This window comes from Bacillus sp. IBL03825 (genome assembly GCF_024712505.1).
Taxonomy (GTDB): domain Bacteria; phylum Bacillota; class Bacilli; order Bacillales; family Bacillaceae_G; genus Bacillus_A; species Bacillus_A wiedmannii.
This window is the reverse complement of sequence record NZ_JAMXKE010000001.1, coordinates 4,069,779-4,297,053: the sequence shown is the minus strand read 5'-3', so window position 1 is coordinate 4,297,053 and position 227,275 is coordinate 4,069,779. Positions and strand designations below refer to the sequence as shown.

259 protein-coding genes, 1 tRNA gene, 3 pseudogenes, 3 riboswitches and 1 other annotated feature (2 of these 267 only partly in view) are annotated in these 227,275 nt (G+C 35.9%); of the genes and pseudogenes, 195 read left to right on the top strand and 68 right to left on the bottom strand.

Annotation, left to right across the window (positions count from 1 at the left end; translation table 11 throughout):
- Nucleotides 1–64, bottom strand: the start of a protein-coding gene (sda, locus tag NHG49_RS22040) for a sporulation histidine kinase inhibitor Sda (RefSeq protein WP_000853283.1). 92 nt of this gene lie to the left of the window's left edge; 64 of the gene's 156 nt are visible here — the first part of the coding sequence; it begins with the start codon at nt 62–64; its stop codon lies beyond the left edge, outside the window.
- A gap of 247 nt (nt 65–311) precedes the next feature.
- Here sda and NHG49_RS22035 point away from each other — a divergent pair, with 247 nt between their 5' ends.
- The 8 genes from NHG49_RS22035 to NHG49_RS22000 all read left to right on the top strand — a co-directional run bounded on the left by NHG49_RS22035 (nt 312) and on the right by NHG49_RS22000 (nt 5,448).
- Nucleotides 312–824 carry a YqeG family HAD IIIA-type phosphatase gene (locus NHG49_RS22035; protein WP_000765308.1) on the top strand — a complete coding sequence of 171 codons (513 nt, stop codon included), beginning with the start codon at nt 312–314 and terminating at the stop codon, nt 822–824.
- Between the two features lie 3 nt (nt 825–827).
- The gene (gene yqeH, locus NHG49_RS22030) at nt 828–1,934 is read left to right on the top strand and encodes a ribosome biogenesis GTPase YqeH (protein WP_088048091.1); all 1,107 of its coding nucleotides are present in this window, start codon (nt 828–830) and stop codon (nt 1,932–1,934) included.
- Between the two features lie 15 nt (nt 1,935–1,949).
- A complete protein-coding gene (gene aroE / locus NHG49_RS22025) occupies nt 1,950–2,783 on the top strand; it encodes a shikimate dehydrogenase (protein WP_258126509.1) in 834 nt (277 codons plus the stop codon).
- Nucleotides 2,784–2,788: 5 nt separating this feature from the next.
- Complete coding sequence (yhbY, locus tag NHG49_RS22020; protein WP_000955225.1) at nt 2,789–3,091, top strand: ribosome assembly RNA-binding protein YhbY; 303 nt, start codon at nt 2,789–2,791, stop codon at nt 3,089–3,091.
- A 129-nt stretch (nt 3,092–3,220) separates the two neighbouring features.
- A complete protein-coding gene (gene nadD, locus NHG49_RS22015) occupies nt 3,221–3,790 on the top strand; it encodes a nicotinate-nucleotide adenylyltransferase (protein ID WP_001226041.1) in 570 nt (189 codons plus the stop codon).
- On the top strand, nt 3,780–4,349 hold the full coding sequence (gene yqeK / locus NHG49_RS22010) for a bis(5'-nucleosyl)-tetraphosphatase (symmetrical) YqeK (RefSeq protein WP_098102392.1): 570 nt from the start codon (nt 3,780–3,782) through the stop codon (nt 4,347–4,349). Before nadD ends, yqeK begins: the two co-directional genes overlap by 11 nt.
- A complete protein-coding gene (gene rsfS, locus NHG49_RS22005; RefSeq protein WP_000653202.1) occupies nt 4,346–4,702 on the top strand; it encodes a ribosome silencing factor in 357 nt (118 codons plus the stop codon). Before yqeK ends, rsfS begins: the two co-directional genes overlap by 4 nt.
- Entirely contained in the window at nt 4,699–5,448 is a 750-nt protein-coding gene (locus tag NHG49_RS22000; protein ID WP_000873068.1) for a class I SAM-dependent methyltransferase, read from the top strand. The genes rsfS and NHG49_RS22000 overlap by 4 nt, the downstream gene beginning before the upstream one ends.
- A 171-nt stretch (nt 5,449–5,619) precedes the next feature.
- On the opposite strand, the gene comER is transcribed toward NHG49_RS22000, so the two are convergent.
- A complete protein-coding gene (gene comER, locus NHG49_RS21995) occupies nt 5,620–6,447 on the bottom strand; it encodes a late competence protein ComER (RefSeq protein ID WP_064474758.1) in 828 nt (275 codons plus the stop codon).
- Between the two features lie 77 nt (nt 6,448–6,524).
- On the opposite strand from comER, the gene NHG49_RS21990 reads away from it, so the two are divergent.
- The 3 genes from NHG49_RS21990 (at nt 6,525) to NHG49_RS21980 (ending at nt 10,080) form a co-directional block, all read left to right on the top strand.
- On the top strand, nt 6,525–7,124 hold the full coding sequence (locus NHG49_RS21990) for a helix-hairpin-helix domain-containing protein (RefSeq protein ID WP_088048093.1): 600 nt from the start codon (nt 6,525–6,527) through the stop codon (nt 7,122–7,124).
- Nucleotides 7,125–7,187: 63 nt separating this feature from the next.
- The gene (locus NHG49_RS21985; RefSeq protein WP_000439786.1) at nt 7,188–7,745 is read left to right on the top strand and encodes a ComE operon protein 2; all 558 of its coding nucleotides are present in this window, start codon (nt 7,188–7,190) and stop codon (nt 7,743–7,745) included.
- A gap of 13 nt (nt 7,746–7,758) precedes the next feature.
- Nucleotides 7,759–10,080: a DNA internalization-related competence protein ComEC/Rec2 gene (locus tag NHG49_RS21980; protein ID WP_088048094.1), complete on the top strand. Its 2,322-nt coding sequence runs from the start codon at nt 7,759–7,761 to the stop codon at nt 10,078–10,080.
- A 29-nt stretch (nt 10,081–10,109) separates the two neighbouring features.
- Here the strand turns inward: NHG49_RS21980 and NHG49_RS21975 are convergent, their stop codons facing one another.
- Nucleotides 10,110–10,244, bottom strand: coding sequence for a YqzM family protein (locus NHG49_RS21975; protein ID WP_000997609.1), 135 nt, complete (start codon nt 10,242–10,244; stop codon nt 10,110–10,112).
- Nucleotides 10,245–10,591: 347 nt separating this feature from the next.
- On the opposite strand from NHG49_RS21975, the gene holA reads away from it, so the two are divergent.
- A complete protein-coding gene (gene holA / locus NHG49_RS21970; protein ID WP_064474762.1) occupies nt 10,592–11,602 on the top strand; it encodes a DNA polymerase III subunit delta in 1,011 nt (336 codons plus the stop codon).
- Nucleotides 11,603–11,683: 81 nt separating this feature from the next.
- Here holA and rpsT read toward each other — a convergent pair whose 3' ends face one another.
- A complete protein-coding gene (gene rpsT, locus NHG49_RS21965) occupies nt 11,684–11,941 on the bottom strand; it encodes a 30S ribosomal protein S20 (protein ID WP_001274014.1) in 258 nt (85 codons plus the stop codon).
- 181 nt (nt 11,942–12,122) lie between these two features.
- On the opposite strand from rpsT, the gene gpr reads away from it, so the two are divergent.
- The 31 genes from gpr (at nt 12,123) to NHG49_RS21810 (ending at nt 43,206) form a co-directional block, all read left to right on the top strand.
- Nucleotides 12,123–13,226 (top strand): GPR endopeptidase, encoded by a 1,104-nt coding sequence (gene gpr, locus NHG49_RS21960; RefSeq protein WP_064474763.1) that lies wholly within the window; start codon nt 12,123–12,125, stop codon nt 13,224–13,226.
- Nucleotides 13,223–13,588, top strand: a complete 366-nt coding sequence (locus NHG49_RS21955; RefSeq protein WP_081257180.1) for a YqxA family protein — start codon at nt 13,223–13,225, stop codon at nt 13,586–13,588. Before gpr ends, NHG49_RS21955 begins: the two co-directional genes overlap by 4 nt.
- Before the next feature lie 210 nt (nt 13,589–13,798).
- Nucleotides 13,799–15,622, top strand: coding sequence for an elongation factor 4 (lepA, locus tag NHG49_RS21950; protein WP_064474765.1), 1,824 nt, complete (start codon nt 13,799–13,801; stop codon nt 15,620–15,622).
- A gap of 160 nt (nt 15,623–15,782) precedes the next feature.
- Nucleotides 15,783–16,157 (top strand): winged helix-turn-helix transcriptional regulator, encoded by a 375-nt coding sequence (locus tag NHG49_RS21945; RefSeq protein ID WP_088048095.1) that lies wholly within the window; start codon nt 15,783–15,785, stop codon nt 16,155–16,157.
- 51 nt (nt 16,158–16,208) lie between these two features.
- Entirely contained in the window at nt 16,209–17,348 is a 1,140-nt protein-coding gene (gene hemW / locus NHG49_RS21940) for a radical SAM family heme chaperone HemW (RefSeq protein ID WP_098102395.1), read from the top strand.
- A 133-nt stretch (nt 17,349–17,481) separates the two neighbouring features.
- The gene (gene hrcA / locus NHG49_RS21935; RefSeq protein ID WP_064474768.1) at nt 17,482–18,498 is read left to right on the top strand and encodes a heat-inducible transcriptional repressor HrcA; all 1,017 of its coding nucleotides are present in this window, start codon (nt 17,482–17,484) and stop codon (nt 18,496–18,498) included.
- Nucleotides 18,499–18,612: 114 nt separating this feature from the next.
- Nucleotides 18,613–19,179 (top strand): nucleotide exchange factor GrpE, encoded by a 567-nt coding sequence (gene grpE, locus NHG49_RS21930; protein ID WP_064474769.1) that lies wholly within the window; start codon nt 18,613–18,615, stop codon nt 19,177–19,179.
- Nucleotides 19,180–19,205: 26 nt separating this feature from the next.
- Nucleotides 19,206–21,041, top strand: coding sequence for a chaperone protein DnaK (gene dnaK, locus NHG49_RS21925; RefSeq protein ID WP_000034697.1), 1,836 nt, complete (start codon nt 19,206–19,208; stop codon nt 21,039–21,041).
- Nucleotides 21,042–21,234: 193 nt separating this feature from the next.
- Nucleotides 21,235–22,341 carry a chaperone protein DnaJ gene (gene dnaJ / locus NHG49_RS21920; RefSeq protein WP_064470265.1) on the top strand — a complete coding sequence of 369 codons (1,107 nt, stop codon included), beginning with the start codon at nt 21,235–21,237 and terminating at the stop codon, nt 22,339–22,341.
- A 28-nt stretch (nt 22,342–22,369) separates the two neighbouring features.
- Nucleotides 22,370–23,308 carry a 50S ribosomal protein L11 methyltransferase gene (gene prmA / locus NHG49_RS21915; RefSeq protein WP_000872122.1) on the top strand — a complete coding sequence of 313 codons (939 nt, stop codon included), beginning with the start codon at nt 22,370–22,372 and terminating at the stop codon, nt 23,306–23,308.
- Between the two features lie 145 nt (nt 23,309–23,453).
- On the top strand, nt 23,454–24,203 hold the full coding sequence (locus NHG49_RS21910; protein ID WP_064474770.1) for a 16S rRNA (uracil(1498)-N(3))-methyltransferase: 750 nt from the start codon (nt 23,454–23,456) through the stop codon (nt 24,201–24,203).
- A gap of 6 nt (nt 24,204–24,209) precedes the next feature.
- Nucleotides 24,210–25,562, top strand: a complete 1,353-nt coding sequence (mtaB, locus tag NHG49_RS21905) for a tRNA (N(6)-L-threonylcarbamoyladenosine(37)-C(2))-methylthiotransferase MtaB (protein ID WP_000108688.1) — start codon at nt 24,210–24,212, stop codon at nt 25,560–25,562.
- A 465-nt stretch (nt 25,563–26,027) separates the two neighbouring features.
- A complete protein-coding gene (rpsU, locus tag NHG49_RS21900) occupies nt 26,028–26,201 on the top strand; it encodes a 30S ribosomal protein S21 (RefSeq protein WP_000048061.1) in 174 nt (57 codons plus the stop codon).
- Between the two features lie 15 nt (nt 26,202–26,216).
- Nucleotides 26,217–26,660 (top strand): GatB/YqeY domain-containing protein, encoded by a 444-nt coding sequence (locus tag NHG49_RS21895; RefSeq protein WP_000054579.1) that lies wholly within the window; start codon nt 26,217–26,219, stop codon nt 26,658–26,660.
- Between the two features lie 108 nt (nt 26,661–26,768).
- Nucleotides 26,769–27,062 (top strand): sporulation protein YqfC, encoded by a 294-nt coding sequence (yqfC, locus tag NHG49_RS21890; RefSeq protein ID WP_000732264.1) that lies wholly within the window; start codon nt 26,769–26,771, stop codon nt 27,060–27,062.
- Between the two features lie 178 nt (nt 27,063–27,240).
- Entirely contained in the window at nt 27,241–28,440 is a 1,200-nt protein-coding gene (gene yqfD / locus NHG49_RS21885) for a sporulation protein YqfD (protein WP_048541519.1), read from the top strand.
- Between the two features lie 3 nt (nt 28,441–28,443).
- Entirely contained in the window at nt 28,444–29,403 is a 960-nt protein-coding gene (locus NHG49_RS21880; RefSeq protein WP_064474771.1) for a PhoH family protein, read from the top strand.
- 193 nt (nt 29,404–29,596) lie between these two features.
- Nucleotides 29,597–31,741, top strand: coding sequence for an HD family phosphohydrolase (locus NHG49_RS21875; RefSeq protein WP_064474772.1), 2,145 nt, complete (start codon nt 29,597–29,599; stop codon nt 31,739–31,741).
- Nucleotides 31,738–32,208: an rRNA maturation RNase YbeY gene (gene ybeY / locus NHG49_RS21870; RefSeq protein WP_000054689.1), complete on the top strand. Its 471-nt coding sequence runs from the start codon at nt 31,738–31,740 to the stop codon at nt 32,206–32,208. Before NHG49_RS21875 ends, ybeY begins: the two co-directional genes overlap by 4 nt.
- Nucleotides 32,205–32,558 (top strand): diacylglycerol kinase family protein, encoded by a 354-nt coding sequence (locus tag NHG49_RS21865; protein ID WP_064474774.1) that lies wholly within the window; start codon nt 32,205–32,207, stop codon nt 32,556–32,558. Before ybeY ends, NHG49_RS21865 begins: the two co-directional genes overlap by 4 nt.
- Before the next feature lie 99 nt (nt 32,559–32,657).
- A complete protein-coding gene (locus NHG49_RS21860) occupies nt 32,658–33,056 on the top strand; it encodes a cytidine deaminase (protein WP_001086294.1) in 399 nt (132 codons plus the stop codon).
- A complete protein-coding gene (gene era / locus NHG49_RS21855) occupies nt 33,049–33,954 on the top strand; it encodes a GTPase Era (protein WP_001080239.1) in 906 nt (301 codons plus the stop codon). Before NHG49_RS21860 ends, era begins: the two co-directional genes overlap by 8 nt.
- A 176-nt stretch (nt 33,955–34,130) precedes the next feature.
- A complete protein-coding gene (locus NHG49_RS21850) occupies nt 34,131–34,274 on the top strand; it encodes a YqzL family protein (RefSeq protein ID WP_000883924.1) in 144 nt (47 codons plus the stop codon).
- A 33-nt stretch (nt 34,275–34,307) separates the two neighbouring features.
- Nucleotides 34,308–35,054 (top strand): DNA repair protein RecO, encoded by a 747-nt coding sequence (gene recO, locus NHG49_RS21845; RefSeq protein ID WP_000487012.1) that lies wholly within the window; start codon nt 34,308–34,310, stop codon nt 35,052–35,054.
- 107 nt (nt 35,055–35,161) lie between these two features.
- Nucleotides 35,162–35,794: a transcriptional regulator CcpN gene (gene ccpN / locus NHG49_RS21840; protein ID WP_000583755.1), complete on the top strand. Its 633-nt coding sequence runs from the start codon at nt 35,162–35,164 to the stop codon at nt 35,792–35,794.
- Between the two features lie 29 nt (nt 35,795–35,823).
- The gene (locus tag NHG49_RS21835; protein ID WP_064474775.1) at nt 35,824–36,636 is read left to right on the top strand and encodes a pyruvate, water dikinase regulatory protein; all 813 of its coding nucleotides are present in this window, start codon (nt 35,824–35,826) and stop codon (nt 36,634–36,636) included.
- An 853-nt stretch (nt 36,637–37,489) separates the two neighbouring features.
- Complete coding sequence (gene dnaG, locus NHG49_RS21830) at nt 37,490–39,286, top strand: DNA primase (RefSeq protein ID WP_064474776.1); 1,797 nt, start codon at nt 37,490–37,492, stop codon at nt 39,284–39,286.
- 59 nt (nt 39,287–39,345) lie between these two features.
- Complete coding sequence (gene rpoD / locus NHG49_RS21825; protein WP_000764061.1) at nt 39,346–40,473, top strand: RNA polymerase sigma factor RpoD; 1,128 nt, start codon at nt 39,346–39,348, stop codon at nt 40,471–40,473.
- Between the two features lie 385 nt (nt 40,474–40,858).
- Nucleotides 40,859–41,215, top strand: a complete 357-nt coding sequence (gene cccA, locus NHG49_RS21820; RefSeq protein WP_000828147.1) for a cytochrome c550 — start codon at nt 40,859–40,861, stop codon at nt 41,213–41,215.
- A gap of 165 nt (nt 41,216–41,380) precedes the next feature.
- The gene (locus NHG49_RS21815; RefSeq protein WP_064474777.1) at nt 41,381–42,088 is read left to right on the top strand and encodes a tRNA (adenine(22)-N(1))-methyltransferase; all 708 of its coding nucleotides are present in this window, start codon (nt 41,381–41,383) and stop codon (nt 42,086–42,088) included.
- Nucleotides 42,085–43,206 (top strand): Nif3-like dinuclear metal center hexameric protein, encoded by a 1,122-nt coding sequence (locus tag NHG49_RS21810; RefSeq protein WP_064474778.1) that lies wholly within the window; start codon nt 42,085–42,087, stop codon nt 43,204–43,206. Before NHG49_RS21815 ends, NHG49_RS21810 begins: the two co-directional genes overlap by 4 nt.
- A gap of 40 nt (nt 43,207–43,246) precedes the next feature.
- Here the strand turns inward: NHG49_RS21810 and NHG49_RS21805 are convergent, their stop codons facing one another.
- Nucleotides 43,247–44,197 (bottom strand): 4-hydroxy-3-methylbut-2-enyl diphosphate reductase, encoded by a 951-nt coding sequence (locus tag NHG49_RS21805; RefSeq protein WP_000706674.1) that lies wholly within the window; start codon nt 44,195–44,197, stop codon nt 43,247–43,249.
- 89 nt (nt 44,198–44,286) lie between these two features.
- Entirely contained in the window at nt 44,287–45,033 is a 747-nt protein-coding gene (gene vrrA, locus NHG49_RS21800) for a VrrA/YqfQ family protein (protein ID WP_064474779.1), read from the bottom strand.
- A gap of 180 nt (nt 45,034–45,213) precedes the next feature.
- Here vrrA and NHG49_RS21795 point away from each other — a divergent pair, with 180 nt between their 5' ends.
- Both NHG49_RS21795 and NHG49_RS21790 read left to right on the top strand, forming a co-directional pair.
- On the top strand, nt 45,214–46,524 hold the full coding sequence (locus NHG49_RS21795; RefSeq protein ID WP_000194012.1) for a DEAD/DEAH box helicase: 1,311 nt from the start codon (nt 45,214–45,216) through the stop codon (nt 46,522–46,524).
- A gap of 190 nt (nt 46,525–46,714) precedes the next feature.
- A complete protein-coding gene (locus NHG49_RS21790) occupies nt 46,715–47,611 on the top strand; it encodes a deoxyribonuclease IV (RefSeq protein WP_064474780.1) in 897 nt (298 codons plus the stop codon).
- 26 nt (nt 47,612–47,637) lie between these two features.
- Here NHG49_RS21790 and NHG49_RS21785 read toward each other — a convergent pair whose 3' ends face one another.
- Nucleotides 47,638–47,892 (bottom strand): DUF2624 domain-containing protein, encoded by a 255-nt coding sequence (locus NHG49_RS21785; RefSeq protein WP_001048965.1) that lies wholly within the window; start codon nt 47,890–47,892, stop codon nt 47,638–47,640.
- Between the two features lie 149 nt (nt 47,893–48,041).
- On the opposite strand from NHG49_RS21785, the gene NHG49_RS21780 reads away from it, so the two are divergent.
- From NHG49_RS21780 to NHG49_RS21765, 4 genes are all read left to right on the top strand, one after another.
- Nucleotides 48,042–48,920, top strand: coding sequence for a YitT family protein (locus tag NHG49_RS21780; protein ID WP_000435955.1), 879 nt, complete (start codon nt 48,042–48,044; stop codon nt 48,918–48,920).
- 393 nt (nt 48,921–49,313) lie between these two features.
- Nucleotides 49,314–50,084 (top strand): metal ABC transporter ATP-binding protein, encoded by a 771-nt coding sequence (locus NHG49_RS21775; protein WP_064474781.1) that lies wholly within the window; start codon nt 49,314–49,316, stop codon nt 50,082–50,084.
- The gene (locus NHG49_RS21770) at nt 50,084–50,917 is read left to right on the top strand and encodes a metal ABC transporter permease (protein WP_064474782.1); all 834 of its coding nucleotides are present in this window, start codon (nt 50,084–50,086) and stop codon (nt 50,915–50,917) included. The genes NHG49_RS21775 and NHG49_RS21770 overlap by 1 nt, the downstream gene beginning before the upstream one ends.
- A gap of 13 nt (nt 50,918–50,930) precedes the next feature.
- On the top strand, nt 50,931–51,344 hold the full coding sequence (locus NHG49_RS21765; RefSeq protein WP_001054512.1) for a Fur family transcriptional regulator: 414 nt from the start codon (nt 50,931–50,933) through the stop codon (nt 51,342–51,344).
- A gap of 79 nt (nt 51,345–51,423) precedes the next feature.
- Here the strand turns inward: NHG49_RS21765 and ispG are convergent, their stop codons facing one another.
- The 3 genes from ispG to NHG49_RS21750 form a co-directional block, all read right to left on the bottom strand.
- Nucleotides 51,424–52,527, bottom strand: coding sequence for a flavodoxin-dependent (E)-4-hydroxy-3-methylbut-2-enyl-diphosphate synthase (ispG, locus tag NHG49_RS21760; RefSeq protein WP_075308387.1), 1,104 nt, complete (start codon nt 52,525–52,527; stop codon nt 51,424–51,426).
- Between the two features lie 164 nt (nt 52,528–52,691).
- Nucleotides 52,692–53,057, bottom strand: a complete 366-nt coding sequence (locus NHG49_RS21755) for a hypothetical protein (protein ID WP_064474783.1) — start codon at nt 53,055–53,057, stop codon at nt 52,692–52,694.
- Nucleotides 53,058–53,129: 72 nt separating this feature from the next.
- A complete protein-coding gene (locus NHG49_RS21750) occupies nt 53,130–53,888 on the bottom strand; it encodes a DUF1189 domain-containing protein (protein WP_000021902.1) in 759 nt (252 codons plus the stop codon).
- Nucleotides 53,889–54,130: 242 nt separating this feature from the next.
- On the opposite strand from NHG49_RS21750, the gene NHG49_RS21745 reads away from it, so the two are divergent.
- From NHG49_RS21745 to glcK, 14 genes are all read left to right on the top strand, one after another.
- A tRNA-Ile gene (locus NHG49_RS21745) sits at nt 54,131–54,204 on the top strand.
- Nucleotides 54,205–54,425: 221 nt separating this feature from the next.
- Nucleotides 54,426–55,037: a superoxide dismutase [Mn] gene (gene sodA, locus NHG49_RS21740; protein ID WP_001052034.1), complete on the top strand. Its 612-nt coding sequence runs from the start codon at nt 54,426–54,428 to the stop codon at nt 55,035–55,037.
- 116 nt (nt 55,038–55,153) lie between these two features.
- Nucleotides 55,154–56,431, top strand: coding sequence for an MFS transporter (locus NHG49_RS21735; RefSeq protein ID WP_064474784.1), 1,278 nt, complete (start codon nt 55,154–55,156; stop codon nt 56,429–56,431).
- Between the two features lie 109 nt (nt 56,432–56,540).
- Nucleotides 56,541–58,667 carry a peptidoglycan D,D-transpeptidase FtsI family protein gene (locus tag NHG49_RS21730; RefSeq protein ID WP_064474785.1) on the top strand — a complete coding sequence of 709 codons (2,127 nt, stop codon included), beginning with the start codon at nt 56,541–56,543 and terminating at the stop codon, nt 58,665–58,667.
- A gap of 330 nt (nt 58,668–58,997) precedes the next feature.
- Entirely contained in the window at nt 58,998–59,915 is a 918-nt protein-coding gene (gene phoX, locus NHG49_RS21725) for a phosphate ABC transporter substrate-binding protein PhoX (RefSeq protein ID WP_098102400.1), read from the top strand.
- Between the two features lie 27 nt (nt 59,916–59,942).
- Nucleotides 59,943–60,893 carry a phosphate ABC transporter permease subunit PstC gene (gene pstC / locus NHG49_RS21720; RefSeq protein WP_098102401.1) on the top strand — a complete coding sequence of 317 codons (951 nt, stop codon included), beginning with the start codon at nt 59,943–59,945 and terminating at the stop codon, nt 60,891–60,893.
- Between the two features lies 1 nt (nt 60,894).
- On the top strand, nt 60,895–61,761 hold the full coding sequence (gene pstA / locus NHG49_RS21715; RefSeq protein WP_064474788.1) for a phosphate ABC transporter permease PstA: 867 nt from the start codon (nt 60,895–60,897) through the stop codon (nt 61,759–61,761).
- A gap of 28 nt (nt 61,762–61,789) precedes the next feature.
- The gene (gene pstB, locus NHG49_RS21710; protein ID WP_000226689.1) at nt 61,790–62,605 is read left to right on the top strand and encodes a phosphate ABC transporter ATP-binding protein; all 816 of its coding nucleotides are present in this window, start codon (nt 61,790–61,792) and stop codon (nt 62,603–62,605) included.
- 165 nt (nt 62,606–62,770) lie between these two features.
- Complete coding sequence (gene phoU, locus NHG49_RS21705; RefSeq protein ID WP_033657724.1) at nt 62,771–63,427, top strand: phosphate signaling complex protein PhoU; 657 nt, start codon at nt 62,771–62,773, stop codon at nt 63,425–63,427.
- A gap of 384 nt (nt 63,428–63,811) precedes the next feature.
- Entirely contained in the window at nt 63,812–66,166 is a 2,355-nt protein-coding gene (locus NHG49_RS21700; RefSeq protein ID WP_098102402.1) for a sugar phosphate nucleotidyltransferase, read from the top strand.
- A gap of 68 nt (nt 66,167–66,234) precedes the next feature.
- Nucleotides 66,235–66,384, top strand: a complete 150-nt coding sequence (rpmG, locus tag NHG49_RS21695) for a 50S ribosomal protein L33 (RefSeq protein ID WP_001265616.1) — start codon at nt 66,235–66,237, stop codon at nt 66,382–66,384.
- 104 nt (nt 66,385–66,488) lie between these two features.
- Nucleotides 66,489–67,067, top strand: coding sequence for a 5-formyltetrahydrofolate cyclo-ligase (locus tag NHG49_RS21690; RefSeq protein WP_064474791.1), 579 nt, complete (start codon nt 66,489–66,491; stop codon nt 67,065–67,067).
- A gap of 103 nt (nt 67,068–67,170) precedes the next feature.
- Nucleotides 67,171–67,371, top strand: coding sequence for a YqgQ family protein (locus NHG49_RS21685; RefSeq protein WP_000253699.1), 201 nt, complete (start codon nt 67,171–67,173; stop codon nt 67,369–67,371).
- A 19-nt stretch (nt 67,372–67,390) separates the two neighbouring features.
- Nucleotides 67,391–68,374: a glucokinase gene (glcK, locus tag NHG49_RS21680; protein WP_064474792.1), complete on the top strand. Its 984-nt coding sequence runs from the start codon at nt 67,391–67,393 to the stop codon at nt 68,372–68,374.
- Between the two features lie 80 nt (nt 68,375–68,454).
- Here glcK and NHG49_RS21675 read toward each other — a convergent pair whose 3' ends face one another.
- On the bottom strand, nt 68,455–68,628 hold the full coding sequence (locus NHG49_RS21675; protein ID WP_000524847.1) for a DUF2759 domain-containing protein: 174 nt from the start codon (nt 68,626–68,628) through the stop codon (nt 68,455–68,457).
- Between the two features lie 170 nt (nt 68,629–68,798).
- Here NHG49_RS21675 and NHG49_RS21670 point away from each other — a divergent pair, with 170 nt between their 5' ends.
- Together NHG49_RS21670 and NHG49_RS21665 are read left to right on the top strand one after the other, a co-directional pair.
- Nucleotides 68,799–69,428, top strand: a complete 630-nt coding sequence (locus tag NHG49_RS21670; RefSeq protein ID WP_000871244.1) for an MBL fold metallo-hydrolase — start codon at nt 68,799–68,801, stop codon at nt 69,426–69,428.
- Between the two features lie 9 nt (nt 69,429–69,437).
- Nucleotides 69,438–70,550, top strand: a complete 1,113-nt coding sequence (locus NHG49_RS21665; RefSeq protein WP_064474793.1) for a class I SAM-dependent methyltransferase — start codon at nt 69,438–69,440, stop codon at nt 70,548–70,550.
- Nucleotides 70,551–70,701: 151 nt separating this feature from the next.
- Here NHG49_RS21665 and NHG49_RS21660 read toward each other — a convergent pair whose 3' ends face one another.
- The 4 genes from NHG49_RS21660 to metI all read right to left on the bottom strand — a co-directional run bounded on the left by NHG49_RS21660 (nt 70,702) and on the right by metI (nt 74,373).
- Nucleotides 70,702–70,992 carry an ArsR/SmtB family transcription factor gene (locus NHG49_RS21660; RefSeq protein ID WP_000894375.1) on the bottom strand — a complete coding sequence of 97 codons (291 nt, stop codon included), beginning with the start codon at nt 70,990–70,992 and terminating at the stop codon, nt 70,702–70,704.
- Nucleotides 70,993–71,425: 433 nt separating this feature from the next.
- Nucleotides 71,426–71,938 carry a cysteine hydrolase family protein gene (locus NHG49_RS21655; protein WP_064474794.1) on the bottom strand — a complete coding sequence of 171 codons (513 nt, stop codon included), beginning with the start codon at nt 71,936–71,938 and terminating at the stop codon, nt 71,426–71,428.
- 162 nt (nt 71,939–72,100) lie between these two features.
- Nucleotides 72,101–73,264, bottom strand: a complete 1,164-nt coding sequence (gene metC / locus NHG49_RS21650; protein ID WP_064474795.1) for a cystathionine beta-lyase — start codon at nt 73,262–73,264, stop codon at nt 72,101–72,103.
- Nucleotides 73,261–74,373, bottom strand: a complete 1,113-nt coding sequence (metI, locus tag NHG49_RS21645) for a cystathionine gamma-synthase/O-acetylhomoserine thiolyase (protein ID WP_064474796.1) — start codon at nt 74,371–74,373, stop codon at nt 73,261–73,263. Before metI ends, metC begins: the two co-directional genes overlap by 4 nt.
- Nucleotides 74,374–74,467: 94 nt before the next feature.
- Nucleotides 74,468–74,577, bottom strand: a riboswitch (SAM riboswitch).
- 203 nt (nt 74,578–74,780) lie between these two features.
- Nucleotides 74,781–74,890: riboswitch (SAM riboswitch) on the top strand.
- Nucleotides 74,891–74,961: 71 nt separating this feature from the next.
- On the opposite strand from metI, the gene NHG49_RS21640 reads away from it, so the two are divergent.
- The 6 genes from NHG49_RS21640 to NHG49_RS21615 all read left to right on the top strand — a co-directional run bounded on the left by NHG49_RS21640 (nt 74,962) and on the right by NHG49_RS21615 (nt 82,663).
- On the top strand, nt 74,962–76,794 hold the full coding sequence (locus NHG49_RS21640) for a bifunctional homocysteine S-methyltransferase/methylenetetrahydrofolate reductase (protein WP_064474797.1): 1,833 nt from the start codon (nt 74,962–74,964) through the stop codon (nt 76,792–76,794).
- Nucleotides 76,794–80,192 (top strand): methionine synthase, encoded by a 3,399-nt coding sequence (metH, locus tag NHG49_RS21635; RefSeq protein ID WP_064474798.1) that lies wholly within the window; start codon nt 76,794–76,796, stop codon nt 80,190–80,192. The genes NHG49_RS21640 and metH overlap by 1 nt, the downstream gene beginning before the upstream one ends.
- 18 nt (nt 80,193–80,210) lie before the next feature.
- Entirely contained in the window at nt 80,211–81,269 is a 1,059-nt protein-coding gene (gene murG / locus NHG49_RS21630) for an undecaprenyldiphospho-muramoylpentapeptide beta-N-acetylglucosaminyltransferase (RefSeq protein ID WP_064474799.1), read from the top strand.
- 96 nt (nt 81,270–81,365) lie between these two features.
- Nucleotides 81,366–81,626, top strand: a complete 261-nt coding sequence (locus NHG49_RS21625; protein ID WP_000817963.1) for a DUF3966 domain-containing protein — start codon at nt 81,366–81,368, stop codon at nt 81,624–81,626.
- 94 nt (nt 81,627–81,720) lie between these two features.
- Entirely contained in the window at nt 81,721–82,095 is a 375-nt protein-coding gene (locus tag NHG49_RS21620; protein ID WP_064474800.1) for a nucleoside 2-deoxyribosyltransferase, read from the top strand.
- 79 nt (nt 82,096–82,174) lie between these two features.
- Nucleotides 82,175–82,663: a hypothetical protein gene (locus NHG49_RS21615; RefSeq protein WP_064474801.1), complete on the top strand. Its 489-nt coding sequence runs from the start codon at nt 82,175–82,177 to the stop codon at nt 82,661–82,663.
- Between the two features lie 40 nt (nt 82,664–82,703).
- Here NHG49_RS21615 and NHG49_RS21610 read toward each other — a convergent pair whose 3' ends face one another.
- A complete protein-coding gene (locus NHG49_RS21610; RefSeq protein ID WP_001093232.1) occupies nt 82,704–83,015 on the bottom strand; it encodes a hypothetical protein in 312 nt (103 codons plus the stop codon).
- Nucleotides 83,016–83,269: 254 nt separating this feature from the next.
- Here NHG49_RS21610 and NHG49_RS21605 point away from each other — a divergent pair, with 254 nt between their 5' ends.
- Together NHG49_RS21605 and NHG49_RS21600 are read left to right on the top strand one after the other, a co-directional pair.
- Nucleotides 83,270–83,485 (top strand): DUF3912 family protein, encoded by a 216-nt coding sequence (locus NHG49_RS21605; RefSeq protein ID WP_064474802.1) that lies wholly within the window; start codon nt 83,270–83,272, stop codon nt 83,483–83,485.
- A 98-nt stretch (nt 83,486–83,583) separates the two neighbouring features.
- Entirely contained in the window at nt 83,584–83,991 is a 408-nt protein-coding gene (locus tag NHG49_RS21600) for a hypothetical protein (RefSeq protein ID WP_064474803.1), read from the top strand.
- A 207-nt stretch (nt 83,992–84,198) separates the two neighbouring features.
- Here the strand turns inward: NHG49_RS21600 and NHG49_RS21595 are convergent, their stop codons facing one another.
- The 3 genes from NHG49_RS21595 to NHG49_RS21585 all read right to left on the bottom strand — a co-directional run bounded on the left by NHG49_RS21595 (nt 84,199) and on the right by NHG49_RS21585 (nt 86,763).
- Entirely contained in the window at nt 84,199–85,593 is a 1,395-nt protein-coding gene (locus tag NHG49_RS21595) for an L-cystine transporter (RefSeq protein WP_258126502.1), read from the bottom strand.
- Between the two features lie 106 nt (nt 85,594–85,699).
- Nucleotides 85,700–85,942: a DUF2626 domain-containing protein gene (locus NHG49_RS21590; RefSeq protein ID WP_000440714.1), complete on the bottom strand. Its 243-nt coding sequence runs from the start codon at nt 85,940–85,942 to the stop codon at nt 85,700–85,702.
- Nucleotides 85,943–86,067: 125 nt separating this feature from the next.
- The gene (locus tag NHG49_RS21585) at nt 86,068–86,763 is read right to left on the bottom strand and encodes a helix-turn-helix transcriptional regulator (protein ID WP_000434122.1); all 696 of its coding nucleotides are present in this window, start codon (nt 86,761–86,763) and stop codon (nt 86,068–86,070) included.
- A gap of 205 nt (nt 86,764–86,968) precedes the next feature.
- On the opposite strand from NHG49_RS21585, the gene comGA reads away from it, so the two are divergent.
- The 10 genes from comGA to NHG49_RS21535 all read left to right on the top strand — a co-directional run bounded on the left by comGA (nt 86,969) and on the right by NHG49_RS21535 (nt 92,583).
- Nucleotides 86,969–88,012, top strand: a complete 1,044-nt coding sequence (gene comGA / locus NHG49_RS21580) for a competence type IV pilus ATPase ComGA (RefSeq protein ID WP_064474804.1) — start codon at nt 86,969–86,971, stop codon at nt 88,010–88,012.
- Nucleotides 88,005–89,036, top strand: a complete 1,032-nt coding sequence (gene comGB, locus NHG49_RS21575; protein WP_088048114.1) for a competence type IV pilus assembly protein ComGB — start codon at nt 88,005–88,007, stop codon at nt 89,034–89,036. Before comGA ends, comGB begins: the two co-directional genes overlap by 8 nt.
- 11 nt (nt 89,037–89,047) lie before the next feature.
- A complete protein-coding gene (gene comGC, locus NHG49_RS21570; protein ID WP_001178693.1) occupies nt 89,048–89,347 on the top strand; it encodes a competence type IV pilus major pilin ComGC in 300 nt (99 codons plus the stop codon).
- On the top strand, nt 89,344–89,799 hold the full coding sequence (comGD, locus tag NHG49_RS21565; RefSeq protein WP_064474806.1) for a comG operon protein ComGD: 456 nt from the start codon (nt 89,344–89,346) through the stop codon (nt 89,797–89,799). Before comGC ends, comGD begins: the two co-directional genes overlap by 4 nt.
- A complete protein-coding gene (gene comGE, locus NHG49_RS21560) occupies nt 89,792–90,094 on the top strand; it encodes a competence type IV pilus minor pilin ComGE (protein WP_064474807.1) in 303 nt (100 codons plus the stop codon). Before comGD ends, comGE begins: the two co-directional genes overlap by 8 nt.
- Entirely contained in the window at nt 90,064–90,534 is a 471-nt protein-coding gene (gene comGF / locus NHG49_RS21555) for a competence type IV pilus minor pilin ComGF (RefSeq protein ID WP_064474808.1), read from the top strand. The genes comGE and comGF overlap by 31 nt, the downstream gene beginning before the upstream one ends.
- On the top strand, nt 90,531–90,902 hold the full coding sequence (gene comGG / locus NHG49_RS21550) for a competence type IV pilus minor pilin ComGG (protein WP_046956345.1): 372 nt from the start codon (nt 90,531–90,533) through the stop codon (nt 90,900–90,902). The genes comGF and comGG overlap by 4 nt, the downstream gene beginning before the upstream one ends.
- A gap of 175 nt (nt 90,903–91,077) precedes the next feature.
- Nucleotides 91,078–91,728 (top strand): 2OG-Fe(II) oxygenase, encoded by a 651-nt coding sequence (locus tag NHG49_RS21545; protein ID WP_064474809.1) that lies wholly within the window; start codon nt 91,078–91,080, stop codon nt 91,726–91,728.
- 118 nt (nt 91,729–91,846) lie between these two features.
- Nucleotides 91,847–92,344, top strand: coding sequence for a shikimate kinase (locus NHG49_RS21540; RefSeq protein ID WP_064474810.1), 498 nt, complete (start codon nt 91,847–91,849; stop codon nt 92,342–92,344).
- Between the two features lie 38 nt (nt 92,345–92,382).
- A complete protein-coding gene (locus NHG49_RS21535) occupies nt 92,383–92,583 on the top strand; it encodes a YqzE family protein (protein ID WP_000106080.1) in 201 nt (66 codons plus the stop codon).
- A 67-nt stretch (nt 92,584–92,650) separates the two neighbouring features.
- On the opposite strand, the gene NHG49_RS21530 is transcribed toward NHG49_RS21535, so the two are convergent.
- Nucleotides 92,651–93,283 carry a VC0807 family protein gene (locus NHG49_RS21530; RefSeq protein WP_001073110.1) on the bottom strand — a complete coding sequence of 211 codons (633 nt, stop codon included), beginning with the start codon at nt 93,281–93,283 and terminating at the stop codon, nt 92,651–92,653.
- A 140-nt stretch (nt 93,284–93,423) separates the two neighbouring features.
- Nucleotides 93,424–93,541, bottom strand: a pseudogene (locus NHG49_RS21525) (GTP pyrophosphokinase).
- A 73-nt stretch (nt 93,542–93,614) separates the two neighbouring features.
- Here NHG49_RS21525 and NHG49_RS21520 point away from each other — a divergent pair.
- Entirely contained in the window at nt 93,615–93,842 is a 228-nt protein-coding gene (locus NHG49_RS21520; RefSeq protein WP_000032702.1) for a hypothetical protein, read from the top strand.
- Between the two features lie 101 nt (nt 93,843–93,943).
- A complete protein-coding gene (locus NHG49_RS21515) occupies nt 93,944–94,075 on the top strand; it encodes a hypothetical protein (protein ID WP_000064661.1) in 132 nt (43 codons plus the stop codon).
- 36 nt (nt 94,076–94,111) lie between these two features.
- On the opposite strand, the gene NHG49_RS21510 is transcribed toward NHG49_RS21515, so the two are convergent.
- A complete protein-coding gene (locus NHG49_RS21510; RefSeq protein WP_064474811.1) occupies nt 94,112–94,906 on the bottom strand; it encodes a YqhG family protein in 795 nt (264 codons plus the stop codon).
- Complete coding sequence (locus NHG49_RS21505; protein WP_001100048.1) at nt 94,893–96,575, bottom strand: DEAD/DEAH box helicase; 1,683 nt, start codon at nt 96,573–96,575, stop codon at nt 94,893–94,895. The genes NHG49_RS21510 and NHG49_RS21505 overlap by 14 nt, the downstream gene beginning before the upstream one ends.
- 392 nt (nt 96,576–96,967) lie before the next feature.
- Between NHG49_RS21505 and gcvT the strand changes: the two genes are divergently transcribed.
- From gcvT to NHG49_RS21445, 12 genes are all read left to right on the top strand, one after another.
- Nucleotides 96,968–98,068: a glycine cleavage system aminomethyltransferase GcvT gene (gene gcvT, locus NHG49_RS21500; RefSeq protein ID WP_000631766.1), complete on the top strand. Its 1,101-nt coding sequence runs from the start codon at nt 96,968–96,970 to the stop codon at nt 98,066–98,068.
- Nucleotides 98,069–98,088: 20 nt separating this feature from the next.
- On the top strand, nt 98,089–99,432 hold the full coding sequence (gcvPA, locus tag NHG49_RS21495) for an aminomethyl-transferring glycine dehydrogenase subunit 1 (protein WP_000903245.1): 1,344 nt from the start codon (nt 98,089–98,091) through the stop codon (nt 99,430–99,432).
- Nucleotides 99,429–100,904: an aminomethyl-transferring glycine dehydrogenase subunit 2 gene (gcvPB, locus tag NHG49_RS21490; protein WP_064474812.1), complete on the top strand. Its 1,476-nt coding sequence runs from the start codon at nt 99,429–99,431 to the stop codon at nt 100,902–100,904. The genes gcvPA and gcvPB overlap by 4 nt, the downstream gene beginning before the upstream one ends.
- Before the next feature lie 292 nt (nt 100,905–101,196).
- Nucleotides 101,197–101,400: a DUF3929 family protein gene (locus NHG49_RS21485; protein WP_000639160.1), complete on the top strand. Its 204-nt coding sequence runs from the start codon at nt 101,197–101,199 to the stop codon at nt 101,398–101,400.
- 70 nt (nt 101,401–101,470) lie between these two features.
- Nucleotides 101,471–101,662, top strand: a complete 192-nt coding sequence (locus NHG49_RS21480) for a hypothetical protein (protein WP_000535935.1) — start codon at nt 101,471–101,473, stop codon at nt 101,660–101,662.
- Nucleotides 101,663–101,789: 127 nt separating this feature from the next.
- Nucleotides 101,790–102,164, top strand: coding sequence for a GntR family transcriptional regulator (locus tag NHG49_RS21475; protein ID WP_001021362.1), 375 nt, complete (start codon nt 101,790–101,792; stop codon nt 102,162–102,164).
- A 3-nt stretch (nt 102,165–102,167) separates the two neighbouring features.
- Nucleotides 102,168–103,040, top strand: a complete 873-nt coding sequence (locus NHG49_RS21470; protein ID WP_064474813.1) for an ABC transporter ATP-binding protein — start codon at nt 102,168–102,170, stop codon at nt 103,038–103,040.
- A complete protein-coding gene (locus tag NHG49_RS21465; protein WP_002143120.1) occupies nt 103,021–103,689 on the top strand; it encodes an ABC-2 transporter permease in 669 nt (222 codons plus the stop codon). Before NHG49_RS21470 ends, NHG49_RS21465 begins: the two co-directional genes overlap by 20 nt.
- Nucleotides 103,690–103,704: 15 nt before the next feature.
- Nucleotides 103,705–104,337, top strand: a complete 633-nt coding sequence (locus tag NHG49_RS21460; RefSeq protein WP_064474814.1) for an ABC-2 transporter permease — start codon at nt 103,705–103,707, stop codon at nt 104,335–104,337.
- A gap of 31 nt (nt 104,338–104,368) precedes the next feature.
- Nucleotides 104,369–104,992: an ABC-2 transporter permease gene (locus tag NHG49_RS21455; RefSeq protein ID WP_044737751.1), complete on the top strand. Its 624-nt coding sequence runs from the start codon at nt 104,369–104,371 to the stop codon at nt 104,990–104,992.
- Between the two features lie 17 nt (nt 104,993–105,009).
- The gene (locus tag NHG49_RS21450) at nt 105,010–105,603 is read left to right on the top strand and encodes an ABC-2 transporter permease (protein ID WP_064474815.1); all 594 of its coding nucleotides are present in this window, start codon (nt 105,010–105,012) and stop codon (nt 105,601–105,603) included.
- Between the two features lie 248 nt (nt 105,604–105,851).
- Nucleotides 105,852–106,037, top strand: a complete 186-nt coding sequence (locus NHG49_RS21445) for a hypothetical protein (protein ID WP_064474816.1) — start codon at nt 105,852–105,854, stop codon at nt 106,035–106,037.
- Nucleotides 106,038–106,053: 16 nt separating this feature from the next.
- Here NHG49_RS21445 and NHG49_RS21440 read toward each other — a convergent pair whose 3' ends face one another.
- The 5 genes from NHG49_RS21440 to NHG49_RS21420 form a co-directional block, all read right to left on the bottom strand.
- Nucleotides 106,054–106,311 carry a DUF3975 family protein gene (locus tag NHG49_RS21440; protein ID WP_064474817.1) on the bottom strand — a complete coding sequence of 86 codons (258 nt, stop codon included), beginning with the start codon at nt 106,309–106,311 and terminating at the stop codon, nt 106,054–106,056.
- Between the two features lie 15 nt (nt 106,312–106,326).
- Complete coding sequence (locus NHG49_RS21435) at nt 106,327–106,641, bottom strand: DMT family transporter (protein ID WP_046956356.1); 315 nt, start codon at nt 106,639–106,641, stop codon at nt 106,327–106,329.
- Nucleotide 106,642: 1 nt separating this feature from the next.
- Complete coding sequence (locus NHG49_RS21430; protein ID WP_000312344.1) at nt 106,643–106,975, bottom strand: DMT family transporter; 333 nt, start codon at nt 106,973–106,975, stop codon at nt 106,643–106,645.
- A gap of 71 nt (nt 106,976–107,046) precedes the next feature.
- A complete protein-coding gene (locus NHG49_RS21425; protein ID WP_002107720.1) occupies nt 107,047–107,628 on the bottom strand; it encodes a TetR/AcrR family transcriptional regulator in 582 nt (193 codons plus the stop codon).
- A 98-nt stretch (nt 107,629–107,726) separates the two neighbouring features.
- Nucleotides 107,727–108,704, bottom strand: coding sequence for a LacI family DNA-binding transcriptional regulator (locus NHG49_RS21420; RefSeq protein WP_064474818.1), 978 nt, complete (start codon nt 108,702–108,704; stop codon nt 107,727–107,729).
- A 318-nt stretch (nt 108,705–109,022) separates the two neighbouring features.
- Between NHG49_RS21420 and NHG49_RS21415 the strand changes: the two genes are divergently transcribed.
- Nucleotides 109,023–109,559 carry a DNA polymerase III subunit delta gene (locus tag NHG49_RS21415; RefSeq protein ID WP_258126879.1) on the top strand — a complete coding sequence of 179 codons (537 nt, stop codon included), beginning with the start codon at nt 109,023–109,025 and terminating at the stop codon, nt 109,557–109,559.
- 39 nt (nt 109,560–109,598) lie between these two features.
- Here the strand turns inward: NHG49_RS21415 and NHG49_RS21410 are convergent, their stop codons facing one another.
- On the bottom strand, nt 109,599–109,982 hold the full coding sequence (locus NHG49_RS21410) for a rhodanese-like domain-containing protein (protein WP_000108656.1): 384 nt from the start codon (nt 109,980–109,982) through the stop codon (nt 109,599–109,601).
- Nucleotides 109,983–110,152: 170 nt separating this feature from the next.
- Between NHG49_RS21410 and NHG49_RS21405 the strand changes: the two genes are divergently transcribed.
- Nucleotides 110,153–110,989 carry a lipoate--protein ligase family protein gene (locus tag NHG49_RS21405; RefSeq protein ID WP_000514071.1) on the top strand — a complete coding sequence of 279 codons (837 nt, stop codon included), beginning with the start codon at nt 110,153–110,155 and terminating at the stop codon, nt 110,987–110,989.
- A gap of 27 nt (nt 110,990–111,016) precedes the next feature.
- Here NHG49_RS21405 and NHG49_RS21400 read toward each other — a convergent pair whose 3' ends face one another.
- The 3 genes from NHG49_RS21400 to NHG49_RS21390 all read right to left on the bottom strand — a co-directional run bounded on the left by NHG49_RS21400 (nt 111,017) and on the right by NHG49_RS21390 (nt 113,021).
- A complete protein-coding gene (locus NHG49_RS21400; RefSeq protein ID WP_064474819.1) occupies nt 111,017–111,826 on the bottom strand; it encodes a hypothetical protein in 810 nt (269 codons plus the stop codon).
- 200 nt (nt 111,827–112,026) lie between these two features.
- Nucleotides 112,027–112,698, bottom strand: a complete 672-nt coding sequence (locus tag NHG49_RS21395; RefSeq protein ID WP_064474820.1) for a DUF1129 domain-containing protein — start codon at nt 112,696–112,698, stop codon at nt 112,027–112,029.
- Between the two features lie 5 nt (nt 112,699–112,703).
- Nucleotides 112,704–113,021 (bottom strand): PadR family transcriptional regulator, encoded by a 318-nt coding sequence (locus NHG49_RS21390; RefSeq protein ID WP_000556083.1) that lies wholly within the window; start codon nt 113,019–113,021, stop codon nt 112,704–112,706.
- 156 nt (nt 113,022–113,177) lie between these two features.
- Here NHG49_RS21390 and splB point away from each other — a divergent pair.
- From splB to NHG49_RS21375, 3 genes and pseudogenes are all read left to right on the top strand, one after another.
- Nucleotides 113,178–114,204, top strand: a pseudogene (gene splB / locus NHG49_RS21385) (spore photoproduct lyase).
- Between the two features lie 144 nt (nt 114,205–114,348).
- The gene (gene mntR, locus NHG49_RS21380) at nt 114,349–114,777 is read left to right on the top strand and encodes a transcriptional regulator MntR (protein WP_001143071.1); all 429 of its coding nucleotides are present in this window, start codon (nt 114,349–114,351) and stop codon (nt 114,775–114,777) included.
- A gap of 54 nt (nt 114,778–114,831) precedes the next feature.
- Nucleotides 114,832–115,494, top strand: a complete 663-nt coding sequence (locus NHG49_RS21375; protein ID WP_064474821.1) for an HAD family hydrolase — start codon at nt 114,832–114,834, stop codon at nt 115,492–115,494.
- Here the strand turns inward: NHG49_RS21375 and NHG49_RS21370 are convergent.
- Both NHG49_RS21370 and NHG49_RS21365 read right to left on the bottom strand, forming a co-directional pair.
- Nucleotides 115,491–115,892, bottom strand: a complete 402-nt coding sequence (locus NHG49_RS21370; RefSeq protein WP_001014467.1) for an SA1362 family protein — start codon at nt 115,890–115,892, stop codon at nt 115,491–115,493. The genes NHG49_RS21375 and NHG49_RS21370 overlap by 4 nt on opposite strands.
- Nucleotides 115,893–115,971: 79 nt before the next feature.
- Nucleotides 115,972–116,892 (bottom strand): DUF1385 domain-containing protein, encoded by a 921-nt coding sequence (locus tag NHG49_RS21365; RefSeq protein ID WP_000807116.1) that lies wholly within the window; start codon nt 116,890–116,892, stop codon nt 115,972–115,974.
- Nucleotides 116,893–117,136: 244 nt separating this feature from the next.
- Here NHG49_RS21365 and NHG49_RS21360 point away from each other — a divergent pair, with 244 nt between their 5' ends.
- From NHG49_RS21360 to efp, 4 genes are read left to right on the top strand one after another with little or no spacing between them, the layout of a single operon-like run.
- Complete coding sequence (locus NHG49_RS21360) at nt 117,137–117,625, top strand: YqhR family membrane protein (RefSeq protein ID WP_142289410.1); 489 nt, start codon at nt 117,137–117,139, stop codon at nt 117,623–117,625.
- Nucleotides 117,626–117,677: 52 nt separating this feature from the next.
- Nucleotides 117,678–118,118: a type II 3-dehydroquinate dehydratase gene (gene aroQ / locus NHG49_RS21355; protein WP_000757087.1), complete on the top strand. Its 441-nt coding sequence runs from the start codon at nt 117,678–117,680 to the stop codon at nt 118,116–118,118.
- A gap of 4 nt (nt 118,119–118,122) precedes the next feature.
- Nucleotides 118,123–119,184, top strand: coding sequence for a Xaa-Pro dipeptidase (gene pepQ, locus NHG49_RS21350; RefSeq protein WP_064474823.1), 1,062 nt, complete (start codon nt 118,123–118,125; stop codon nt 119,182–119,184).
- A gap of 21 nt (nt 119,185–119,205) precedes the next feature.
- The gene (gene efp / locus NHG49_RS21345; protein WP_000626521.1) at nt 119,206–119,763 is read left to right on the top strand and encodes an elongation factor P; all 558 of its coding nucleotides are present in this window, start codon (nt 119,206–119,208) and stop codon (nt 119,761–119,763) included.
- Between the two features lie 35 nt (nt 119,764–119,798).
- On the opposite strand, the gene NHG49_RS21340 is transcribed toward efp, so the two are convergent.
- A complete protein-coding gene (locus NHG49_RS21340) occupies nt 119,799–120,119 on the bottom strand; it encodes a hypothetical protein (protein ID WP_064474824.1) in 321 nt (106 codons plus the stop codon).
- Nucleotides 120,100–120,678 carry a GNAT family N-acetyltransferase gene (locus NHG49_RS21335; RefSeq protein ID WP_088048127.1) on the bottom strand — a complete coding sequence of 193 codons (579 nt, stop codon included), beginning with the start codon at nt 120,676–120,678 and terminating at the stop codon, nt 120,100–120,102. The genes NHG49_RS21340 and NHG49_RS21335 overlap by 20 nt, the downstream gene beginning before the upstream one ends.
- Before the next feature lie 177 nt (nt 120,679–120,855).
- Between NHG49_RS21335 and NHG49_RS21330 the strand changes: the two genes are divergently transcribed.
- The 9 genes from NHG49_RS21330 to NHG49_RS21290 are packed head-to-tail and all read left to right on the top strand — an operon-like array spanning nt 120,856 to nt 126,365.
- Complete coding sequence (locus NHG49_RS21330; RefSeq protein ID WP_000816054.1) at nt 120,856–121,137, top strand: YqhV family protein; 282 nt, start codon at nt 120,856–120,858, stop codon at nt 121,135–121,137.
- Nucleotides 121,138–121,164: 27 nt separating this feature from the next.
- On the top strand, nt 121,165–122,091 hold the full coding sequence (gene spoIIIAA / locus NHG49_RS21325) for a stage III sporulation protein AA (RefSeq protein ID WP_064474826.1): 927 nt from the start codon (nt 121,165–121,167) through the stop codon (nt 122,089–122,091).
- Nucleotides 122,085–122,600 carry a stage III sporulation protein SpoIIIAB gene (gene spoIIIAB, locus NHG49_RS21320; protein ID WP_000238694.1) on the top strand — a complete coding sequence of 172 codons (516 nt, stop codon included), beginning with the start codon at nt 122,085–122,087 and terminating at the stop codon, nt 122,598–122,600. The genes spoIIIAA and spoIIIAB overlap by 7 nt, the downstream gene beginning before the upstream one ends.
- A 14-nt stretch (nt 122,601–122,614) precedes the next feature.
- The gene (spoIIIAC, locus tag NHG49_RS21315) at nt 122,615–122,818 is read left to right on the top strand and encodes a stage III sporulation protein AC (RefSeq protein ID WP_000020914.1); all 204 of its coding nucleotides are present in this window, start codon (nt 122,615–122,617) and stop codon (nt 122,816–122,818) included.
- A gap of 23 nt (nt 122,819–122,841) precedes the next feature.
- On the top strand, nt 122,842–123,225 hold the full coding sequence (gene spoIIIAD / locus NHG49_RS21310; protein WP_077393170.1) for a stage III sporulation protein AD: 384 nt from the start codon (nt 122,842–122,844) through the stop codon (nt 123,223–123,225).
- Nucleotides 123,226–123,235: 10 nt separating this feature from the next.
- On the top strand, nt 123,236–124,408 hold the full coding sequence (spoIIIAE, locus tag NHG49_RS21305) for a stage III sporulation protein AE (RefSeq protein ID WP_000943696.1): 1,173 nt from the start codon (nt 123,236–123,238) through the stop codon (nt 124,406–124,408).
- Between the two features lie 12 nt (nt 124,409–124,420).
- A complete protein-coding gene (spoIIIAF, locus tag NHG49_RS21300; RefSeq protein ID WP_001161039.1) occupies nt 124,421–125,053 on the top strand; it encodes a stage III sporulation protein AF in 633 nt (210 codons plus the stop codon).
- A complete protein-coding gene (gene spoIIIAG, locus NHG49_RS21295; RefSeq protein WP_000368870.1) occupies nt 125,043–125,705 on the top strand; it encodes a stage III sporulation protein AG in 663 nt (220 codons plus the stop codon). Before spoIIIAF ends, spoIIIAG begins: the two co-directional genes overlap by 11 nt.
- A gap of 15 nt (nt 125,706–125,720) precedes the next feature.
- Complete coding sequence (locus tag NHG49_RS21290) at nt 125,721–126,365, top strand: SpoIIIAH-like family protein (RefSeq protein WP_000914706.1); 645 nt, start codon at nt 125,721–125,723, stop codon at nt 126,363–126,365.
- Nucleotides 126,366–126,450: 85 nt separating this feature from the next.
- Here the strand turns inward: NHG49_RS21290 and NHG49_RS21285 are convergent, their stop codons facing one another.
- Complete coding sequence (locus NHG49_RS21285; RefSeq protein ID WP_046957516.1) at nt 126,451–126,645, bottom strand: hypothetical protein; 195 nt, start codon at nt 126,643–126,645, stop codon at nt 126,451–126,453.
- Between the two features lie 469 nt (nt 126,646–127,114).
- Between NHG49_RS21285 and accB the strand changes: the two genes are divergently transcribed.
- The 15 genes from accB (at nt 127,115) to NHG49_RS21210 (ending at nt 143,450) form a co-directional block, all read left to right on the top strand.
- Nucleotides 127,115–127,603, top strand: coding sequence for an acetyl-CoA carboxylase biotin carboxyl carrier protein (accB, locus tag NHG49_RS21280; RefSeq protein ID WP_000472874.1), 489 nt, complete (start codon nt 127,115–127,117; stop codon nt 127,601–127,603).
- 16 nt (nt 127,604–127,619) lie between these two features.
- Nucleotides 127,620–128,972: an acetyl-CoA carboxylase biotin carboxylase subunit gene (gene accC / locus NHG49_RS21275; protein WP_000592872.1), complete on the top strand. Its 1,353-nt coding sequence runs from the start codon at nt 127,620–127,622 to the stop codon at nt 128,970–128,972.
- A 22-nt stretch (nt 128,973–128,994) separates the two neighbouring features.
- Complete coding sequence (locus NHG49_RS21270; RefSeq protein ID WP_000807630.1) at nt 128,995–129,387, top strand: Asp23/Gls24 family envelope stress response protein; 393 nt, start codon at nt 128,995–128,997, stop codon at nt 129,385–129,387.
- 346 nt (nt 129,388–129,733) lie between these two features.
- Entirely contained in the window at nt 129,734–130,126 is a 393-nt protein-coding gene (nusB, locus tag NHG49_RS21265) for a N utilization substance protein NusB (protein ID WP_000830249.1), read from the top strand.
- 23 nt (nt 130,127–130,149) lie between these two features.
- On the top strand, nt 130,150–131,010 hold the full coding sequence (folD, locus tag NHG49_RS21260) for a bifunctional methylenetetrahydrofolate dehydrogenase/methenyltetrahydrofolate cyclohydrolase FolD (RefSeq protein WP_064474827.1): 861 nt from the start codon (nt 130,150–130,152) through the stop codon (nt 131,008–131,010).
- A 26-nt stretch (nt 131,011–131,036) separates the two neighbouring features.
- A complete protein-coding gene (gene xseA / locus NHG49_RS21255) occupies nt 131,037–132,395 on the top strand; it encodes an exodeoxyribonuclease VII large subunit (RefSeq protein WP_000415269.1) in 1,359 nt (452 codons plus the stop codon).
- Nucleotides 132,385–132,615 carry an exodeoxyribonuclease VII small subunit gene (gene xseB / locus NHG49_RS21250; RefSeq protein ID WP_000428423.1) on the top strand — a complete coding sequence of 77 codons (231 nt, stop codon included), beginning with the start codon at nt 132,385–132,387 and terminating at the stop codon, nt 132,613–132,615. Before xseA ends, xseB begins: the two co-directional genes overlap by 11 nt.
- Complete coding sequence (gene ispA, locus NHG49_RS21245) at nt 132,615–133,505, top strand: (2E,6E)-farnesyl diphosphate synthase (RefSeq protein WP_064474828.1); 891 nt, start codon at nt 132,615–132,617, stop codon at nt 133,503–133,505. Before xseB ends, ispA begins: the two co-directional genes overlap by 1 nt.
- 302 nt (nt 133,506–133,807) lie before the next feature.
- Nucleotides 133,808–135,700, top strand: coding sequence for a 1-deoxy-D-xylulose-5-phosphate synthase (dxs, locus tag NHG49_RS21240; RefSeq protein ID WP_064474829.1), 1,893 nt, complete (start codon nt 133,808–133,810; stop codon nt 135,698–135,700).
- A gap of 3 nt (nt 135,701–135,703) precedes the next feature.
- Nucleotides 135,704–136,543, top strand: a complete 840-nt coding sequence (locus NHG49_RS21235; protein WP_001274751.1) for a TlyA family RNA methyltransferase — start codon at nt 135,704–135,706, stop codon at nt 136,541–136,543.
- A 142-nt stretch (nt 136,544–136,685) separates the two neighbouring features.
- Nucleotides 136,686–137,135: an arginine repressor ArgR gene (argR, locus tag NHG49_RS21230; protein ID WP_001032581.1), complete on the top strand. Its 450-nt coding sequence runs from the start codon at nt 136,686–136,688 to the stop codon at nt 137,133–137,135.
- Nucleotides 137,136–137,402: 267 nt separating this feature from the next.
- Nucleotides 137,403–139,142, top strand: a complete 1,740-nt coding sequence (recN, locus tag NHG49_RS21225; protein ID WP_064474830.1) for a DNA repair protein RecN — start codon at nt 137,403–137,405, stop codon at nt 139,140–139,142.
- 118 nt (nt 139,143–139,260) lie between these two features.
- The gene (gene spoIVB, locus NHG49_RS21220) at nt 139,261–140,559 is read left to right on the top strand and encodes a SpoIVB peptidase (protein ID WP_002096319.1); all 1,299 of its coding nucleotides are present in this window, start codon (nt 139,261–139,263) and stop codon (nt 140,557–140,559) included.
- A 287-nt stretch (nt 140,560–140,846) separates the two neighbouring features.
- Nucleotides 140,847–141,641, top strand: a complete 795-nt coding sequence (gene spo0A, locus NHG49_RS21215; protein WP_033656399.1) for a sporulation transcription factor Spo0A — start codon at nt 140,847–140,849, stop codon at nt 141,639–141,641.
- Nucleotides 141,642–141,926: 285 nt separating this feature from the next.
- Nucleotides 141,927–143,450: a glycosyltransferase family protein gene (locus tag NHG49_RS21210; RefSeq protein WP_098102844.1), complete on the top strand. Its 1,524-nt coding sequence runs from the start codon at nt 141,927–141,929 to the stop codon at nt 143,448–143,450.
- 189 nt (nt 143,451–143,639) lie between these two features.
- Here the strand turns inward: NHG49_RS21210 and NHG49_RS21205 are convergent, their stop codons facing one another.
- Entirely contained in the window at nt 143,640–143,786 is a 147-nt protein-coding gene (locus NHG49_RS21205) for a YycC family protein (RefSeq protein ID WP_001247671.1), read from the bottom strand.
- 50 nt (nt 143,787–143,836) lie between these two features.
- Between NHG49_RS21205 and NHG49_RS21200 the strand changes: the two genes are divergently transcribed.
- Nucleotides 143,837–144,565, top strand: coding sequence for a glycerophosphodiester phosphodiesterase (locus NHG49_RS21200; RefSeq protein ID WP_088048130.1), 729 nt, complete (start codon nt 143,837–143,839; stop codon nt 144,563–144,565).
- Nucleotides 144,566–144,613: 48 nt separating this feature from the next.
- Here NHG49_RS21200 and NHG49_RS21195 read toward each other — a convergent pair whose 3' ends face one another.
- A complete protein-coding gene (locus NHG49_RS21195; RefSeq protein ID WP_064474833.1) occupies nt 144,614–144,847 on the bottom strand; it encodes a DUF2627 domain-containing protein in 234 nt (77 codons plus the stop codon).
- Between the two features lie 136 nt (nt 144,848–144,983).
- Here NHG49_RS21195 and NHG49_RS21190 point away from each other — a divergent pair, with 136 nt between their 5' ends.
- The 19 genes from NHG49_RS21190 (at nt 144,984) to NHG49_RS21100 (ending at nt 163,667) form a co-directional block, all read left to right on the top strand.
- On the top strand, nt 144,984–147,056 hold the full coding sequence (locus tag NHG49_RS21190; RefSeq protein ID WP_064474834.1) for a sigma-54 interaction domain-containing protein: 2,073 nt from the start codon (nt 144,984–144,986) through the stop codon (nt 147,054–147,056).
- A 195-nt stretch (nt 147,057–147,251) separates the two neighbouring features.
- Nucleotides 147,252–148,151, top strand: coding sequence for a phosphate butyryltransferase (gene yqiS, locus NHG49_RS21185; RefSeq protein ID WP_088048131.1), 900 nt, complete (start codon nt 147,252–147,254; stop codon nt 148,149–148,151).
- A gap of 34 nt (nt 148,152–148,185) precedes the next feature.
- Nucleotides 148,186–149,286 (top strand): leucine dehydrogenase, encoded by a 1,101-nt coding sequence (locus NHG49_RS21180; protein WP_000171359.1) that lies wholly within the window; start codon nt 148,186–148,188, stop codon nt 149,284–149,286.
- 87 nt (nt 149,287–149,373) lie between these two features.
- Nucleotides 149,374–150,477, top strand: a complete 1,104-nt coding sequence (gene buk, locus NHG49_RS21175) for a butyrate kinase (RefSeq protein WP_000056195.1) — start codon at nt 149,374–149,376, stop codon at nt 150,475–150,477.
- A 4-nt stretch (nt 150,478–150,481) separates the two neighbouring features.
- Complete coding sequence (lpdA, locus tag NHG49_RS21170; protein ID WP_088048132.1) at nt 150,482–151,903, top strand: dihydrolipoyl dehydrogenase; 1,422 nt, start codon at nt 150,482–150,484, stop codon at nt 151,901–151,903.
- A 27-nt stretch (nt 151,904–151,930) separates the two neighbouring features.
- Entirely contained in the window at nt 151,931–152,932 is a 1,002-nt protein-coding gene (gene bfmBAA, locus NHG49_RS21165) for a 3-methyl-2-oxobutanoate dehydrogenase subunit alpha (RefSeq protein WP_000852549.1), read from the top strand.
- Nucleotides 152,933–152,945: 13 nt separating this feature from the next.
- Nucleotides 152,946–153,929, top strand: coding sequence for a 3-methyl-2-oxobutanoate dehydrogenase subunit beta (bfmBAB, locus tag NHG49_RS21160; protein ID WP_000290073.1), 984 nt, complete (start codon nt 152,946–152,948; stop codon nt 153,927–153,929).
- A 15-nt stretch (nt 153,930–153,944) separates the two neighbouring features.
- Nucleotides 153,945–155,255: a dihydrolipoamide acetyltransferase family protein gene (locus NHG49_RS21155; RefSeq protein ID WP_098102846.1), complete on the top strand. Its 1,311-nt coding sequence runs from the start codon at nt 153,945–153,947 to the stop codon at nt 155,253–155,255.
- A 340-nt stretch (nt 155,256–155,595) separates the two neighbouring features.
- Nucleotides 155,596–156,774, top strand: a complete 1,179-nt coding sequence (locus NHG49_RS21150) for an FtsW/RodA/SpoVE family cell cycle protein (protein WP_000831201.1) — start codon at nt 155,596–155,598, stop codon at nt 156,772–156,774.
- Between the two features lie 106 nt (nt 156,775–156,880).
- On the top strand, nt 156,881–157,585 hold the full coding sequence (locus NHG49_RS21145; protein ID WP_064474838.1) for a DUF421 domain-containing protein: 705 nt from the start codon (nt 156,881–156,883) through the stop codon (nt 157,583–157,585).
- Between the two features lie 70 nt (nt 157,586–157,655).
- On the top strand, nt 157,656–158,120 hold the full coding sequence (locus NHG49_RS21140) for an NUDIX hydrolase (RefSeq protein ID WP_064474839.1): 465 nt from the start codon (nt 157,656–157,658) through the stop codon (nt 158,118–158,120).
- Nucleotides 158,121–158,242: 122 nt separating this feature from the next.
- A complete protein-coding gene (locus NHG49_RS21135) occupies nt 158,243–158,650 on the top strand; it encodes a YjdF family protein (protein WP_064474840.1) in 408 nt (135 codons plus the stop codon).
- Nucleotides 158,651–158,793: 143 nt separating this feature from the next.
- On the top strand, nt 158,794–159,207 hold the full coding sequence (locus NHG49_RS21130; RefSeq protein ID WP_001979317.1) for a BrxA/BrxB family bacilliredoxin: 414 nt from the start codon (nt 158,794–158,796) through the stop codon (nt 159,205–159,207).
- A 251-nt stretch (nt 159,208–159,458) separates the two neighbouring features.
- Nucleotides 159,459–160,238, top strand: coding sequence for a transporter substrate-binding domain-containing protein (locus tag NHG49_RS21125; protein ID WP_064474841.1), 780 nt, complete (start codon nt 159,459–159,461; stop codon nt 160,236–160,238).
- A 36-nt stretch (nt 160,239–160,274) separates the two neighbouring features.
- Nucleotides 160,275–160,934 (top strand): amino acid ABC transporter permease, encoded by a 660-nt coding sequence (locus tag NHG49_RS21120; RefSeq protein WP_001046922.1) that lies wholly within the window; start codon nt 160,275–160,277, stop codon nt 160,932–160,934.
- The gene (locus NHG49_RS21115; RefSeq protein ID WP_064474842.1) at nt 160,927–161,649 is read left to right on the top strand and encodes an amino acid ABC transporter ATP-binding protein; all 723 of its coding nucleotides are present in this window, start codon (nt 160,927–160,929) and stop codon (nt 161,647–161,649) included. Before NHG49_RS21120 ends, NHG49_RS21115 begins: the two co-directional genes overlap by 8 nt.
- 100 nt (nt 161,650–161,749) lie before the next feature.
- The gene (locus tag NHG49_RS21110) at nt 161,750–162,718 is read left to right on the top strand and encodes an aromatic acid exporter family protein (protein ID WP_000472675.1); all 969 of its coding nucleotides are present in this window, start codon (nt 161,750–161,752) and stop codon (nt 162,716–162,718) included.
- Between the two features lie 15 nt (nt 162,719–162,733).
- The gene (locus NHG49_RS21105; RefSeq protein WP_064474843.1) at nt 162,734–163,294 is read left to right on the top strand and encodes a L,D-transpeptidase; all 561 of its coding nucleotides are present in this window, start codon (nt 162,734–162,736) and stop codon (nt 163,292–163,294) included.
- A 133-nt stretch (nt 163,295–163,427) separates the two neighbouring features.
- A complete protein-coding gene (locus NHG49_RS21100; protein ID WP_000281162.1) occupies nt 163,428–163,667 on the top strand; it encodes a DUF3894 domain-containing protein in 240 nt (79 codons plus the stop codon).
- 77 nt (nt 163,668–163,744) lie between these two features.
- Here the strand turns inward: NHG49_RS21100 and prli42 are convergent, their stop codons facing one another.
- Nucleotides 163,745–163,837 (bottom strand): stressosome-associated protein Prli42, encoded by a 93-nt coding sequence (gene prli42 / locus NHG49_RS21095; protein ID WP_149173444.1) that lies wholly within the window; start codon nt 163,835–163,837, stop codon nt 163,745–163,747.
- A gap of 189 nt (nt 163,838–164,026) precedes the next feature.
- Here prli42 and NHG49_RS21090 point away from each other — a divergent pair, with 189 nt between their 5' ends.
- Both NHG49_RS21090 and NHG49_RS21085 read left to right on the top strand, forming a co-directional pair.
- Nucleotides 164,027–164,572: a GNAT family N-acetyltransferase gene (locus tag NHG49_RS21090; RefSeq protein WP_033657628.1), complete on the top strand. Its 546-nt coding sequence runs from the start codon at nt 164,027–164,029 to the stop codon at nt 164,570–164,572.
- Nucleotides 164,573–164,699: 127 nt separating this feature from the next.
- Entirely contained in the window at nt 164,700–165,818 is a 1,119-nt protein-coding gene (locus NHG49_RS21085) for a tripeptidase T (protein ID WP_064474844.1), read from the top strand.
- Nucleotides 165,819–165,862: 44 nt separating this feature from the next.
- On the opposite strand, the gene NHG49_RS21080 is transcribed toward NHG49_RS21085, so the two are convergent.
- Nucleotides 165,863–166,063: a hypothetical protein gene (locus tag NHG49_RS21080; RefSeq protein ID WP_046957503.1), complete on the bottom strand. Its 201-nt coding sequence runs from the start codon at nt 166,061–166,063 to the stop codon at nt 165,863–165,865.
- Nucleotides 166,064–166,205: 142 nt separating this feature from the next.
- Here NHG49_RS21080 and NHG49_RS21075 point away from each other — a divergent pair, with 142 nt between their 5' ends.
- Nucleotides 166,206–167,444 (top strand): DNA polymerase IV, encoded by a 1,239-nt coding sequence (locus NHG49_RS21075; RefSeq protein WP_088048137.1) that lies wholly within the window; start codon nt 166,206–166,208, stop codon nt 167,442–167,444.
- Nucleotides 167,445–167,728: 284 nt separating this feature from the next.
- Here NHG49_RS21075 and NHG49_RS21070 read toward each other — a convergent pair whose 3' ends face one another.
- From NHG49_RS21070 to NHG49_RS21050, 5 genes are all read right to left on the bottom strand, one after another.
- On the bottom strand, nt 167,729–168,238 hold the full coding sequence (locus NHG49_RS21070; RefSeq protein WP_088048138.1) for a hypothetical protein: 510 nt from the start codon (nt 168,236–168,238) through the stop codon (nt 167,729–167,731).
- Between the two features lie 12 nt (nt 168,239–168,250).
- Nucleotides 168,251–168,895 (bottom strand): ATP-binding cassette domain-containing protein, encoded by a 645-nt coding sequence (locus NHG49_RS21065; protein WP_222654863.1) that lies wholly within the window; start codon nt 168,893–168,895, stop codon nt 168,251–168,253.
- Nucleotides 168,882–169,742: a hypothetical protein gene (locus NHG49_RS21060; RefSeq protein WP_098102723.1), complete on the bottom strand. Its 861-nt coding sequence runs from the start codon at nt 169,740–169,742 to the stop codon at nt 168,882–168,884. Before NHG49_RS21060 ends, NHG49_RS21065 begins: the two co-directional genes overlap by 14 nt.
- A 732-nt stretch (nt 169,743–170,474) precedes the next feature.
- The gene (locus NHG49_RS21055) at nt 170,475–171,266 is read right to left on the bottom strand and encodes a hypothetical protein (RefSeq protein ID WP_064474850.1); all 792 of its coding nucleotides are present in this window, start codon (nt 171,264–171,266) and stop codon (nt 170,475–170,477) included.
- A gap of 103 nt (nt 171,267–171,369) precedes the next feature.
- A complete protein-coding gene (locus tag NHG49_RS21050) occupies nt 171,370–171,606 on the bottom strand; it encodes a hypothetical protein (protein WP_240368243.1) in 237 nt (78 codons plus the stop codon).
- A 401-nt stretch (nt 171,607–172,007) separates the two neighbouring features.
- Here NHG49_RS21050 and NHG49_RS31490 point away from each other — a divergent pair.
- Nucleotides 172,008–172,142, top strand: a pseudogene (locus NHG49_RS31490) (DNA polymerase IV); the annotation flags it as partial.
- Between the two features lie 35 nt (nt 172,143–172,177).
- Here NHG49_RS31490 and NHG49_RS21045 read toward each other — a convergent pair.
- A complete protein-coding gene (locus NHG49_RS21045) occupies nt 172,178–172,429 on the bottom strand; it encodes a DUF3932 family protein (RefSeq protein WP_000656495.1) in 252 nt (83 codons plus the stop codon).
- A gap of 189 nt (nt 172,430–172,618) precedes the next feature.
- Here NHG49_RS21045 and rnz point away from each other — a divergent pair, with 189 nt between their 5' ends.
- The 4 genes from rnz to sdaAA all read left to right on the top strand — a co-directional run bounded on the left by rnz (nt 172,619) and on the right by sdaAA (nt 175,841).
- Nucleotides 172,619–173,542, top strand: coding sequence for a ribonuclease Z (gene rnz / locus NHG49_RS21040; protein ID WP_098102725.1), 924 nt, complete (start codon nt 172,619–172,621; stop codon nt 173,540–173,542).
- Nucleotides 173,543–174,101: 559 nt separating this feature from the next.
- Nucleotides 174,102–174,239: a hypothetical protein gene (locus tag NHG49_RS21035; protein WP_170968780.1), complete on the top strand. Its 138-nt coding sequence runs from the start codon at nt 174,102–174,104 to the stop codon at nt 174,237–174,239.
- Between the two features lie 45 nt (nt 174,240–174,284).
- Nucleotides 174,285–174,944, top strand: coding sequence for an L-serine ammonia-lyase, iron-sulfur-dependent subunit beta (gene sdaAB / locus NHG49_RS21030; protein WP_000877441.1), 660 nt, complete (start codon nt 174,285–174,287; stop codon nt 174,942–174,944).
- A gap of 18 nt (nt 174,945–174,962) precedes the next feature.
- Nucleotides 174,963–175,841 carry an L-serine ammonia-lyase, iron-sulfur-dependent, subunit alpha gene (gene sdaAA / locus NHG49_RS21025; RefSeq protein WP_064474853.1) on the top strand — a complete coding sequence of 293 codons (879 nt, stop codon included), beginning with the start codon at nt 174,963–174,965 and terminating at the stop codon, nt 175,839–175,841.
- Between the two features lie 52 nt (nt 175,842–175,893).
- Here sdaAA and proI read toward each other — a convergent pair whose 3' ends face one another.
- A complete protein-coding gene (proI, locus tag NHG49_RS21020) occupies nt 175,894–176,733 on the bottom strand; it encodes a pyrroline-5-carboxylate reductase ProI (protein ID WP_000027261.1) in 840 nt (279 codons plus the stop codon).
- A 165-nt stretch (nt 176,734–176,898) separates the two neighbouring features.
- On the opposite strand from proI, the gene NHG49_RS21015 reads away from it, so the two are divergent.
- Both NHG49_RS21015 and NHG49_RS21010 read left to right on the top strand, forming a co-directional pair.
- Complete coding sequence (locus tag NHG49_RS21015; protein WP_098110691.1) at nt 176,899–177,852, top strand: MBL fold metallo-hydrolase; 954 nt, start codon at nt 176,899–176,901, stop codon at nt 177,850–177,852.
- 9 nt (nt 177,853–177,861) lie between these two features.
- A complete protein-coding gene (locus tag NHG49_RS21010; RefSeq protein WP_098110690.1) occupies nt 177,862–178,656 on the top strand; it encodes an SDR family oxidoreductase in 795 nt (264 codons plus the stop codon).
- Between the two features lie 30 nt (nt 178,657–178,686).
- On the opposite strand, the gene NHG49_RS21005 is transcribed toward NHG49_RS21010, so the two are convergent.
- Nucleotides 178,687–178,872 (bottom strand): YqzH family protein, encoded by a 186-nt coding sequence (locus NHG49_RS21005; protein ID WP_064474856.1) that lies wholly within the window; start codon nt 178,870–178,872, stop codon nt 178,687–178,689.
- 375 nt (nt 178,873–179,247) lie between these two features.
- Between NHG49_RS21005 and argC the strand changes: the two genes are divergently transcribed.
- The 7 genes from argC (at nt 179,248) to NHG49_RS20970 (ending at nt 185,422) form a co-directional block, all read left to right on the top strand.
- On the top strand, nt 179,248–180,285 hold the full coding sequence (gene argC, locus NHG49_RS21000) for an N-acetyl-gamma-glutamyl-phosphate reductase (protein ID WP_064474857.1): 1,038 nt from the start codon (nt 179,248–179,250) through the stop codon (nt 180,283–180,285).
- A gap of 10 nt (nt 180,286–180,295) precedes the next feature.
- On the top strand, nt 180,296–181,519 hold the full coding sequence (argJ, locus tag NHG49_RS20995; protein WP_098110689.1) for a bifunctional glutamate N-acetyltransferase/amino-acid acetyltransferase ArgJ: 1,224 nt from the start codon (nt 180,296–180,298) through the stop codon (nt 181,517–181,519).
- Between the two features lie 11 nt (nt 181,520–181,530).
- A complete protein-coding gene (argB, locus tag NHG49_RS20990) occupies nt 181,531–182,298 on the top strand; it encodes an acetylglutamate kinase (protein WP_088047202.1) in 768 nt (255 codons plus the stop codon).
- Nucleotides 182,295–183,455, top strand: a complete 1,161-nt coding sequence (locus NHG49_RS20985; protein ID WP_064474860.1) for an acetylornithine transaminase — start codon at nt 182,295–182,297, stop codon at nt 183,453–183,455. The genes argB and NHG49_RS20985 overlap by 4 nt, the downstream gene beginning before the upstream one ends.
- A gap of 12 nt (nt 183,456–183,467) precedes the next feature.
- Nucleotides 183,468–184,418, top strand: a complete 951-nt coding sequence (argF, locus tag NHG49_RS20980; protein WP_064474861.1) for an ornithine carbamoyltransferase — start codon at nt 183,468–183,470, stop codon at nt 184,416–184,418.
- A 178-nt stretch (nt 184,419–184,596) separates the two neighbouring features.
- The gene (locus NHG49_RS20975; protein WP_064475084.1) at nt 184,597–185,157 is read left to right on the top strand and encodes a DUF2062 domain-containing protein; all 561 of its coding nucleotides are present in this window, start codon (nt 184,597–184,599) and stop codon (nt 185,155–185,157) included.
- 58 nt (nt 185,158–185,215) lie between these two features.
- Nucleotides 185,216–185,422 (top strand): hypothetical protein, encoded by a 207-nt coding sequence (locus NHG49_RS20970; protein ID WP_060632192.1) that lies wholly within the window; start codon nt 185,216–185,218, stop codon nt 185,420–185,422.
- 24 nt (nt 185,423–185,446) lie between these two features.
- Here NHG49_RS20970 and NHG49_RS20965 read toward each other — a convergent pair whose 3' ends face one another.
- A complete protein-coding gene (locus NHG49_RS20965; RefSeq protein WP_000445817.1) occupies nt 185,447–185,893 on the bottom strand; it encodes a MarR family winged helix-turn-helix transcriptional regulator in 447 nt (148 codons plus the stop codon).
- Nucleotides 185,894–185,965: 72 nt separating this feature from the next.
- On the bottom strand, nt 185,966–186,745 hold the full coding sequence (locus NHG49_RS20960) for a GDSL-type esterase/lipase family protein (protein ID WP_088047203.1): 780 nt from the start codon (nt 186,743–186,745) through the stop codon (nt 185,966–185,968).
- A 362-nt stretch (nt 186,746–187,107) separates the two neighbouring features.
- Here NHG49_RS20960 and cpdB point away from each other — a divergent pair, with 362 nt between their 5' ends.
- The gene (gene cpdB, locus NHG49_RS20955; RefSeq protein WP_064474863.1) at nt 187,108–189,459 is read left to right on the top strand and encodes a bifunctional 2',3'-cyclic-nucleotide 2'-phosphodiesterase/3'-nucleotidase; all 2,352 of its coding nucleotides are present in this window, start codon (nt 187,108–187,110) and stop codon (nt 189,457–189,459) included.
- 50 nt (nt 189,460–189,509) lie between these two features.
- Here the strand turns inward: cpdB and nhaC are convergent, their stop codons facing one another.
- Nucleotides 189,510–190,883 carry a Na+/H+ antiporter NhaC gene (nhaC, locus tag NHG49_RS20950; protein ID WP_088047205.1) on the bottom strand — a complete coding sequence of 458 codons (1,374 nt, stop codon included), beginning with the start codon at nt 190,881–190,883 and terminating at the stop codon, nt 189,510–189,512.
- 277 nt (nt 190,884–191,160) lie between these two features.
- Nucleotides 191,161–191,381 (bottom strand) — a binding site (T-box leader).
- A 142-nt stretch (nt 191,382–191,523) separates the two neighbouring features.
- Between nhaC and NHG49_RS20945 the strand changes: the two genes are divergently transcribed.
- The 8 genes from NHG49_RS20945 to NHG49_RS20910 all read left to right on the top strand — a co-directional run bounded on the left by NHG49_RS20945 (nt 191,524) and on the right by NHG49_RS20910 (nt 198,285).
- On the top strand, nt 191,524–191,880 hold the full coding sequence (locus NHG49_RS20945) for a hypothetical protein (protein WP_064474865.1): 357 nt from the start codon (nt 191,524–191,526) through the stop codon (nt 191,878–191,880).
- A gap of 122 nt (nt 191,881–192,002) precedes the next feature.
- Entirely contained in the window at nt 192,003–193,391 is a 1,389-nt protein-coding gene (bioA, locus tag NHG49_RS20940; RefSeq protein WP_088047206.1) for an adenosylmethionine--8-amino-7-oxononanoate transaminase, read from the top strand.
- Entirely contained in the window at nt 193,391–194,119 is a 729-nt protein-coding gene (gene bioD / locus NHG49_RS20935; RefSeq protein ID WP_088047207.1) for a dethiobiotin synthase, read from the top strand. The genes bioA and bioD overlap by 1 nt, the downstream gene beginning before the upstream one ends.
- Nucleotides 194,085–195,272 carry an 8-amino-7-oxononanoate synthase gene (gene bioF / locus NHG49_RS20930; protein WP_088047208.1) on the top strand — a complete coding sequence of 396 codons (1,188 nt, stop codon included), beginning with the start codon at nt 194,085–194,087 and terminating at the stop codon, nt 195,270–195,272. Before bioD ends, bioF begins: the two co-directional genes overlap by 35 nt.
- Nucleotides 195,269–196,009: an alpha/beta fold hydrolase gene (locus NHG49_RS20925; protein ID WP_088047209.1), complete on the top strand. Its 741-nt coding sequence runs from the start codon at nt 195,269–195,271 to the stop codon at nt 196,007–196,009. Before bioF ends, NHG49_RS20925 begins: the two co-directional genes overlap by 4 nt.
- Nucleotides 195,975–196,784 (top strand): malonyl-ACP O-methyltransferase BioC, encoded by an 810-nt coding sequence (gene bioC, locus NHG49_RS20920; protein WP_088047210.1) that lies wholly within the window; start codon nt 195,975–195,977, stop codon nt 196,782–196,784. Before NHG49_RS20925 ends, bioC begins: the two co-directional genes overlap by 35 nt.
- Nucleotide 196,785: 1 nt before the next feature.
- A complete protein-coding gene (bioB, locus tag NHG49_RS20915; protein WP_098102730.1) occupies nt 196,786–197,784 on the top strand; it encodes a biotin synthase in 999 nt (332 codons plus the stop codon).
- A gap of 180 nt (nt 197,785–197,964) precedes the next feature.
- Nucleotides 197,965–198,285 (top strand): hypothetical protein, encoded by a 321-nt coding sequence (locus NHG49_RS20910; RefSeq protein WP_064474872.1) that lies wholly within the window; start codon nt 197,965–197,967, stop codon nt 198,283–198,285.
- A gap of 29 nt (nt 198,286–198,314) precedes the next feature.
- On the opposite strand, the gene ribH is transcribed toward NHG49_RS20910, so the two are convergent.
- The 5 genes from ribH to NHG49_RS20885 all read right to left on the bottom strand — a co-directional run bounded on the left by ribH (nt 198,315) and on the right by NHG49_RS20885 (nt 202,623).
- Complete coding sequence (gene ribH / locus NHG49_RS20905; RefSeq protein WP_000230900.1) at nt 198,315–198,776, bottom strand: 6,7-dimethyl-8-ribityllumazine synthase; 462 nt, start codon at nt 198,774–198,776, stop codon at nt 198,315–198,317.
- An 18-nt stretch (nt 198,777–198,794) separates the two neighbouring features.
- Nucleotides 198,795–199,988, bottom strand: a complete 1,194-nt coding sequence (gene ribBA / locus NHG49_RS20900; RefSeq protein ID WP_064474873.1) for a bifunctional 3,4-dihydroxy-2-butanone 4-phosphate synthase/GTP cyclohydrolase II — start codon at nt 199,986–199,988, stop codon at nt 198,795–198,797.
- A gap of 12 nt (nt 199,989–200,000) precedes the next feature.
- Nucleotides 200,001–200,645 carry a riboflavin synthase subunit alpha gene (gene ribE, locus NHG49_RS20895; RefSeq protein WP_098110687.1) on the bottom strand — a complete coding sequence of 215 codons (645 nt, stop codon included), beginning with the start codon at nt 200,643–200,645 and terminating at the stop codon, nt 200,001–200,003.
- Nucleotides 200,627–201,739 carry a bifunctional diaminohydroxyphosphoribosylaminopyrimidine deaminase/5-amino-6-(5-phosphoribosylamino)uracil reductase RibD gene (gene ribD / locus NHG49_RS20890; RefSeq protein ID WP_098110686.1) on the bottom strand — a complete coding sequence of 371 codons (1,113 nt, stop codon included), beginning with the start codon at nt 201,737–201,739 and terminating at the stop codon, nt 200,627–200,629. Before ribD ends, ribE begins: the two co-directional genes overlap by 19 nt.
- A 308-nt stretch (nt 201,740–202,047) precedes the next feature.
- A riboswitch (FMN riboswitch) is annotated at nt 202,048–202,191 on the bottom strand.
- 189 nt (nt 202,192–202,380) lie between these two features.
- Nucleotides 202,381–202,623 carry a CDGSH iron-sulfur domain-containing protein gene (locus tag NHG49_RS20885; protein WP_116733335.1) on the bottom strand — a complete coding sequence of 81 codons (243 nt, stop codon included), beginning with the start codon at nt 202,621–202,623 and terminating at the stop codon, nt 202,381–202,383.
- Nucleotides 202,624–202,726: 103 nt separating this feature from the next.
- On the opposite strand from NHG49_RS20885, the gene NHG49_RS20880 reads away from it, so the two are divergent.
- Entirely contained in the window at nt 202,727–202,972 is a 246-nt protein-coding gene (locus NHG49_RS20880) for a DUF2552 family protein (RefSeq protein WP_000360793.1), read from the top strand.
- Between the two features lie 9 nt (nt 202,973–202,981).
- Here the strand turns inward: NHG49_RS20880 and NHG49_RS20875 are convergent, their stop codons facing one another.
- The gene (locus NHG49_RS20875) at nt 202,982–203,905 is read right to left on the bottom strand and encodes an alpha/beta hydrolase (RefSeq protein ID WP_048546291.1); all 924 of its coding nucleotides are present in this window, start codon (nt 203,903–203,905) and stop codon (nt 202,982–202,984) included.
- Between the two features lie 81 nt (nt 203,906–203,986).
- Between NHG49_RS20875 and NHG49_RS20870 the strand changes: the two genes are divergently transcribed.
- Together NHG49_RS20870 and NHG49_RS20865 are read left to right on the top strand one after the other, a co-directional pair.
- Nucleotides 203,987–204,469 carry a GNAT family N-acetyltransferase gene (locus NHG49_RS20870; protein ID WP_064474876.1) on the top strand — a complete coding sequence of 161 codons (483 nt, stop codon included), beginning with the start codon at nt 203,987–203,989 and terminating at the stop codon, nt 204,467–204,469.
- A 99-nt stretch (nt 204,470–204,568) separates the two neighbouring features.
- Nucleotides 204,569–205,432 (top strand): LacI family DNA-binding transcriptional regulator, encoded by an 864-nt coding sequence (locus NHG49_RS20865; protein WP_258126482.1) that lies wholly within the window; start codon nt 204,569–204,571, stop codon nt 205,430–205,432.
- A 23-nt stretch (nt 205,433–205,455) separates the two neighbouring features.
- Here the strand turns inward: NHG49_RS20865 and NHG49_RS20860 are convergent, their stop codons facing one another.
- Complete coding sequence (locus NHG49_RS20860) at nt 205,456–206,775, bottom strand: Na+/H+ antiporter family protein (RefSeq protein WP_064474878.1); 1,320 nt, start codon at nt 206,773–206,775, stop codon at nt 205,456–205,458.
- 131 nt (nt 206,776–206,906) lie between these two features.
- Nucleotides 206,907–207,905 carry an alpha/beta fold hydrolase gene (locus NHG49_RS20855; protein ID WP_064474879.1) on the bottom strand — a complete coding sequence of 333 codons (999 nt, stop codon included), beginning with the start codon at nt 207,903–207,905 and terminating at the stop codon, nt 206,907–206,909.
- A 121-nt stretch (nt 207,906–208,026) separates the two neighbouring features.
- On the opposite strand from NHG49_RS20855, the gene NHG49_RS20850 reads away from it, so the two are divergent.
- Nucleotides 208,027–208,503 (top strand): ribbon-helix-helix domain-containing protein, encoded by a 477-nt coding sequence (locus NHG49_RS20850; RefSeq protein ID WP_064474880.1) that lies wholly within the window; start codon nt 208,027–208,029, stop codon nt 208,501–208,503.
- 126 nt (nt 208,504–208,629) lie between these two features.
- Here NHG49_RS20850 and NHG49_RS20845 read toward each other — a convergent pair whose 3' ends face one another.
- Nucleotides 208,630–210,198, bottom strand: a complete 1,569-nt coding sequence (locus NHG49_RS20845) for a bifunctional metallophosphatase/5'-nucleotidase (protein WP_258126480.1) — start codon at nt 210,196–210,198, stop codon at nt 208,630–208,632.
- Between the two features lie 202 nt (nt 210,199–210,400).
- On the opposite strand from NHG49_RS20845, the gene NHG49_RS20840 reads away from it, so the two are divergent.
- From NHG49_RS20840 to NHG49_RS20830, 3 genes are all read left to right on the top strand, one after another.
- Nucleotides 210,401–210,664 (top strand): YqkE family protein, encoded by a 264-nt coding sequence (locus tag NHG49_RS20840; protein ID WP_000727565.1) that lies wholly within the window; start codon nt 210,401–210,403, stop codon nt 210,662–210,664.
- 70 nt (nt 210,665–210,734) lie between these two features.
- Nucleotides 210,735–211,259, top strand: a complete 525-nt coding sequence (locus tag NHG49_RS20835) for a GrpB family protein (protein WP_064474882.1) — start codon at nt 210,735–210,737, stop codon at nt 211,257–211,259.
- Between the two features lie 121 nt (nt 211,260–211,380).
- Entirely contained in the window at nt 211,381–212,208 is an 828-nt protein-coding gene (locus tag NHG49_RS20830) for an aldo/keto reductase (protein ID WP_048546278.1), read from the top strand.
- A gap of 29 nt (nt 212,209–212,237) precedes the next feature.
- On the opposite strand, the gene lolS is transcribed toward NHG49_RS20830, so the two are convergent.
- Both lolS and mciZ read right to left on the bottom strand, forming a co-directional pair.
- On the bottom strand, nt 212,238–213,152 hold the full coding sequence (gene lolS, locus NHG49_RS20825; protein ID WP_258126479.1) for an aldo/keto reductase: 915 nt from the start codon (nt 213,150–213,152) through the stop codon (nt 212,238–212,240).
- A 53-nt stretch (nt 213,153–213,205) separates the two neighbouring features.
- On the bottom strand, nt 213,206–213,334 hold the full coding sequence (gene mciZ / locus NHG49_RS20820) for a Z-ring formation inhibitor MciZ (protein ID WP_000870295.1): 129 nt from the start codon (nt 213,332–213,334) through the stop codon (nt 213,206–213,208).
- A gap of 74 nt (nt 213,335–213,408) precedes the next feature.
- Between mciZ and NHG49_RS20815 the strand changes: the two genes are divergently transcribed.
- On the top strand, nt 213,409–213,948 hold the full coding sequence (locus tag NHG49_RS20815) for an NUDIX domain-containing protein (protein WP_000067040.1): 540 nt from the start codon (nt 213,409–213,411) through the stop codon (nt 213,946–213,948).
- Between the two features lie 24 nt (nt 213,949–213,972).
- Here NHG49_RS20815 and NHG49_RS20810 read toward each other — a convergent pair whose 3' ends face one another.
- Nucleotides 213,973–214,524 (bottom strand): GNAT family N-acetyltransferase, encoded by a 552-nt coding sequence (locus NHG49_RS20810; protein ID WP_064474884.1) that lies wholly within the window; start codon nt 214,522–214,524, stop codon nt 213,973–213,975.
- A 155-nt stretch (nt 214,525–214,679) separates the two neighbouring features.
- On the opposite strand from NHG49_RS20810, the gene spoIIM reads away from it, so the two are divergent.
- The 9 genes from spoIIM (at nt 214,680) to corA (ending at nt 222,733) form a co-directional block, all read left to right on the top strand.
- Nucleotides 214,680–215,297, top strand: a complete 618-nt coding sequence (gene spoIIM, locus NHG49_RS20805) for a stage II sporulation protein M (RefSeq protein WP_229135799.1) — start codon at nt 214,680–214,682, stop codon at nt 215,295–215,297.
- A 106-nt stretch (nt 215,298–215,403) separates the two neighbouring features.
- Nucleotides 215,404–215,859 (top strand): ferric iron uptake transcriptional regulator, encoded by a 456-nt coding sequence (gene fur, locus NHG49_RS20800; protein WP_000392657.1) that lies wholly within the window; start codon nt 215,404–215,406, stop codon nt 215,857–215,859.
- Between the two features lie 103 nt (nt 215,860–215,962).
- Nucleotides 215,963–216,193 carry a YqzK family protein gene (locus NHG49_RS20795; protein ID WP_258126478.1) on the top strand — a complete coding sequence of 77 codons (231 nt, stop codon included), beginning with the start codon at nt 215,963–215,965 and terminating at the stop codon, nt 216,191–216,193.
- 6 nt (nt 216,194–216,199) lie between these two features.
- The gene (gene xerD, locus NHG49_RS20790; protein ID WP_000390083.1) at nt 216,200–217,090 is read left to right on the top strand and encodes a site-specific tyrosine recombinase XerD; all 891 of its coding nucleotides are present in this window, start codon (nt 216,200–216,202) and stop codon (nt 217,088–217,090) included.
- Nucleotides 217,091–217,237: 147 nt separating this feature from the next.
- Complete coding sequence (locus NHG49_RS20785; RefSeq protein ID WP_081257191.1) at nt 217,238–217,978, top strand: FixH family protein; 741 nt, start codon at nt 217,238–217,240, stop codon at nt 217,976–217,978.
- A gap of 400 nt (nt 217,979–218,378) precedes the next feature.
- Nucleotides 218,379–219,563 carry a phosphopentomutase gene (gene deoB / locus NHG49_RS20780; RefSeq protein WP_001046086.1) on the top strand — a complete coding sequence of 395 codons (1,185 nt, stop codon included), beginning with the start codon at nt 218,379–218,381 and terminating at the stop codon, nt 219,561–219,563.
- 12 nt (nt 219,564–219,575) lie between these two features.
- Complete coding sequence (locus NHG49_RS20775; protein ID WP_001078443.1) at nt 219,576–220,397, top strand: purine-nucleoside phosphorylase; 822 nt, start codon at nt 219,576–219,578, stop codon at nt 220,395–220,397.
- 7 nt (nt 220,398–220,404) lie between these two features.
- Entirely contained in the window at nt 220,405–221,709 is a 1,305-nt protein-coding gene (locus NHG49_RS20770; protein ID WP_064474887.1) for a pyrimidine-nucleoside phosphorylase, read from the top strand.
- Between the two features lie 61 nt (nt 221,710–221,770).
- Entirely contained in the window at nt 221,771–222,733 is a 963-nt protein-coding gene (gene corA, locus NHG49_RS20765) for a magnesium/cobalt transporter CorA (RefSeq protein WP_064475085.1), read from the top strand.
- A gap of 34 nt (nt 222,734–222,767) precedes the next feature.
- Here corA and NHG49_RS20760 read toward each other — a convergent pair whose 3' ends face one another.
- Entirely contained in the window at nt 222,768–224,057 is a 1,290-nt protein-coding gene (locus NHG49_RS20760) for an NCS2 family permease (protein ID WP_064474888.1), read from the bottom strand.
- Nucleotides 224,058–224,191: 134 nt separating this feature from the next.
- The gene (locus NHG49_RS20755) at nt 224,192–224,863 is read right to left on the bottom strand and encodes an SIMPL domain-containing protein (protein WP_149173457.1); all 672 of its coding nucleotides are present in this window, start codon (nt 224,861–224,863) and stop codon (nt 224,192–224,194) included.
- Between the two features lie 160 nt (nt 224,864–225,023).
- On the opposite strand from NHG49_RS20755, the gene NHG49_RS20750 reads away from it, so the two are divergent.
- Both NHG49_RS20750 and NHG49_RS20745 read left to right on the top strand, forming a co-directional pair.
- Nucleotides 225,024–225,443 carry a MarR family winged helix-turn-helix transcriptional regulator gene (locus NHG49_RS20750; RefSeq protein WP_258126477.1) on the top strand — a complete coding sequence of 140 codons (420 nt, stop codon included), beginning with the start codon at nt 225,024–225,026 and terminating at the stop codon, nt 225,441–225,443.
- A 102-nt stretch (nt 225,444–225,545) separates the two neighbouring features.
- On the top strand, nt 225,546–226,091 hold the full coding sequence (locus NHG49_RS20745; RefSeq protein WP_064474889.1) for a hypothetical protein: 546 nt from the start codon (nt 225,546–225,548) through the stop codon (nt 226,089–226,091).
- A 19-nt stretch (nt 226,092–226,110) separates the two neighbouring features.
- Here the strand turns inward: NHG49_RS20745 and NHG49_RS20740 are convergent, their stop codons facing one another.
- The gene (locus NHG49_RS20740) at nt 226,111–227,175 is read right to left on the bottom strand and encodes an ABC-2 transporter permease (RefSeq protein WP_064474890.1); all 1,065 of its coding nucleotides are present in this window, start codon (nt 227,173–227,175) and stop codon (nt 226,111–226,113) included.
- 44 nt (nt 227,176–227,219) lie between these two features.
- On the bottom strand, nt 227,220–227,275 hold the end of the coding sequence (locus tag NHG49_RS20735; protein ID WP_064474891.1) for an ABC transporter permease subunit. Its footprint extends 1,009 nt past the window's final position; the window shows 56 of its 1,065 coding nt (coding positions 1,010–1,065); its start codon lies beyond the right edge, outside the window; its stop codon occupies nt 227,220–227,222.

Genomic DNA, 227,275 nt, shown 5'->3' with positions numbered 1-227,275 from the left:
TTGCTTTATAATAAGACTCAGTGAGTAACTCAGTAGATAACTGTTCCATATATTTTGTTTTCAAGGTGAGTCACCTCCTAATAATTTAAGGATTGATTCGTTGTTGCATTTAATGTACCAAAAAAATATGACAGTCACAAACGAGTGGTTATCCACATACCTAGGTGGATAAAATGTGTATAGATTGTTAGTAAATTCCAAATTGACTGATAAATTAATGTGGAAAATGTGTACAATTTTATCCACAGGTCATATATCGAAATATGTTGTCGAAAAATTTTTATGAAAACTCCTCAAAGAGGTGAAAGAAATTGAAGCTATTTTTACCAAATGAATATGTGAAAAATGTATATCATGTTCAACCAGAAGATTTGAAAAAACGTGGAATTAAAGGTGTCATTACTGATTTAGATAACACGTTAATTGAATGGGATCGTCCAAATGCAACGCCACAACTTGAAGAATGGTTTTTGAAAATGAAAGAGCAAGGCATTCAAGTAACGGTCGTTTCAAATAATAATGAGCAACGTGTGAAAGACTTTGCTGATCCATTAGGTATTCCATTTATTCATAGTGCGCGTAAACCATTTGTTCGCGCGTTTAAGCGTGCGATACAAGAGATGCACCTGCAGCCAGATGAAGTTGTAGTAATTGGAGATCAGTTATTAACGGATGTTTTAGGTGGAAACCGAGTGGGACTTCATACGATTTTAGTTGTACCGGTAGCACAAACGGACGGATTAGTAACGCGCTTTAATCGAAAAATTGAACGAAGAATTATGAGAAATATGAAGAAAAAAGGTTTAATTAACTGGGAGGAATAAAGTTTGACTGAAACAATTAAATGTATTGGTTGCGGTGTAGAAATTCAAACAGAAGATAAAAATGAAGTAGGATATGCTCCTGCCTCATCTTTAGAGAAAGAACAAGTAATTTGTCAACGCTGTTTTCGCTTGAAGCATTACAACGAAATTCAAGATGTATCATTAACAGATGATGACTTCCTACGTATTCTAAACGGAATTGGAAAATCAGATGCATTAGTAGTTAAGATTGTAGATATTTTTGATTTTAATGGTAGCTGGTTACCTGGTTTACATCGTTTCGTGGGAAATAATAAAGTATTACTTGTTGGAAATAAAGCTGATTTAATTCCTAAGTCAGTAAAACATGATAAAGTAAAGCATTGGATGCGCTATAGTGCAAAGCAGCTAGGATTAAAGCCAGAAGATGTCTTTTTAATTAGTGCAGCAAGGGGACAAGGGATTGCTGAGCTGGCAGATGCTATTGAGTATTACCGCGGCGGAAAAGATGTTTACGTTGTTGGATGTACGAATGTAGGAAAATCAACATTTATTAATCGTATGATTAAAGAATTTAGTGATGAGACTGAAAATGTAATTACAACATCTCATTTCCCAGGAACAACACTTGATTTAATTGATATTCCGTTAGATGAAGAATCTTCTTTATATGATACGCCAGGTATTATTAACCACCATCAAATGGCTCATTATGTTGGAAAAGAAAGCTTAAAGCTTATTACACCAACAAAAGAAATTAAGCCAATGGTGTTCCAATTAAATGAAGAACAAACATTATTCTTCAGTGGATTGGCACGTTTTGATTATGTAAGTGGTGGTCGTCGTGCATTTACTTGTCACTTCTCGAATCGTTTAACAATCCATCGTACAAAGCTTGAGAAAGCAGATGAATTGTTTAAAAATCATGCTGGGGATTTACTAAGCCCGCCAACACCAGAAGAATTAGAAAATATGCCAGAGTTAGTGAAATATGAATTTAATATTCGTGAACCAAAAACGGATGTTGTATTCTCTGGATTAGGATGGGTTACGGTAAACGAACCGGGAGCAAAAATTGTTGCACACGTACCAAAAGGAGTAAGTGTTTCGCTACGTAAATCTTTAATTTAATATGGAGAGGGATTTATGAAACAATTATATGGTGTAATCGGAAATCCAATTGGACATTCATTATCACCCGTTATGCATAACGATGCATTTGAACACTTGAATATGGATGCCCATTATCATGCATTTCTTGTTAAAGAGGAAGTGCTAGGGGAAGCAGTAAGAGGTTTAAAAGCATTAGGTATTTCAGGATTTAATGTAACAACTCCGCACAAAGTTGCTATTATGGATTATTTGGATGAGATTGACCCACTAGCAAAACAAATTGGTGCAGTAAATACAGTGGTTCATAATGATGGGAAATTAATTGGCTACAATACAGATGGAATTGGTTTTGTCCGAGCGCTGCAGTCAATTAGTAGTGAACCACTTCAGGAGAAACGTATTTTATTGCTTGGCGCAGGTGGTGCTAGTCGAGCTATTTATTTTTCTCTTGCTGATGTAGGTGTGAAAGAGATTGATGTAGCTAATCGTACAGTAAATAAGGCGAAAGAACTTATTGCTGCATGTACGGCTACTGTTAATTCTGTTGCTTTATCGCTAGAAAAAGCAATGGAAGAACAAGGAAATTATGATATTATCATTCAGACGACAACGATAGGTATGCATCCACGCGTTGAACATACGCCATTACAAATTTCTTCGTTAAAAAAAGGGAAGATTGTATCAGATATAATTTATAATCCATTTGAAACGAAAATTTTATGTGAGGCAAAAGAGCAAGGTGCAATGATTCAAAATGGTATTGATATGTTTGTTTATCAAGGTGCGCTTGCATTTGAAATGTGGACAGGGCGTGTACCAAATATCGATAGAATGAAACAATTAGTTATAAGAAAGCTTGGAGGCTAACATATATGTTAACAGGAAAACAAAAAAGATTTTTACGTGCACAAGCACATCATTTAACACCAATTTTTCAAGTAGGAAAAGGTGGAGTAAATGAAAATATGATTAAACAAATCGCAGATACTTTAGAAGTTCGTGAACTATTTAAAGTAAGTGTGCTACAAAACTGTGAATTCGATCGTCGTGAAGTTGCAGAAGAACTTGCAAAAGGCGCACGTGCTGAAATCGTTCAAGTAATTGGAAGTACAATCGTTTTATACAAAGAATCTAGAGAAAATAAACAAATTAAACTTCCGCGATCAAAAGAATAGCATATGCTATTTTTTATCGTTAGTGCGTAATGATGTAGAGAGCGAAACCAATTGAACTTTTATTAACGGTAACTCTCTTCGGATAGGAATGAAGAGAGTTACTGTAGGTAAAAGGAAGGGGCGTTTCTTTTGAGAAAAATTGGCATCATTGGCGGTACATTTGATCCGCCGCATTATGGGCATTTGCTAATTGCAAATGAAGTATATCACGCTTTAAATTTAGAAGAAGTATGGTTCTTACCGAACCAAATTCCGCCGCATAAACAAGGGCGGAATATTACAAGTGTAGAAAATCGCTTACAAATGTTAGAGCTTGCGACTGAGGCAGAGGAACATTTTTCTATTTGTTTAGAAGAGCTAAGCAGGAAGGGCCCATCTTATACGTATGACACTATGTTACAATTGACGAAGAAGTATCCGGATGTGCAGTTTCACTTTATTATTGGTGGAGATATGGTTGAGTATTTACCGAAGTGGTATAACATTGAAGCGTTACTTGATCTTGTGACGTTTGTTGGGGTTGCAAGACCTGGTTATACATTGCGGACACCTTATCCTATCACCACTGTGGAAATTCCGGAGTTTGCAGTTTCTTCATCTTTATTGCGTGAGAGATATAAAGAGAAGAGAACGTGTAAATATTTACTTCCTGAAAAAGTACAGGTGTATATCGAGAGGAATGGGTTGTATGAATCGTGAGAAAGCACTTCATATTGTCAAACAACAAATGCATGAAAAACGTTATATACACACAATAGGTGTAATGAAGACAGCAATTGAACTTGCTAAGTTATACGGTGTGGATGAAAAAAAGGCTGAAGTTGCAGCTATATTCCATGATTATGCGAAGTGTAGAGCGATTTCTGAGATGGAAGAGATTATTAAAAGTGAAGGTTTGCCGAAAGATTTACTTTGTTATAACAAAGAGTTATGGCATGCACCTGTTGGGGCATACTTAGTAGAAAAAGAAGTAGGCATTACGGATCCTGAAATCCTGCAAGCTATTACATATCATACAAGTGGTCATGAGAAAATGACGATGTTAGATAAAGTAATTTATGTAGCTGATTACATTGAGCCTGGGCGAAAGTTTCCAGGGGTGGAGGAAGCTCGCAAACTAGCATATACGGATATAAATCAAGCTTTATTATTTGCGTTAAAGCGAACAATTCAATTTTTAATGGAAAAAAATCAAACGATTTATCCATTAACATTCCAAACATACAACGCAGTTATCAAGGAGGAAATTAGTAAATGAAAGATAAAGATTTATTAGTATTAGCAGCAAAAGCGGCTGATGATAAAAGAGCAGAAGATATGGTTGTCCTAAATATGCAAGGTATTTCACCAATTGCAGATTATTTCATTATTTGTCACGGTAACTCAGATAAGCAAGTGCAAGCAATTGCGCGTGAAATTAAATCAAAAGCACATGAGTTTGAAATCGACGTACAACGTATGGAAGGTTTTGACGAAGCACGCTGGGTACTAGTTGACCTTGGAGATGTAGTTGCTCATGTATTCCATAAAGATGAGCGTAATCACTATAATTTAGAGCGTCTTTGGGGCGATGTGCCACGTGAGGATATTACAGACGAGCTAGACCAATGAAATACGAACAATTTGCATTGTTGTACGACGAACTAATGAATGATGTTCCTTATGATAAATGGGTGGAATTCACAGAAGAAAGTTTACAGCAAGCGGATATGAAAGAGGCGAAGATTCTTGATGTAGCATGCGGTACTGGTAATGTAACACTTCCGCTTGTACAAAAGGGTTACGATTTAATCGGTGTCGATCTTTCAGAAGAGATGTTAACGGTCGCTCAGCAAAAACTAGGCGGAGAAGGATACTTTATTCCTTTTTACCAACAAGACATGCGAGAGCTTGATGTTCCAGGTGAGTTTGACTGTGTAACGATTTTTTGTGATTCATTAAATTATGTATTGCAAGAAGATGGAGTGCAAGAAACATTTCGAAGAGTGTTTCACCATTTACGTCAAGATGGTTTGTTTTTATTTGATGTACATTCTTTATATAAAATACATCATGTATTTCAAAATGAAACATACACAGTGAATGGAGAAGAAATATCTCTTATTTGGAATTGCTTCCCTGGTGAAGAATCAAATAGTGTAGAACATGATTTAACATTCTTTGTTCAAGACCCAGAAGAAGATGTGTACCATCGTTTTGACGAATGTCACGTGCAACGTGCATATCAGGTTGAAGAGTTAACGAAATGGCTTGAAGAAGCTGGTTTTACAGTGCTTCGTGTGACTGGTGACTTTGAGCGACTTGAAGTTACAGAACAAACAGAGCGTATTTTCTTCATGGCGAAGAAAAACGCATAAAACAAAAGCAACCGATAAGGTTGCTTTTGTTTTATAAAGAAGTTGTAATTTTAGTTCTAGCATAATAGGAAGATGATATACGTGAAGTGTGAAAATGCTAGTTTAAGTGTAAATGTAATGTAAAAAAGTAAGTATTTATAAAAAGGATTTGGAATGACGATGGCGTATTTATTATGTGTGTTTATTGAATTGTTGATCGACGCATTTTAAATCTTCATCAAATTTCTCGTGTGTTCGCTCAATTAATTTATGAAACATATCCCCAACATGTTCTTCTAAAACACGAATGCCTTCTCCTGTAACGCCGCCTTTAACACATACTTTTTCTTGTAAAGTAGGCAATGTGAAAATCTCTTTTTCAAGTAGTTTCCCCATTCCAATGACCATTTCACTTACTAAAGTAGTGGCTTCTTCATGTGTAATATTTGTTTTATCTACAGCAGCGTTAATGAAACATTGTAATAAATAACTAAAAAATGCAGGGCCGCAGCTTGCTATATCAGATGAAACGCGCGTTATATCTTCTTCTATCATAAGAGGAGTAGAAATGTTTTTGAATAGGCGAAATAGCTTTTGTTGCCACTCTTCAGAGCATTTACTTCCAAATGTAAATAGTGATGCGCCAGACAGGGCGCGGTTTGTAATGCTCGGAATGATACGTGCAATGTGGCAAGGTACAAGCGTCTCTAATTGTGACGGAGATATTGGACTTGTGATAGAAACTAAGCACTTTTCATCAGAAAAATGTTCAGCGTATTTTTGTAGGATCGGGTATATATCTATCGGCTTTACGCAAATAAAAATAAGATGTGATCGTTCGATTACCTCATCGATAGTTTTGGCTATATGAACAGAAGGGTATTTTTCCTTTATATGATATGCTTTGGCGGGCGTTCGATTAATGATTGTAAGGCACGAAGGTTTGACAGCACGGGTTTCTAAAAATGCGTCGATTAGTATATTCCCCATGTTCCCTGTCCCTATAATTCCTATGTTCAATGTTTCATCCCTCCTTCGTAACAGCTTTCTCCTAAACAATATGAATGATGTTATAAATTTATGATTAGAGGTGTAAAATGATGTGGGATTTTCCAAAGAAATGGTTAGGGTTAGTAGCTATTATTGGAACTGTACTTTTTCTTCTTTTTTGGAAAACGAACCAGCATACAGAGCGATCAGTCGTTGCAACGGATGTGCAAGCGAAAGAGATAGAGAAAAAAAGTAAACCGAAAATATCGGATATAAAGCAGCAGAAAAAAATAATTATAATTGATATGAAAGGGGCTGTTGTTAAAGAAGGGGTGTATGAAATGAAAGAAGGGGACCGGGTCAAGGATGCCATTGAAAAGGCAGGTGGTTTTTTGCCTGAGGCAGATAGGAAGAATGTAAATTTAGCACAAATGGTACAAGACCAAATGATCCTTTATGTGCCGAATAAAAATGAACAAGTACAAGAAGTAGCTGCTATTTCAAAGGGGGAGGGGAAAGTTCAAATAAATGCGGCTTCTAAAGAACAACTTGAAAAAATTACAGGCATTGGTTCTCGGAAAGCAGAAAGTATTTTGAAATATCGAGAAGAACATGGTCCTTTTCAGAAAATAGAAGATTTGTTAGAGATTGATGGGATCGGTGTGAAGTCATTGGAAAAAATAAAAGATCAAATTATTATTCCGTAAAAGATTGACGAAGTTTTTCTTCATTCGCTACACTACAAGTAGACAAAAAAGTAGGTGAAAAATATGGAACGAATTTCATGGGATCAATATTTTATGACGCAAAGCCATCTGCTATCTTTACGTAGTACATGTACAAGGCTTGCAGTAGGAGCGACAATCGTTCGTGATAAACGAATTATTGCTGGTGGATACAATGGTTCAATTAAAGGTGGCGTACATTGTATAGATGATGGATGCTACGTTATCGATAATCATTGTGTTCGTACAATTCACGCAGAAATGAATGCTTTATTACAGTGTGCAAAATTCGGTGTGAAAACGGAGGAAGCGGAAATTTATGTTACACATTTCCCTTGTTTACAATGCTGTAAGGCGATTATTCAAAGTGGTATTACAGCAGTTTATTATGCGCAGGATTATAAAAATCATCCATATGCTGTAGAGTTATTTGAAAAAGCGAATGTAACAGTGAAACACGTTCCGCTAGAATATAATATTGCAGCATTAGAGGATCAAAAGCGTCATATGGAGTTAAAAGAACTATTTGCATCTTTAGAAAAAGAAAACTTATCAATGGAAGAATTACAGCATGTATTCACGAAAGCAAAAATGATGCTATAAGGAGTGAGTATAGTTGTATGGACAATGGGGCTATGTTGCAATCTCATTTATCATAGGGATTGCAATTGCCTTTTCCACTTCAGTTGTATTGCTGACTTGTTGTCTCGTTTTGTATGTTTTCTATTGTTTATATCGTACTTCGCGTAAAACCTTCTTTTTTTGTATGTTAGCGTGTTTTAGTGGTGCTATGTACACTACTTATATTCAAGAGCAAAACAAGCCTCTAGGAGAACCTTACGAAGTTACAAGGGGGGTAATACAAAATACACCTCTTATTAACGGGGATCGCCTAACATTTCAAGTTGAAGATCAGAATAAAAATATAGTGCAGTTAAGTTACAAAATTAAATCGGCCTTGGAAAAGAAACAACTGCGACAATTACATGCAGGAGTATCATGTGTATTCGAAGGTGAGAGGAAAGAACCACCAATAGCTCGGAATTTTCATGGTTTTAATTATCGTGATTATTTGTATAAGCAAAATATTCATTTCATATTGGAGGCTACATATATTTCTGAATGCCAAAAAACTTCGTTGTCACTCGTGCAATGGATTCTTCTTTTGAGACAGCAAGCAATCTCGGGCGTTACAGAAATGTTTCCGGAGCAATCAGGTGCATTTATGAATGCATTAGTATTTGGTGATAGACAACAAATGACATTTGAAGTTGAAGAGCAATATCAGCAATTTGGTCTTGTACATTTGTTGGCGATTTCAGGATCGCATATCGTATTGTTAATGGTGATTGTGTATTTTATTTTACTAAGAAGTGGTGTGACGAGGGAGGTAGTGACAATATGTCTGATCTTTTGCATTCCTCTATATATGATTTTAGCAGGAGCGTCACCGTCTGTTATAAGAGCTTCTATAACAGGAGTTTTGATGTTGATTGCTTTCATATGTTCTATTCGTTTATCCAGCTTAGATGCTTTAAGTGTTACAGCTATATGCATGCTTATATTTGATCCGTATCTTGTTTTTAATATTGGCTTTCAGTTTTCGTTCGTTGGTAGTTTCGCTTTGCTTTTGTCAGCCCCGCTTTTACTAGATAGTAGTAATGGAGTAATTCGAAATTCCATTTATATTTCTCTTATTTCACAACTCGTTAGTACTCCGATTTTGTTATATCACTTCGGTTATTTTTCTCCATATAGTATTTTTCTTAATATCCTATACGTTCCGTTTTTATCTCTCATTGTATTGCCGTGTAGTATTATCGTTTTGGTATGTATACCGATCGTCCCGTTTCTTGCAAAAGGACTTGCGAATGTACTATCAATAGGTTTGAATTTTTCTAATGATTTTCTAAGTTATTGTGAAAGTTTACCATTTATCCGCCTTGTTTTCGGGCAAACGCCTATACTTCTTGTAGCTCTATATTGCGCGAGTATTGTTAGTATATTGATGATTTGGGAAAGGCGGGTGTCGAAGGAAATTATGTTCATAGCTTCAGGTATATTTCTTTTTGTTTGTACATGTCATTATTTATATCCGTATTTTCGAGAAAGTGGGAGTGTTACATTTCTTGATGTTGGACAGGGAGACGCAATATTAATTCGCCTCCCGTACGATAAAGAGATTTACCTCATTGATACTGGTGGCACAATGCGTGTAAATAAGGAAGAATGGCAGCGGAAAAAGCATGAATTTTCTGTTGGAAATGATATTTTAATCCCTTATTTACAAAAGGAAGGTATTAAAACCATCGATAAATTAATCGTAACGCATGGAGATGCGGATCATATAGGTGCTGCGCAAGAGTTATTATCGAATATAATTGTAAAAGAAGTTGTATTTGGCCGAAAGGAACAAGATGCGGTATTAGAAAAAGTATTAAAGAAACAGGCATTAGAAAAGGAAGTGAAAATAAGTGAAGTGGGGGAAGGAGAGAATTGGAGTGTAAATGAAGCGGAATTTTTTGTGTTAGCTCCAACAGGAAAAGCAAGAAGTGAAAATAACGCTTCAATTGTAATATGGGCAAAATTAGGAGGGTTAACGTGGCTGTTTACAGGTGATTTAGAAGAAGAAGGAGAGAAGTTTTTAATAGCTACGTATCCAGATTTACGGGCGGATGTTTTAAAGGTTGCTCATCATGGGAGTAATACGTCATCTATAGCGCCTTTTTTGAGCGCTGTACAGCCTGATGTAGCGATTATTTCTGTCGGTGAGCGTAATAGGTATGGGCATCCTCATAAGGAAGTTATAGAGCGTTTTGAGAAGATGGGAATTGAAATATGGCGTACGGATAAGCAAGGCGCTATTTCCTATGTTTTTAAAGAGGAACACGGAACCTTTCGTAGTAAAATCACATATGATGAAACACATAATAGATAAAAAAGAAGACTGCCAGTAGGCAGCAGTCTTTAAGAACCGATAAATTTAATAACAGTTGCAATGATGAAAAGTGTTGCGAAAAAACCAAATGAGACGATAAATCCTACCCCTGAATCAATAGCGTCATTGCGTTTACTTTGAACGTTTTGTTCAAAATCATTCATTTAGAATCCCTCCCCAACATTCCACTTTAGTATAAAATATTGTCAGAAAAAAATCTACAATTTCCAGTGTGAAGAGAAATCGAGCGTTTTTACTACTTTTAGATCATTAAGGAACGTGAGTTTTTTGTTTCCAAGCATGTTAACAGTTGGCACTTATACTCGAATTTTTATTGTGAATAATAAAGGGAAGGTGATTACCGCACACCAATAAGAAACCCGGGGCTTATTGCGTGGCGTTTAATATAAATAAAGGAACGGGTTATAAAGCCTGTTCCTTTGTACTTGTAAAACGAAAGCTAGGGCATTAGTATAAATATATATTGCCAAGTTAGGGAGTAGGAAAAAGTATGAGTGATATACATAAAAAGATTAAAAAGAAGCAGTTTGCTCCAGTGTATTTACTGTATGGAACGGAAGCGTTTTTTATAAATGAAACGATAAAGCTTATTACAACAGAAGCGCTTGAAGAGGAAGATCGCGAGTTTAATGTTGTGACATATGATTTAGAAGAAGCGTATTTAGAAGATGTTGTTGAGGATGCACGTACACTTCCTTTTTTTGGGGAACGTAAAGTGATAGTAATAAAATCACCACTATTTTTAACTTCACAAAAAGAAAAATTAGAGCAAAATATAAAAATTTTAGAAGAATATATTGGAGAGCCTTCTCCATTTTCTATTCTTGTTTTTGTTGCGCCTTACGAAAAACTTGATGAACGAAAAAAAATTACAAAACTATTAAAGAAAACAGCGGACGTAGTAGAAGCGAATGCGATGCAAGTGCAGGATGTTCAGAAGTGGATTGTTGCTCGTGCAGATGAAGTGCATGTGCATATAGATAATGCAGCTGTTAGTTTGTTGTTAGAGCTTGTGGGAAGTAATGTAACGATGTTGGCGAAGGAAATGGACAAGTTAACGTTATACGTCGGTATGGGCGGAGAGATTACACCGAAACTTGTTGCAGAGCTTGTGCCAAAATCGGTTGAACAAAATGTGTTTGCTTTGACAGAAAGAGTGGTAAAAAAAGATATCGCGGGTGCGATGCAAATTTTGGATGGATTATTTACGCAGCAAGAGGAACCGATTAAACTGCTTGCGTTATTAGTAAGTCAATTCCGCTTGCTCTATCAAGTGAAAGAGTTACAGCAGCGTGGTTATGGACAAAATCAAATTGCGTCTCATATTGGTGTGCATCCATATCGTGTAAAGTTAGCGATGAATCAAACGAAGTTTTTCTCTTTTGAAGAATTAAAAAAAGTGATTATAGAATTAGCGGAAGCTGATTATAGTATGAAGACTGGAAAAATGGATAAGAAACTTGTGCTTGAGTTTTTCTTAATGCGGTTAAATCATATGTGATGAAACAAAAAGTTCACGTGCTAAGCACGTGAACTTTTTGTATATAAAAAAACGATCCAAATGGATCGTTTTTTAAACGCCTTACGCGTTTACTTGTTTCGCTAAGCGAGATTTTTGACGAGCTGCAGCGTTTTGGTGGATAAGACCTTTACGAGCTGCTTTGTCAAGTTTTTTAGAAGCAGTTTTGAAAGCTTCTTTAGCATTTTCAAGATCGTTATTAGTAACTAAAGCTTCTACAGTTTTAACAGCAGAACGCATGTCAGACTTGATAGAAGCGTTATGTGAACGACGCTCTTCGCTAAGTTTAGCGCGTTTGATAGCAGATTTGATGTTTGCCATACTTTTCACCTCCCTGGTGCAATCGAATGACTCGATTCTTAACATAGAACAAGTGATATTCTATCAAACGGTGAAGAGAATTGCAATAGTATATCAATGAAATTTCACGTAAAGGAAAGAATGACCTTATATAACTTTGGGAAATCTAACGATATTTACTATGAATTACGGAGGAGATACGATGAAAGAACCATTAGATTTAAGTAAATATAGTGTTAGAACTGACCTTGCTGTAGAGGCACATCAAATGCTGCAAGAGAGTCAAGAAGAGCAAAAAGGGATACAAGGAGTTATTGTAAAAGAGAGGGAAGAAGAAGGTATTACGATTACAAAAGTAACGATTGATGAAGTTGCCTCTGAATCGATGGGTAAAAAACCTGGGAGTTATTTAACGCTTGAAGTACAAGGTATACGTCAACAAGATACGGAACTGCAACAAAAAGTAGAGCGCATTTTTGCAAAAGAATTTTCTTATTTCTTAGAAGAGGTTGGCGTTACGAAAGAAGCGAGTTGTTTAATTGTTGGTCTTGGGAATTGGAATGTAACGCCAGATGCGCTTGGACCGATCGTTGTAGAAAATGTATTGGTAACGAGACATTTGTTTCAATTGCAGCCTGAAAGTGTAGAAGAAGGGTTTAGGCCTGTTAGTGCAATTCGGCCGGGGGTAATGGGAATTACAGGAATCGAAACGAGCGATGTCATTTATGGAATCATTGAGAAGACGAAGCCAGACTTTGTCATTGCAATTGATGCATTAGCTGCCCGCTCTATTGAACGAGTAAATAGTACGATACAAATTTCTGATACGGGAATTCATCCTGGATCAGGTGTTGGGAATAAGCGTAAGGAACTCAGTAAAGAAACATTGGGTATTCCTGTTATCGCAATTGGTGTTCCGACTGTGGTTGATGCCGTTTCGATTACAAGCGATACAATTGATTTTATTTTGAAACATTTTGGACGGGAGATGAAAGAAGGAAACAAACCTTCCCGTTCTCTGTTACCAGCTGGTTTTACATTTGGAGAAAAGAAAAAATTAACAGAAGAAGATATGCCGGATGATAAGAGTCGGAATATGTTTTTAGGTGCTGTAGGTACATTGGAAGATGAAGAGAAGAGAAAATTAATTTATGAAGTGTTATCTCCTCTTGGCCATAATTTAATGGTGACTCCGAAAGAAGTGGATGCTTTCATAGAGGATATGGCAAATGTAATAGCGAGTGGTTTAAATGCAGCCTTGCATCATCAAATTGACCAAGATAATACAGGAGCGTATACACATTGATGGGAAGAGACGATAATCGTTTAAGCCATTTTTCGCTATTATGTATATGTAGTGCGGCCTTATGTTTACTTATGATAATAGCAGGGGTGGCACTTGCTAATCATGGTTTAAAAAGTATGAAAGGTTATCAGCAAATGTCGTATGAACAAATAGCTCATATGACAGGGACAGAGGGTGCGGGTGCTGAATCAGCAATTTTGGGAAGTTCGTTTTCCGTTACTGAAAAACAAAAACAATTAGAAAGCTTAAAAAGCTTTAATGTTGTAGAAGGAATTGGTATGGCAATAGCAAGTGCTACTTATGAAGTAACAAAGTTTGGAACGGATATAGTTGTTGGGAAAGTGAAAGAGATTTTTAGTTAAGGGTAGCAGGAGGAACGGTTGTCTTACCATTTTGTACGACAGCCGTTTTTTAATTTGAAAAAGGTTTGTCTCTTATGGTTTGTTCGCATAAGATATAGATAGAATGATTTGTATTGTAAGCAGCACGAGTTTTCATTGAATCTTTGCTGCTCTATTGATATAATCAGTGCTAGTGTATATTGGCGAGACTATTAGGAGTTGAGAACATAGATGAACAAAGAAGAAAGAGCAAAAAGACAGTCTAAAATCCGTAATTTCTCTATCATTGCTCATATTGACCACGGAAAATCAACGTTAGCAGACCGTATTTTAGAGAAAACAAACGCGTTAACACAACGTGAAATGAAAGCTCAATTGCTTGACTCTATGGATTTAGAGCGTGAGCGTGGTATTACAATTAAATTAAATGCAGTACAATTAACGTATAAAGCAAAAGACGGTGAAGAGTATATTCTTCACTTAATTGATACACCAGGACACGTCGACTTTACGTACGAAGTATCTCGTAGTTTAGCGGCTTGTGAAGGTGCAATTCTTGTAGTGGATGCAGCGCAAGGTATTGAGGCGCAAACATTAGCGAATGTATATTTAGCGCTTGATAATAATTTGGAAATATTACCAGTTATTAATAAAATCGACTTACCAAGTGCAGACCCAGAACGTGTACGTCAAGAGGTAGAAGATGTAATTGGTTTAGATGCATCAGAAGCTGTACTTGCTTCAGCGAAAGCTGGTATTGGTATTGAAGATATTTTAGAACAAATCGTTGAAAAAGTACCAGCACCAACAGGTGATTCTGAAGAACCGTTACAATGTATGATTTTCGATTCTTTATATGATCCGTACCGCGGTGTAATTGCATATATCCGTGTTGTAAATGGAACGGTAAAAGTTGGCGATAAAGTACGTATGATGGCAACTGGAAAAGAATTTGAAGTAACAGAAGTAGGTGTGTTTACACCGAAAACAACGCAACGTGACGAGTTAACAGTAGGTGATGTAGGGTTCTTAGCGGCATCTATTAAAAACGTAGGTGATACACGCGTAGGTGATACAATTACACATGCAAAACGTCCGGCTACAGAGGCGTTAGCGGGTTATCGTAAATTAAACCCAATGGTATTCTGTGGTTTATATCCAATCGATTCTGCACGTTACAACGACTTACGTGATGCGTTAGAAAAATTAGAGTTAAACGATTCTGCTCTTGAGTTTGAACCAGAAACATCTCAAGCGCTAGGATTTGGTTTCCGTTGTGGTTTCTTAGGACTTCTTCACATGGAAATCATTCAAGAACGTATTGAACGTGAATTTAAAATTGATTTAATTACAACAGCGCCAAGCGTTATTTATAAAGTTTATTTAACAAGCGGTGAAGATGTTATTGTTGATAACCCATCTAATATGCCGGATCCACAGTCTATCGATCGTGTAGAAGAGCCGTTTGTGAAGGCGTCAATTATGGTTCCGAATGACTATGTGGGAGCTGTAATGGAAATTTGCCAAGGTAAACGTGGAACGTTTATTGATATGCAATATTTAGATGAAACACGTGTTACACTAACATACGAAATTCCTTTATCAGAGATCGTATATGACTTCTTCGATCAGTTGAAATCAAATACGAAAGGATATGCATCGTTTGACTACGAGTTAATCGGTTATAAACCGTCGAAACTTGTGAAGATGGATATTCTTTTAAATAATGAACAAGTCGATGCTCTATCATTTATCGTACACCGTGATTCAGCGTATGACCGTGGTAAAGTAATCGTAGAGAAGTTAAAAGAATTAATTCCAAGACAACAGTTCGAAGTACCAATTCAGGCGACTATCGGAAACAAGGTTGTAGCACGTTCTACAATTAAGGCGATGCGTAAAAACGTACTTGCGAAATGTTACGGTGGTGACATTTCTCGTAAGCGTAAACTTCTTGATAAGCAAAAAGAAGGTAAAAAACGTATGAAGTCTGTTGGTTCTGTAGAAGTACCGCAAGAAGCATTCATGGCTGTACTGAAAATGGATGATAACTAATAATTAATTGTTATTTCGTACGAATTGAGATAAAAAGAGAAGTCGTTTATACGGCTTCTTTTTTATGTATAATTACTTTTTAGACAACGTAGCTTCTCTCATTTACAATAGTGAGGTGGCTATATTTATGAATGATTGATATAGAGTTAGGAGACTATTAATGTCCGAAAATATTCGAAAAGATATTCACGAGAAAATACAAAATGGCAATTTTAATTGTGAAAAGGAATTGACGCTTTCTATTATTAGCGGGAAGTGGAAAGTTGTGATACTGTGGCATCTTGGTGTGGAAGGGCCTCATCGTTTTAGTGAATTGCAACGATTATTCCCAAGCATTTCTCATAAAGTTTTGTCGAACCAATTAAAAGAGTTAATGGAAGATGGGATTGTTGACCGAACAGTATACCCAGAAGTTCCTCCGCGAGTAGAGTATTATATGACGGAATTAGGCATGTCGCTTTTACCGATCGTTGAAATGATGTATGATTGGGGAAAAATGCGAATGGAACAAATTCGTAATACGTTAGAGAAGTGAAGATTCCTCCGGAGTGCGGAGGTTTTCTTTTTAGAAAGGTAGGAGTTATATTTGGTGCAAGCTGCATATATTCATATTCCATTTTGTCAGCATATTTGTCACTATTGTGATTTTAATAAAGTGTTTATTGAACGCCAACCGGTCGATCAATATTTAGAGTATTTAGAGAAAGAAATAATAAATACAGTTCAAAAAGTACCGTTTGATAGTATGAAAACGATTTTTGTTGGTGGAGGAACTCCGACAGCATTAAATATGGAACAGACAAAAAAGTTACTAGATATTATAAACCGTCGCTTACGTCCGTTTGCTCCAAATTGTGAATTAACATTTGAAGCGAATCCAGGTGATTTACCGAAAGAGAAGTTAAATGTATTGCTAGAAGGTGGAGTGAACCGAATTAGTTTTGGCGTGCAAACATTTCGGGATGAGTTGCTTGAGAAAATTGGGCGTAAGCATACGAGGGAAGATGCATTTGTAGCAATTAGAGAAGCGCAGGAAGTGGGCTTTGAAAATATAAATGTAGATATTATTTATGCTCTGCCAGGGCAGACGATAGAAGATGTAAAAGAAACATTAGACATTGCTTTTACGCTTGGTGTACAACATTTCTCGGCATATTCATTAATTGTGGAACCGAAAACTGTGTTTTATAACTTAATGAATAAAGGGAAATTAAGACTTCCAGGTGAAGATCATGAAGCGAAAATGTATGAAATGGTAATGGATGAAATGGAGAAACACGGCTATACCCAGTATGAAATTAGCAATTTCTCAAAAGGTGATAATGAAAGTAGACACAATCTCACATACTGGAATAATGAGGAGTATTATGGATTTGGAGCTGGAGCGCATAGTTATGTAAATGGAGAACGTATCCAAAATGTAGGGCCGCTCAAGCAATATTTCAATAAAATTGATGAAACTGGATTTCCGTATTTAGATGTTCACGCGGTGACGGAGAAAGAAAGAATGGAAGAAGAGTTGTTCTTAGGTCTTCGAAAAACAAAAGGTGTGTCTAAAGTAGCGTTTCAAAGGAAATTTAATATGGAGATGGATCAAGTTTTCGCGAAGCAGTTGCAAAAAAATCAAGAACAAGGATTGCTTGAAGAGAAAGATGGATATGTTCGTTTAACGCGAAAAGGAAAATTATTAGGGAATGAAGTATTCCAATCGTTTTTGATTGACTAATTAAATGTTCCATAAACGTGAAAAAGTTTCATTATTTCGTGACGTTTCCGTTGACAATTGAATGTCAATTTTGGTAAGTTATTAATAGATTTAGCACTCGAAGACAAAGAGTGCTAACAGAGGTGATGATGAGATGCTTACGGAACGTCAGCTCTTAATTTTACAAACAATTATTGATGACTTTATTGGATCAGCGCAACCTGTTGGGTCGAGGACGTTGGCTAAGAAAGATGAAATTACGTTTAGTTCAGCTACTATTCGAAATGAAATGGCTGATTTAGAGGAACTAGGGTTTATTGAGAAAACGCATAGTTCTTCAGGACGTGTTCCTTCTGAAAAAGGATATCGTTTTTATGTAGACCATCTTTTAGCGCCGCAAAACTTACCGAACGATGAAATTGTACAAATTAAAGATTTATTTGCTGAAAGAATTTTTGAAGCGGAAAAGATTGCACAGCAATCGGCTCAAATTTTATCAGAGCTTACGAATTATACGGCCATTGTTCTTGGACCGAAGTTAAGCACAAATAAACTTAAAAACGTACAAATTGTACCGCTTGATCGTCAAACTGCAGTCGCTATTATTGTAACGGATACAGGGCATGTACAAAGCAAAACGATTACCGTTCCGGAATCTGTTGATTTATCAGATTTAGAAAAAATGGTTAATATTTTAAATGAAAAGCTATCGGGTGTACCAATGGTAGAACTGCATAACAAAATCTTTAAAGAGATTGTTACAGTTTTACGTGGATATGTTCATAATTACGATAGTGCAATAAAAATGTTAGATGGTACATTTCAAGTTCCTTTATCGGAAAAGATATACTTTGGAGGTAAAGCAAATATGCTTTCGCAACCAGAGTTCCATGACATTCACAAAGTAAGATCCTTGTTGACGATGATTGATAATGAAGCTGAGTTTTATGACATTTTGCGTCATAAACAAGTAGGTATTCAAGTGAACATTGGTAGGGAAAACTCTGCGACAGCCATGGAAGATTGTAGTTTAATTTCTGCAACATATTCGATTGGAGAAGAACAGCTTGGAACAATTGCTATTTTAGGTCCGACAAGAATGCAATACTCTCGGGTAATTAGTTTGTTACAGTTATTTACGAGACAATTTACTGATGGGCTTAAAAAGTAAATGAGAGTAATACATTCGCTCAAGTAATGAAATTTTCATTGCTGTGTGTAATATATAATACTTAGGTAATTGTGTTCAGCATAATACCTAATACCTTTTAAGGAGGTGAATATTGTGGAAGAGCGTAACGAACAAGTGATAGAAGAAGTAAAAGAAGCGCAAGTTGAAGAAGCTGTCACGACAGAAAACAGTGAAAAAACTGTAGAAGAAAAAAGTGAGGCTGCTCTTTTACAAGAAAAAGTAGATGAGTTACAAGCGAAGCTAACGGAAACGGAAGGTCGCACATTACGTCTACAAGCTGATTTTGAAAATTATAAGCGTCGTGTCCAAATGGATAAACAGGCTGCTGAAAAATATAGAGCACAAAGTCTAGTTTCAGATATTGTGCCAGCTCTTGATAATTTTGAAAGAGCGATGCAAGTGGAAGCGACTGATGAGCAAACGAAATCCTTGTTACAAGGTATGGAAATGGTGCATCGTCAATTGCTAGAAGCGTTGACTAAAGAAGGTGTTGAAGCGATTGAAGCTGTTGGTAAACAGTTTGATCCTAATGAACACCAAGCTATTATGCAAGTGGAAGATAGTGAATTTGAATCAAACGCGGTAGTTGAAGAATTCCAAAAAGGTTATAAACTAAAAGACCGTGTGATTCGCCCATCAATGGTAAAAGTAAATCAATAATTTACATAAAAGTAGGAGGATTCGCCATGAGTAAAATTATCGGTATTGACTTAGGTACAACAAACTCTTGTGTAGCTGTTATGGAAGGTGGAGAACCAAAGGTTATCCCAAATCCAGAAGGAAACCGTACAACACCTTCTGTTGTAGCTTTCAAAAATGAAGAGCGTCAAGTTGGGGAAGTTGCAAAGCGTCAAGCAATTACAAACCCAAATACAATCATGTCTGTTAAACGTCATATGGGTACAGACTACAAAGTAGAAGTTGAAGGTAAAGATTATACACCTCAAGAAATTTCTGCAATCATTTTACAAAACTTAAAAGCTTCTGCTGAAGCATACTTAGGTGAAACGGTAACGAAAGCTGTTATTACAGTACCTGCATACTTCAACGATGCAGAACGTCAAGCAACAAAAGATGCTGGTCGTATCGCTGGTTTAGAAGTTGAGCGTATCATTAACGAACCAACAGCAGCAGCGCTTGCTTACGGTTTAGAAAAACAAGATGAAGAGCAAAAAATCTTAGTATATGACTTAGGTGGCGGTACATTTGACGTATCTATCCTTGAGTTAGCAGACGGAACATTCGAAGTTATTTCAACTGCTGGTGACAACCGTCTTGGTGGAGATGACTTTGACCAAGTTATTATTGACCACTTAGTAGCTGAGTTCAAAAAAGAAAATAACATTGATTTAAGCCAAGATAAAATGGCACTTCAACGTTTGAAAGATGCAGCTGAAAAAGCGAAAAAAGATCTTTCTGGCGTAACACAAACACAAATTTCATTACCATTCATTAGTGCTGGAGCTGCTGGTCCATTACACTTAGAATTAACGTTAACAAGAGCGAAATTCGAAGAGATTTCAGCAGGTCTTGTTGAAAGAACGTTAGAGCCAACTCGTCGTGCATTAAAAGACGCTGGTTTTGCTCCAAGCGAATTAGATAAAGTTATCCTTGTTGGTGGATCTACTCGTATTCCAGCTGTACAAGAAGCTATTAAACGTGAAACTGGTAAAGAACCATATAAAGGTGTAAACCCTGATGAAGTTGTAGCATTAGGTGCTGCAGTTCAAGGTGGCGTACTTACTGGTGATGTAGAAGGCGTACTATTATTAGACGTAACTCCACTTTCTTTAGGTATTGAAACTATGGGTGGTGTGTTCACGAAATTAATCGAGCGTAACACTACAATTCCAACAAGTAAGTCACAAGTATTCTCAACAGCTGCTGATAACCAACCGGCAGTAGACATTCACGTATTACAAGGTGAGCGTCCAATGTCAGCTGACAACAAAACATTAGGTCGTTTCCAATTAACAGACCTTCCACCAGCACCACGTGGTATTCCACAAATCGAAGTAACATTCGATATTGATGCGAACGGTATCGTTAACGTACGTGCAAAAGACTTAGGAACAAGCAAAGAGCAAACTATTACAATCCAATCTTCTTCAGGTCTTTCTGATGAAGAAGTAGATCGTATGGTACAAGAAGCAGAAGCAAATGCTGACGCTGACCAAAAACGTAAGGAAGAAGTTGAACTTCGTAACGAAGCTGATCAGCTTGTATTCCAAACGGATAAAGTTGTAAAAGATTTAGAAGGTAAAGTGGATGCGGCTGAAGTTGCAAAAGCAACAGAAGCGAAAGAAGCATTACAAGCTGCGATCGAGAAGAACGAGCTTGAGGAAATCCGTGCGAAAAAAGATGCTTTACAAGAAATCGTACAACAATTAACTGTTAAATTATATGAGCAAGCTCAAGCAGCTGCAGGGCAAGCAGAAGGTGCACAAGGAGCACAAGATGCTGGCGCGAAGAAAGACAATGTAGTAGACGCTGAGTTTGAAGAAGTAAAAGAAGATAAGTAATATAAATAAGTAAGATGACAAAAAGTCAAAGTCAAGCGTGCCTTGACTTTGACTTTTTTCACGAATGAAAAGAAAAGTGTGAGGTTCTTAAGTTTTTTACTTTGCATACTGTAAGTGAGGAAACTTTGTTGCAAAGCACTTTCTTTCGGTGTTAAAATTACGTTTATGTGAAAGATTCGGGGGTTGTAAATTTATGAGTAAACGAGACTATTATGAGGTCCTTGGACTTAGCCAGGGTGCTTCAAAAGATGAAATAAAAAAAGCGTATCGTCGTTTGGCTAAAAAATACCATCCAGACGTAAGTAAAGAAGAAAATGCAATTGAAAAGTTTAAAGAAGTACAAGAAGCATACGAAGTATTAAGCGACGATCAAAAGCGCGCGCAATATGATCAATTTGGTCATGCTGGTGCAAATCAAGGCTTTGGCGGCGGAGGAGACTTCGGCGGTGGCTTCGGTTTCGAAGATATCTTTAGTTCGTTCTTTGGCGGCGGTGGCGGGAGACGTCGTGATCCAAATGCTCCGCGTCAAGGTGCTGACTTACAATATCAAGTTACTTTAGAGTTTGAGGAAGCTATTTTTGGTAAAGAATTAAATGTTGAGATTCCAGTAGAAGATCCATGTGATACTTGTAAAGGTAGCGGAGCGAAACCAGGAACTTCAAAAGAAACATGTAAACATTGTTCAGGATCAGGGCAAGTAAGTGTAGAACAAAATACACCATTTGGTCGTATCGTAAACCGTCAAGCTTGTGGTCATTGTTCAGGAACTGGTCAAATGATTAAAGAAAAATGTACGACATGTCACGGTTCTGGTAAAGTACGTAAACGTAAAAAAATCAACGTTAAGATTCCGGCAGGTATCGATAATGGTCAACAAATTCGTGTATCTGGAAAAGGTGAAGCAGGCGTAAATGGCGGACCGGCAGGAGATTTATATGTTGTTGTTCATGTTAGAAATCATGAATTCTTTGAGCGTGAAGGAGATCACATTATTTGTGAAATGCCATTAACATTTGCGCAAATGGCACTTGGTGCTGAAGTGGAAGTTCCTACTGTTCATGGGAAAGTGAAGCTGAAAATTCCAGCAGGAACACAAACAGGAACAGAATTCCGCTTAAAAGGAAAAGGTGCTCCGAACGTACGTGGATACGGTCAAGGAGATCAATATGTAGTCGTTCGTGTTGTTGTACCGACGAAATTAACTTCACATCAAAAAGAGTTATTACGTGAATTTGCGGGACAAGAAGAGCAGGATGATAGTTTATTTGGAAAGCTTAAACGTGCTTTCAAAGGGGAATAATGGAAATAAAAAATGGAGTTGGTAAATTGTGAAATGGTCAGAAGTTAGTATTCATACAACAGAAGAAGCAGTAGAAGCTGTCTCTCATATTTTACACGAAGCTGGTGCTAGTGGAGTTGCAATTGAGGATCCAGCGGAGTTGACGAAAGAGCGCGAGCAACAATATGGTGAAATTTATGCATTGAACCCAGATGAATATCCGGCGGAAGGTGTATTAATAAAAGCATATTTCCCACAAACGGATTCTTTACAGGAAACGATTGCGGGTGTAAAATCATCTATTGATATGCTTCCATCTTACGACATCGAAATTGGTACTGGAAATATTACCGTTAACGAAGTCAATGAAGAAGATTGGGCTACTGCTTGGAAAAAATATTACCATCCAGTACAAATTTCTGATACATTCACAATTGTGCCGACGTGGGAAGAATATACACCAGCTTCTCCGGAAGAAAAAATTATTGAATTAGATCCAGGTATGGCGTTTGGGACAGGAACCCATCCGACAACAACGATGTGTATTCGTGCTTTAGAAAAAACAGTTCAGCCAGGTGATACTGTCATTGATGTAGGAACAGGTTCTGGTGTACTTAGTATTGCAGCGGCAAAATTAGGTGCGTCTTCTGTTCAAGCCTATGATTTAGATCCAGTTGCAGTAGAAAGTGCAGAAATGAATGTACGTTTAAATAAAACAGATGATATCGTGTCTGTTGGACAAAATAGTCTTTTAGAAGGTATTGAAGGTCCTGTTGATTTAATCGTAGCTAACTTATTGGCAGAAATTATTCTTTTATTCCCTGAGGATGCAGCAAGAGTTGTGAAGTCGGGCGGATTATTTATTACATCGGGCATTATTGCAGCGAAGGAAAAGATAATTTCTGAGGCGCTAGAAAAAGCTGGATTTACAATTGAAGAAGTATTACGAATGGAAGATTGGGTAGCAATTATTGCACGAAATGCGTAATATAGATTTTAGTTTATAATGAAAAGGGGAGTCTCTCACTATAAGGTGAGGGACTTGCCGTTTGTTATATGAAAAAATGATAACGTTTCGTTCTTTTCGTAAGTGTTGACTTACGAAAGGAACGAAACTCTACTAAGGTGATTATATGCAACGTTATTTTGTAGAAGAGAAATATGTAAATGAGACAAGTATTCGCATTGTAGGTGATGACGTACATCATATCGCAAGAGTGATGCGTATGTCAGCTGGGGATCACATTTATTGCTGTGTAAACGGAAAAACAGCAGTATGTTCAATTGATGAAATTACCAGTGAATTTATTAATACGGCTATTGTAGAATGGGTAGAGGCGTCAAGTGAACTTCCTGTTTTCGTGACGATTGCAAGTGGACTGCCGAAAGGAGACAAGCTAGAGTTAATTTTCCAAAAAGGAACTGAGCTTGGGGCAGCCGCATTTTTACCATTTCAAGCATCTCGCTCTATTGTAAAATGGGATGCGAAAAAAGCTGATAAAAAAGTTGAGCGTTTAAGAAAAATTGTGAAAGAAGCTGCGGAACAATCGCATAGAAGCGAAATTCCAGAAGTGCATGCACCGGCATCATTTAAGCAATTGCTTTCAATGAGTAATGAGTATGATGTATGCCTTGTTGCGTACGAAGAGGAAGCAAAACAAGGTGAGAAATCCAATTTTGCTAAAGCTTTAACGACGATGAAACCAGGCCAAAAACTATTGATTGTATTTGGACCAGAAGGTGGTTTAGCGGAGGAAGAGATTACTACGCTTCGTGAACATAAATTTGTACCATGTAGTTTAGGACCAAGAATTTTAAGAACAGAAACGGCGCCGTTATACGCGTTAAGTGCTGCTTCGTATCATTTTGAATTGATGGGGTGATGATCAATGTCAACTGTTGCGTTCCATACGTTAGGTTGTAAAGTAAACCACTATGAAACAGAGGCCATTTGGCAATTGTTTAAACAAGGTGGATATGAAAGAACTGAATATGAAAAGAAAGCTGATGTATATGTTATTAATACGTGTACAGTAACGAATACGGGAGATAAGAAAAGCCGTCAAGTTATTAGACGTGCTGTTCGTCAAAATCCGGATGCAGTTATTTGTGTAACGGGATGTTATGCACAAACATCTCCAGCGGAAATTATGGCGATTCCAGGTGTAGATATTGTAGTTGGTACACAGGATCGTGAAAAGATGTTAGGATACATCGAAGAATTCCGCAAAGAGCGTCAACCAATTAATGCTGTCCGCAACATTATGAAAACACGTGTATACGAAGAACTGGATGTACCTTATTTCACGGATCGTACACGTGCATCTTTAAAAATACAAGAAGGTTGTAATAATTTCTGTACATTCTGTATTATTCCTTGGGCACGTGGTTTAATGCGTTCTCGTGATGGAAAAGAAGTTATTAAACAAGCGCAGCAATTAGTAGATGCAGGTTATAAAGAAATCGTATTAACAGGTATTCATACAGGTGGGTACGGTGAAGATATTAAAGATTATAACTTAGCTGGATTACTTCGTGATATGGAAGCGGAAGTAGGCGGATTAAAACGTCTTCGTATTTCTTCTATTGAAGCGAGTCAGATTTCAGATGAAGTAATTGAAGTGTTAGATAAGTCTGAAGTAGTTGTACGTCACTTGCACATTCCATTGCAATCTGGATCTAATACTGTATTAAAGCGTATGCGTCGTAAGTATACGATGGAATTTTTCCAAGAGCGTTTAGATCGATTGAAAGAAGCGTTACCAGGTCTTGCGATTACATCGGATGTGATTGTTGGTTTTCCGGGTGAAACAGAAGAAGAATTTATGGAAACATACAATTTCATTAAAGAGAATCGCTTCTCAGAGTTACACGTATTCCCTTACTCAAAGCGTACAGGAACACCTGCAGCGCGTATGGAGGATCAAGTTCCTGAAGATGTGAAGAATGATCGTGTTCATCGTTTAATTGAACTATCTAACCAATTAGCGAAAGAGTATGCGTCACAGTTTGAAGGGGAAGTGCTTGAAATCATTCCGGAAGAGCAATTTAAAGAGGGCGACCGTAAAGGGTTATATGTAGGCTATACGGATAACTACTTAAAAATTGTATTTGAAGGATCAGAAGAATTAATTGGTAAGCTAGTGAAAGTGAAAATTACGAAAGCTGGTTATCCATATAACGAAGCGCAATTTGTTCGTGTTCTTGAAGATGATGTAAAAAAAGAATCAGCAAGCGCATAAAATGAAACTTTAATGAGTGGGGTTTTTGTTCCTCCCCGCTCATTATCAGCCGGACTCCTACCTAAGTTCTTTGCTTTTGCTGAATTTTGAGGTGGGGGTCTTACTGCCCGGTAAATAGCAGGATAAAAAAAGCATGCAAACGGAAACGATTTGCATGCTTTCTTTTTTTTCGTGGAGAAGTTAAGTACTGAAAAGGCAGGTACGTCGAATGAGTAGTTATTTAATATTTTCTTGTATTAAAAAAGATGTAATGATAAAAATATAGTTGTCTTCAGGGGAAAAGGATAATAGCTATCTACATAGATTTTGAACAGGGAAGGGCATCTATTCTTCTTTTATTCTGCCAAATAGTTGACCTGAAGTGATAAAATGTATTATAATCGTAAAAGACATGCTGAAGAAGGGTTTCTTTTTGCATGCTGAAATTAGTATGTAAGTGTGATGTTTCGGAGGGAGGGAAAGAGAATGTCAAAAACAGTCGTTCGTAAAAACGAGTCTTTGGAGGATGCACTTCGCCGTTTTAAAAGATCGGTTTCTAAAACTGGTACACTTGCTGAAGCAAGAAAGCGCGAGTTTTATGAAAAGCCAAGTGTAAAACGTAAGAAGAAATCTGAAGCGGCAAGAAAGCGTAAATTCTAAGAGAGGGTGTAAGTTATGAGTCTTCTCGGTCGTTTAAACGATGATATGAAACAAGCGATGAAGAATAAACAAAAAGAAAAATTAACCGTTATTCGTATGGTTAAGGCTGCTTTACAAAATGAAGGTATTAAACTGCAACATACTCTTACTGAAGAAGAGGAATTAACAGTTTTAGCTCGTGAAGTAAAACAGTATAAGGACTCCCTCCTTGAATTTAAAAAAGCTGGTCGTGAAGACCTTGTTAATAAACTGCAAAGTGAAATTCAGATTTTAAGCGCATATTTGCCGGAGCAATTAACAGAAGAAGAACTAGCGAATGTAATTAAGCAAGTTATTTCTGAAGTTGGTGCGACTTCTAAAGCAGATATGGGTAAGGTGATGACTGCTGTTATGCCGAAAGTAAAAGGTAAAACAGACGGATCACTTGTGAATAAGCTGGTTATCCAGCTATTAGCATAAAAAAACGTCTCATTTCGTATGAGACGTTTTTTTATGCTTTTTTTCAGTTTGGACGTGATATTACAAGCTCTTTTTTCATACATATGGGATGAGAGGGGGTCTTTTGAGATGAAAAAATTAGAACAAATGAAGAATTGGTTAACAAAGCAAATAGACCTGCCAGTGGATGTGCTAATGGATCTACCTCGGATCACGCTTGTTGGGCAAGTGCATATCTATATAGAAAATCATCGGGGTTTATTAGTGTTTTCAGATAAAGAAGTAAGATTGTTATTAAAGCACGGTCAATTATTAATTAAAGGGCAATCCTTTATTATTAAAACAATCCTTCCAGAAGAACTTTTGCTTGAAGGAATAATTGAGCAAGTGACATTTTTAGAAAACGAAAAAAAAGAGGAGTGAGGGAAACTTCCATATGTGAAGTTTTTCTTCGTTATTTTCGTGATTCGAACTTACTATTCAGTTTATCTCGCTATTTATGGGTGGTAGAACTCTTTATTTCATTTTCGTACGAGCTATTTTGCTAATTAAAGTGAAAAAAGTAGTGTGTATACTTTTGGAAAGGTAGTGGAGATAGTAGATGAAAAATAAATGGTTTATAAAGTGGCTTGGATATGTAAAAGTACGAATTGAAGGTAGAGGAGCGGAACGGTTCGTTAACGAATGTGTACGTAGAAAATTATTAGTTTGGGATGTTAAGAAGATTGCTGATGAAACGTTAGTTTTTTGTATGTTATTACGAGATGTGAAGAAAATAAAACCAATTTATAGAAAAAATGAATGTAAACTATATTTTATTGGGCGTTACGGTTTTCCCTTTTTGAATAAGCGTTTAATTAAAAATAGTGGATTCTTAATTGGTTTTTTAATTTTCTTTTTTGGCATGATTGCATTATCTAATATGGTTTGGAAAATTGAAATTACAGGGGCGAAACCTGAAACAGAATATATATTGATGAAAGAATTGGACAAAATGGGTATTAAAAAAGGGAAATTACAATTCCAAATGCCTAATGTAGAAGATGTACAACGTCATTTGACAGACAATATTAATGCGATTACTTGGGCGGGACTAGAAATAAGAGGAACGACGTATCATTTTAAAATTGTTGAAAAAAACGAGCCGAAAAAAGAAAAGGAACAAAGGCCGCAAAATTTAGTAGCAAAAAAAGAAGCGATTGTGACAAAAACATTTGTTGAAGTAGGAAAACCAGTCGTCTTGAAAAATGACCATGTCGAAAAAGGGCAGCTTCTCGTATCAGGGGTATACGGTAATGAGGAGAGTCCGACGATTGTTTCGGCGAAAGGTATTGTATATGGAGAAACGTGGTACACATCTGAGGTGAATGTACCACTGAAGACGCAATTTCAAGTATATACTGGCAATGCATATAATGAGCATTACCTTACGTTTGGGAGTGCGAAAATAAAAATATGGGGATTTCAACATGATAAGTATAAACGCTCTCGTACTGAAAGTGTAAAACACGATGTGAAACTATTTGGTTTTACACTGCCGATCGCGTATGAAAAAGATATTGTACGAGAAGAGGAAGAAGCGAATCGGGAATATACAGAAAAACAGGCAATGAAAGTAGCAAAAGAGATGGCTGAAAAAGAACTAAAGAAAAAATTGGATGAACATGCTATGATTGTAAGTGATAAGATTTTGAGTAAAGAGGTTGAGGCGGATCAACTAAAAGTCACGTTGCATTATACTGTGATCGAAAATATTGCAGAGCCACAACCAATATCCGAATCCGATATTCAAGGAGACTGAGTAATGGCAGAACAATTAGTAGAAATGAACCAAAAATTGGAAAATACTAACGAAGCAATCGCTCTTTTTGGAGTCAATGATGCTCATTTGAAAGTAATTGAACGTGAACTGAATGTATCGATTGTAACTAGAGGTGAAACTGTTCATGCATCTGGAGCAGTTGAAACTGTGACACTCGTAGAAAAAATCTTACAGCAATTACTTGTTGTTATTCGAAAAGGTATATCAATTACAGAAAGAGATGTTGCGTATGCAATTCAGCTCGCACAACAAGGGAAAATTGCTCAATTTGAAGAGTTATATGAAGAAGAAATCTTTAAAACGGCAAAAGGTAAATCCATTCGTGTAAAAACAATGGGGCAAAGAAGATATATTCATGCAATGAAGAAGAATGATATTGTATTTGGAATGGGACCTGCTGGGACTGGGAAAACATACTTAGCTGTAGTAATGGCTGTGAGAGCTTTAAAGCAAGGGTATGTAAAGAAAATTATTTTAACGAGACCGGCTGTAGAAGCTGGAGAGAGTTTAGGTTTTTTACCAGGAGATTTGAAAGAGAAGGTAGATCCGTATTTACGTCCATTGTATGATGCTTTGCACGATATTCTTGGACAAGAATATACGCAACGTATGATGGAGCGAGGGGTAATTGAAATCGCACCTCTTGCTTATATGAGAGGGCGTACGCTCGATGATTCATTTGTTATTTTAGATGAAGCGCAAAATACAACGGGTGCACAAATAAAAATGTTTTTAACTAGATTAGGTTTTAGTTCTAAAATGGTTATTACGGGGGATCCTTCACAAGTAGACTTACCAAAAGGGGTAAAATCAGGGCTTTCGCTAGCTTCTAACATTTTATCTGGTGTGTCAGGTCTTTCATTTATTACATTAGAACAAACGGACGTTGTGAGGCATCCGCTGGTGCAACGTATTATTGAGGCATATGATAAAATGGAATGATCCTATTTGTCAGGATCATTTCTTTTTGTATTAAGGTTGGCGAACGGCATGTTTTTTACTATCATAAAAGATAAGAGAAATAAACTATAGGTACTGGTTTATCAAAATGTTACTTAAAAGTATCGTTGGCTAGAAGAAATGAAAGCTATAAATAGTTTCACTTTATTTCTGGAGAGGAGAAGGTATTGAAATCATGTTAAGATCTGAAGAAATTTCTAAGTGGTTTCGTAATTTACAACATTCGAAAAAACTAAGTTGGATTTCTTACGTTTTATTAGGAGCAGTGTTGTTTTTTGCACTTATGAATAATGTAAAACCAGAGCAATTAGATGTTGATATGTATTCTATTGCAAAAAAAACAATTCATTCTCCTATTAAAATTGAAGATAAGGTTATAACGGACAGAAAAAAACAAGAGGCCGCTCAAAAAGTTGGGGATCAATATACATATAGAAGTGAATATAAACAAAATAGAGTAGATATTGTAAATGATGTTTTTGCTAAGGTAAATGAAGCAATTCAAGAGATGAAAGCTGCTGGACCTGAAGAGCAAAAAAAGATGACCGATGTAAATAAATTAGAAAAGTTGAAGAAGAAGTTGCCATCTAATTTAACAAAGGAATTATCTGATGAGAATTTATTATATTTTATTAATGCAGAACCGGATCAATTAGAATTAGCAAAGAACGCGGCTCTAACGTCTGTTAGTGTTATTATGGGTGGAAATATTAAAATGTCCGAAGAAATAGCAGCAAAAGAGCGATTTGTTAATGAAATGAAAAGCCTCAATGTGAATAGCGGATTGAAGGAAGCTGTGAACGCGCTAGGATCATATGCAATTACAGCAAATTATTTTTATGATCCGGCTGTAACGAAAGAGAAGAAGAAAGCGGAAGAAGATTTAGTTCCACCTGTTTATATTCTTCAAGGACAAGTTATTGTTAGAGAAGGTGAAACAATTTCAAGTGATATGTATAATCAGTTGAAATTAGTCGGTTTATTAGAGAAAGGTAATAGTTTTCAGCCTTATGTTGGATTAGCAGTGCTCATTGGTGTGTTACTGTACTTTATGCATAAGCAGTTTGAAGTATTTTTACAGCGTAAAAGAGAAGATAGACCATATATTTTAGCGTATATTACAATTTTGTCTATCACGATTGTTTTAATGAAAACGATTAGTTTGTTTCAAAAGCTTGAATATGCAGGAATTGCGTATGTTGTCCCGGTTGCGATGGGAACAATACTTGTAAAACTAATGATTGGCGATCGATTTGTATTTTTAACAAGTATGATTTTTTCTGTGTGCGGAAGTATTATGTTTAATGAAGGGGTAACAAGTACACTGAATTATAGTGTAGGTATTTATGTGTTGTTAAGTTCATTATCAGTAAGCATTTTCTTAAGAGAAAAAAATCGTCGTACGATGATTTTGCAAGCTGGTATACTCGTTTCTATCTTAAATGTGGTCGTCTTAGCGGCGTTATTATTATTACGTAATGGGAATTTTTCACCTCTTGAAATTGGAACGCAATTATTGATGGCTTCCGTTTCAGGAATTATCTCATCCGTTTTGGCTATGGGGATATTACCATATTTAGAGAGTGGACTTGGAATTGTATCAAGCATGAAGCTTATGGAACTATCAAGTCCGAATCATCCGCTTTTGCGTAGAATTTTGTTAGAAGCGCCAGGAACGTATCACCACAGTGTAATGGTAGCGAATCTTTCTGAGGCAGCGTGTGAAGCGGTTGGAGCAAATGGTGTATTAGCACGTGTAGGGGCGTATTATCATGATGTAGGAAAAACAGTACAACCGCAATTCTTTATTGAAAACCAGATGGGAATTGAAAATCCACATGATAAATTAGATCCTGTGACGAGTAAAGATATTATCATTGCTCATGTAACAGATGGAGTCAGAATGCTCGAAGAATACCATATTCCGCAAGAAATTATCGATATTGCTGGACAACACCATGGTACAACATTACTTAAATATTTTTACTATAAGGCAATTAAAGAAGATAAAGAAAAATATACAGAAGAGATGTTTCGCTATCCGGGATCAAAAGCAACTTCTAAAGAGTCGGCAATTGTTGGTATTGCTGATAGTGTTGAGGCGGCGGTACGTTCTATGAATCACCCAACGCCAGATCAAATTAATAATTTAGTGCAAAGTATTATTAAAGATCGCCTGCAAGATGGGCAATTTAGTGAATGTGATTTGACGTTTAAGGAACTACAAATCGTTGGAAAAACGTTATGTGAAACGTTAAATGGTATTTTCCATTCGCGTATTACATATCCGGAACCACCGGAAGAGAAGGAGAAAGAATGAGTTTATTAATTGATTTCATTGATGAAACAGAAGAAGTGAAAGAAGAATATGTGAATTTAATTCGTGAGATATTAGAAAAAGCAGCTCAAATGGAAAAAATAGAGGATGGTGCGGAGTTATCAGTGACATTTGTAGATAACGAACGCATTCGCGAGATTAATCGTGATTACCGAGATAAGGATCAGCCTACTGATGTCATTTCCTTTGCTATGGAAGAAATGGGAGAAGGAGAAATGGAAATTGTAGGTGCAGAGATGCCTCGTATGTTAGGTGACCTTATTATTTCTATTCCGAGAGCGAAAGAACAAGCTGAAGAGTATGGACATTCTTTTGATCGTGAACTTGGCTTTTTAGCGTTACATGGCTTTTTACATTTACTTGGTTATGACCACATGACAGAAGAGGATGAAAAAGAAATGTTTGGAAGACAAAAAGAAATTTTAGAGGCATTTGGATTAGGACGATGAAAAAAGGAAAACTTATAAATAGTTTTGGATATGCTATAGCAGGTATATTCTTTTGTTTTCGTCATGAACGAAATATGAAAATTCATTATTTAGCCGCAGTCATTGTTATATGCTGCGGCTTTTATTTCCATATTACGAAAGTAGAGTGGACAGTATTACTTATTGTAATAGGAATTGTAATGAGTTTAGAGATGGTAAATACGGCTGTGGAAAAAACAGTAGATTTAGCGACTACCGATATACATCCGTTTGCGAAAATTGCAAAGGATGTCGCAGCCGGATCGGTTTTATTGTTTGCGATAATAGCTGTTATAATTGGTGCTATTATCTTTTTGCCGTATGTGGTATAGTTGCATTCCAAAGCTTTTATGAAGCTTTGAAAGTGCCGTAAAGGCCTTTAATGAGAGAGTGTATCTATTCACAGCTGTGGACAGGAAGGATGCGGGAATATGAATAGTAAACAATTAATTCAAGAAGCAATCGAAGCGCGTAAACAAGCGTACGTACCATATTCTAAATTTCAAGTAGGTGCAGCATTATTAACACAGGATGGAAAAGTATATCGTGGATGTAATGTTGAGAATGCATCATATGGCTTATGTAACTGTGCAGAAAGAACAGCTTTATTTAAGGCGGTTTCTGAAGGAGATAAAGAGTTTGTAGCTATCGCGATTGTGGCGGATACAAAGCGTCCAGTACCTCCTTGTGGAGCATGTCGACAAGTTATGGTAGAATTATGTAAACAGGATACGAAAGTATACCTATCAAATTTACATGGTGACGTTCAAGAGACGACAGTCGGAGAATTGTTACCAGGAGCATTTTTAGCGGAGGATTTACATGAATAGAAAAGGTTATAAATCAGGTTTTGTCTCTATTATTGGCAGACCGAATGTTGGGAAATCTACATTTTTAAATCGTATTATCGGCCAGAAAATTGCCATTATGAGTGACAAGCCACAAACAACTCGTAATAAAATTCAAGGCGTATATACAGAAAATGATTCACAAGTAATTTTCATTGATACACCAGGAATACATAAACCTAAACATAAATTAGGCGACTTCATGGTGAAGATGGCTCAAACGACATTAAAAGAAGTTGATATTGTTCTGTTTATGGTCAATGCAGTTGAAGGATTTGGTCGTGGTGAGGAATTCATTATTGAGAAATTAAAAGAAACGAAACAACCAGTATTTTTAGTAATTAATAAAATTGACCAACTTCATCCAGAGCAATTGTTAGAGTTAATTGATCAATACCGTAAACTATATGAGTTTGCAGAGATTGTACCAATTTCTGCATTAGACGGCAATAATGTGGATGCTTTAATTGGAACAATTAAAAAGTATTTACCAGAAGGACCGCAATACTACCCAGATAATCAAGTAACGGATCATCCAGAGCGATTTATTATTTCAGAGCTTATTCGTGAAAAAGTATTACATTTAACACGTGAAGAAGTGCCGCACTCTGTAGCGGTTGTTATTGATGCAATTCAAAAACGTGAGGGCGGAGCGGTTTATATAAACGCAACGATTGTTGTTGAACGTGCATCACAAAAAGGAATTATTATAGGTAAGCAAGGAAAGATGTTAAAAGAAGTCGGTAAGCGAGCTCGTTTTGACATTGAAGCACTACTTGGTTCTAAAGTATTTTTAGAAGTATGGGTAAAAGTGCAAAAAGATTGGCGTAATAAAATGTCTCAGCTTCGTGACCTTGGTTTCCGCGAAGACGAGTACTAAAATAGAGTAAAGCTGTAATCAGCGGATGTTTTGTTCATCCGCTGATTATTGGTTTTTATAAGTTTTGATAAATTAGGAAAAATTTTTCTCACATGAAAATGGACAAAATGGGTCAATTTAATAACAACAAAGGAAATTGGTTTATAGGCTACGCTTATTGAGAAAGGTGGATTCTTATGCTAGATTTTACCTGGAAGTTTTTCTCCAAAACAGGAAGCATTGAAACGTACTTGCTTTTGAAAGAAATGGAAAAAGACGTAAACGATGAGATGGATCAACATGAAGAGGAGCTAGCGCATCTAGACTCTCCAATTTCTTGACCCGTTTTGTTCAAACCTTGGATGGTGACGAACATGTTTCAAAAAGTTGAGGGCATCGTTATCCGTACGACAGATTACGGAGAAACGAACAAGATTGTTACAATATTCTCAAGAGAATTGGGTAAGGTAAGTGCAATGGCAAGAGGAGCGAAAAAACCGAAAAGCCGGCTAGCATCTGTTTCGCAACTTATGACCCATGGTAATTTTCTTATTCAAATGGGATCTGGACTTGGAACTTTGCAACAAGGCGAGATTATTTCAACTATGAAAGAAATTCGCGAGGATATATTTTTAACTGCTTATGCATCATTTATTGTTGAGTTAACTGATAAAGCAACAGAAGATAAAAAACATAATCCATATTTATTTGAAATGTTATATCAAACGTTGCATTATATGTGTGAGGGTGTTGATTCAGAAGTATTATCATTAATTTATCAAACGAAAATGCTTCCGGTATTAGGGATGCGCCCGTACTTTGATACATGTGCGATTTGTCATCAAGAAACAGATTTTGTCGCCTTCTCTGTCCGGGAAGGCGGTTTTCTGTGCTCGCGTCATGCTGAGCAAGACCAGTATCGTATACCAGTGGGGGAAGCTGTTCATAAATTATTACGTCTTTTCTACCACTTCGATTTACATAGACTTGGCAATGTATCAGTGAAGGATAGCACAAAAAAACAAATGCGTTTAGTATTGAATACATATTATGATGAATATTGCGGGATTTATTTGAAGTCAAGACGTTTCTTAGAACAACTTGATAAGTTTCAAATATAATTTGGGACCGTATACGGTCCTTTTTACATCCTATCTTTTTCGAATAGCATATTTAGTATATAATATTTAAGAGATAGTATAACTTTTTTCGTTGTGCATTAAAGGTGGTGATTATCATAGAGCTGAATAAACGGCAAGAACATATCATTCAGATTGTAAAAGATCACGGTCCTATTACAGGGGAGTCAATTGCTGCGCAATTAGGACTAACACGTGCAACGCTAAGACCAGACTTAGCAATTTTAACGATGGCTGGTTATTTAGAAGCGCGTCCACGCGTAGGTTATTTTTATACGGGTAAAACCGGGGGGCAGCTATTATCTGAAGCTGTTAAGAAAATTAAAGTACAAGATTATCAATCTAGACCAGCTGTAATTGATAAAAATGTATCAGTATACGATGCGATTTGTACTATGTTTTTAGAGGATGTAGGTACATTGTTCGTTGTAGATCAATCGACGCTATTAGTTGGCGTTGTATCTCGTAAAGATTTATTACGAGCTAGCCTTGGAAAGCAGGATTTAACCTCTCTTCCGGTTAATATTATCATGACAAGGATGCCGAACATTGCGATGTGTCGTAGAGAAGATTCTTTATATGATATTGCGATGGAATTAATAGAAAGACAGATTGATGCAATGCCAGTTGTAAAAGATACGAAACAAGGTTTAGAAGTGATTGGACGAATTACAAAAACAAATATTACACGTGCGTTTGTAAACTTAGTAAATAACGAATAAGTGTAATTTGTTTAAAGTGAGGTAATGTAATGGATAATAAAATCGTATATGTCGTATCTGACTCTGTTGGAGAAACGGCTGATTTGGTTGTTCGAGCAGCGATGGGGCAATTCCCATTTGCTCCTGATATTAGACGTGTACCGTATGTAGAAGATACAGGGACATTAAAAGAAGTGATTTCGATTGCTAAGGGCAATCAAGCGCTTATTTGTTTTACGTTAGTAAAGCCTGACATGCGTCAGTATTTAGTGACAGAGGCTGCGAAAGAAGGCGTAGAGGCATATGATATTATCGGGCCTCTTATCGATCAAATTGAAGAAATTACAGGGCAAGTACCAAGATATGAGCCGGGTGTTGTTCGTAGATTAGATGAAGAATACTTTAAAAAGATTGAAGCGATTGAGTTTGCTGTAAAGTATGATGATGGTAGAGACGCACGTGGTATTTTAAAAGCAGATATCGTGTTGATTGGAATTTCGCGCACATCAAAAACACCACTTTCTCAATATTTAGCTCATAACAAACGTTTGAAAGTTGCCAATGTACCGCTCGTACCAGAAGTAGATCCGCCTGAAGAATTATATCAAGTGGCTAAAGAAAAATGCTTCGGTTTGAAAATTACGCCAGATAAGTTGAATCATATTCGAAAAGAGCGATTGAAATCACTTGGACTAAGTGACGGTGCAACATATGCCAATATTAATCGTATTAAAGAAGAAATTGATCACTTTGAGAATGTAGTTGGTAAAATAAATTGTCAAGTAATTGATGTATCGAATAAAGCGATTGAAGAAACAGCCAACATTATTGTGAATGCAGTGCAAAACCAAAAATTGTTTTAGCACATTTACCAAAGGTGAATGTGCTTTTTTCGCTCGTGAGAAACACAATACCTGTTGATTTCGTAATAGATTATAGCGGAGTGGTTATACTTATATTCTTCTGTCTTTTTATTATGCTAAAGGCAGGGTTTCGTTATCCTGAAATAGAAGATGAAAAAATAAAGGGATATGTAGCGTAGTTGAAGAAAATATATTATAATAAAAAATTGTGATAAAAACCTATATTTTACGTTTAGACTTTAATTTTTCAGAATAAACTAGGGATAGGATTTACGAAAAGACATGTAATTACGTTAAATCGACAAAATCTATACAAGAAAACGCACATTATGGAAGGATTCGCAGAAGGGATGTAGAATACAGAAATATGCAAAACATCAATATCGTATTAGTTGATGCAGATGCATATCCTGTGAATGCTGAAAATTGTGCAAGTTGGAACGAAAGTTCATGTCGAAATTTTGTTTGTCACATCGTATGCTCATCGTTTAAGGAAGTAGCAAGGGAAATTGGATCTATGTAGATGCTGAATAAGCTAAAGTTGATTTTTTATATGTATCAACATGCAAAAGAAACAGATCTCGTGATCACATAGGATATGGTGCTTGCTAGTCTTCTTGTAAAAAAAGTGTATATGTATTGTCTCCAGGAGGTACATTTGTAACAGATGAGCAAATGGATACAATTTTATATAGTAGGTACGTATCTGCGAAATTACGCAGAAAAGGGCCTGCAAAATCGTTTGATAACGTGATCGACAACACTTTCTAATAAGTTTAGAAAAAATATTGTCGAATTATAAAGGAATTTTTTAATTTATATCGAATACAAAATACGACACGGAGATGGATTTATGGGGAACAGAATTCCCGAAGAAGTTGTTGAACAGATTCGGACGTCATCGGATATTGTAGAAGTGATTGGTGAATACGTTCAACTTAGAAAACAGGGGCGTAACTATTTCGGCCTTTGTCCATTTCATGGTGAGAATTCTCCTTCATTCTCTGTTTCATCTGATAAGCAAATTTTTCATTGCTTCGGATGTGGAGAAGGTGGAAATGTATTTTCCTTTCTAATGAAAATGGAAGGATTGGCTTTTACCGAGGCTGTTCAAAAGCTAGGTGAAAGAAATGGAATTGCGGTTGCAGAGTATACATCAGGGCAAGGACAACAAGAAGACATATCTGATGACACTGTCATCATGCAACAGGCTCATGAACTTTTGAAAAAGTATTATCACCATTTATTGGTAAATACAGAAGAAGGAAATGAAGCACTTTCGTATTTGCTAAAACGTGGTATTACGAAAGAGATGATTGAGAAGTTTGAAATTGGTTATGCGTCACCTGCTTGGGATGCAGCAACGAAAATTTTACAAAAAAGAGGTTTATCGCTGTCTAGTATGGAACAAGCTGGTCTTCTCATAAGAAGCGAGAAGGATGGTAGTCATTATGATCGCTTCCGTGGAAGGGTTATGTTTCCAATCTCTACGTTACAAGGTAAAGTGATAGCGTTTAGTGGAAGGGCGTTAGGAGATGACACTCCGAAATATTTAAATAGCCCTGAAACACCAATTTTTCATAAAAGTAAATTGTTGTATAACTTCCACCTAGCGAGGCCGTTTATTAGAAAACGTGGGCAAGTGGTCCTTTTTGAAGGGTATGCCGACGTACTAGCTGCGGTAAAAAGTGGTGTGGAAGAAGCTGTTGCGACAATGGGAACAGCTTTAACTGAAGAACAAGCAAAACTTCTGCGACGTAACGTTGAAACTGTTGTTCTTTGCTATGATGGTGATAAAGCAGGGCGAGAAGCAACGATGAAAGCAGGGCAATTATTGCTAAAAGTTGGTTGCCAAGTGAAAGTTACATCCTTGCCAGATAAGCTTGATCCTGATGAATATGTGCAACAATATGGGACAACTGCTTTTGAAAATCTTGTGAAATCAAGTATAAGTTTTGTTGGTTTTAAAATAAATTATTTGCGTTTAGGGAAAAATTTGCAAGATGAGTCTGGCAAAGAAGAATATGTGAAAAGTGTTTTAAAAGAGTTATCGTTGCTACAGGATGCGATGCAGGCAGAATCATATTTGAAGTCATTATCGCAAGAATTTTCGTATTCAATGGAAACTCTTTTGAATCAATTGCACCAATATCGCAAAGAACAAAAGGTACAGCAAAAACAAGTAAAGCAGGTTTCTAAGCCGTCTCAAATTGTTCAAACAAAACCGAAGTTAACAGGTTTTGAAAGGGCAGAAAGAGAAATTATTTATCATATGTTGCAAAGTCCAGAAGTGGCTGTTCGTATGGAATCCCACATAGAAGATTTTCATACAGAAGAACATAAAGGGATTTTATATGAACTATACGCATATTATGAAAAGGGAAATGAACCTTCAGTCGGAACATTTTTAAGTTGGCTCTCTGATGAGAAGTTGAAAAATATTATCACTGATATTTCGACGGATGAATTTATTAATCCAGAATACACAGAAGAAGTGTTACAAGGCCATTTAGAGACGCTCAACCGTCATCAAGAAAAACTTGAAAAGATGGAAATCATCTTTAAGGTAAAACAAATGGAAAAAACAGATCCTGTAGAGGCTGCTAAATATTATGTAGCATATTTACAAAATCAAAAAGCGAGAAAATAGCTTTTTTGATAAATTTTTAGTATAATGAATGTTTGTATCTCGCGTAAGGAGGGGAACAGATGGCTGACAAACCAGCTCGTTCTAAACAAATTGAAACTGAAATGACCCTTGAGCAAGTGAAAGAACAACTCACTGAGCTCGGAAAAAAACGTGGCGTTCTTACATATGAAGAGATTGCAGAACGCATGAATGGATTTGAAATTGAATCCGATCAAATGGATGAATACTATGAATATTTAGGTGAACAAGGAATTGACTTAGTTGGTGACAATGACAACGACGAAGGTCCTAATAATCGCCAAATTACAAAAGCGGAAGAAGAATTTGACCTTAATGATTTAAGTGTACCACCTGGGGTTAAAATCAATGATCCTGTTCGTATGTATTTAAAAGAAATTGGTCGTGTAGATTTACTATCCGCAGAAGAAGAAATTCGACTTGCAACGCGTATTGAAGAAGGCGATGAAGAAGCGAAACGTCGTCTGGCAGAAGCAAACTTACGTCTTGTAGTAAGTATTGCAAAGCGCTACGTGGGCCGTGGTATGCTTTTCTTAGACTTAATCCAAGAAGGGAATATGGGTCTAATTAAAGCGGTTGAAAAGTTCGATTATCGTAAAGGTTTCAAATTTAGTACGTATGCAACTTGGTGGATTCGCCAAGCGATTACACGTGCGATTGCAGACCAAGCACGAACAATTCGTATCCCAGTTCATATGGTTGAAACGATTAATAAGTTAATTCGTGTACAACGTCAATTACTACAAGATTTAGGACGCGAACCATCTCCTGAAGAGATTGGTGAAGAAATGGATCTTGCTCCAGAAAAAGTACGCGAAATCTTAAAAATTGCACAGGAGCCAGTTTCTCTTGAAACACCGATTGGTGAAGAAGATGACTCCCATTTAGGTGATTTTATTGAAGACCAAGAAGCAACATCGCCTGCGGACCATGCAGCGTATGAATTGCTAAAAGAACAATTAGAAGATGTGTTAGATACCCTAACAGATCGTGAAGAAAATGTTCTACGTCTTCGTTTTGGTTTAGATGATGGACGAACTCGTACGCTTGAAGAAGTTGGGAAAGTATTCGGCGTAACGAGAGAACGTATCCGTCAAATTGAAGCAAAAGCACTTCGTAAATTAAGACATCCAAGCCGTAGTAAGCGTCTTAAGGATTTCTTAGAATAGGCTACCTTTAAGTTTACTTCACCTTTGTGAAGTAAACTTTTTTATTTTGTTAACTTTTGTTAAACTTTAGCTATCGGCAACGATTACAATTTCTTGTAATTTATTTTACAGAATTGTCTTTTGATTTGCAAATGCTCATTTTTCGATTTTTCGATTAATTTTGTGTATTCTATACAAAAATATATGTAGAAAAGTGAAAAATATGATGAGAAACGTTAATAATTATCGAAATAATAAGCGATATAACAATAAAAAACAATAAACTGAATTTATGGAATATTTTCGACGATTAGTAGTTTACTCTTTTCTGATAGAGCGTTTTCAAGTACAATGGAAATGACTGAATCATCTAACTATTTAGGGGTATAGAGGGGGGAGAAGAGATATGAAACGTAATCCGCTGATTCCGTTCGCTCTTATTGCAGCATTAGGTATTATCGTTATGTTTGTATTTTCATTTCAGGGGCTAAATAAATCTAAAGAGTTAGCTGATGCAAAAAATGGCGGGAAGCCAGCGCAAACAGCATCAAAACCAGAGGATATTGTGAAGCAAAGCTGTACGAGCTGCCACGGTGATCAGTTACAAGGGGCAGTAGGGCCTAATTTACAAAAAATTGGTGGGAAACTTTCGAAAGAAGAGATTCAAGAAGTTATTTCGAAAGGAAAAGGAAATATGCCACCAAATATAGTTCCAGCTGATCAAGCCGCTAAAGTAGCTGATTGGTTATCGAAGAAAAAATAAAGTTCCGTATAACAAGCCTGTTGCTTATGCAAAGGGCTTGTTTTTCTATATTTTCTAAAATACGATGAGTGATAGAGAATGGAATTGTTGTTATAGGCTTGCAACAACTACTATAAATTCATTATCATGGAGACAGACTGACAAGAGAAGGAGTAATGGAAATACATGAATGAAGTAAAGCTTTCAAAACGATTAGAAGAAGTTGTGCGTGAAATACCGGCAGGATCTACAGTTGCTGATATTGGATCGGATCATGCGTATTTACCGTGTTATACAATTATAAATAATATTGCTACAAAAGCAGTTGCTGGAGAGGTTGTAGATGGGCCATTTCGCTCTGCGCAAGCAACTGTAGCTGAAAGTGGCTTACAAGATAAAGTAGATGTGCGTAAAGGGAATGGATTAGCTGTTATCGCGCCAGGAGAAGTAGATGTAATTACGGTTGCTGGAATGGGTGGAGCGTTAATTCGTGACATTTTAGAAAGTGGTAAAGAAAAATTAGAAGGGGTAACTCGTTTAATTTTACAGCCGAATATTGCAGCGCATCATATTCGTGAATGGTTTATTGAGAATGGATGGGAGCTTATCCATGAAAAAATCGTAAAAGAAGATGGGAAAATTTACGAGATTTTAGTAGGCGAGCGAGGAAACATCGTGGTGCCTTATTCTGAAAATAAACAAGCGGAATTATTTATGGGGCCATTTTTAATAAAAGAAAAAGGTGAAGCTTTCGTTGAAAAATGGGAAGGGGAATTGAAAAACTTCCAAAATATTTTAAAGCAGTTAGAACGTGCGGCTGATTCTAAAGAAACAAAAGCGAAGCGTGTGGAAGTAGAAGCGAAAATGAAAATGATACGGGAGGTTTTATCATGAGTAAAATTCCAAATGGCCATGAAATTATTTCTTTATTTGAAAGTATGTATCCGAAGCATTTGGCGATGGAAGGAGATAAGGTTGGCCTGCAAATTGGAGCGCTTAATAAACCCGTACAACACGTATTGATTGCGTTAGATGTAACGGAGGAAGTTGTGGATGAAGCAATTCAATTAGGGGCGAATGTCATTATTGCGCATCACCCTTTAATTTTTAATCCGTTAAAAGCGATTCATACAGATAAAGCGTACGGAAGAATTATTGAAACGTGTATTAAAAATGATATTGCCATTTATGCAGCACATACAAATGTGGATGTTGCTAAGGGCGGGGTAAATGATTTACTTGCTGAGGCGTTAGGATTGCAAAATACAGAAGTTTTGGCACCGACATATGCAGAAGAAATGAAAAAAGTTGTTGCGTTTGTGCCAGTAACTCATGCAGAAGAAGTACGAAAAGTATTAGGAGACGCAGGTGCTGGTCATATCGGCAATTATAGCCACTGTACGTTTAATAGCGAGGGTACAGGCACGTTTGTACCTCAAGAGGGAACAAATCCTTATATCGGGGAAACTGGGCAGTTAGAACACGTAGAAGAAGTGCGAATCGAAACGATAATTCCAGCTTCACTACAGCGAAAAGTGATTAAAGCAATGGTAACTGCACATCCATATGAAGAAGTAGCATATGATGTGTATCCACTTGATAACAAAGGTGAAACATTAGGGCTTGGAAAAATAGGATATTTACAAGAAGAAATGACACTTGGACAGTTTGCGGAACATGTAAAGAAATCATTAGATGTAAAGGGTGCACGAGTTGTTGGGGATTTAAATGATAAAGTGCGCAAAGTAGCTGTACTTGGTGGCGATGGTAACAAATACATCAATCAGGCTAAATTTAAAGGAGCGGATGTATATGTAACAGGTGACATGTATTATCATGTTGCTCATGATGCGATGATGCTCGGTTTAAATATAGTTGACCCAGGACATAACGTTGAAAAAGTAATGAAGCAAGGGGTACAAAAGCAATTACAAGAAAAAGTGGATGAAAAGAAACTCAATGTACACATTCATGCTTCGCAATTACATACAGATCCATTTACATTTGTATAAGAAAAATAAAAACCGTTGCTCATATAGGCAACGGTTTTTATTATTGTTCTTTTTTCACTTTTACACGAGGTAATATTTTTTGTAATGGTACTTTTCGAACTCTCTCCCATGTAGCGGGATTCATTGGATCATATTGATCTAAGAAAGCGATAACTTCTTTTGTAATTGGAGTTGGAGTAGAAGCACCTGCTGTAACAGCTACGTTTTCTACACCTTGTAGCCACTCTAATTTAATCTCACTTACGTCTGCAACGCGGTATGCTTTCGTACCAGCGATTTCTTGTGATACTTGTGCTAAACGGTTTGAGTTGTTACTTTTCGGATCACCGACAACAATTGTTAAGTCTGCAACATCAGCTTGTTTAGCGACAGCTTCTTGGCGAACTTGAGTTGCTAAACAAATTTCCTTATGGAATTCTGCTGTTGGGAATTTCTTCTGAATGTCCTCCATTAAATGTTGAACATCCCATTGGCTCATCGTTGTTTGATTTGTAACTAAAATTTTATCTGTTGGAATTTCTAATGTTTTTAAATCATCAGCTCTTTCGATAAGGTGAACGATGTCAGGTGCAATACCAACTGCGCCTTCTGGTTCTGGATGATTTTTTTTGCCGATATAAATGACATGGTAACCTTCAGCTTTCTTTGCTTCAATAAGGTCATGTGTTTTTGTAACATCTGGACAAGTGGCATCGATTGTCGTTAAACCTTTTTCTTTTGCACGTTGTTTAACTTCTGGAGAAACGCCGTGTGCAGTGAAAATAACAGTACCAGATTCGATTTTATCTAAAATTTCTAATCGACTTGGACCGTCTAATGTAATGATGCCATCTTCTTCGAATGCATCTGTTACATGTTTGTTGTGAACAATCATACCTAAAATATAAATAGGTCTTGGTAATGATGTATCTAATGCGGCGTTACGTGCAATAACCATCGCGTCCACAACACCGTAGCAATAACCACGAGGGGAAATTTTAACAATTTTCATATGAGTAATCCTCTCCTTCTAAACAAGAGATACTTTTGTGCATAGTCTTTTACATTATAAAGGAGGAGTGGATAGAAAACAAAGGATTGTTACACATATAGTTTTGGTTTTGTTGCTATTTTTTGAACAGGCTCCTCTCGTAATTCCTTTTCTATGACAGGCTCAATCACTATTTTTTTTCTTTTTCTTTTTTTTTGTGGAGGAGGCGGAGTTGCTACCTCAACCTTTTCTGTTATGTCTTCAGTTGGATTTTCAGTTGGATCTTCTTCCGTACTTTTTCCAGAGGTGAGGATTTTAACAATGCTTGGTAGGTTACGCATAATAGGACCGTACTGTTCGACGACAGGGCTTACAGATTGAACGACTTGGGATACTTTTTCAATATTGTTTATCATATTAGTTGGATTCGAAATTAAATTTGCAAAAAAACTGCCGATACCGCTACTTGATGCTGCTGTAGTTGCTGCACCGCCGCGCGTTTCATTTGATTCATACATTTGAGGGGGGATCATTTGCTCTGGATGTTGCTGCATGTATGGTTGATATTGTTGTGAGTATTGCTGCGGGTATTGTTGTTGGTATTGGTATTGGTATTGGTATTGTTGTTGATATTGGGGCGGTGGTTGCTGGTGCATCATTGGCGGCGGTCCTTCCATTTGTCGATAAGGTGGAACCATTTGCATGAAAGGCTCGGTTGGATCGTGTTTTTTAAAGAGTTTAGCAAGGAACCCTTTCTTTTTTTGTGCCATCGGTGGTAGCTGTGGAATTGGATATGGTGTATAAGGTTGTTGTCCTTGATTCGGATACATTTGCCTTGTGGGGGATTTTGGAAACATGTGAGAAATCCTCCTTTCTTCAGTTAGGTATATACACATACAATATGCAATAAGAGGGAAGAAGGTTAGTTTTTGAAGGAAAAACCTAAACTAAAGATGGATTTTACTTGTAGATTTCGATATAATGTAGACTTGACTGATTTGTGCGCGCAGTAGAAATTTAGAAAGAAGGTGTAACTTATGACACAACAAACTTTTACACAGTATGATTTTAAACCATTTTTAATAGATGCAGTTCGTGAACTACGCTTTACAGAACCGACAGGAATTCAAAAGAAAATTTTCCCGGTCGTGAAAAAAGGTGTAAGTGTAATTGGACAATCCCAAACAGGTTCTGGGAAAACACATGCATACTTACTTCCTACATTGAACAGAATTAATGCAAGTCGTGAAGAAGTACAACTTGTTATTACAGCGCCTACTCGTGAGTTAGCACAACAAATTTACGAAGAAATCGTGAAATTAACAAAGTTTTGTGCGGAAGATCAAATGATTACAGCACGTTGTTTAATTGGTGGAACTGATAAACAACGATCAATTGAAAAGTTGAAAAAACAACCTCATATTGTAGTTGGAACACCAGGACGTATTAAAGATTTAGTAGAAGCGCAAGCATTATTTGTTCATAAAGCAAATACTATTATTGTCGATGAAGCAGACTTAATGCTTGATATGGGATTCATTCATGATGTAGACAAAATTGCATCACGCATGCCTAGAAACTTGCAAATGCTAGTTTTCTCTGCAACAATTCCTCAAAAACTAAAACCGTTTCTGAAGAAATATATGGAGAATCCAGAGCATATTCATATCAATCCAAAACAAGTTGCGGCTGGGAATATTGAGCATTATTTAGTACCTTCTAAACATCGTAACAAAATCGATTTAGTGAACAAAATGTTGCTACAATTTAAACCGTATTTAGCAGTTGTTTTCACGAATACGAAGAAGATGGCGGATCAGGTTGCTGACGGATTAATGGAACGTGGCTTAAAAGTTGGACGAATTCACGGAGATTTATCACCGCGTGATCGTAAAAAAATGATGAAACAAATTCGTGATCTTGAATTCCAATATATTGTTGCAACTGATTTAGCAGCACGTGGTATTGATATTGAAGGAATTAGTCATGTTATTAACTACGAACTTCCATCAGATTTAGATTTCTTCGTTCACCGCGTTGGAAGAACAGCACGTGCGGGGCATTCAGGTATTGCAGTGACGATTTATGATCCAGCAAATGAAGAAGCGTTAGATAGTTTAGAAAAACAACGTCATATTGAGTTCAAGCATGTAGAGTTACGCGGAGATGAGTGGGCGGATTTAGGTGAACGTCGTCGTCGTAAGAGCCGTAAAAAACCAAATGATGAACTTGACGTTATGGCAACGAAAGTTATTAAAAAGCCGAAAAAAGTAAAACCAAACTATAAACGTAAACTTGCAACAGAACGTGACAAAGTCAAGAAAAAATATAGCAATAAAAAAAGATAAGGGGAGCCCCCTTATCTTTTTTTATCCGGCTATTTGCGGGATAATAATCGGTGGGGAATGGAAAAACACTGATTAAAGTTTCGGTGTAGCTAGTTACAATTTGCGTAGTGTTTTAGGAACAAACAATTCGCTACATATTTCTACAAATTATGCTATCATTATATCTATTGTATATTGAAGAGGTGATTGTATGTTAAAGATTGGATCTCATGTTTCTATGAGTGGTAAGAAAATGTTATTAGCAGCAAGTGAAGAGGCTGTTTCATACGGTGCAACGACGTTTATGATTTATACAGGTGCACCGCAAAATACACGAAGAAAACCAATTGAAGAATTGAACATAGAAGCAGGAAGAAAACATATGGAACTAAACGGTATTGAGGAAATTATCGTACATGCACCATATATTATTAATCTTGGGAATACGACGAAGCCAGAAACATTCCAATTAGGTGTAGACTTCCTTCGCATGGAAATTGAAAGAACATCGGCATTAGGTGTAGCGAAACAAATCGTTCTTCACCCAGGTGCGCACGTTGGTGCAGGAGCGGATGCTGGTATTCAACAAATTATTAAAGGGCTTAATGAAGTATTAACGTCAGAGCAGACGGTTAACATTGCGTTAGAAACGATGGCAGGAAAAGGAACAGAATGCGGTCGTAGCTTTGAAGAAATTGCAAAGATTATTGATGGTGTAAAATATAATGAAAAATTATCAGTATGCTTTGATACGTGTCATACGCACGATGCAGGATATGATATTGTAAATAATTTTGACGGCGTATTAAACGAATTTGATAAGATTGTTGGTATGGATCGTTTGCAAGTACTTCATATTAATGATAGTAAAAATGTATGCGGCGCAGGAAAGGACCGTCATGAAAATATCGGCTTCGGTCATATCGGTTATAAAGCGTTACATCATATTGTACATCATCCGCAGTTAATGCACGTACCAAAAATTCTTGAAACGCCATATGTAGGTGAAGATAAAAAAGATAAGAAGCCGCCATATAAATTAGAAATCGAAATGCTGAAAAATGGTACTTTTGATGAAGGGATTCTTGAGAAAATTAAAGCGCAATAAGAAATAAGGAGGGGATTTTCCCCTCCTTATTTTAGTAGTTGCTGAAATAAAGTATTTACTTGTTGGGCAGTAGCAGGGGAGGTTACTTTTGCTATTTGTTTTAAGAGCTCTAGCCGTTCGTCATTATCGTAAATGTTAATATTCTTACCTTTCATAAGTAAAACAATTTGATCCGCTTGTGCAGTCGTAATAGAAACTTCATACTCTTTACTATATTTCAATAACTCTTTTGTAGAAATATGATTTAATTTTTTATTTACAAGTTGTTTAATGAGGTTCATTGAGTTATCCTCCTTCACACGTTCTTCTATCGAAATATATGAGTACGTAGCTTGTACATATTCGCGTAGAGTTTCTTTTTTCATGAGAAAAAGAAGCGTATGTTATAATATAAGGACGAAACTATAGAAAAAGAGTATAAGGAGGACTTATGGAACAAAAGCAACATCGAAAAGAAAGTGTTATCCATCTTATTTATCGTTTAGTTATGATTATTTTTGGGGCAGCATGCGCAGCGGTAGCGATTGAACTATTTTTAATGCCAAATAAAATTATTGATGGTGGAATTATTGGTATTTCTCTTATATTAGATTATCTTACTCCTAATATTTGGTGGTTAAGTTTCTCTACTTTAGTCGTTATTCTCAATATCCCATTTATGTATTCAGGTTATAAGCAAATCGGAAAAACGTTTATGCTATCTTCGGCGTTCGGTATTGTAGCTTTAGCGTTTATTGAATCAACGTTACATGCTGTTCCGCCATTTACAACAGAGCCAATTTTAGCAACAGTGTTTGGTGGTCTTATTTTAGGGATTGGTGTAGGGCTCGTTATTCGCCATGGTGGATCAATGGACGGAACAGAAATCATGGGTATTTTATTAACGAAGAAATTACCTTTCTCTGTTGGCGAATTTGTAATGTTTGTGAACTTATTCATTTTTGCATGGGCAGCATTTGTATTTGGTGTTGAACAAGCTATGTATTCTGTTATGACGTACTATATCGCATTCAAAACAATTGATACAGTTATTCAAGGTTTAGATGAAACGAAAGCAGTTTTAATTGTATCAGATCAATATGAGGAAGTATCAAATGCGATTTTGCATCGTCTTGGTCGTGGAACTACAAAGCTTGTAGCGAAAGGCGGTTACACGGATAAAGAAAAAGAAGTTATTTATGCAGTTGTAACGCGTCTGGAAGTGACGAAGTTAAAATCAATTGTGTATGAAATTGATGCGAATGCGTTTGTTACGATTATGAATACACAAGAGACAAATGGTGGCAAGTTTAAATCAGCTATCCACTAGAAAAATTATCCAGAAAAAGCCCTCGCCAATCGTTAGGGGATGGCCTCATCTGATTAAGGTTTCATTTTATCCCGCTTTAATGGGCAGTAAGACCCCCACCTCAAAATTCAGCGAAAGCAAAGAAGTTAGGTGGGGGATCAACTGCCCATAAAAGTCCGATTGGTTCAACTAATAATCAGTGGGGGATGAAGAAAACCCCCACTGATTAAAGTTTCACTTTATAGGAATACTTTTCGAAAGCAGAGAATTTTTCTCTGCTTTTTGTTATAATAGTAAGGTTTCTTGAAAAAATTGATATATTTTAGGCAGATTGGTTTACAACTATAATAAGCTGTACTATAATTCAAATAGATATAAATCGGAATCATTCTGAATTAAAATAGGTGAGATGCTATGAATAATATATTAGAAATAGAAGGATTGTCATTTCGATATGAAGATCGAAATGTGTTAGAAGATATTAATTTGCAAGTTCCGAAGGGAGCTTTTTTAGGTTTAGTTGGGCCAAATGGTTCTGGGAAATCAACTTTGCTAAAATGTCTATTAGGCGTTTTAAAGCCAAAACAGGGAAGTATTCGTTTGTTTGGTGTTGATAGTAAGAAGTTTAAAGAATGGAACAAAGTTGGTTATGTGTCGCAAAAGGCAAATAGCTTTAATTCTGGTTTTCCGGCCACTGTTTTTGAAGTTGTATCAATGGGACTCGTTTCGAAAAAAGGGCTGTTTCGCTTTTTCACGAAAAACGATAAGGAAAAGGTGGAAAAAGCGATTGCTGATGTAGGGATGAGTGCGTTTCAAGGGCGCAATATCGGAGAACTTTCTGGTGGACAACAACAGCGTGTATTTATTGCTCGTGCGCTCGTTAGTGATCCTGAATTACTTATTTTGGACGAGCCCACTGTTGGAATAGATGTGAAGAATGTAGAAAGTTTTTATGAGACATTAGAGGATTTAAACAAAAGGTTAGGAATCACATTAATTCTCGTTACTCATGATATGGGAGCTGTTACAGAGAAGGTAACACATGTGGCATGCTTAAACCAACATCTACATTTCCATGGAAATGTAGAGAAGTTCCGAGAGTTAGAAGATGCAGAAATGTCCGTCTTATATGGACATCATGTTCATCGCTTAGAACACGAGCATGAGCATCACGGGAGGATATAATGATACAAGATTTTTTACAATATGACTTTTTACGTAACTCTTTATATGCAGGGGTTTTAATAGGACTTGTTGCGCCGCTTATCGGTGTATTTGTTGTCATTCGCCGAATGTCGCTTATTGCGGATGCTTTAAGTCACGTGACATTATCGGGTATTGCTGCAAGTTTACTACTAGAAAAAACAATTTTCACAGGAGGATTTTTAAATCCGTTATATATGGGAATGATTTTTTCTATTGGTGGGGCGTTACTAATTGAAAAATTACGTACTGTATATAAACATTATCAAGAATTAGCAATTCCGATTATTCTTTCAGCAGGAATGGGGATTGGGGTTATTTTTATATCACTTGCAAATGGATTTAACACTGATTTATTTAGTTATTTATTTGGGAGTGTAAGTGCTGTAACAAGTACGGATTTAATAATCATCGGCATTGTAGCAATTGTTGTTATTATAACGATCACTTTATTATACAAAGAGTTATTTTTACTATCGTTTGATGAGGAATATGCTGTATCAACCGGTTTGAGTGCAAAGTGGATTCACTTTATTTTCATTATATTGGTTGCTCTTGTTATTGCAGTATCAATGCGTGTAGTAGGGGTTCTTCTTGTATCATCATTAATGACGTTACCAGTTGCAGCAAGTATTCGTATTGCGAATGGATTTAAACAAACAATTTTCTTTTCCATTTTATTTGGTGAAATTGCAGTAATTGGTGGAATGTTTGCTTCATATCAACTTGATCTAGCACCAGGTGGTACAATTGTTATGATAGCAGTTCTTATTTTAATTGGTGCGATTTTATGGAAAAAGAAAAAAACTGCATAAAGTAGGGATAGATATGAATCTAACAGAAGCTTTACGCCTAATGAAAGATAAAGGATACAAACATACTGGGAAAAGGGAAGAAATGCTCAGGTTATTTGCGGCTCACAATCGTTATTTAACGGCGAAAGACGTTTTAGAGCATATGAAGGATGATTATCCAGGTCTTAGCTTTGATACGATTTATCGTAACTTAACGGTGTTTGCTGAAATTGGTGTTTTAGAACAAACGGAATTAAATGGTGAAAAACATTTTCGTTTTACATGTTCTATTATGGAACATCATCATCATTTTATTTGTTTAGATTGCGGGGGGACGAAAGAGATTACTTCCTGCCCGATGGATTTTATGAATAAAGATTTTAACGGTTATGAAGTAACCGGGCATAAGTTTGAAATATATGGCCGTTGTCCAAAATGTGCAAAATAAGAACTCGTCGGTTACATAACTGACGAGCTTTTTTACGTAAAAAAGAAGGTTGCCCACAAATATTGTGGCAACCTTCTTTTTATTGTTCTTGTGTTTCTTTTTCTTTTTCTCGTTCAGCAGCCATTTCAGCAGCAATTACATCGATTTCTTTTTTCAGTTCTTCTACCATTATTTCTTCTGGTACTTTACGAACAACTTGCCCTTTACGGAATAATAATCCTTCTCCACGTGCACCGGCAATACCGATATCAGCTTCACGAGCTTCACCAGGACCGTTTACAGCGCAACCAAGTACTGCAACTTTAATTGGTACTTTTAGTGTAGAGATGTATTCTTCCACTTCGTTAGCGATGCTAATTAAATCAATTTCAATACGACCACAAGTTGGACAAGAAATAAGTGTTGCTGCATTAGATGCAAGACCGAATGACTTTAATAGTTCACGCGCAACTTTTACTTCTTCAACTGGGTCAGCACTTAATGAAATACGTAGTGTATTTCCGATGCCTTTATTTAAGATTGCGCCAAGACCAGCGGCACTTTTTACAGTTCCGGCAAATAATGTTCCGGATTCTGTAATACCTAAATGTAATGGGTAATCAAAAGCACGAGCAGCTTTTTCGTATGCTTCAATTGCTAAGTTAACATCAGAGGCTTTCATAGATACGATAATATCGTGGAAATCTAAGTCCTCTAAAATTTTAATGTGATGTAGGGCGCTCTCGACCATACCATCTGCAGTTGGGTATCCGTACTTTTCTAAAATGTGACGTTCTAATGAACCTGCGTTTACACCGATACGGATTGGAATACCGCGTTCTTTTGCTGCATTTACAACAGCTTCTACTTTATGGCGACGACCAATGTTACCTGGATTGATACGTACTTTATCAATGCCACCTTCAATTGCTTTTAAAGCAAGGCGATAATCAAAATGAATATCAGCAACAAGTGGAATGTTGATTTGTTTTTTAATATCAGCAATAGCATTTGCTGCACGTTCGTCTGGAACAGCAACACGGACGACTTGACAGCCAGCTTCTTCTAAACGTTTAATTTCAGCAACTGTTGCTTCAACATCATGTGTTTTTGTTGTTGTCATACTTTGTATAATTAATTCATTATTACCGCCAATTGTTAAATTACCGACTTTAACTGGACGTGTTTTTGTACGATGAGTCATTTCATTCACGAATAGATCGCTCTCCTTATAAAAGAAGTTTCTTATTTAGTCCCTCATATCAATGAAAGTATACGTGATACAGGGCTATAGAAACCGAAGTGCTCGGTTTCACTTTTACTATTGTATCAGCGCCTTTATGCAATTGACAAGGATTAAGTGATTGCTCATTGATATAACGGGAATTTATAAGACTTTCCAATTTGTATTTTTGTAGCAGACGTACTTTTGTTTAGTTGTTTAAAGTCATCAATTACCTTTTCGATGGAAGGGATTTTTTTCTTATTAATTTGTTCGGTAATAGAAAGAACTGTCTCACCTGTTTTGACTTCAATTGTTTTATAAGTTACATCTGTTTCTTTTTCTGCCTTGTTCTCTTTATTTTGTTTTGTATCTGTACTTTCTTGTTTTATCGTTTGGGCCGCATTTGTTTTTTTATATGAACTTAACATCGGTAAAGTGCCGATTTTTATATCGTAATAAAATATATAACCAAGAACAAGCACGAATAAGAATATACCTAATCTCTTCATATTCTTCACTCCTTTGCTAGGAATATATGCTTGTCCAAAAAAAAAATGCCTATTTAGGCATTTTTTTCGTTCTTATTTTTCTTTCGGTTTTGGAACTTCTTTAATCGTTAAGTAAAGAACAATTAAAACAACTGCGATATAAATGAATGTTGAACCAGGTACAACAATTTTGAATAGATCCATAATCATAAAGAAGATTGTTGGAATTGTGTAGCTGTATGCAGTTAACGTCCATACTTGCTTATAAGATAATTTACGTTGACCGCTCATAGCAGAACCTATAAACGCAAGTAAAGTAATTCCTAAGAAAGTAATAAACAATTGGAATAGGTATACTAACACGCCGATAACAGCTAGTAAAATTGGATAAATACTATCGAATACAGAAATGAAATCTTGCAAATCTTTCTTCTCAAGAGATGTCCCTAATAAATCATTATAGGAGTATGTTTGTGTCTGACCATTTCCTATAGAAACTACTTTATCTTTTAAAATAAATAAACCAGTTTTGTTTTGATATGTTTCTATATCTGTTGTATTGGGATCGAATACGAAAAGAGCATCTCCCTCTTCCTTTAGAATAGGTTGTTCAATATCTGCTTTTAGTTCACCGTTTTCGATTTTAAAATCAGGTAAATCTTTTTCAATTGCTTGATTTACCATGGTAACACTATCTTGAATAAAGCTACCGTAAAAGAATGTTCTTGGAATAGTAGTGATTAGACAAAGTAGCATAATATACAAAATGGTTTTTCCGATTTTTTGAAAACGGAATAACGCCATATCTTTAGGCGAATACACGCTTTTGGCTAATTGGGTAAATATGGACATAGATTCACTTCCTTTATGTATGTATAAAATCATTGTAACGTAGGAATCTAGAGAATCTCAAGATATATTATATTTACATATAGTGGAGATAACTAAATTTCTTTTTATTAATTTTCTTCTTTTATATGAGAAAAATACAATTGACACTTTTCTTTGCCATATGGTAAATTTATCTTACATTTCTTAAAGGATATATCTGATAGGAATTCCTTTATTTGATATGTTGTTACATACATAATTGTGGACCCTTAGCTCAGCTGGTTAGAGCAGACGGCTCATAACCGTCCGGTCGTAGGTTCGAGTCCTACAGGGTCCATATCCATTTCACATGTTTATTATGTCAGTGGGAAGCTTCCTTGTAGAAGGGAGCTTTTTTTACGGAATATATGAGCATTTTAATTGAAAAGAAGTGGGATTTTTGCTACGTTAATGATAGCAAGACAATGTGATTTATTTGTTTGCACCCTATGGCAATTAGGGTAGAATGAAATTGTATGTCACTTAAGTGGCAATACATAAACTGGGAGGAATATAACAATGGCAAAACACGAATTACCAAATTTACCTTATGCGTATGATGCTTTAGAGCCTCACTTTGACAAAGAAACAATGAACATCCATCATACAAAACATCATAACACGTACATTACAAACTTAAACGCTGCTTTAGAAGGTCATGCAGAATTAGCTGACAAAAGCGTAGAAGAATTAGTTGCAAACTTAAACGAAGTACCAGAAGCAATCCGTACAGCAGTACGTAACAATGGTGGCGGACATGCTAACCATACATTCTTCTGGACAATCTTATCTCCAAACGGCGGCGGACAACCAGTAGGCGAACTTGCAACTGCAATTGAAGCGAAATTCGGTAGCTTCGATGCATTCAAAGAAGAATTCGCAAAAGCTGGCGCAACTCGTTTCGGTTCTGGTTGGGCTTGGTTAGTAGTAAACAATGGTGAGTTAGAAGTAACAAGCACGCCAAACCAAGATTCTCCTCTAACTGAAGGTAAAACTCCAGTTGTAGGTTTAGATGTTTGGGAACATGCTTACTACCTAAATTACCAAAACCGTCGTCCTGACTACATCGGTGCATTCTGGAACGTTGTAGATTGGAACGCTGCTGAAAAACGTTACCAAGAAGCAAAATAATTGTAATAACGATAGAAAAAGCTAGGAGAATGCTCCTAGCTTTTTTCTATGCTTTCCTTTTACATAATTGGGCTTGTCTTTGGAAGACTAGAACATGAAGTAAAGGAGAGTTGTGTATGAAGTGGAAACATGTAATTGGTGACGTTGAAGTGAATCGGGATTTAGTGTTATTGCTCCTTATTGGAGGTTTATACACGCTCGCAATTTCTTTATCGAATACGTTTGTTAACATTTATTTATGGAAACAAACACAAAATTATGTGAATCTTGGCTTGTATAATTTGGCCAGCGTTGTATTACAGCCTCTCACATTTCTTATAGGTGGGAAATTAGCGAAGCGTATTGATCGCTCAATCTTGTTACGAATAGGCGTAGGCACGTTAGCTATTTTTTTTATCGTTGTTTTAGTAGCGGGAAAAAGCGCTTCTCACTATATTTTATTAATGGGGGCTCTTTTAGGAGTCGGATATGGTTTTTACTGGCTCGCGTTTAACTTATTAACATTTGAGATTACAGAACCAGAAACAAGAGATTTCTTTAATGGGTTTCTTGGACTTCTTACATCCTTCTCTGGCATGATTGGACCGATAGCAGCTGGATACACAATTTCACGTATGGAAAAATGGAGTGGTTATACGGTCATATTCTTTCTTTCGTTACTGTTATTTGCAATTGCTGTCATTTTAAGCTTTTTTGTATCTAAGAGAGAATGTGAAGGACGGTATGAAATTGTACAAGTATTGAAAGAGCGGCAGATTGATAAAAATTGGGGAAGAATTACACGTGCTCATTTTTTCCAAGGGTTGAGAGAGGGAACGTTTATTTTTGTGATTTCCGTGTACGTGTATTTAGCGACGGATAGCGAACTCGCCTTAGGAAAATATAGCTTAGTAAATTCTGCTGTATCATTTGTATGTTACTACTTAGTCACTCGTATGTTAAAGAAAGAGTGGCGGAAAAAAGCAATTTTGCTTGGAGGCATTATTTTATATGCTGTCGTATTTTTAGTTATATTCAATGTTACATACGCAAAATTACTTATTTATGCAGCGTGTATTGCGGTTGCATACCCTATTTTGCTCGTTCCGTACGGGTCCATGACATATGATGTAATTGGCAGAGCGAAAAATGCGAGAGAGTGGCGTGTAGAGTATGTAGTTGTCCGGGAATTATGGTTAAATGCAGGAAGAATTTGTTCGATTTTAAGTTTTTTATGTGCTGTATTATTCTTTCCGCCCGAAAAAAGTTTACCTTACTTATTATGTATTTTAGGTGCAGGACATTTTCTTATTTATTTTGCAGTTAAAAATGTCAAATATGATGAGGGAAATGCAAGTAAAACAAGTGTTGTAACGCAAGCAACTGCGCAGAATCAAACAGAACCAGAAGGTTAACTTCTCGGTTGTTTTATGCTAGAATAGAAAAAGATGTAAGACAGCAGTGAGGACACCTGTATGAAGGTGTCCCTTTCACATTACATAGCTGTTGGTAGAGGGGGTTTGTATGAGCAAGAAGCAGAAACAACAAAAGAAAAAGACTCACGTTCCTTTTCGGTTAAACGTGCTGTTTTTCTGCGTGTTTTTAATGTTCTCCGCGGTTATTGTAAGACTTGGATATGTACAAATTGTTCGCGGTGAGGAATATAAGAATGAAGTGGAGAGGAAAGAGAACTCGACGATAAGTAATCCTGTACCACGTGGGAAAATATTTGACCGTTATGGGCGAGCTGTAGTAGATAATGCAGCTGTTCGTACGATTACATTTACAAAAATGAAAGGATCAACTGCAGAGGCTCGCTTAGAAACAGCGGAAAAGCTAGCAGATTTGATTGAAGTACCGACAGATAAATTAACAGATCGCGATAAAAAAGATTATTGGCTTGCTATGCACAAAGAGGAAGCTAAAGAAAAAATTACAAATAAAGATCGTCAAGAGTTAAAAGATAAAAAAATTGACGATAAAGAATTAGATGAACGTCAACGAAGTCGCGTGACAGAAGAAGAAGTGAATCAATTATCCGCAAAAGATTTAGAAATACTAGCGATTAAAAGCAAAATGGACGGCGGATATGCAATGACACCTCAAGTTATTAAAAAAGATGCTACAGAAGAAGAATATGCGATTATTAGTGAAAGCCTAGCAGCATTACCGGGTGTAGATACGAATGTTGATTGGGATCGAAAGTATATTTATGATGATTTATTCCGAAGTGTACTTGGCGGGGTGTCAACGTCTGATGAAGGTTTACCTAGAGAAAGACTAGATTACTATCTTGTTCGTGATTATAATCGAAATGACCGCGTAGGGAAAAGTTATCTTGAGCAGCAATATGAAGATAGTTTGCATGGTAATAAAGCGGAAGTGAAAAATATTACAGATAAAAACGGTAATATTTTAGAAACGATTAATGTATCAAAAGGGCAAAGTGGTAATAATCTGAATTTAACAATTGATATGGAATTACAAAAGCGTGTAGAAGAAATTATCACTAAAAATTTATTGAGATATAAAGGGGGACAACCTCTTTTAGATCGTGCATTCGTTGTAATGATGAATCCGAAAAATGGTGAAGTTTTATCTATGGCAGGGAAACAGTTAGTGAATGAAAATGGCGAAACGAAAGTGCAAGATTTCGCATTAGGAACGATGACAAGTTCTTATCCGATGGGATCAACTGTAAAAGGTGCGACAGTACTTACAGGCTATCAAACAGGTGCGATTCAACCAGGTTCAGTTCAACTCGATGAACCAATCGTATTGAAAGGAACGCCGAAAAAATCTTCTTGGAAGACGATGGGATATATTAATGATTTGACAGCATTAAAAATGTCTTCTAACGTTTATATGTTTAAAACGGCGATGAATCTCGCAGGTGTTCAATATGTGAGAGGTGGTACGTTAGATATACCACAAAAAGCATTTGATACGATGCGTTATTATTTCGGACAGTTTGGACTTGGTGTGAAAACAGGTATTGATTTACCGAATGAATCAGCGGGCCAAACAGGTAAAGGAATTCAGCCAGGTTTCTTATTAGATTTATCAATTGGACAGTATGATACGTATACACCACTTCAATTAGCGCAATATGTTTCAACAATTGCAAATGGTGGTTACCGTATGCAGCCGCAAGTTGTGAAAGAAATTCGTCAACCGGCAGTGAAACCAGACGAAGTTGGAAAAGTGGTTCATTCAATGGAACCGAAAGTGCTAAATCGTATTGATATGCCTGAATCACAAATTAAACGTGTTCAGGAAGGATTTAGACAAGTATTTAACGATTCTGGTGGTACAGCTGCGAAATACTTTGCAGGTGCACAATATAAAGCTGCTGGTAAAACAGGTACAGCTCAAACTGTGTATGGCGGAGATAAAGAGATTGGTAGAAAGGCAAACGGTGAGCGTAAAGAAACATATAACTTAACATTAGTAGGTTATGCGCCACTTGAAGACCCTGAAGTAGCATTTTCTGTTGTTGTACCTTGGGTAGATGATAAATCAGGTATTAACGGATATATTAGCCGTGACATTATGGACGCGTACTTTGATTTGAAAAAAATAGAAAATGGCGAAGCTTCAAAAGAGGAAATAGATAATAAAAAGAAAAATAAAGAGCAAGATGATGAATAAAAAAGTTGTAAAAAAAGCACACTATCTGAAAAGATAGTGTGCTTTTTTTTATGGTTCATGCATACGTTCTAATAAAGTGGACAAGCATATCATATCGGAAAATTAAGAGGCCTCACAAATGATACTTATACATTCCTCTGGAGGAAAATGGTTTTATGAACCAATCATCAGTGAAAATGAACAGTGGCTACGGATTAAAGTTTTACCTAATGTTGATTCTTGTGGAACTTTACAAAACTTTTACAAACAATTAAAACCGAATTAATAGTTTAGCAGTATTCTTATATCTGTAATCCTGTTATTTCCGGTTACTTCTAGGAGGAAGAACACGTGAAATGGATAAGTGCATCGATTAAAGTTTTCATGCTGTCGACATGTTTCCTTTATGTTGGCACGTCTACTGCATTTGCTGTGAATGAAATGGGAGAAGTGAGAGTTGATGGATCCTCAACAGTTTTTCCTGTTATAGAAGCAGTAGCGGAGGAATATACAAAGGTGCATCCAAACGTGAAAATTTCTATTAGTGTTTCTGGAACAGGAGGAGGATTTAATCGTTTCAGTAAAGGAGAAGTAGATATAAATAATGCTTCGAGAGCAATGAAACAAGTGGAAGAAAATGAGATGAAGAAAAACTCCATTCAGTTTACACCGTTTGAAGTCGCTTACGATGGTCTTACGATCGTTGTAAATCGCCAAAATACTTGGGTAGACAATATGACGGTAGAAGAGTTACGTCTATTATGGAGTGAAGATGAAAGCGAAAAGCGATGGTCACAAATTCATTCATCATGGCCACGTGAACAGGTGAAGTTTTATGCGCCAGGTGTAGACTCTGGTACGTATGATTATTTTCAAAATGTCATCTTACAAAATAGTCGCATTGTAAAAAAAGTCTCTTTGTCTGAAGATGATCAAGTTATTATGCAAGGGGTAATGAATGATAAAAATGCCATTGCTTTTGTAGGATATGCTTATTATATGGCCAATCGAGATAAGGTGAGAGCAATAAAAGTGAATGGTGTACTTCCGACGAAAGATACCATTCAGTCAGGTAAGTATAAGCCATTATCTAGGCCGCTATTTGCTTATGTGAATGATGCATCTATCCGAAATAAAATGAATGTAGCAAATTATATTGAGTTTATGATTCAGCATGTTGGTGATCTCGCTGAAGAGGTTGGATATGTAAAATTACCAAAAGAAAAATACAATGAACAGCTGCGGATGTTAACAGAAATAAAAAGGTAATGTCAGGGTGGAAAGGGGTTTTCATCTTTGGCTCATAATGACAAAAGTCAAATTACATTTTCTGTACAACATTTGATTGAAAGAAATACAAAACAAAGAAAAAAAACGCAGCGAATCAATCGAATCGTTCCATTATTACTAAAAATAATTGCTAGCGTGTCTATTGTAACGACACTTGGAATTATTTTTACATTGGCAAATGAAACATTGATGTTTTTTCAAAAAATACCATTACTCTCCTTTTTGACGGGAAAAGAATGGTTACCTTTTTTTGAAGATCCTAAATTCGGTATATTACCACTTATATGTGGAACGTTCCTTGTAACAGCAATTGCCATGCTTGTAGCAATTCCTATCGGTTTAGCGTGTGCCGTATTTTTAAACGAATATGCTTCAAACGGTGCAAGGAAAGTATTAAAACCGATGTTAGAACTATTAGCAGGTATTCCGACAATTGTATATGGTTTTTTTGCATTAACAGTTGTCACACCACTTTTACAACGGATTATACCAGATTTACAGTTTTTTAATGCGATTAGTCCAGGTATTGTTATTGGCTTTATGATGATACCTACAATTGCATCTCTATCTGAAGACGCGATGAGAGCTGTAGCGAAAGGGACGAAAGAAGCTTCGTTAGCACTTGGAGCAACTCGGTTTGAGATGGTAAAACAAGTCGTGTTTCCTTCGGCTTTTACAGGGATTATGGCAGCGATTATATTAGCTGCTTCCAGGGCAATTGGTGAAACGATGATAGTTGTAATTGCAGCGGGATCTACACCGAATGTATCGCTTGATCCGACACACTCTATTCAAACGCTAACAGCCTATATTGTGCAAGTGAGCTTAGGTGATGCTCCGCATGGAACAATTACGTATTACAGCATGTACGCTGTAGGCGCAACGTTATTCTTGTTTACTCTTATAATGAACATCATTTCACACTCTATTATGCGCCGCTTTAGGAGGGTGACATAATATGCGAATGTTGAATCATAAAAAAATACAAGAAAATATGGCATCACGTTTTTTAAAAGACCGAGTTTACAAGTTGTTATTTTATATAGCAATTTTATTTTCAATAGTAATACTACTTATTTTGCTTTTTCAAATTTTTGAAAAAGGTATAAGTTACCTTTCGATAGATTTCTTTACAAACTTCGCTTCGCGTAATCCGAAAGAAGCTGGGATTGCTGCAGCTTTGTCAGGAACAATATTATTTATGAGTATTGTTATACCAGTCTCCTTTATATTTGGAGTTGGAACTGCTCTTTATTTGGAGCAATATGCGAAGGAATCTATATTTAAAAAGGTAATAGAAATTAATAATCAAACGTTAGCAGGAGTACCTTCCGTTGTATTTGGATTACTCGGCTTAACTATCTTTGTATATGCTCTTCATTTAGGTGAGAGTATTATTGCGGCGGCACTGACGATGAGTTTACTCGTTTTACCGACAGTTGTTGTAGCGAGTCAAGAAGCGATACGATCTGTACCAAGTTCATTATTAGAAGCCTCTTACGGATTAGGTGCTACGAAGTGGCAAACGATGTATCAAATTGTATTGCCATCTGCTTTCCCAGGAATTATAACGGGTTGTACGTTAGCGATATCAAGGGCGATTGGAGAAGCGGCACCGCTATTAGTTATCGGGGCACTTGCATTTGCAAATTATGTTCCATTTAGTATGTTTGATAGATTTACAGTTTTACCAATTCAAATTTTTAATTGGATGAGTAGACCGCAAGAAGAATTTCAGTACGTAGCAGCTGCTGGGATGATTGTCTTGTTAGGTTTATTACTCTTTATCAATATATTTGTCTTATGGTTACGAAATCGAAAATAAGTTGGAAATGGATGAAAGGGGAATTCAAATGGTAGCAACAGTAGTAAATGTACAGGTGAAAAACGAGGAGAAAATCGAGACTGCACCAAAGAAAGTAGTATTTGATACGAAAAACTTAAATTTATGGTACGGAGAAGACCATGCTTTAAAAGATATTAACTTAAGCATTCATGAGAATGAAGTTACAGCAATTATCGGACCAAGTGGTTGTGGTAAATCAACGTACTTAAAAACATTAAATCGTATGGTAGAGTTAGTACCAATCGTGCGAACTACAGGTGTAATTGAATATAGAGAGCGCAATATATTTGAAAAATCATACCCAGTTGAAGAATTAAGAACTCATGTGGGAATGGTGTTCCAAAAGCCAAATCCATTTCCGAAATCTATTTATGAAAATGTAGCATATGGCCCGAAAATTCATGGTATTCGTGATAAGAAAACATTGGATGAAATTGTTGAAAAAAGTTTACGTGGAGCAGCGATTTGGGATGAGTTAAAAGATCGTTTGCATGATAATGCATACGGTTTATCTGGTGGACAGCAACAGCGTCTATGTATCGCACGTTGTTTAGCAATTGAACCAGACGTTATTTTAATGGATGAGCCAACATCGGCACTAGATCCAATTTCAACATTAAAAGTAGAAGAATTAATTCAAGAGTTAAAGAAAGACTTTAGTATTGTGATCGTAACGCATAACATGCAACAAGCAGCACGTATTTCAGACAAAACTGCTTTCTTCTTAAGTGGAGAAGTTGTGGAATATACAGATACAAATAAATTATTTACGACACCTTCAGATAAGCGTACAGAAGATTATATTACAGGCCGATTCGGTTGATATCGTTGCAAGGATAAGAGTAAATACCCTCTTAACAGAGGGTATTTCTTATTTTTACCTCATTTAATTAGAGAAGTAATACTTCTCCTATCTTAAGGCTTATTACAAGTAGGCTAGGTAGGAGATCTATATATAATGGCACATAATATTGAGGGGGAAGAAACAATGGTAAGAGAACAGTTTCAATGTGATTTAAAAATGTTACAGCAAAAGGTGATTGAGCTTGGAGAGCTAGCGAGGGAAGCTTTATTGCTTGCTATGGAAGGTCTTCATAAAAGGGATGTAGAGAAAGCGTTAGAGGTAATTGATGGTGATTATCGTATGGATAATTTAGAAGAGGAAATAAATGATCTTGCGCTGATGCTTATTACGAAGCAGCAACCTGTAGCAAGTGATTTAAGAAGGATTTTCATTTCAATTAAAACAGCGACAGATTTAGAGCGTATTGCAGATCATGCTGTTAATATTGCGAAATCAACAATTCGTCTTGGGGAAAAAGAGGTGGTTGTTAGTTTGCACAATCTTGATGAAATGTTTGCAATTGCAAATAAGATGCTACAGTTAGCGCTAGAAGCATATGAGCAAGAAAATTTAACTTTTGCGAAACAAATTGCCGAAATGGATGATTCAGTTGATGAAATATATGGGAAAGCGATTCGTGAATTTATATCTTCAGTTCCAGAACAACCAGAAGCAATTACACAAATTACACAATTATCCTTTGTGGCGAGATATATCGAGCGTGTAGCAGATCATATTACAAATATTGCTGAAAATGTTTTTTATTTAGTAAAAGGAAAGCATTACTTATTAAATGAATAAAGAAAAAAGGCAGGTGAAACATCACCTGCCTTTTTTAGTCAAAACATGACAAAAAAAGCTCGTTGTTTCCTTTAGTTTATGATGATAAGATGTATCATAATGTAATGGAAAAAATAGGACACATATGTTGTTCATTTAATAAGTAATAGTTTAACGAGTTAATAGTAAGCGCTTTCTTTCGTGGCGTTTAAAATGTACATGTATATAGGGAGTTTTACTGCCTGTAAAAGCCCGAGTCGAGTGGTCAAGGCTAATAATCAGTGGGGGATGCACAAAATCCCTACTAATTAAAGTTTTATTTTATACTGCTAGTTAATGCGGGGTAGATAATATACATATCGTATATGAAGTTACTGAACATTATATAAGTGGAGGCTGAAGTATATGAAGGGGGTTATTTTAGCTGGAGGAAAAGGACGACGCCTTAGACCATTAACATGTAATACTCCAAAGCCGATGTTGCCATTATTAGAAAAGCCAGTTTTGGAATACAATATTGAATTATTACGTCAGCATGGTATTCGTGAAATTGCAATTACTGTTCAGTATATGAGTACAGCCATTAAGCAATATTTTGGTGACGGTAGCAAATGGGGCGTTAACTTGTACTATTTTGAAGACTCTCCACCGCTTGGAACCGCAGGGAGTATTAAACAAGCGGAAACATTTTTAGATGAAACGTTTGTTGTCATAAGCGGGGATGCGTTAACTGATTTTCAATTATCAGAAGGAATTATGTTTCATGAACAAAAGAAAAGAATGGTAACTATGTTTGTAAAGGAAGTAGAAAACCCACTCTCATTCGGTTTAGTTGTAATGAACAAAGAACAAGAGGTTACACGATATATAGAAAAACCGAGCTGGAATGAAGTAGTCTCTAATATTGTGAATACAGGTATATATATTATGGAGCCAGAAATTTTTTCTTACATACCGCCCGGAGAATTTTTTGATTTCAGTCAAGATGTGTTTCCGCTATTGGCAAATAAGAACGCATTATTTGCATATTTGTCAGAAGGTTATTGGTTAGATATCGGTACATTTGATCAATATCGACAAGCACAATTTGATTTGTTAACGAAAAAATTGCAAGTACCAATTCCTTATACGGAAGTATTGCCGATGGTATGGATGGGAGAAGGTGTGACGATAGGAAAAGGAACGAAAATTCACGGTCCTTCTTTTATTGGAGAAGGAGTAAAGATTGGTGCTGGAGCTGTAATTGAACCGTACTCTATTATCGGGAAAAATAGTATTGTTTCAAGTTATTCTCATCTTCAAAAAAGTATTGTTTTTGCAAATACGCACATTGGGCAGTATTGCGAGCTATTAGAAACGACAATAGGAGAGCATACAATGGTGGAAGATGACGTTACGCTGTTTCAAAAAAGCATTGTAGCAGATCATTGTCATATAGGGAAAAGTACGGTAATTAAGCAAAAGGGAAAACTATGGCCATATAAGGCGATTGACAGCTATTCGGTAGTAGGATCGGCTGGTGTTCAAGAAAGTGAAAAGAGTGCAGGATGGCTGCAAAAAAGCCGCATTGTAGGAAGAGGTAATGTTGAGATCACTCCTCAATTTATTGTAAAGGTTGCAATGGCGTACGGGTCCCTTTTTGCGAAAGGGGAAAGTATATTAATTGGGAGTCAAGAACATATAGAAACGACTTCTTATAAAAATCTCTTTCTTCATGCGATTCATGGTATCGGGGTTCATACGATGGAATGCAAAGAAATGAACGAATCGCTTTTTCAGTATAGCATTCAGGATTTACAATGTGCTGGTGGGGTTTTCATTCAAGTGGAAAATGAAAAAGAGGTTGTTATAAAGTTATATGGTAAGGATGGGGTACAATTAACGTATAAGCAGCAAAAAGCGATAGAACAAGTATATATGTCTGAGTCGTTTTATTACGTATGTGAGAAAGAAATGGGGCGGAATAAGCTAGTCCACGTTTCTTTACATGATTATATAGAGGCTGTATTAGAGCGCGTTGATATTGAGAAAATACAACAACAAAAGTTTCATCTTCTTATTAATAAGAGGAATGATATGTTACAACATTTACTGATGCTCTTTTTACAAAGGCTCGGATGCACAGTTACATGGATTTATGCGGGCCAACAAAAGGATCATGTGAAAGCTTTGATGAAATCAAGTAAAGCAAATATGGCACTTATGTTTTCAGAGCAAGGAAATTATTTCGAGTTATATGATAATCATAGTAATATTTACCAAGGAACAGATTTTGAAGAGGTAGATATTCCAGATTTATTACTTGAATCGGCAGGAAATATTTACCCGATGTCTTTGAAATTAGGAGAATGTTACCTTCTATTTTATACGCAGGATGAAAAAAAGTCGTTTCAAGCAAGATGGAAGCGAGATATTTTATATCGAATTGGAAAATTATTCGAGTTAATAGCATTGCAGGGGAAAACATTTCTCAGCATAGTAGAGCAATCACCGCCGCTCTATCTACTTTGTGATGAAGTTGTATGTTCATGGAATGAAAAAGGAAAAGTAATGAGGAAATTATTGGCTGATATGGAAAGAAAGGAAGAAGGTATATTTGAAGGAGTACAGTTCAAATATACCGAAAAAGAGTGGTCTTATATCGTTTCTGACACAAAACAACCGAAATTTTTAGTGTATTCGCATGCCAGAAACCCAGTAATAGCAAGGGAAAACATGAAAAATCTTATAGAAAAAATTAGACAATATCAAAAGGTGTAGAATTTTTATTTTAAAAGTGGTATTATAGTATAGTCTGATTTAAGTTATTAGTACTGGAGGGAATAAGAATGCGTGTGAATATTACTCTAGCATGTACAGAATGCGGAGATCGTAACTATATCTCAAAGAAAAACAAACGTAACAACGCTGAGCGTATCGAGCTTAAAAAGTATTGCAAGCGTGACAAGAAGTCTACGTTACACCGTGAAACAAAGTAAGCAGTAGGAATATTTTCCTACTGTTTCTTTTTTTATTCGATTTCCCTGTTAAAAGTGATACACTATCATCGTAGAGCAAAGTATTACTGTGAGGGGGAAAGTGTGTGAGAGAAGAGAAAGTACGTTTACGTAAACAAATAATAGAGCACATGAATTCTTTATCAGAAGAACGGTATACAACTTTATCAGAGCAAATTGCATTTTCGTTGTATGCGCAAAAAGAGTGGGCTGAAGCTAAAACAATTGGAATCACTCTCTCAATGGAAAATGAAGTGAATACATATTCTATTATCGAAAAAGCTTGGGAAGAAGGAAAGAGAGTTGTTGTTCCAAAGTGTAATAAAGGAACACGAACAATGTCTTTCCGGCAAATTAGTAATTTTGATCAATTAGAAATAGTGTATATGAATTTACGTGAACCAATTCCAGCGCGTACGGAAGAAGTGAATGCAGATGACATTGATCTTCAAATCGTACCAGGTGTAGCTTATACAGAGCGAGGAGAACGGATTGGATATGGCGGTGGGTATTATGATCGTTATCTCGTGCATTATAAAGGGAAAACGCTATCATTAGCTTATAGTTTTCAAATGGTAGACCATATTCCAGTAGAGCCGTTTGATAAAAACGTAGAAAAAATTATTACAGAAAAAGGAACAATGGTTAAGAATGGGCTTGTATAGACAAATAAAAATTGACGAGACTTTTTCTTCTTGATTATAATAAAATATGTGAACGTTTTCTTATTATAATTTTTTATAGTAAGTGAGCATAGAGGGTGATGAAATGGTATCTATTTATGATATTCAACAATTGCTAAAGAAATTTGGTACGATTATTTATACGGGTGATCGAATTGCAGATTTACAATTAATGCAAGATGAATTGCGTGAATTAAATCAATCACAGTTAATCGATCCACAAGACTATCAAACAGCTTTATTTTTATTGAAGCAAGAAATTCAAAAAGAGCTAAATAAGAATTAGATAAAGGTAGGTAAGCAACATGGAAGAGAAATGGTTAGTTGGGGTTGACCTTGGTGGTACAACGATTAAATTAGCATTTATTAATGTGTACGGTGAAATTTTACATAAGTGGGAAATCCCTACGAATACAAATGAGCAAGGAAAACATATTACGCTTGATGTAGCGAAAGCTATCGATAAAAAGTTAGAAGAGTTAGGTGAATTGAAAAGCAAGTTAATCGGTATTGGTATGGGAGCTCCTGGTCCTGTACACGTGGCGTCTGGAATGATCTATGAAGCGGTTAATTTAGGATGGAAAAACTATCCGTTAAAAGATTTATTAGAAGTAGAAACAGGATTACCTGTTGTTATTGATAATGATGCAAACTTAGCAGCGCTTGGTGAAATGTGGAAAGGTGCTGGTGAAGGAGCAAAAGATTTAATCTGTATGACACTTGGTACTGGTGTTGGCGGCGGTGTAATTGCCAATGGTGAAATTGTACACGGCGTAAGCGGAGCTGCTGGTGAAATCGGACACATTACAGTAGTTACAGAGAATGCTTTCCCATGTAATTGCGGGAAATTTGGTTGCTTAGAAACTGTAGCATCTGCAACGGGTATTGTGCGTGTTGCTATGCAAAAAATACAAGAGACTAATAAAGAGAGTGTTCTACGTTCTATGTTAGCAGAAGAAGGGCGTATTACATCAAAAGATGTGTTTGAAGCACTTGGACAAGGTGACGAGCTAGCAGGCGAAGTAGTAGAAAAAGTAGCTTCTTATTTAGGATTAGCTGTAGCGAACCTTGCTAGTACGTTGAACCCAGAGAAAATTGTTATTGGCGGGGGCGTATCTAAAGCTGGAGATGCACTATTAGAGCCAATTCAACGTTATTTCGAGCAATATGCTTTCTCACGTGCTGTAAAGAGCACAAAGTTAGCGATTGCAATACTTGGTAATGATGCAGGTGTTATCGGAGGAGCTTGGCTTGTAAAAAAGCACAAATACGAAGCGAAGATGGCATAAGTTGTGAAATATGAAAAGAGGAAGGGGAAACCCTTCCTCTTTTTGTGTGAAACCTTGATGAAGAATAACATGTAAATGAATTAAGCTGCTGGTGGGTACCCGTTATATAGAACAGTCATGATCGTAAACCATCCGAAAACGAGTACAGTTGCAATTGCAAAGCCGCCCGCGAATAAATTTTTTTCGCGAAGAGTTCTAAGCGTAGCGAATACAGCTAACAGAGTGACTAGCGCAAAAATAATAACAAGGCCCATACAATATCCTCCTCTGTCTACCCATTCCTTAATGTGAGTTTTTAGAATATTAACTCTTTTATATTGTACATGTTTTAAAAATGATTGTCGAGATAGCATCCTTTCTTTTCCTAAGAGAAAAAAATGTTGTATCATTGAAAGTAAGTTTAATAATTGGAGGAGATTTTCATATGAAATGGATACAAATGCCGTTAGGCCCATTACAAACGAATGCTTATATTTTAACGAATGATCAAAATGAGTGTATTATCTTTGATCCTGGTCACGAAGGAGAGAAGCTCGTTACATATTTACAAGAAGAACAATTAAAGCCACTGGCTGTTTTATTAACACATGCTCACTTTGATCATATTGGTGCTGTTGACGCGGTAAGAGACGCTTTTCATATTCCTGTGTATGTACATAAAGAAGAAGCAGATTGGTTAGGCGATGCAACTGTAAATGGCTCTCAAATTTTTATGATGAATCGCAGTATTACAGCAAAACCAGCAGATCATATTATTGATGCAGAAGGTGCATTAGCAATTGGTTCATTTAATTTTGAGATTTTTGAGACGCCAGGACATTCTCCAGGCAGTATTTCTTATTATTGTAAAGAGGCGAATGCTGTATTTTCTGGTGATGTATTGTTCCAAATGAGCATCGGAAGAACAGATTTACCCGGTGGAAGTTTTGCTGAATTGATTGGAAGCATTGAAGAAAAATTATTTGTATTACCAGATGAAACAGCGGTGCTATGTGGACATGGTCCAGAAACAAGCATTGGTTTTGAAAAAGAAAATAATCCATTTTTACAGTAAGGAGCTAGTATGGAGATGGAGCTCATTTTAAAAGAATGGATGGAGAAAGAGAAGGATTATTCAATTTCATATAGTACGTATATGAACCTCGTATTGTACACAGAGGGACATGGCTATTATATGAAGGAACGTGAAAAAATTGGAAGACAAGGGGATTTTTTTACAAGTAGCAACGTATCCTCTGTTTTTGCAAAAACATTTGCTAAGTTTTTTATTCGTCTTGTTGAAAATGGTGAAGTTGCTCCGAATATTTGTGAGATTGGTGGGGGAACAGGAAGGTTTGCCTATGATGTTTTACAAGAGTGGAAGCAAGTATCTCCAGAAACCTTTATGGATTTAAACTATTCAATGATTGAAATGAGCCCTTTTCATAGAAACTTACAGCAGAAAAATCTTTGTTCGTTTTCTAATGTGTCGTATTATACGTCGCATAGTGAAATGGGAGAATCGTTCGAAGGGATTCTTTTTTCGAATGAGTTATTTGATGCATTTCCTGTTGAAGTAATTGAGAAGAGAAATGGAATATTGTATGAAGTACGTGTTACGTACACAGAGGAAGGGAAACTCGCAGAAGTATGTAGACCGCTACAGAAAAGTATTGGTCGATACTTATTGAAATATAATATTCATCTTGCTGAAGGTCAGCGTTTTGAAGTGCCACTTGCGATGGAAGAATATATAGTAGAAATGGCGAAATGGTTTCAACGAGGTGTATGTATTACCGTTGATTATGGATACACAAAAGAAGAATGGATGCATCCTGCACATCAAGAAGGAAGTTTACGAGGATATTACGAGCATAAGTTAATCCGTAATCCTTTAGCGCATCCAGGTGAAATGGATCTTACTACTCATATTCATTGGGACGAACTGAAAGAGATGTTTAGCCTGCAAGGCATGAATATAGTATGGCATAAGAAGCAATCTGAGTTTTTGTTAGCAGCAGGAATATTAGATCAGCTTACGGATCACCAAGATCGAAATCCTTTTTCTGAAACTCAAAAACAAAATCGTGCAGTTCGTTCTATGATTTTGAGCGGAGGATTAGGGATTGCATTTGATGTTGTGATACATACGAAACATATGCAACAGTTACACTTGAATCAGTATTTGAAAATATAAAAAAACAAGACACAGCATATTTCTGTGTCTTGTTTTTTAATACGACTTTTTAATTATGTAGCATCATATATTTTCTCTCATGATATATATTTATATTAAAGATATGAGATGAAAAATATAAAATACGCCCTTTTTCTCTGTTTATGAGCTCTTAACCTAATAATACGCGAACGAGTTGAATAATTGTCTCGTTTTCTACTTTGTAATAAATTTCCAATCCTTTTCTTTCACTTGAAACGATTTTAGCACTTTTTAATTTTGCTAAATGCTGTGAAATTGTAGATTGTGGCATGTTTAAGCCAGTGTACATTGTAGAAACGTTGCTTGGACCACGTTCAATTAATCCTTTTACAATACATAAGCGAACAGGATGAGCAAGTACTTTCAATAATTCTGCATTGCTTTCATATAGTTCTATTTCTTTTTGAAAGGTTTCTAACATGTTCTTTTCCACCTCCGTGTGAGCTGTTATACCATACTATACATACCAAAAAATTAAAGAAAAGAAAACAGTTGTTGCAGAAAAAAATTCCTAAAGTAAAGAAATTGTAAGAAAAGAGACCCTGATGTAAATAAAGTAGGTAAATTTGCATGGTTTTGTAAAATGACATTTTTGGGTGAAAATTTTGATGCGTTTTAAAAATTGAAAGATATAGATATATTTGTAACACAATTTTATCATGATTTTCTTATTCTTTCAAATGAATATACAAAATTTTTAAAATAATAAGAAAAAGGAATTATAATGTTATATATAGAATATAAAACAGGTTAAAAGAAAAGAAGCTGAATGTAGTCAGCATCTTTATGGTGATAACAAAATATTTGAGTATAGCTGATAAATTTTAGAATTACCAAGACATTAGTTATATATTCTAGAGTTCATCTTTTATCAGCTTTAAAAATCTGCGGTTCCATATGTTCTCATAAAAATCAATTGTCTCTTTTGCGGACATAAATGGATTATGTAACGTAGAGGTTGCTTTCTGTACCATGAAGTTTTCGTATTCTAGTCCATGGGAAAATTTAATCGTAGCATCCATACAGTACTCTGTTTGGGCGCCACAAAATTCAATACGGTGTACAGATAATTGTTCTAAAATCTCTTTCAAGTTTGTTTTATAAAATGAATTGGCATGTGTTTTTCTTACAAAAAAATCTTGTTCCTGAACATCTAGATCAGCATGAATAGCCCAAAGTTCTTTTTCAGGTACTAAATCATCATCACAATGTTGAATAAAAATGATTGGTTTATTTGATTTTCTGTATGAAGAAATTCTTTTATTTACTTTTGTAAGTAAATTTTGTAAATCAAATAAATGCTCTTCGCTATAACATACTCCATTTTGTAAATCGATAACGATTAAAACATCTGCACAAGTATCCATTATTTTTGCCCCTTTTTTACTTCTTAATATATCAATTAATTCATTATTTAGAAATAGATGGTGCTCTTTCGTTTTTTTTATGAACTATACGAAAAGTAAAAAATATACGTAACGGCATAAAACAGAAGATATGAAAACTTAATTTCATACCTTCTGTTCGTTCTATGCATTTACAGGTTCTTCTACATAAGAAAGGGCATTTTCAAAATCGGATATTAAATCGTCAACATTTTCAAGACCGACGGATAACCGAAGTAATGAATTAGAAATCCCTCTTTCATCACGAGCTTCTTGCGACAGTGCTGCATGTGACATTTTAGCTGGGTAGGAAAGAATCGATTCGACAGCTCCTAAACTAACTGCAAAGACAGGTAATTTTACTTTTGATAAAAATTGGCGGAGTGCGTCTTCTGATTGTAAAGTGAAAGATAGGACAGCTCCGGCTGATGTAGCTTGAGATTGTTGAATATTAAATCCAAGATGTGTTTGTAAGCCAGGATAATAGACGTTTTTAACTTTAGCGTGCTCTTGTAAATAGTGTGCAATTTTATTGGTGTTTGCAGCTGAATGCTCAAGACGTACATGCAATGTTTTTAGACCGCGAAGTACGAGAGAACAATCTTGAGGACCTAAAATAGCGCCGAATGCATTTTGTAAAAATCCAAGTTTTTGAGCGAGTTCGGCATCTTTTACAACCGCTAATCCGGCAGTAACATCACTATGACCGGCAATGAATTTTGTGGCACTGTGAAGAACGACATCGGCGCCAAGATCAAGTGGTTTCTGGAATAGTGGTGTCAAAAATGTATTATCAACAAAAGTAAGGGCATCAATAGATTTTGCAAGTTTAGAAACAGCACGAATATCTGTCACTTTTAAAAGTGGATTAGAGGGTGTTTCCACATAAAAGAGTTTTGTGTTTGGCTTAATGTTTTGCTTTATTTCTTCTAAATTTGTCATATCAACAAATGTATGTGACACACCGTAACGGGAGAGCACTTCAGTTATAATTCGGTAAGTTCCTCCGTATACGTCTTCTGAAATGAGTACGTGATCGCCTTGTGAAAGAAGGAGGAATGCAGTAGAAATCGCTGCAATTCCTGATGCGAAGGCAAATCCCTTTGTTCCTCCTTCTAATAAAGCAATGATATCTTCAAGAGCTTCACGAGTTGGATTACCAGAGCGACTATAGTCATATTTTCCGAACGTATCTACATCAAACTGGTGGAATGTTGATGTATTATAGATGGGAACGTTAACAGCTCCTGTTTGCGAGTCATGTTTATATTGGTTGTGCAGTAAGAGTGTATCTATAGAATAACTCATATTTTTACACCTTCTTTTACAAGTTTAATGGCTTGCTTTAAGTCTTGAATTAAATCGTTACTATTTTCAATGCCAACGGAAAATCGTAGAAGACGATTACATACACCGTTTGCTGTTCTGATTTCTTCAGGAATATCAGCGTGTGTTTGCGTTGCTGGATACGTCATTAAACTTTCAACACCACCAAGACTTTCAGCGAATGTAATTAAGGATAAAGATTGTAAGAATGGATTGATCCATGTTTCATCTTTCAGACGAAATGAGATCATGCCGCCTCTTCCAGGATAAAATACATCTGTCACTCCGTCTGCGTCATTTAAATAAGCAACAACTGCTTTTGCATTTTCTTCATGTTGTCTCATACGAAGCGCTAACGTTTTCATACCACGAATTAATAGCCATGAGTCAAATGGACTTAAGACCGCACCAGAGGCATTATGATAATGAGCGATTTCCTCACAAAGTTCCTTTCCTTTTGCAACGACAAGTCCGCTTAGGACATCGTTATGTCCCCCTAAATATTTCGTTGCGCTATGAAGTACAATGTCGGCACCTTCTGTTAATGGCTGCTGTATATAAGGCGTATAGAATGTGTTGTCTACAATAAGAAGGAGTCCGTGTCTTTTCGCTACAGTTGCGACAGCGGCAATATCAGTAACTTGCATTAACGGATTAGTTGGAGTTTCTATGAAAATAGCTTTCGTTTCAGTTGTGATAGCTTGCTCAATTTGTTTAATAGATTGTGTATTTACGTATCTACATCGAACATTCCACTTTTTTTCGTGCTCAGAAAATAATCGATAAGTGCCCCCGTATAAATCTTCAGATACAATAAGTTCGTCTCCAGAACGGAATAGGGAAAGGACGAGGAGAACAGCTGCCATCCCTGAACTACAGGCATAACCTTGTTCACCGTACTCTAAATCTGCAATTGCCTGCTCTAAAAGACCGCGAGTTGGATTGCCAGTTCGTGAATAGTCAAAGCCAGTAGAGTTACCAATTCCTTCGTGACGATAAGCAGTTGAAAAATAAACAGGTGGGTTAACAGTTCCTGTTGTAGTTTCGCTCCGGTTTCCGATTTGTGCTAGTTTTGTTTCAATAGTTGACATGTGAAAATTCCTCCTTTTTAAATTAACAATTAAGTGAATGTAAAATAAAAAAAGCCTTCTAAAGAAGAAGGCTTTCGGTTTGAATAGAGTCTTCTTCTCATCTGTCAAATCTTTCACAATTTGCTGGAATTAGCACCTTATTAACAAATGTTAATGGTTGCTGAGGCGTCATAGGGCCAGTCCCTCTACCTCTCTAGATAAGAATGTTCGTATGAAATTTTATTATGTTTTTAACTTTACAACAAAAGATAATTGAATTGCAACTTTATTTTAAATAATTTTTATTTTTCCACAAGTGTCATTGACTTTTGCATTTGTGCATGCTAAATTTATTAAAAAATTAACAAACATTGTTAAAAGGGGAACGTATTTCCTTTTAGCTACATAAATAAAATAATAAAGACAAACTCTTATTGAGAGCGGTGGAGGGAAAGGCCCTGTGAAACCCGGCAACCTTCAAACGAAATGTTTGAAACGGTGCTAATACCTGCAAAACGAATGTTTTGCATAATAAGAGGAGGAACGATTATGTCCCCCTCTTCAAAGTGAAGAGGGGGTTTTTTATATTGATAGAAATGAGGGAGATTTGTGAAATTACTAGATTTATTATCAAAAGGAATTGTAATAGGTGATGGTGCGGTTGGAACGTTATTACATTCACATGGTTTGCAAAGTAGTTTTGAAGAGTTGAATATATCTGATCCAGATTTAATTATATCGATTCATAAACAATATGTAGCTGCTGGGGCAGATGTGATTCAAACAAATACGTACGGAGCAAATGAGGCGAAATTACGTATGTATGGTTTAGAAAATCAAGTTACTGAAATTAATAGAGCCGCAGTAAAACTGGCGAAAGCATCTGTTACAGACAGAAATGCAATTTTAGGAACAATTGGCGGTATGAAACATATTGGAGCTGTTACGACAACTGATATGGAGCGAGAATTTATGTTACTGGAACAGGCAAGTGCATTACTAGAAGAACAGGTTGATGGACTGCTATTAGAGACTTTCTATGATGAGTTTGAATTACTTCATGCTGTTCAGGTGTTACGAAAACAAACGAATATTCCAATTGTAGCTCAATTAGCATTACATGAGGCAGGTACGACTCAAAATGGAAATGATGTAAATGAAATATTAAAACAGCTTTTAGATTACGGTGCAAATGTCGTTGGATTGAACTGCCAACTAGGGCCATTTCACATGACGGAAGCTTTTAAAATGATATCGATTCCTCAAAATGGCTACTTGTCAGCATATCCAAATGCAGGTCTCCCGAATTATGTGGAGGGACGCTACGTATATGAGGGAAGTCCGGCTTATTTCGAAGCGATGACACCGAAATTTATTGAGCAAGGTATTCGGTTATTGGGTGGTTGTTGTGGCACTACTCCAGAACATATCGAAAGTATGAAACGTGCTACTCTAAATGTTACGCCTGTAATAGAAAAGGATACGATTCAAAGACCGAAAGTAGTTCATACACATGAGAAACGTTCGAAAGCTCATGTCACTTTAGCAGAGAAAGCAAAAAAACAAACGACAGTAGTAGTGGAATTAGATCCACCGAAAACGTTAGATACGCAGCGATTTTTTGAAGGAGCAAGAGCATTGAAAAGGGCTGGTGCAGATGCTATTACTCTAGCAGATAATTCATTAGCATCGCCTCGCATCTCGAATATGGCAATGGGGGCATTATTAACGAAGCACGATATTCCGGTATTGACGCACTTAACGTGTAGAGACCATAACGTCATCGGACTACAATCTCATTTACTAGGCCTATCAGCGTTAGGCATGGAAGAAGTGTTAGCTTTAACTGGGGATCCAGCACGCGTCGGTGATTTTCCAGGTGCCACTTCTGTATATGATTTGTCCTCTATTGAGCTCATTAAAATGATTAAAGAAATGAACGACGGGCGCTCGATTTTAGGGAAATCAATAGGTCCAGCAACAAGGTTTTCAGTGGGAGGTGCGTTTAATCCGCATGTAAGACATTTAAAAGCAGCGGTTAAGCGAATGGAACGGAAAATAGATGCTGGAGCGGAATATTTCTTAACGCAGCCAATTTATGATATCGCGTTAATTGAAGAAGTGTATGAAGCGACAAAGCATTTGGAACAACCTATTTTTATTGGGATTATGCCATTAATAAGTAAAAGGAATGCAGATTTCCTTCATTTTGAGGTACCGGGTATTACTCTACCTGAAGAAATAAGGGAGAGAATGGATGGACATGAAACGAAAGAGGCAGCAATTGAGGAAGGAATTCTCATTTCACAAGAATTAATTGATGCGGCGATGAAGTATTTTAACGGCATTTATCTTATTACACCATTTCTAAAATATGAAATTACAGAACATCTTGTTAAATATGTGAGAGAAAAGCAAGAAGTGAAAGAAGGTATTAACTGATGAAATGTATAGAAGAAAAATTACAAAATAACATCTTAATATTAGATGGTGCAATGGGAACAATGATCCAGCAAGAGGACTTAACTGCGGAAGATTTCGGAGGAGAAGAGTACGAAGGCTGTAATGAATATTTAGTAGAAACAAGGCCTGATGTCATTTTAAAGATTCATAAAGCTTATGTTGAAGCTGGAGCGGATATTATTGAAACAAATACATTTGGGGCGACGAATATCGTATTAAGTGATTATGAGTTGTCTCATTTAGATGAGGAATTAAATGAGAAGGCAGCACGTTTAGCGAAGCAAGCGGTCAAAGAAAGCGGGAAGGAAGTATATGTTGCGGGAGCAATGGGACCAACAACGAAAGCGATTAGTGTTACAGGTGGTGTGACGTTCGAAGAATTAATTGAAGCCTATACACGGCAGGCGAGAGGTTTATTGAATGGCGACGTAGATGTATTACTCGTTGAGACGAGTCAAGATATGCGTAACGTGAAGGCTGCTTATATTGGAATTCAAGCAGCTTTTGACGAGCTAAATAAAATTGTCCCTATTATGATTTCGGGAACGATCGAACCGATGGGAACGACTCTGGCTGGGCAAACAATTGAGGCTTTTTACTTATCGATAGAACATATGAAGCCATTATCTGTTGGATTAAACTGTGCGACTGGTCCGGAGTTTATGAGAGACCATATTCGTTCACTATCTGATTTGTCGGAGTGTTACATTTCTTGTTATCCAAATGCAGGTCTTCCTGATGAAGATGGACATTATCATGAATCTCCATCTTCTCTCGCTGAAAAAGTGAAGCGATTTGCTGAAGAAGGATGGGTTAATATTATCGGTGGTTGTTGTGGCACAACACCAGAACATATAAAAGCGATGAAATCCGCGTTAGCTTCTCTTAAGCCGCGTGAACACCACGAAAGAGCTGGACACGGGGTTAGTGGATTAGAGGCACTTCAATATGATGACTCTATGAGACCATTATTTGTTGGTGAAAGAACAAACGTTATTGGGTCACGTAAATTTAAACGATTAGTAGCAGAAGGGAAATTTGAAGAGGCTGCTGAAGTCGCAAGAGCGCAAGTGAAGAAAAATGCTCATATTATTGATATTTGTATGGCAGACCCTGATCGCGATGAAATAGAAGATATGGAAAACTTCTTGGCAGAAGTTACGAAAGTGTTAAAAGTACCGATTATGATTGATTCAACAGATGAAAATGTGATGGAGCGAGCTCTTACTTATATTCAAGGAAAAGCTGTTATTAACTCAATTAATTTAGAAGATGGAGAAGAACGATTTAAAAAAGTGACGCCGCTTCTTCAGAAATATGGTGCTGCTATTGTTGTAGGAACAATTGATGAAGATGGTATGGCGGTTAGTGCAGAACGAAAACTCGAAATCGCGAAAAGAAGTTATGAGTTATTGACGACGAAATATGGTATACGCCCGTCAGATATTATTTTTGATGCACTTGTATTTCCTGTAGGTACAGGTGATGAAGAATATATTGGTTCAGCGGCAGCGACGATAGAAGGAATTCGCCTTATTAAAGAAGCATTACCAGAGTGTTTAACGATTTTAGGTGTAAGTAACATATCATTTGGTTTACCACCAGCTGGCCGCGAAGTATTAAATTCCGTCTTTTTATATCATGCAACGAAAGCAGGATTAGATTACGCGATTGTGAATACGGAAAAATTAGAACGGTATGCGTCAATTCCAGAGGAAGAAAAACGTCTTGCAGATGCATTACTTTTTGAAACGACGCAAGAGACGTTAGAAGAATTTACAAACTTTTATCGCGCGGCAAAAAAGAAAGATGTCGTTATCCAAGAAACATTAACTCTTGATGAAAGGTTGGCAAATTACATTGTTGAAGGTACGAAACAAGGGCTACAAGAAGATTTAAGCCTCGCACTTACAGAAGGAAGAAAACCTTTGGATATTATTAATGGCCCACTTATGACAGGAATGGATGAGGTGGGACGATTATTTAATAATAATGAGCTTATCGTTGCCGAAGTATTGCAAAGTGCTGAAAGTATGAAAGCTGCCGTAAGCTATTTAGAGCCACATATGGAATCTAGCGAGAGTGCGAAAAAAGGGAAAGTATTATTAGCAACTGTTAAAGGTGACGTACATGATATTGGGAAAAACCTCGTTGAAATTATTTTATCGAATAACGGATATGAGATTATTAATTTAGGAATCAATGTTCGCTCGGATCGAATCGTACAAGAAGTACAAGAAAAGAAGCCTGACATTATTGGCCTTTCTGGTTTATTAGTAAAATCAGCGCAACAAATGGTAACGACTGCTGAAGATTTAAAAGCGGCAAATATTGATATTCCAATCGTTGTAGGCGGGGCAGCATTAACGAGAAAGTTTACAGATAATCGTATTTCACCATCATATACAGGGCTCGTATGCTATGCGAGTGATGCGATGACCGGGCTTGATATTATTAATAAGCTTCAAAAAGAAGAAGAGCGCGAGAAGATGAAACAAGATAAAAAAGAGCGTCATCTTCATATCGTAAAAAAAGAGGAGAAGAAAGTAGAAATTCCAGCAGTAATTGAACCATTACCGAAGGCTGAGGTTATGATACCTGATTCAACAAAGCGAATTGTATTACGTGATATTCCAGTTGCACACCTCGCTCCATTTTTAAATAGACAAATGCTACTTGGACATCACCTTGGATTAAAAGGAAATGTGAAGAAGCTTTTGCGAGAGGGAGATAAGAAAGCACATGAATTAAATGATTTAATAGATGAATTATTGCAGGAAGGACAATCTTGGTTAAAACCGAAAGCGGTGTATCAATTTTTCCCAGCGCAAAGTGACGGACAAAACATTGTAATATATGATCCAGAAGATCATACGCGTGTTATAGAGCGTTTCACATTCCCAAGACAAGGAAAAGCACCATATCGTACTTTAGGTGATTATGTACGACCAGTTGGAGATGAGATGGACTATGTTGCTTTCCTATCTGTTACGGTTGGGGAAGGCGTTCGGGACATTGCTGAAGAGTGGAAGGCGAAGGGTGATTATTTACGCAGTCATGCTATTCAATCGTTAGCGCTTGAACTAGCAGAAGGACTTGCTGAAAAAACACATATGCTCATTCGTGATCGCTGGGGCATTCCAGATTCACCAGAACTGAAGATGGAAGAACGCTTCCGTACGAAATATAGAGGGATACGCGTGTCCTTCGGTTATCCAGCATGTCCAGAACTTGCGGATCAAGAAAAGTTATTTCGCCTTATTCATCCAGAAGAAATAGGTATTTCATTAACGGAAGGATTTATGATGGAACCAGAAGCATCTGTAACGGCTATGGTATTTTCTCACCCTGAGGCAAGATATTTTAGTGTATTATAGTGTAGAAGGGGGAGACGTATGAAGAAAATAGTCTTTACAGGTGGCGGTTCGGCAGGGCATGTAACACCTAATTTAGCCATCATTCCACATTTACAAGAACAGAATTGGGATATCTCTTATATCGGTTCTCATCAAGGAATTGAGAAAACAATTATAGAAAAGGAAGGCATTCCGTACTATAGTATTGCAAGCGGAAAGCTACGTCGTTATTTTGATTTGAAAAATATAAAAGATCCTTTTCTTGTAATGAAGGGTGTTATGGATGCCTATGTAAGGATTCGAAAACTAAAACCGGATGTGATTTTTTCAAAAGGTGGTTTCGTATCTGTACCAGTCGTAATTGGAGGATGGCTAAATAGAGTCCCTGTTTTATTACATGAATCTGATATGACGCCAGGACTAGCAAACAAAATTGCGCTCCGTTTTGCTTCGAAAATATTTGTTACATTTGAAGAAGCTGCGAAACATTTACCGAAAGAAAAAGTAATCTATACAGGATCTCCTGTACGTGAAGACGTGCTAAAGGGAAATCATGAAAAAGGTTTAGTGTTTTTAGGTTTTTCACGTAAAAAGCCAGTTATTACAATTATGGGAGGAAGTTTGGGCGCAAAGAAAATTAATGAAACTGTTCGAGAAGCGTTACCAGAACTTCTGAAAAAGTATCAAATTGTTCATCTTTGTGGAAAAGATAATCTTGATGAAAGCTTACAAAATCAAGAAGGATATAGACAATTTGAATATATACATGGAGAGCTGCCAGACATATTAGCGATAACAGATTTTGTTATTTCACGTGCGGGCTCTAATGCTATTTTTGAGTTTTTAACATTGCAAAAGCCGATGGTTTTAATTCCGCTATCGAAATTTGCAAGCCGTGGAGATCAAATACTAAATGCAGAGTCTTTTGAAAGACAAGGATATGCTTCCGTATTGTATGAAGAAGATGTGACTGTGAAATCTCTTATAAAGCATGTCGAAGAATTAAATCAAAATAATGAGATGTATAAAACAGCTCTAAAAAAATATAATGGAAAAGAAGCAATTCAAACAATCATTCAACATATTTCAGAGGCATGATGAAACAATCATGTCTTTTTTAATAGGATGAAAGATTCCAAGGATTGATATTTTTATGTTACAATAGCAAATGGATTAGTAGGGAAATTCCAATTAATGAAGCGTGAAAATACGAATGGATTAGGAGTGACTGTGTTGGAGCTAAGTCTCTATGAAAATACTGCACTTATTATATGCTTTGTGTTGTACGTTGGTAGTGTTATTGTTTATATTTCAAGGAAATTTTCGCAAGAAAGAGAGCTTGAAAAATCAGAAATAACAGCTGAACTAGAAATGTTAGCTGATGAAAGTTATAAAAAGAAAAAAATAAAAGAAGAGCATGAAGAATCCCATCATTTAAACGCAAATAAGTTTTAAAGATGGGCATTTTTTTTTGAAGTCGTTCTTTATTATGTTTATAGCAAGTAACGCTAAAAGGAGTTTCCCGTACATAATGAAGGAGTGTATATAAATGAATTTTTATGTCGCCTCAGGATTCCAAAATAAACATCTTGTACGTTCTATAGCAAATGAACTGAAACATGCAGGATGGCACCATACATATGATTGGACAAGAAACGAAAGAGCAGTGAATCAAGATCAATTAAGAGAGATTGGTCAGGCAGAAAAGAATGCTATTAAAGAAGCGGATGTCTTTTTACTTATGTTAGATGGCGGAAACGGGAGCCATACAGAGTTTGGAATGGCGATTGCGCTAGAGAAAAAGATATATGTATATCATGAAAGAAACCCGCTTCAAACAACGTTCTATCATTTGCCAGAAATAAATATTTTTGAAGGAGATGCAACTGCATTTGCATCTTATGTTATGAATCATGTGAAATAATAGTAACGACCTAAAATGTTATAAAAGTGATCTTTTGGGTACAGTGATGATAAGAAACGTATATAAAGGAGTATATAATATGAAATTAGAAAATGGATGGGAAACGAGCTTTTTAGAAGTTGTACAAAATAGTGAATTTAAGAAAGAGGCCGTTCTTAGTCAATTGCTTTGTGAGGATAGTGAAGAAGTAGAAGAGCTTGTGGATGATTACGGATATGAAGAGATTATTGAACGCGAACATGATGATGAATTAGCAGAAGTTTTAGGTGAAGAACTTTTCGATGAGATGGAACGACACGTATTCTTATCTTCACAGCCAGAAGAAAAACTTATTTCATTCGTAAATGGATTAGGTTTTCATGTGTTAGATTGGATTGTTCTTCTTGAAACAGAATTTGGCATTGATAGCGTACACTTTACGTCAGACGCCGTGAAAACGTTAGAAAAACGCTTTAGACAATTTCCATACATAGAAGATAAGACAATTTTTGATATGACATTTGGAGAAGCAATGGATGTATTAGAATCCATTACAGGATTACAACTGAAGGGAAAGATGAACGTATAATGTGAAAAAAAAAGAACGTGATATCCTCACGTTCTTTTTTTTACATTATAATAATTTTGTCATCTAGTTTTGTTTGTCCGCTAAGAAGTGCGTTTAAATATTCCACTTTTCTTATACAGGCCTGTATATGTCTTTCAACCTCTTGTAACTCTGCTTGGTGATGTGTTTCAATCGGATGAATTTGTACGTTGAATTTTTCAAATTGACTACTATATGTTATTTCTGCATAGCCGCTCATAATATCCATTTCGTTATGAAATAAAAATTGTTTCGTTTTGTCACAGAATGATACATTCTGAAAGCCATATACTTTTAATGCGTCAATTACTTTTTTAATCATTTTTGTATTCATTTTTTTTAACCCTCTTTGCGAAGTTCTACTTATATATTATAACACAAAAAATTACATAGAAAGCGCTTCCAAGTGTATTTTATTATAAACTTTACGTTTCAATCACAAAAATGAAACAAAGAAAAAATAATTGTAAAGAAGGGAGGACTCTTTTATTGTTTCGTCATATATATAGAGAAATAGTGCAAGGAAAGGGAATTTTCCGAATTTGAGTTCGTATTTCAAATTTAAGCGCAATAAAAGAGGTGAGAGACTTGAACTTTGATATTGTAGGACAAAAAGCATATATAAAAGATGGACCGCATCGGAACCGAATTGGAATTGTAAAGAACAGCGAGACAAAATTAGAAGCGCAGTTTGCTATTGTAATTGGAGAACAAATCATTGATGTAGAGCTAAAGGATATCGTGTTAGTTGGAGTAGACGTAGGACAATTTCATAAATGGTGCGAACAAAATGGTTATTTGTAAGAAGGACGGGCTGTGAGATAATAAAAATAATTGTAGCAGCATAAGAATGAGAGAATACGAGATTGGTATTCTCTTTTTCAGTGTTTTAGGAGGCGAGAATGAAGTATAAAGAACAAGATTTTACATTGGAGTTAAAAGAGAAAATTCAGTGTATGGAGAAGGAAATAGAGAGAATATCATTTAAACTTTTTAAAGATTATTCACATTTGTACATAGAAAAAAACATGGAATTATTTATAGAACTGATCAGAGATAAAGAAAATCCTTTTGAAACAGGATATTCTTCATCGATTTCGATAGCTGTATTAGATGAAGAAGGAAAGATGATTGAATTTTATACAGTTCCTATCTGGGAATGTTGTAGTTATTTTTTAGGAGTAACGCTTCAAATAAGGTTTTGGGGAAGTAAGTTAAGTGGTGAACTTGTTGGTGAATCTTATTGTGAGATAGAGGAGGAGTTAAAGGAGCGGTTGGAAGAGTTTTTACAGTTTGCAGATGAGGAATAATAGTTATTAAAAAAATGAAAAATGGTATTATTTCATTATATCTATACGTAATAATATACAGGTGATGTTTTACCATGGTTGAAGTAATTTGTAGAGCTTTATACATAGTGTTTGAAACAATATGTTATGCCTTATGTATAAAAGACAAAGAGGAAGATGGAAAGAACTAAAAAAGGACGCTAACAGTTTTTGTTAGCGTCCTTTTTATTATGAAGCAATTTCACCAGTTTTTGTATCATCTTGATTGTACGTATCTTGATCTAATTCACCAAGCCATTTACTAGAAATAAGACCTGCTGTCATAGAACCACTTACGTTAAGAGCTGTACGACCCATATCGATTAATGGTTCAACTGAGATAACAAGAGCGACAATACCAATTGGTAAGTTCATTGTAGATAGTACGATTAACGCTGCGAATGTTGCACCGCCACCAACACCGGCAACACCGAATGAGCTAATAGCAACGACAGCGATTAAAGTTAAAATAAATTGTGGTTGTAATGGATCGATTCCTACAGTTGGAGCGACCATCATTGCAAGCATTGCTGGATAAATACCTGCGCAACCGTTTTGTCCGATAGATACTCCAAATGATGCTGCAAAGTTTGCAATCCCTTCGGAAATACCAAGCTTTTCTTTTTGCGCTTCAATATTTAATGGCATTGCACCAGCACTAGAGCGAGATGTGAATGCAAATGTTAATACAGGGAACACCTTTTTTAAATATTGAATTGGATTTAAACCAGATAGAGCAATTAATAATAAGTGGATAACGAACATTACGATAAGTGCCACGTAAGACGCTAATACGAAGTTACCAAGTTTTAAAATAGCATTTATGTCGCTACCAGCAACTGTTTTTGCCATAAGAGCTAATACGCCATATGGAGTAAGACGTAAAATTAATGTTACCATACGCATTACGATTGCATATACAGCATCAAGCATTTTCTTAAATAGTTCTGCTTGTTCTGGATATTTTCGTTTTACCCCTATAAAGGCGATACCGATAAAGGCTGCAAATATTACAACAGAAATTGTTGATGTTGGACGAGCACCTGTTAAATCAAGAAACGGATTTGTAGGCAACAGCTCTAATAATTTATCTGGAATTGTTGTTTTTTCAATAGAAGTAAATCTTTCTTCAACTAACTTCAGACGAGAGGATTCTGCATCACCTTGTTGTAAGCCTGTTGCTGATACATCAAATCCTGCACTTGCAGCGATACCGACAGCTGCAGCGATTCCTGTAGTAAGAATTAAAATTCCGATAATAAGACCACTAATTTTACCAAGGTTTTTCGTTAACTGTAATTTTGTAAATGCGGAAATAATAGATACTAAAATAAGTGGCATAACAATCATTTGAAGTAATTTCACATAACCGTTACCGATCAAGCTAAACCAAGTATTTGATTCAATAATTACTTTAGAAGTTGGCTCATAAATAAATTGTAATATAAGACCGAATATAATGCCGACTCCTAAAGCAGTAAATACACGTTTATTAAAAGATACATGCTTACGTTGCATATAATATAATACGCCAACTAAGATGAGCATGACTGCAACGTTAATTCCGACAAGCAGTGTATTCATGTTGATTCCCCCTAATTCCAATCTGTTATATAGAATATAAGGTAATAAAACCTATAAGTCAACTAGGGAATTGCGGAATTAAAAAAAAGATGGCAAAATGCCATCTTTAATGTCCAGCTCCAGGGACAAGTAAAAACGTCGTGTAGTATGTAAATCCTATGAAGAAAACAGTTAAATATGCCCCGAATACGTATATATACATACGCTCTGTTAAATTTAAATAGCTTAAAAGTACGAAGAAACCTGTTTGTCCTAAAAATAGTAGTGCGGTCGAATGCATATCCCCTACGTAAAACATAACCGAGAAAATTCCAGTCCAAAAGCCGAGAACGCGAAACATGCGCTCCATGCCATCTCCCTCCTTTTCTAAAAAAAGTAAACCTCTCCTCATTATAGTTTATTTTTCTTACTATTGTAAATATTCGTTCATATAAAAAGAAGCCAATTATAATTGGCTTCTTTTTATATGAGAAATTAAATTGTTAGTTTATAATTACAAGATTTACATCCATCTAGTAGACTATCGTTTCGAGTTAATTCCGTGTTAGGGAATAGGATTTCGAAAATCCCTTTCATCATATCCCCGTGCATATTACAAATTTCAGTTGGGTGATGAACAGCAACCTCTTTAAATGGACAATTGTGTACATCGTAGAAAATTTTCGTTCCATCTGCACTTAATTCAAAAGCAGGTGATAAGCCAGCTGTTGAGAAAGCTTCTTTTGCAATTTGAACTTTTTGCTCTACTGTTAAAGCATCTTCATTCACATGTAAACGCTGCATATGTTGTTGCATTAACTCGGCCCCGAATTGTTTTCCTGTTTCGTATAGCGCCTTTTCACCAGCAGCGCCAAGGCTAAGTAAAGAATTAAATGCGATTCTTGCTAACAATTGATAATCACGGAATGGAAATTGCAATTGAATTACATCTTCAGATAATACATATAATCTGCTTGGTCTTCCGCCTTTTCCAGTTTTCTTCGTTTCCGATTTCAGCATATGAACATCTTCTAATTTAGATAAATGTAAACGCGCTACGTTCGGATGAATGTCAAACTCATCTGCAATTTCTTGTACAGTTACGTAACTATGTTTTTGAGAAATATATTTATAAATGTAATAACGAGTTGGGTCAGATAATACGCCTGTAATTTTTAAAGCTTGTTCCATGAGGATCTCCACCTTTATCACTTTATCCAAGATAATAACATTATAATACAGATAAACTTCCATATAGGTAATTTCAGACAATAATTCGGAAATTGTTCATAATTTCACAAACATATTTTCCCTTTTTTCTCTGGTGAAAATACAAAATTATCGATTTTTCTTATCTGTTTTTTCATGCTATATACATAGTGGGGAGGGAAAAATGATGAATGGAATTGAAATTTTTGCGAATATGATTTTGAAAGAGGCGTGCAGGGTACAAGCTTCGGATTTACATATTGTGCCCCGGAAGAAGGATGTAGCGGTTCAACTGCGTATAGGAAAAGATTTAATGACGAAACACTGTATCGAAAAGGAATTTGGAGAAAAACTTGTTTCACACTTTAAATTTTTAGCATCCATGGATATAGGGGAGAGACGGAAGCCACAAAATGGTTCACTGTATTTACAAATGGATGGACAAGAAGTGTATTTACGCCTTTCCACGCTTCCAACCGTATATCAAGAAAGTCTCGTTATTCGTCTTCATTTACAAGCATCTATTCAGCCGTTATCTCATCTTTCGTTATTTCCAAGTACAGCGAAAAAAATACTCTCTTTTTTACACTATTCACATGGGTTACTCGTATTTACTGGACCGACTGGTTCTGGCAAGACAACAACAATGTATGCATTATTAGAGGCGATTAGAAAAAAGAAAACACGTCGCATCATTACACTTGAAGATCCGGTTGAAAAAAGAAATGATGATGTATTACAAATTCAAATAAATGAAAAAGCAGGTATCACATATGAGACGGGATTAAAGGCTATTTTACGTCATGACCCAGATATTATTTTAGTCGGTGAAATCCGTGATGAAGAAACCGCAAAAATAGCTGTAAGAGCAAGTTTGACTGGCCATTTAGTAATGACGACATTGCATACTAGTGACGCGAAAGGAGCGATACTACGATTTATGGATTATGGCATAACGAGGCAAGAGATTGAACAATCTTTATTGGCTGTAGCTGCACAGCGACTTGTCGAATTGAAGTGCCCGTTTTGCAGAGGAAACTGCTCTGTTTTATGTAAATCAATGCGGCAAGTAAGGCAAGCGAGCATTTATGAGTTGTTATATGGATATGAGTTAAAACAAGCGATTAAAGGAGCGAACGGAGAATGTGTTACGTACAAGCATGAAACATTAGAATCTTCGTTACGTAAAGGATACGCCTTAGGATTTTTAGAAGAAGATGTTTATGTTTAAGAAAACATGGAGTTTAAGTGATCAAGTAGTATTACTGAAACGATTAGGAGAATTATTAGAGAAAGGGTACTCTCTTTTGCAGGCACTAGAATTTTTGCGGTTTCAATTACCTTTAGAAAAGAAAGTACAATTGCAGCATATGATTGATGGATTAAAAGATGGAAAAAGTCTACACGATTCTTTTCATCAATTAAAGTTTCATCAGGAGATGTTAAGTTATTTATTTTATGCCGAGAAACATGGTGATATTTCTTTTGCATTGCAACAAGGGAGCGCACTTCTTTATAAAAAGGATAAGTATAGGAAAGATATGATCAAAATAATGCAGTATCCTATGTTTTTGGCGCTCTTTTTACTAATCATGATTTTGATTTTTAATCGCATTTTATTACCACAGGTCGACATGGTATATAGTTCGTTTGGTTCCACAGCACCGTTATTTACAGAACAAATATTAAGTGCAATTAAGCTACTACCCTATCTTATTTTTAGCACTATTTTTATCGTTATGATTGGCTGTAGTGTATATATATTTTACTTTCAAAAACTCCCGCATATGAAGCAGGTAAAAATTAAGCTTTGTATCCCCCTCGTAAAAAAATTTCTTATTTTAAAGCATTCACATTATTTCGCCACTCAATTGAGCGGTTTATTACACGGCGGACTATCAGTACTTGAGGCTCTAACAATAATGATGGAGCAACATTATCATCCGTTTTTTCAATATGAAGCGGGCCGAATTGAACGTCAATTAATTGCGGGAGAACCGTTGCAATCTATTATTGCTAAAAGCGGATATTATGAGGAAGAACTTTCTTATATTATTACGCATGGACAAGCAAACGGTAATTTGGCGATTGAATTAGGTGACTATAGCGATCTTATTATGGAAAAAATGGAGCAAAAAGTTAAACGTATGTTAGTGATCATTCAACCAATTTTATTTACGTGTATTGGAGGAATAGTCGTTCTTATGTATTTAGCGATGATTATGCCAATGTTTCAAATGATGAATTCTATTTAGGAGGCATTTACATGCAGAATGAAGAAGGGTTTACCCTTTTAGAAATGTTATTAGTTATGGTCGTCATAACTGTATTATTACTATTAATTATTCCGAATGTAGTTACACAGCGTTCATCCGTCGAAGGAAAAGGATGTAAAGCCTATGTGAAATCTATAGAAGCTCAAATACAAGCATACCATTTACAACATAATAAAATACCCTCGCTAAAAGAGCTAAGGGATGAAAAATATATTACAGCTGATGAGTGTCCGAATGGTGAATCCATTCATATTTCAAATGATGGCACAGTAACAACTGGGAAACTGTGAAGCAAAAAGGTTTTACTCTTTTAGAAATGCTACTCGTTCTATTTGCAATTTCTGTACTAAGTATGGTCACGTATTTTAACGTACATTCATTACATGAAAAACAAAAAGTGGAACAATTTTTAAGACAGTTTTCAAATGATATTTTGTATATGCAACAATTAGCGATAAACCGTCAAAAACACTATACATTACGATGGCATAAAGATAGACATACGTATTATATAGGGGATTCGAGTACGAATCTTTCTATCATTAAAAGAGAATATGATAGCGATGTACAAATTGATTTGAATACTTTTCCTAATCCGATGACATATAATCCGAGTGGAAATATTAATAGAGGTGGAACGATTTTACTTTCGTATCGAAGTTATAAATATGAGATTGTATTTCAACTTGGAAGAGGGAGATTTACGTATCGTGAAATGTCAAAAAGGGTCAGTGATGGCTGAGATGCTTGTAGCATTAAGTATAGTAATGATGGCAGTATTTTTACTACTTCCGCAAACAGTATTGATGATGCAAGAACGAAAAAACATACAAATTCGTTATAAAGCATTTGTATTATTAAAAAGGGAAGCAGCTTTATATATGTATGAGAATGGGGCGAAACAACAGAAAGAAAAAGACGTAAACGGAAATGTATATTACACATATTGGGGAGGAAATGAAGTTTGTGCTATGTGGAAAGATGTGAAAGGAAGAATGATGGAACAATGCTTTTATGCAGGAGAAAAAATAAATTAGAAGTTGGGTTTACATTAATAGAAATGATCGTATGTTTTTTTCTGTTATCACTGTTCTTTTTACTCTTACCACGTTTGAATTTTATTGGAATAGAAAACAACCAATCAAAAGGATTAAATAATTGGGAATGGGATGTGTTTATAGGACAAGTACAGTTAGAGTTTCGTGAAGTATCTTTTGTAGAAAAAATAGTCCCTGAAAATAAAGATAATCTTTTACGCTTCCGTCTTCGCACTGGAGATGAAGTGACGTATGAAAAATTGAATAATCATCTTATAAGAAAAGTGAATAAGCGCGGAAGAGAAGTTATATTACAAAATGTTGAAATGGTTTCGTATGAAGTAACACCTCATTTGCTCTTTATAAATGTGAAAGATATGAGTGGGAAAATATATGAAGGTGTAGCTGTCAGATATAGCGAAATGGAAATAAATATATGAGAAAACAAGATGGATTTACGATGCCAGGAACAATCATTTTTCTTGTATTATTAACTTCGTTCTTTGTATACGAAACGAATATGTTGCTTATAGATAAAAAATTTTATATTGAAATAGAGCAAAAGTTTGTACTGGAAGAACTACTAAATCGATCAATTACAAATATAAAAAAAGACTTACAGCAAAAAGAAAAGGAAGATACTTTTTTCTTTCAATATGAAAAGGGCGAAGCAAGTGGGAATTACGTCTTTGAAAACGATGTTATACTCGTTTCGTTGCAGTGCAAAATAAAACAAGAAGTTTTCTACAAGGTTAGTTTTCGGTATAGAAAAAAGGATGAAAAAATATTCGATTGGATAGAAGGATAGAATGTAAAATATACGGATGAAAACCATAATTTCTTATTTTAAAATAGGTTATTTTTTTATAGCAAATGGATAAATATAACGAACGAAAGTTTAAATTTTCTCAAAAAAGAGAAAGGTGGAAAGAATATGATATATTCAAGCTATCCAAACATATTTTTTTAGGGAGAATAGGGAAATGACAAATAACAATCAAATAGGTGAAAATAAGGAACAAACTATTTTTGATCATAAAGGAAATGCAATTATGACGGAAGATAGGGAAATACACATTATTTCAAAATTCGAAGAACCTCTTATTGTCGTGTTAGGAAATGTATTAAGTGATGAAGAATGCGGCGAATTGATTGAATTGTCTAAAAGTAAAATGGAACGTTCTAAAGTTGGTTCATCACGTGATGTAAATGATATTCGAACGAGTAGCGGTGCATTTTTGGAAGACAATGAGCTTACTGTAAAGATTGAAAAACGAATTTCATCTATCATGAATGTTCCTGTGTCGCATGGAGAAGGATTACACATTTTAAATTATGAAGTGGATCAACAATATAAAGCGCACTATGATTATTTTGCGGAACATAGTAGATCAGCTGCTAATAATCGTATTAGTACGCTTGTCATGTACTTAAATGATGTAGAAGAAGGCGGAGAAACGTTCTTTCCGAAATTAAATCTTTCTGTGCACCCTAGAAAGGGAATGGCAGTATACTTTGAGTATTTTTATCAAGACCAATCATTAAATGAGCTTACGTTACATGGAGGGGCACCTGTAACGAAAGGTGAGAAATGGATTGCAACACAGTGGGTGAGAAGAGGCGCTTATAAGTAAAAGCGTGTATATAACGTTTTGTTCTTCATTGTATAAGGAGAACAAAACGTTTTTTTATTAAATAATGAAATCTTTCGTTATAATAAAAAATAATAACGGATGATTGAGAGGAACGAACATGAAATCTATATACATAACCGGTTATATGGGAGCTGGGAAAACAACAATTGGAAAAGCGTTAAGTAAAGAAATTCATATGGATGTTGTCGATACAGACCAAAAAATTGAAGAGAATCAGGAGAAGGCAATTCGTGATATTTTTGCCGAAGAAGGCGAAATCGCTTTTCGGGAATATGAAAGTGAAATGTTACGTTCACTACCCAGTTGTAATGTAATTATTACAACTGGTGGTGGAATCATCGAGCGAGAGGAAAACCGAAAGTGGATGAAGGAAAATGGAACTGTCGTGTATTTATATTGTGATCCACATGTAATTGCAGAAAGACTCCGTGAAGATACGACGCGTCCACTATTTCAGAAGAAAGATATAGAGGCATTTGTGGCAAAATTTGAATCGCGCCGAGCTTATTATGAAGAGGCTCATATTCATATCGATACGACGAATAAGTCTGTAAAGCAAATTATGAATGAATTAAAAGAAAAGATTAATGAATAAAAAAGTGGACATACTAATCAAGTAGAGGTGATGATAATATGTCTACTAATGATTATGTTCGCTTTGTGACACAGCAGTTTGTGTCGTACATGGATGCTCCAAAAGAAGATCGTAAACAAAAGAAAGAACAACGCCGTGCTGAAAAAGAGCCATTTATGAATAAGTGGTTTGGTGTTATGCCGCTAAGTGCTGCTTTGTTTTATCGAAACGTAAAAGATAAAAGAAAAAAATCAAGTTAACGATTTCGTAATATGTGTAGCAAAATGAAAATCCCCTAGTAGTATGATGCTACTAGGGGATTTTCATTTACTGTACAGATTCTTTTTCTTCTGTCACTGCATGTATTTTATTGTTTACCCAAACAAATCCAATTCCGATACAAATGGAAATGCCCCACCCAACAGCGGTCATAATCGCTCTCATTTCACCATAGCCATCTACACCGAAAACAGAGATGAAATAAATTTTTAAGAAGCTTTTTAATATAAATTGTAGCCCGAAAAATAGCGTTAAATATTGTAGTGCTGGATAGATACGACTATCACGATACAGTTCACGACTTTTATCACGGTCATGGCCTTGCAATGCGGCAATATCTGCTGCGAAATATAACATAAGTGGTTTTTTTATAAAAATTGTACATATGACGATAATACCGAGTACGATGTGATAATACGCATCGTTCCACAACATTCGTTCAGCTGATCCAGATAATAGGTCTACTGTTGTATTAGAAATGAGTGTAATTAAAATAAAGAACCCTGTCACGTTAAACTGTTTTTCTTTTTTAAAGGTATACAGTGTATAAATAATCCCTGGAACAGAGGAAAGTAACATCGCGTAATAAGGATCGATATAAGGTTTTGCAAATTTCCAAATGAGGAATGGGATTACGAGATAAAAGACAAGATCTAATATAGCTTTTTTATTTTGATTCATATAAATCCTCCTTAAGTCATACATATATTTTATAATATAATTTCTGAAAATTGTATAAGGTTTAATGGGAAAAGAAAAAATATATTAATTTTTGAGGGAGTAGTAGATTAAAAAAATTGCCCCTAGCGTAGTAAGTTTTTTTAGTATATAATAAAGGAAACGCTTTCATTTTTTGGTTTGTTCACAAAATGGACGGAAAATCACATATCTACTATCGATATGTTGCTTTATAATGAAACTAATTAAATATACATGCATACAATATTGTGAAATAAATAACATAAATAATCTATATAAATGTAAACGTTATCAAAATAGAGAGGTGGAGACAATGAGTAAATTTTTCTTCAATCATAATCCAGCAACAGTAGAGGATGGAAGGCTTGTTAAGTATGCTGAAATTATTTATGGAGAAGGTGGCCGTTCTGTATTAGAAAATTTAATGGTGAAGGCATCTATCAGATTGCGTGATCGTTATCCGAATAAATCTGACGAGCAGATCTCGAACCTAGTAAATAAAGGCATCCATGATATGTTTCAAAAATACGTGAGTGAGTAAGTAAGAGTAGCCAATGGCTGCTCTTATTTTTTTGTATAAGGATTGTATCTCTAGCTGAAAATAAGGATGTATTTTGAAAGATATAAAAAGGAGTGATAAAGATGAGCAATGGAATTGGTCGTTCAAAAGAAAATCTTCCAACTGATGCTAATCATGTGAGCGCAAAGGATCGTGCGCATCAAAAACGTATGGCAAAGCAAAAACAACAAGAGCGTAATGGCGATAGAGGATAACTCAAAAAAAGCTCCTTCTAAAACAGAAGGGGCTTTTTAAGAAAGAAAATGATTCGCAGTAACATAAAAGAGTCCGCCGTTAATAATTTGCACTGTAATGCGGGGTTCATATTGTTCTTGCAAGGCTTGCTTTTCAATTTCATAGCTTTCGGGAAGTTCATCACTCTCTTCATAAAAACGATTTAAAAGGTCTAAATCGTGATTCCAGCGCACTCTTGCTTCTTTCGCCCACGTATGGTCATCTTCTGCAATAATATTCTTTAAAGCATCCTCTATACGTTGTAAACCGCTTTGCGGTTTAATGATAGGCGAGAGCGTAAAACAAAAGTCAGGTATTTTCGGTGTAAGTTTAATTTTAGCTAATGTTTCATGAAAGTTTGCAATCATTGTGCCAGAAATGAGATGAATCCCAATGGAGTGAAGGATGTCTTTTTTTCGATCACATTGATAGGAAACCTTTATATTTACACCGAGCCAAGGATGGAGCGGTGTATGCGTTGCCCCGCTATGCCGTACTTCCTCATATAAACGTATGTAAGAGCCTAATTCTTTTGTCGTTTGGAAAATTTGATGAAGACGTGGTGAACCGTAGTGAATAAGCTCACCATCGTTTTCTTCACTTTCTGGATTTGTAAGAAGAGTAAGGCGCATCGGATTCGGTACGCCTCCTGTTTTCTCAAGATAGTGCCAATAAAAAGGACGGTTCATTAATAATTTATCCATCTCAATTGTTAACTGCACATCTAATAGATGAGGGGAGCGCTTTAAAATTTTGCAGTTATTCGCCTCAAAAAAATTGTATAAGTAATTATGAATTTCATGTTGCTGCATAGCCTTGCACCTCAGCTTCATTTCGTTTCGCGAAGTCGATAATAGATGTTAAGTTTTCCATCTTAATTCGGATTTCTCCTTCGCTTTTTGACTGCGCAAAGATTTCTTGAATATGCGCGTCGATGTTTTTCATATTAATTCTCGTTAAAATTTCATCAAGCTCGCCGATAACACGCTCAAATAAATTGATTTTTTCATATAACAGTTTCAAAATATGTTCTTCAACAGTATGTTTTGTAGCTAAGTTATAAATATGAACATCATTCTTTTGACCAAGACGGTGAATACGTCCGATTCTTTGTTCAAGACGCATTGGATTCCATGGCAAGTCATAATTGATCATATGGCTACAAAACTGTAAGTTAATCCCTTCGCCACCAGCTTCCGTTGCAATTAATACTTGTGCGTGGTTTTGGAAAAGCTCCTTCATCCAATCTTTCTTCCCGCGTTTAAACCCGCCGCGGAATGGAACGGAAGAAATACCGTGTTGTTGTAAAAACCATTGTAAATACATTTGTGAAGCTCTATATTCAGTGAAGATAATGACTTTATCGTCAATTTCTTTTATAAGCTCAAGAGCTTTATTCGCTTTTGAGTTGAAAGGAATATGATTAATTTTGTCCATTAGCACATCAATATGTGGGTCCTTTATGTAATGCTCATTTTCTTTCTGCCTTTTTTCCACATGTTTTTTTAATGAGTAGTAAACAGCTTCACGACTACTACACGCTTCCCGTTTTAAAGTTAACGATGAGAAAGCAGATGTGAAGGCATCTTGTCCTCGCCAATTTTCAATACCATTATACAAAGCTTGCTCTTCTTCATTAAACTCAACAAAAATTGTACGTACATGTCTCTTTGGCCAATCAATTCCGGTATTATGACGTCGATTTCGGACCATCACTTTGTTAATAAGAGCTTTTAAATCTTCATCAGATTCGGCGGAACGATTTTTTGAAGCGTAATATTCTTCAAAGTTGGATTGATTGCCTAAATGTCCTGGCTTTAATAAAGAAACGAGGTTGAAAATTTCATCAATCTTATTTTGAACAGGCGTAGCGGTTAATAATAAACAAAATTTCTTTTTTAATCGTTGTGCAAATTCATAGTTTTTTGTTTTATTATTTTTAAGTTTATGTGCTTCATCGATAATAATAAGGTCATATTCTAGGTTCAAAACGATATCGCGATGCGGTGAACGTTTTGCAGTATCAATTGATGATACAATCACATCGGCTTGTTCCCACGAGTAGCTTTTCTTTTGGGCTACAGCTGGAATAAAAAACTTTGTATTTAATTCGTATGCCCATTGTGATACGAGAGAGGCAGGGACGAGTATAAGTACTTTTTTCACAAGGCCGCGGACCATATATTCTTTTAAAATAAGCCCAGCTTCAATCGTTTTCCCAAGTCCCACTTCATCTGCTAGTATCGCTTTACCATTCATTTGTTCAATGACATTTTGAGCGACTTCTAATTGATGAGGAAGTGGTGTGAAATGAGATAAATGTTTCGGTGCTTGTAATCCATCGAAAGTAGGAACAAGTAACGATTTTTCTGTTTTATAAGCTAAATGATATAAATCCCAATTTGTCCAAGGACCATCTTCATTAATTCTATTTAAAAAATTGTTTTGCCACGTTCGATCTACGGAAATATCGACATTCATTACGACTCTCCCACCTTTTATAAACTAAAGTAATTATTAAAAAAATCTTTATTATATAAGCCTTGTAATAAGGCGCTATTACACATACTGAAAGTTAAAGAATAGGCAAAGATAAAGGGTTGAATTTTGAAAGTTGTATTTAATAAGATTAAGAATGAAAAATTCTAAATTATTTTTTATGCTAGAATATTGATGAAATATAGCGAATAATGTTAGGATAATGGTGTGAAATGTGTGGAATCTTTCGTATTTTATCCAAGAAAGTGATTTTTTATTTACGCTTTCATAAAAAAATATAATGAGATTCCGTATATCCTATCTTTTCAGAGTGAAAATGTTTAGATATGGCGAGCAACTTTTATTGATTTGTCAAAGCATAAGGGGGAGAGAGCATGATTACATTACAACGTACACCGTTATTTGATGTATACGCGAAGTATGGTGGAAAAACAATCGACTTCGGTGGTTGGGAATTACCAGTTCAATTTTCAAGCATTAAAGAAGAACATGAAGCTGTACGTACGGCTGCAGGTTTGTTCGATGTATCTCATATGGGAGAAGTTGAGGTAAAAGGTGTAGATAGTTTAGCATTTTTACAACGTGTTGTTACAAATGACGTTTCTACTTTAAAAGTAGGAGGCGCACAATATACAGCTATGTGCTACGAAAATGGTGGTACAGTAGATGATTTATTAATCTACAAACGTGGTGAAGAAGACTATTTATTAGTAATCAATGCATCAAATATCGAGAAAGATTACGAATGGTTAGCTAGCCATGTAATTGGCGATGCGACAGTAGTCAATGTTTCTAGTGAAGTTGCACAGCTTGCAATTCAAGGTCCAAAAGCAGAAGGCATTTTACAAAAAGTTGTGTCAGAAGATTTGAAAGAAATTAAGTTCTTTAAATTTAAAAACGATATTCTTGTAGATGGAATTCCAGCACTTGTATCTCGTACAGGTTACACAGGTGAAGATGGATTTGAAATTTACTGTAAGAGTGAAGATGCTGCAAAACTTTGGGAGAAACTTCTTGAAGTTGGAGCAGAAGAAGGCTTAAAAGCATGTGGTTTAGGTGCTCGTGATACACTTCGATTCGAAGCAACATTACCACTTTATGGTCAAGAATTATCAAAAGATATTACACCGATTGAAGCTGGCATTGGCTTTGCGGTAAAACCAAATAAAGAAGCAGACTTCTTTGGAAAAGAAACGTTAAAAGAGCAAAAAGAAAACGGTGCGCCTCGTAAGTTAGTCGGCATCGAAGTAATCGAGCGTGGAATTCCTCGTACACATTACCCTGTATTTATTGGAGAAGAAAAAATCGGGGAAGTAACGAGTGGTACACAATCTCCAACGTTAAAGAAAAGCATTGGTTTAGCACTAATTGATGTAAAATACGCAGCAGTTGATACAGAAGTAGAAATTGAAATTCGTAATAAACGCGTCAAAGCAGTAGTTGTTCCAACACCATTTTATAAACGTTCAAAGTAACGGGGAGAGGGGTAGATTTCATGTTGCATCGTTATCTTCCAATGACAGAAGAAGACAAAAAAGAAATGTTACAAACGATCGGCGTTCAAACGATCGATGAGTTATTCTCTGATATTCCAGAGAGTGTTCGTTTTAAAGGGGATTTAAAAATTAAAGAAGCAAAATCAGAGCCAGAGCTGCTAAAAGAGTTAACTCAAATGGCTAGTAAAAATGCTAACTTAAAAGAGTACGCTTCTTTCTTAGGAGCAGGCGTATATGATCATTACGCTCCAGTAATTGTAGATCACGTTATCTCTCGCTCAGAATTTTATACAGCTTACACGCCATACCAACCAGAAATTTCACAAGGGGAATTACAAGCAATCTTTGAATTCCAAACAATGATTTGTGAATTAACAGGAATGGATGTAGCAAACTCTTCTATGTACGATGGAGGTACAGCTTTAGCTGAAGCGGCAATGCTAGCAGCTGGCCATACTCGTAAAAAGAAAATTCTTGTATCTAGTGCAGTTCATCCAGAATCAAGAGCAGTACTTGAAACGTATGCAAAAGGTCAACATCTTGAAGTTGTTGAAATTAATCATAAAGATGGTGTAACAGATTTAGACGTATTACAAAGTGAAGTAGATGATACAGTTGCTTGTGTAATCGTTCAATATCCAAACTTCTTCGGACAAGTTGAAAAATTAGCTGATATTGAAAAAATCGTTCATCAACAAAAATCATTATTTATCGTTTCTTCAAATCCATTATCATTAGGTGCATTAACACCACCAGGGAAATTTGGTGCTGATATTGTAATCGGTGATGCACAACCATTTGGTATCCCAACGCAGTTTGGTGGACCACACTGTGGTTACTTTGCAACAACGAAAGCATTTATGCGTAAAATTCCAGGACGTCTTGTTGGACAAACTGTAGATTCAGATGGTAAACGTGGGTTTGTATTAACGTTACAAGCACGTGAACAGCATATTCGCCGTGACAAAGCGACGTCTAACATTTGTTCAAATCAAGCGTTAAATGCATTAGCAGCATCAGTTGCAATGACGGCACTTGGTAAACAAGGTGTGAAAGAAATGGCACGTCAAAATATTTCTAAAGCACAATATGCAAAACGTCAATTTGAAGCGCAAGGCTTCACAGTTACATTTGCTGGACCATTCTTCAATGAGTTTGTTGTGGATTGCAAGCGTCCAGTGAAAGAAGTAAACGATGCATTATTACAAAAGAATATTATCGGCGGTTACGATCTAGGCCGTGATTATAAAGAGCATGAAAACCATATGCTTGTAGCAGTAACTGAGCTTCGTACAAAAGAGGAAATTGACACACTTGTAAACGAAATGGGGGCTATCCAATGAAGAACCAAGACCAAGCACTTATCTTTGAAGTGAGTAAAGAAGGACGCATAGGATATAGCCTACCAACATTAGATGTAGAAGAAGTGAAACTAGAAGATGTGTTTGAGAGCGATTATATTCGAGTAGAAGATGCTGAGCTACCAGAAGTATCTGAACTTGACATTATGCGCCACTATACAGCACTTTCAAACCGTAACCACGGTGTAGATTCTGGATTCTATCCACTTGGATCTTGTACGATGAAATATAATCCGAAAATTAATGAGAATGTAGCTCGTTTCGCAGGATTTGCAAATATTCATCCATTACAAGATGAAAAGACAGTACAAGGTGCAATGGAATTAATGTACGACTTACAAGAGCATTTAATTGAAATTACAGGTATGGATACTGTTACATTACAACCAGCAGCTGGTGCACACGGAGAATGGACAGGCTTAATGTTAATTCGTGCATACCATGAAGCAAATGGTGACTTTAACCGTACGAAAGTAATTGTTCCTGACTCTGCTCACGGAACGAATCCAGCATCTGCAACTGTAGCTGGTTTTGAAACAATTACAGTAAAATCAAATGAACATGGTCTTGTTGACTTAGAAGATTTAAAACGTGTTGTAAACGAAGAAACAGCAGCACTTATGTTAACAAATCCTAATACATTAGGTTTATTCGAAGAAAATATTTTAGAAATGGCAGAAATCGTCCATAACGCAGGCGGTAAATTATACTATGATGGTGCAAACTTAAATGCGGTATTAAGCCAAGCGCGCCCAGGAGATATGGGATTTGACGTTGTGCATTTAAACCTTCATAAAACATTTACAGGTCCTCACGGCGGCGGTGGTCCAGGTTCTGGTCCAGTAGGTGTGAAAGCAGATTTAATTCCGTACTTACCAAAACCAATTTTAGAGAAAACGGAAAATGGCTATCACTTTAACTATGATCGTCCAGAAGCAATTGGGCGCGTAAAACCATTCTATGGTAACTTCGGAATTAACGTTCGTGCATACACATACATTCGTTCTATGGGTCCAGATGGACTGCGTGCGGTAACGGAGTATGCGGTATTAAATGCGAACTATATGATGAGAAGACTAGCGCCATTCTATGATCTTCCATTCGATAGACATTGTAAGCATGAGTTTGTATTATCAGGTCGTCGTCAAAAGAAACTTGGTGTACGTACATTAGATATTGCAAAACGCCTGCTTGATTTCGGTTACCATCCACCAACAATTTACTTCCCATTAAATGTGGAAGAATGTATTATGATTGAGCCAACAGAAACAGAATCAAAAGAAACATTAGATGGTTTCATTGATAAGATGATTCAAATTGCTAAAGAAGTAGAAGAAAATCCAGAAGTTGTACAAGAAGCGCCACATACAACGGTAATTAAACGTTTGGATGAAACATTGGCTGCTCGTAAACCAGTTTTACGTTATGAAAAGCTAGCTCCTGTACAAGTTTAATTAGCATAACAAAGGAAGAACTCGCTATATGCGAGTTCTTTTTTTGTATGGAGAATTTGTGCAGAAATAGTGAAGAAAATGTTAAAAGTTTATATTTTTTGTTTCATATTGGTGTAAAGAAGCAGTTTTATAGGTGATTTTGTTGAAAAAGTCAGTTTGATAAAAGTATTTATTTTTGTTAGAATTTTATTGAAATTAAGAAGATGTAATGAGATAGGAATGACTCATTTTTATGTATATGTGAAAAAACGAGCAAGTTGGGGGTGAAAATGTGGGATATCGGTGTTATAGAATGATATACCATTTAGAAAACGGAAAAACGATTAAAGATGTAAAAGAATTTTGTTATCGAGATCAAGGAAAAGTATTAGAAAGAGTAGCACATCGTGTAATGGATAATAGAGAAGTGACGGCAATTGATAAGCAAGGAACAATCATTTCAATAGCATGTGAGGACATTGTAAAGGTGGAACTTGATTACATAACAGAAAGTTAACCTTGAGTCATATCGAATTATTCGATACAATATACTGTTGAATGGTGACGAGAGAAGAGAGGAGTTTATTATGGGTAGTACAAGACACTTTTATATGTTTATCTTAGCGTTTGTTCTTGTTGTAGCATTAACGATTTATTTAATTGTTGATAGCACTTGGTACAATACAGTTCATCCGGCGTTCCTTCTGTTTATGTATGTAGGAATTGCGGTAGTGAGTTTTGGAATGAGAGATGAGATGTTAGATCGCTTTGAAAAGTGATACATATACGAAAGATCAACAGGAAAATGTTGGTCTTTTTTTCTTGCCAAAAATAGGATGGTGTGTATATACTGTATATACTGTATATATAAGGTATATACAGTATATACACACACTGGAGGAAAACATGAATATTATTATTTCGAATTCTTCCCAAGACCCTATTTATGTGCAAATAAGAAAACAATTAAGCCAGCTTATTTTAAATGGTGGTTTAAAGGGTGGAGACCAATTACCGTCTATTCGTAGCTTAGCGAAGGAATTACAAGTTAGTGTAATTACAACGAAGCGTGCGTACGAGGAGCTTGAAAAAGAAGGATATATAGAAACTGTTGCTGGGAAGGGGACTTATGTTTCACGTAAAAATAATGAACTACTAAAAGAACAGCGGCTACGTCTATTGGAAAGTAAAGCGGAAGAGGTTGTAAATGAAAGTAAAGCGTTGCAGCTTTCACTTGAAGATTTACAGCAGATGATTGCGTGTTTATATGAGGGGGAATAAGAGATGTTAGAGCTAAAAAACGTTTGTAAAAATCATCAAGATTTTGCAGTGAAAAATATAAGTTTTACGTTACCACGCGGATATATTATGGGATTTGTCGGACCGAATGGAGCAGGGAAAAGTACGACGATCAAAATGATTATGAATTTAATTAGAAAAGATAGCGGTGATATAAAAATTTTTGGCAAGGACAATAAAAAAGCCGAGAAGGAAATAAAACAAAATATCGGTTTTGTATATGATGAAAATCATTACTACGAAGATTTAACGTGTGAACAAATGAAACGTATTATTGCACCGCTATATAAAAAGTGGGACGAAGAGCAGTATCAATCGTATATGCATCGATTGCAAGTTCCGAAGTATAAAAAAATTAAAGAATTATCAAAAGGGATGAAAATGAAATTTGCGATTGCAATCGCACTTTCACACCACGCGGAGTTTATCATTATGGATGAACCAACGGCAGGATTAGATCCGGTTGTTCGGAGTGAATTGCTTGATATGTTGCAAGAAATTGTAATGGAAGATGAAGTATCTGTATTATTCTCAACACACATTACAACAGACTTAGAGCGCATCGCGGATTATATTACGTTCATAAATGATGGAGAAATTATATTTACTGGTGAGAAAGATGAATTAATGGAGAACTACGTAATTGTAAAAGGAAGTAATGATTTATTAGATAGAGAAGGAAAAGAATTATTTGTTGGATTACGAAAAAATAAATTTGGTTTCGAAGGTTTAGCAAAGGATAAGCAAGCAATTATCGATTGGTTTGGAAATGAGGTTGTACTAGAAAAACCAACATTAGACGATATCATCGTTTACACCGCGAAAGGGAGAGGTCCCTATGCGTCAGCTCATATATAAAGATTTGTTCTTTTTTAGGGTAACGTGGTTAGTGAATCTAATTGTGCCTCTTGTATTATTTATGTTAGATCCAAGTGGTGAATTGTTATTTTCGATGAGTTGTCTATTTATAACTCTTTCTTCCGTTATGACGTTAACTTTTATGGATGAAAGGAATAACAGTGACATTATTATAAATAGTTTACCGGTAAGCCGAAAGGATATCATAATTGCTAGATATGTTTCCAGTGCAATATTTATTGTTGGTGGCATACTCTCTACGATGTTAGTTGTTTTTCTTGTAAGAGGCATTGTGGTCATTGGTGATATCGGTACCTATCATCCGAATCTATACATTGAAATTCCGTGGTATGAAGTAATAAATGGAGCTGTTTATGCCGTATTTTTTGTTGTAACATTCTTTCCTAGTTATTATGTTACAAGGTCAAAGATAGCACGAAGTATAGTGTCAGGAGCATCAATGGTAGTTGGTGGAATTGCTTGGATATTCATAGGAGATGGATTGGATGAAACAACACCTTCATTCATTGAGTGGATTATGAATCCAGTGCATATCGGTGTATTTATAGTTGGAGGAATTATATTAGCTAGTGTCTATATCGCTTCTATGTTTCTTACAATTAAAATTTATGAAACGCGTGATTTATAGAGAGGGGGAATTCATATGCAACAGTTGATTTTGAAGGAGTTTTTCTTACAGAAGAAGATGTTTCCTTTCTATTTTTTAATACCTATTTTATCCGTTTTTAGAAATTCCGTAGAACCGATGGGGATTGCAATAGGATTATTTATAACATGTAGTACGATTATATATATTTCTTTTTATTATGACGAGAAAAGTAAAACAGAAAAAGTATTAGTGAGTTTGCCTATAACGAGAAAAGAGATAGTTATAGCTAAATATATTTCAAGCTCATTATTTATTATGGCTGGTTTGAGTACAACTTTTATAGTCGTAATATTAGGAAATATTTTATTGAACAGAGACATAGCTATTCCTGGATATGCAATATTTTCAGCAATAGTAGCAACTTTGATTTATTGTGTAGTAACGATACCTACTAATTACATTGGAGGATATAAAGCTATTACTGTCTTGAATGTGATTATGATTTTTCCTTTAATGGGTATGATTGGCCTTATGTGCAATATTTTTGGTGATGAAATAATTATGTTAAAAGTACTCCACTCTCAAGAGGCTACACTAGCAATGAGTGTTCTTGGTATCGGAGTGTTAGTAAGTATAGTCATATCAATGTTTCTCTCAATGAAAATGTTTCAGGAGGCAGAGTTATAGAAGGGACATTTTCATATTAGGAGGGTAAAACATGATCAAGCAATTAGTCTTAAAAGATATGATGTTGCAAAGAAAGTTAGGGTTTGTTGGTTTTATATGCTTGTTTTTCCTTGTAATTGTTGATTTGGGTAGCGACAATTTTCTTATGACGCTTAGCATATCTATACCTATCCTTGGAACAATATGGTCGACGAGTTATGAGGCTAGAAATAAGAGTGAAAAGATATTAAATAGTTTACCACTTCAACGTAAAGAAATTGTCATAGCGAAATACATATTTGTAAGTATTTTAGTTGTTTTAGGTGTGGTTTTCTCACTTTTAGTTGGTCTAATTCAGTTGCAAAATGAACATATAACTGCATTTATGCTGTGGGGAACGATTCTTGGTGGAATAACGGGAGGATTTGTTTATAGCATGATCGTACTTCCGATTGAATTTTCAGTAGAATATAGCAGTACGAAACAGGCCGCTTATTTTATGGGAATCATAATTGGGGGATTAAGTGGAGTGATTGTAAGTAGCGTATGGTTAGATGTAGAGAATGTTTGGAGCACGAGTCTAGTCGTAAATGTTTGCTTTATAGTAGGACTTCTTCTTTTATATATTATATCAATGTTACTCTCAATTAACTTGTATAATGAGCGTGATTTGTGAGGAGAGGGGGAATCACTTTGAAACAACTCATTGTAAAAGATTTCATTATCCAATGGAAATTTTTTATTTGGTACATACTGTATCCTATTTTCTTTTATATGGCCTTAACAGATACGAAAAATTTATTCATAATTATGTCAGTAATTATTACCGTTGGGGCAACAGTAAAAACATTTGAAGCCGATAGAAAAAATGAGAGTGAAGTCATATTAAATAGTTTGCCAATATCGAAAAAACAAATTGTATTTGCAAAGTATATAGTAGCAATTATTATTCTTTTTATAAGTGTAACGGTCGGCTGTTTCGCGATGGGAATGAAGAATGGAGTTAATGTATTTGAATTTATTGAAACGACAGTGGTTACTAGTATTAGTTTTATTTTAGTATATTTAAGCTTTGCATTGCCGTTATCGTTTTGGCTAGCATATAAAAAAATGGTTTTTATTACGATATTAATACTCATAGCACCGATTGTTATTTTCGAGATGATCTTTCAAATCAACCTGGAACAAATTCATCTATACAATAGTTTATTGTTTATTAGTTCAATTTGCATGTTCATAGTATCTATCTTCGTTTCAGTAAAATTGTATGAGAAGAGAGAATTTTAAAAGGTGCCATATAAGGCACCTTCTTTAATAACGACAATATGAAAGTAAGAGTTTATAAACAGAGAGGCTATTCGGTACAACATCTTTTGGAGTATGTAATATAAAGCTGAAAACGATAACGAGAATGAGAAAGAGGAAAAATAAAAATAGGATCTGCTTATGTATAGAATTTTGCATATTATTCACTCCTTTTTTAGGTAGTATGTCCAAAAGAAAGGAGTGTATGAAAAATTTTAGGAGGGAGAATGATGAACAAAAGAAAATGGTTATATAGAATAGGAGTACTTTTATTTTCAATCGGTCTCATATTAGCAAATTTTTACTCAGATATACCATCACCAATTCCTAATTTGCATAAAGGAATTGGTGTAAGTATTGTTATAATTGGTCTTCTTTGTCTTATCGCATCAAACTTCTACAGGAAGTCTGAATGAATATAAAAAAGGACAGTTACTCTTTTTCAGAAGTAATGTCCTTTTTAAATAATTTATTCCATAGTTTGGCGATACTCCATATAATGACGATTGCAATGGAGGCAATAACTGACCAAGCAATAGATGCAATTTCAAGTGCCATGCTAGGAAGGAAGGTAAGAATGGATACTACTTTATGAAACAACCATTCTATTATATGAAAACTGATTTGTAATAGAATGACAATTCCAAGTGTAATCCATGCTAACATTTGTTTTCCTTTTTCTTTCCACATGACATTCACCTCACGTTAGCTTAATAGTTTTAAGCCAACAGCGCCGCATAGAATGCAACTTAAGAAGGCAAGACGACGCCAATCCGCTGATTCGCGGAAAATAAGAATACCTAGAAGTGCACTTCCCGCAGTTCCGATTCCAGTCCAAATCGCGTAAGCAGTTCCCATCGGTAACGTGTTCATCGCAAGGGATAAGAAGAAGAAACTTACGCCGAAGTTAGCGATTAAAATAACTTTTGGTGCCCAGCCTTTCTTTTCAGTGGCTACTTTCATAAAGAGTACACCAATAATTTCACAAATACCAGCTAGAATTAAAAATAACCAAGCCATTTTATGCGGCCTCCTTCGCTTCTTTTTCTTCTGTTACTCGTTTTAGCCCAATTACTCCGAAGAAGATTAAACCAATTAATAGAACTTTTACAATAGAGAAAGGTTCTCCGAAGACGAAAATCTCTGTAAGAACGATCCCACCAGCTCCAATTCCTGTAAAGACTGCGTATACAGTGCCGACAGGTAAATCTTTATAGGCTCTAAATAATAAGACGAAACTAATTGTAATTAATAACGCAACACCAGCCCATTCGAGTGGTGCCTCCGCTTTTTTAAGTCCAATCACCCAAAAGATTTCAATAATACCAGCTATGATTACATAAATCCATGCCATATGTCATTTCTCCTTCCTACCAGTCGTTAGTTAAAGGGCTTAAAAACGACGCATTGCAAAGGAGCAATCCGTCAGTTTGAAAGACCTCGCCAAAATACTTGCCAAGAGGCGTTTAAACGAGTCTCAAAGCGATTTAAACCTGCAAATAGTAGTTCAACCATAAGTCCGTCCAGTAAGCATAGAAAAGCTTCTAGAGCGTCTTTTACTTCAATGTTATGCAGTTCACTTTGCTCGTTTGCCTGTTTAAATATAGGGAATAAAAGTTTTCCGACGTTTTCAATGTGTGCATTCGCTTTTTCGATAATTTGTACGCGGAATGCATCAGGCGGAAAATAGGAAGTTCGTAACCAAAACATTGATTCTTCACTTTCACCAAATCGTTTTGCGTAGCCCTTTAGTAACTGTAAGAGCAATTCTTCAGTAGACGAATTTGAAAATTTTTCGATATCGTCTGTGAAGCTCTGTAAATCTTTTTGAAGAGCGGATTCTAAGCATATAAAATATAGCTCTTCTTTTCCTTTAAAGTGTGCGTAAATCGATGGTTTTTTAATCCCGACTTCTTGAGCAATATTTGCCAATGAAGTTCCTTCATAGCCGTAGCGTGCGAAATGAGAAAGTGCTACAGCTTTAATGCGGTTTGCTGTCATTTTCATCCCCTACCTACCGTTCGTTAGGTTCATTATATGAGATGGGAAATATAAAGTCAATAGGTGAAGAGCTGAAAAAGAGCGCTATAGGTAACGCTCTTTTTTCAGACAGTATCTCGCTCAATTAAATGGAATGAAAGCTCTTCTGCATTCCCGGCAATTTGCTCGCTTTGGATTTGTTTATGGAATAAAGAAAAAGCATGTGAGCCCATTGTAAGGCCGGGATGCTCAATTGTTGAAATTTCTAACGCCTTTGAAATTTCATGATTATCAAATCCAAGGATAGCAAGTTCTTCAGGGACTCGAATACTATGCTTTCGCGCCTCTGTTAATAAACCAGCTGCAACTTGATCGTTCGCTGTAAAAATAGCGGTTGGGCGATTTTTCATGTTTAAAATGCGATGAAGTATTTTTGCACCATCCTGCATCGTATAGCATTGATGAAAAATCCAATCTGGATGTACCGTTTTACCTTCGTTATGAAGCGTATCAGCAAATGCTTTTTCGCGCTCCATAGAATTTGCACTCGTTTTTCTTGCTAAACAGATTCCGATTTTTTCATGGCCTTTACTGAGTAAATAGGCAGTGCCGAGACGGAAGCCTTCATAGTGATCTACGTAGACGGATGAAATGAGGGGATGCTTCATCTTTTCACATGAAATAATAGGGGCAAATTTTGCGAAAGGTTCAATTTGTTCCCAAGAACTCGTTCGAGAGCAAATAATCATTCCATCGAATTGTTTCATTTTCATCATTTCAAGAACACGAATCTCTTCGAGGCTATCGTAATTTGTTTGACATAAATTAATGTGATATCCAGCTGCTAACGCTTCGTTTCCGATTCCTTCAATAATGGTACTGAAGTATGGAAGATTAATGAAGGGGAGCATAACCCCGATTGTATATGTTTTTCCCTTTATTAAATGAATAGCATTTATATTTTTTGCATAGTTCAATTCTTCAACAGCATCTAGAACACGCTTACGTTTTTCTTCTTTTACGTAAGGGTGATTATTAAGGACGCGGGAAACAGTTGATATGGATACACCAGCGGTTTTTGCAATTTGTTTTATATTGGCCATATGTATCACCTCTTTCCTTTATTATAAAGGGAAAATAATAAGAATGAAAAAATCTTGACCTGAAAAGCTTTTCACAAACTATGTTATAAGTAAGGCTTCTTTTTATTCGCGTAACCTTTTTATTTGGGCGTAAGAATGATAGGGGGCTTTTTTGCGTCTATAAAAGAAGTTTTGTCAAAATGTGTGAGAATAACGTGGAAAGTTTTCAAAGGGGGAGTTTGTTAATGAAGCGAATATGAATAGCATATAAACACTTCATTCATAAAGATAGCGGTATGAAAGGGCGGAAACAAATTGAAAAAAAGAATCATTTGTTTCGTGTTTTCTAGTCTAGTGCTAAGTTCATGTTCGTTTCAGCAAACGATGCAAGAAGAAAAAAACTTTGTGGGAACAACAGGGGGAGCTATGGATCGTGTTACGGCTCCTATTCCACTAAAGGAGCTTCCGAAATATTTTCCAGTGAAATTTAAAGTTCCGGCGTTTTTACCGTATGACATTACGAGTGATGTGAAGGGGGAAGTCAGAACGATTGGGAAGAAGAACGCTGTCTTAATGATTAAATATAAACAGCAGGAGCCAGGTAGAAATGAGTATATTGAGTTAAATGTTGCAAACTTTCCTTATAGTTTTCCGGATCTCGTGGAAGAGAAGCGATTTCAAGAACAAATGAAATTGAATAGTGGAGCATTCTCTTATTTTAAAAATAAGGATGACTCTGGGCGAGGAGATGAATTCGCTACGCTTATTTGGAAAGAGAAAGGACTTGAATATCAGCTGCTGTATCGTAATGTGCAAGAGAATGATAAAGATGTGATTAAGCAAAATTTAGTATACATTGCGAATAATATGGAATGAAAAAACTAGCTGAATGATTCAGCTAGTTTTTGTATGTTATTATTTCTTTTTAATTTTTCCAGTCCACGTTTTGAATCCACCTTGTAATTGGTAGAAATCTTTGTAGCCTTGTTTCTTTAAGTATTGAGCTGCACGACCAGTACGGAATCCGCTTTGGCAGTATAAGTAAACTGGTTGATCTTTGCGAAGTTCTTTATGACGAAGGCGAATTTGTGATAATGGAATGTTACGTGCGCCTAAAATATGTCCTGCAGTATATTCGTCTGCTTCGCGAATATCGATAAGCTGTGCTTTGCGGTAGCCAGCGCGAAACTCTTCTTCTGAAAGTGTTTTAATTAATTTTCTCTGATAGAAATACATCCATACAGTGTAGCCGATGAACGCTACGATTACGGCTAATAAAATAATCCAAGTTGTTGACACGGTTCTATCGCTCCCTTTTTTCTTATCCTACTTTCAATATTATAATGCCCGTATGTATTTATGCAACAGATTCATTTGCATATAAGAAGAAATTTCGTATTCTTTCACAAATTTTGTCGAATTTGGTAGACTAGAGAATGTGAAAAATAATTGGTTATATGAGGTGCAGGATGGGAAAAGAAAAATGGTGTTATATTAACTCTGGTCAATGTTCACCGGCATTTAATATGGCGTTAGATGAATGTTTATTAAATTGGCAAAGTGAAAAGAAAATGCCACCAACCATTCGTTTTTATGAATGGGAAGTACCAACATTAACAGTTGGGTATTTCCAGCGTGTTGAAAAAGATATTAATATGGATGTAGTTAACGAAAAGAAATATGGATTCGTTCGTCGTCAAACAGGCGGCAGGGGTGTACTACATGATAAAGAATTAACGTACAGTGTTATTGTGTCTGAAGATCATCCAAATATGCCAAAAACAGTTACAGAAGCGTATCGTATTATTTCGCAAGGTTTATTAGACGGTTTTAAGGCATTAGGATTAGAAGCATATTATGCAGTTCCAAAAACAGAAGCAGACCGTGAAAATTTAAAAAATCCACGTTCAGGAGTATGCTTTGATGCACCGTCTTGGTATGAAATTGTAGTAGAAGGAAGAAAAATCGCAGGTAGTGCTCAAACACGTCAAAAAGGTGTGATTTTACAGCACGGATCGATTCCGTTAGAAATAGATTTAGATGAATTATACGATCTGTTTTTATTCCCGAATGAACGTGTAAAAGAGCGTATGAAGAGTATGTTCTCTTCTAAAGCGGTAGCAATTAATGAATTAACAGACCGTACGTTTACAATCGAACAGTTAATTAAAGCGTTTGAGGTTGGGTTTGAAAAAGGATTAGATGTAGAGCTTGTTCCGTATGAATTAACAGAAGAACAGTTACATGAAGTGCAAACATTAGCAAAAGAGAAGTATGAAAGTAAGGAATGGAATTATAAAAAATAAGAGGTGGCAATTGCCACCTCTTATTTTTTATAGTAAATTAAGTACTTTTTCTACTTTGATTCCTTTATCTTGTAAAGAACGAAGGCGATTTACAACGTCCATAATTTCTTTGTCAAATGTAACGCTAATACCTTGGCTTTGTAGTTCTTTTTTTAAGCTTTCAATAGAATCATCTATGTCGATGCCAAGCTCGTAATCTTGACAAACTTCAATTGTCTTTTTCACAAGTTTAACATAATTTTCTTGTAGTTTTGTATTTGTTTCAGTCAAAGCAGGTTGCTTCGGTTTTGCAGGAGCGACCGGTGCTGTCTCTTGCTTTGTAACTGGAGTTGGTGCTGCTTTTTTCACAGGTGCTGGAGTAGATAGTTCCACAGCTGCTTCTACACTTACTGGCTTCGGTGTCGGTACCGGAGTAGGTTTAGGTGCTGCAGGTGTTTCTACTCGCGTAACAGGTTTTGGAGCAGGTGCAACTGCTTTTGGAGCTTCTACAACAGTTTCTTCTTGCTCAGCAGCTTCTTTATTCTCTTTGCTCCACATAACGCGTTCAACTTCTAGAGAAACATTATTTTTGTTCATCGCTGTTAATGTAACTTTACCAACTTCAGCGTTCCCAGTGAAATCAACAATTTTATAAATAACACTCTTGTTCCAATCCACGTTTCCGCTCAAAAATAATTCTTCGTTACATTTCGGCGTTAAGCCCTCGATTTTAATTTCTGCGTTTACACCGTTTTCACTATATACCATAATTAGCGAAGCATTTACATCTTCGTCTGCTAACATTAGTTCACGTACCATTTTGCCGGTGCGTACTTGCGTTTTCTTCTTAACTGACATTTAATTTCTCCTCTCAAAAATTCAGTAATAATAAAAAAATCGTATAACGAAAAATAATTGCTCACGAAGATTTATGATACCGATAATAAAAGCATCACGTCAACAATTAACTTTAATTATTTTGCATTTTTCTTATTTTCTTTATGAAATTTTTCAATTTGTAAAATTAGACAGAAGAAAAACAGCCTTTTGAAAGGCTGTTAAAAATTTGATTTTTTGTATAGTAATTTATATAAAATAAAAAATAAGATAGCGATTAAGGCGTTTTGCCAAAAGGTTAGATGATAAATAAGGTAAGGTTGTTTTCTAAAATAAATATTTACGAATATAGCTGAACAAAATGGAGTAGCAAAAGCGAGCCCGAATAGAATTCGTCTTTTCCAATTTATTTTTTGATCAAAGGAGTAACGCTTTAATAAATATAAAATAAGCAGTATTCCTAGAATAATGAGTGAAACAGACAAAATAGTTCCAGGGATACTAAAAGCTGGGGTGAATTGTTCTACATTATTTTCAAAGATTAAAATGAAAAAGGAAACAATTGCATCGATTCCAAACTGTATAGCAAGAAGTAAGCTAATAACAAAACCGATTAAAGAAGTTTTTTCTAATTTTGTTTGGACAGGCAAAGCTGATATAAGTTCATCGCAATAAGATTGTAAATCATTACCGAAAATGTCGTAAGCACTTTTATTTTCTGCTTGTGCTTCGATAAGATGGTCTAATATTTCTAATAAAAGTTCTTCTACTTGATGTTCGGGTACATTAGATAATCGAAGATATACTAGCATATCGCCATAAGCAGTTTCGTTTTCGGAAGTTAGAAGCTCACGTTTTTTATTATTCAATTCAATCATGTCTTGTGCATTCATCCCTATCACTCCCCTTGTAATAAATTGTTCACCGTAGTTGAAACCATTCCCCAACTTTGTTTAAACTCTTCAAGCTGCTCTAATCCTTTGTCGGTTACGTGATAATATTTTCGCTTTGGACCGAGTGAGGAAGCTTTTAATGTTCCTTCAATCAATTTTTCTTTTTGCATACGTAACAATAACGGATATATGCTTCCTTCACTTACGAATGTAAATCCGTGTTTATTTAATTTTGTACTCAGTTCATATCCGTACACTTCTTCTTGTGAAATGATGTATAGGATGCAACCTTCGAGCACACCTTTTAACATTTGGCTGTGCATGATTTCACCACCTTTTACTCAGGTAACTTGCGTTGCAAGGTAGCTGTTATCCAAATTATAACATTCAGTAACTTGCAACGCAAGTTACTGAAGTGGAAAACTTTAATGAGTGTTAATTCTTCATCGTTTCCCATACTAACGAGAGGAGGGAAGCATATGAAACCATTTATGCCAAAACTCGTTTACTTTGAACCGAAGGCACTCGAATATCCGCTTGGAAAAGAGCTGTATGAGAAGTTTACGAAGATGGGATTAGAAATTCGTGAAATGACATCCCATAATCAAATTAGAAATTTGCCAGGTGAAAATGATTTGCAAAAGTATCGTAATGCAAAGGCAACACTTGTCGTTGGGGTGAGGAAAACATTAAAGTTTGATACGTCAAAACCGTCAGCTGAATATGCAATCCCGCTCGCAACGGGGTGTATGGGACATTGTCATTATTGCTATTTGCAAACGACACTTGGGAGTAAGCCTTACGTTCGCGTGTATGTCAATCTTGATGAAATATTTGAGAAGGCAAAGCAGTATATGGATGAAAGAGCACCAGAAATAACAAGGTTTGAAGCGGCTTGTACATCAGATATTGTTGGAATTGATCATTTAACACATGCATTAAAGCGGGCGATTGAATTCATTGGAGAAAGTGAGCATGGGCGTTTACGTTTCGTTACGAAATATTCGCACGTTGATCATTTATTAGATGCAAAACATAATGGGAAAACTCGTTTTCGATTTAGTATTAATTCACGGTATGTAATCAAAAATTTTGAGCCGGGGACATCACCTTTTGAAGAACGAATTGAAGCGGCTCGTAAAGTAGCAGGTGCGGGTTATCCACTTGGGTTTATAGTTGCACCACTTTAATATGCATGAAGGATGGGAAGAAGGATATCGTGAACTATTTGAGCGAATGTACAATGCGCTAAAAGATTTGTCGATACCGAATTTAACATTTGAATTAATTCAACATCGCTTTACAAAACCAGCAAAAAAGGTCATTCAAGAGCGTTATCCGAATACGAAGCTTGAAATGGATGAAGAGAAGCGCAAATATAAATGGGGACGATATGGCATCGGGAAATACGTATATAAAAAAGATGATGCAGAAGTATTGGAAGAAACGATTAGAGGATATATTCATCACTTTTTTCCTAACGCAGAAATTCAATATTTTACATGAAAAGAACTTGTATTGGAATGCAAGTTCTTTTTTCTTTTAAATATTTAGGCTTGTTTTCAACTTGTCACGTTATTCTTTCTGGTGTATCATTTTATTGATTGCTTCGTACGGAATGAGCAAAATGAAATTGGATGGAGGAAACCGATGCCTACCCCTAGTATGGAAGATTATATTGAACAAATTTATTTGTTGATTGATGAAAAGGGTTATGCCCGCGTATCTGATATTGCTGAAGCGCTGAGTGTACATCCATCCTCTGTAACGAAAATGGTGCAAAAATTAGACAAAGATGAATATCTAATTTATGAAAAATATAGAGGGCTTGTATTAACATCAAAAGGTAAAAAAATCGGAGAACGTCTCGTATATCGTCATGACTTGCTAGAGCAATTTATGCGTATTATCGGTTTGGATGAAAGTAAAATTTACAATGATGTAGAAGGAATTGAACATCATTTAAGTTGGGAAGCAATTGACCGCATTGGTGATCTAGTGCAATATTTTGAACAAGATGAGGTTCGAGTGGAAACACTTCGTGGCGTTCAAAAAGCAAATGAAGAGAAAAGTAATTAAGGGGGAACGTATGTCGTTTCCTTTTTTATTTCAACCGAAAAGGATGGGGAAATTATGAAAGCAATTATTTTTGATTTTGATGGATTAATTGTAGACACAGAAACAATATGGTTTCACTCTTTCAGAGACGCTGTTCGTGAGTACGGTGGGGAGTTACCTTTAACGGAATTTGCGAAATGTATTGGAACGACAGACGATGTGCTTTACGCATATTTAAATGAGCAATTAAAAGAGAAGTTTAACAAGGATGCATTAAAAGAAAAAGTGAAAACTTTACATAAAGAGAAAATGAAAATACCAGAAGCTCGTGACGGGGTAAAAGAATATTTAGAGGAAGCGAAAGAAATGGGATTGAAAATCGCATTAGCTTCCAGTTCATCTAGAGAATGGGTTACTTCTTTTTTGGAAGAGCTACAAATTCGAGATTATTTTGAAGTCATTAAAACAAGGGAAGATGTTGAGAAGGTAAAACCGGATCCAGCACTTTATCGAATTGCGATAGAAGATTTAGGAATTGATCCGTCTGAAGCTGTTGTATTTGAAGACTCGTTAAACGGATTAAAAGCAGCGATTGCAGCAGGATTAAAGTGCGTTGTTGTACCTAATGATGTGACAAGGAATTTACCATTTGAAAATCATCACCTTCGAATTGAAAGTATGAAAGATAAAAGTTTGAAAGAAGTACTGCAAAATATAAAGAAAGACCGTATTTCCTAAAAGGAAGCACGGTCTTTCTTTTTGTTTTTTTTACCTTCAATGACAGTTAAATGAGATTGTTTTCTTTTTCGCTTCAAAGTGGAAGGAGCGCCTTTCTTACCTTTGTCATTAGAAGCGTTGGATTTCAAGAAAGAATTGCTTAGGGGTGCTACATTTTGTTTCCCATGTTTGCGGTTCGATTGTTTCGCTGCACGCTTATAAGAGCTTTGCGAATTTGCAGAACCACTAGAATTTGTAAACATCTTGTATAGCAAATAAAAGATACCGACAACAAGTAACATGTACCCGATATTTCTTAATACACCCATTGGATTTGTAATGACAGATGAAACAAGGCCGAATATTGCTAATCCGATAATAAGCATAACTATAGCGAATGTAAACGAACGACCGTTCATAAGGGACACCTCCTAAAAACATATATTAAAATTAGTATATTAACGATGAGGAAAGGAGTTGAACACCAATTTTAAATAATTATTGTTTGTTTTCTAAACGTAATAATTCTTCAAACGATGCAATGGCTACTTCCACTTGATCATCTGTTGGTTCTTTCGTTGTTAACAGTTGCAGCCATAATCCGGGATATCCAAGTATGCGTAATACTGGAATATCGCGTAATCGATTTGTAAATTGTAACACTTCGAAAGAAATGCCGAGAACGACTGGAATTAATAAAATTCGGTTTACGACTCTGGCCCAAAGTGGATCTGTAGGGACAAGGAAATAAACAAACATTCCAATAATGACTGTAAATATAATAAAGCTACTGCCACAGCGATAATGAAGGCGAGTTTGTTTTTGCACATTTTCTACAGTCATTGGAAGGTTATTCTCATAGGCATTAATTACTTTATGCTCCGCACCATGGTACTGAAATACCCGCTTAATAAGTGGGGTTAAAGAAATAAAGTATATATAGCTCAATAATAGCATGAGCTTAATGACACTTTCGACAATGATTTGCCCTGTATGAGAGGGGAAAATCGGTCTCGTTAATTCAGCTAGTAGTGCAGGAACTGCTGTGAAAATGACTTTACCAAATATGAAAGATAAAACACCAACTGCTGCAACTCCTAATACCATCGTTAATTTCGATTGTTCTTCTTTGTTATTTGCGATTTGTTCGTCTTCTTCTGGGTGGACATCAAATCGTTCTGAAGCAAAGTTTAAATGTTTTGCTCCATTCGCACTTGCATCCACAATAGCGGCAATCCCTCGTAAAAATGGAATTTTTTTCAGGATAGATAATGCTTTATTACGAACGCGTGGTAATCGATAAAATTCAATCGATTTATCTTTACGACGAACCGCTGTAACAGTATATTCTCTACCGCCAAACATAACTCCTTCTATGACTGCTTGCCCGCCATATATTTGTTTTGACTCTTCTGCCATGTTAACACCAACCTGTATTTGTTTCTCTCTTATGTAGAAAAAGAGGCAATTGTCATACTGGGTTCTGTCGTTTTGAAATAAGACAATCACCGAGTTTCCTTTATTTTATCGACAAATACAAGTATATGACAAGGAAAAATGTTACGAGAGTCGGACATTTCTTATTCTTTTTATAGACAAATTTCGCAGTATTTAAACATGGTTCAAAATAGTTTCGGGCATACTATTGAGCGGAGGTGTCGATGTGAGTCAAGAACAATTAGGAACAAGGAATTTTGTACAAATTGGTTTATTTGGTGGAATCTTTTGGGGGGGGATATGGTATTTCCTTCATATATTTTCATTTACGGAAGCGGGACCGAACTATTTACTTTTACCATTTGCCTTTGGAAGCTGGAAAGAAGGGGTATGGGGCAATGTGTCAGGAATTGTTTGTATGGGACTACTTTCGATTTTAATTGCCTTTTTGTATAAAGCGTTTTTGGCAAAGTTTGAAGGAATTCTTCCAGGGATGATTTATGGGCTATTTTGGTGGGCGTTACTATTTTTCGGAATGGGGTTAATAGCGCCTGCTATTAAAAGCGCACTCCATTTACCGAAAGAAACACTTGTGACGACGATATGTATTTTTATATTGTATGGTGTGTTTATTGCATACTCTGTTTCTTACGCAGTAAATACCAATAAGGCCGAGCAAGAAGGGGAAGAGAAGACGAACTATTCAAACAAGTAACTCCTATGTTAAAATGTTGTATAGATATTTAATATTAAGGAGTTTTAAGCATATGAAAAAGGTACTCCTCGTAAACGGTCCTAACCTAAATCGCCTCGGTGTCAGAGAGGTAAATGTATATGGAAAGGGCACGCTAGCGACACTTGAAGCAGATATGAAGCAAGAAGCAGAAACAATGGGAGTGGAGTTAGAATGTTTCCAATCGAATCATGAAGGTGCGATTATCGATCGTATTCATGAGGCGGAAGATATATATGAAGGGATCATTTTAAATCCTGGAGCATTTACGCATTATAGCTATGCGATTCGAGATGCAATTGCGAGCATTTCGATTCCTGTTATTGAAGTACATATTTCTAACATTCATCAGCGTGAGTCGTTCCGTCATGAATCTGTGACGGCAGCTGTTTGTGCGGGACAAATTGTTGGATTTGGTTTTTATGGCTATAAGTTAGCGTTATTTGCATTAATGGAGAAATTGAGGGAGGCATAAAGTAATGGAGAAAATCGAAAGAGTAAGAAGCGCATTTGATGAGGCTGGTATTGACGGTATTTTGTTAACAAATGAACATAGTCGTAGATATATGGCAAACTTCACAGGAACAGCTGGTGTTGTACTGATTTCGAAAAAACGTGCTCAATTTATTACAGATTTCCGCTATGTAGAGCAGGCTAGTAAACAAGCGGTTGGATACGAGATTGTACAGCATGCAGGATTAATCATTGATGAAGTTGCAAAGCAAGTGAAGGAACTGGGAATTCAAAAGCTTGGCTTTGAGCAAGATACTCTTACATATAGTTCTTATTCAACACATAAAGAAGCGATCGATGCTGAATTTATCCCAACTTCTGGGCTTGTAGAAAAGTTACGCTTGATAAAGACTGATTCAGAGATTAAGATATTAAAGGAAGCTGCACAGATTGCAGATGCTGCCTTTGAACATATTCTATCATTCATTCGCCCGGGAGTATCTGAAATTGAAGTGTCAAATGAACTTGAATTTTTCATGAGAAAACAAGGAGCAACATCTTCTTCGTTTGATATTATCGTTGCTTCAGGTCTTCGTTCGGCATTACCGCACGGCGTGGCATCTGAAAAAGTGATAGAAACAGGAGATTTCGTTACATTAGACTTCGGCGCTTATTATAAAGGATATTGCTCTGATATTACTCGTACGATTGCAGTTGGTGAACCATCTGATAAATTAAAAGAAATTTATAATATCGTTTTAGAAGCACAACTACGTGGTGTGAACGGTATTAAAGCTGGTTTAACAGGCCGTGAAGCGGATGCGTTAACGCGCGATTACATAACTGAAAAAGGATATGGTGAATACTTCGGACACTCTACTGGTCATGGAATTGGTCTTGAAATCCATGAAGCACCAGGTTTAGCGTTCCGTTCTGATACAGTACTTGAACCAGGAATGGCTGTAACAGTAGAACCAGGTATTTATATTCCAGGTATTGGCGGCGTACGTATTGAAGATGATATCATTGTAACAAGTGAAGGTAATGAAGTAATTACGAAATCACCAAAAGAACTTATTATTTTGTAATATACAGGAGGATTTTTTTACATGATTTCAGTAAACGATTTTCGTACAGGTTTAACAATTTCAGTGGACAATGCCCTTTGGCAAGTAATGGATTTCCAACACGTAAAGCCAGGTAAAGGTGCTGCATTCGTTCGCTCTAAACTACGTAACCTTCGCACAGGATCTGTTCAAGAGAAAACATTCCGTGCAGGTGAAAAAGTAGAAAAAGCACACATCGAAAACCGTCGTATGCAATACTTATACGCGAGCGGTGAGTCTCACGTATTTATGGATAACGGAACTTACGAGCAAATCGAACTTGGTGAAAACCAAATCGAGCGCGAACTTAAATTCCTAAAAGAAAACATGGAAGTATCTATTATGACATACCAAGATGAAGTACTTGGTGTTGAACTTCCGAACACAGTTGAATTAAAAGTGTCAGAAACAGAGCCTGGTATTAAAGGTGATACAGCTTCTAACGTAACAAAACCAGCTACATTAGAAACTGGTCTTGTTGTACAAGTACCAATTTTCATTAACGAAGGCGAAATGCTTATCATCAACACTGGTGAAGGTAAATACGTTTCTCGTGCATAGTAGAAAAGCACTCGTGATGATCACGAGTGCTTTTTTTATAGGAAATAGGGTAGGTAGTAAATAGCGGTGATAATAAAACTAACTAAAACAAGTGAAAGAGTACCCGCCATATATGGAGTGAAAACGATTTGAAATGGTTTTATTTCGCCAGTCTCAACACCAGTTAATGTTTTACTTATTGCGTGATCCGTAATGTTGTTTCTATGATTACTCATAATAATTAGCCATGTAATTGCAAATATCGCTAAGCTACCAAGGAAAAAGGTCTCCATAAATGACCAACCGACTATTATTGAAAAAAGATAAATAAGAGCTAATTCTACTACGACTGTTAAACTAATTTTTACTACCTTCATATTTTTCCTTCTCCTTTTGTAGGTCTAGCCAATTTAGAAATTTTTCACGTGACACGACATGTAGTACACAAGAAGATTTTACTTCATTCTCTAAGGTAGAATGTTCACCAGGGAATCTATCTTCCACATGCAATGAAATATAAGGCAGTTTTTCTTGTGCTTTTAACGAGCGGACATTATTCGTTTTAGCGCCAGCAAATACGTAGGAAAGTTGTAAGTCCAAAAAAGCAATTTTAAAGATTTCTTTTTTAGCAGCCTCATTATATCCTTTTCCCCAGTATTGATAGCCGAGCCAACTACCAATATGAGATTGTTTCTTCTCAAAATTAATATGTTTAAGTGTGGTGAGACCAATTATTTCGTTTTCTTCATTTACAATCATTCTCGATAAAGATCTCTTTTGGCGCTCTTCTTCTATTGCGAAAAGAAGAAATGCTTTCGTGTCTTCGATCTTTTCTACTGTTATTCCTAATGCATTTTTTACGTGTGGATCACTTGATAGCTTAAAAATCACATTTGCATAGCGTAAATCGAGTGGTACTAAAGTAACGTGTTGCATCGTCTATACCCCTTTTAAATTAAATATACCATAAAAAATTAATATTAAGATTTAATAAAATCGTTAGAGAAAAGTTGTGTTTTTAATTCTGAAATAGACAACCCCTGCATATGGTTGTACAAATATATTCTTTTTTGGAATGTAGCACTAGTAACCGTTATGGGAGAAGGTGGGAGAATGAAACAATGGCTAGCGGCAATGGAAACATCCGTGCTTGTAATGGGGTTACTTCGGTTGTTTTCGGGTAGCGCGGAAATATTCGCCGCTTTGCTTATGCTTTATGTGAATGATGCGAAAAAAGCATTGTTTATAAATGGTATGTTGGCGTTTGTTGGACCGACCGTATTAATTTTAACAATGACAATAGGCATAGCGAGTGTGGCAAGTGAGATTTCTTTCTTGAAACTCTTTTTTCTAGCGCTTGGAATTGGCTGCATTTTTATCGCGTTGTTGAAATAGTAAGTCGAGTATAGTGGGGAGAAGCTGATGAAAGAAGTATTAGAAGTTTTACCGAAAACGATGAAGCAGCTAGTGGAAAGGTGTAAGCAATACAATGCTCTAGAGGAAATTCGTGTTCGAATTGGAAGACCGCTAGAATGTATTGCTCATGGCGAAGTGTTTTTTTATGACTATATCGTTACAGCAGAGGATGCCATTTACTTATTGAATAAGTTAAGTCAATTCTCAATTTATACGATGGAAGAGGAATTAAAACGTGGGTATGTGACACTTCGAGGAGGACATAGAATCGGCTTAGCTGGAAAAGTCATTACAGAAAAAAGCGCAGTGAAAATGATTCGAGATGTCTCTTCCTTTAATATTCGTATCGCTCGTCAAAAAATAGGAATTGCTGAACCACTTTTGCCGTATTTGTATGAGTCAAGATGGTTAAACACGATGGTAATTGGCCCACCGCAAACGGGGAAAACAACACTTTTAAGAGATGTAGCACGTTGTATGAGTCAAGGTGTAAGTGCTTCGAAAATACCTTCTTGTAAAGTCGGGATTGTTGATGAGCGGTCAGAAATTGCAGGTTGCGTGAAAGGCATCCCGCAATATGACTTTGGAGCGCGAGTAGATGTGTTAGACGCATGTCCAAAAGCTGAAGGAATGATGATGATGATTCGTTCTATGAGTCCAGATGTTTTGATTGTAGATGAAATCGGACGTAAAGAAGATAGTGAAGCAATTATGGAGGCCGTGCATGCAGGGGTTCAGCTTTTTATAAGTGCACATGGATTTTCTTATGATGATGTTGTGAAACGTCCATCACTAAAAGCGGTGCTGGAGCTCGGCATATTTGATAGGTTTGTGGAGCTATCAAAAGCAAGAGGGCCAGGAACAGTTATGCAAGTAAAAGATAAATATGGAAAATCGGTATTACCTCATAGAAAGGCTGAGGGCGTATGGTAAAAATATTTGGTGCAGTGTTAATCGTTGCGGTCAGCACCTTTTTCGGGTTTTCATACGCTAAAAGATACAGTGAGAGACCAAGGCAACTTAGATTATTAAAAGCGGCACTTCAATCATTAGAGGCAGAAATTATGTATGGGCATACACCTTTATCTGAAGCCGCTGAGCGATTAGTGAAACAAATGCCGAAGCCGTTAAATTGGATATTTCAAAGTTTCGCTAGAAGGCTAGAAAGTGGAGACCAAACAGTAAGAGAAGCTTGGATAGATAGTTTGAAAGAAAATTGGAAGCTAACAGCATTTCAACAAACTGAGTACGAGATTTTGCAGCAATTTGGCGAAACGCTCGGACAGCATGATCGTGAATCACAACAAAAACATATTCGCTTATGCATTACACATTTAGAGAGAGAAGAAGAAGAAGCGAAAGCATTACAACTGCAATACGAAAAAATGATCAAGAGCTTAGGGGTACTAGCGGGGCTACTTATCGTAATTTTACTGCTATAGGAGGGAGAAAGGCGATGTCCATTGATGTTGGATTAATATTTCAAATCGCCGGAATCGGCATTGTTTTAGCTTTTATTCATACCGTACTAAAAGAATTAAAGCGAGAGGATATTGCAAATTGGGTTATCCTTGTCGGTTTTGTCGTTATTTTATTTCATGTGGCATTTTTAATTAATACGCTATTCGACAAGATTAAGAGTGTCTTTCTCTTCCAGTAAAGGAGGCGGTTCGAATCGAAATTATACAAATTGTCGGATTAGGCCTCGTTGCTACGTTTTTAGCGGCTGTATTAAATCAGCATAAATCTAGCATTACGTCGTTATTTATTGTGTTCGTAGGTAGCGTGATGTTTCTTATTTTAATTGATCAAATTCACTCTATTTTACAAATGATTGAGAGAGTAGCGAGTGAAGCGAAAGTTAGCAACGTATATGTAGAAACGCTGCTAAAAATTATTGGGATTGCTTATATTGCTGAGTTTGGAGCACAAATTACAAAAGATGCAGGGCAGGGTGCAATCGCTTCAAAAATTGAATTAGCTGGAAAAATCTTAATTTTAGTAATGGCGATTCCTATTTTGACGGTTGTCATTGAAACTATTCTCGGATTTTTACCGACGGGATAAGGGGGAGTGAATGTTGAGGGGGTTTGGAGCTAAGCTGCTATTTGCTTGCTTCCTTTTCTTTTCTTTACCGGTTGTTGTACAAGCTTCTCCTGTAGAAACAAACGTCGTTGATCAACAATTGGATAAGCTCGGAATTGAAGATGTGAAGCAATTTTGGGACGGGCTTGTTACAAAATATGGAGGTTATTTACCAGAGAGTCAAAAAGGTAGTTTTATGGAGTTTGTAAAGGGAGAAAAAGAAATTTCTATAAAAGAGTGGATGCTAGGTTTATTAAAGTATTTATTTCACGAGCTTGTTGCAAATGGGAAGCTGCTGGGAACGCTCATTATGCTTACAATTTTTAGTGCATTGTTGCAATCACTGCAATCTGCATTTTCAAAGAGTAGTGTAAGTAAAATTGCGGATGCAGTTGTATATATGGTACTTATTATTTTCGCTTTAAATAGTTTTTATGTCGTCATGACATATGCAAGAGAAACGATACAAACAATGGTAGATTTCATATTAGCGCTATTGCCAATCTTGCTTGCACTCATAGCAACTGGAGGTGGTGTTGTATCTGTATCGTTTTTTCATCCGATTATCATCTTCTTAATGAACACGAGCGGGCTTTTGATGAATTATATCGTTCTACCACTTTTATTACTTGCAACGATATTAAGTATTGTAAGTACGATGAGTGATCAATATAAAGTTACGAAATTGTCCAAGCTTCTGCAAAACGTTAGCGTTGGGATTATCGGTATTTTTTTAACGATTTTTTTAGGGGTATTATCTGTACAAGGAACAGCGACAGCTGTTGCTGATGGAATCGCTGTGAAAACTGCTAAATTTGTAACAGGGAACTTTATTCCCGTAGTAGGAAGAATGTTTACAGAGGCGGCGGATACTGTTATTAGTGCATCGGGATTATTAAAAAACACAGTCGGAATTATTGGACTCGTCATTCTATGTTTAATTGTCGCTTTTCCAGCGATTCAAATTTTTTGTATCGCGTTTATTTATAAATTCGCAGCAGCAGTATTACAGCCAGTTGGCAGCGGAGCAATTATTCAATGTTTAGATATTATCGGACGAAGCATCATTTATGTATTTGCTTGCTTAGCTATCGTATCATTTATGTTCTTTTTAAGTATCACAATTATTATTGCTGCGGGGAACATTACACTTATGATGCGGTAGGAGGTGAAGGGTATGCAATTTGTTACAGAGTGGATTAGAAATATTATCGTTTTTTTACTCTTAGCGACAATGCTTCATCTTATTCTTCCAAATTCAAATTTGCAAAAGTACGTTAAATTCGTTGTAAGTCTATTATTAGTTGTTTTAATCTTAACGCCCCTTTTTAAACTACTGCAAACAGATGTGAATGAAGTAATCGCAAATTTTAATGAAGAGAAGTACGTAGCAGAAGGATCTGTAAAAAATTCAATAGATTCGAAGAAAAAAGAAATACAAGCTCTAACACGTGCATATAGTTTAGAAGAGATGGCTACCAAAATGAAAAAAGAAGTAGGAAAAGAATTCGAGAAAAAGTATGGTATGACAGTCTCTGAAATACAAATAGTCGCAGCGGAAAGTACAGCGGAAGTAAAGTCAGCAAAAGATATTCAAACTGTTGTTGTGACGTTGAAAGAAAAAGAACGTAGTAAAAATGATGCAATCGAAACAGTAAAACCAGTTGAAATTAACACGAAGGAACCTCCGAAAAAAGTAGAAGAAACGAATGTAGAAATGAAAGATTTCTTTTCAAGCAGGTGGCAACTAGAGAATAAACAAATCCAAGTTCAAATGGAAGGGAGGACAGGTAGAGTAAATGGACAATAAAGATAAAAATTCGAAGTTCTCATTTTTTCGAAACTTATTGAATGGGGATGAAAAAGAAAGCAATGAGAAGGGAAAAAAGATAACACCTAAGTTTTTACTTGTCCTACTCATACTTGGGATTTTGCTTATGTTTTCTAGTAGTCTTTTTTCAAGTAAAAAAGAAGAAGTACCTGTATTTAAAGAACAAAAAACGCAAAACCAAGAAAAAGACGTACCAACTTTTGGACAAAAAAATAATGATAGTATGTCAAATGTAGAAAAGTATGAAAAAGCGTATGAACAAGAATTAAAAGCAGCCTTAGAAGAAATAGCGGGAGTAAAAAATGTAACGATTAAAGTAAATTTAGATTCATCAGAAGAAAAAATATTAGAGAAAAATACAGTGAAACGTTCACAAACAACAGGTGAAACAGATAAGACAGGTGGTAAGAGGGAAGTAGAAGATGAGTCCCTTGATGAAAAGACAGTCATTATACGTGAAGGTGATAAAGAAACTCCTGTTGTTTTACGAACAGAGAAACCGAAAGTACGAGGTGTTCTTGTCGTAGCAAAAGGAGTGGATAATATACAAGTTAAAGCGATGGTAAAAGAAGCTGTCATACGGCTGCTAGATGTACCAGCCCATCGCGTTTCAGTTTCACCGAAAAATTGATAGGGAGGAAATAAAGTGTTAAAAAAACAAACGGTTTGGCTATTAACGATGTTAAGTTTAGTTGTTGTACTATCTGTTTATTACGTAACAACTCCTGACAAAATGAATACAGCATCGCCGGCAACAGGTGAAAAGATTGGACAAGAAAAACAAGGTACTGATAAAGCAGTAACAAATGAAGCACCTAAAGAAACGCCAAAAAAAGAAAATACAAGCAAGGAAACATCAAATAAAGAAACAGACAAAAAAGAGAGTGCTAACAAAGAAACAAGTAAAAAAGATGCTAACGTAACAGTTCAATCAAGTGATGAAAATTTCACAGCACTACGTATGCAAATGGAAGATCAGCTAAGTGAACAAAAATCAAGATTACAAGAAGTTATGAATTCAGCAAAATCTTCAGCAACAGAAAAGAGTAAAGCGAAAGATAATTTTGATGCAATTACTACAATGGAAACGAAGCAAGAATTACTTGAGACAGTGATTAAGTCTCAAGGAGGATATAAAGATGCCCTTGTAAGAGCTGATGGAACTGATATTAGAGTAACTGTGAAAGCAGCAAAGCATTCACAAAAAGAAGCGAATAAAATTATACAGCTTGTAAGAAGTGAAGGCGGATCAAAAGATGTAGGTGTGAAATTTGATCCACCGACAAAATAAAAACTAATAATCCGCGGGGGAATCCCCTGCGGATTATTAGTTTTTACGAATCGGATTGTTTGAAAATAATTATAGAAAAAAGCTATCATTTTCGATAGCTTTTTTCTGTTTCGTCTTTGTAGTTGTTTTTATTATGTTCAACTCGGAATGGAGAAATACGTTGTGAGTAAAAGATTAGCGGTTCATGGTAACGATGATTACTTTTTCCGGATTTGACGTGGATGAAGAGAACGAATGCCCAGACCATTACGGCAGGTAAGAAGAGAATGAGCCATATCATATGTCCACACCTCGATACGATATATTTTCTACACTTTGAACATACTATTCTTATATGAAGGAATGATGAACGGTGTGTAAACAAAAAAATAATATTTGGTAAAAATATGTTGTTGACTATAGATGAGGTGAAGAGTGGAGCGGTAATGATCTGTTTATTGTGTAGCATTGTGAAAAAAGTAAGGAATGTTTTTTAGAAGTGGTCTTGCCAATTTCGTGTGAAACTTGGTATTATTACTAGGTAATAATTTTTTATTGGAATAATATTTTTACAGGAGTTTCGATTTATTATAAAGAAATATAAATTGGAATGTTTAAAAAATTTATCGTAAGATGGAAATAGCAACTATTTCTATTAGTAAATGAAATGCATTTTCTAATAGAGTACATCGTATTTTTACAGTCAATCTAGTTTTAGTGACGAGAATCTGTAAAAACGGGACAAACAAGAGTATGGGAGTGGATTTTACATGTTTAAAATTCAAGAAGTTCGTGAATTAATTAAATTAATTGATAGCTCTAATATTGATGAATTTGAATACAAAAAAGATGGTACGACAATCAAAATGAAAAAGCGTGGTAATGAAGTTGTTGCGGTGCAAGCACCTGTAGCAAAACAAGTCGTACAACCAGTAGCACCTGTTGAAGTTGAAACAACAGTAGCGGCAGCACAAGTGGAAGTACCAAAACAAGAAGAGAAAAAAGCGGTTCAAAATGAAAACCTACATAAAATTACATCACCAATGGTAGGTACATTCTATTCTTCATCTTCGCCTGATACACCTGCATATGTAAGTGTAGGAGACAGAGTATCAAAAGATTCTATCGTATGCATTGTCGAGGCTATGAAGTTATTTAACGAAATCGATGCAGATGTAGATGGTGAAATTGTTGAGATTCTTGTTAATAATGGACAGCTTGTTGAGTATGGACAACCGCTATTTCTTGTAAAAGCGTAATAAGGGAGTCTTTGTGATGATAAAAAAAGTATTAATAGCCAATCGTGGGGAAATTGCTGTACGAATTATTCGTGCTTGTAAAGAAATGGATATTGAAACGGTCGCAATTTATTCAGAAGCAGATAAAGAGTCACTTCACGTACAAATTGCTGATGAGGCGTATTGTGTAGGGCCAACGATTTCGAAAGAAAGCTATTTAAATTTGACGAATATTATTAGTGTTGCGAAGTTAACAGGCTGCGACGCTATTCATCCAGGATACGGATTTTTAGCAGAGAATGCAGATTTTGCAGAGCTATGCCGTGAATGTAACTTAATTTTTATCGGTCCAAGTCCAGAAGCTATTTCAAAGATGGGCACAAAAGACGTTGCTCGTGATACAATGAAAGAAGCAGGGGTTCCGATTGTACCAGGTTCACAAGGGATTATTAAAAATACCGAAGAAGCGATCGAGCTTGCTAATCAAATTGGATATCCAGTTATTATTAAAGCGACTGCAGGTGGCGGCGGAAAAGGTATTCGTGTTGCACGCCATGAAGAAGAGCTTGTAAAAGGAATTCAAATTACACAGCAAGAAGCTAGTACCGCTTTTGGGAACCCTGGTGTATACTTAGAAAAGTACGTTGAAGATTTCCGCCATGTTGAGATTCAAATAATGGCAGATACACATGGAAATGCCATTCATTTAGGAGAGCGTGATTGTACAATTCAGCGCCGCTTGCAAAAACTACTAGAAGAAAGTCCATCACCTGCACTTGATGAAAATGTTCGTAAGCAGATGGGTGATGCGGCAGTTAAAGCGGCGGTAGCGGTTGATTATACAGGTGCTGGTACGGTTGAGTTTATTTATGAATATAGAACGAAAAGCTTTTATTTCATGGAGATGAATACGAGAATTCAAGTTGAGCATCCAGTTACAGAAATGGTAACAGGGATGGATTTAATTAAAGAACAAATTCGTGTTGCTTCTGGAGAAAAGTTATCGTTACAGCAAGAAGAAGTACAATTTAATGGTTGGGCAATTGAATGCCGAATTAATGCGGAAAACCCTGCCAAAAAATTTATGCCATCTCCAGGTAAAGTAGAAATGTACTTGCCACCAGGCGGATTTGGTATTCGCGTCGATTCAGCTGTATATCCGGGATATTCAATCCCACCTTTCTATGATTCGATGGTTGCTAAATTAATTGTTCACGGAAAAACACGTGAAGAGGCAATTGCAAAAATGAAGCGTGCACTCAGTGAGTTTGTCATTGAAGGCGTACATACAACAATCCCGTTCCATTTGCAATTGCTAGATCATCCTGATTTTGTAAAAGGTGAGTTTAATACGAAATTTTTGGAAGAGCATGAACTTGTGACGCAGTGATACATTAAAGGAGGTTTTTTTCATGGCTGAACATATGTTAGATATGGGTCAAGATACAACTCTTGGTAAAGTAGAAATTGCACCAGAAGTAATTGAAGTAATCGCAGGTATTGCAGCTGCTGAAGTAGAAGGTGTAGCGGCAATGCGTGGTAATTTTGCTACAGATGTTGTTGAGAAGTTAGGTAAGAAAAATCATGGTAAAGGTGTAAAGGTTGAATTAGCAAACGAAGATATTATCGTTGACCTTTATGTTGTAATGTATTTTGGCGTAGCAATTCCAGTTGTTGCACAAAAGATTCAAGACAACATTCGTCAGGCACTCTTTACAATGACAGGGCTTGAGCCAAAAGAAGTGAATGTTCACATCGTTGGCGTAACATTCGAAACACAAAAAACAGAAATCGAACCAGTGTAAGAATGAAAAGGTGCCTAGTAACATAGGCACCTTTTTTATCGTTTCATTTCTTCACAAATTAAAACCCTCTAATTATTATACTATTTCAAAAAATAAGAAATCAAAAAGAAGATGTTTCGTTTTTCCAAAAAACGTACATTGTGATAAGATATGGAACTTGAAGTTAATCTTTTTATTATTTTTCAGCCTTGTAACCCGTGTGTGAAACGATAAATTGTGTTATTATCATTGTATTATAAGGTTGGAAAATCAATGAAAACTGTAAGAGTAAGTGAATTGACGGCTTATAAATTATAATAATATAACAAAGCATAAGGAAAGACTTGAAGCATAAAGGAGAGTTACAATGAAACGTAGGACGGCTAGAGAAAGAGCTATGCAAGCATTATACCAAATGGATATTACAGGTGAATTAGAACCGAAAGTAGCGGTGGAAAACACGCTAGATGAAGGTGAAGAAACAAATGAGTTTCTAGAATCACTTGTAGTAGGTTTTGTAGAAAATAAAGAAGTAATTGATGAAGCGATTCGTCAAAACTTAAAAAAATGGAAGCTGGAGCGTATTAGTATTGTTGATCGCAGTATTTTACGTGTAGCTGTGTATGAAATGAAATACATGGAAGAAATTCCACACAACGTAACAATTAACGAAGCGATTGAAATTGCTAAAACATTTGGGGATGAGGAATCTCGTCGTTTTATTAACGGCGTTTTATCTAATATAAAAGATACACTGTAATTTCTTTAAGGGGGAATCTTAAAATGGTAGCAGTAATCATCAAAGGAAATGAAGTTGCGGAGAAAAAACGAGCACAATTAACAGAAGAAGTTGTGAAGTTGAAAGAGCAAGGGATTGTACCAGGATTAGCAGTTATTCTAGTTGGAGAAGATCCAGCATCTCGTTCTTATGTAAAAGGAAAAGAAAAGGGCTGTGAACAAGTAGGAATCTATTCAGAGCTAATTGAACTTCCTGAAACAATTACTGAGGAGCGTTTGCTTGCTGAAATCGATCGCTTAAATGGCGATGACCGTATTAATGGCATTTTAGTGCAATTACCTTTACCAAAACATATTGAAGAAAAAGCTATCATTGAAAGAATTTCACCAGAAAAAGATGTAGATGGATTTCACCCAATCAGCGTGGGACGTATGATGACGGGACAAGATACATTCCTTCCATGTACACCGCACGGTATTGTAGAATTAGTAAAAGAAACAAATCTTGATATCTCGGGAAAACATGTTGTAGTAATTGGAAGAAGTAATATTGTCGGCAAGCCAGTGGGGCAATTGTTCTTAAATGAAAATGCAACTGTCACATATTGTCATTCTAAAACGCAAAATATGAAAGAGTTAACGAAGTTAGCTGATATTTTAATCGTAGCTGTTGGACGACCTAAAATGGTAACAGCTGATTATATTAAAGAAGGAGCGGTTGTAATCGACGTTGGTGTGAACCGTTTAGAAACAGGTAAACTTTGTGGTGATGTTGATTTTGACAACGTGTTAGATGTTGCAGGTTACATTACACCTGTGCCAAGGGGTGTTGGTCCAATGACGATCACAATGCTTCTTCATAATACTGTTGAATCTGCTAAGCGTGTAGGTGTCGTTTGTAAATAATTTGAGTCGGCTATGAGGAGAGAGAAATGGAAAAACAATATTTAACCGTTACAGCGTTAACACGCTATATAAAAACAAAAATAGAATATGATCCGCATTTGCAGTCTGTTTGGTTAAAAGGTGAAATTTCCAACTTTAAAAATCATAGTCGTGGCCACATGTACTTTACATTGAAAGATGAAAATGCAAGAATCGCAGCGGTTATGTTTGCGGGTCATAATCGTAATATTAAATTCAGACCTGAAAATGGGATGAAGGTACTTGTGAAAGGGAAAATTTCCGTTTACGAGGCGAGTGGTTCTTATCAAATTTATATTCAAGACATGCAGCCTGACGGAGTCGGAAACCTGCATTTAGCTTACGAACAATTAAAGGTTCGTTTAGAGGAAGAAGGTTTGTTTTCTCAAGTTTATAAAAAAACAATTCCTCCTTATGCTAAAACAATAGGTGTGATTACGTCGCCAACAGGGGCAGCGATTCGTGATGTTATAACAACGATTAAACGTCGTTATCCAATTGGAAATGTTATTGTGTTTCCGGTACTTGTACAGGGGGAGTCAGCAGCTCCCTCAATTGTACAAGCGATTCGTACAGCGAATGAAATGGGAGAGATAGATGTCCTAATCGTTGGGCGAGGGGGAGGCTCTATTGAAGAGTTATGGGCTTTCAATGAAGAAATGGTAGCAAGGGCAATCTTTAAGAGTGAGATCCCTATTATTTCGGCAGTAGGCCATGAAACGGACTTTACAATTGCGGATTTTGTTGCCGATTTACGTGCGCCAACACCGACTGCAGCAGCTGAGCTGGCAGCGCCTAACATTATAGAGTTACAAGAAAAGGTATTACAAAGAACTCTAAGATTGCAAAGAGCAATGAGAGAGTTAGTACATAAAAAAGAAGAAAAACTACAAGTATTGCAAAAATCTTATGCGTTCCGTTATCCAAGACAAGTATATGAGCAAAAAGAAGAGCAATTAGATAGAGCGTTAGAACAGCTTGTTTTAGCGAAAGAGCGCTATATTGATAAAAAGGTAAATCAGTTAAAACAGCTTTCATTTTATTTAGAGAAGCACCACCCAGCTCAAAAAATTATGCAAACGAAGGTAGCGGTTGAAACATTGCAAAAGCAATTGCAACGTGAAATGCAAACATTACTTCAGACGAAAGAATTTGCTTTTGTAAGAGCTGCTCAAAAACTTGAAGCGTTAAGTCCGCTTAAAGTAATGATGAGAGGGTACGGGCTTGTATATGATGAAGAGAAGCAAGTGTTAAAAAGTGTGAAAGATGTCAGCCTTGGAGATGCTGTTTCAGTTCAATTACAAGATGGAATACTAGATTGTAGCGTATCAGGCATAGAGGAGCGTGAATTGAATAATGGAAAATAAATTAAGCTTTGAAGAGGCAATTTCGCAACTTGAGCACCTCGTTTCTAAGCTAGAGCAAGGTGACGTACCTTTAGAAGAAGCAATTTCTTATTTTAAAGAGGGTATGGAATTATCTAAGCTTTGTGATGAGAAGTTGAAGAACGTACAAGAACAAATGGCAGTTATTCTTGGGGAAGATGGAGAGCTTGAACCGTTTACTGCTTTAGGAGATGAAGCATAGTGACTATTGCTTTTGATACTTTTTTGAAAGAAAGTAAAACTTTCGTAGAAGAGAAGCTTGTAAGCTATGCAAATGAATTACAATGTCCAAATGTACTTCGTGAAGCGATGGCATATTCTTTGGAGGCAGGTGGAAAGCGTCTCCGCCCGTTACTTTTATTTGCGACATTACAAGCGTTTGGTAAAGAAAGAAATCTTGGAATAGGTGCAGCTTGTGCTCTTGAAATGATACATACATACTCGTTAGTTCATGATGATTTACCTTGTATGGATGATGATGATTTAAGAAGAGGTAAGCCCACAAATCATAAAGTATTTGGTGAAGCGATGGCAGTTTTAGCAGGCGATGGTTTGTTGACGTATGCTTTTCAAATTATTATGGCATATGAACAAAAGGAAATCTCTGCTGAAAAAAAAGTAAGACTTGTACTTGAGCTTGCAAAAGCGGCAGGACCAGAAGGAATGGTTGGCGGACAGGTGGCAGATATGGAAGCTGAAGGGAAACAGCTTACGATGGATGAGTTGGAGTATATTCATAAGCATAAGACTGGGAAACTACTTGAATTCGCTGTGCTTGCAGGATCGATACTTTCTGATGCCACAGAAGAACAAGAAGAAAAGTTACTTGCGTTTGCAAAATATATCGGCCTAGCTTTCCAAATTCGAGATGATATTTTAGATGTGGAAGGAACCGAAGAAGAGATTGGAAAACCAATTGGTAGTGATGTTTCCAACGAAAAGAGCACATATACGACGTTATTTACTGTAGATAGAGCAAAGGATATTTTAGAAGAAACAATTGCAAAAGCAAAAGGTGCTATTGGTTCCTTGCAATTACAAGATGAATATTTACTATCTATTTGCGATTTGATTGCAAAACGTAATAACTAATATAACAGCGTTTCCATTTGTTGAGTCATTCATCATTTTATGATATAAATGTAGGAAAAGGTTTTTCTTTTCTTGTTATTGGCAAAAATATATGTAGATTACATTGCCGTTATCACTTCGTGTTAGCGGCTATTTTTTTCATCGCCTAAAGAAATATGGTTTATAATGGGATTAGGGCGCAATAGACTGGTTAATTGCAGGACAAGGTGAAAAATAAAAAAAGATAATTTCTTGTTTTGTGTAAATGTTTTTTATAATATTTGACATGTTGACAGATTATGAAATGAAAGTGAGTGATCCATGTGGATCTAACGCAAATTCAAAACCCTAGTTTTTTGAAAGATATGTCTATCGGTGAACTAGAGGGATTGAGTGAGGATATTCGTAAGTTTTTAATTGAAGAGCTCTCTCAAACAGGTGGACATATTGCACCTAATTTAGGTGTAGTAGAACTCACAATTGCTCTGCATAAATTATTTGATAGTCCGAAAGATAAATTTTTATGGGACGTAGGACATCAATCCTATGTACATAAAATTTTAACAGGACGTGCAAAGGAATTCGGTACATTAAGGCAATATCAAGGTCTATGTGGTTTCCCAAAACGTTGCGAGAGTGAGCACGATGTATGGGAAACTGGCCATAGCTCGACATCATTATCTGCTGCAATGGGAATGGCTCTAGCACGTGATTTAAAGAAAACGAAAGAATATGTTATACCAATCATTGGAGATGGTGCTCTAACAGGCGGAATGGCTTTAGAGGCATTGAACCATATTGGACATGAAAAAACAGACATGATTGTTATTTTGAATGATAATGAAATGTCAATTGCACCAAACGTTGGTGCGCTTCATAATGTACTTGGACGTCTACGTACCGCAGGGAAATACCATTGGGTAAAAGATGAACTAGAGTATATATTAAAGAAAATCCCAGCAGTCGGTGGGAAAGTTGCTGCGACAGCAGAGAAAATAAAAGATAGTCTTAAATATCTACTAGTATCCGGTGTCTTTTTCGAAGAATTAGGCTTTACATATTTAGGTCCAGTTGATGGGCACGATTATGAAAAGTTATTCGAAACGTTGCAATACGCAAAGAAAACAAAAGGCCCAGTGCTTGTTCATGTTATTACGAAAAAAGGAAAAGGTTATAAACCAGCTGAGAGTGATGTTATTGGAACTTGGCATGGAACAGGACCTTATAAAATTGAATCAGGTGACTTCGTTAAACCGAAAGAGGTTGCACCAGCATGGAGTGCTGTTGTTAGTGATACAGTACTTAAGCTAGCAAGAACGGATGAGCGTATCGTTGCAATTACACCTGCAATGCCTGTTGGATCGAAACTTGAGAAATTCCAAAAAGAATTCCCGGATCGTATGATTGATGTAGGTATTGCAGAACAACATGCTACAACAATGGCAGCGGGTATGGCAACGCAAGGAATGAAGCCATTCTTAGCGATTTATTCAACATTTTTACAAAGAGCATATGACCAAGTTGTTCATGATATATGCCGCCAAAATTTAAATGTCTTCATCGGAATCGATCGCTCTGGATTAGTAGGAGCAGATGGTGAAACGCATCAAGGTGTATTTGACATCTCATTCTTACGCCACTTGCCGAATATGGTAATTATGATGCCGAAAGATGAAAATGAAGGGCAACATTTAGTATATACGGCGATGCAATATGAAGATGGACCAATCGCATTACGTTATGCGCGTGGTAATGGACTTGGTGTTCCTATGGATGAAGAATTAAAGGCGATTCCAATCGGTTCATGGGAAACGTTAAAAGAAGGTAAACAAGCGGCTATTTTAACATTTGGTACGACAATACCAATGGCAATGGAAGCAGCTGAGCGTCTTGAAAAGGCTGGAGTTTCAGTGAAAGTAGTGAACGCTCGCTTTATTAAACCGATGGATGAAGCATATTTACATGATCTCTTAGGGAAAAATATACCGATTTTAACGATTGAAGAAGCTTGCTTAATTGGTGGTTTTGGAACGGGAGTAGTTGAATTTGCGTCTGAGAACGGGTACCATAGTGCGTTAATTGAACGAATGGGTATTCCAGATCGTTTCATAGAGCACGGTAGTGTAACAAAATTATTAGAAGAAATCGGTTTAACGACAGATGCTGTTGTAGACCGTATTCATACAATGATTCCATCAAAACAAAAAAGGGCGTAACAAATGAGTGCAAAAAAAGAAAGAGTAGATGTACTATTAGTAGAGCGAGGACTTATAGAAACACGTGAGAAAGCAAAACGCGCCGTTATGGCTGGACTTGTATATGCGAATGAGATGAGACTTGATAAGCCAGGAGAGAAGATCCCACAAGATACAGAGATTACGGTGAAGGGCCAAGTTATGCCGTATGTAAGCCGTGGTGGTTATAAACTTGAAAAGGCATTAGAGACATTTCACCTGGATTTACAAGATAAAGTTATGATAGATATTGGTTCATCAACTGGTGGCTTTACAGATTGTGCGCTTCAAAACGGAGCGAAATTATCTTATGCATTAGATGTAGGATACAATCAACTTGCGTGGAAATTGCGTCAAGATGAGCGTGTTGTCGTAATGGAACGGACAAACTTCCGTTACGTGACACCAGCAGACTTAGAACGTGGTTTACCGCAATTTGCTAGTATCGATGTGTCATTTATATCATTAAAGCTTATACTGCCGGTTTTAAAAACAATGCTTATGCCTAATGGGGATGTAGCAGCGTTAATTAAACCGCAGTTTGAAGCTGGAAGAGAGCAAGTTGGGAAAAAAGGTATCGTTCGTGATCGAAAAGTACATGAGGCTGTCGTAGAAATGATTGTCGACTTTGCTATAAAAGAAGGATACGACGTAGAAGGTTTAACATTCTCACCAATTACGGGCGGGGATGGTAATATTGAATTTTTAATTCATCTGAAATGGCATGGTGAACGTGAGAATGGCGAAAATCATTCTCCAGTTTCTGTTGAGCAAGTAGTTACAGAGGCGCATGATGTCCTAAAACAAAAAGGAAAAGGGGAATAACATATGTTATTCCTCTTTTTGTTGTAATTGTATAATGATTGTAAAAACAATTGTGTACAAGCAACGAATTATAAGTTAACATAAATAAGTGAAGTATACCAATGTTTAAACTATGGTAAGAGATAGTGTGAGGTGCAAATGTATGAATAAAGGTCAGCGCCATATTAAAATCAGGGAAATTATTGCGAACAAAGAAATTGAAACACAAGATGAATTAGTTGATATTTTACGTAATGAGGGATTTAATGTAACGCAAGCAACAGTATCGCGCGATATTAAAGAACTGCACTTAGTGAAAGTGCCATTACATGATGGTCGCTATAAATATAGCTTGCCAGCAGATCAACGATTTAATCCGTTACAAAAATTAAAACGCAATCTAGTGGATTCATTTGTAAAATTAGACACGGCAGGACATATGCTTGTGCTAAAAACATTGCCTGGTAACGCTCATTCACTTGGAGCACTTATTGATCATTTAGAGTGGGATGAGATCATCGGAACCATCTGTGGTGATGATACTTGCTTAATTATTTGCCGTACACCTGAAGATACAGGTGTTGTCTCTGATCGTTTCTTAAATATGCTGTAATAAAAAAATCTTGTTTGCTTTCCTCTGTAAAGTGGAAAGTGAACAGGATTTTTTTATTGGTTAAAAATGTGAATTCTTAATTGTAATATAATATTTTCTTTGAATAAAATTAGAAAATAGGTGGATTGACCCGTAAAACGAATGTTTGGTACAATGGAGCGGTTAGAAAAGTAATTTATACATACAAACATATAGTATGACTATTTGAATGAAGAACTGAGAAAAGCCCTTAATAGGGGATTAGTTTATAACGAGGTGAATGGGGCATTGTTATCGGAATTATCGATTAGAAACTTTGCTATTATTGAGGCATTAAATATTTCTTTTCAAAAAGGGTTAACGGTTTTAAGTGGTGAAACAGGGGCCGGAAAATCGATTATTATTGATGCGATTAGTTTACTTGTAGGGGGTCGTGGTTCAGCGGAATTTGTTCGATACGGAACAGAAAAAGCTGAGATAGAAGGGCTATTTTATGTAGAAGATGATAAGCATCCGTGTATTGAAAAGGCAGAAGAGTTGGATATAGAAATAGAAGACGGCATGATTATTTTGAAGCGTGATATCGCTGCAAATGGAAAAAGTGTATGTCGTGTAAATGGGAAACTGGTCACCCTTAGTATATTAAAGGAAATTGGAAAAACACTTGTTGATATTCATGGGCAGCACGAAACACAAGATTTAATGAATGAAGAGCGTCATATGTTTATGCTTGATCATTTTGATGGAGATCGCATTGTTAAACAATTGGGTATATATCAAAATGTATACGCTGACTATGAGAAATTAAAAAAACAGTTGAAATCGTTAAGTGAAAATGAACAACAAATGGCGCATCGCTTAGATTTAATTCAATTCCAGCATGAAGAAATCAGTAAGGCGGATTTAAAGATGGATGAAGAAATTGAATTAACTGAAGAACGATTGCAAATTTCTAATTTTGAAAAAATTTACAAAGCATTAGGCGATGCATATCGCTCATTAAGCGCTGACGGACAAGGTTTAGATAATGTAAGAAGTGCAATGGGACAAATGGAGAGTATTACACATTTAGATGAAGTGTATCAAGAAAATCATGATTCAATTGCAAATAGCTACTACTTATTAGAAGAAGTTGCGTATCAACTTAGAGAAAAGCTCGATATGATGGAATATGATCCGAATCGTTTAGACGAAATTGAAACGCGTTTAAATGAAATTCGTATGCTAAAGAGAAAATATGGAAATACTGTAGAAGAGATTTTAGCGTATGCTGATAAAATTGAACAAGAAATTTTTACGATTGAAAATAAAGACGTTCATATTGAAACGACGAAGAAGCAATTAAAGGAATTAGAAAGTGTTATTCTGCAAGAAGCAACGTCCTTAAGTAATATGCGTCATGAGCTTGCAGAGCATCTTACAAATGCCATTCATCAGGAATTAAAAGAATTATATATGGAGAAAACAAAATTTGAAGTTAGAATCATGAAGAGAGAAGGAAATGCTGAAGAGCCTCTTGTTGAGGGTGCCCCGGTAAGGCTTACAGCGGATGGCTACGATCATGTGGAATTTTATATTTCAACAAATCCAGGTGAGCCGCTAAAACCACTTTCAAAGGTCGCTTCTGGCGGAGAGTTATCTCGTATTATTTTAGCTTTAAAAAGCATTTTTTCTAAGCATCAAGGTGTTGCATCTGTTATTTTTGATGAAGTGGATACTGGTGTAAGTGGTCGAGTTGCACAGGCTATTGCGGAAAAGATTTATCGAGTATCAGTAAACTCGCAAGTACTTTGTATTACGCACTTACCTCAAGTAGCTTCAATGGCGGATTCACATTTATTTATTCGAAAACAAGTAGCGAATGATCGGACAATTACATCAGTTACCGTTTTAACTATGGAGGATAAAGTAACAGAAATAGCTCGAATGATTTCTGGTGTGGAAATTACAGATTTAACGACAGAACATGCGAAAGAATTACTTACGCAAGCGCATCATTTTAAACAGACAGCAGAGGCTATCCAGTAATGGATAGCTTTTTTTCTCAAATAATGATTTCTTAATTCTTCCGGTTATAAATAAAGCACTGCAAGGAGAGATTAAAAAGTGAAGCCAAGAGGCTGAATGTGGGGTAGGAGCGAGGAGAGTGAACAAATTGAGATTAGAAAGATTTCGCAAAATAATAGGTCTTTGTCTCCTTGTTTCTTTAGTTTTTATTGGGTGTTTTAAACCGCTTCGGACGTTTATTTCATCCCCGAAGCAACTTGTTGTTTTTGAAGGACAACAATCAGAAATAGCTTCATTACCAGTTTTTCAAGCTTCATCTACAGATCGTCATGTGTTTACAGTAAGTTCCAATGAACAAAAACAAGGACTTATGGTAAATCCTCATCAAAATGGTGAAGCAGATATGGTGTTTCAGCTTGCTGGTTTTCCAGTGAAAAAAGTAAATGTGAAAGTATTGAAAGATTTTAAAGTTATTCCAGGTGGACAATCAATTGGTGTGAAGTTAAATACAAAAGGGGTACTTGTTGTAGGGCATCATTTAATTCAAACTGAAAAAGGGAAAGTCTCTCCTGGTGAAACAGCTGGTGTGCAAATTGGAGATATGATTACTGAAATTAATGGTAAAACAATTGAAAGAATGAGTGATGTAGCACCATTTATTCATAATAGTGGTGAAACAGGCGAACCGCTTAATCTTGTTTTGCTAAGAGATGGGAAACATATCCGCACTAAGTTAACACCACAAAAAGACAGTGGAGAATCGTCTTATCGAATTGGTTTATATATTCGTGATTCGGCAGCTGGAATCGGAACAATGACATTTGTTCATCCTGATTCTATGAAATATGGGGCACTTGGTCATGTCATCTCTGATAACGATACGAAAAAGCCGATTCAAGTCGAAGATGGACAAATTATGCGTTCGACAGTTACATCAATTGAAAGAGGTAGTCATGGGAATCCAGGAGAGAAATTAGCGAGGTTCTCACCAGATCGTGAAGTGATTGGTAATATTACAATAAATAGTCCATTCGGTATATTCGGAAAATTAAATACAAATATACCAAATGGCGTAATGGATAAAGCGATGCCTATTGCACTATCTCATCAAGTGAAAGAGGGACCGGCAAAAATATTAACAGTTATTGATAAAGATAAAGTGGAAGCGTTTGATATTGAAGTTGTAAGTACAGTACCGCAAAAGTTCCCAGCTACAAAAGGCATGGTAATAAAAGTAACAGACAAACGTTTATTAGCGAAAACGGGTGGTATCGTACAAGGCATGAGCGGAAGTCCAATTGTACAAAACGGGAAAGTAATTGGTGCTGTTACACATGTATTTGTAAATGATCCAACATCAGGATATGGTGTTCATATTGAATGGATGTTACATGAGGCTGGAATTAACATTTATGAGCAAGAAAGAAAAGCGAGCTAATTATTAATTAGCTCGCTTTTCTGTTGAAAAATTCGTTGAAATTTTGTAAAAGCTCCGCAAGAGGTGTTTTTTGTTGTAAAATAAAAGAAAAGGGTTGAACGTTTCGTTGTATTTCTATGATGGAATGTGTTGCGAAAGGGAATAAATGAACGATAAACATATTTTTTTGTGATTTTATCGGAAAGTAACAAACTTTAAAAGGGAATTTTCACACAATTGTCGAACAATTCATGTAGCCTAGAAGGATACACATGTCGGAGAATCGATTCGGTAAGGGAGGAAAAGCTGTGGAGAAAATTAAAGTATGTCTTGTGGATGATAATAAAGAATTAGTATCAATGTTAGAGAGTTACGTAGCTGCTCAAGATGATATGGAAGTAATTGGTACTGCTTATAATGGTCAAGAGTGTTTAAATTTATTAAATGATAAGCAGCCGGATGTACTTGTTTTAGACATTATTATGCCACATTTAGATGGTTTAGCTGTACTAGAGAAAATGCGACATATTGAAAGGCTAAGACAGCCTAGCGTAATTATGTTGACAGCATTTGGACAAGAAGATGTGACGAAAAAAGCAGTTGACTTAGGTGCTTCATATTTCATATTAAAACCATTTGATATGGAGAATTTAACGAGTCATATTCGTCAAGTGAGCGGTAAGGCGAACGCTACCATTAAACGTCCACTTCCATCTTTCCGTTCAGCAACTACAATAGATGGAAAACCGAAAAACTTAGACGCGAGCATTACGAGTATCATTCATGAAATCGGTGTGCCTGCTCATATTAAAGGGTATATGTACTTAAGGGAAGCAATCTCTATGGTGTACAATGATATCGAATTACTTGGATCTATTACGAAAGTATTGTATCCAGATATCGCGAAGAAATATAATACAACAGCAAGCCGCGTCGAGCGTGCAATCCGTCACGCAATTGAAGTAGCATGGAGTCGTGGGAATATTGATTCTATTTCGTCCTTATTCGGTTATACAGTATCCATGTCAAAAGCAAAACCTACGAATTCCGAGTTCATCGCAATGGTTGCGGATAAGCTGAGACTTGAACATAAGGCTAGCTGAGAGTAAAGATAGTAAGGGATTTAAGTTTTAGTAAAGCTTAATCATTCTTTAAATTTATACTCGATATTAAATGTAAAACCAATGAACTTTTTATTTAATGACCAATGAATTTTAGAATTCGTTGGTCTTTTTATTTGCTTTGATTTAAGGATTTTGAAGGAATGCATATGTATATAAAAAATGCAGTGAAAATAGGGTGTGCACAGGAAATACGTGGGTTTGACATCATAATCTCTATAACGTATCATTGATTGGGAAAATTTAGAAATATAGGAGAATGGATGAATGACTTTAAAAAAAATAGTGAATCGAGCTTACCCACTCATTGTTATGACGGTGTTTTTATCTATATTTTCAATGATAGTAAGTAAATTTTTTATCCCCAAAACAATTTTGATGAGTGGTGAATTTCCTTATCCGACTGAGGAGTATACTCCTGAAAAAGTCGGTGCTGTTATAGCGGTGACGTTGCTTTTATTTGCGCTCTTTTTTATGTATTATAAGTGGGTTATTAATAAAATGAAAAGAACACACACAAATATTATGATTACTTTAGGTAGTATAATCATTTTGATGATGGAAATATTTATTACTTCCATAGCATTTAACCCTGTTATAGGAGATTATGCCATCCTTAAACAAGGGATTGTCTCTGTGTTTAATGGAGATGATCAATTCTTAGAAATGGGACAGCTTCTATTTTATCCATATAATACACATATCGTATTATTAGGAGGATATTTTGCTAGATTGGTAGGAAGTGTAGATTTAGCGATAAAAATATTACCGATAGCCTGTATAACAGGTAGTATTATTTTAAATGTATTGATTGTAAGGAAAATTACAAACTTTAAAGTTGCTCACATATCGATCGTGTTATCTGTGCTAAACATTTTTATATATTGGCAGGCACCAGTTTTCTATACGCATACATTAGTAATATTTTTTATTTCAGCAACGATGTATACATATTTGTGCTTGAAAACGGCGGAAACAAAAAGAATGAAGATTATTTTATGGATTTTATTAGGGGGTTTCGCAGCTTGTACTTATATTATAAGACCAACCGCATTGGCTGTAGCTTTAGCGATTTTAATTGAAAATATTTTAAAGTTTCGTAAGGAATATTCTATAAAGGTGTTAAGTAGTGTTTTATTTTGTTTAATCCTTATTGTAAGTTTTAAAGGTATAACGACAAAGTTAAATCTCAGCACCGATAATGAAATTGAAAAAATTCCATTCACTCATTGGGTGAAAATGGGGCTGAACAAAGATACGTATGGTGTGTGGAATCAGGCAGATGCAGATTATATTGATGATGAAAACATAAAGAATACGAAGGATTTGAATGAACACAATAAAGAAGTTATAGTGCAGCGTTTCAGTGAACTTGGTGTAACGGGTTATGTACAACATTTAAATGAAAAAATAACTAGAGAATGGGTATCAAGTCAGTTCTCCATGTACCGTATTGGAGAATGGTTTGAGCAGAAGAATGACACGATAACTAATTACGTATCGAACTATAGTACAACGAATTATGAAATCGTTACTATATATTCGTATGTTATCAAATTATTCGTTTATGTAGCTGTTCTGGCGGCTATTATTCTTTATAAAAAGAAAGATGAAAATGAATCGGAAGTTATACGAATTGCGATGATTAGTACATTAGGAGTATTTACTTTCTTGTTACTATGGGAAACAGCTCCTCATTATACGTATGAAGCATTTGCATTTATGAATATTCCAGCTTCTTTAGGGTTGTATAAATTGTTTATGATTTTTAACAAAGAAAAAAATGCATAATTTGAGTAATTGAAACAAGTAGTAAGAACCCCCTTCTTTTATTAAAAGAGGGGGGTTTCATTTAATTGAATATAAATGTTTTGAGAAAAGATTACATGGAATCATAGTGCATCTGTTAAAGGGTTTTAGCAGGGAAGTCATCCGTGATATAATAGAAAATAATAAAAAGCCCTGCAAAACAGGACTGTATTATTCTTCGTCTTTATTTTGTTTTTCTAATTCAACTAACTTTTGAATTAAAATGTGCTGCGGCATATGCATAAGTTGTTCAAGTGGAACACCTAATGCTTTTGATAGGCGGACTGCAGTGTCTGGAGAAATTTGTAATGGTCTCATAGAAGTACCTCCTTTTTCGTATAGTATAGCATAAGATTGGGGGAGTGAGGATGACTCTTATATTTGCACATCGTGGTGCAGCGGGAACGTACCCAGAAAATACAATGATTTCATTTGAAGCGGCTGAATCTTTTAGAGCAGATGGAATTGAGCTTGATGTTCAATTAACGAAAGATGGAAAAGTTGTCGTCATTCATGATGAAACAGTGGACCGGACAACAAATGGAAAAGGTGCGGTTCGTAATTATTTATATGAGGATTTATGTAAATTAGATGCGAGCTATAAATTCGGTGATAAAGTAGGTTTTTGTAAAATACCTCTTTTAGAAGAGGTGTTAGAATGGATTGAAAAAACAGAGTTGCTACTTAATATTGAACTTAAAAATAATAAAATTCCATACAGAGGTTTAGAGGAAGAAGTTATAACGCTTGTACGGAAATGTAATCTAGAAAATCGTGTTATATTTTCTTCATTTAATCACTACAGTATGAAAAGGTGTCATATGATGGCTCCTGATATTCAAACAGCGATTTTATATCGCGAAGGTTTGCATAGTCCATGGGCATATGCGAAAAAAATGGGCGCTACAGCAGTGCATCCTAATTATCGTTATCTTCAAGAAGCCGTTGCTGAATTAACGATGGAGAGTGGTGTAGAGGTTCGCCCTTATACAATTAATGAAGAAACGCTTATGCGTAAATATTTTGATATGAATATTTCGGCGATTATTACTGATTATCCTGAAACAGCAAGAATGTTATTGCCAATAAAAAAATGAGACCGAGTGTAACGGTCTCATTTTTTATTTATAAATAGTGGGGCTTTCCTATCTTCTAAAGCGAGCTTGTACTTTATTTCGTTTACGGTCTCGGTGTAAGACGAAGCCACCAAAAATATAAAACCCGAGCGCGAAGCAAAGAGCGCCAATTAAAAATTGTAACCACAGTATAGAGAGTGGAGGAAATAGAATCCCGAATACAGTATCTCTCATTAACTTAATGCCAAACACAGCTAATGAAATAGGGATGAGTGCTAATGATAGAGCAAGGTAACGCTGCATATAAACGCTCCTTTTCAGATTATTTTGTTTATTTCAATGATGTTATATGAAAAGGGGGTTTGTCAAGAGGGGGCTGAACGAGTAAGATAAGGGTGTGAAAAATTTTGCAGAGATACTTCGAGAGGAAGTGTAATATATGAAACAAAAAGTTTTAATTGTTGGTGCAGGTGAAGGTGGCAGTACACTGCTGAATCTGTTGCAAAGTTCGAATATATTTCAAATTATAGGGATTATTGATATAAATCCGATAGCGAAGGGATTACAAATGGCTAAGGAATACGGGGTTACAATTGGAGAGAGTGTAACGCCGTTTCTTTCTATGCATATTGATGTAATGTTTGATATGACGGGTGACGATGATTTACATAAAGATTTAATAAAGAAAAAGCATAAAGATACTCTTCTTATACCAGGTGATATTGCGAAAATTGTTACGAGATTAGCACATGAGAAGGAAGGTTTAATTGGAAAGTTAGAAGAACAGACGCAGCAAGGGGATTTAATTTTAAATTCTACGCATGACGGTATGATTGTGATTGATCGAGATGGACAAGTACGCCTATTTAATAAAAGTGCAGAGCGTATTATCGGATATAAAAAAGAAGATGCGGTAGGGAAATATATTTTAGAAGTTATTCCGACTAGTAAGTTGCTTCGTATTATACGTACGAAACAAATAGAAGTAAATTATGAACTGACATTAGAGAATGAAAAGAAAATTATTACAACCCGTATTCCAATATTAAAAGAGGGAGGAGAAGTACAAGGGGCATTTGCGATTTTTAAAGATATAACAGAGGTTGTAGATCTTGCGGAAGAAGTTACAGATTTAAAGGAGATTCAAACGTTACTTGAGGCGATTATCAACTCGTCTGAGGAAGCAATTTCGGTCGTGGATGAAAAGGGAAGAGGATTAGTAATTAACCCTGCGTATACGAAATTAACAGGTTTAACGGAAGAGGACATTATTGGGAAACCGGCTACAACTGATATTGTAGAAGGTGAAAGTATGCATATGAAAGTACTTCGAACGCGTAGGGCGGTACGCGGAATACATATGAAGATTGGACAAAAGAAGCGTGATGTAATTGTAAACGTAGCGCCAGTTATAGTGGATGGGATATTGAAAGGAAGCGTTGGTGTAATTCGTGACGTATCAGAAATTCAAAAGTTAACAAATGAATTGAATAGGGCAAGGCAAATTATTCGAACGTTAGAAGCGAAATATTCATTTGATGACATTGTCGGAAATTCAGATGAAACAACGGCTGCTATTGAGCAGGCGAAACTTGGGGCGAATACACCAGCAACAGTATTGCTACGCGGAGAATCCGGAACGGGTAAAGAATTGTTTGCACATGCAATTCATAATGGAAGTAATCGAAAATATAATAAATTCGTCCGGGTAAACTGTGCTGCTATTTCCGAGACTTTATTAGAAAGTGAATTATTCGGTTATGAGGAAGGTGCATTCTCAGGAGCAAAAAGAGGCGGAAAACGAGGTTTTTTTGAGGAAGCGAATAACGGTAGTATCTTTTTAGATGAAATAGGAGAATTGTCTGCAAATACGCAAGCGAAACTCCTTCGCGTGTTGCAAGAAAAAGAAATTGTAAAAGTTGGTGGAACGAAAGCGATACCTATAAATGTCCGGGTAATTGCAGCAACACATGTGAATTTAGAAAAGGGCATTCTAGAAGGAGGGTTTAGAGAGGATTTATATTATCGATTAAATAAAATTCCAATTCAAATTCCGTCTCTTCGTCAGCGAAAAGGAGATATACCGGCAATTGCAGACAGGTTGATTCAAAAAATTAACCAAGATTATGGCCGGAATGTAGAGGGGCTCACTGATTCGGCTATTTCATATTTACAATCATATGAATGGCCAGGAAATGTGAGAGAGCTTGAAAACATTTTAGGACGAGCTATTATCTTTATGAATTATAACGAAATATATATTGATGTCCATCATTTACCACCTTTACATACAGAAGAGCAGACTGAGGTAAAACAAAATAACTTATTACCTGAATTAGAAGAAAAGCCACTTGAACATTTAGTGACAGAGTTTGAAGGGCATATCATTCATGAATGTTTAGAGAGGTTTGATGGAAATAAAACAAAAACTGCAAGAGCGTTAGGAATTTCGGTTCGAAATTTATATTACAAGCTAGAAAAGTATGAGTGTGCAAAAAATAGCATGCAATAAATTGCGTACCATGCAATTTATTGCATGGTATACAAAATACGACAAAACAAGACAGAATGTTTTGTTATTTTCCAAAGTATTGATTTTACTGCATTTTGAATGCGTTTTCATTATTGGTAAGACCACTTTTGAAAGTTGGCACGGTATTTGCTTTATAAATAGACGAGGGACGACGGAAAGGGTTGATTACAAAATATGAAGTTAGAACACTTAATTGATCAAGCAGCAGGACAGCCTAAAAAAACTGTGGCTGTAGCAGTAGCTGAAGATCATGAAGTAATTGAAGCTGTAGCGAAAGCAATTAAATTACAGCTAGCTCAATTTCGTCTATATGGAAATCAAGAAAAAATAATGGGGATGCTACAAGAACATGGTTTACAAACTTCAGAACACATTGAAGTGATTGCAGCAGCGTCAAGTGCTGAGGCTGCTGAACTTTCTGTTAAAGCTGTAAGAAATGGCGAAGCAGATGTTCTTATGAAGGGAAACATCCCAACAGCAAATATTTTGAAAGCTGTATTAAATAAAGAGTGGGGACTTCGTAAAGGTAGCGTACTTTCACACGTTGCAGCATTTGAAGTTCCAAATTACGATCGTCTTATCTTTGTTACAGATGCAGCGATGAACATTGCACCTGATGTAACACAAAAAGCTGCTATTATACAGAATACTGTAGAAGTTGCCCAGGCAATAGGAATAGATTTGCCGAAGGTAGCACCAATTGCAGCGGTAGAGGTTGTTAATCCTGCGATGCAAGCGACAATTGATGCCGCGATGTTAACTCAAATGAATCGCCGCGGACAAATTAAAAATTGTGTCGTTGATGGACCACTTGCTTTAGATAATGCAGTATCACAAATTGCAGCAGAACATAAAGGCATAGTAAGTGATGTAGCAGGTAAGGCAGACATTTTACTCGTCCCAACGATTGAAGCTGGAAATGTGCTATACAAATCACTCGTATACTTTGCGGATGCAAAAGTAGGAGCTATGATTGCTGGCGCAAAAGCACCGATTGTTTTAACATCTCGTGCTGATTCAGCAGAAACAAAAGTATATTCATTAGCATTGGCAGTTACGACTGCTTCAAAATAAACCAAACAGGGTAAATCACTAGGGGGAAACGACAATGACATTAGAAATCTTCGAATACTTAGAAAAATATGATTATGAGCAAGTAGTATTTTGTCAAGATAAAGAATCTGGTTTAAAAGCAATCATTGCAATTCATGATACAACACTTGGACCAGCTCTTGGTGGAACAAGAATGTGGACATATGATTCTGAAGAAGCGGCGATTGAAGATGCATTGCGTCTTGCAAAAGGGATGACATACAAAAATGCAGCAGCTGGCTTAAACTTAGGTGGTGCGAAAACAGTAATTATCGGTGATCCACGTAAAGATAAGAGTGAAGCGATGTTCCGTGCATTAGGACGATACATTCAAGGACTAAACGGACGTTACATTACAGCTGAAGATGTTGGTACAACAGTAGATGATATGGATATTATTCACGAAGAAACTGATTTTGTAACAGGTATTTCACCATCATTCGGTTCTTCTGGTAACCCATCTCCAGTAACTGCATACGGTGTTTATCGTGGTATGAAAGCAGCTGCGAAAGAGGCTTTCGGTACTGATAATTTAGAAGGAAAAGTAATTGCTGTTCAAGGTGTTGGTAACGTAGCATATCACCTATGCAAACATTTACACGCTGAAGGAGCAAAATTAATCGTTACAGATATTAATAAAGAAGCTGTACAACGCGCGGTAGAAGAATTCGGTGCATCGGCAGTTGAGCCAAATGAAATTTACGGTGTTGAATGTGATATTTACGCACCATGTGCATTAGGCGCAACAGTTAATGACGAAACTATTCCACAACTTAAAGCAAAAGTAATCGCAGGTTCTGCAAATAACCAATTAAAAGAAAATCGTCACGGCGACATGATTCATGAAATGGGTATTGTATACGCACCAGACTATGTTATTAATGCTGGTGGTGTAATTAACGTAGCAGACGAATTATATGGATACAATAGAGAACGTGCACTAAAACGTGTTGAGTCTATTTATGACACAATTGCAAAAGTAATCGAAATTTCAAAACGTGATGGCATAGCAACTTATGTAGCAGCAGATCGTCTAGCTGAAGAGCGCATTGCAAGCTTGAAAAACTCTCGTAGCACATACTTACGCAACGGTCACGACATTATTAGCCGTCGCTAATCATTCATATATTACTTTTACAAAAGGTGTGGTTACCTCTTATGAGGTTTCCACCTCCTTTTGAATTTATTAGTGGAGGTAGCAACAGTGTCTTTAAATCGAATTCTTGTTATTAATCCGGGTAGTACATCCACAAAAATTGGTGTTTTTGATAATGAAAGACCTGTTTTAGAAGAAACTATTCGTCATGACGAAGAACAAATTGGAAAATATAAGAGAATTATCGATCAATATGAGTTTCGCAAAGAAACGATTTTAGAAGTTCTACATTCTCACGGTATTAACATTTCAAAATTAAACGCAGTTTGTGGGCGTGGGGGATTACTTCGTCCAATCGAAGGCGGAACATACACAGTAAACGATTCGATGTTAGAAGATTTAAAAAATGGGTTTAGCGGTCATCATGCTTCAAACCTTGGAGGCATTTTAGCATATGAAATCGCTTCTGGATTAAATATTCCGGCATTCATAGTAGATCCTGTCGTTGTAGATGAAATGGAGCCGATTGCTCGTATAAGCGGTATTGCTGGTATGGAACGTAAAAGTATTTTCCATGCATTAAACCAAAAAGCGGTTGCTCGTAAAGTGGCTGAAGAATTAAATCACAAATACGAGGATTTAAATTTATTAGTTACACATATGGGTGGCGGTATTACAGTTGGTGCTCATAAAAAAGGAAAAGTTATTGATGTGAATAACGGCTTAAACGGAGAAGGACCATTTAGTCCAGAGCGTGCGGGTACAGTACCGGTAGGGCAATTAGTTGAGATGTGTTTCTCTGGTGAGTATTACCGTGACGAAATGGTTAAAAAACTTGTTGGACAAGGTGGACTTGTAAGCCTAATCGGTACAAATGATGCGATCAAAGTAGAACAAATGGTTGAAAAAGGTGATCCGGAAGCAACTCTTATTTATAAAGCAATGGCATATCAAGTTGCAAAAGAGATTGGCGGAGCTAGCGCTGTACTTCACGGGAAAATCGATGCAATCGTTTTAACTGGTGGACTTGCGTACAGTAAAATTCTTGTTGATGAAATAAAAGAACGTGTTGACTGGATTGCAGATGTTATCGTACATCCAGGGGAAGATGAATTACAAGCATTAGCAGAAGGAGCACTTCGTGTATTACGTGAAGAAGAAGCACCGAAAGAGTATGTTGTACGAGAAAAACAAACAGTAGCTAGGGGTTGAGATAATGGCAAGAGAATATGATTTAGTCATCGTTGGCGGCGGTACTGGTGGATATGTTGCTGCTATTCGAGCATCACAACTAGGTTTAAAAACTGCACTTGTTGAAAAAGAAAATCTTGGTGGTACTTGTTTGCACAAAGGATGTATTCCTAGTAAAGCTCTTTTACGTAGTGCGGAAGTATACGCAACTGCTAAAAAAAGCGAAGAGTTCGGAGTTATTGCAAGTAATGTAGAACTAAACTTTGCGAAAGTGCAAGAGCGTAAAGAGAAGATTGTAACACAACTTCATAAAGGTGTTCAACACTTAATGAAACAAGGTAAAATTGATGTGTTTGAAGGTATCGGCCGTATTCTTGGCCCATCTATTTTCTCTCCAATGCCAGGGACAATTTCAGTTGAACTTGCAAGTGGAGAAGAGAATGAAATGTTAATTCCAAAAAATGTACTTGTTGCAACAGGTTCTCGTCCAAATTCATTACCAGGTTTAGAATTAGACGGAGAGTATGTAATGTCTTCCGATCATGCCCTAAGAATGGAAACGCTTCCTAGCTCAATTATTATCGTTGGTGGCGGTGTAATCGGTATTGAGTGGGCATCTATGCTTGCTGACTTCGGTGTAGAAGTTACAGTATTAGAGTATGCGAAAACGATATTACCACTAGAAGATCAGGACGTTTCAAAAGAAATGCAACGTCTATTCAAGAAAAAAGGTATTAAAGTGGTAACTGGTGCAAAAGTATTACCAGAAACATTGGTAAAAGATAATGGAGTAACAATTCAAGCTGAACATAACGGTGAGAATAAAGAATTTAAAGCAGAAAAAATGCTTGTATCTGTAGGAAGACAAGCCAATACGCAAAATATTGGTTTAGAGAATACGGATATCGTTGTGGAAAAAGGATACATTCAAACAAATGAGTTTTATCAAACGAAAGAATCTCATATTTACGCAATTGGAGATGTAATCGGTGGCTTACAACTTGCTCACGTTGCTTCTCATGAAGGAATAGTTGCAGTAGAACATATTGCTGGTAAAGAAGTTACACCAATTGATTACTCTATGGTATCAAAATGCGTATATAGCAGTCCGGAAGTTGCTTCTGTCGGTTTAACAGAGCAAGAAGCGAAAGAAAAAGGCTATAAGTTAAAAGTAGGTAAGTTCTCATTCCGTGCAATCGGAAAAGCACTTGTATACGGCGAATCAGATGGTTTCGTAAAACTTGTAGTTGATGAAGAAACAAATGACATTCTTGGTGTTCATATGATTGGACCACATGTAACAGATATGATTTCTGAAGCTGGTCTTGCAAGAGTACTTGATGCAACACCGTGGGAAGTAGCACATACAATTCATCCGCATCCATCATTATCTGAGGCGATTGGTGAAGCAGCATTAGCTGTAGATGGAAAAGCGTTGCACGCATAAAAATGTGGATTTAGGAGGTTATGAAAAATGGCAGAAGTAAAAGAAAAGCGCCATGAAGAGCTTGGCTTAAGTGATGAGCAAGTATTAGAAATGTTCCGTACGATGTTACTTGCACGTAAAATCGACGAACGTATGTGGTTATTAAACCGTGCGGGTAAAATTCCATTCGTAATTTCTTGTCAAGGACAAGAGGCTGCACAAGTTGGAGCAGCATTCGCTCTTGATAGAGAAAAAGATTATGCATTACCATACTACCGTGATATGGGTGTTGTACTAGCGTTCGGCATGACAGCTAAAGAGCTTATGTTGTCTGCTTTCGCGAAAGCTGGAGATCCAAACTCTGGTGGTCGTCAAATGCCTGGTCACTTCGGTCAAAAGAAAAATCGTATTGTGACAGGATCATCTCCAGTAACAACGCAAGTACCACATGCAGTTGGTATTGCATTAGCTGGAAAAATGGAAAAGAAAGATTTAGTAACGTTTGTTACATTTGGAGAAGGTTCTTCAAACCAAGGTGACTTCCATGAAGGGGCAAACTTTGCTGGTGTACACAAACTACCTGTTATTTTCATGTGTGAAAATAATAAATACGCAATCTCTATTCCAGTTGAAAAACAATTAGCATGTAAAAACGTATCAGATCGTGCAATTGGTTACGGTATGCCTGGATATACAATAGACGGAAACGATCCGCTTGCAGTATATAAAGCTGTAAAAGAGGCAGCAGACCGCGGCCGTCGTGGTGAAGGCCCAACTTTAATTGAAACAGTATCATATCGTTTAACAGCACATTCTAGTGACGACGATGATCGTGTTTATCGTGATAAAGAAGAAGTAGAAGAAGCAAAGAAAAAAGATTCAATCATAACATTTGCAGCTTATTTAAAAGAAGCTGGCGTGTTAACTGAGGAATTTGAAAAACAAATGTTAGACGAAATTATGCATATCGTAAATGAAGCAACAGAATATGCAGAAAATGCTCCGTATGCAGCACCTGAAGATGCATTGAAGCACGTATACGCAGAATAGGGGGGAACGTTTCATGGCTGTAATGTCTTATATTGATGCTATTACATTAGCAATGCGCGAAGAAATGGAACGCGATGAGAAAGTATTTGTTTTAGGTGAAGATGTTGGTAAAAAAGGTGGCGTATTTAAAGCGACACACGGATTATATGATCAATTTGGTGAAGATCGTGCGCTTGATGCACCGCTTGCAGAATCTGCAATTGCTGGGGTAGCAATTGGTGCGGCAATGTATGGTATGCGTCCAATCGCTGAAATGCAGTTTGCTGATTTCATCATGCCAGCAGTAAACCAAATTGTTTCTGAGGCAGCAAAAATTCGTTATCGTTCTAATAACGATTGGACTTGTCCAGTTACAATTCGTGCGCCATTTGGCGGCGGTGTTCACGGTGCATTGTATCATTCACAATCTGTGGAAGCGATGTTTGCGAACCAACCAGGTTTAAAAATTGTTATTCCTTCTACACCATATGATGCAAAAGGTTTATTAAAAGCAGCAATTCGTGATGAAGATCCAGTATTATTCTTTGAGCATAAGCGTGCATATCGCTTAATTAAAGGTGAAGTGCCAGAGGATGATTACGTATTACCAATCGGAAAAGCAGATGTAAAACGCGAAGGTGATGATATTACTGTTATCACGTACGGATTATGTGTTCACTTTGCTCTTCAAGCAGCTGAAAAGTTAGCGCAAGATGGCATCTCGGCACATGTTCTTGATTTACGTACTGTATATCCATTAGATAAAGAAGCAATCATTGAAGCAGCTTCTAAAACAGGTAAAGTTCTTCTTGTAACAGAAGACAATAAAGAAGGAAGTATTATAAGTGAAGTGGCAGCAATTATTGCTGAAAACTGTCTGTTTGATTTAGATGCGCCAATCGCACGTCTTGCAGGTCCAGACGTTCCAGCAATGCCATATGCACCAACAATGGAAAAATTCTTTATGGTAAATCCAGATAAAGTTGAAAAAGCAATGCGTGAACTTGCGGAATTTTAATCGGGGGGACTATACATGGCTGTAGAAAATATCACAATGCCTCAGCTCGGGGAGAGCGTTACAGAGGGTACAATTAGTAAATGGCTCGTTAATGTTGGCGATCACGTAAACAAGTATGATCCGCTTGCAGAAGTAATGACTGATAAAGTAAATGCTGAAGTACCATCTTCTTTCACTGGTATTGTGAAAGAATTAATTGCTGGTGAAGGTGAGACGTTAGCTGTAGGTGAAGTAGTTTGTGTTATTCAAGTAGAAGGCGCAGATGAAGTAGCAGCGACAGCTGTTGAGGAAAAAACAAAAGAAGAACCAAAGGCAGAAATAGCTACACCTGAAAAAGCACCGAAAGCAAAACAACCAACTGATGGAAAACCACGTTTTTCACCAGCTGTTTTAAAACTTGCAGGTGAGCATAATGTTGATTTAGATTTAGTAGAAGGTACGGGAGCAAATGGCCGTATCACTCGTAAAGATATTTTAAAGCTAGTGGAATCTGGAAATATTCCGCAAGCAGGTGCGAAGAAAGAGGAAGCAGCAGTAGTAGAAGCGCGTCCAGAAGCACAAAAAGCAGCGCCAGAAGCACAAAAAGTAGAAGCTGCAAAACCAGTTTCTGTACCAACAATGCCTGGCGATATCGAAATTCCAGTAACAGGTGTGCGTAAAGCAATTGCAGCGAACATGTTACGTAGTAAACACGAAGCGCCACATGCTTGGATGATGATTGAAGTAGATGTGACAAACCTTGTGTCATACCGTAATTCAATTAAAGGTGATTTCAAAAAGCGCGAAGGCTTTAATTTAACGTTCTTTGCTTTCTTCGTAAAAGCAGTAGCGCAAGCGTTAAAAGAGTATCCTCAAATCAATTCAATGTGGGCTGGCGATAAGATCGTTCAGAAGAAAGATATTAACCTTTCTATCGCTGTTGCAACAGAGGACGAACTATTTGTACCAGTAATTAAACATGCGGATGAGAAGACGATTAAAGGTATCGCTCGTGAAATTACAGAGCTTGCAGGAAAAGTACGTACGAAATCGTTAAAAGCGGACGAAATGCAAGGTGGAACATTTACAATTAATAACACAGGATCATTTGGTTCTGTTCAATCTATGGGTATTATTAATTACCCACAAGCGGCTATTTTACAAGTTGAATCAATTGTAAAACGCCCAGTAATTATGGATAATGGTATGTTTGGTGCTCGCGACATGGTTAACTTATGTTTATCACTTGATCACCGTGTACTAGATGGCTTAATTTGTGGTAAGTTCTTAGGACGTGTAAAAGAAATTTTAGAAAATACGTCAGAAAATAATACATCTGTATATTAATAAAAAGCTCGCTTATGCGAGCTTTTTATCATCTTATTTCTTCAGCTACATCCTACTATATGTATAATATCTTTCCCAGTAATCTTACAATGAACGATTATGTATTAGGAATTTATGAAAATACATTGCTGATATATGGTATATGGATATAAAATAAGAAAAGAATAATTTTTTTGGCAAATCTTACTGACGAAACTGTAGTATAATATATTGTATTGTATGAAAAAGAGAGTTATTCTATATAAGTGTTTTATAGATAATGTGTAATCAGTCGTCAAAACATGAAGAATGTTGACTCCTGGTTTTTTATTTTGCTGTAACAATGTTTCAGGAGGATGTCATGAAAAGAAGTACCGAGTTTCTAAAAAGTTTAGATGTAAAATTAATATTAATTTTGTTAGCATTATGTGTTACGAGTATAGCTGCTATATATAGCAGTCAGCAAACTGGCCAATATGGAGAGGCAAACTTTGCGATGAAACAGGGTTTGAACTACATAATTGGAGTTGTATTGTTATTGCTTGTTGCAAGCATCGACTTAGATCAATTACAAAAATTGTCTTGGCCACTTTATATCGTCGGATTTGGTTCACTTATTCTTTTGAAAATACTACCGGTTTCCACTTTCACACCTGAAAAATTAGGTGCAAAAAGATGGTTTGTATTTCCGTTAGTTGGACAAATTCAACCATCTGAGTTTTTCAAAATTTCATTGCTTCTCGTAGTAGCAAGTATAGCAGTGAAACATAATGCACAGTATATGGCAAGGACATTCCAAACGGATTTACAATTAGTAGGTAAAATTGTGCTAGTATCCCTCCCGCCTATGGCTGTTGTATATAGCCAACCGGATACAGGGATGGTGTTCTTATATGCTGCTGCAATTGCATGTATTTTATTTATGTCAGGTATTCAGAAGAAATTAATAGCGTTATGTACAGTTATTCCAGTCACCATATTATCTGCGTTAATATTTATTTACGTAAGGTATGAAGATTTCTTCTTTAATAAGTTAGTTACGTTACTAAAACCTCACCAACAATCACGTATTTTAGGTTGGTTAGATCCATTCGAACATACAGATCAAGGTTATCAAACACAGCAATCGATTTTAGCTGTAGGTAGTGGCGGTATGGAAGGGAAAGGATTTGGCGAAGGGAACGTCTATATCCCTGAGAAGCATACTGACTTTATTTTTGCTACAATTGCCGAAGAAGGTGGATTTATCGTAGCAGCGTTAGTTGTATTCTTGTTCCTATTACTACTATATAGAACAATTATTATCGGTTATTCTGCTGATAATTTATTCGGTACATTATTATGTGCTGGATCAATTGGAATATTAACGGTTCAAATATTCCAAAACATCGGTATGATCGTTGGATTAATGCCTGTAAAAGGGATTGCATTACCTTTCTTATCATATGGAGGAAGTTCCTTATTCTCAAATATGATTATGATGGGTCTTATATTATCGGTACGGAAAACGTATAAAAAGTATATGTTTTCTGTTAAATAAAAAAGCTGGTTCGTGTAAAAACGAACCAGCTTTTTTACATATATGCTCTTAAACGTTGCAAACTAAAACAGAATAGCAGTTTGAGATGGGTAAGGAGTGCAAAGTGATGCATATGCATATTTTTGAAGGGGCACGGCATCTTTCTAATAGTGAATGGGTTATTCGGGCTATTATAGCATACATATTTTTAACATTAGTTGCGAAAGCGATGGGGCAAAGGTCCATCGCGCAACTTCGTTTTTTAGATGTTGTATTAGTATTATTGCTTGGTGGGAATATTTCTAATGCATTATCTGATGAAAAAGTGGGGTTACTCGGCTCAATGATTACAACGTTCATACTCGTTGTACTTCACATTATAAGCTCAGTCTTAATGTTGAAATGGGATAGATGGAGACGCTTTTTAGAGCCAGCACCTATTATTCTTATACACAATGGTTCCATTGATTTTAGCAATTTGAAAAAAGCGAGAATTACGGTGGAATATTTATTTGCGGAACTTCGTATGCGAAATGTGAGCGATATTCAAACGATTAAATTAGCATTGTGGGAAGCGAATGGTGTTGTTTCTATATTTCAGTATCCAGAGTATGAAGCAGTTTCGCGGCTTGATCTGAAAGTGGCGGGAAAAAGATCTCCAGTTTCTTTTGTATTAGTAAAGGATGGGAAGATTCAGAAAGATGTTCTTGCTTTATTAGGAAAAACAGAAGAGTGGGCGAGAGAATTTCTAGAGAAGAGTGCAGAAGTCAAATCCATTATGTTAGCTACAGTAGATGAAGCACATAAAATAAATATTTTGTTAAAAAAATGAAAAATATACGCATTTTGTCGTTTCATACATATGATACAATAGTGTGGACAACGAAAAAGGAGGCGATACGATGGGATATGTAGAAGAATTACGAAAAATAGTTGGTCATCGCCCTTTAATTTTAGTTGGTGCTGTTGTACTCGTTATAAATGAAAATGGAGATGTTTTATTGCAACAAAGAACAGAGCCTTACGGAAAGTGGGGGCTGCCTGGTGGGTTAATGGAGCTTGGTGAATCACCAGAAGAAACAGCCGGCCGTGAAGTATATGAAGAGACAGGAATAGAAGTGAAGAACTTGCGATTAATTAATATATTTTCTGGAGCGAACTATTTTACAAAACTAGCAAATGGTGATGAGTTTCAATCTGTCACAACAGCTTATTATACGGATGAATACGAAGGGGAGCTTGTTATGAATAAAGAAGAAGCCGTTCAGCTTACATTCTTCCCACTAACAGAACTACCTGACTATATTGTAGGGTCGCATAAAAAAATGATTGGCGAATATATGAAGATTATGGAAAAAGAGATATAATAATAGTGAAAGAAATACAAAAACACAGTTCTGGTTGGTAGTCCAGACGCATGATTACGTGTCAGTAACCTTCCCCTCCGGGATGTCCCGTATTTCTAATTTTTTTAAAGGAGGGGCTGTCAATGGATTTGACAGTATATCACGATGGTCAATTTTTCGTAGGAATTATTACGCATAAAGAAACAGGGAAATTGTATGGAGCGAGGTATATTTTTGGAACGGAGCCGTCAGACGAAGAAATACTTATATTTGTGACTGGTCCAATGTTAGCCTATTTTCAGCACTTTGCAAGATGTGGTGTGGAAGTGAAAGAAAAACAGCGTCCCAAAAATATAAAGCGTATCATACGAGAAGCAGCAAAAGAAGTAAATATAAACCGTTTTACTAAGGCGCAAGAGGCAATTAGCTTATCTTATGAATTGCATAAACAAGAAAAGAAAGTGCAATCTAAGGAGAAGCGAGAAGCTGAAAAACAAAGAAGACGTTTAATCAAAGTACAAAAAGCAAAGCAAAAGCATCGTGGCCATTAAGAAAAGGTGTTAGAGCAAGAGCTCTAACACCTTTTCTATACCCAAATACAAGTAAACTTACTTGTATTTCATAAACATTAACTGGTAAGATACAAATAGGTAGTTTTAGAGGAGGGAAAAGATTGATTAATTTTAACTTTTTTATGAATGATGTTGTCCGCCAAGCACGTGAAGAGATTGTCTCTGCTGGATATACAGAATTGACGACGCCGGAAGCAGTAGAAGAAGCGTTTAAAAGAAATGGAACAACACTTGTAATGGTAAACTCTGTATGTGGTTGTGCAGGTGGTATTGCTCGTCCTGCTGCTGCGCATTCCGTACATTATGATAAACGTCCTAACCATCTTGTAACGGTGTTTGCAGGTCAAGATAAAGAAGCAACAGCAAGAGCTCGTGAATATTTCGAAGGGTATCCACCTTCTTCACCATCATTTGCTTTATTAAAAGATGGGAAAATTGTAACGATGGTAGAACGTCATGAAATTGAAGGTCATGAACCAATGCAAGTTATTGCAAAACTACAATCTTATTTCGAAGAGAATTGTGAAGAACTATAAATATAAGCGAAAAGGCGGTACGTCCACAATGAAGTGGATGTACCGCCTTTTTTATTTAGTATTAAAATTTATGGGATATGCATAGTTATGTTGTTTTATGCATTATTTTATACATTGTAAACGGTATTAATATTGTTATTTTATTTATTTTTATTTTATATATTGCATAAAAATTAAAGTGCTGATACAATACAAACATCGAATAAATATTCTATTAAACTTTTAAATATACATTATTAGGGGGAAGAAAGATGAAGAAGTTATTATCAATATCGTTTGCACTTATTTTAATTGTAAGTATGTTCAGTGCTTGTAGTAATGGGGAAGAAAAGGCTACTGGAAAAAATAAGAAAGTACTGGTTATGGGGACTTCAGCAGATTATAAACCATATGAATACGTAGAAGCTTCAAAAAGTGATGAAATTATCGGCTTTGATGTTGATGTTGCTAAATATATCGGAAAAGAACTTGGTTATGAAGTGAAAGTGAAAGATATGGATTTTGGTGGTTTATTAGCATCTCTTAGCTCAGGAAAAGTTGATTTCGTAATGGCAGGTATGACGCCAACGGCAGAGCGTAAAAATAATGTTGATTTCACAGACATATATTTTGTTGCGAAAAACATGGTCGTTTCTAAAAAAGATTCTAATATTCAATCTGTAGAGGATTTAAAAGGGAAAAAAGTAGGGGTACAAACAGGATCTATCCAAGAAGAGAAAGCAGCAGAATTTAAAAAACAAGTAGATTTCAAAATTGAGGGACGTGACCGTATACCAGAAATCGTACAAGAAATTAAAGCTGGTCGTTTTGATGCTGCAATTATAGAAGACACAGTTGCTAAAAATTATTTAGAAAAAATGAAAGAATTACAAGGAATTGAAATTAAAGAAGCACCAGAAGAAGTAGGAGCAGCAATTGCCCTTCCGAAAAACAGTGATAAAACAGCGGAATTTAATAAAGTAATTAAAAAAATGCAAGAAAATGGAGAAATGGATAAATTAGTGAAGAAATGGTTTGGCAGCGAAAAATAAGCTGCCTTTCACTTTTCTGTGAGGGGAATGAAAAGAATGAACTTAGATTTTTCGGCGATTACGCCTTCGATACCATATATACTAAAAGGCCTAGAAGTTACTTTAAAAATTGTAGCAGTATCAGCGTTAGTTGGGTTTATTTTAGGAACGTTATTAGCGCTTTGCAAAATTGCTAGAATACGAGCATTAAATATAGCGGCAGATTTTTATACATCAATTTTCCGTGGTACACCACTTGTATTGCAATTAATGATTATTTATTTCGGTGTCCCGCAAATAATTGGTTATGAAATACCAGCATTCGTAGCAGCTGTATTAGCATTTAGCTTAAATTCAGGTGCATATATGTCAGAGGTAATTCGTGCCGGCATTCAAGCGGTTGATAAAGGACAAACAGAAGCAGCGATGGCTTTAGGGATTCCTTACGGGAAAATGATGCGAAATATTATTTTCCCTCAAGCATTAAAAAATATATTACCAGCGCTTGTGAACGAGTTTGCGACACTTACGAAAGAATCGGCTGTAGTAACAGTAATAGGAGCGACCGATTTAATGCGCCGTGCTTACATTGTAGGCGGTGAGACGTTTAAATATCTTGAACCATTACTTTTTGTTGGACTCATTTATTATATGTTAGTCATTATTCTTACATTAGTCGGGAAGGCAATTGAAGGGAGAATGAAGAAAAGTGATTAAAATTGAAAACCTTCATAAATCATTTGGAAAAAACGAAGTATTAAAAGGGATTACAACAATGATTGAAAAAGGGGAAGTAGTAGCAATTATTGGACCGTCTGGATCAGGGAAATCAACATTTTTACGTTGTATGAATGTGCTAGAAGCACCGACAAATGGTCACATTTGGATTGGAACGGAAGAAGTAACGAATCCGAAAACGAATATTATGCACGTTCGTGAAAATGTCGGAATGGTATTTCAGCATTTTCACCTATTTCCTCATATGACTGTATTAGAAAATATTACGTATGCTCCTATCAATGTAAAAGGAGTAACGAAGCAAGAAGCTGACAAGAAAGCCGAGAAACTTTTAGAAAAGGTCGGTTTATTAGATAAAGAAAATACGTATCCCAATCGTCTTTCGGGAGGACAAAAGCAACGTGTAGCAATTGCGAGAGCGTTAGCGATGGAACCAGAAGTTATGTTATTTGATGAACCAACATCGGCACTAGATCCAGAGATGGTAAAAGAAGTGTTAGAAGTTATGAAATCATTAGTTACGACAGGAATGACAATGGTGATTGTTACACATGAAATGGGATTTGCAAAAGAAGTAGCAGATCGTGTTCTCTTTTTAGATGGTGGAAAGCTTGTAGAAGATAGTGCGCCAGCAGAATTTTTTGTAGCACCGAAAAGTGAACGTGCGCAACAATTTTTACAAAAAATATTGTAATATGTAAAGGTTGCGTGAATAATAAGTAGAAAAGGATGACATTGTGTCATCCTTTTTTTATACTAACTTTAAATACGTTTATACATATAGGAGCAGTGCTATGTTCAAAATTGGATACCGTACAGTAAAAACAGCAATAGGGACAGGCGCAGCAGTTTTTATTGCGCAGTTATTAGGATTAGAATTTTATAGTTCAGCGGGCATTTTAGTTATATTATGTGTACAAAATACGAAACGTAAATCACTTCAAGTGTCGTTACATCGTTTTTTAGCTTGTGTATTATCAATGGTATTCGCGTTTTGTATTTTTGAAACAATTGGATATACACCACTTGCAATTAGTATATTATTACTAACATTTATTCCGACTGCAGTTATGCTTAAAATTCAAGAAGGTATTGTCACGAGTTCAGTTATTGTGATGCATCTATATTCATTGAAACAAATTACATGGCTTATTGTTGGGAATGAAATTGCGATATTAACGATAGGAATTAGCGTGGCTTTATTAGTGAATATGTATATGCCAAGTAGTGAAAATAAGCTAAAAGAGTATCAGGATACAATAGAAAGTAATTTTAAAACAATTTTGTTTGAAATGGTCGTGTATTTACGAAACAGAGAAAGTAGCTGGAGTGGGGCAGAACTTATTGAAACTGAAAATATGCTAAATGAAGCAAGGGATTTATCGTTTAAGAAACTTGAGAATGCATTTATGCGAGAAGATGGCTATTACTATCGTTATTTTAATATGCGCATGCAACAATTCGAAATTTTAGAACGGATGATACCATTAGCAGCTTCTTTATCATGGACATATGAACAAGCTGATATGATTGCGGATGTGGTTGAAAACATTGGAAATGCTATTAGCCCTGAGAGTACTGGGGTTATTTCCTTAAGACAGCTTCAAGAAATGAGAGAATTATTTAGAGACATGCCATTGCCCGTTACACGTGAAGAATTTGAGATACGTGCGAAGCTTGTTCAACTGGTGTATGAAATGGAACAATATTTACTCATTAAAAGTCGTTTTAAGGGAAAGGATAATATAAAAGAACTTATATAGAAGGTAGGAATTATTATGCCGTATCTTCTCTCTTTCATATTATGTCTTTCTTTATCGCCTATTTGGCCTCTTGGTGATAATCCACGTGCCGGAGATCCTTTTATTATTGTAAATAAAGCGACGAATAAACTAGCTTATATTGACGATGGAAAGATTCAAAAGGTTTTTCCAGTAGCGACAGGGAAAACAAATGAATTAACTCCAGAGGGAACTTTTGATGTTGTAATGAAAGCGAAGGATCCGTATTATATTGCGAAGGATATTCCAGGTGGGTCACCGAAAAATCCACTTGGATCAAGGTGGATTGGATTTAATGCAAGAGAAACTGATGGAAGTAAATATGGAATACATGGAACAAACCAACCTAGTTCAATTGGAAAGTATATTTCACAAGGATGTATAAGAATGAAGAAAAACGATGTGGAGTATTTATTTGATCGCATTCCAATTGGAACGAAAGTATGGATTGTGAAGTCGAAAAAATCATTTCAGCAATTGGCAAAACAAAAAGGAGCCATTGCATATGAAAAAGCCAACGAAAAGGTTGGCTTTTTCTATTGTAATAAGTTGTCTTGACATGTGTACATAACCATGAGTTAATGAGAATATAGAAAGATAAAGTGAAACTTTAATCAGTGGGAGGTTTTTTACCCGCGGATTATCAGCCCTCACCAATCGGGATAAAAAATTAGATAAAGGGGTTGCTCATATGTACTTGAATCCAAAAATTTCGTATATGCAATTTTTTATGGGATTTCTATTTGTTATTACATTCATATTGGCAACTTTTAATATATGTTCTTATCTTGTAGCAATTGTTTGTATGGCATTACTCAATCTTACTTTTGTTATTGGAGCATTTCAGCAGAAACAATATACAAGTTTTATAACAGCACTTGTAATGTCATTTTCCTTTAGTATTGTAGCGATTGTGCTTTATATAAAATAAACCATCTCGATATCGAGATGGTTTATTTTATTATGTTATGTGTAAAAAGTAAAAAAAGGACGAACACATCGTCCTTTTTACCAAAACATACTTGCGCCAGCAAGTAATGTTGTTACAAGCATAGAAATTAGCATTACATAAATCACAACTTTTTGAGCTTTTTTATGCATCGTTAAACCTCCTTGCAAATCAGTACAATATCATTGTAACGAGAAATGATATTGTGGACAAGGGGAGAGAAGTGACAAAATTCGAGAAGTGCGTGTAAAGTATAACAGGAAATTTGTATGTATGTAGAGAATATATAATAATGATAGAGTATAAGTTTTTTGTTATGCAAGCTGAAGAATGGAGATACGATGATGAAAATATATGAAACAAATCGTTTACATTTAAGGGAAATTGATGAGTCGTATGCTGAAAAAGTTCTTCAATATTACGACAGAAATCGTGAATTTTTAAAAGCTTGGGAAGAGTATAGACCGGATGATTTTTTTACGTTAGATTATCAGAAGAAAAAGTTACAAAAGGATAGAAAAGAGTTTGCAGAAGGTAAAATCATCAGGCTTTGGATTTTTAAAAAGGGTGATGATACAAAAATTATTGGGTGTATCTCATTCAATCTAATCGTTCGCGGTATTTATCAATCTTGTGTGCTCGGCTATAAATTAGATAAGGCAGAATTGAATAAAGGTTACACGACAGAAGCGCTTAGGAAAGCTATTCAAGTTACTTTCGAAGAATTTCAGTTACATCGTATAGAAGCACCGATTATGCCACGAAATTTAGCATCTATACAAGTAGTGACAAAGATAGGCTTTCAATATGAGGGCGTGTCTAGGAAGATGTTAATGGTAAATGGAGTATGGGAAGATCATATGCGCTGGGTATTGTTAAATGAGTAATAGAAAGCAGATGGTTATCTAGACATATAAACCGTCTGTTTTTTGTCTTGTATTTCGAAACTTTTGCGAAATTCTGTTATAATTAATAGTGTTACATACATAATGGTAGTGCAGGAGGCGCAGTCTTATGATTAATCAAGAACGTTTAGTAAATGAATTTATGGAATTAGTACAAGTAGATTCTGAAACGAAATTTGAAGCAGAAATCTGCAAAGTATTAACAAAGAAATTTACAGATTTAGGTGTAGAAGTATTTGAAGATGACACAATGACTGTTACTGGGCATGGTGCAGGTAATTTAATTTGTACTTTACCAGCAACAAAAGATGGTGTTGATACAATTTACTTTACTTCTCATATGGATACAGTAGTTCCTGGTAATGGAATTAAGCCTTCTATTAAAGATGGATATATCGTATCAGATGGTACTACGATTTTAGGTGCGGATGATAAAGCTGGATTAGCATCAATGTTCGAAGCAATTCGTGTTTTAAAAGAGAAAAACATCCCTCATGGTAAAATTGAATTTATTATTACAGTTGGAGAAGAATCTGGTCTTGTTGGTGCAAAAGCATTAGATCGTGAGCGCATTACAGCGAAATACGGTTACGCATTAGATAGCGATGGAAAAGTTGGTGAAATCGTTGTTGCAGCTCCAACACAAGCGAAAGTGAATGCAATTATTCGTGGGAAAACAGCTCACGCTGGTGTAGCACCAGAAAAAGGTGTATCTGCAATTACTATCGCAGCGAAGGCAATTGCGAAGATGCCACTTGGTCGTATTGATTCTGAAACAACTGCAAATATTGGACGTTTTGAAGGTGGTACACAAACAAATATCGTTTGCGATCATGTACAAATCTTTGCAGAAGCGCGTTCTTTAATCAATGAGAAAATGGAAGTACAAGTTGCGAAAATGAAAGAAGCATTTGAAACAACTGCAAAAGAAATGGGCGGTCAAGCAGACGTTGAAGTAAACGTTATGTATCCAGGATTTAAATTTGCTGATGGCGATCACGTTGTAGAAGTTGCAAAACGTGCAGCTGAAAACATTGGTCGTACACCTTCTCTTCACCAAAGTGGTGGCGGAAGTGATGCAAACGTAATTGCAGGACACGGTATCCCAACAGTTAACTTAGCGGTTGGTTATGAAGAAATTCATACAACAAACGAAAAGATTCCTGTTGAAGAATTAGCGAAAACAGCAGAATTAGTTATAGCAATTATTGAAGAAGTAGCGAAGTAATGTAATAGAAAAAGCGTGTAAATCACAATTGATTTACACGCTTTTTATTTTGATTCAATTGCTTTTACAAGGCGGATCAGCCAATACAAGAAAATCCATGGCAATATATAAGTTGTTGCTATATGTACTAGGCGAGGGAAGAATCCAAACGTATTAATATTGAAAATAGGAAGCAGTAAATAATTAATGGCTATGATTAATATAATCACAAGGAACGTATAGTTGAGTTTATTAGTTGATTTCATCATAATCACCCCTTTTGTAATTTTATACATTTTATGTAAATTATATCAAATGTATAAAAGGAAAAGAACAAGTAATTATTATAACTATTATGCAAAATTTGATATAATGAAGGAACAAATGTTCTTTGAAGGGGTGAGTACTATGCGAGAAATGTATCCGAAAAATGGTCGTGTTATTTTGCATGTAGATATGAATTGTTTTTTCGCATCTGTTGAAATTGCTCATGACCCATCATTACAAGGGAAGCCGTTAGCAGTTGCTGGAAATGAAAAAGAAAGAAAAGGAATTATCATAACATGTAGTTATGAGGCGAGAGACTATGGAATACGTACAACGATGCCTCTTTGGGAAGCAAAAAGGTTATGTCCACAATTAGTTGTAATGCGTCCTAATTTTACATTATATCGTGAAGCTTCATTTCAAATGTTTCAAATCCTTTCCCGTTTTACAGAAAAAATACAACCAGTCTCAATAGATGAAGGATATTTAGATATTACAGATTGCTACGCACTCGGTTCGCCTCTTGAAATAGCAAAGATGATCCAGCAGGCGTTATTAACAGAGTTACAGCTTCCGTGTAGCATCGGAATTGCTCCTAACCTTTTCCTAGCAAAAACAGCTTCTGATATGAAAAAGCCTCTCGGTATTACTGTGCTTCGAAAACGAGATATTCCAGAAATGATTTGGCCACTTCCAGTTGAAGCGATGCATGGAATTGGAGAAAAAACAGCTGAAAAATTAAATGATATTCATATAAAAACAATTGAGCAGTTAGCAAAAGGAAACGAACATATCATTCGCGCTAAAATTGGAAAGCATGGTGTTGATTTAAAGTGGCGGGCAAAAGGTATGGATGATAGGGAAGTTGACCCGAGTCAAATGGGACAACATAAAAGTGTCGGTAATTCGATGACTTTTTCAAAGGATATGGATGAAGCGAAAGAATTACTTGATATGTTAGAACGGCTATCAAAATCAGTAAGTAAAAGATTACAAAAGCGAACTCTTGTCAGCTATAATATTCAAATTATGATTAAATATCATGATAGGCGGACAGTAACGCGGAGTAAGCAATTGAAAAATGCGATTTGGGAAGAACGAGATATTTTTCAGGCAGCCTCTCGTTTATGGAAGCAACATTGGGACGGTGATTCCGTTCGTTTATTAGGTGTTACAGCTACTGAAATAGAGTGGAAGACAGAATCGGTGAAACAATTGGATTTGTTTTCATTTGAAGAAGATGCGAAAGAAGAGCCGCTACTTGCTGTCATCGATCAAATTAATGATAAGTATGGAATGCCGATTTTACAACGAGGTAGTCAATTATTACGTAAGCAAGAAAAGTCTTTTCAGCAAAAATTAGAAAATAAGTTTATGTAGAAGGTGTCATGAAGTTGTAAATATCATGACACCTTTCATTTTTAACTTGCTTCTAAATCTAATGAAGTTTTCCAACCAGCTGCAGTAACGCCACAAAAAGTATTAGACTTACTATTCGTTGTCCCAAGTAAAAATTTTAACTTCTTCGGTATGTTTTATAACGGCTTTATCTATTAAAATTTTCACTCTTGTTTGATAGAAGCTATTAAAATAGGCAAAGTGTAATACAAGATGACATATATTACAAATCATCTTATTCAGAAATCAACAAGCAAATTAGGCCTTTAGTTGTTAGGTAAATCTAATATGTATTTTATTTTTTTACCATCTTTTTCACCTAGATATACTAATTTCGCAGGTGTATTAAGTGCAACTCCCCAACTTTCCCTCATTTTCATTGTTACAATGCCTTTATGGTTTTGTAACTTCTCCCATGAAACTATTGTTTTCTTTGTATTCTCATTAAACATTCCATTCGTCTTATTAACTCCTTTTAAGGGTGCCAATATATGCAAACCTGTAAAAATTGTTTGTTCAGTTTGCGTGTTATTTGTTGCTTCAATATCAAAAAGATAATGAATTTCTTTATTTCCATTATTATCAATTACTTGTTTCTTCTCGAAAGAATTAATGCTAAATTTAAATATATCTGTATTAAATGATTGACCTAGATTAATATTTTCTGATTTCACAATATAAGATTCATTTAAATTATTTACTACCTGATATCTCCAACATGCCCCTATTATAAAAAATGTACAAATAATCATAAAAACATATCGTTTTTTATTCATATCTTTCTCCCTCTACATCTGTGAAGATAGTGATACTTTACCATTCTCAACTAGGAATATTCTGTCTGCAATTATATTTAATGTTTCACTATCGTGACTCGCAACTAATATAGTTGTACCTTTAGACTTTAAATCTAATAAGATTTTAGTTATATCCTGAATTCCATTTTCATCTAAAGCGTTTGTTGGCTCATCTAAAATTAATAACTTAGGGCTCTCCATAATTGCTTGTGCTATACCCAATCTTTGCTTCATTCCAAGTGAATATTTTTTTACTTTTCTTGTATCTTCTGGATTTAATCCTACGAGCTCCATTGTTTCACGAATTATATTATCCGTTATTTTATTTTGAATAGAAGCTAATAGTTTTAAGTTTTTAAATCCTGTATAGTCTGGAATGAATCCCGGATATTCAATGATAATGCCTGTATTTTCAGGAAACGGATGATCAATACCAATTATTTTTCTATCTATTAATATTTCACCACTATCTATTTTCATCAATCCTAATAAAGCTCTAAAAAGCATTGTTTTACCTGAACCATTTCTCCCTTTAAAACCATAAATTTTCCCCTTTTCTAATTCGAAATGAACATCATTTAAAATAATATTGCCTTTTAGCACTTTAGAAACATGTTTAGCCTCAATGTAAATCATCAGAAGTATCCTTTCTATTAACAAATTCAAATGTTTTCCCTATCCAATAACCACTTATCCATAGAAAAAAAGCGCACAAAAGAAAATAGAATATAGAATATAGAAAATGTTCATTATTAACGTAAAATAAATTCTTACGGATTAACATACTATCAAACGGATTATATATAACCGGCATAAATATAGTCATGGTAATAATCACTATAATCACTATATATGAAATAATACTTTTTAATTTAGTAGACACAATTAAATAAACCCAAACTAATAAGGAAGATGTTATTAGTTGTAAAGTAAAGCTTTTTATAATAAAAATGGTTTCTTTAAAATAATTATAAATTGTAGGATTGACCTTCTCTGTATATATTCCCCAGTCAAATTGATAAGAACAAAAAATGCCTCCCCAGAAGAACACGGCAATATAAAATAATAAAGTTATACAAATAGTTAATATACATGTACTAATAAATTTGCTAAACAATACTTGATACCTAGACACTTTCCTCGTTAAAAGATACGGTGTCTGTTGTATAAAATCAGCTCTTACATACGTACCTAATATAAAACAATAAGATAATTGTAATATAAGCCATGTTACAGGAAGCTGAAATCGCCCCATTTCAACTTCTTTAAAAGATATTCCTTTTAGCAGTTCATACAAGACATCAAGAATTGTTATAGCATTTGAAGGAAGTTCTCTATACTGGGCTGATTGCTTTAATAAAAATACTTCTCCCACCACCAACACACTATAAACAATAAATGATATTATAAATCTTAATTTCATACTATGACTGCTTAATATTAAATCCCTTTTTACCAATTTATAAAAAACACTATTTTTCATCGTAATTAATCACTTCCGTTATATAAGTCCATCCGATGTAAACAAATATTCAATATAGCAAATAAAATACTAATAATCCCTAACATAAAAGCTAATTTCAGCAAGGTTATATCTATTAGAAACCAGTCCTTTTCTTGAAAAATCAAACCTTTTGACCAAAATAAAGAAAAATTATATTTTTTTTCTGATAATTGATCTATCGTAATAAGAAAGTAAATAGTAAAAATACAAATAGCTTTATGTTTAACGAAAAATACTAGTATTTGTGCAAAAATACATATTGCTACAGTTACTAACCATAACGATACTATAAAATATATAATTACTAACCAATTTGAAGATGGAAGCAACCAAATCACTATTTTCTCTTTTACAATTAAAAAATTTATTCCTACAATTAACAGGTAGATACTTGAATATATAATTGCTAGACTTACAATTTTTCTGATTAAATGAAAACAATATGATTGACGAGTTTTATGTCTAAAATACACATAAACATTTTTATCTGTATAATTAAATGAATAGAAAAACAGAAGCAATAATGGAAGATAACTAAATAATATTATTTTCATATCCCTTGAAGTACTAAGAAGTGAAAACAAAGAATCATTAGATAAAAAGTAAAATGATCTAATGAGGTGAATCGACACACCTACTATAAGAAATAAAATATTAATCACAAATAACCTTCGTTTTTGAAACAACTCTAATAAATACATTTTCAAAAGGCTATAAAATAACATGGCGTTTTACTCCTCTTAAAAATAAAAGTATCGATAAAATAAAAATCCCTACCAACACTAAAATAGAAACAATGATATCGGCTCCATGATATATATGAAATTCAGATAAGAAATAGATAGGAGCAAGGGGCGTTGAATAAAATAAATTGATTATCATTAAAAAAAGTTGTAATAAAAAAGCACTTAATAAAGTTATAAAAGTATGCTTGGCATAAAAGGACATACTAAGAGAAAACAAAGCAAATGCTCCTCCATAAACAAAAGCAATAACTGTATATAAAATCATATGAATAAAAGGGTGAGTGAAATAAATGTTAATAAAAAAGGTTGATCGCTCGTACATCCCTATATTAGAATTTAAAACTTCATCAGGAGTTATATTTGGAAGAAACATAAATGATAAAAAAATGTTTAAAATCAATGGAATAATAACAACAAAGCCCCCGATAAGAAAGGTTTTACTAAACAGCTTAAGAAAATACATTTTATAATTACTTCGTATAATTACAAACAAAAAAGATCCATTTTTTTTATCTTCCTGAAAGAGTGATGAACTAGGTAAACTTGCAATCACTGGAAGTATAAAGAAAAATAAAAAGGAAGGTGTTACAATACTATTAATTCCCATCCAAGTTGTATATGGAGTGAAGATAACATCCCTTTTATCGGTTAGTGGAATTACATAATATAATATATATATACAAGATAAGGCTATTCCTAACATAAGTGAAAAATAAAAATTCTTATTACTCATTCTTTCGTTAAAGTAAGTACCCATGTTTCACCTCTTAAAAATTCAAATATACTCCTCGTAACACTTAAAATATGTAATGTTACGAGGAAAGGCTTACAAGAATATAAAATATTATATTTATATATAATTATTTACGGATACTATCTGGACTCCAAACACCTGTCGCTGTGCCCTCAGCCCATCTTCTAGTATCAATTTTAACCTTGATACCAGAATTAAATTTCTCAACTGCCAAATTGTATAAGAATTCTTCTTGACCATCACGCATTATGTACGTATGACCATCAGAAACATCTGTACCATCTTTTAATGCAGCCCAGGCATTGAAATATCCATCTAATCCTGACATGTCGTCTACCCTCATATAATAAGCTGTTTTATTATATTTAGGTCGAGATGGCGTTTCATCATTAGGACTGTAAACACGATATACATTTGACCAGTCGCTGTTTTCATGATTAGATTTTGCTGCTGCTGATGCTGCAAAGCTTGATAAGGCTATTCCTGCTGTTAAAGTCAGAATCGCTATTTTTTTTCATTTATTCTCCTCCTATTTTTTTACTTGTAAGCCCTTAAAAAATATAACACACCATTTAAAGTTTAATATATAGATTTTATAATATTAATATTTCTTTAATGTTAACTATAACTTTTTAACAAATATCTTGTAAAACATATCATTACACAAAGCTTTTCAACTAATAACAACTGTTTTATATCTAGATATTAAATAAAAATAAGCTATTTACAAAAAGTTAAAGTATAGTTACTTCAATTGCACTACAAGCAAAAGAATTATTTAATAACTCAAGTGAAAAGATAGTTTTAGATGAGTTTGATCAAAGTATGTATACAAATTTTTGGACGGAATATGAAGATGTGCTAAATAAGTATAAATAAAAAAGCACTGTAACCAGTGCTTTTTTATTTATAGATTATGAGATTGTAGCATTTTCAAAAATAACAATTTCTGAGCTGTTTGTTGTTGAAACGCGTTGTGCGTAATATGTTAAAGCTGAAGAAATATATGTTGGTAATGAATCATTTGTATGTGTTGTTGTATATTCATGGATTAATTCTTTCAAAGTCGTCCATTCTAATTGTGCTGGGTGATCAGACACGAAAGAACTTACCCAGCGATCAAATGAAGATGAAAAATCAGTTTGTAAACGAAATGCTTCTTTCATAATAAAACGCTCCCTTAAAATGTAGTATAACCATTTTAACATAAAACACGAACGGTTACTAAGTTTTTTGAGTATAATGTTCGTGTTATATAGTTGTCTAGATGATTGGTTATGTAAATTCGATTTGCCATTTGAAATAACATTCCGTAAGATGAAAGGTAGATTATATAAAGAGCTGGAGGAAAGAAAGTGGAATTTGTATTTTTAGGAACTGGTGCAGGTGTTCCTTCGAAAGGAAGGAACGTTTCGGCAATTGCTTTGCAATTGTTAGAAGAACGAGGACAGACTTGGTTATTTGATTGTGGCGAGGCGACGCAACATCAAATATTACATACATCAGTACGCCCACGCCGCATTGAAAAAATATTTATTACGCATTTACATGGTGATCATATTTTTGGATTGCCAGGTTTATTAGGAAGCCGTTCGTTTCAAGGAGGGACTACACCTTTAACTGTGTATGGACCAAAAGGAATTAAACAATTTATTGAAGTGGCATTATCAGTAAGTACCACACATGTAAAATATCCACTTGAAATTGTGGAGATAACAGAAGAAGGTACTGTATTTGAAGATAATGAATTTCACGTGGAAACGAAAAGATTGTCACATGGTATTGAATGTTTTGGGTATCGTATTGTAGAGAAAGATATACAAGGTGCTCTTTTAGTCGATAAATTGCTGGAGATGGGTGTGAAACCCGGTCCACTTTTTAAACGTTTAAAAGATGGAGAAATAGTTGAATTAGAAGATGGTACGATACTAAATGGAAAAGATTTTATTGGTTCGCCTCAAAAGGGAAGAATTATTACCATTTTAGGTGATACAAGGTATTGTGAAGCGAGTAGAGAGCTGGCACAAGACGCTGACGTACTTGTTCATGAGGCAACTTTTGCAGCAGAAGATGAACAACAAGCGTATGATTATTTTCATTCCACATCTAAGCAAGCTGCGAGTATTGCACTTCAGGCAAATGCAAAACGATTAATATTGACTCATATTAGTTCTCGTTATCAAGGGGATACATATAAGGAATTATGGAAAGAGGCAAGAGAGCTATTTTCTAATACAGAAATAGCTACGGACTTGAAAATATTTCCGGTAGAAAGATAATAATGGTGTGAAAAAATGGTGACGAAAGGTTGCCATTTTTTTATTTCTAAAAAAAATTTAAAATAAAACTGTTATCATTTTATGTTTATATTGGATGAAACAGAAAGTTTTAATGATGTGAAGAGATAGGATAAAAATACATAGTACCGATTGTTTAGAAAAACTGTTATATAAGTCAGACGACATACGAGTGGTACAAATAGCAAAAACAGATCGTTATTCAGAACTTTTAAAATTCATTAAAAGTAAGCGTTTTATTAAAAACGAGCTATAATGAGGGCAGATCAAAATTTATTGTAGGCTACATGCGTTTTAGGCATTTGTCGTAATAAGTGAAGTTGACTAAATTGTGAGAGAGCAACATGGAATTTATAATAGGAAAGATATTACTATTATTTATATGAAGTCTTTTTTACTTTTTAGCCTTAAAGCACGAAAAGGTATGAAAGCAATGGGCGTTTCACTTGTTATGCTATCCTTGTAAGGGGTTCTGTGTTAAACTTTGGATTGCTACAAGACTTTATTGTGGATTAGCTTATATTATTTTTAAATGAAGGTAATGCTAAGTTTCTTATTTATTATGATAATTGGTATTATTTCAGGATATATTGTTTCACTGTTATTCAAAAACTATCCAATTCGTATAGCGGAACAAATTCGTCGTACAACTGGAAAAGCAACCGATTCGGTAGCTTAATAGAATAGTAAAAAATTTTTGCATAGAGGTTTAGGGGGAGTTATGATGAAGTATCGCTCAGTATTTGATATTATTGGTCCAGTTATGATTGGTCCATCAAGTTCACATACAGCAGGCGCAGCAAGAATGGGGCAAGTTGCTCGCCAGCTGTTTCGTCATGAACCAGAAAGAGTAAGCATTTCATTATATGGATCATTTGCAAAGACGTATCGAGGGCATGGTACGGATGTAGCATTGATCGGTGGAATATTAGGGTTTGAAACAGATGACTTACGTATTCCAGAGGCGCTAGACATAGCAAAAGAGCGCAAAATCGAAGTAGAATTCATTGAAGAAGATGCAAATGCACCTCACCCAAATACAGCGAGAATTCGTTTGTATAAAGGTGAAGAAGAAATTGAAGTTGTTGCTTGCTCAATTGGTGGCGGTAAAATTGAAGTTGTAGAATTAAACGGATTCGATCTTCAATTAACAGGCACGAGTCCAGCACTACTTATTGTAAATAACGATCGCTTCGGTGCTATTGCAGCAGTAGCTTCAATCCTTGCGAAACATGAAATTAACATTAGTACAATGAGTGTTTCTCGTAAAGAAAAAGGAAGAAGAGCGCTTATGGTTATCGAAACAGATGAATTATTAGCAGATGAAGTGATTGAAGAAATAAACGCGCAACAAAATATTTGTCAAGTAACTATTATGGAATAATTGCAGGGGGGACACACCATGTTTCGGAACGCAACGGAACTAGTGGCGCAAGCTAAAGAACAAAATGTAAAGATCGCAGAAATTATGATTCAATGTGAAATGAAAACAAGAAATATTTCACGTGAAGAAGTAATTGCTGGTATGGAAAAGAACTTAGTCGTGATGGAGCAAGCGGTAGAACGTGGTATTCGCGGAGTAAAATCACCAACTGGTTTAACTGGCGGAGATGCTGTAAAAGTTCAGGCGTATATGAATAGCGGAAAAGGCTTATCTGGAGATACGATTTTGGACGCGGTGAGTAAAGCTGTTGCAACAAATGAAGTAAACGCAGCGATGGGAATTATTTGTGCAACACCAACAGCAGGGTCTGCTGGAACAGTGCCAGGTGTACTGTTTGCACTGCAAGAAAAATTACAGCCGACACGCGAAGAGATGATCGAATTTTTATTTACAGCAGGAGCTTTCGGTATGGTTGTTGCGAATAATGCTTGTATTTCCGGCGCGGCAGGAGGTTGCCAAGCTGAAGTAGGTTCAGCAAGTGGAATGGCAGCAGCAGCAGCAGTTGAGATGGCTGGTGGAACACAAGATCAAGCAGCTACAGCGATGGCGATTTCATTAAAGAATATGCTTGGTTTAGTATGTGATCCTGTTGCAGGGCTTGTAGAAGTACCTTGTGTAAAACGTAATGCAGCAGGAGCTGCGAATGCGATGATTTCAGCTGATTTAGCATTAGCTGGCGTAACGAGTACAATTCCATGTGATGAAGTGATTGAGGCGATGTTTAGAATCGGACAAACGATGCCAGTAGCACTTCGTGAAACAGCTGAAGGTGGACTTGCAGCAACACCAACTGGTCGCCGTCTGCAAGAAGAGATTTTTGGGAAGACTAATAACTAAACAATATATGTTAATAAAAAAATGGAGCTCAAGTAAGATTGAGCTCCATTTGTTATTTTTCTTTTGTTAGTTGTTCTAATGTTTTCCCAAGATTATGTGATCGTTGTGTAGCCTGTGTAATACAAGAAATAAGTGCTTGTTGAAATTTATGTTCTTGTAATACTTCAATGCCTGCTTCGGTCGTTCCACCAGGAGAAGTAATTTCCTTTCGCAAAACAGAAGGGTGTTTTTCACTTGCTTTTAGCATTTCAGCAGCACCAATCATCGTCTGAAGAATAAGTGACTTTGCAACATCTTCTTTTAAACCAATTGTTTTTGCGGCTTCTTCCATCGCTTCCACTACGTAATAAATATAAGCAGGCCCACTTCCAGATAATGCAGTGACAGCATGCATATCTTCTTCCTCTACAACAGAGACGAGACCGATTGTTTCAAATAAAGCTATGGCAGTCTGAATATGTTCCGCTGTTGCATGTTTTGAAGGCGAGATAGCAGTAGCTGATTTTAAAATAGCTGCAGATGTATTTGGCATCGCACGAATAATCGGAACATCTTTTTGAAGCAGGTTTCTAATCGAGTGAGTAGAAACACCTGCTAATAAGGAAATAATAAGCAGGTTATTATGTATATCTTCTTTAAAAGGAGTAAGTGCTTCTGCAACATCCTTTGGTTTCATTGCTAGAAAAAGAATAGTTGTATCAGTAAGTAGCTCTTTTTTATTATGCGTACCTTTAACGCCATATTTTTTATGTAGCTCCTGCAATCTTGTCTCGTTAGAACGATTACTTACGGTAATTTGTTCGCCTTTCACAACATTTGCATGTAACAAGCCACCAATAATAGCTTCAGCAATAGAGCCTGCACCGAGAAAGGAAATGTTTTGAATAGACATGATGTTCCTCCTTTAAATTTGGTTAGAAATTCTTATAAATGTACATACATTCGTTTTTTTATAGGAAACACCTCTTTTTATCTGAAAATAATGACAAATATATATAGAAGTTGTAAACTGAAGAAGTATTCATTTTTGAACCGGAAAGAGACAGGGGGGCTAAGCATGACGGCGATTCACCGAATGGAGATTCCTGTGCCATTTGCAGTTGAAACTGTGAATGTGTTTTTAGTTGAGGGGGAGACATTAACATTAATTGATACAGGGACGAATACAGAAGAGGCAAGAAGTGCGTTAGAAAGGCAATTAGGTACATTAGGATATGCGATAGAAGATATTAAAACAGTAGTCATTACGCATCATCATGCGGATCATTGTGGGCTTTTAAATATATTTTCTGAGAAAACGAACATTATTGGACATCCTTGGAATGAGCCTTGGATCACGCAAAATCCAGAATTTTTAAAGTGGTATCATGAGTTTTTTAGAGAGACAGCTTTGCAATTTGGTGTTCCAGCGGCATTTTTGAAAGACGAGGCGTTATTGACGACGAAGACACTTAAATATTCTTGTAATAGATCGTTAACACATACTGTGAGAGAGGGAGATCGTATTGATTCTTTACCTGGGTTTACAGTAATCGAAACACCAGGTCATGCTTCCACTCATATTTCATTATATAGAGAATCTGATGGAATATTAATTGGCGGGGATGCTCTCATTAGTCATATTTCTTCGAATCCCATATTAGAACCACCATATGAAGGACAAACAGAAAGGGCGCGCCCGTTATTACAATATAATCAGACGTTAAAGCGTTTAAGTGAAATGAATATTTCGCGCATTTTATCAGGACATGGAGAAGATGTTCTAAATGTGAAACAACTTATTGAAACGAGATTACAAAAGCAAGAAACACGTGCGTTTAAAGTGCTTGAGTTATTAAAGGAAAAACCAATGACAGCATTTGAAATATGTGTAAAACTATTTCCGGTATTATATAAGGAGCAATTGCCGCTTACTATTTCAGAAACTGTTGGACAATTAGACTTTTTAGCATATAATCAACAAGTGATGATTGATGAATCTTCGCAACAATTGATTTATTATGCAAAGTAGGTGACAGCAATGACGGGACGTTTACAAGATAAAGTAATCGTCATTACAGGTGCTTCTAGTGGAATTGGAGAGCAAGTTGCAATGCAAGTTGCAGAGCAGGGGGCGACTCCAGTATTAATGGCTAGAACAGAAGAGAAATTAAAAGCGTTAGCAGAGAAAATTAAAGAAACTTATAATACGCCTTGCTATTATTATGTATTAGATGTAAGTGAAGAGACGGAAGTACAATCTGTTTTTTCAAAGGTATTACAAGAAGTGGGACGTATTGATATATTAGTAAACAATGCGGGATTTGGTATTTTTAAAACATTTGAAGATGCATCAATGGATGAAGTGAAAGATATGTTCCAAGTAAATGTATTTGGATTAGTAGCTTGTACGAAAGCGGTACTACCCCATATGGTGAAAAGGAACGAAGGACATATTATTAATATTGCTTCACTTGCTGGGAAAATTGCAACTCCGAAATCGAGTGCGTATGCAGCGACGAAACATGCCGTATTAGGATTTACGAATAGTTTACGCATGGAGTTGTCTAGTACAAATATTTTCGTAACAGCGATTAATCCAGGTCCGATAGATACAAACTTTTTTGAAATAGCGGATCAATCCGGTACATATGTGAAAAATATGGGACGGTACATGTTAAAACCAACATATGTAGCAGAGCAGATCGTAAAATCGATGCAAACGAAAAGGCGTGAAGTAAACTTACCGAAGTGGATGGGCATTGGTCCGAAATTGTATGCTCTATTCCCAGGTTTATTTGAGCGTGTTGCAGGTAAATCATTAAGTAAAAAATAGGAGATTTCCATATGGAAATCTCCTATTTTTTTATTTTCCAGTCACATAATCGTAAACGATATCCTCCACTGCCTCGTATACATCAATTTCAGTATTTGAATGAATTATCGTTTGAATATGTTTAATTAGCATTTCCTGATCCTCATTTGAAATAGGATTACATTGATATTGTTGAAAACTTTTTATGATCATTTTCTCAATTAATTTCTCATTCATGTTTTTCCCCGCCTGTATGTATACATGTATTGTTTTCCCCGGTATTAACGGGCAGTAAAACTCCCACCTTAAAATTCGGCTAGAGCAAAGAAGTTAGGTGGGAGATCGACTGCCCCTAAACGCCCGATTGGTGTGGGCTAATAATCAGTGGGGATGAACAAAAACCCACTGATTATAGTTTCACTTTATTGTACTTGAAGTGAAATAAAAAAACTACTATACGCTATTTGTGCATAAAAATTCGGTTGTGTATATTGTTTTCCTAGTAAAATTAAGTTTTTTAAGTTTATAAAATTTATAAATATTTAATTGACTATATAAATATACAATATTATAATCATACTTAATTTAAAGAATCGATATGAGGAGGAGCATATGAAAGTCGCAATTATTGGAGCAACTGGGTATGGAGGTATTGAGTTAATTCGGTTAATAGAGCAACATCCATATTTTTCGATAGCCTCTCTCCATTCTTTTTCGCAAGTTGGCGAGTGTATAACAAATGTATATCCGCATTTTCAAAATGTTCTTGTCCATACGTTACAAGAAATTGATGCGGAGGAAATAAAGAAGAAAGCAGAAATTGTATTTCTAGCAACCCCAGCAGGAGTGTCGGCAGAGTTAACTCCAAAATTATTAGCAGTAGGTTTAAAAATAATTGACCTATCTGGAGACTTTCGTATGAAAGATCCTTCGACATATGAACAGTGGTATAAAAGGGTAGCTGCAAAAGAAAAAGTTCTTAAGGAAGCTGTATATGGGTTAAGTGAATGGAAAAGGTCCGAGATTCAAAATGCAAATTTAATTGCAAATCCAGGATGTTTTGCTACAGCCGCATTATTAGCGATATTGCCGTTAGTACGTAGTGGCATGATTGAAGAAGATTCCATTATTATTGATGCAAAATCAGGAGTATCTGGAGCGGGCAAAACGCCAACAACAATGACTCACTTTCCTGAGTTATACGATAACTTGCACATTTATAAAGTAAATGAGCATCAACACATTCCTGAGATTGAGCAAATGCTTGCAGAGTGGAATAGGGAAACGAAGCCAATCACGTTTAGTACACATTTAATACCGATATCACGGGGGATTATGGTTACACTTTATGCGAAAGTAAAACGAGAAATGGAAATAGAACAACTTCAAAAATTATATGAAGAAACATATGAACAATCGGCTTTTATTCGAATTCGCATGCAAGGAGAGTTTCCAAGTCCGAAAGAAGTGAGGGGCTCAAATTATTGTGATATGGGGATAGCTTACGATGAAAGAACAGGAAGAGTGACAGTCGTTTCTGTTATAGACAATATGATGAAAGGTGCGGCTGGGCAAGCGATTCAAAATGCAAACATAGTAGCGGGACTAGAAGAAACAACAGGTTTACAACATATGCCGCTTTATCTATAAGGGGGACAGGATGATTAAAGTAGAGTCTATAACAAAATTAGAAAATGGTTCAATTGTAACGCCAAAAGGCTTTTCGGCAATCGGTACTGCAAATGGTTTGAAAAAAGAAAAAAAGGATTTAGGTGTAATCATTTGTGAAGTGCCAGCATCATGCGCCGCTGTTTATACAACGAATCAAATACAAGCAGCCCCGCTGCAAGTAACGAAAGACAGTATAGCAGCTGAGGGGAAATTACAAGCGATTGTCGTCAATAGTGGAAATGCAAATGCTTGTACAGGAATGAAAGGCTTACAAGATGCTTACGAGATACGTGCATTAGGGGCCGAACATTTTGGAGTGAAAGAAAATTACGTTGCAGTAGCTTCAACAGGTGTAATTGGTGTTCCTTTACCGATGGATATAATCCGAAAGGGAGTTGCAAATCTTATCCCGACGAAGGAAGTAAGTGAAGCTCATTCTTTTTCTGAAGCGATTTTAACGACGGATCTTATAACGAAAGAAACGTGCTATGAGATGATGATTGATGGGAAGAAAGTGACGATTGCTGGTGTTGCGAAAGGTTCAGGGATGATTCACCCAAATATGGCAACGATGCTAAGTTTTATTACGACAGATGCTCATATAGAGCATGACGTATTGCAAACAGCACTATCACAAATAACGAATCATACATTTAATCAAATTACGGTGGATGGAGATACTTCTACGAATGATATGGTCATCGTTATGGCAAGCGGATTATCAGAAACGAAACCAATCAATATGGAACATGCAGATTGGGAAACTTTCGTATTTGCTTTACAGAAGGTATGTGAAGATTTAGCGAAAAAAATTGCACAAGATGGTGAAGGTGCTACGAAGTTAATAGAAGTAAATGTGCTAGGAGCTCGAACGAATGAAGAGGCAAAGAAAATTGCAAAGCAAATAGTCGGTTCGAGTCTTGTGAAAACAGCAATACATGGTGAAGACCCAAATTGGGGGCGAATTATTAGCAGTATGGGACAAAGTGAAGTAGCGATTCATCCGGATACAATTGATATTACTCTACAATCTATCGCTGTGTTAAAAAATAGTGAGCCTCAAATGTTTTCTGAAGAGGAAATGAAAAGGAAATTAAAAGAACATGAAATTGTGATGGATGTGTATTTACATTTAGGAGAAGAGACCGGATCAGCTTGGGGCTGTGACTTGAGTTATGAATATGTGAAAATAAACGCTTGTTATCGTACATAAGGAGAGGGAAGATGAGCGATTATATTGTAGTGAAATGCGGCGGTAGTATGTTGGATCAATTAAATGATGTGTTTTTTGATTGTATAAAGAAATTGCAACAGAAGTATAAAGTAGTGATTGTCCATGGTGGCGGCCCAGAAATTGATGCGCAATTAAAAGATTGTAACATCAAAGTAGAAAAAAGAGATGGGTTACGAGTAACACCAAAGGAAGTTATGGATATTGTTCAAATGGTGCTATGTGGAAGTACGAATAAAAGATTTGTAATGAAGTTGCAAAGGCATAATTTACTTGCGGTAGGTTGTTCAGGGTGTGACGGCAATTTACTTCAAGTTCAACCTGTCAGCGAAGAAATAGGATATGTGGGAGAAGTAAGTTATGTCGAAACAGCCTTACTAAAAGGATTGATAACTTTGAATTATATTCCTGTCATTGCTCCAATCGGGATAAATGATAATGAGATTTATAACATAAATGCGGATACAGCTGCAGCTGGAATTGCAGCCGCTTTATCCGCAAAAGAACTCATCTTTATTACGGATGTAGATGGAATATTACATGAAGGAAAGTTAGTAAAGAAAACGGATGAAATTGAAATTGTTACTTTAATAGAAAAAGGAGTTATTACAGGCGGGATGATTCCGAAGGTACAGGCGGCACTAGCGTCATTAAAAATGGGAGTGCAGAAGATAAGTATTGTGAACGGTACAAAAGATTTTACTGAAGTTACGGGAGAGTGTATCGGAACGACGGTAACGAAAGGAGTAAGTATCGTATGACAAGTCATCTTTTTCAAACGTATGGGAGAAGAAATATTGAGCTTGTAAAGGGAAGTGGAACGAAAGTTATTGATAAAAATGGTAAGCAATATTTAGATTTCACATCAGGAATTGGCGTATGTAATTTAGGACATTGTCACCCTACTGTTATGAAAGCTGTCCAAGAGCAACTTAATGATTTATGGCATATATCTAACCTGTTTATAAACAGCTTACAAGAAGAAGTCGCGTCATTATTAACAGAAAATATAGCATTAGATTCTGTTTTTTTCTGTAATAGCGGGGCAGAGGCGAATGAAGCTGCGTTGAAGCTAGCTCGTAAGCATACTGGAAAATCTCTCGTCGTAACATGCCAGCAGTCTTTTCACGGTAGAACATTCGCAACGATGAGTGCGACGGGTCAAAATAAAGTGAAAGAAGGGTTTGGTCCGCTCCTTCCGTCTTTTTTACATACCCCTTTTAACGACGTGAAGGCGTTAGAGGAAGTAATGAATGAAGAAGTCGCGGCGGTAATGGTAGAAGTTGTTCAAGGAGAGGGAGGAGTCATACCTGCTAATCTATCTTTTTTGAAAGCAATTGAAACATTATGCAATAAATTCGGTTCCTTATTTATTATTGACGAAGTACAAACAGGAATTGGAAGAACAGGGACATTATTTGCTTATGAACAAATGGGAATACATCCTCATATCGTTACTACCGCTAAGGCGCTTGGAAATGGCATTCCGGTTGGAGCGATGATTGGCAGGAAAGAACTTGGAACATCGTTTACTGCAGGATCACACGGTTCAACGTTTGGTGGAAATTATATTGCAATGGCTGCAGCGAAAGAAGTATTGCAAGTAAGTAAGAATCCATCATTTTTAAAAGAGGTAAAGGAAAAGGGCGAGTACGTATTACAGAAGTTGCGAGAGGAATTACGACATGTTGAATGTATTCAAAATATACGTGGTAAGGGGCTTATGATTGGAATTGAATGTACGCATGAAGTTGCAAGTTTTATAGAACAACTAGAAAAAGAGGGACTTCTCGTATTACAAGCAGGATCTAATGTGATAAGACTATTACCACCACTTATTGTAACGAATGAAGAGTTAGAACAGGCAGTATATATGATAAAAAAAGTAGTTTGTACAAAAAACGTATCAATCATATAAGGGGGAAGTTTCATGTCAACTGTACAAGTACCAAAATTAAATACGAAAGATCTTTTAACATTAGAAGAACTGACGCAAGAAGAAATCATTTCTTTAATTGAGTTCGCTATATATTTAAAAAAGAATAAGCAGGAGCCTTTATTACAAGGCAAAATATTAGGGCTTATCTTTGATAAACATTCAACTCGTACTCGCGTATCTTTTGAAGCAGGAATGGTACAGCTTGGGGGACATGGCATGTTTTTAAGTGGGAAAGAGATGCAAATCGGAAGAGGAGAAACCGTTTCAGATACTGCGAAAGTATTATCTCATTATATTGACGGGATCATGATACGTACATTCTCACATGCGGATGTAGAAGAGCTTGCAAAAGAATCGAGTATTCCTGTTATTAACGGTTTAACGGATGATCATCATCCTTGTCAAGCGTTGGCAGATTTAATGACAATATATGAAGAAACAAATACATTTAAAGGAATAAAATTGGCTTATGTAGGTGACGGAAATAACGTATGTCATTCATTGTTGTTAGCGAGTGCAAAAGTCGGAATGCATATGACTGTTGCAACGCCTGTAGGGTATGAACCGAATGAAGAGATTGTAAAAAAAGCGTTAGCGATTGCCAAGGAAACAGGAGCTGAAATTGAAATTTTGCATAACGCTGAATTAGCAGTGAGTAAAGCAGATTTCATTTATACTGACGTTTGGATGAGCATGGGGCAAGAGGGAGAAGAAGAGAAATATACTTTATTTCAACCATATCAAATCAATAACAAACTTGTTAAGCATGCGAAGCAAACATATCGTTTCTTACACTGTTTACCTGCCCATCGTGAAGAAGAAGTAACAGGAGAAATTATAGATGGACCACAGTCTATTGTCTTTGAGCAAGCTGGTAATCGATTGCATGCGCAAAAAGCATTATTAGTAAGTTTATTTAAAAATGTAGAAGAGCTTTCCTAAATGATGTGCACCCCAATTGTTAAGCACGAATAACAATTGGAGGTGTGCTTTTTAGATTGAAATGTCGTATGTATATTTGGTTAACTATCTCTATATCATTTATAATAAAAAGAGTAAACTAAATTTGTTTTTCATATCATGTAAGGACATACTAGATAGAAAAAATATAGTTAAAGAGATGATGAATTTGAAAACAACTAAGAAAACATATTCGTTTTTTCAGCGGATGTGGAGAATATTAAAGTTTCAATATTATAAGTTGCTTCGATCGCCAGAAGGCGCGAAGAAAGTATCGTTAGGTTTTGCTATAGGATTTGGTTTAGAAATGTTAGTCATTTATACGGCATCGCTCGTATATGTAATATTTTATCCAATCGTTCGATTAGCAAGGGGATCTTTTCCTGCTGCGGTTATTGGCAATATTATTGGGAAAATATCGTTTCTACCGATATTTTTATTTCCATTTGCTTATGCGTTAGGAAAAATGATATATCCATTTCATGTACAAAAAATACATCATGAACCATTTACGATATCTGACTTGTTTTCGAGTCATATTTTTACGATATTAAAGGGGTTAGTGCAGAGTGAAGTGTATGTATTAATTGGAATGACGATTTTAGGAGTGGTGCTTGGGGGAATTTCATATTTCGTTGTGCATTATTTATATGAAAAGAACCGTAAGTTACGTTTGAAGAATAGAAAGAAACGAGTGAGAGAACCACTCATGCAAATATAAAGAGTGTCACATTCATTTTCTCCTTTGAATATGTTTAAGAAAAAGGGGGAGAGAATGAATGTATTATTATTACGTACCGCAAGTATATCCATATGTAAATTATCATCCGGTTTATGATATGAATAGACAATACGAATTATATCGACAACAACAATTACAGCAATTGCCACAAATACCATCACAACAGCCTACGCAAGATCAAAAACCATATTTAACGACATGGCCGTATTCAAATGTATACTATGGTAATTATTACGAATCATAAAGCTGCTTCTATTTAGAAGCAGCTTTATGCGTTTGTTTTCAAAATTAAATTTTGAATGGTTTGAAGAGAATGGATGAGCTTCTCACGCTCTTCCTCAGATAATGTTTGGAAATTTTCTTTTAATTTGTCTAAAATGAATTGTTGATACTGATTTACTAACAATTTCCCTTCAGCTGTTAGGGAAATTAAAATGACCCGTCGATCTTTTTCGCTATAATGACGCTCTATTAGTTCTTCTTGAATCAGTTTGTTTAATAGAGGTGTCATGTTAGGCCGTGAAATCGCTAGCCGCTTGCCGATTTCGGAAACTGCTAATGTGCCATTTTCATGCAGAAGCAGTAATACTTGTGTATGTGATGGCGGCATATGTCTTTGAGAAGAAAATTCTCCAGGAAGCATAAATTTGCGATAAAAAAGAGGCACTAGCGAAAGAAGATGATCAACAATACGTTCCCACTCGCGTGATTCCATATAAAGGCCCCCTTCCACTCTCATTGTAACAAAAAAGACATGTTATAAAAATAGAATTGTTTCATGGAAACTTTAATATTTGTAGGCTAACACTTTTTTTGTAAATGAATCGGCAATAATCGTATAGCCTTTATCATTTGGGTGTACTTGGTCAAAGAGTAATTCTTTTTTATCATTCGATATTAATTTACGAATTGGTAAAACGATAGATGGTTGATTTGCTTTTGAAATGGAATAAACGGATTCATTCCAGCCATCTAAAAACATATCTGCATAACTGGCGATGGAGTCATCGAGTTGTAACGGGTTATAGAGTTCAGAAAGAATGAGTAAAGCATCCGGATTTTGATCTCGAACTGTCTTTACAATATTTTTTATATCCGCTTCAAAATGAGCTTTTTCTTTATTTAACATTTTAATACCATCTATAACACCGACATCACGATTTAAACGGAATAAATTATTTCCTCCAATATTAATTGTAATGATATTTGCTGCTCTAATTTTTTGCTTTACATCTTCTGATTGCACTTTTTTAGCGAGACGATCTGTTGTAAGACCGTTTATTCCAAGGTTTTCTACCGTAATTGGTTTATGAATTTGTGCTTCTAATTGTCTAGAAGCTAATTCAGCAAATCCCCCTTGTGTCGATCCATATCCTTTGGCGAGCGAATCACCTAGTACGAGATGATAAAAGGAATCGTTTGTTTGCTTATCAATCCAACTTGGAGTAGATGTTTTTTCTATGTTTTCTTCGGGTTCATTTTGTTTTGTCTCATCGTTCTTTTCAAAATAAGAATAAGAAATGATTAGAAGGAGGAGACAAACAATTGTTAAGATGACTTTTTTCATATATTCATCCTCCTTGTAATTGGTAATTGTATCATATTCAGCAGTATTAACAATGTAAGGGCATATTATATGTTTATGAAAAGTTTACAATAACTTTACAGAAAATTTGTAGAAGTATGTCAAAAAATATTGACGATATGAAAGTACATTATATATGATAATGTCAGATAAGGTGAAATTTTAATGAGTAGTGCTTTATTTCCAACTAAGTAAAGTTTCACTAATCGGGCGTTTAAGGGGACTCCTCATTAGCGCAGGATGAAATGAAAATCTTGTCTCTAATAGAAGAAAAAAGGTATGTGGTTAGAGGCAAATAGAGGTTTATTTCATTATTTTGGGTAATTGTATAAGGGGGATTTTTTGTGAAAAAGTCAAAAAAAATGCTAGCTGGAGCAACTCTTGCTATTGGTGTAATAGCACCACAAGTGTTGCCAACAACAGCTCATGCGGATGAGAACAATGGGGAGAGTACGGTTAACTTACGAATTCTAGAAACATCAGATATTCACGTTAACTTAATGAATTACGATTATTATCAAACGAAAACAGATAATAAAGTAGGTCTCGTGCAAACGGCAACACTTGTTAATAAAGCACGTGAAGAAGCGAAGAACTCTGTCCTATTTGATGATGGGGATGCATTACAAGGGACACCGCTTGGAGATTATGTAGCGAATAAAATAAATGATCCGAAGAAGCCTGTGGATCCTAGTTATACACATCCATTATATCGTGTAATGAATTTAATGAAGTATGACGTCATCTCTCTTGGGAATCATGAATTTAACTACGGTTTAGACTATTTAAACAAAGTAATTAGTAAAACAGAGTTCCCGGTTATTAACTCGAACGTCTATAAGGACGATAAAGATAATAATGAAGAGAACGACCAAAACTACTTTAAACCATATCATGTTTTTGAAAAAGAAGTAGAAGATGAATCAGGTCAAAAGCAAAAAGTGAAAATTGGCGTAATGGGATTTGTTCCACCTCAAGTTATGAACTGGGATAAAGCGAATTTAGAAGGAAAAGTGAAAGCGAAAGATATAGTTGAAACAGCGAAGAAAATGGTGCCAAAAATGAAAGCAGAAGGTGCAGATGTTATCGTTGCACTAGCGCATTCCGGTGTTGATAAGAGTGGATACAACGTTGGCATGGAAAACGCGTCGTATTATTTAACAGAGGTTCCTGGTGTAGATGCAGTATTAATGGGACATTCACATACTGAAATGAAGGATGTATTTAATGGTGTTCCAGTTGTAATGCCTGGTGTCTTTGGAAGTAACCTAGGTATTATTGATATGCAATTGAAAAAGGTAAACGGAAAATGGGAAATACAAAAAGAGCAATCGAAGCCGCAACTTCGTCCGATTGCTGATAGTAAAGGGAACCCATTAGTAAAATCTGATCAAGAATTAGTTAATGAAATTAAAGATGATCATCAAGCGACAATTGATTATGTGAATACAGCTGTAGGAAAAACGACAGCGCCAATTAATAGTTATTTCTCATTAGTACAAGATGATCCTTCTGTACAACTTGTAACAAATGCGCAGAAATGGTATGTAGAAAAGTTATTTGCTGAAAATGGACAGTACAGCAAATATAAAGGAATTCCAGTTTTATCTGCAGGAGCACCATTTAAAGCAGGTGGCCGAAACGGTGCTACATATTATACGGATATTCCAGCTGGAACGTTAGCGATTAAAAACGTGGCAGATTTATATGTATATCCAAATACGTTATATGCTGTAAAAGTAAATGGGGCACAAGTGAAAGAATGGCTTGAAATGTCTGCAGGTCAGTTTAATCAAATTGATCCAAAGAAAACAGAAGAACAGCCGTTAGTAAATATAGGCTATCCTACATATAACTTCGATATTTTAGATGGCTTAAAATACGAAATTGATGTAACACAACCAACGAAATACGATAAAGATGGAAAAGTTGTAAATGCAAATACGAATCGTATTATAAATATGACATATGAAGGTAAGCCAGTAGCTGACAATCAAGAGTTCATCGTCGCTACAAATAACTATCGCGGAAGTAGCCAAACGTTCCCAGGTGTAAGTAAAGGAGAAGTTGTATACCAATCACAAGATGAAACACGTCAAATCATTGTGAAGTATATGCAAGAAACACCAGTTATTGATCCAGCAGCAGATAAAAATTGGACGTTTAAACCGATTGTTGCAGATAAATTACACACAACATTCGATTCTTCACCAAATGCACAAAAGTATATAAAGAAAGATGGGAAAATATCATATGTTGGACCATCTGAAAATGAATTTGCTAAATATGCAATTGATATAACGAAGAAGAACGATGATGATAAGGAAACTGGTGGAGAGAATCCAACGACACCGCCAACAGGTGAAGGGAATAATGGAGGAAATCCAACGACACCACCAACAGGTGAAGGCAGTAATGGAGGAAATCCAACGACACCACCAACAGCTGAAGGCAGTAATGGAGAAAATCCAACGACACCACCAACAAATGAAGGTAATAATGGAAATAATGCAGGATCTGGACAAACTACAACGGATAATCAAAACTCAAAAGAAACAATAACTGTAAGTGAAAATAAAGAAGAACGTGATTTACCGAAAACAGGTACAAGTGTTGCTTCTACAATTGGAGCAGGTTTGGCGTTTGTTGGAGCGGGATTACTTCTGTTATTTAGAAGAAAGAAAGCAAATAAATAGTCGAGAAATATAAAAAAGGATTACCGATTTAGGTAATCCTTTTTAGTATATTATGAAATTGGTACTGCTTTTTCTTTCTTCCATGAAAGACCAAATCCAGTGAAACCAACAATAATTGTTAAGACTGGGCAAGCTAAACAGAAAATTGCGTATGGAAGGTAATCGAATGTTGGAACGCTAAGGACGTTTGTTAAGAATACGCCACTTACACCCCATGGTACGAGCGGGTTAATAACTGTACCTGCATCTTCTAATACGCGTGATAAATTACGACGCTCTAAACCAACTTCATCGTATTTAGTAGCAAATGCTTGTCCTGTTAAAACGATTGATAAGTACTGCTCACCAAGTAAGAAGTTTACACCAATTGCAGTTGAAGCAGTAGAAATAATTAAGCGTGTGCTATTTTTTACGAAGCTAGAGATGATATTCATGAGCTGCGTGATAATACCCATTCCTTGTAATAATCCTCCCATACAAAGTGCTAGGAAAATAAGCGCAATCGACATCATCATGCTTTGTAGACCACCGCGAGATAGTAAGCTATCAATATCTTTAATACCAGTTTTAGAAACGTAGCCGTCTTGCATAATTTTCATTAAATCAGCTAAAGAAGTGCTAGGTTTAAAAATAAAGAGAATAATAATTCCTACCACAATTCCTGCAAGCAATGTTGGAACAGCTGGAACTTTTTTAAATGCGAATAGGAACAGTAATAAAATTGGAATAAGTGTAACGATAGAAATCGTTGCATTTTTCTCTAATGTGCTAATAAATTTTGTGAAGTCAACGTCTCCACTCGTACCGCTTCCTAAAATGAAAAATGCGATAAAAGCAATAATGAAAGCTGGAACTGTTGTCCAAAGCATGTTACGAATATGCTCAAATAAATCTACACCCGTTACAGCAGGAGCTAAGTTTGTTGTATCAGATAAAGGAGACATTTTATCTCCAAAGAATGCGCCAGAAATAATTGCACCAGCGATTAGAGCCGGATCGTATCCGAGAGCACTACCCATACCCATAAAGGCAAGTCCTACAGTTGCGGCAGTTGTAAAGGCGCTACCTATACTTGTTCCAACAATTGCACAAACTACAAAAACAGTTGGAACGAAAATTTTAGGAGATACAATCTGGAAGCCGTATACCATTAAAGTTGGAATTGTTCCAGCAGCGATCCAAACACTAATTAATACGCCTACCAGTAAGAAAATAAAAATAGATGGAATACCAGCTGAAATACTACTGATCATCCCTTTTTCCATAGTAGACCAAGAGATTTTTTTCATAAATCCAAATGCTAATAAAAGAACGATACCAAATAAAATTGGGATGTGTGGTGAAACTTCTAATTGGATAACACTAAAGCCAATACAGAAAAAGATAAATAATGTTAAAAGAACAGATTCAATTTTTGAAACCATTGTTTTTCCCTCCTAAGTAATCTAAAATAGCTCTTTTTTATATAAAATTCGCCAATATTGTATATTTCCTTCTAAAATTTAGAATTTTGTGACAAATTACCGGTAATTGTTGATCCTTCAATATGATACGGAAATGATTGGATAAAAAAACGTCCCTGCATATAATTATGCAGGGACGAAGAAATCGCGGTACCACCCTAGCTTGTGAAATGAATGTATCACAAAATAAAGGGTCGTATGATATGCGCTAATAAAATAAAAACGCCCCTGCAATATATGCAGGGACGAAAAATTCGCGGTACCACCCTAAATTGTGAAACAGTTTCGTTTCACCACTCTTTAGATATAACGGTCTATAACCGTCTTTCACTACTCCTTACGTTTCGCAAAAGAAGCTCCAGGGGGTAATTCATAATTCGCTCTGTACTGGTTCGCACCGACCACCAGCTCTCTGAAATCAGAAATCGAAATACTACTAAATCCTATCAATGCCGATTCATATGATGTTAGTTAAATTTTTATCACATTTTCATCTTATATGTCAATAAAAATGTTCAATATTTTTTTAGGGAAATAAAGGTTAAATGTTTTTAATGTTCTAAATTTGTACGTTATAATGAATTTGAAAGGGGAGGAAAGAGTGAAGAAAAAAATAATTCTTTTTACCACCTTACTAGTCATTGGCGGAAGTGCTGGAATTTACACAGCTTTTGCAGCTGAGTCAGAGCAGGCGAAACAAAAGCAAATACAGCAGTCAGAAGCGAAGAAAGTGAAAGAAGATGAAGAGAAGAAGTCGATGGAAAAAGCAGCTGAGAAACTAGGAGTTTCTACTGAAGGGAAAACAAAAGAAGAGGTTACGAAAGAAGTAAATACCGCAAGATTTGAGAAGCGCCATGATTTATTAATTGAACATGCAAAACAACTTGGAATTGATACAGAAGGAAAAAAAGATGAAGAGATTATTTTAGAAATCGGAAAGATACAACACGGAAAGTAGAACAACTTATCGTATGATAAGTTGTTCTTTTTTAAGAACTATTTGATTTAAAAATAATTGACAGTCATTTAAATTTAATGTTAACTTTATTTATAAATTAGTTAACATTAGGGGTGACAATTGTGACTGTTAATAGTAATACGACTGAAAAATCGTCTTATACATATGAAGAATTATCGGAGAAAAATAAAGCTTATGTATGGCATCCGTTTACACAAATGAAAGATTATTTAGAAGAAGATCCTGTCATTATTGAACGTGGAGAGGGAAGAAAGCTATACGATGTAAATGGAAATGAATATTGGGATGGTGTTTCATCTATTTGGTTAAATGTTCACGGACATCAAGTACCAGAATTAGATGAAGCAATTCGTGAGCAATTAAATAAAATTGCCCATTCTACTATGCTAGGACTTGCTAACGTTCCATCTATTTTATTAGCAGAAAAAATAATTGAAGTTGTGCCAGAAGGTTTGAAGAAAGTATTCTATTCAGACTCCGGTTCTAGCGCTGTTGAAATTGCAATTAAGATGGCCTTTCAATATTGGCAGCATAAAGGAAAACCGAAGAAACAAAGATTTGTTACATTAAAAGAAGCATATCACGGTGATACAATTGGAGCTGTTTCAGTAGGAGCGATAGACTTGTTTCACCAAGTGTATAGTTCACTTTTATTTGAGGCAATTAAAATGCCGTATCCATATACATATCGTTCTCCTTATGGAAATAATAAGGAGGAAATTGTGAAAAAACATTTAGAAGAAATGGAAGAGCTGCTCAAAGAAAAGCATGAAGAAATTGCGGCGATTATTGTAGAGCCTTTAATGCAAGGTGCTGGCGGTATGATTACAATGCCAAAAGGATACTTAAGAGGGCTCCGTACTTTATGTACAAAATATAATGTTTTATTTATTACAGATGAGGTAGCGACTGGATTTGGGCGTACCGGGAAAATGTTTGCATGTGAACATGAAAATGTAACGCCAGATATTTTAACAGCCGGAAAAGGTTTAACAGGTGGATATTTACCAGTTGCAATCACCGTAACGACAGATGAAATTTATAATGCCTTTTTAGGAGACTATGAAGAACAAAAAACGTTTTTCCACGGTCATAGTTATACAGGGAATCCGTTAGGGTGTGCGGTAGCCATTGCGAATCTAGAGATATACGAGAAAACAAATTTAATAGAAGAAGTGGCACGTAAGACAGAATATGTGGCGACGCAATTAGAATCGCTCTTTGCATATAAACATGTAGGGGATATTCGTCAGTGCGGGTTAATGATTGGAATTGAACTTGTGAAGAATAAGGAAACGAAAGAAGCGTTTGAATGGACAGAGAGAGTCGGTGTTCAAGTGTGTAAACGCTCAAGAGAGCTGGGCATGATTTTGCGGCCACTCGGCAATACAATTGTATTTATGCCTCCTCTTGCTTCTACAATTGATGAGATTGATGATATGTTACATATTTTGTATAAAGCAATCTCGGATGTTACGGAGGGAGAATAATGAACGGTTTTTTTGTAACAGCAACGGATACTGAAGTAGGGAAAACTGTAGTTGCCGGTGCATTAGCAGGTGTATTTAGAGAATTGGGATATAACATCGGGGTATATAAACCGTTGCAAAGTGGACATGTTGCATCAAATCCAGAGGGAGATGCAGCAAGGTTAAAAGCATTATCAGGTGTACCGGCAAAAGAAGATGAAATTTGCCCTTATTCTATTGAAGAGCCTCTTGCTCCGAGACTTGCCATGAAAAGAGCTGGAAGAGTAGTACATTTAAAAGACATTACGGATCATTATAATGAACTCTTGAAAGAGTTTAATAGCCTATTTGTAGAAGGAGCAGGTGGACTGGCTGTTCCATATACAGAAGACGCTTTAGTAATTGATTTCGCAAAGGAATTACAGCTTCCTCTTATTATAGTCGCACGCCCTACATTAGGAACAGTAAATCATACAGTTTTAACGATTGCTTATGCAAAGGCACAGGGCTTAACAGTAGCAGGTGTAATTTTATCCGGCTGCAAAGAATGTGAAATGGAAAGAGTACAAGAAAATAAAGAAATGATTGAAGAGCTAAGTGGGGTACCGGTTTTAGGGTTATTACCATTCTTTGAAGGGGCGTTTACAAAAGAAGAAGTCTTGGAATCTGCAAAAGAGTATATAATGATTTCAAAATTAGAGGAGTTCATCCGAAATGAATCAAACGTGGCGCACACATCTTCAATCTAAATTGCAACAATTAAATGAGCAAGGGCAGTATCGCAATTTGCATGTAACAGAACAAGCAGAAGAGACATGGCTTATTCGAGATGAAAAAAGGATGCTAAATTTAGCGTCAAATAATTATTTAGGGTTAGCTGGAGATGAGAGGTTAAAAGAAGCTGCTATTGCATGCACAAGAAAATATGGAACTGGGGCGACGGCATCAAGGCTCGTTGTAGGAAATTATTCACTGTATGAAGAGGTTGAGAGAAGTATATGCGATTGGAAAGGCACTGAAAAATCCTTAGTTGTAAATAGCGGATATACCGCAAATATTGGAGTGATTTCTTCGTTAGCCTGTCGTCACGATATTGTGTTTAGTGACAAATTAAATCACGCAAGCATCGTGGATGGAATTATATTAAGCGGAGCAGAGCATAAAAGGTATCGTCATAATGATTTAGATCACTTAGAGAAGCTGTTGCAAGTAGCACCGCCAAAAAAGAAGAAATTAATCGTAACAGATACTGTTTTTAGTATGGATGGTGATACTGCATATTTAAGAGATTTAGTGCAAATGAAAGAGAAATACGGGGCAATTATGATAGTTGATGAAGCACATGCGAGTGGGATATATGGAATTGATGGAGCAGGATTGTCTCATATAGAAAAAAATATTGCTCAAAACATTGATATACATATGGGGACGTTTAGCAAGGCTTTAGGGTGTTATGGGGCGTATTTGACAGGTGATGCAATGTATATAGAGTATTTACAGAATATGATGAGAAGCTTTATTTTTACTACTGCTTTACCACCAGGAACGTTAGGGGCGGTACAAAAAGCAATTGAAATTGTGAAAGATGATAATGAAAGAAGAGAGAGACTTATAGAGAATGGAGCCTATTTTAGGACACATTTGCAAGAAGCTGGTTTTGATATTGGGAATAGCTCAACTCATATTGTACCGATTGTAGTCGGTTCAAATGAAACAGCTTTACGGTTTAGTAGAAGGCTGCAAGAGGTAGGTATTGCAGCAATTGCAATTCGTCCACCAACGGTTCCAGTTAATAGTTCACGGGTCCGTTTTGCGGTTACGTCCCAACATACAATAGCTGATTTGAAATGGGCTATTCAGCATATTATACGCATTGGTAAAGAAGAGGGGTTTTTCGTATGAAAGAGCTAAAGATTATTTTTATTCCTGGGTGGGGAATGGAAGAAGGTGTTTGGACTTTAGTTCTGCCGTATTTTAAAGGATATTCTGTTCAATGTATCAATTGGCGTAATGTGAAAGAACAAAGTGAATTTGCGGGGCGAATAATTGATGTAGCAAAAGATGAAAATGTAATTTTAGTTGGATGGTCACTAGGAGCGTTAGCAGCAGTTCAAGCTCATAAAAGGGTTAAGGCAAAAGGTATTGTACTAATTGGTGGTACTGCCAAATTTACAAATACGAGCGATTATAAGAGTGGATGGAATACTCTGCATGTAGAACGGCTGAAAAAGAATTTAACGAGAAAGAAAGAAGATACGCTCAAGCGGTTTTATGAAAATATGTTCACGAAAGATGAGCTGAAAGAGAATAAAAGGTTTGAAGATATGATAAAACGCTTTAAAGGTGATTCTATTCAGTCTTTGCAATTAGGTTTGGAGTATTTAATAGAAGCAGATATGAGAGAAGAACTGAAAGAAATTAAAGTCCCTATACTACTTATTCACGGAGAGCAGGATGTAATTTGTCCATGGTCTGCAGCGCGTAGTATGGCGGAGAATGAGACTGCCACGCTCAAGATAGTAAGTGAGGCTGGACACGCATTATGCGTAACGAATTTCGAATATTGCGGAAATGAGATAATTCAATTTGTAGAGGGGATACGACATGATCAACAAAACGTTACTTCAAAAACGGTTTAACGTGGCAGCTGTATCCTACGATCAATATGCAAATGTACAAAAAAAGATGGCACATTCATTACTTTCTACATTGAATCGGCGATATAGTGCAAATGCATCGATACGTATTTTAGAACTTGGATGCGGGACAGGATATGTTACAGAGCAATTATCAAACTTATTTCCGAAAGCACATATTACAGCCATTGATTTTGCTGAAAGTATGATTGAGGTTGCGAAAACTAGACAAAATGTGAAAAATGTAATGTTTTACTGTGAGGATATCGAAAGATTACGACTAGAAGGAACGTATGATGTCATTATTTCGAATGCTACATTTCAATGGCTAAATGATTTAAAACAAGTGATAAGAAATTTATTTCATCATTTGTCTATAGATGGGATATTACTCTTTTCAACGTTTGGACATGAAACATTTCAAGAATTGCATGCTTCATTCCAGCGGGCGAAAGAAGAAAAAAATATACAAAATGAAACATCGATTGGGCAACGTTTTTATTCGAAAAATCAGTTGCGCCATATGTGTGAAATAGAAACAGGGGATGTGCATGTTTCTGAAACATGTTACATAGAGAGATTTACAGAAGTTAGGGAGTTTCTACACTCTATTCGAAAAGTAGGAGCGACCAATAGTAATGAAGAATCATATTGTCAAAGTCCCTCACTCTTTCGTACGATGCTTCGCATATACGAAAGAGACTTCACGGAAAATGAAGGGATAATGGCGACGTATCATGCTTTATTTATGCATATAACAAAAGAGGGGAAGAGATGAAATGAAACAAGTACAAACAAAAAGGGATTGGAAAAAACTTGCGCATGACGTAGTAGAAGAGAAAATGATTACGAAAGAGGATGCAATTGCAATATTAGAAGCTGATGATACAGAAATTTTAGAAATTATGAATGCAGCTTACATCATTCGCCATCATCACTTTGGTAAGAAAGTAAAATTGAATATGATTATTAATACGAAATCTGGATTATGTCCTGAAGATTGCGGATATTGTTCACAGTCTATTATTTCAGAGGCGCCGATTGATAAATATGCATGGTTAACGCAGGAAAAGATTGTAGAAGGAGCACACGAAGCAATTCGCCGTAAAGCGGGTACATATTGTATTGTAGCATCTGGTCGTCGCCCGACCGATAAAGAGGTGAATCACGTAATTGGAGCAGTTAAGGAGATTCGTGAAACGACAGATTTGAAGATTTGTTGTTGTTTAGGTTTCTTAAATGAAGATCAAGCAGGACGTTTAGCAGAAGCGGGTGTACATCGTTATAACCACAACTTAAATACACATGCAAATAATTACGAAAGTATTTGCTCCACTCATACGTATGACGATCGTGTTGATACAGTTCAAAAAGCAAAACAAGCGGGCATTTCACCATGCTCTGGGGCGATTTTTGGAATGGGAGAGACAATAGAAGAACGTGCTGAAATTGCATTTGAATTACAACGTATAGATGCAGATTCAATTCCATGTAATTTCCTTGTTGCTGTAAAGGGTACGCCGCTTGAAGGACAAAAAGAATTAACGCCGGTAGAATGTTTAAAAGTGCTGGCGATGATGCGTTTTGTAAACCCAACGAAAGAAATTCGCATTTCAGGAGGACGTGAAATTAATTTACGTTCTGTACAGCCAATCGGATTATTTGCAGCAAACTCTATCTTTGTCGGGGATTATTTAACGACAGCTGGGCAAGAGCCGACTGCAGACTGGGGTATGATTGAAGATTTGGGATTTGAGATTGAAGAATGTGCATTATAAGATAGATAAAAAGCAAACTTGTAAAAGAGTTTGCTTTTTTGTAAATAAAATGTAATAAATAGTTGTGAACGCTTGATACTATTGGTTTTTGAGCGAAAAAAAGAATTTTGGTGGACGAATTTTCCAAGCCCCAATTGTACATAGTAAATATGTAATTTATATTGGGTTGGAGGATTTTACATGCACAAATATATATTAGCGATTATGACTTGTCTAATTTTACTAAAAGCAATAAGTGCTGATCCAGTTAAGGCCGCTGAAAATCCTGAACAAAAAGAGATGCAACAACGAATTGAACAACATTTTCGAACGAAAGCTGAACATTTTGGATTGAAAACAGAAGGAAAAGATTTAAAGGAAGTGCGAAAAGAAATTACTATTATAGAAGAAGCGAAGAAAAGGGAGAATATATGGAGAACAGCACAAACGCTTCGTATACAAACAGAAGGAAAAACAATGGATGAATTAATAAAAGATGTACGGAAAAAAGTAAAAAAATAAAAAAGAGGCCGCAGCCTCTTTTTTATTTTTTATGCCCATTGTTTTGATAAATGAGCCATTTCAATCGCAGCAACGGCGGATTCATAGCCTTTATTACCAGCTTTCGTGCCCGCGCGTTCAATCGCCTGCTCGATCGTTTCAGTCGTTAATACACCGAAAATAACTGGGATGTCTGTTTGTAGTGATAAAGATGCAACTCCTTTTGCTACTTCATTACAAACGTAATCGTAATGTGTTGTAGCACCACGAATTACAGTACCTAACGTAATAACAGCATCATACTTCCCGCTATTAGCCATCTTTTTAGCGATTAAAGGAATTTCAAATGCACCAGGAACCCAAGCAACATCGATATCAGTTTCTTCTACACCGTGACGCTTTAATCCATCTAAAGCTCCGCCGAGTAACTTACTTGTAATAAATTCATTGAAACGTCCAACAACAACCCCAACTTTTAATCCTGTACCAACTAAATGACCTTCGAATACCATAATGAATCTCTCCCTTTATTATAAGTTTAGTAAATGTCCTAATTTGTTTACTTTCGTTTGTAAATACGTTTTATTCTCTTCTTTTGTTGGCATTTGCAATGGAACACGCTCGATTACTTCTAAATCGTAACCTTGTAAGCCAGCAATTTTTCGTGGGTTATTCGTTAATAATCGTAACTGTTGTAAACCTAAATCTTTTAACATTTGAGCGCCAATACCGTAATCACGCAAATCAGCTGGGAATCCAAGTTTTTCGTTTGCTTCTACCGTATCGAATCCTTCTTCTTGTAACTTATAAGCGCGAAGCTTATTAAGAAGGCCGATGCCTCGTCCTTCTTGTCTCATATAAAGAAGAACGCCTTTTCCTTCACGTTCAATTTGAGCAAGTGCAGCATGGAGTTGTGGTCCGCAATCACAGCGGCATGAGCCAAATACATCTCCTGTTAAGCACTCTGAATGAACGCGTACAAGTACAGGCTCTCCTGTTGAAATATCACCTTTTACGAGTGCGATATGCTCTTTCGTATCTAATGAATTAGAATAGCCAATTGCATGGAAAGTACCGAAATCTGTAGGTAATGTAATTTCCACTTCTCGGGTCACTAGTGTTTCATGGTGGCGGCGAAAAGCAATTAAATCTTCTATTGTAATCATTTTTATATCAAATTGTTTTGCGCACTGTAGTAAATCAGGTACGCGAGCCATCGTACCGTCCTCATTGATAATCTCGCAAATGACTCCAGCTGGTTCTGCTCCGCAAAGCTGTGCTAAATCGACGGCAGCCTCTGTATGACCAGCACGGCGCAGTACACCGCCTTCTTTCGCGATTAATGGAAAGATATGTCCAGGACGATTGAAATCAGCACCTTTTGATGCAGGGTTTAACAATTCTTGTATCGTAGTCGCCCGTTCGTGAGCGCTAATCCCTGTTGTTGTAGAAACATGATCAATGCTCACTGTAAATGCAGTATGATGCGAATCTGTATTATGAGCTACCATTGGTTCTAATTGTAGACGCTCTGCGTACCCTTCCGTAATCGGTACACAAACGAGACCACGCCCATGTGTAATCATAAAGTTAATCGTTTCTGGCGTAATATACTCTGCTAAAGCGATAAAGTCGCCTTCATTTTCACGGTTTTCATCATCGCATACGATAACGACTTTTCCTTGTTTTAAATCTTCTAGAGCTTCTTCAATACGATGAAACATAATGCTTCCCCCTTATAGAAATCCGTTTTCTTGTAAAAAGCTTTCGCTCATTGAACCTGTTCGTTTTACAGGTTTAGAAATAAAGCGTTCGATATATTTACCGATCATGTCACACTCAATGTTTACTATGTCACCGGCATTCTTTTCTCCGATAACAGATTCACTTACTGTGTGCGGGATGAGTGAGATTGTGATGGAAGATTCGTCTATATCAAATATCGTTAAACTCGTTCCATCAACAGCAACGGATCCTTTATGCAAACAATAGCGCAGCAATTCATCAGCAATGGCTATTTTGTAATAGACGGCATTATAGTGTTGTTTTTTGTTTAATATCGTTCCGATGCCATCAATATGTCCTGAAACGAAATGCCCACCGAATCGTCCGTTTGCAGCCATCGCCCGCTCTAAATTTACTTTAGAGCGGGGTTTAAGCATGCGAAGTGATGTTGATTGCATCGTTTCAGGCATTACATCCACTGTGAATGAAGTTGTTGTGAAACTCGTTACAGTTAAGCAAATACCGTTAACCGCGATACTATCACCTAAGTGAACATCTGATAAAATTTTATTCGCATGGATCGTTAACTTCATCGCTTCTCCGCTTTGTTGCATGTTTGCAATCGTTCCTAATTCTTCTACAATTCCTGTAAACATTCCGTCACCTCACTTCGGGCATTCGCAACGATTTTTATATCATCACCAATTTGTTTCATCTCTTGAATTTCCAAGGAAAGTGCATCTTGCAATGCTGCGAAACCATTTCCACCAAATAAAGTAGGGGCATCATTCCCACCAATTAATATCGGGCTTATATAAGTTATAATTTCATTGAAATGCTTCGTTTGTAAGAAGCTTGCATGAGTCGATTGGCCTCCTTCAACGAATAAAGAAAGAATTTGCTTCTCTCCAAGAAAGAAAAGGAGGTCCTCAATTTCAATTTGCTTCGTTTTCATTTTGAATATAGCTATATTTTCAGATTCATAAGAAGCTATTTTCTCTTTATTTACATCCTTACCGACAAAAATCCATGTCGGTGCTAAACCATCTGTTATGACATGAGAAGATGGTGGTGTTCGTAAATGGGTATCTAAAATAACGCGTATAGGATGTTTACCCCCGTTAGGAATTCTTGTCGTTAAATGCGGATTATCAGCTATAACTGTATTAACTCCAACGAGAATCGCATCATGTGTATGGCGATATTGGTGAACATCAGCTCGTGCTTTTTCACCTGTAATCCACTTACTTTCACCAGTGACAGTTGCTGTTTTTCCATCTAAGCTCATCGCTGTTTTTATTGTTACAAATGGACGTTTCGTTTTCATGTAGTGAAAAAAGAAACGATTTAATAAGGTGGCTTCTGCTTCAAGAACACCGGTAGTTACGTTGATGCCAGCTTCTTCTAATCTCTTTTTTCCATTACCAGAAACGAGAGGATTGCAATCAAGAGTAGCAATTACAACTCGCTTAACTTCCTTTTCGATGAGCAATTCACAGCAAGGTGGTGTTTTTCCAAAATGGCTACACGGTTCAAGTGTTACATAAACGGTAGCTCCTTTTGCTTTTTCACCAGCCATATGAAGAGCGTGAACTTCTGCGTGTTCTTCACCTGCACGTAAATGAGCGCCTATACCGACGATTTTTCCATCTTTTACAACAACAGCACCAACCATAGGATTTGGACTTGTTTGTCCGGATGTTCCTTCTGCTAACTGCAGGGCAATCCTCATATATTCTTGATCTGTCATTTTCTTCACCTCTCCTGAAAAAATCAAAAAACCCCAAGGATTTTATATCCTTGGGGTTTGGGAGACGTGATTTCTAGAAATATAGTTCGAATACGAAAGTACAGGGAAGAAACCTAACGATGATTGATATTTTTGCATAAGGAAAAAACCTAGCAAAATATCGAATTTTTCAAACGCTAGTCGTATCTTTTTATTTCAGTATAGAAACATAAGTATACAAAATAAAACATATATAAGATTCAAAACGAAACTTCAAAAATATGCATACTGAAATAAAAGTGTATTCGCTATATAAAATTACTAGAAAACATATCCTTCTCCCATCCAGACTATACTGTCGGCCCTAGAGTTTCACTAGATCCACCGTTTTCGAGTTGAAAACGGGTCACGGACTTAGAAGTTCGCACTTCATCACCGCCGGTTGGGAATTTCACCCGACCCCGAAGGATGTTGTTTGCTCAAATTATAGCACAAAAAAAATAAAAGGCTAGAAAAAATATTCGAATGTGAAGAATTGTGTGAAAATATATGTAGGCTGGAATGGAGAAAAAAGTATGAGAAATGTTGTAAGGGGAAGGGATATAGCGGAGTTGCTAAAAAGAAAAAACATGCACAAAAAAATGTGCATGTCACATGTGAAATTATTCTGTCTCTGGTGCTCTAACAACAGATTCGAATTTCCCTTTATGCGAAGCATCGCAATAAGGCATATTTTTTGATAAACCACAACGGCATAAAGAAAATGCCGGTTTTGCTGGGAATACATTCCCTTGTGAATCGACTAATTCCACGTCCCCTGTAACGCGAAAAGAGCCATTATCATTTACTTTAATTTGTACTTTCGCCAACGCTATCCCTCCTTCCCAAACGCTTAATTTCATCATATAATCAAGAGAAGTACTTGACAATATCAAATGAGCACTTTCTTTGGGAGAGGAGAGAGTGTTATAATATTTTTTATAACTGACTAGAGTAAGGTGACGAAAGATGGATAAACAATTACATACATTACGAAACATTGCAAATGAGCGCACGTGGGCATCATTTTTGAATGATAATCATCCATATAGTTTGTTACATTGGTCCATTGCAGGTGTAGGGCAAGAGGCAAAGGATGTTTGGTTACTTCAAGATGAAGTAACATTTCAAACGACAGAATTTCCAACGTTAGACGATGCAATGCAATGGATTTCTGAAAACATGGAACAAGTTACAGACGTTTTAGCGCAATAAAAAACAGGCTTATGCAAGCCTGTTTTTTGTTTCTTTTACATATGAGTTTAAAAATTGATCAACGGCTGCTTCATACTCTTCTTTATTTTCGTTATAAGAGCAAGCGTGTGCACCGCGTTCTGCAATATAAAGTTGTTTATTGTTTTCTTTTGCTTCATATAGTGCTTTCGTCATATCAGCTAAAATATAATCATCATCTTTACTATGAATAAAGAGGACGGGATTGTTAATATTTTTTATACAATCGATTGGTGAAACTTCGCGAATCGTATAACCGTCACGCACTTTTAAAAAAGCATTTGCTAAAGGTAATAAAGGCCATTTAGGTAAATGGAATTCAACCTTTAAACGGTGTTGTAATTGTCCGTAGAAATCAGAAAAAGGACAATCTGCAATATAGAAATCAGCACCATCTTCTACAAGTCCTGCGTATTGAAGAAGTGTTGCAGCTCCCATAGATTCACCATGAATACCGAGTGTTATATTTGTTCCAAATCGACTTTTTAGCCAGTCAACTACAGATTTTAAATCATGTTTTTCATAGTATCCATAGCTTGTTGTTTTTCCGCCAGTTTTACCATGACGACGATGATCATAAATAACGACATTATACCCTCTGTTTAAAAATAACCTTGCATATTTTACAGAGTTCATTTTATTTACAGTTACGCCGTGACAAAAAATCATAAACTTATTGGAATGACCAGCAGGAATGTAATAGCCGTGAAGATCATATCCGAATTGCGAAGGAATATGAATTTCTTCTTTATGAAGAGCATCAAAATCCTCTATACGAAAATGTTTTTTCGTTTCTCTTTCGAGTACTTCTTCCTCTGTTTTTTTCTTTAAGTACATCACTTTATTTGTAAAGAAAATCCCAAGGGCAGTTATCGCACCTAGTATAGTAAACAATGCTGCAAAAAAACGTTTCATACTTTACCTCATCCTCCAAATACCGTTACATGTGATACACTTACATTGTATCACAATGATAGAAAAGGGGAGAAATAGGAAATGGTGTATATACAAAAAATTACGCCAGCGATGAAAGAAACAATCCGAATGTTCATGTGTGAGAACTGGGGGAGTTCATTGATGGTTTCACGTGGTAAGGGGCACCAGTTAGAAGGGTTGCCAGGATTTGTTGCGCTCTCGGATGACAGAATAATCGGAATTATAACGTATGAAGTGACCGGAAATATGTGTGAAATTGTATCGTTAGATAGCTTTGAAGAAAGAAAAGGAATAGGGACGAAACTTGTAGATTGTGTATTACAAGTTGCAGAAGAAGAACGGTGCGGGCGGGTTTGGCTCATAACAACAAATGATAATATGAATGCGTTACGTTTTTACCAAAAACGTAATTTTGTGATGACTAATTTATATGTGAATGCAGTGGAAGAGGCACGAAAAATAAAGAAAGAAATTCCGCGTATCGGATATGATAACATCCCAATTTTACATGAAATACAGTTGGAGTATCGTTTAATAAATTGATGTAACAATTTTCAGAAATATAAGTTAGTAACCTTGACGAATATTGTAATTTAGGTTACCGTAAAATTGTAATCTATTACCATATTAAGGGGTGACGATGTGGCAACTATACGTGATGTTGCAAAATTGGCAGGTGTTTCAGTCGCAACCGTTTCACGAGTTATTAATGAAAAAGGATACGTTCATGAGGACACAGTAAAACAAGTAAAGGAAGCAATTGAGAAATTACGTTATAGGCCAAATAGTGCAGCAAAGCCATTATTTAAAGAGAATTCAACGATAATTGCATTACTTGTAGATAATCTATATGACCCATCAAACATCACTTTGCTACATTGTATTGAGGAAATAGCATATAAAGAAGGATATCAAATCATTGTTTGTAATATAGAGAATAAAGATAGATACATACATATGTTGAAGGAAAATAACGTTGCAGGTGTTATTTTAACAAAATCCGTTTTTAAAAGTATAGGAGAAATTCCACTTCCGTTTGTTGTGATTGATGAAAAAAAATCCCATGCAAATTATTATGAAAAGGGACAAAGAACGGTTTCTTTATTAAAAGAAAAAGGCTGTCAATTTCTTGCTTATTTCGATGAGGGAGAAGATAGTGAAGAAATGGAAGAGCACATATCAGGATTTTTAGACGCTGTTTGGGAGGAAGGGATCTCTTATCGAGAAGTATGTGTACAAGGGTATACGAATAAACAATTTATTACATTCTTGCAAACTCACCCGTATATAGATGGAATTGTAACTTCAAGTGAAAAGGTTACTTTTGAGTTAATTCAAGCAGCGAAAAATTTAAATATCCGTATACCGGATAAGTTGAAAATCATTGGACCGAACGGGAGCATAGACAGTGAATGGATAGGCCCGTCACTCCTGAAAATTGAAAGTTGCGCCGAAGAAAATGGGAAAATAGCTTTACAACAATTAAAAGAAAAAATAAAAAAGTAAAAGGTGCGTATAAAACGCACCTTTTATAATGTAATTGCGGCAATAAAGCCGAATATAAGTAACGGTATATTATAATGCAGAAAAGTTGGTACACATGTATCCCATATATGATGGTGTTGACCATCAGCATTTAAACCGGATGTTGGCCCAAGTGTACTATCTGATGCTGGAGATCCCGCATCGCCTAGCGCTCCAGCTGTACCGATAATTGCAATTGTGGCCATTGGACTAAATCCAAGCTGCATGCAAAGAGGCACAAAAATTGTTGTTAAAATAGGGATGGTTGAAAAGGATGAACCAATTCCCATCGTAACGAGAAGTCCAATCACAAGCATAAGAAATGCAGCGAGTGGTTTGTTATTTCCAATTATATGTGCACTCGTTTGCACAAGAGATTCAACATGTCCTGTTTTTCGAAGAACAGCACCAAATCCAGCGGCAGCGATCATAACAAAACCGATAAAGGACATCATGCGCATTCCGCTTGTTAATATAGCATCAGCTTCTTTAAGAGGTAGACTACCACTTACTGATAAGACGATAATCCCCGCTAAAGCACCGAAAATCATTGATTCTGTTGCTAATTGAACGGTTAATGTGGCTATGATAGATAACAATCCGAAAGTAATGCTACGTTTTGTATAGGGAACGATTTCATTTGCGGTAGTATGAACTTGTTCTGTTTCATACGTACGAGGTTTCCGGTACGTAATGAATACCGCTACACATAATCCAATAATCATACCGATTGCTGGAATAGTCATTGCTTTTGGAATAAGTGCGACATCAAATGTAAGACCACTTTGCGCAGCATTTGTTTGCAATACGTCATGATAAATTTTTCCGAACCCTGCTGGAATCCACATATAAGGAGTAATCAATCCGAATGTAATAATACATGTAACAAGTCTGCGATCCACTTTCAGCTCATTTAATACTTTTAAAAGTGCTGGAATTAAGATGGGGATGAAAGCGATATGAACAGGAATCACATTTTGTGAGAAACAAGCCATCGTTAAAATGATGAATAAAATAAGTATTTTAGAATAAACTTGTTTTTTCGTGTCTTGTTCATTGCCAATCCATTTTAGTGCAGTTTGAATCATGGCATCTGGAAGTCCTGTTTTGGAAAGGGAAATAGCGAAACCGCCAAGCATTGCATAACTTAAAGCGATTGGAGCACTGTTTCCAAGGCCAGTTGTAAAAGTGTTAATAGTTTCTGAAATACCGAGTCCACCGATAATTCCGCCTGTTAAAGCTCCAACAATGATGGCGACAATGACCTGGACGCGAAACAAACTAAGCAATAGCATAACTGCTACTGCGACGAGTACAGCATTCATAATAAATGTAATCTCCCTAAAATTTTATTGTGCTAAGGCAAGTAAATATGAAGCACTTTGCTATATTTATACATAGTTGCGACATATTATTATAAATTGTTTTCTATGAAATGTAAAAGAGCCTTTTGTTACTAATGCTGAAAAGCTAGCTCTTGTTTAATTGATTGTAAAGAATTGGCGAATAATTCTGGTTCTTCTAAATCAGGAGAATGTGCTGAATTTGGGAACCAAATCATTTTTTTTATGGGGGCTTCTATTACATCACAATATTCCTGAACGAGAGCATAAGGAGTTTGATAATCATAGCGACCAGAACAAAAATAAACCGGAATAGATAAGCTTGAAATAGAAGAAAAGAAATCGATTGTCAACATTTCTTCCCATAAAACGCCAGATTTTAAATTTCCTGCGAGAAACTTGAACCAATCTAATAGCGTATATTCAGGAGAAAAGAAGCCTTTTCGTATGAAAGAAAAGGAAGATCCGTTTTGGATTGCTCCGCCGAATGTGCCAAGCCACTTTCTTTGAATAATAAGGCGTCTCGTATCTAAAAATGGTGGTTTGCCTAATTTTAAAAGGGACGCTAATGCTTTTTTATGATCATGTTTTTTTGCAGAACGAATTAAATGCTGATATAGCAATTCTTCGTTTTGTTTCATATGTACAATCTGCCCAATACCGATGTAAGCCTCGATATACTGTGGATATTGATGTGCTATGTTAAGCCCAATAATGCTTCCCCAAGAATGACCAGCGAGAAATAGTTTCTGTTTATTGAACTTTTTAAGTACATATTGAATCACTTCTTTTGCATCGGAAACGAATTGTTCGATTGTAAAATTTGTTCCGAAATCTTTCATTGAAAAGGATTTACCTGCCCCGCGCTGATCCCAATTAATAACGATGAAGTGTTTCTCCAATTCTTTTTGAAAATGACGAATAAATCCAATTTGTGCCATGCCAGGTCCGCCATGAAAGCATAATAAAATTGGCTGCTCTATGTTTTGCCCGCGAATAAGGAGAGTTTGTTTTCGATTATGAATCATAACGCTTTCCATCGTAGCAATACTATTAGGAATGAGTTGTTTATTTTCATTATAAAACTGTGGGGTATAGCTACGAAAAAGCATATGGAAAACCTCCTTTTCTGAAATCGTATGAATCGCACAGGCTATTCGTTTTGCATATACTGTTAGAAAATCATTGTAACATACCATACTAGTGTCATTTCAATACGGGAGGAGGGAAATTGTGACGATTGGAGAAATTATAGATTGCTTAAATAGACGTGAATCCATCGCTATTATAGCAAAACGTCTTGAAATAAGCCCATATACATTATCAAAGAAATTAAGATTAATTGGATACGAATATGATGGAGAACAGAAGAAACGTATTTTTGTAGGAGATGGAGAAGAACCGCGTCACTTACAACTCCAAGAAGCGACAGCCCTTCAATATGCGACAACGGATTATCAATTATTAATTTATGAGCAATTACAAAGTATTTATGAGTTATTAAGAAAGAGAGAAGAAGTAATTGTGCCCATTATGAGTATAAGTACAGAAAAAAAGAAACGTACCTTTTCTATTAATAAAGACATATTAGCAAAACTAGACGTTATATCAGAATTGAAAGGAATTCAAAAATCTAAACTTGTAGAAGAGGCGTTACAACAATTTTTACAACAATATGATTTTAACAAAACATCACATTTTGATAACTAAAGAAAAGGATACTATGTTCATTGTAAGAACGAGTATCCTTTTTAGGTTTTACTAATATTGTGGATTAAGTAAGTATAAGTGCGTATCCTTTACAATAAAAATCTGGATCGCATATTAGGGAAATACTTAATTTACCTTTTGAATTCTTCCATCAATAACTGGCTGAATTGGTTCTTTTAATTGTTTTACATAATCGACTAGCGCTTCAAAGTCGTTTGGACCAGTTTCTGAATTCTTTCCATTTTTAAATGATACGAATCCGTCACCGCCAGAAGCTAAGAAAGCATTCGCAACTACGCTATACGTTTTAGATGGAGATAACTCTTCGCCATTTGTTAAGCGTATATTCGTAACCTTTTCACCGCTTGGTTTATTTGCATCCCACGTATATTGAATACCTGAAATTTGAAGCATTCTTGTTGTTCCTTTTTGCCATTGTTGATTTAAAATGTCGCGAATATCTTGACCTGTTAAATCTACTTTAATCAATTGGTTTCCAAAAGGCTGAATGCCATATAATTCGCCCCAAGTAATATCGCCAGCATCTAAGTCATTACGAATGCCACCAGGATTCATAAGTGCGATTTGAGCTTGCATCGTTTGACGCTGTGCGTCGGCAATTACATTCCCAAGAGTAGATTCACCAGCATCATTTTGTTTACGGTCGATAGGTGCTGTAGATTTTCCTACAACTTCATTTACAAGTGGTGCGATTTTTTCTTTATATTGATCTATTTTTTGTTTTACTTGTTTATCAGGTTCCACACCTTCATGATATGTTGTAATCACTTCAGCTTTTTTCTTTACAATATCTTTTGTCTTACGATCAATTGTTACATCTACGTCTGAGAAAGCTGTTCCATAAGAGTTCGCTTGGACGATTAGTTTATTATTTACAGTACCATTTACATACGTGTGACTATGTCCACCGAAAATAACATCAACTTCCGAGTCTGTTTCATTTGCAATTCGAGTAAGGTCTCCATTTGTCACGCCAGACTCATCAGTTGTTCCGCCGACATGGGCAAGGACGACGATGGATTTAACACCGAGACGCTTTAATTGTTGCGCTGATTTATTAATTGCTTCTACTTCGTCAGTGATCTGTACATTTTTAAGCATAGTAGGCATCACGACATTTGGCGTATCAGTTGTAACAACGCCAATGAATCCTACAGGAACACCATCTACCATTTTTACAGTAAATGGTGGTAAAAATAAGCGACCAGTTGATTTGTTATAGAAGTTAGCACCTTTGAAATTCCCTGTTTTCTCGTGATATCCACCGTAAATGAGGCGTTTCATTTCATCGATACCTTCATCAAATTCATGGTTTCCGATTGTACCAACGTCGAATTTTAAGTCATTTAAAAATTCAATCGTTGGTTCATCTTGTAACAACGCTGAAACTGGTGGACTAGCTCCGACAATATCGCCAGCATGTACGAGAAGTGTATTAGGGTTTTGCTTTTTACGTTCTTTTAAATAAGTAGCTAAGTAATCAGCGCCACCAGCTTCTTTGTTATTAATTTTTTTAACAGTATCTAGTTGTCCATGGAAATCATTAATACCAAGCATTTGTACGTCTACGTAGCGGTTTTGTTCAGCTGGAATCTGGGATGGGGGAGCGGCAAATACGCTTGAAAAAGTTATGGTGCTTAAAACGGCAACAGCAGGAATGATTTTTTTCCACATAATTCATTTCTCCTTTTTTTTATAATCTGACATCATACGACATAATTTTAATAGATTCATAGGATTATATCTATATAAAAATTTAGTTTTTTCGAAAAATTAACATATTTACAAAAGGTGAATAATAGAGTAAAGAACCTTTTTTATTGTCGAGATCATTGTGTATCTACTATAATGGAGAAAAAAGTAAAAGGTGAGTAGCATGAAGAAAAAGAAACAAAGACAAATGCAAAGACAATCGCAAGTGAATAGACCAGAGAAAGAGTCGCTTACATTAGGCGATCAATTAAATGATTCACTCATGCAGCAATTAAAGAATAAGAAGAAAGAATTGCAAGTGAGAGAAGAGAAAAAAGAGGCAGCTGAACTGGAAAGAAAGCGCCAAGAACAAAAAGAACGAGAAAAGAATAAATCATTTGAAGAACTGTTAAGTGAAAGTAGCCTTACTTGGAAAGACTTTAAATAATATAAAAAAATGATCAGTGCATACCGCTGATCATTTTTTTGACGAGCTTGTAAGAAAAGGGGAGTGTAAAATGAGAAAAATTGTAGTCGTTCCGCATGAAAATCATTGGAACGAAAAATTTCAAATAGAGGCCGAACGATTAAAATCGGCGATGCCAGAAATGGTGAAAGTCCATCATATTGGAAGTACATCAGTGCCAGGACTGGCAGCTAAACCAATTATAGATATGATTATGGAAGTAGAGAGTATCGACAGAGTAGATGATTGGAATGAACGTTTTGAAGAGCTTGGTTACATCGTAAAAGGGGAAAATGGTATTTCAAGACGTCGTTATTTTATTCATGGAACGGAGGAAAAACGCTCGTATCACTTACATGTTTTTGAAAAAGGAAATCCTGAAATAGTAAGGCATTTAGCGTTTCGTGATTATATGATGGCTCATTGTGAAGAAGCAGAGGCATATGCAACCTTAAAGAAAGAATTAGCCGAAAAATATACATATGATGGCACGTTATATACGGAAGGAAAAAATGAGTTTGTACGTAGTGTTGATGAAAAAGCGAAAGAATGGAGAGAAGGAAATATGAATAATTGATTTCGCGTTTTAATGTATAAAATTATTATGTAAACTGTACATATGTTTTGACTTTTTGGTTGAATCTTGTTGAAATAAAGTGGCGGCTTATAAAAAATGTAAGAATGAAAGGGAGACGACTGTGCACATTCCAACAACTACACTTCATAATGGCGTAAAAATGCCGATGATTGGTCTAGGCGTTTATAAAGCGAAAGAAGGCGACGAAGTAAAACAAGCAGTAAAAACAGCGTTAGAAGTTGGATACCGTTCGATTGATACAGCAACTGTATATGAAAATGAAAGCGGTGTCGGAGAAGCGGTTCGTGAATCAGGGATTCCGAGAGAAGACATATTTATTACAACAAAAGTTTGGAACGACGATCAAGGATACGAGGAAACACTTGAGGCGTTTGAAAAAAGCTTAAAGAAATTACAAATGGACTATGTAGATTTATATTTAATACATTGGCCAATAAGAGGAAAGTATGTCGATACTTACCGAGCGTTAGAGAAACTGTATGAAGAAGGTAAAGTGCGCGCGATTGGTGTTTCAAATTTTCATAAACATCATTTAGAACTGTTATTACCAAATTGTAAAGTGAAGCCGATGGTCAACCAAGTGGAACTTCATCCGATGTTAGCGCAATTTGAATTGCGTAATTTCTGTCAAGGTGAGCAAATTCAAATGGAAGCATGGAGCCCATTAATGAGAGGCGGGGAAGTATTCGAGAACCCGATTATTCAGGCCATTGCTACGAAATATGAAAAAACACCTGCGCAAGTTATATTAAGATGGGATATTCAAAGCGGGGTAGTGACGATTCCTAAATCTGTTACACCATCACGTATTAAAGAGAATTTTTCTATCTTTGATTTTTCACTAACAGAAGAAGAGATGACTCAAATTAATACGTTAAATCGTAATTTACATGTAGGAACGAATCCTGATAAATATGATACGCTATAAAAAGACGCTACCGGTATGGTAGCGTCTTTTTAACGATGTAAAGCGTAAGTATCACATTTAGCAATTTGCTGAAGTTGTATATATTCTGCTGTTGTTAACTTTTTTTGTTTACTAGCCTGTACATTTTCTTGCAATTGTTGAATAGAGCTTGCACCAGGTATAACAGCTGCAACAGTTTCGTTATGTAAGCAATATTGAATAGCTGTTCCTGTTAAAGAGCTTTCTCCGATTATTTCTTTTACATTCGCGAGTGTCGCATATAATTCATCGTAAGAATAAGAAAGGTAATTTTTTTCTTTTACTCTTTCTATCTTTCTTGCATTATTGTCAGTTAAAATTCCTTTTGCAAGTGGCCCACGAGCAATAATGCTAATTTGCTGTTCACTTAGAAGTGGGAACCATTCTTCAGGGCGACGATTTAAAAGGCTATATTCCATTAGCACACTAACGATATTTGAACGTTTAGCATATTCACGGATAACATTTGGACGTATAGAAGAAATACCGTAATGGCGAATAATACCTTCTTTTTTTAATTCTTCAAAGGCTTCAATTGTTTCATCTATTGGATCTTCAATCGTCCCGCCGTGAAGTTGATAAAGGTCAATATAATCAGTTTGAAGTCTACGTAAACTTTCTTTCACTTCAGCCTTTATGTAATTTTTAGAAGGATCCCAAGACCACCCGTTTTTTTCTTCTGTCCAACGATTTCCAACTTTTGTTGTAAGAACAATTTGGTCTCGTTTCCCTTTTAAGGCTTTTCCAACAAATTCTTCGTTTAATCCATAATCATATAAATCCGCTGTATCAAAAAAATTGATTCCTAAATCGATTGCTTCATCGATAATACGCATAGCTTCTGTTTCAGATGTACCGAGAGACATGCAGCCAAGGCCCATTTGTGTAACAAACAAATCTGAGTTTCCTAATTGACGTTTTTTCATAGGTCAACCTCCTTACCTTTATTGTACGAAAGGAAAAAGAGGTTGACAAACGTTTACTTTTTATTTGCTGTAATCCACTCTTGTACAGTTGTATACTCTTTGCCATATTGTTTTAGCTTATGGCGAATTTGCCATGCTTTTCCGACTAAAGTGACGCGATTTGGTAAAATATAAACTTTCATTTCTATCACGCTCCTTTCAATGTGGTAAAATGTATGAGGAAAGAATAGGAAATAGAACAGGGAGATGAAGTAGTATGAGTAATCTTGCAGAGAGAACAGTAAAAACTGAGCCGATTTTTGATGGTAGAGTTATAAAAGTTCGTGTTGATGATGTAGTATTACCAAATGGAGCAATGAGTAAACGTGAAATTGTAAATCACCCTGGTGCAGTTGCTATTATTGCTATTACTGATGAGGGGAAAATCGTGCTTGTTGAGCAGTATCGTAAAGCGCTTGAAAAGGCGATTATAGAAATTCCGGCCGGCAAGTTAGAACCTGGTGAAAAACCTGAGGTGACAGCAGTTCGTGAATTAGAAGAGGAAACAGGATATGTATGTGAAAATATGGAGCTTATTACTTCTTTCTATACATCTCCAGGATTTGCAGATGAAATTTTATATGTATATAAAGCGACAGGTTTGACGAAAAAAGAAAATAAAGCCGAGTTAGATGAAGATGAATTTGTGGAATTGATGGAAGTATCGTTAGAAGAAGCGATTATTCTTATGAAAGATCTTCGTATTCATGATGCGAAGACGATGTTTGCAGTACAATATTTACAACTACAAAAATAAACACTCGCCAAAGGCGAGTGTTTTTTAATTGATTTTTGCGTATACGCGTGCATCACGTAAGCTACCATCTGGTGCTATGAAATCATTTTCCATTGTACCTTCTAGAATAAATTCTAAACGTTCTGCTAGGTTACATGCATTTGTATTTGTTGCATCAGTACGAATTTCAATTCTTCTAGCACTTAGCTTATCAAAGGCAAATTGAATGGCACCTTTAATGGCTTCAGTCATATAGCCTTGTTTTGTATAAGCGCTATGCAGCCAGAAGTGAAGTGAAAACTTTGGAATATCCCAGTTTTCAGGCTTGAGCGTTATAGCTCCGATGAATGTACCAGATACTTTATCGTATAAGTGAAAATCAAGTGTTTCACGAAGTAAAAACTGCCCGTGAGCGTTACGAACGATTTCTTCAGCACTTTCTTCTGTTTCAGCGTTAATTGGCATCCACGGTACTAAGTCTTCTAGAGAAGCTTGGATTGCTTCATACACTTCTGCACCATCACCTGGAAATGGCTTACGAACTTGTAAGCGTTCAGTTTGAAATAATGTTGGAAAATCTAATAATAATGGTTTCAAGAGAAATCCCTCCTATTCTCTACTTTTTAGTTTAGCAAAGTAGAGCGGAATTTCAATGTTAATTCGTCATACTTTTTTCTTTCTTTCATACATTTTTAGTAAGAGTGTGAACGGAGGGAAGAAAAATGTGGAGAAAAACTTGGCAAGACCGTGTAATGTCTCACATACAGGAAAACTCTTCATTATATATATTTAACGCTGTTTTATTATTGATGGGAGTAATATTTGGGGCCATTCTTGTGAATAGTTTACAATTAAATCAAAAACAAGATTTATCATTTTACTTACAACGTTTTTTTGGACAAGTTTCTAAAGGAGAATTTGCTATTGCGAGCGAAATGTTTCGAGAAAGTTACTTTTCGCAATTAAAATACATTGGATTTATTTGGATTTTGGGGATTTCAATTATTGGAGTGCCACTTATTTTTATTTTATTATTTGTAAAAGGAGTAGTTGTCGGATTTACAGTAGGTTTTTTAGTCAGTCAGCATGGATGGAATGGATTATTATTAGCATTCGTTTCTGTATTGCCACAAAACCTCATTATTATCCCAGTATTTCTCGTTATGACAACAATTGCCGCAAGCTTTTCCTTACGCATGATTAGGCATCAATTTATCAGGAAAATAACCGAGCCATTATTACCATTATTAATTCGTTATACATGCTTCTTTCTTGTAATTGGAGCGGTGTTAGCTCTTGCTTCTAGTGTAGAAGCTTATGCATCACCAGTTTTAATGAAAGAAGTCGTTGAGGCTATTAATAAACAATAAATACTTTTTGAGAATAATTATCAATTTGTTTTTATTGTTTTTCTTTTGACAGAAGCCCTTCTTCTGATATAATGGTGTAAGAGTGGCGAGGAGGGAGTAGTACCGAATGGAAGAGAGAATTGAACGAATTAAGAAGCAATTACATGCAGCGAGCTACAAATTAACACCGCAACGTGAAGCAACAGTTCGTGTGCTGCTAGAAAATGAAGAAGATCATTTAAGCGCAGAAGATGTTTACCTCCTTGTAAAAGAAAAGTCGCCAGAGATCGGATTAGCAACCGTCTATCGAACTTTAGAACTATTATCTGAGTTAAAAGTTGTCGATAAGATTAACTTCGGAGACGGTGTTTCACGCTATGACTTACGCCAAGAAGGTGCGCAGCGTTTTCACCATCATTTGATTTGTACACAATGTGGTGCTGTACAAGAAATACAAGAAGATTTACTTGGTGAAGTGGAAAGGAAAGTAGAACGTGACTGGAGCTTTAAGGTGAAAGATCATCGTTTAACATTCCATGGGATTTGTAAAAATTGTCAAGAAAATGAAACGGATGAAAAATAACCTTTTCCTATTTATCTAGGAAGAGGTTTTTTATTTGAATAAGGTATAAATTGGTGAAAGCTTGGCATATGTTGTAATAACTTATATTTTGGAGGAATTTACAATGCGCCGAGCTTTAAAATTAACTTTTGATGGGATAAAAGTATTTTTATTATTTACAAGTTGTACGATTTTGTTTTATTTCGCTATACTATGGATAAATGAAGAATATGAAAGCTATCATCGTTATGAAAAACCAAAAGAAGAGACTGTAGAAAAAGTATCAGGGAATGAAGAGCCGGCAAAGGATGTTTTCGTAAATAGAATGATGTTTTTCTATGAAAATGGGGAGTAGTGTAGATTGGAAGATCAATTAAAAGATTTTATTCATTATATGGTTGTCGAAAAAGGGCTAGCGAAAAATACAGTAGTATCTTATGAACGTGATTTAAAAAGTTATGTAAAGTATTTGCAAAATGTAGAACAGGCGAAAAGCTTTCATGAAGTGACACGCTTGCACATTGTTAATTTTCTGCAGCACTTAAAAGAAAACGGAAAATCTTCGAAAACATTAGCACGTCATATTGCATCAATTCGTTCGTTTCACCAATTCTTACTTCGTGAACGAGCGGTAGAGCACGACCCATCCGTACATATTGAAACGCCGCAAGGAGAACGGAAATTACCGAAAGTACTATCAATCGATGAAGTAGAGGCGTTACTTCAGACGCCAAAAATGACGAGTGCTTTTGGGGTTCGTGACAAAGCGATGCTAGAGTTACTTTATGCAACAGGACTTCGTGTTTCGGAATTAATTGCCTTAAATTTAGAAGATGTACATTTAACGATGGGATTTGTTCGTTGCATAGGGAAAGGGAATAAAGAAAGAATTATTCCACTAGGAAGTTTAGCGACGGAAGCGATTCAAAAGTATATTGAAAAGGGAAGAAGAGAATTGATGGGTAAAAAAGTAGTAGATGCACTCTTTTTAAACCATCATGGGAATCGATTATCAAGACAAGGATTTTGGAAAATTTTAAAACGATTGGCGAAAGAAGCAAATATTGAAAAAGAGCTTACACCACATACGTTGCGCCATTCTTTTGCTACGCATTTATTAGAAAATGGAGCAGACTTGCGTGCTGTGCAAGAAATGCTAGGACATGCAGATATTTCAACGACGCAAATTTATACGCATGTTTCAAAAGCTAGATTAAAAGATGTATATAAACAGTTTCATCCGAGAGCATAGTTACTATGCTCTTTTTTTCATAGATTCAAAAGGCTATAGTACTTCACAAAAACTTCACAAATATTTCGTACATTGTTTTCAGCAGAAGACTAGAATATTACAATGTATTTCCTCTATACTAAATAAGGTATGAAGGAGGAAATGATGATGAAAAAACTTATTATGACTTTATTTATCGCGATGCTAGCATTGGCTGGCTGTAATACAAACAAAGAAGAACCAAAAAAAGAACAGAAACTAGAAGCTGTAAAAGTAGCAGTTCAAACAAATCCGAAAGAAATTAAACCTGGTGAAAAAACAGAAGTACAAGCACTTGTTACACAAGGAAAAGAAAAAGTAACAGATGCTGATGATGTAAAGTTTGAAATTTGGAAAGATGGCGACGAAAAGCACGAGATGTTAGATGGGAAGCATAAAGGAAAAGGTGTTTATGCAGTAGAGAAAACGTTCGAGACGGATGGAGTATACCATATTATCGCTCACACAAATGCACGTGAAATGCATGTTATGCCAGAAGTAAAAGTGGCTGTAGGAAATGCGAAAGTAGAAGATGCGAAAAAAGAAAATAGTAATCACGGTGCAGGGCATGGCGATCATAAAAGCGATACGATGATCCACCTTATGGCTGGTGATATAAAAGCAAATGCAGAATCAACTATGAAAGTTCATTTAAAACAAAAAGAAGAAGCGTTAACTGGTGCTGAAGTACAACTTGAGATTTGGAAAGATGGTGTTGAAAAACATGAATTTATTCCAGCAAAAGAAGGAAATAAAGGAGAGTATGAAACGAAACATACTTTCAAAGAAAACGGTGCTTACAAAGTGAAAGTTCATGTTAAAAAAGGCGAACTACATGAACATAAAGAAGAAACAGTAGAAGTAAAATAAAAAGCAGCTCTTTAGAGCTGCTTTTTATTTTTATCACGTTATTTGCGGGCAGATTAAAGTTTCGCTTTATATGAAGAAATAAATCATAAAATAATTAGCACTTCTTCGCATAATGGATTACAATAGAAGTGTGAATAAAATAAGAAATTCTACGAAAATGTATTAAAAAGAAAGCGTAAACATGTTATGATATCAATATCAGATGTCTGACATCTGACTTAGAAAAAACTAGAAATGTTTTTGAGTCGTTTCCAGTAAAACAAAATAGGTTAGAAATTGATTTAAAGAAGTACTGTTTGCCAGTGAGAACGAAAGATAATTCTTATGAATAACAGTTTCACTTTATAGCGTTTTGAACATACTACAAGAAGTAGAACTGAACTTATAGGAGGTCGCAGTTATGAATAAATATAAACGTATATTCCTAGTCGTAATGGACTCTGTAGGAATCGGCGAAGCACCGGATGCTGAGCAATTTGGTGATTTAGGTTCTGACACAATTGGTCACATTGCTGAACATATGAATGGATTACAAATGCCAAATATGGTGAAGTTAGGTCTTGGTAACATTCGTGAAATGAAAGGTATCTCTAAAGTAGAAAAACCGCTTGGATATTATACAAAAATGCAAGAGAAATCTACTGGTAAAGATACAATGACAGGGCACTGGGAAATTATGGGTCTTTACATTGATACACCATTCCAAGTGTTCCCTGAAGGATTCCCAAAAGAATTACTTGATGAATTAGAAGAAAAAACAGGTCGTAAAATTATCGGTAATAAACCAGCTTCTGGAACTGAGATTCTTGATGAGCTTGGTCAAGAACAAATGGAAACAGGTTCTTTAATCGTTTACACTTCTGCTGATAGCGTATTACAAATCGCAGCACACGAAGAAGTAGTGCCACTTGAAGAGTTATATAAAATTTGTAAAATTGCACGTGAATTAACGTTAGATGAAAAGTACATGGTAGGTCGTGTTATCGCTCGTCCATTCGTTGGAGAACCAGGGAAATTCACACGTACACCAAACCGTCATGATTATGCGTTAAAACCATTTGGCCGCACGGTAATGAATGAATTAAAAGATAGTGACTACGATGTGATTGCTATCGGTAAAATCTCTGACATATATGATGGTGAAGGGGTAACTGAATCACTTCGTACGAAGTCTAACATGGATGGAATGGATAAGCTTGTAGATACATTAAACATGGACTTTACAGGTCTTAGCTTCTTAAACTTAGTTGACTTTGATGCATTATTCGGTCACCGCCGTGATCCACAAGGATATGGAGAAGCACTGCAAGACTATGATGCACGTCTTCCAGAAGTATTCGAAAAACTAAAAGAAGATGATTTATTATTAATTACAGCAGACCATGGTAATGATCCAGTACATCCTGGTACTGATCATACACGTGAATATGTACCGTTATTAGCATATAGCCCAAGCATGAAAGAAGGCGGACAAGAATTAGCACTTCGTCAAACATTTGCTGATATTGGTGCAACGGTAGCAGAAAACTTCGGCGTGAAAATGCCAGAACACGGAACAAGCTTCTTAAACGAGCTAAAGAAATAGGGGGATAAACAAATGAATCGTGAACTTATTACAAAATCAGCTTCATACTTAAAAGAGAAATTTCAAGAAACGCCACAAGTAGGACTAATCCTTGGATCTGGACTAGGTGTATTAGCAGATGAAATCGAGAACGCAGTAACAGTACCTTACAGTGAAATCCCTGAATTCCCAGTATCAACTGTAGAAGGTCATGCAGGTCAACTAGTATTCGGTACACTTCAAGGTGTAACAGTAGTGGCAATGCAAGGACGTTTCCACTTCTATGAAGGATACGACATGCAAAAAGTAACATTCCCAGTTCGTGTTATGAAAGAACTAGGTGTAGAAACAGTTGTTGTAACAAATGCAGCTGGTGGTGTAAATACATCATTTGAGCCAGGCGATCTTATGTTAATTTCAGACCACATTAACTTCATGGGTACAAATCCATTAATCGGACCGAATGATTCTGAAATGGGGGTACGTTTCCCTGATATGTCTACATCATATACACCAGAACTTCGTGAAATGGCGAAACAAGTTGCAGCGGACTTAAATATTAAAGTACAAGAAGGTGTATACGTTGGAATGACAGGTCCTGTATATGAAACACCTGCTGAAATTCGTATGCTTCGTACACTAGGCGGAGATGCAGTTGGTATGTCAACAGTACCAGAAGTAATTGTAGCGCGTCATGCTGGTATGAAAGTACTTGGTATTTCTTGTATTTCAAATATGGCAGCTGGTATTTTAGATCAGCCACTTCACCACGATGAAGTAATTGAAACGACAGAACGTGTTAAAGCTAACTTCTTAGCATTAGTAAAAGCAATCGTAAAACAAATGAAGGGGTGACCTCACAATGAGAATGGTGGACCTAATTGCAAAAAAACGTGACGGACATGCATTAACGACAGAAGAAATTAACTTTATTGTTGAAGGATATACGAATGGTGATATTCCTGATTATCAAGTAAGTTCACTTGCAATGGCAATTTTCTTCCAAGATATGAACGATCAAGAACGTGCTGATTTAACGATGGCAATGGTAAATAGCGGTGATACAATCGACTTATCAGCTATTGAAGGGGTAAAAGTAGATAAGCACTCAACAGGTGGTGTTGGTGATACAACAACACTTGTGTTAGGTCCATTAGTAGCCGCTTTAGGTGTACCGGTTGCAAAAATGTCTGGACGTGGTTTAGGACATACTGGTGGTACAATTGATAAATTAGAAGCAGTTCCAGGATTCCATGTTGAAATCGAAAATGATGAATTCATGCGTCTTGTAAATGAAAACAAAATCGCTGTTATTGGTCAAAGTGGAAACTTAACACCTGCCGATAAAAAGTTATACGCACTTCGTGATGTAACGGCAACAGTAAACTCTATTCCGCTTATTGCAAGCTCGATTATGAGTAAAAAAATTGCTGCTGGTGCAGATGCAATTGTTCTTGATGTAAAAACTGGAGCAGGTGCATTTATGAAAACAGATGAAGATGCAAAACGTTTAGCAGAAGCAATGGTGCGCATTGGTAATAACGTTGGTCGTAATACGATGGCTGTTATTTCTGATATGAGTCAACCACTTGGTGAGGCGATTGGTAACGCACTTGAAGTACAAGAAGCAATTGATACATTACAAGGTAAAGGACCGAAAGATTTAGAAGAGTTATGTTTAACGCTTGGAAGTCAAATGGTATACCTTGCTGGACAAGCTTCATCTTTAGAAGATGCACGTGAGAAATTAATTGAAGTAATGAACAACGGTAAAGCGCTAGAATCATTTAAAACGTTCTTATCAGCGCAAGGCGGCGATGCTTCTGTTGTTGATGATCCTACTAAATTACCACAAGCACAGTTTAAAATTGAAGTAGAAGCGAAGGAAGACGGTTATGTATCAGAAATCGTTGCAGATGAAATTGGAACAGCAGCAATGCTTTTAGGAGCAGGACGTGCGACGAAGGAATCTGAAATTGATTTAGCAGTTGGCTTAATGCTTCGCAAAAAAGTAGGGGACAGCGTGAAAAAAGGTGAATCCCTTGTTACAATTTACGCAAACCGTGAAAATGTGGAAGATGTAAAAGCAAAAATTTATGAGAACATGAAGATCGCTAACGAACATGTAGATGCACCAACATTAGTGCACGGCATCGTTACTGAATAATAAAAAAGGGCCAGGAGTATTTCTCCTTGGCTTTTTTTGCTATTTTTTGTTTATAATAATAATGGGTGAAATTATGATTAGAATTTGTGCAATAACAAAAACAGATGAAGTATTATATGATGTTTCGCTAGAAGAAACAACGAAAGACCATATTGTATGGTATTGGCTAGATTTATATAAGCCAACGAAAGAAGAGTATACATACATTTTGCAAGATCATTTTAAGTTCCATCCCCTTGCAATTGAAGACTGTATAGAATATGTACAGAGGCCAAAAGTTGATTTTTATGATGGATATAACTTTTTAGTTCTTCATGCATTTGGTGAGGATGGATTAGAACCGCACGAAATCGATTTATTTATTAGTGATCGTTTTATTGTTTCTTTCCACTTTTCTCATAACAATGCAATCGAAAGAGTATGGAAAACACTTGGAGAAAAGAAGCGTATTAAAAATAGTCCTTTACACGTAGCTCATACAATTATCGACCAAATTGTAGATGACTATTTTGCGCCTGTATATTACATTGAGGATCATTTAAATGCAATTGATGATAATTTAACGGGTGAGACAGCGGGAAGTGTATTAGAAGAAGTATTTGATATACGTGCAGATTTATCGAAGCTAAGGCGCACAATCATTCCGATGCGTGATTTATTGTATCGTATTTTAAATTCGACTCGTTTTTACGGTATAAGTGATCATGAGATTTACTTTAAAGATATACATGACCATTTGCTTAAACTAACAGAAATGATTGAGGCAAGCCGGGAGTTAACGGCAGATATTCGAGATAGCTATTTTTCATTAAACTCACATCATATGAATAACATTATGAAAACATTAACTGTATTCTCGACTATTTTCATGCCATTAACATTTATTGCGGGAGTATACGGAATGAACTTTACGCATATGCCGGAGCTTGGTGGACAATATAGTTATTTTGTTTGTCTACTTCTAATGGCGCTAATTGGCGGTGGCATGATGGCTTGGTTTTATAAAAAAGGATGGTTTAAGTAAAAAAACACCGAGGAATTTTCCTCGGTGTTTTTACTTAACCAATAGCATGTAATACAAACATGGCTAAGAATAAGCATGTAACGATATACATAGACGGTGCGACTTCTTTACGCTTTCCAAGAGCAACTTTTAAGATAGGATAAGCAATAAATCCGAACGCAATGCCATCAGCGATACTATATGTGAGCGGGATCATGACGATAATTAAGAACGCTGGAAATCCTTCTGAAAAATCGTTCAGAGGAATTTGCTGAATGCTTGTAATCATCAGGCCGCCAATAATAATTAAGATTGGTGCAATGGCACTATCAGGAATTAGTTTCACAAACGGAAGTGCAAACAGTGATGCAAAGAATAACAACCCTGTAACGATAGACGTCAGACCTGTCTTTCCGCCTGCAGTAATACCTGCGGCACTCTCTACTGTTGATACGGTAGGGCTTGTGCCAAATAGACCACATGTCATTGCTGAAATTGCATTGGCTTGGTAAGCACGTGGGAATTTACGGTCATCTTCTAATAAACCGTGCAGTAGTCCCATGTTCTCAAAAATAAGCACCATGCTTAAGGAGAATGTTGCAATCCAAAACGGTAAGGAAGAAAGTTTGCCAAATGACATAGCTCCAAACACATCACCGTAATTAGCGAATGAGAATGAACTATTTCCGATTTGACTTGTATCAACAAGACCAAATAGCCATGCAATACCAGTTCCTATTGCAATCGTCCATAAAAAGCTTCCACGTACGTTACGAATAAATAGTACAAGTGCAACGATAAGAGTAAGTAGTGTCGCAAGAACGACAGGGTTACTTAATTTACCCATTGCAACAGCAGTATTTGGATTCGAAACGACTAAACCACCTTTTTGCAATCCGATAAATGCTAAAAATAATCCGATGCCGACAGTAATAGCTTCCTTTAATGACTTTGGAATCGATACTGAAAGCACGCGAGCGATTGGTGTAAACGCAGCAATTGCAAAAATAATACCAGAGATGAAGACAGCTGCTAATGCTTCCTGCCAAGCTAATCCGAGCGTATGCACAGCAGTGTACGTGAAGAATGCATTTACGCCCATACCAGGTACAAGAATAGCAGGTGCATTTGCCCAAAATGCCATGAGCAGACATCCGACAAATGAACTGAAAACAGTTGCTAAAATTCCAGCTTCAAGAGGAATGCCAGCATCCGATAAAATGGATGCATTTACAATCATAATATATACGATCGTGAAAAATGACGTAACTCCAGCTAAAACTTCTTGTTTTGGTGATGTTTCGTGTAAACCTAATTTAAATGTTCTTTCAAGTATTCCTTTCATGTTAAACCTTCTTTTTCATATCCCTCTCCCACCCGTGATATCTCTTTCGTAAGAGCTCACCGTCCTTTATTATATCAGAACATCATGTTTTTACAACAAGGAAAATGATAACGTTTACTTATAAAAGAAATTATTTATAAATACGTAAAAATAGCTCGTATTGTTGAAATGATTTCTAATTCTCCTGATTGAATGGGCGGAGCTGCTTGCGCATGTAAAGTAGCATAGGACGTCACTTCCCGTGGTAATTGGGCAGATTCTTCAACGAATGAGAGTGGAACTGGATTAATGTTTAAATTGTATGTACTCGCAATAGCACGAGCTTTTTCTACCGCTTGTTGCAGAGCTTGAATGAGAGCTTGCTCATAATATTTATTTGGATGAGATATTCGAAAACGTAATCCTTTTGCTAAGTTTGCTCCATTTGAAACGGCTATATCATATACTTCCCCTGCTTTTTGTACATTTAAAACGGTAATTTCATACAAATGTTCTACACGATATCCTTGTAATAATGCTTTATCATTTACATATTCGTACTGGGGCGTAATCGTATATGAAATGGTTTCTATATTTTTGTCGGCAATACCTAGTTGTTTTAGTGCATTCAATAATTGTTTTGATTGCACTGCATTTTCTTCTTGCGCTTGTTTCACATTTTTATTATCAGTTCTAATGCCAAGTGTTAATATAACAACATTGGGTTTTGCTTTGACAACGCCTTCACCTTGTACAGTAATAGTCGCTTCTTTACCAGTAGTAGCTGTGCGTACGTTGTGTAAATAAGGATTCATTCCACCTTGCATCTTCCATCACCATCCTTATTTATATGTATATGTGTGAACAAAAAAGAAATTTATATGAAAAAAGTTACATAAATGAGAATGTTGAGGGAAGAAAGCATATACAACATAGGTATTTATAGATTATAATATGTGTAAATATGATAAAAAAGGGACGAGGCTAGTGAACGAAAAAAGAGAAACACTGATTTTAGAGTTATCCGGATCATTCCGAAAGATGATACGTTTATTACAAAATGATATTAATACACGTTTTGCAGAACATATGCCATACAATGAATTTTCTGTATTACGCGCGTTATTTTTAAACAGTCCACAGATGGCTTCGCAAATTGCGAGTGAAGTAAACGTAACCTCCAGTCATATTACAGCTGTTACTGATCGTCTCGTACGAAAAGGGTTTGTAGAAAGAAAGCGTTCAAATTCAGACCGTCGTATCGTGTACCTAGAAATTACAGAACACGGAAGAGAAGTAACTGAAAAACTTGAAGCTGTGCGTAAAGAATATTATAAAGAGAGATTTAAAGGTTGGAGGGACCAAGAAATCGAAATGGTTTTAGATTTATTTGGCCGCGTATTATAATAAATGAGGATAGGAAGCGAAAGCTTTCCTATCCTTTTTCTTTTGAATAAAAACATTTTGAAACTCCAATACTTTAATTAAAAAGAATCGGAGTGAAAAATTATGAAACGTATTTGTACGCTTTTCATTATGATTGGAAGTTTTTTCTGCTTTAATCAATTCGCGGATGCCGCAACGCCTCTTCAAGTCGTTCAGAAAGAATTACAACATATTTCAAATAAGCAACCTGTTTTATATTCAAAACTATGGATTCGTTCAATGCAGAATGCTATTTTATTTCATCATAGTGATAACATTCGGCATGAAGATACGATAAGCAATGTGACAAAGTCTTCTCTTATAAAAGTAAAACAGCTTCCACTTCAGAAAGCATCGAAGTATATCCCGAGATTATCGCAATATATTTCTAAGTTTGAAGCTGAGAATGTGCAAGTGTACTATGTTGCAGCTCGTTATGAAGTGAAAAAAGAAAATCCGTATCAGTTAAATGGAATGAATTATTTTATGCAAGTGTTTATTCAACAAGGGGGGGAATGGCGAATTGCTGAAAGCATAGTTGCTCCAACAGATCAAATCGTGGCAAATGGTGATGGATTTGGAACGAAGCAAGAAAAAGAGTATGGGAAAAGAAGAGAGAATGTGAAATAACCTCCTCGCTATGAGGAGGTTATTTCGTACGAAGTAAAAATTTTTTATTTATGAAATAGTTAAGTATTACATAGCTAAATACTCCTATTATTATGAATCCAGCGTAATAACTTAATATCGGATCATTTTTTTCACCTGTTAACCGGCCTCCTAATAGTGCAAAACATATTGTGACACACGGTATAAATAGACGGTGTAGTTTAGTGAATAATAATATTTTACCGTTATTTTCATTTTTTGTCCGATTATAGAAAAATACTCCTAATGGTAAAAGAATGAGAATATACAGAATCGGAGTGATAAGTTTCCAGATGGGCTGGAATTGGTGGTGCACCTTAACGGATTCTTTTAGATTATTAATTTTTACTTCTTTTACTTCTGGATTAAATGTATAAGATATATAAGTATTATTAGTAGGTGCAAAAACTTCAATGTTCTCTACATATGATGTGTAATTCGCTTTCTTAAGGAAAAATTCAGTTGTAGATATATTTGTGTGAATCCAAGTGAAATGAAACAGTAACACGCTTAATCCAGATGGTAATATAATAAAAACTAAGCTTAATATACTATGTGAAATGACATTACCAGCAATTGTTCCAATAAAAATGGCTATTGTAAAAATCGCAATCCATGTAATAGTAACATAACATAATAATGTAAGTATTGGCCCGAAAGATTGATATTGGTTAAATAGATTAATCTTTAGGATAAAATACATTAAGATGATATTAAGGCTCATTATGAATACAATTGCAATTGCCCCGAACAGCCATTTAGAAAGAAAAAGTTCTTTTCTCGTGAATGGCATTGCGAATAACAGATAATCTGTTTGATTTTGTCTTTCCCAACTTATTAATGAACAAGCGAGTAATATGAAAGTTGGGATGAAGGGGATGATAAGAGTATCCCCATTTAAACTATAGCTGAAATAGTTTAAATGGTTTGCTGAAAGATTTGTTAGTTGAATCTGTAAATCATTAAAATAGCTAATAGGTAAAAACCAAAAGCTACTACAAGCAAAGAGTAAAAGAATGTACTTACTTTGCTTGTAATGATGTAACCATAAAGCCTTATAAAACATGTTATCCCTCCAAAACCAATTGCAAAAATATGATTGTGTTGAATTTAGTTAATATTCCAAGTAAACTTCCATTTTAATATTTTAGGTAGGAAGAAATACG

What these genes read in the sequence shown, in the direction of transcription:
- aroE (WP_258126509.1), top strand. Translation starts at nt 1,950, where the DNA reads ATGAAACAATTATATGGTGTAATCGGAAATCCAATTGGACATTCATTA.
- yhbY (WP_000955225.1), top strand. Translation starts at nt 2,789, where the DNA reads ATGTTAACAGGAAAACAAAAAAGATTTTTACGTGCACAAGCACATCAT.
- yqeK (WP_098102392.1), top strand. Translation starts at nt 3,780, where the DNA reads ATGAATCGTGAGAAAGCACTTCATATTGTCAAACAACAAATGCATGAA.
- rsfS (WP_000653202.1), top strand. Translation starts at nt 4,346, where the DNA reads ATGAAAGATAAAGATTTATTAGTATTAGCAGCAAAAGCGGCTGATGAT.
- NHG49_RS22000 (WP_000873068.1), top strand. Translation starts at nt 4,699, where the DNA reads ATGAAATACGAACAATTTGCATTGTTGTACGACGAACTAATGAATGAT.
- NHG49_RS21990 (WP_088048093.1), top strand. Translation starts at nt 6,525, where the DNA reads ATGATGTGGGATTTTCCAAAGAAATGGTTAGGGTTAGTAGCTATTATT.
- NHG49_RS21985 (WP_000439786.1), top strand. Translation starts at nt 7,188, where the DNA reads ATGGAACGAATTTCATGGGATCAATATTTTATGACGCAAAGCCATCTG.
- NHG49_RS21975 (WP_000997609.1), bottom strand. Translation starts at nt 10,244, where the DNA reads ATGAATGATTTTGAACAAAACGTTCAAAGTAAACGCAATGACGCTATT.
- holA (WP_064474762.1), top strand. Translation starts at nt 10,592, where the DNA reads ATGAGTGATATACATAAAAAGATTAAAAAGAAGCAGTTTGCTCCAGTG.
- rpsT (WP_001274014.1), bottom strand. Translation starts at nt 11,941, where the DNA reads ATGGCAAACATCAAATCTGCTATCAAACGCGCTAAACTTAGCGAAGAG.
- gpr (WP_064474763.1), top strand. Translation starts at nt 12,123, where the DNA reads ATGAAAGAACCATTAGATTTAAGTAAATATAGTGTTAGAACTGACCTT.
- lepA (WP_064474765.1), top strand. Translation starts at nt 13,799, where the DNA reads ATGAACAAAGAAGAAAGAGCAAAAAGACAGTCTAAAATCCGTAATTTC.
- NHG49_RS21945 (WP_088048095.1), top strand. Translation starts at nt 15,783, where the DNA reads ATGTCCGAAAATATTCGAAAAGATATTCACGAGAAAATACAAAATGGC.
- hrcA (WP_064474768.1), top strand. Translation starts at nt 17,482, where the DNA reads ATGCTTACGGAACGTCAGCTCTTAATTTTACAAACAATTATTGATGAC.
- dnaK (WP_000034697.1), top strand. Translation starts at nt 19,206, where the DNA reads ATGAGTAAAATTATCGGTATTGACTTAGGTACAACAAACTCTTGTGTA.
- dnaJ (WP_064470265.1), top strand. Translation starts at nt 21,235, where the DNA reads ATGAGTAAACGAGACTATTATGAGGTCCTTGGACTTAGCCAGGGTGCT.
- NHG49_RS21910 (WP_064474770.1), top strand. Translation starts at nt 23,454, where the DNA reads ATGCAACGTTATTTTGTAGAAGAGAAATATGTAAATGAGACAAGTATT.
- mtaB (WP_000108688.1), top strand. Translation starts at nt 24,210, where the DNA reads ATGTCAACTGTTGCGTTCCATACGTTAGGTTGTAAAGTAAACCACTAT.
- rpsU (WP_000048061.1), top strand. Translation starts at nt 26,028, where the DNA reads ATGTCAAAAACAGTCGTTCGTAAAAACGAGTCTTTGGAGGATGCACTT.
- NHG49_RS21895 (WP_000054579.1), top strand. Translation starts at nt 26,217, where the DNA reads ATGAGTCTTCTCGGTCGTTTAAACGATGATATGAAACAAGCGATGAAG.
- yqfC (WP_000732264.1), top strand. Translation starts at nt 26,769, where the DNA reads ATGAAAAAATTAGAACAAATGAAGAATTGGTTAACAAAGCAAATAGAC.
- yqfD (WP_048541519.1), top strand. Translation starts at nt 27,241, where the DNA reads ATGAAAAATAAATGGTTTATAAAGTGGCTTGGATATGTAAAAGTACGA.
- NHG49_RS21880 (WP_064474771.1), top strand. Translation starts at nt 28,444, where the DNA reads ATGGCAGAACAATTAGTAGAAATGAACCAAAAATTGGAAAATACTAAC.
- NHG49_RS21875 (WP_064474772.1), top strand. Translation starts at nt 29,597, where the DNA reads ATGTTAAGATCTGAAGAAATTTCTAAGTGGTTTCGTAATTTACAACAT.
- ybeY (WP_000054689.1), top strand. Translation starts at nt 31,738, where the DNA reads ATGAGTTTATTAATTGATTTCATTGATGAAACAGAAGAAGTGAAAGAA.
- NHG49_RS21865 (WP_064474774.1), top strand. Translation starts at nt 32,205, where the DNA reads ATGAAAAAAGGAAAACTTATAAATAGTTTTGGATATGCTATAGCAGGT.
- NHG49_RS21860 (WP_001086294.1), top strand. Translation starts at nt 32,658, where the DNA reads ATGAATAGTAAACAATTAATTCAAGAAGCAATCGAAGCGCGTAAACAA.
- era (WP_001080239.1), top strand. Translation starts at nt 33,049, where the DNA reads ATGAATAGAAAAGGTTATAAATCAGGTTTTGTCTCTATTATTGGCAGA.
- NHG49_RS21850 (WP_000883924.1), top strand. Translation starts at nt 34,131, where the DNA reads ATGCTAGATTTTACCTGGAAGTTTTTCTCCAAAACAGGAAGCATTGAA.
- recO (WP_000487012.1), top strand. Translation starts at nt 34,308, where the DNA reads ATGTTTCAAAAAGTTGAGGGCATCGTTATCCGTACGACAGATTACGGA.
- NHG49_RS21835 (WP_064474775.1), top strand. Translation starts at nt 35,824, where the DNA reads ATGGATAATAAAATCGTATATGTCGTATCTGACTCTGTTGGAGAAACG.
- dnaG (WP_064474776.1), top strand. Translation starts at nt 37,490, where the DNA reads ATGGGGAACAGAATTCCCGAAGAAGTTGTTGAACAGATTCGGACGTCA.
- rpoD (WP_000764061.1), top strand. Translation starts at nt 39,346, where the DNA reads ATGGCTGACAAACCAGCTCGTTCTAAACAAATTGAAACTGAAATGACC.
- cccA (WP_000828147.1), top strand. Translation starts at nt 40,859, where the DNA reads ATGAAACGTAATCCGCTGATTCCGTTCGCTCTTATTGCAGCATTAGGT.
- NHG49_RS21815 (WP_064474777.1), top strand. Translation starts at nt 41,381, where the DNA reads ATGAATGAAGTAAAGCTTTCAAAACGATTAGAAGAAGTTGTGCGTGAA.
- NHG49_RS21810 (WP_064474778.1), top strand. Translation starts at nt 42,085, where the DNA reads ATGAGTAAAATTCCAAATGGCCATGAAATTATTTCTTTATTTGAAAGT.
- NHG49_RS21805 (WP_000706674.1), bottom strand. Translation starts at nt 44,197, where the DNA reads ATGAAAATTGTTAAAATTTCCCCTCGTGGTTATTGCTACGGTGTTGTG.
- vrrA (WP_064474779.1), bottom strand. Translation starts at nt 45,033, where the DNA reads ATGTTTCCAAAATCCCCCACAAGGCAAATGTATCCGAATCAAGGACAA.
- NHG49_RS21795 (WP_000194012.1), top strand. Translation starts at nt 45,214, where the DNA reads ATGACACAACAAACTTTTACACAGTATGATTTTAAACCATTTTTAATA.
- NHG49_RS21790 (WP_064474780.1), top strand. Translation starts at nt 46,715, where the DNA reads ATGTTAAAGATTGGATCTCATGTTTCTATGAGTGGTAAGAAAATGTTA.
- NHG49_RS21785 (WP_001048965.1), bottom strand. Translation starts at nt 47,892, where the DNA reads ATGAACCTCATTAAACAACTTGTAAATAAAAAATTAAATCATATTTCT.
- NHG49_RS21780 (WP_000435955.1), top strand. Translation starts at nt 48,042, where the DNA reads ATGGAACAAAAGCAACATCGAAAAGAAAGTGTTATCCATCTTATTTAT.
- NHG49_RS21775 (WP_064474781.1), top strand. Translation starts at nt 49,314, where the DNA reads ATGAATAATATATTAGAAATAGAAGGATTGTCATTTCGATATGAAGAT.
- NHG49_RS21770 (WP_064474782.1), top strand. Translation starts at nt 50,084, where the DNA reads ATGATACAAGATTTTTTACAATATGACTTTTTACGTAACTCTTTATAT.
- NHG49_RS21765 (WP_001054512.1), top strand. Translation starts at nt 50,931, where the DNA reads ATGAATCTAACAGAAGCTTTACGCCTAATGAAAGATAAAGGATACAAA.
- ispG (WP_075308387.1), bottom strand. Translation starts at nt 52,527, where the DNA reads ATGACTCATCGTACAAAAACACGTCCAGTTAAAGTCGGTAATTTAACA.
- NHG49_RS21755 (WP_064474783.1), bottom strand. Translation starts at nt 53,057, where the DNA reads ATGAAGAGATTAGGTATATTCTTATTCGTGCTTGTTCTTGGTTATATA.
- NHG49_RS21750 (WP_000021902.1), bottom strand. Translation starts at nt 53,888, where the DNA reads ATGTCCATATTTACCCAATTAGCCAAAAGCGTGTATTCGCCTAAAGAT.
- sodA (WP_001052034.1), top strand. Translation starts at nt 54,426, where the DNA reads ATGGCAAAACACGAATTACCAAATTTACCTTATGCGTATGATGCTTTA.
- NHG49_RS21735 (WP_064474784.1), top strand. Translation starts at nt 55,154, where the DNA reads ATGAAGTGGAAACATGTAATTGGTGACGTTGAAGTGAATCGGGATTTA.
- NHG49_RS21730 (WP_064474785.1), top strand. Translation starts at nt 56,541, where the DNA reads ATGAGCAAGAAGCAGAAACAACAAAAGAAAAAGACTCACGTTCCTTTT.
- pstA (WP_064474788.1), top strand. Translation starts at nt 60,895, where the DNA reads ATGCGAATGTTGAATCATAAAAAAATACAAGAAAATATGGCATCACGT.
- pstB (WP_000226689.1), top strand. Translation starts at nt 61,790, where the DNA reads ATGGTAGCAACAGTAGTAAATGTACAGGTGAAAAACGAGGAGAAAATC.
- phoU (WP_033657724.1), top strand. Translation starts at nt 62,771, where the DNA reads ATGGTAAGAGAACAGTTTCAATGTGATTTAAAAATGTTACAGCAAAAG.
- NHG49_RS21700 (WP_098102402.1), top strand. Translation starts at nt 63,812, where the DNA reads ATGAAGGGGGTTATTTTAGCTGGAGGAAAAGGACGACGCCTTAGACCA.
- rpmG (WP_001265616.1), top strand. Translation starts at nt 66,235, where the DNA reads ATGCGTGTGAATATTACTCTAGCATGTACAGAATGCGGAGATCGTAAC.
- NHG49_RS21685 (WP_000253699.1), top strand. Translation starts at nt 67,171, where the DNA reads ATGGTATCTATTTATGATATTCAACAATTGCTAAAGAAATTTGGTACG.
- glcK (WP_064474792.1), top strand. Translation starts at nt 67,391, where the DNA reads ATGGAAGAGAAATGGTTAGTTGGGGTTGACCTTGGTGGTACAACGATT.
- NHG49_RS21675 (WP_000524847.1), bottom strand. Translation starts at nt 68,628, where the DNA reads ATGGGCCTTGTTATTATTTTTGCGCTAGTCACTCTGTTAGCTGTATTC.
- NHG49_RS21670 (WP_000871244.1), top strand. Translation starts at nt 68,799, where the DNA reads ATGAAATGGATACAAATGCCGTTAGGCCCATTACAAACGAATGCTTAT.
- NHG49_RS21665 (WP_064474793.1), top strand. Translation starts at nt 69,438, where the DNA reads ATGGAGATGGAGCTCATTTTAAAAGAATGGATGGAGAAAGAGAAGGAT.
- NHG49_RS21660 (WP_000894375.1), bottom strand. Translation starts at nt 70,992, where the DNA reads ATGTTAGAAACCTTTCAAAAAGAAATAGAACTATATGAAAGCAATGCA.
- NHG49_RS21655 (WP_064474794.1), bottom strand. Translation starts at nt 71,938, where the DNA reads ATGGATACTTGTGCAGATGTTTTAATCGTTATCGATTTACAAAATGGA.
- metC (WP_064474795.1), bottom strand. Translation starts at nt 73,264, where the DNA reads ATGAGTTATTCTATAGATACACTCTTACTGCACAACCAATATAAACAT.
- metI (WP_064474796.1), bottom strand. Translation starts at nt 74,373, where the DNA reads ATGTCAACTATTGAAACAAAACTAGCACAAATCGGAAACCGGAGCGAA.
- metH (WP_064474798.1), top strand. Translation starts at nt 76,794, where the DNA reads ATGAAATGTATAGAAGAAAAATTACAAAATAACATCTTAATATTAGAT.
- murG (WP_064474799.1), top strand. Translation starts at nt 80,211, where the DNA reads ATGAAGAAAATAGTCTTTACAGGTGGCGGTTCGGCAGGGCATGTAACA.
- NHG49_RS21625 (WP_000817963.1), top strand. Translation starts at nt 81,366, where the DNA reads ATGAAGCGTGAAAATACGAATGGATTAGGAGTGACTGTGTTGGAGCTA.
- NHG49_RS21620 (WP_064474800.1), top strand. Translation starts at nt 81,721, where the DNA reads ATGAATTTTTATGTCGCCTCAGGATTCCAAAATAAACATCTTGTACGT.
- NHG49_RS21615 (WP_064474801.1), top strand. Translation starts at nt 82,175, where the DNA reads ATGAAATTAGAAAATGGATGGGAAACGAGCTTTTTAGAAGTTGTACAA.
- NHG49_RS21610 (WP_001093232.1), bottom strand. Translation starts at nt 83,015, where the DNA reads ATGAATACAAAAATGATTAAAAAAGTAATTGACGCATTAAAAGTATAT.
- NHG49_RS21600 (WP_064474803.1), top strand. Translation starts at nt 83,584, where the DNA reads ATGAAGTATAAAGAACAAGATTTTACATTGGAGTTAAAAGAGAAAATT.
- NHG49_RS21595 (WP_258126502.1), bottom strand. Translation starts at nt 85,593, where the DNA reads ATGAATACACTGCTTGTCGGAATTAACGTTGCAGTCATGCTCATCTTA.
- NHG49_RS21590 (WP_000440714.1), bottom strand. Translation starts at nt 85,942, where the DNA reads ATGGAGCGCATGTTTCGCGTTCTCGGCTTTTGGACTGGAATTTTCTCG.
- NHG49_RS21585 (WP_000434122.1), bottom strand. Translation starts at nt 86,763, where the DNA reads ATGGAACAAGCTTTAAAAATTACAGGCGTATTATCTGACCCAACTCGT.
- comGA (WP_064474804.1), top strand. Translation starts at nt 86,969, where the DNA reads ATGAATGGAATTGAAATTTTTGCGAATATGATTTTGAAAGAGGCGTGC.
- comGB (WP_088048114.1), top strand. Translation starts at nt 88,005, where the DNA reads ATGTTTAAGAAAACATGGAGTTTAAGTGATCAAGTAGTATTACTGAAA.
- comGC (WP_001178693.1), top strand. Translation starts at nt 89,048, where the DNA reads ATGCAGAATGAAGAAGGGTTTACCCTTTTAGAAATGTTATTAGTTATG.
- comGE (WP_064474807.1), top strand. Translation starts at nt 89,792, where the DNA reads ATGGCTGAGATGCTTGTAGCATTAAGTATAGTAATGATGGCAGTATTT.
- comGF (WP_064474808.1), top strand. Translation starts at nt 90,064, where the DNA reads ATGCTTTTATGCAGGAGAAAAAATAAATTAGAAGTTGGGTTTACATTA.
- comGG (WP_046956345.1), top strand. Translation starts at nt 90,531, where the DNA reads ATGAGAAAACAAGATGGATTTACGATGCCAGGAACAATCATTTTTCTT.
- NHG49_RS21545 (WP_064474809.1), top strand. Translation starts at nt 91,078, where the DNA reads ATGACAAATAACAATCAAATAGGTGAAAATAAGGAACAAACTATTTTT.
- NHG49_RS21540 (WP_064474810.1), top strand. Translation starts at nt 91,847, where the DNA reads ATGAAATCTATATACATAACCGGTTATATGGGAGCTGGGAAAACAACA.
- NHG49_RS21535 (WP_000106080.1), top strand. Translation starts at nt 92,383, where the DNA reads ATGTCTACTAATGATTATGTTCGCTTTGTGACACAGCAGTTTGTGTCG.
- NHG49_RS21530 (WP_001073110.1), bottom strand. Translation starts at nt 93,283, where the DNA reads ATGAATCAAAATAAAAAAGCTATATTAGATCTTGTCTTTTATCTCGTA.
- NHG49_RS21520 (WP_000032702.1), top strand. Translation starts at nt 93,615, where the DNA reads ATGAGTAAATTTTTCTTCAATCATAATCCAGCAACAGTAGAGGATGGA.
- NHG49_RS21515 (WP_000064661.1), top strand. Translation starts at nt 93,944, where the DNA reads ATGAGCAATGGAATTGGTCGTTCAAAAGAAAATCTTCCAACTGATGCT.
- NHG49_RS21510 (WP_064474811.1), bottom strand. Translation starts at nt 94,906, where the DNA reads ATGCAGCAACATGAAATTCATAATTACTTATACAATTTTTTTGAGGCG.
- NHG49_RS21505 (WP_001100048.1), bottom strand. Translation starts at nt 96,575, where the DNA reads ATGAATGTCGATATTTCCGTAGATCGAACGTGGCAAAACAATTTTTTA.
- gcvT (WP_000631766.1), top strand. Translation starts at nt 96,968, where the DNA reads ATGATTACATTACAACGTACACCGTTATTTGATGTATACGCGAAGTAT.
- gcvPA (WP_000903245.1), top strand. Translation starts at nt 98,089, where the DNA reads ATGTTGCATCGTTATCTTCCAATGACAGAAGAAGACAAAAAAGAAATG.
- gcvPB (WP_064474812.1), top strand. Translation starts at nt 99,429, where the DNA reads ATGAAGAACCAAGACCAAGCACTTATCTTTGAAGTGAGTAAAGAAGGA.
- NHG49_RS21485 (WP_000639160.1), top strand. Translation starts at nt 101,197, where the DNA reads ATGATATACCATTTAGAAAACGGAAAAACGATTAAAGATGTAAAAGAA.
- NHG49_RS21480 (WP_000535935.1), top strand. Translation starts at nt 101,471, where the DNA reads ATGGGTAGTACAAGACACTTTTATATGTTTATCTTAGCGTTTGTTCTT.
- NHG49_RS21475 (WP_001021362.1), top strand. Translation starts at nt 101,790, where the DNA reads ATGAATATTATTATTTCGAATTCTTCCCAAGACCCTATTTATGTGCAA.
- NHG49_RS21470 (WP_064474813.1), top strand. Translation starts at nt 102,168, where the DNA reads ATGTTAGAGCTAAAAAACGTTTGTAAAAATCATCAAGATTTTGCAGTG.
- NHG49_RS21465 (WP_002143120.1), top strand. Translation starts at nt 103,021, where the DNA reads ATGCGTCAGCTCATATATAAAGATTTGTTCTTTTTTAGGGTAACGTGG.
- NHG49_RS21460 (WP_064474814.1), top strand. Translation starts at nt 103,705, where the DNA reads ATGCAACAGTTGATTTTGAAGGAGTTTTTCTTACAGAAGAAGATGTTT.
- NHG49_RS21455 (WP_044737751.1), top strand. Translation starts at nt 104,369, where the DNA reads ATGATCAAGCAATTAGTCTTAAAAGATATGATGTTGCAAAGAAAGTTA.
- NHG49_RS21445 (WP_064474816.1), top strand. Translation starts at nt 105,852, where the DNA reads ATGAACAAAAGAAAATGGTTATATAGAATAGGAGTACTTTTATTTTCA.
- NHG49_RS21440 (WP_064474817.1), bottom strand. Translation starts at nt 106,311, where the DNA reads ATGTGGAAAGAAAAAGGAAAACAAATGTTAGCATGGATTACACTTGGA.
- NHG49_RS21435 (WP_046956356.1), bottom strand. Translation starts at nt 106,641, where the DNA reads ATGGCTTGGTTATTTTTAATTCTAGCTGGTATTTGTGAAATTATTGGT.
- NHG49_RS21430 (WP_000312344.1), bottom strand. Translation starts at nt 106,975, where the DNA reads ATGGCATGGATTTATGTAATCATAGCTGGTATTATTGAAATCTTTTGG.
- NHG49_RS21425 (WP_002107720.1), bottom strand. Translation starts at nt 107,628, where the DNA reads ATGAAAATGACAGCAAACCGCATTAAAGCTGTAGCACTTTCTCATTTC.
- NHG49_RS21420 (WP_064474818.1), bottom strand. Translation starts at nt 108,704, where the DNA reads ATGGCCAATATAAAACAAATTGCAAAAACCGCTGGTGTATCCATATCA.
- NHG49_RS21405 (WP_000514071.1), top strand. Translation starts at nt 110,153, where the DNA reads ATGGGAAAAGAAAAATGGTGTTATATTAACTCTGGTCAATGTTCACCG.
- NHG49_RS21400 (WP_064474819.1), bottom strand. Translation starts at nt 111,826, where the DNA reads ATGTCAGTTAAGAAGAAAACGCAAGTACGCACCGGCAAAATGGTACGT.
- NHG49_RS21395 (WP_064474820.1), bottom strand. Translation starts at nt 112,698, where the DNA reads ATGAATGCACAAGACATGATTGAATTGAATAATAAAAAACGTGAGCTT.
- NHG49_RS21390 (WP_000556083.1), bottom strand. Translation starts at nt 113,021, where the DNA reads ATGCACAGCCAAATGTTAAAAGGTGTGCTCGAAGGTTGCATCCTATAC.
- mntR (WP_001143071.1), top strand. Translation starts at nt 114,349, where the DNA reads ATGCCTACCCCTAGTATGGAAGATTATATTGAACAAATTTATTTGTTG.
- NHG49_RS21375 (WP_064474821.1), top strand. Translation starts at nt 114,832, where the DNA reads ATGAAAGCAATTATTTTTGATTTTGATGGATTAATTGTAGACACAGAA.
- NHG49_RS21370 (WP_001014467.1), bottom strand. Translation starts at nt 115,892, where the DNA reads ATGAACGGTCGTTCGTTTACATTCGCTATAGTTATGCTTATTATCGGA.
- NHG49_RS21365 (WP_000807116.1), bottom strand. Translation starts at nt 116,892, where the DNA reads ATGGCAGAAGAGTCAAAACAAATATATGGCGGGCAAGCAGTCATAGAA.
- aroQ (WP_000757087.1), top strand. Translation starts at nt 117,678, where the DNA reads ATGAAAAAGGTACTCCTCGTAAACGGTCCTAACCTAAATCGCCTCGGT.
- pepQ (WP_064474823.1), top strand. Translation starts at nt 118,123, where the DNA reads ATGGAGAAAATCGAAAGAGTAAGAAGCGCATTTGATGAGGCTGGTATT.
- efp (WP_000626521.1), top strand. Translation starts at nt 119,206, where the DNA reads ATGATTTCAGTAAACGATTTTCGTACAGGTTTAACAATTTCAGTGGAC.
- NHG49_RS21340 (WP_064474824.1), bottom strand. Translation starts at nt 120,119, where the DNA reads ATGAAGGTAGTAAAAATTAGTTTAACAGTCGTAGTAGAATTAGCTCTT.
- NHG49_RS21335 (WP_088048127.1), bottom strand. Translation starts at nt 120,678, where the DNA reads ATGCAACACGTTACTTTAGTACCACTCGATTTACGCTATGCAAATGTG.
- NHG49_RS21330 (WP_000816054.1), top strand. Translation starts at nt 120,856, where the DNA reads ATGAAACAATGGCTAGCGGCAATGGAAACATCCGTGCTTGTAATGGGG.
- spoIIIAA (WP_064474826.1), top strand. Translation starts at nt 121,165, where the DNA reads ATGAAAGAAGTATTAGAAGTTTTACCGAAAACGATGAAGCAGCTAGTG.
- spoIIIAB (WP_000238694.1), top strand. Translation starts at nt 122,085, where the DNA reads ATGGTAAAAATATTTGGTGCAGTGTTAATCGTTGCGGTCAGCACCTTT.
- spoIIIAC (WP_000020914.1), top strand. Translation starts at nt 122,615, where the DNA reads ATGTCCATTGATGTTGGATTAATATTTCAAATCGCCGGAATCGGCATT.
- spoIIIAE (WP_000943696.1), top strand. Translation starts at nt 123,236, where the DNA reads ATGTTGAGGGGGTTTGGAGCTAAGCTGCTATTTGCTTGCTTCCTTTTC.
- spoIIIAF (WP_001161039.1), top strand. Translation starts at nt 124,421, where the DNA reads ATGCAATTTGTTACAGAGTGGATTAGAAATATTATCGTTTTTTTACTC.
- spoIIIAG (WP_000368870.1), top strand. Translation starts at nt 125,043, where the DNA reads ATGGACAATAAAGATAAAAATTCGAAGTTCTCATTTTTTCGAAACTTA.
- NHG49_RS21285 (WP_046957516.1), bottom strand. Translation starts at nt 126,645, where the DNA reads ATGATATGGCTCATTCTCTTCTTACCTGCCGTAATGGTCTGGGCATTC.
- accB (WP_000472874.1), top strand. Translation starts at nt 127,115, where the DNA reads ATGTTTAAAATTCAAGAAGTTCGTGAATTAATTAAATTAATTGATAGC.
- accC (WP_000592872.1), top strand. Translation starts at nt 127,620, where the DNA reads ATGATAAAAAAAGTATTAATAGCCAATCGTGGGGAAATTGCTGTACGA.
- NHG49_RS21270 (WP_000807630.1), top strand. Translation starts at nt 128,995, where the DNA reads ATGGCTGAACATATGTTAGATATGGGTCAAGATACAACTCTTGGTAAA.
- nusB (WP_000830249.1), top strand. Translation starts at nt 129,734, where the DNA reads ATGAAACGTAGGACGGCTAGAGAAAGAGCTATGCAAGCATTATACCAA.
- folD (WP_064474827.1), top strand. Translation starts at nt 130,150, where the DNA reads ATGGTAGCAGTAATCATCAAAGGAAATGAAGTTGCGGAGAAAAAACGA.
- xseA (WP_000415269.1), top strand. Translation starts at nt 131,037, where the DNA reads ATGGAAAAACAATATTTAACCGTTACAGCGTTAACACGCTATATAAAA.
- xseB (WP_000428423.1), top strand. Translation starts at nt 132,385, where the DNA reads ATGGAAAATAAATTAAGCTTTGAAGAGGCAATTTCGCAACTTGAGCAC.
- NHG49_RS21235 (WP_001274751.1), top strand. Translation starts at nt 135,704, where the DNA reads ATGAGTGCAAAAAAAGAAAGAGTAGATGTACTATTAGTAGAGCGAGGA.
- argR (WP_001032581.1), top strand. Translation starts at nt 136,686, where the DNA reads ATGAATAAAGGTCAGCGCCATATTAAAATCAGGGAAATTATTGCGAAC.
- NHG49_RS21210 (WP_098102844.1), top strand. Translation starts at nt 141,927, where the DNA reads ATGACTTTAAAAAAAATAGTGAATCGAGCTTACCCACTCATTGTTATG.
- NHG49_RS21205 (WP_001247671.1), bottom strand. Translation starts at nt 143,786, where the DNA reads ATGAGACCATTACAAATTTCTCCAGACACTGCAGTCCGCCTATCAAAA.
- NHG49_RS21200 (WP_088048130.1), top strand. Translation starts at nt 143,837, where the DNA reads ATGACTCTTATATTTGCACATCGTGGTGCAGCGGGAACGTACCCAGAA.
- NHG49_RS21195 (WP_064474833.1), bottom strand. Translation starts at nt 144,847, where the DNA reads ATGCAGCGTTACCTTGCTCTATCATTAGCACTCATCCCTATTTCATTA.
- NHG49_RS21190 (WP_064474834.1), top strand. Translation starts at nt 144,984, where the DNA reads ATGAAACAAAAAGTTTTAATTGTTGGTGCAGGTGAAGGTGGCAGTACA.
- yqiS (WP_088048131.1), top strand. Translation starts at nt 147,252, where the DNA reads ATGAAGTTAGAACACTTAATTGATCAAGCAGCAGGACAGCCTAAAAAA.
- NHG49_RS21180 (WP_000171359.1), top strand. Translation starts at nt 148,186, where the DNA reads ATGACATTAGAAATCTTCGAATACTTAGAAAAATATGATTATGAGCAA.
- lpdA (WP_088048132.1), top strand. Translation starts at nt 150,482, where the DNA reads ATGGCAAGAGAATATGATTTAGTCATCGTTGGCGGCGGTACTGGTGGA.
- bfmBAA (WP_000852549.1), top strand. Translation starts at nt 151,931, where the DNA reads ATGGCAGAAGTAAAAGAAAAGCGCCATGAAGAGCTTGGCTTAAGTGAT.
- bfmBAB (WP_000290073.1), top strand. Translation starts at nt 152,946, where the DNA reads ATGGCTGTAATGTCTTATATTGATGCTATTACATTAGCAATGCGCGAA.
- NHG49_RS21155 (WP_098102846.1), top strand. Translation starts at nt 153,945, where the DNA reads ATGGCTGTAGAAAATATCACAATGCCTCAGCTCGGGGAGAGCGTTACA.
- NHG49_RS21150 (WP_000831201.1), top strand. Translation starts at nt 155,596, where the DNA reads ATGAAAAGAAGTACCGAGTTTCTAAAAAGTTTAGATGTAAAATTAATA.
- NHG49_RS21145 (WP_064474838.1), top strand. Translation starts at nt 156,881, where the DNA reads ATGCATATGCATATTTTTGAAGGGGCACGGCATCTTTCTAATAGTGAA.
- NHG49_RS21140 (WP_064474839.1), top strand. Translation starts at nt 157,656, where the DNA reads ATGGGATATGTAGAAGAATTACGAAAAATAGTTGGTCATCGCCCTTTA.
- NHG49_RS21135 (WP_064474840.1), top strand. Translation starts at nt 158,243, where the DNA reads ATGGATTTGACAGTATATCACGATGGTCAATTTTTCGTAGGAATTATT.
- NHG49_RS21130 (WP_001979317.1), top strand. Translation starts at nt 158,794, where the DNA reads ATGAATGATGTTGTCCGCCAAGCACGTGAAGAGATTGTCTCTGCTGGA.
- NHG49_RS21125 (WP_064474841.1), top strand. Translation starts at nt 159,459, where the DNA reads ATGAAGAAGTTATTATCAATATCGTTTGCACTTATTTTAATTGTAAGT.
- NHG49_RS21120 (WP_001046922.1), top strand. Translation starts at nt 160,275, where the DNA reads ATGAACTTAGATTTTTCGGCGATTACGCCTTCGATACCATATATACTA.
- NHG49_RS21110 (WP_000472675.1), top strand. Translation starts at nt 161,750, where the DNA reads ATGTTCAAAATTGGATACCGTACAGTAAAAACAGCAATAGGGACAGGC.
- NHG49_RS21105 (WP_064474843.1), top strand. Translation starts at nt 162,734, where the DNA reads ATGCCGTATCTTCTCTCTTTCATATTATGTCTTTCTTTATCGCCTATT.
- NHG49_RS21100 (WP_000281162.1), top strand. Translation starts at nt 163,428, where the DNA reads ATGTACTTGAATCCAAAAATTTCGTATATGCAATTTTTTATGGGATTT.
- prli42 (WP_149173444.1), bottom strand. Translation starts at nt 163,837, where the DNA reads ATGCATAAAAAAGCTCAAAAAGTTGTGATTTATGTAATGCTAATTTCT.
- NHG49_RS21090 (WP_033657628.1), top strand. Translation starts at nt 164,027, where the DNA reads ATGATGAAAATATATGAAACAAATCGTTTACATTTAAGGGAAATTGAT.
- NHG49_RS21085 (WP_064474844.1), top strand. Translation starts at nt 164,700, where the DNA reads ATGATTAATCAAGAACGTTTAGTAAATGAATTTATGGAATTAGTACAA.
- NHG49_RS21080 (WP_046957503.1), bottom strand. Translation starts at nt 166,063, where the DNA reads ATGAAATCAACTAATAAACTCAACTATACGTTCCTTGTGATTATATTA.
- NHG49_RS21075 (WP_088048137.1), top strand. Translation starts at nt 166,206, where the DNA reads ATGCGAGAAATGTATCCGAAAAATGGTCGTGTTATTTTGCATGTAGAT.
- NHG49_RS21070 (WP_088048138.1), bottom strand. Translation starts at nt 168,238, where the DNA reads ATGAATAAAAAACGATATGTTTTTATGATTATTTGTACATTTTTTATA.
- NHG49_RS21065 (WP_222654863.1), bottom strand. Translation starts at nt 168,895, where the DNA reads ATGATTTACATTGAGGCTAAACATGTTTCTAAAGTGCTAAAAGGCAAT.
- NHG49_RS21060 (WP_098102723.1), bottom strand. Translation starts at nt 169,742, where the DNA reads ATGAAAAATAGTGTTTTTTATAAATTGGTAAAAAGGGATTTAATATTA.
- NHG49_RS21055 (WP_064474850.1), bottom strand. Translation starts at nt 171,266, where the DNA reads ATGGGTACTTACTTTAACGAAAGAATGAGTAATAAGAATTTTTATTTT.
- NHG49_RS21050 (WP_240368243.1), bottom strand. Translation starts at nt 171,606, where the DNA reads ATGAGGGTAGACGACATGTCAGGATTAGATGGATATTTCAATGCCTGG.
- NHG49_RS21045 (WP_000656495.1), bottom strand. Translation starts at nt 172,429, where the DNA reads ATGAAAGAAGCATTTCGTTTACAAACTGATTTTTCATCTTCATTTGAT.
- NHG49_RS21035 (WP_170968780.1), top strand. Translation starts at nt 174,102, where the DNA reads ATGCTAAGTTTCTTATTTATTATGATAATTGGTATTATTTCAGGATAT.
- sdaAB (WP_000877441.1), top strand. Translation starts at nt 174,285, where the DNA reads ATGAAGTATCGCTCAGTATTTGATATTATTGGTCCAGTTATGATTGGT.
- sdaAA (WP_064474853.1), top strand. Translation starts at nt 174,963, where the DNA reads ATGTTTCGGAACGCAACGGAACTAGTGGCGCAAGCTAAAGAACAAAAT.
- proI (WP_000027261.1), bottom strand. Translation starts at nt 176,733, where the DNA reads ATGTCTATTCAAAACATTTCCTTTCTCGGTGCAGGCTCTATTGCTGAA.
- NHG49_RS21015 (WP_098110691.1), top strand. Translation starts at nt 176,899, where the DNA reads ATGACGGCGATTCACCGAATGGAGATTCCTGTGCCATTTGCAGTTGAA.
- NHG49_RS21010 (WP_098110690.1), top strand. Translation starts at nt 177,862, where the DNA reads ATGACGGGACGTTTACAAGATAAAGTAATCGTCATTACAGGTGCTTCT.
- NHG49_RS21005 (WP_064474856.1), bottom strand. Translation starts at nt 178,872, where the DNA reads ATGAATGAGAAATTAATTGAGAAAATGATCATAAAAAGTTTTCAACAA.
- argC (WP_064474857.1), top strand. Translation starts at nt 179,248, where the DNA reads ATGAAAGTCGCAATTATTGGAGCAACTGGGTATGGAGGTATTGAGTTA.
- argJ (WP_098110689.1), top strand. Translation starts at nt 180,296, where the DNA reads ATGATTAAAGTAGAGTCTATAACAAAATTAGAAAATGGTTCAATTGTA.
- argB (WP_088047202.1), top strand. Translation starts at nt 181,531, where the DNA reads ATGAGCGATTATATTGTAGTGAAATGCGGCGGTAGTATGTTGGATCAA.
- NHG49_RS20985 (WP_064474860.1), top strand. Translation starts at nt 182,295, where the DNA reads ATGACAAGTCATCTTTTTCAAACGTATGGGAGAAGAAATATTGAGCTT.
- argF (WP_064474861.1), top strand. Translation starts at nt 183,468, where the DNA reads ATGTCAACTGTACAAGTACCAAAATTAAATACGAAAGATCTTTTAACA.
- NHG49_RS20975 (WP_064475084.1), top strand. Translation starts at nt 184,597, where the DNA reads ATGATGAATTTGAAAACAACTAAGAAAACATATTCGTTTTTTCAGCGG.
- NHG49_RS20970 (WP_060632192.1), top strand. Translation starts at nt 185,216, where the DNA reads ATGTATTATTATTACGTACCGCAAGTATATCCATATGTAAATTATCAT.
- NHG49_RS20965 (WP_000445817.1), bottom strand. Translation starts at nt 185,893, where the DNA reads ATGGAATCACGCGAGTGGGAACGTATTGTTGATCATCTTCTTTCGCTA.
- NHG49_RS20960 (WP_088047203.1), bottom strand. Translation starts at nt 186,745, where the DNA reads ATGAAAAAAGTCATCTTAACAATTGTTTGTCTCCTCCTTCTAATCATT.
- nhaC (WP_088047205.1), bottom strand. Translation starts at nt 190,883, where the DNA reads ATGGTTTCAAAAATTGAATCTGTTCTTTTAACATTATTTATCTTTTTC.
- bioD (WP_088047207.1), top strand. Translation starts at nt 193,391, where the DNA reads ATGAACGGTTTTTTTGTAACAGCAACGGATACTGAAGTAGGGAAAACT.
- bioF (WP_088047208.1), top strand. Translation starts at nt 194,085, where the DNA reads ATGAATCAAACGTGGCGCACACATCTTCAATCTAAATTGCAACAATTA.
- NHG49_RS20925 (WP_088047209.1), top strand. Translation starts at nt 195,269, where the DNA reads ATGAAAGAGCTAAAGATTATTTTTATTCCTGGGTGGGGAATGGAAGAA.
- bioC (WP_088047210.1), top strand. Translation starts at nt 195,975, where the DNA reads ATGATCAACAAAACGTTACTTCAAAAACGGTTTAACGTGGCAGCTGTA.
- bioB (WP_098102730.1), top strand. Translation starts at nt 196,786, where the DNA reads ATGAAACAAGTACAAACAAAAAGGGATTGGAAAAAACTTGCGCATGAC.
- NHG49_RS20910 (WP_064474872.1), top strand. Translation starts at nt 197,965, where the DNA reads ATGCACAAATATATATTAGCGATTATGACTTGTCTAATTTTACTAAAA.
- ribH (WP_000230900.1), bottom strand. Translation starts at nt 198,776, where the DNA reads ATGGTATTCGAAGGTCATTTAGTTGGTACAGGATTAAAAGTTGGGGTT.
- ribBA (WP_064474873.1), bottom strand. Translation starts at nt 199,988, where the DNA reads ATGTTTCATCGTATTGAAGAAGCTCTAGAAGATTTAAAACAAGGAAAA.
- ribE (WP_098110687.1), bottom strand. Translation starts at nt 200,645, where the DNA reads ATGTTTACAGGAATTGTAGAAGAATTAGGAACGATTGCAAACATGCAA.
- ribD (WP_098110686.1), bottom strand. Translation starts at nt 201,739, where the DNA reads ATGACAGATCAAGAATATATGAGGATTGCCCTGCAGTTAGCAGAAGGA.
- NHG49_RS20885 (WP_116733335.1), bottom strand. Translation starts at nt 202,623, where the DNA reads ATGATGAAATTAAGCGTTTGGGAAGGAGGGATAGCGTTGGCGAAAGTA.
- NHG49_RS20880 (WP_000360793.1), top strand. Translation starts at nt 202,727, where the DNA reads ATGGATAAACAATTACATACATTACGAAACATTGCAAATGAGCGCACG.
- NHG49_RS20875 (WP_048546291.1), bottom strand. Translation starts at nt 203,905, where the DNA reads ATGAAACGTTTTTTTGCAGCATTGTTTACTATACTAGGTGCGATAACT.
- NHG49_RS20870 (WP_064474876.1), top strand. Translation starts at nt 203,987, where the DNA reads ATGGTGTATATACAAAAAATTACGCCAGCGATGAAAGAAACAATCCGA.
- NHG49_RS20860 (WP_064474878.1), bottom strand. Translation starts at nt 206,775, where the DNA reads ATGAATGCTGTACTCGTCGCAGTAGCAGTTATGCTATTGCTTAGTTTG.
- NHG49_RS20855 (WP_064474879.1), bottom strand. Translation starts at nt 207,905, where the DNA reads ATGCTTTTTCGTAGCTATACCCCACAGTTTTATAATGAAAATAAACAA.
- NHG49_RS20845 (WP_258126480.1), bottom strand. Translation starts at nt 210,198, where the DNA reads ATGTGGAAAAAAATCATTCCTGCTGTTGCCGTTTTAAGCACCATAACT.
- NHG49_RS20840 (WP_000727565.1), top strand. Translation starts at nt 210,401, where the DNA reads ATGAAGAAAAAGAAACAAAGACAAATGCAAAGACAATCGCAAGTGAAT.
- NHG49_RS20835 (WP_064474882.1), top strand. Translation starts at nt 210,735, where the DNA reads ATGAGAAAAATTGTAGTCGTTCCGCATGAAAATCATTGGAACGAAAAA.
- lolS (WP_258126479.1), bottom strand. Translation starts at nt 213,152, where the DNA reads ATGAAAAAACGTCAATTAGGAAACTCAGATTTGTTTGTTACACAAATG.
- mciZ (WP_000870295.1), bottom strand. Translation starts at nt 213,334, where the DNA reads ATGAAAGTTTATATTTTACCAAATCGCGTCACTTTAGTCGGAAAAGCA.
- NHG49_RS20815 (WP_000067040.1), top strand. Translation starts at nt 213,409, where the DNA reads ATGAGTAATCTTGCAGAGAGAACAGTAAAAACTGAGCCGATTTTTGAT.
- spoIIM (WP_229135799.1), top strand. Translation starts at nt 214,680, where the DNA reads ATGTCTCACATACAGGAAAACTCTTCATTATATATATTTAACGCTGTT.
- fur (WP_000392657.1), top strand. Translation starts at nt 215,404, where the DNA reads ATGGAAGAGAGAATTGAACGAATTAAGAAGCAATTACATGCAGCGAGC.
- NHG49_RS20795 (WP_258126478.1), top strand. Translation starts at nt 215,963, where the DNA reads ATGCGCCGAGCTTTAAAATTAACTTTTGATGGGATAAAAGTATTTTTA.
- NHG49_RS20785 (WP_081257191.1), top strand. Translation starts at nt 217,238, where the DNA reads ATGAAAAAACTTATTATGACTTTATTTATCGCGATGCTAGCATTGGCT.
- deoB (WP_001046086.1), top strand. Translation starts at nt 218,379, where the DNA reads ATGAATAAATATAAACGTATATTCCTAGTCGTAATGGACTCTGTAGGA.
- NHG49_RS20775 (WP_001078443.1), top strand. Translation starts at nt 219,576, where the DNA reads ATGAATCGTGAACTTATTACAAAATCAGCTTCATACTTAAAAGAGAAA.
- NHG49_RS20770 (WP_064474887.1), top strand. Translation starts at nt 220,405, where the DNA reads ATGAGAATGGTGGACCTAATTGCAAAAAAACGTGACGGACATGCATTA.
- corA (WP_064475085.1), top strand. Translation starts at nt 221,771, where the DNA reads ATGGGTGAAATTATGATTAGAATTTGTGCAATAACAAAAACAGATGAA.
- NHG49_RS20760 (WP_064474888.1), bottom strand. Translation starts at nt 224,057, where the DNA reads ATGAAAGGAATACTTGAAAGAACATTTAAATTAGGTTTACACGAAACA.
- NHG49_RS20755 (WP_149173457.1), bottom strand. Translation starts at nt 224,863, where the DNA reads ATGCAAGGTGGAATGAATCCTTATTTACACAACGTACGCACAGCTACT.
- NHG49_RS20745 (WP_064474889.1), top strand. Translation starts at nt 225,546, where the DNA reads ATGAAACGTATTTGTACGCTTTTCATTATGATTGGAAGTTTTTTCTGC.
- NHG49_RS20740 (WP_064474890.1), bottom strand. Translation starts at nt 227,175, where the DNA reads ATGTTTTATAAGGCTTTATGGTTACATCATTACAAGCAAAGTAAGTAC.